At 64.0% G+C, this 225,504-nt stretch carries 223 protein-coding genes, 1 tRNA gene and 2 pseudogenes (2 of these 226 cut by a window edge); 142 read left to right on the plus strand and 84 right to left on the minus strand.

The window, feature by feature from the left end; genetic code table 11:
* The 4 genes in view from CR917_RS02650 to CR917_RS02665 are tightly spaced (at most 9 nt apart) and all read right to left on the minus strand, a layout consistent with a single transcriptional unit that may run on beyond the window.
* A protein-coding gene (locus CR917_RS02650; RefSeq protein WP_043862449.1) for a phospholipid-binding protein MlaC crosses the window boundary here: on the minus strand, positions 1 to 530 show its 5' portion. 121 nt of this gene lie to the left of the window's left edge; only the first 530 of its 651 coding nucleotides appear in the window; its start codon is at positions 528 to 530; its stop codon lies off the left edge, out of view.
* Positions 531 to 539: 9 nt separating this feature from the next.
* The gene (mlaD, locus tag CR917_RS02655) at positions 540 to 1,007 is read right to left on the minus strand and encodes an outer membrane lipid asymmetry maintenance protein MlaD (RefSeq protein ID WP_043862450.1); all 468 of its coding nucleotides are present in this window, start codon (positions 1,005 to 1,007) and stop codon (positions 540 to 542) included.
* Positions 1,007 to 1,804, minus strand: a complete 798-nt coding sequence (gene mlaE / locus CR917_RS02660; protein WP_043862451.1) for a lipid asymmetry maintenance ABC transporter permease subunit MlaE — start codon at positions 1,802 to 1,804, stop codon at positions 1,007 to 1,009. The genes mlaD and mlaE overlap by 1 nt, the downstream gene beginning before the upstream one ends.
* Positions 1,804 to 2,613, minus strand: coding sequence for an ATP-binding cassette domain-containing protein (locus CR917_RS02665; protein ID WP_043862452.1), 810 nt, complete (start codon positions 2,611 to 2,613; stop codon positions 1,804 to 1,806). Before CR917_RS02665 ends, mlaE begins: the two co-directional genes overlap by 1 nt.
* A gap of 256 nt (positions 2,614 to 2,869) precedes the next feature.
* On the opposite strand from CR917_RS02665, the gene CR917_RS02670 reads away from it, so the two are divergent.
* From CR917_RS02670 to CR917_RS02715, 10 genes are all read left to right on the plus strand, one after another.
* Positions 2,870 to 3,844, plus strand: coding sequence for a KpsF/GutQ family sugar-phosphate isomerase (locus CR917_RS02670; RefSeq protein WP_043862453.1), 975 nt, complete (start codon positions 2,870 to 2,872; stop codon positions 3,842 to 3,844).
* Positions 3,845 to 4,369 carry an HAD family hydrolase gene (locus CR917_RS02675; RefSeq protein ID WP_043862454.1) on the plus strand — a complete coding sequence of 175 codons (525 nt, stop codon included), beginning with the start codon at positions 3,845 to 3,847 and terminating at the stop codon, positions 4,367 to 4,369. It begins immediately after the preceding gene.
* 8 nt (positions 4,370 to 4,377) lie between these two features.
* Positions 4,378 to 4,950, plus strand: coding sequence for an LPS export ABC transporter periplasmic protein LptC (gene lptC / locus CR917_RS02680; protein WP_043862455.1), 573 nt, complete (start codon positions 4,378 to 4,380; stop codon positions 4,948 to 4,950).
* Complete coding sequence (lptA, locus tag CR917_RS02685) at positions 4,937 to 5,461, plus strand: lipopolysaccharide transport periplasmic protein LptA (RefSeq protein ID WP_054916380.1); 525 nt, start codon at positions 4,937 to 4,939, stop codon at positions 5,459 to 5,461. Before lptC ends, lptA begins: the two co-directional genes overlap by 14 nt.
* Positions 5,462 to 6,187 (plus strand): LPS export ABC transporter ATP-binding protein, encoded by a 726-nt coding sequence (lptB, locus tag CR917_RS02690; RefSeq protein WP_043862457.1) that lies wholly within the window; start codon positions 5,462 to 5,464, stop codon positions 6,185 to 6,187.
* A gap of 188 nt (positions 6,188 to 6,375) precedes the next feature.
* Complete coding sequence (locus CR917_RS02695) at positions 6,376 to 7,869, plus strand: RNA polymerase factor sigma-54 (RefSeq protein ID WP_043862458.1); 1,494 nt, start codon at positions 6,376 to 6,378, stop codon at positions 7,867 to 7,869.
* A gap of 82 nt (positions 7,870 to 7,951) precedes the next feature.
* Positions 7,952 to 8,260 carry a ribosome hibernation-promoting factor, HPF/YfiA family gene (gene hpf / locus CR917_RS02700; protein ID WP_043862459.1) on the plus strand — a complete coding sequence of 103 codons (309 nt, stop codon included), beginning with the start codon at positions 7,952 to 7,954 and terminating at the stop codon, positions 8,258 to 8,260.
* Between the two features lie 12 nt (positions 8,261 to 8,272).
* Positions 8,273 to 8,749 carry a PTS IIA-like nitrogen regulatory protein PtsN gene (gene ptsN, locus CR917_RS02705; RefSeq protein WP_104571862.1) on the plus strand — a complete coding sequence of 159 codons (477 nt, stop codon included), beginning with the start codon at positions 8,273 to 8,275 and terminating at the stop codon, positions 8,747 to 8,749.
* Positions 8,740 to 9,594: an RNase adapter RapZ gene (rapZ, locus tag CR917_RS02710; RefSeq protein WP_043862461.1), complete on the plus strand. Its 855-nt coding sequence runs from the start codon at positions 8,740 to 8,742 to the stop codon at positions 9,592 to 9,594. The genes ptsN and rapZ overlap by 10 nt, the downstream gene beginning before the upstream one ends.
* 20 nt (positions 9,595 to 9,614) lie before the next feature.
* Complete coding sequence (locus tag CR917_RS02715) at positions 9,615 to 9,887, plus strand: HPr family phosphocarrier protein (RefSeq protein ID WP_043862462.1); 273 nt, start codon at positions 9,615 to 9,617, stop codon at positions 9,885 to 9,887.
* A gap of 15 nt (positions 9,888 to 9,902) precedes the next feature.
* Here CR917_RS02715 and CR917_RS02720 read toward each other — a convergent pair whose 3' ends face one another.
* From CR917_RS02720 to pmbA, 6 genes are all read right to left on the minus strand, one after another.
* Positions 9,903 to 10,796, minus strand: coding sequence for a ZIP family metal transporter (locus tag CR917_RS02720; RefSeq protein WP_104571863.1), 894 nt, complete (start codon positions 10,794 to 10,796; stop codon positions 9,903 to 9,905).
* 11 nt (positions 10,797 to 10,807) lie between these two features.
* Positions 10,808 to 11,419 carry a superoxide dismutase gene (locus CR917_RS02725; protein ID WP_043862464.1) on the minus strand — a complete coding sequence of 204 codons (612 nt, stop codon included), beginning with the start codon at positions 11,417 to 11,419 and terminating at the stop codon, positions 10,808 to 10,810.
* Between the two features lies 1 nt (position 11,420).
* Positions 11,421 to 11,882, minus strand: a complete 462-nt coding sequence (locus CR917_RS02730; RefSeq protein ID WP_043862465.1) for a tetratricopeptide repeat protein — start codon at positions 11,880 to 11,882, stop codon at positions 11,421 to 11,423.
* Positions 11,883 to 11,911: 29 nt separating this feature from the next.
* On the minus strand, positions 11,912 to 13,288 hold the full coding sequence (locus tag CR917_RS02735; protein WP_058541428.1) for a lyase family protein: 1,377 nt from the start codon (positions 13,286 to 13,288) through the stop codon (positions 11,912 to 11,914).
* On the minus strand, positions 13,281 to 13,682 hold the full coding sequence (locus CR917_RS02740) for a hypothetical protein (protein WP_043862467.1): 402 nt from the start codon (positions 13,680 to 13,682) through the stop codon (positions 13,281 to 13,283). Before CR917_RS02740 ends, CR917_RS02735 begins: the two co-directional genes overlap by 8 nt.
* Positions 13,683 to 13,851: 169 nt before the next feature.
* Positions 13,852 to 15,198 carry a metalloprotease PmbA gene (gene pmbA / locus CR917_RS02745; RefSeq protein ID WP_043862468.1) on the minus strand — a complete coding sequence of 449 codons (1,347 nt, stop codon included), beginning with the start codon at positions 15,196 to 15,198 and terminating at the stop codon, positions 13,852 to 13,854.
* Between the two features lie 108 nt (positions 15,199 to 15,306).
* Between pmbA and yjgA the strand changes: the two genes are divergently transcribed.
* The gene (gene yjgA / locus CR917_RS02750; RefSeq protein ID WP_043862469.1) at positions 15,307 to 15,828 is read left to right on the plus strand and encodes a ribosome biogenesis factor YjgA; all 522 of its coding nucleotides are present in this window, start codon (positions 15,307 to 15,309) and stop codon (positions 15,826 to 15,828) included.
* Between the two features lie 42 nt (positions 15,829 to 15,870).
* Here yjgA and tldD read toward each other — a convergent pair whose 3' ends face one another.
* The 8 genes from tldD to mreB form a co-directional block, all read right to left on the minus strand.
* On the minus strand, positions 15,871 to 17,310 hold the full coding sequence (tldD, locus tag CR917_RS02755) for a metalloprotease TldD (RefSeq protein WP_104571864.1): 1,440 nt from the start codon (positions 17,308 to 17,310) through the stop codon (positions 15,871 to 15,873).
* A gap of 2 nt (positions 17,311 to 17,312) precedes the next feature.
* Positions 17,313 to 18,164: a carbon-nitrogen hydrolase family protein gene (locus CR917_RS02760; RefSeq protein ID WP_054916383.1), complete on the minus strand. Its 852-nt coding sequence runs from the start codon at positions 18,162 to 18,164 to the stop codon at positions 17,313 to 17,315.
* Between the two features lie 9 nt (positions 18,165 to 18,173).
* Entirely contained in the window at positions 18,174 to 21,989 is a 3,816-nt protein-coding gene (locus CR917_RS02765) for a YhdP family protein (protein ID WP_104571865.1), read from the minus strand.
* Between the two features lie 79 nt (positions 21,990 to 22,068).
* Positions 22,069 to 23,526, minus strand: a complete 1,458-nt coding sequence (gene rng, locus CR917_RS02770; RefSeq protein WP_043862473.1) for a ribonuclease G — start codon at positions 23,524 to 23,526, stop codon at positions 22,069 to 22,071.
* 88 nt (positions 23,527 to 23,614) lie between these two features.
* Complete coding sequence (locus CR917_RS02775; protein ID WP_043862474.1) at positions 23,615 to 24,220, minus strand: nucleoside triphosphate pyrophosphatase; 606 nt, start codon at positions 24,218 to 24,220, stop codon at positions 23,615 to 23,617.
* Positions 24,221 to 24,257: 37 nt separating this feature from the next.
* Positions 24,258 to 24,746: a rod shape-determining protein MreD gene (mreD, locus tag CR917_RS02780; protein ID WP_043862475.1), complete on the minus strand. Its 489-nt coding sequence runs from the start codon at positions 24,744 to 24,746 to the stop codon at positions 24,258 to 24,260.
* Positions 24,746 to 25,735: a rod shape-determining protein MreC gene (mreC, locus tag CR917_RS02785; RefSeq protein ID WP_370409067.1), complete on the minus strand. Its 990-nt coding sequence runs from the start codon at positions 25,733 to 25,735 to the stop codon at positions 24,746 to 24,748. The genes mreD and mreC overlap by 1 nt, the downstream gene beginning before the upstream one ends.
* A gap of 205 nt (positions 25,736 to 25,940) precedes the next feature.
* Complete coding sequence (gene mreB / locus CR917_RS02790; protein WP_008371426.1) at positions 25,941 to 26,978, minus strand: rod shape-determining protein MreB; 1,038 nt, start codon at positions 26,976 to 26,978, stop codon at positions 25,941 to 25,943.
* Positions 26,979 to 27,183: 205 nt separating this feature from the next.
* On the opposite strand from mreB, the gene gatC reads away from it, so the two are divergent.
* From gatC to CR917_RS02820, 6 genes are all read left to right on the plus strand, one after another.
* Positions 27,184 to 27,471: an Asp-tRNA(Asn)/Glu-tRNA(Gln) amidotransferase subunit GatC gene (gene gatC / locus CR917_RS02795; protein ID WP_043862477.1), complete on the plus strand. Its 288-nt coding sequence runs from the start codon at positions 27,184 to 27,186 to the stop codon at positions 27,469 to 27,471.
* Between the two features lie 16 nt (positions 27,472 to 27,487).
* Positions 27,488 to 28,939 carry an Asp-tRNA(Asn)/Glu-tRNA(Gln) amidotransferase subunit GatA gene (gene gatA / locus CR917_RS02800; RefSeq protein WP_043862478.1) on the plus strand — a complete coding sequence of 484 codons (1,452 nt, stop codon included), beginning with the start codon at positions 27,488 to 27,490 and terminating at the stop codon, positions 28,937 to 28,939.
* Between the two features lie 11 nt (positions 28,940 to 28,950).
* Entirely contained in the window at positions 28,951 to 30,396 is a 1,446-nt protein-coding gene (gene gatB, locus CR917_RS02805; RefSeq protein WP_054916385.1) for an Asp-tRNA(Asn)/Glu-tRNA(Gln) amidotransferase subunit GatB, read from the plus strand.
* 107 nt (positions 30,397 to 30,503) lie between these two features.
* The gene (locus tag CR917_RS02810) at positions 30,504 to 30,878 is read left to right on the plus strand and encodes a septal ring lytic transglycosylase RlpA family protein (protein WP_043862480.1); all 375 of its coding nucleotides are present in this window, start codon (positions 30,504 to 30,506) and stop codon (positions 30,876 to 30,878) included.
* A gap of 62 nt (positions 30,879 to 30,940) precedes the next feature.
* The gene (locus CR917_RS02815) at positions 30,941 to 31,984 is read left to right on the plus strand and encodes a calcium/sodium antiporter (protein ID WP_043862481.1); all 1,044 of its coding nucleotides are present in this window, start codon (positions 30,941 to 30,943) and stop codon (positions 31,982 to 31,984) included.
* A 10-nt stretch (positions 31,985 to 31,994) separates the two neighbouring features.
* Entirely contained in the window at positions 31,995 to 32,372 is a 378-nt protein-coding gene (locus CR917_RS02820; protein WP_043862482.1) for a carboxymuconolactone decarboxylase family protein, read from the plus strand.
* 20 nt (positions 32,373 to 32,392) lie between these two features.
* Here CR917_RS02820 and CR917_RS02825 read toward each other — a convergent pair whose 3' ends face one another.
* From CR917_RS02825 to CR917_RS02840, 4 genes are all read right to left on the minus strand, one after another.
* Positions 32,393 to 33,766, minus strand: a complete 1,374-nt coding sequence (locus CR917_RS02825; protein ID WP_043862483.1) for an amino acid permease — start codon at positions 33,764 to 33,766, stop codon at positions 32,393 to 32,395.
* A 50-nt stretch (positions 33,767 to 33,816) separates the two neighbouring features.
* Positions 33,817 to 34,758 carry an AEC family transporter gene (locus CR917_RS02830; protein WP_054916387.1) on the minus strand — a complete coding sequence of 314 codons (942 nt, stop codon included), beginning with the start codon at positions 34,756 to 34,758 and terminating at the stop codon, positions 33,817 to 33,819.
* Positions 34,759 to 34,904: 146 nt separating this feature from the next.
* Positions 34,905 to 35,465, minus strand: a complete 561-nt coding sequence (locus CR917_RS02835; protein ID WP_043862485.1) for a response regulator transcription factor — start codon at positions 35,463 to 35,465, stop codon at positions 34,905 to 34,907.
* The gene (locus CR917_RS02840) at positions 35,465 to 36,721 is read right to left on the minus strand and encodes an ATP-binding protein (protein ID WP_054916388.1); all 1,257 of its coding nucleotides are present in this window, start codon (positions 36,719 to 36,721) and stop codon (positions 35,465 to 35,467) included. The genes CR917_RS02835 and CR917_RS02840 overlap by 1 nt, the downstream gene beginning before the upstream one ends.
* Before the next feature lie 199 nt (positions 36,722 to 36,920).
* Between CR917_RS02840 and CR917_RS02845 the strand changes: the two genes are divergently transcribed.
* The 14 genes from CR917_RS02845 (at position 36,921) to CR917_RS02910 (ending at position 57,128) form a co-directional block, all read left to right on the plus strand.
* On the plus strand, positions 36,921 to 37,634 hold the full coding sequence (locus CR917_RS02845) for an SIMPL domain-containing protein (RefSeq protein ID WP_043862487.1): 714 nt from the start codon (positions 36,921 to 36,923) through the stop codon (positions 37,632 to 37,634).
* Between the two features lie 133 nt (positions 37,635 to 37,767).
* Positions 37,768 to 39,393 (plus strand): ABC transporter substrate-binding protein, encoded by a 1,626-nt coding sequence (locus tag CR917_RS02850; protein WP_104571866.1) that lies wholly within the window; start codon positions 37,768 to 37,770, stop codon positions 39,391 to 39,393.
* 237 nt (positions 39,394 to 39,630) lie between these two features.
* Positions 39,631 to 41,226, plus strand: coding sequence for an ABC transporter substrate-binding protein (locus tag CR917_RS02855; protein WP_043862489.1), 1,596 nt, complete (start codon positions 39,631 to 39,633; stop codon positions 41,224 to 41,226).
* A 72-nt stretch (positions 41,227 to 41,298) separates the two neighbouring features.
* Entirely contained in the window at positions 41,299 to 42,696 is a 1,398-nt protein-coding gene (locus CR917_RS02860) for an OprD family porin (protein ID WP_104571867.1), read from the plus strand.
* 74 nt (positions 42,697 to 42,770) lie between these two features.
* On the plus strand, positions 42,771 to 44,366 hold the full coding sequence (locus CR917_RS02865) for an ABC transporter substrate-binding protein (protein WP_104571868.1): 1,596 nt from the start codon (positions 42,771 to 42,773) through the stop codon (positions 44,364 to 44,366).
* A 72-nt stretch (positions 44,367 to 44,438) separates the two neighbouring features.
* A complete protein-coding gene (locus tag CR917_RS02870) occupies positions 44,439 to 45,449 on the plus strand; it encodes an ABC transporter permease subunit (RefSeq protein WP_043862492.1) in 1,011 nt (336 codons plus the stop codon).
* Positions 45,450 to 45,460: 11 nt separating this feature from the next.
* Positions 45,461 to 46,390, plus strand: a complete 930-nt coding sequence (locus tag CR917_RS02875) for an ABC transporter permease subunit (RefSeq protein ID WP_078479966.1) — start codon at positions 45,461 to 45,463, stop codon at positions 46,388 to 46,390.
* Positions 46,391 to 46,400: 10 nt separating this feature from the next.
* Positions 46,401 to 47,369: an ABC transporter ATP-binding protein gene (locus CR917_RS02880; protein ID WP_054916393.1), complete on the plus strand. Its 969-nt coding sequence runs from the start codon at positions 46,401 to 46,403 to the stop codon at positions 47,367 to 47,369.
* Positions 47,369 to 48,337 carry a peptide ABC transporter ATP-binding protein gene (locus tag CR917_RS02885; protein WP_043862495.1) on the plus strand — a complete coding sequence of 323 codons (969 nt, stop codon included), beginning with the start codon at positions 47,369 to 47,371 and terminating at the stop codon, positions 48,335 to 48,337. Before CR917_RS02880 ends, CR917_RS02885 begins: the two co-directional genes overlap by 1 nt.
* 130 nt (positions 48,338 to 48,467) lie before the next feature.
* Positions 48,468 to 49,301: a nuclear transport factor 2 family protein gene (locus CR917_RS02890; RefSeq protein WP_043862496.1), complete on the plus strand. Its 834-nt coding sequence runs from the start codon at positions 48,468 to 48,470 to the stop codon at positions 49,299 to 49,301.
* Between the two features lie 38 nt (positions 49,302 to 49,339).
* Positions 49,340 to 50,746, plus strand: a complete 1,407-nt coding sequence (locus tag CR917_RS02895; RefSeq protein WP_054916395.1) for an FAD-binding oxidoreductase — start codon at positions 49,340 to 49,342, stop codon at positions 50,744 to 50,746.
* A gap of 25 nt (positions 50,747 to 50,771) precedes the next feature.
* Entirely contained in the window at positions 50,772 to 51,113 is a 342-nt protein-coding gene (locus tag CR917_RS02900) for a cupin domain-containing protein (protein ID WP_043862498.1), read from the plus strand.
* 54 nt (positions 51,114 to 51,167) lie between these two features.
* Positions 51,168 to 52,247, plus strand: coding sequence for a polyamine ABC transporter substrate-binding protein (locus CR917_RS02905; RefSeq protein WP_054916396.1), 1,080 nt, complete (start codon positions 51,168 to 51,170; stop codon positions 52,245 to 52,247).
* A gap of 117 nt (positions 52,248 to 52,364) precedes the next feature.
* Positions 52,365 to 57,128, plus strand: coding sequence for a dermonecrotic toxin domain-containing protein (locus CR917_RS02910; protein WP_058541417.1), 4,764 nt, complete (start codon positions 52,365 to 52,367; stop codon positions 57,126 to 57,128).
* A gap of 55 nt (positions 57,129 to 57,183) precedes the next feature.
* Here CR917_RS02910 and CR917_RS02915 read toward each other — a convergent pair whose 3' ends face one another.
* The gene (locus tag CR917_RS02915; RefSeq protein ID WP_043862501.1) at positions 57,184 to 58,767 is read right to left on the minus strand and encodes a peptide chain release factor 3; all 1,584 of its coding nucleotides are present in this window, start codon (positions 58,765 to 58,767) and stop codon (positions 57,184 to 57,186) included.
* 343 nt (positions 58,768 to 59,110) lie between these two features.
* On the opposite strand from CR917_RS02915, the gene CR917_RS02920 reads away from it, so the two are divergent.
* Genes CR917_RS02920 through CR917_RS02935 form a run of 4 tightly spaced genes read left to right on the plus strand, consistent with a single transcriptional unit; the run spans position 59,111 to position 62,548 of the window.
* Positions 59,111 to 59,824, plus strand: a complete 714-nt coding sequence (locus CR917_RS02920) for an ABC transporter permease (RefSeq protein WP_054916398.1) — start codon at positions 59,111 to 59,113, stop codon at positions 59,822 to 59,824.
* A gap of 14 nt (positions 59,825 to 59,838) precedes the next feature.
* Positions 59,839 to 60,747: a glycine betaine ABC transporter substrate-binding protein gene (locus CR917_RS02925; RefSeq protein WP_058541416.1), complete on the plus strand. Its 909-nt coding sequence runs from the start codon at positions 59,839 to 59,841 to the stop codon at positions 60,745 to 60,747.
* Positions 60,744 to 61,397: an ABC transporter permease gene (locus CR917_RS02930; protein WP_043862504.1), complete on the plus strand. Its 654-nt coding sequence runs from the start codon at positions 60,744 to 60,746 to the stop codon at positions 61,395 to 61,397. The genes CR917_RS02925 and CR917_RS02930 overlap by 4 nt, the downstream gene beginning before the upstream one ends.
* Positions 61,394 to 62,548 carry a betaine/proline/choline family ABC transporter ATP-binding protein gene (locus CR917_RS02935; RefSeq protein WP_058541415.1) on the plus strand — a complete coding sequence of 385 codons (1,155 nt, stop codon included), beginning with the start codon at positions 61,394 to 61,396 and terminating at the stop codon, positions 62,546 to 62,548. Before CR917_RS02930 ends, CR917_RS02935 begins: the two co-directional genes overlap by 4 nt.
* A 93-nt stretch (positions 62,549 to 62,641) precedes the next feature.
* Here the strand turns inward: CR917_RS02935 and CR917_RS02940 are convergent, their stop codons facing one another.
* The 3 genes from CR917_RS02940 to CR917_RS02950 all read right to left on the minus strand — a co-directional run bounded on the left by CR917_RS02940 (position 62,642) and on the right by CR917_RS02950 (position 66,656).
* Complete coding sequence (locus CR917_RS02940) at positions 62,642 to 65,068, minus strand: TonB-dependent receptor (RefSeq protein ID WP_043862506.1); 2,427 nt, start codon at positions 65,066 to 65,068, stop codon at positions 62,642 to 62,644.
* Between the two features lie 107 nt (positions 65,069 to 65,175).
* Positions 65,176 to 66,150: a FecR family protein gene (locus tag CR917_RS02945; RefSeq protein WP_054916402.1), complete on the minus strand. Its 975-nt coding sequence runs from the start codon at positions 66,148 to 66,150 to the stop codon at positions 65,176 to 65,178.
* A gap of 17 nt (positions 66,151 to 66,167) precedes the next feature.
* On the minus strand, positions 66,168 to 66,656 hold the full coding sequence (locus tag CR917_RS02950) for an RNA polymerase sigma factor (protein WP_043862508.1): 489 nt from the start codon (positions 66,654 to 66,656) through the stop codon (positions 66,168 to 66,170).
* A gap of 620 nt (positions 66,657 to 67,276) precedes the next feature.
* On the opposite strand from CR917_RS02950, the gene CR917_RS02955 reads away from it, so the two are divergent.
* Positions 67,277 to 68,440 (plus strand): type III PLP-dependent enzyme, encoded by a 1,164-nt coding sequence (locus CR917_RS02955; RefSeq protein ID WP_043862509.1) that lies wholly within the window; start codon positions 67,277 to 67,279, stop codon positions 68,438 to 68,440.
* Between the two features lie 66 nt (positions 68,441 to 68,506).
* Here CR917_RS02955 and CR917_RS02960 read toward each other — a convergent pair whose 3' ends face one another.
* The 3 genes from CR917_RS02960 to CR917_RS02970 form a co-directional block, all read right to left on the minus strand.
* Positions 68,507 to 68,986 carry a hypothetical protein gene (locus CR917_RS02960; protein ID WP_043862510.1) on the minus strand — a complete coding sequence of 160 codons (480 nt, stop codon included), beginning with the start codon at positions 68,984 to 68,986 and terminating at the stop codon, positions 68,507 to 68,509.
* Positions 68,987 to 69,097: 111 nt separating this feature from the next.
* Positions 69,098 to 69,880 (minus strand): tetratricopeptide repeat protein, encoded by a 783-nt coding sequence (locus CR917_RS02965; RefSeq protein ID WP_054916404.1) that lies wholly within the window; start codon positions 69,878 to 69,880, stop codon positions 69,098 to 69,100.
* A 3-nt stretch (positions 69,881 to 69,883) separates the two neighbouring features.
* Positions 69,884 to 70,564 carry a Fe2+-dependent dioxygenase gene (locus CR917_RS02970; RefSeq protein ID WP_058541414.1) on the minus strand — a complete coding sequence of 227 codons (681 nt, stop codon included), beginning with the start codon at positions 70,562 to 70,564 and terminating at the stop codon, positions 69,884 to 69,886.
* Between the two features lie 217 nt (positions 70,565 to 70,781).
* Here CR917_RS02970 and CR917_RS02975 point away from each other — a divergent pair, with 217 nt between their 5' ends.
* From CR917_RS02975 to bfr, 33 genes and pseudogenes are all read left to right on the plus strand, one after another.
* Positions 70,782 to 73,073 carry a TonB-dependent siderophore receptor gene (locus tag CR917_RS02975; RefSeq protein WP_058541413.1) on the plus strand — a complete coding sequence of 764 codons (2,292 nt, stop codon included), beginning with the start codon at positions 70,782 to 70,784 and terminating at the stop codon, positions 73,071 to 73,073.
* 106 nt (positions 73,074 to 73,179) lie between these two features.
* Positions 73,180 to 75,729 (plus strand): sulfite reductase flavoprotein subunit alpha, encoded by a 2,550-nt coding sequence (locus CR917_RS02980; protein ID WP_104571869.1) that lies wholly within the window; start codon positions 73,180 to 73,182, stop codon positions 75,727 to 75,729.
* A 107-nt stretch (positions 75,730 to 75,836) separates the two neighbouring features.
* Positions 75,837 to 76,688: pseudogene (locus tag CR917_RS02985) on the plus strand (elongation factor Tu); the annotation flags it as partial.
* A 143-nt stretch (positions 76,689 to 76,831) separates the two neighbouring features.
* Positions 76,832 to 77,143 (plus strand): 30S ribosomal protein S10, encoded by a 312-nt coding sequence (rpsJ, locus tag CR917_RS02990; protein WP_003186070.1) that lies wholly within the window; start codon positions 76,832 to 76,834, stop codon positions 77,141 to 77,143.
* An 81-nt stretch (positions 77,144 to 77,224) separates the two neighbouring features.
* Positions 77,225 to 77,860, plus strand: a complete 636-nt coding sequence (rplC, locus tag CR917_RS02995; RefSeq protein WP_043861931.1) for a 50S ribosomal protein L3 — start codon at positions 77,225 to 77,227, stop codon at positions 77,858 to 77,860.
* Positions 77,861 to 77,872: 12 nt separating this feature from the next.
* Positions 77,873 to 78,475 carry a 50S ribosomal protein L4 gene (gene rplD, locus CR917_RS03000; protein ID WP_010220305.1) on the plus strand — a complete coding sequence of 201 codons (603 nt, stop codon included), beginning with the start codon at positions 77,873 to 77,875 and terminating at the stop codon, positions 78,473 to 78,475.
* A complete protein-coding gene (gene rplW / locus CR917_RS03005; RefSeq protein WP_009397515.1) occupies positions 78,472 to 78,771 on the plus strand; it encodes a 50S ribosomal protein L23 in 300 nt (99 codons plus the stop codon). Before rplD ends, rplW begins: the two co-directional genes overlap by 4 nt.
* A gap of 14 nt (positions 78,772 to 78,785) precedes the next feature.
* A complete protein-coding gene (gene rplB, locus CR917_RS03010; protein ID WP_078481646.1) occupies positions 78,786 to 79,610 on the plus strand; it encodes a 50S ribosomal protein L2 in 825 nt (274 codons plus the stop codon).
* 16 nt (positions 79,611 to 79,626) lie between these two features.
* A complete protein-coding gene (gene rpsS, locus CR917_RS03015; protein ID WP_002555486.1) occupies positions 79,627 to 79,902 on the plus strand; it encodes a 30S ribosomal protein S19 in 276 nt (91 codons plus the stop codon).
* Positions 79,903 to 79,913: 11 nt separating this feature from the next.
* Complete coding sequence (gene rplV, locus CR917_RS03020) at positions 79,914 to 80,246, plus strand: 50S ribosomal protein L22 (protein ID WP_003103908.1); 333 nt, start codon at positions 79,914 to 79,916, stop codon at positions 80,244 to 80,246.
* Positions 80,247 to 80,259: 13 nt separating this feature from the next.
* Positions 80,260 to 80,946, plus strand: a complete 687-nt coding sequence (rpsC, locus tag CR917_RS03025; RefSeq protein WP_010220308.1) for a 30S ribosomal protein S3 — start codon at positions 80,260 to 80,262, stop codon at positions 80,944 to 80,946.
* 12 nt (positions 80,947 to 80,958) lie between these two features.
* Positions 80,959 to 81,372 (plus strand): 50S ribosomal protein L16, encoded by a 414-nt coding sequence (gene rplP / locus CR917_RS03030; RefSeq protein WP_003255479.1) that lies wholly within the window; start codon positions 80,959 to 80,961, stop codon positions 81,370 to 81,372.
* Positions 81,372 to 81,563: a 50S ribosomal protein L29 gene (gene rpmC / locus CR917_RS03035; protein ID WP_002555481.1), complete on the plus strand. Its 192-nt coding sequence runs from the start codon at positions 81,372 to 81,374 to the stop codon at positions 81,561 to 81,563. Before rplP ends, rpmC begins: the two co-directional genes overlap by 1 nt.
* Positions 81,564 to 81,565: 2 nt before the next feature.
* Positions 81,566 to 81,832: a 30S ribosomal protein S17 gene (rpsQ, locus tag CR917_RS03040; RefSeq protein WP_008374160.1), complete on the plus strand. Its 267-nt coding sequence runs from the start codon at positions 81,566 to 81,568 to the stop codon at positions 81,830 to 81,832.
* 23 nt (positions 81,833 to 81,855) lie between these two features.
* On the plus strand, positions 81,856 to 82,224 hold the full coding sequence (gene rplN / locus CR917_RS03045) for a 50S ribosomal protein L14 (RefSeq protein ID WP_002555479.1): 369 nt from the start codon (positions 81,856 to 81,858) through the stop codon (positions 82,222 to 82,224).
* Positions 82,225 to 82,235: 11 nt separating this feature from the next.
* Positions 82,236 to 82,550, plus strand: coding sequence for a 50S ribosomal protein L24 (rplX, locus tag CR917_RS03050; RefSeq protein ID WP_008374158.1), 315 nt, complete (start codon positions 82,236 to 82,238; stop codon positions 82,548 to 82,550).
* A 20-nt stretch (positions 82,551 to 82,570) separates the two neighbouring features.
* Positions 82,571 to 83,110: a 50S ribosomal protein L5 gene (rplE, locus tag CR917_RS03055; RefSeq protein WP_043861930.1), complete on the plus strand. Its 540-nt coding sequence runs from the start codon at positions 82,571 to 82,573 to the stop codon at positions 83,108 to 83,110.
* A 13-nt stretch (positions 83,111 to 83,123) separates the two neighbouring features.
* Positions 83,124 to 83,429, plus strand: coding sequence for a 30S ribosomal protein S14 (rpsN, locus tag CR917_RS03060; RefSeq protein WP_043861929.1), 306 nt, complete (start codon positions 83,124 to 83,126; stop codon positions 83,427 to 83,429).
* 208 nt (positions 83,430 to 83,637) lie between these two features.
* Positions 83,638 to 84,030, plus strand: coding sequence for a 30S ribosomal protein S8 (rpsH, locus tag CR917_RS03065; protein ID WP_010220313.1), 393 nt, complete (start codon positions 83,638 to 83,640; stop codon positions 84,028 to 84,030).
* Positions 84,031 to 84,042: 12 nt separating this feature from the next.
* Entirely contained in the window at positions 84,043 to 84,576 is a 534-nt protein-coding gene (gene rplF, locus CR917_RS03070) for a 50S ribosomal protein L6 (RefSeq protein WP_043861928.1), read from the plus strand.
* A gap of 10 nt (positions 84,577 to 84,586) precedes the next feature.
* On the plus strand, positions 84,587 to 84,937 hold the full coding sequence (gene rplR / locus CR917_RS03075; RefSeq protein WP_043861927.1) for a 50S ribosomal protein L18: 351 nt from the start codon (positions 84,587 to 84,589) through the stop codon (positions 84,935 to 84,937).
* Between the two features lie 3 nt (positions 84,938 to 84,940).
* Positions 84,941 to 85,441: a 30S ribosomal protein S5 gene (rpsE, locus tag CR917_RS03080; RefSeq protein ID WP_043861926.1), complete on the plus strand. Its 501-nt coding sequence runs from the start codon at positions 84,941 to 84,943 to the stop codon at positions 85,439 to 85,441.
* 2 nt (positions 85,442 to 85,443) lie between these two features.
* Positions 85,444 to 85,620, plus strand: a complete 177-nt coding sequence (gene rpmD / locus CR917_RS03085) for a 50S ribosomal protein L30 (protein ID WP_010220317.1) — start codon at positions 85,444 to 85,446, stop codon at positions 85,618 to 85,620.
* Between the two features lie 3 nt (positions 85,621 to 85,623).
* Positions 85,624 to 86,058, plus strand: coding sequence for a 50S ribosomal protein L15 (gene rplO / locus CR917_RS03090; RefSeq protein WP_010220318.1), 435 nt, complete (start codon positions 85,624 to 85,626; stop codon positions 86,056 to 86,058).
* Positions 86,059 to 87,390, plus strand: coding sequence for a preprotein translocase subunit SecY (gene secY, locus CR917_RS03095; protein ID WP_043861925.1), 1,332 nt, complete (start codon positions 86,059 to 86,061; stop codon positions 87,388 to 87,390).
* A 28-nt stretch (positions 87,391 to 87,418) separates the two neighbouring features.
* The gene (gene rpmJ / locus CR917_RS03100) at positions 87,419 to 87,535 is read left to right on the plus strand and encodes a 50S ribosomal protein L36 (protein WP_002555468.1); all 117 of its coding nucleotides are present in this window, start codon (positions 87,419 to 87,421) and stop codon (positions 87,533 to 87,535) included.
* Between the two features lie 131 nt (positions 87,536 to 87,666).
* Complete coding sequence (rpsM, locus tag CR917_RS03105) at positions 87,667 to 88,023, plus strand: 30S ribosomal protein S13 (protein ID WP_043861924.1); 357 nt, start codon at positions 87,667 to 87,669, stop codon at positions 88,021 to 88,023.
* 30 nt (positions 88,024 to 88,053) lie between these two features.
* A complete protein-coding gene (rpsK, locus tag CR917_RS03110) occupies positions 88,054 to 88,443 on the plus strand; it encodes a 30S ribosomal protein S11 (protein WP_002555466.1) in 390 nt (129 codons plus the stop codon).
* A 15-nt stretch (positions 88,444 to 88,458) separates the two neighbouring features.
* Positions 88,459 to 89,079 carry a 30S ribosomal protein S4 gene (gene rpsD, locus CR917_RS03115; RefSeq protein ID WP_043861923.1) on the plus strand — a complete coding sequence of 207 codons (621 nt, stop codon included), beginning with the start codon at positions 88,459 to 88,461 and terminating at the stop codon, positions 89,077 to 89,079.
* Positions 89,080 to 89,101: 22 nt separating this feature from the next.
* Positions 89,102 to 90,103, plus strand: a complete 1,002-nt coding sequence (rpoA, locus tag CR917_RS03120; protein WP_003186012.1) for a DNA-directed RNA polymerase subunit alpha — start codon at positions 89,102 to 89,104, stop codon at positions 90,101 to 90,103.
* Between the two features lie 43 nt (positions 90,104 to 90,146).
* Positions 90,147 to 90,533, plus strand: coding sequence for a 50S ribosomal protein L17 (gene rplQ / locus CR917_RS03125; protein ID WP_002555463.1), 387 nt, complete (start codon positions 90,147 to 90,149; stop codon positions 90,531 to 90,533).
* Between the two features lie 175 nt (positions 90,534 to 90,708).
* Positions 90,709 to 92,157 carry a catalase gene (locus tag CR917_RS03130; protein WP_043861922.1) on the plus strand — a complete coding sequence of 483 codons (1,449 nt, stop codon included), beginning with the start codon at positions 90,709 to 90,711 and terminating at the stop codon, positions 92,155 to 92,157.
* 155 nt (positions 92,158 to 92,312) lie between these two features.
* Entirely contained in the window at positions 92,313 to 92,777 is a 465-nt protein-coding gene (gene bfr / locus CR917_RS03135; RefSeq protein WP_043861921.1) for a bacterioferritin, read from the plus strand.
* A gap of 100 nt (positions 92,778 to 92,877) precedes the next feature.
* On the opposite strand, the gene uvrA is transcribed toward bfr, so the two are convergent.
* Complete coding sequence (gene uvrA, locus CR917_RS03140) at positions 92,878 to 95,712, minus strand: excinuclease ABC subunit UvrA (protein ID WP_104571870.1); 2,835 nt, start codon at positions 95,710 to 95,712, stop codon at positions 92,878 to 92,880.
* A gap of 129 nt (positions 95,713 to 95,841) precedes the next feature.
* Here uvrA and CR917_RS03145 point away from each other — a divergent pair, with 129 nt between their 5' ends.
* Together CR917_RS03145 and CR917_RS03150 are read left to right on the plus strand one after the other, a co-directional pair.
* Positions 95,842 to 97,236, plus strand: a complete 1,395-nt coding sequence (locus CR917_RS03145) for an MFS transporter (RefSeq protein WP_054916437.1) — start codon at positions 95,842 to 95,844, stop codon at positions 97,234 to 97,236.
* Positions 97,237 to 97,245: 9 nt separating this feature from the next.
* The gene (locus CR917_RS03150) at positions 97,246 to 97,761 is read left to right on the plus strand and encodes a single-stranded DNA-binding protein (RefSeq protein WP_043861918.1); all 516 of its coding nucleotides are present in this window, start codon (positions 97,246 to 97,248) and stop codon (positions 97,759 to 97,761) included.
* A 174-nt stretch (positions 97,762 to 97,935) separates the two neighbouring features.
* Here CR917_RS03150 and CR917_RS03155 read toward each other — a convergent pair whose 3' ends face one another.
* Positions 97,936 to 98,508 (minus strand): hypothetical protein, encoded by a 573-nt coding sequence (locus CR917_RS03155; protein WP_104571871.1) that lies wholly within the window; start codon positions 98,506 to 98,508, stop codon positions 97,936 to 97,938.
* Positions 98,509 to 98,701: 193 nt separating this feature from the next.
* On the opposite strand from CR917_RS03155, the gene fdnG reads away from it, so the two are divergent.
* The 7 genes from fdnG (at position 98,702) to CR917_RS03195 (ending at position 107,820) form a co-directional block, all read left to right on the plus strand.
* Complete coding sequence (gene fdnG, locus CR917_RS03165) at positions 98,702 to 101,767, plus strand: formate dehydrogenase-N subunit alpha (protein ID WP_146094976.1); 3,066 nt, start codon at positions 98,702 to 98,704, stop codon at positions 101,765 to 101,767.
* On the plus strand, positions 101,767 to 102,714 hold the full coding sequence (fdxH, locus tag CR917_RS03170; RefSeq protein ID WP_043861915.1) for a formate dehydrogenase subunit beta: 948 nt from the start codon (positions 101,767 to 101,769) through the stop codon (positions 102,712 to 102,714). Before fdnG ends, fdxH begins: the two co-directional genes overlap by 1 nt.
* Positions 102,711 to 103,364, plus strand: a complete 654-nt coding sequence (locus CR917_RS03175) for a formate dehydrogenase subunit gamma (protein ID WP_088514373.1) — start codon at positions 102,711 to 102,713, stop codon at positions 103,362 to 103,364. Before fdxH ends, CR917_RS03175 begins: the two co-directional genes overlap by 4 nt.
* The gene (gene fdhE, locus CR917_RS03180) at positions 103,361 to 104,281 is read left to right on the plus strand and encodes a formate dehydrogenase accessory protein FdhE (RefSeq protein ID WP_104571872.1); all 921 of its coding nucleotides are present in this window, start codon (positions 103,361 to 103,363) and stop codon (positions 104,279 to 104,281) included. Before CR917_RS03175 ends, fdhE begins: the two co-directional genes overlap by 4 nt.
* Before the next feature lie 102 nt (positions 104,282 to 104,383).
* Positions 104,384 to 105,808 carry an L-seryl-tRNA(Sec) selenium transferase gene (selA, locus tag CR917_RS03185; protein WP_058541927.1) on the plus strand — a complete coding sequence of 475 codons (1,425 nt, stop codon included), beginning with the start codon at positions 104,384 to 104,386 and terminating at the stop codon, positions 105,806 to 105,808.
* Entirely contained in the window at positions 105,805 to 107,718 is a 1,914-nt protein-coding gene (selB, locus tag CR917_RS03190) for a selenocysteine-specific translation elongation factor (RefSeq protein WP_104571873.1), read from the plus strand. The genes selA and selB overlap by 4 nt, the downstream gene beginning before the upstream one ends.
* Before the next feature lie 6 nt (positions 107,719 to 107,724).
* Positions 107,725 to 107,820: transfer RNA gene (locus CR917_RS03195), tRNA-Sec, on the plus strand.
* 14 nt (positions 107,821 to 107,834) lie between these two features.
* Here the strand turns inward: CR917_RS03195 and CR917_RS03200 are convergent.
* Together CR917_RS03200 and CR917_RS03205 are read right to left on the minus strand one after the other, a co-directional pair.
* Positions 107,835 to 108,827 (minus strand): asparaginase, encoded by a 993-nt coding sequence (locus CR917_RS03200; protein ID WP_078481652.1) that lies wholly within the window; start codon positions 108,825 to 108,827, stop codon positions 107,835 to 107,837.
* A 79-nt stretch (positions 108,828 to 108,906) separates the two neighbouring features.
* Positions 108,907 to 110,355 carry a sodium:alanine symporter family protein gene (locus CR917_RS03205; RefSeq protein WP_058541924.1) on the minus strand — a complete coding sequence of 483 codons (1,449 nt, stop codon included), beginning with the start codon at positions 110,353 to 110,355 and terminating at the stop codon, positions 108,907 to 108,909.
* Positions 110,356 to 110,523: 168 nt separating this feature from the next.
* On the opposite strand from CR917_RS03205, the gene CR917_RS03210 reads away from it, so the two are divergent.
* Positions 110,524 to 111,342 (plus strand): helix-turn-helix transcriptional regulator, encoded by an 819-nt coding sequence (locus CR917_RS03210; RefSeq protein ID WP_043861908.1) that lies wholly within the window; start codon positions 110,524 to 110,526, stop codon positions 111,340 to 111,342.
* 12 nt (positions 111,343 to 111,354) lie between these two features.
* On the opposite strand, the gene CR917_RS03215 is transcribed toward CR917_RS03210, so the two are convergent.
* On the minus strand, positions 111,355 to 112,197 hold the full coding sequence (locus CR917_RS03215; protein ID WP_054916428.1) for an alpha/beta hydrolase: 843 nt from the start codon (positions 112,195 to 112,197) through the stop codon (positions 111,355 to 111,357).
* Between the two features lie 254 nt (positions 112,198 to 112,451).
* Here CR917_RS03215 and CR917_RS03220 point away from each other — a divergent pair, with 254 nt between their 5' ends.
* Positions 112,452 to 113,336: a sugar nucleotide-binding protein gene (locus CR917_RS03220; protein ID WP_043861906.1), complete on the plus strand. Its 885-nt coding sequence runs from the start codon at positions 112,452 to 112,454 to the stop codon at positions 113,334 to 113,336.
* Positions 113,329 to 114,258: an NAD-dependent epimerase/dehydratase family protein gene (locus CR917_RS03225; protein ID WP_054916426.1), complete on the plus strand. Its 930-nt coding sequence runs from the start codon at positions 113,329 to 113,331 to the stop codon at positions 114,256 to 114,258. The genes CR917_RS03220 and CR917_RS03225 overlap by 8 nt, the downstream gene beginning before the upstream one ends.
* A gap of 102 nt (positions 114,259 to 114,360) precedes the next feature.
* On the opposite strand, the gene CR917_RS03230 is transcribed toward CR917_RS03225, so the two are convergent.
* From CR917_RS03230 to CR917_RS03250, 5 genes are all read right to left on the minus strand, one after another.
* Complete coding sequence (locus CR917_RS03230) at positions 114,361 to 115,044, minus strand: OmpW family protein (protein WP_043861904.1); 684 nt, start codon at positions 115,042 to 115,044, stop codon at positions 114,361 to 114,363.
* A 110-nt stretch (positions 115,045 to 115,154) separates the two neighbouring features.
* Positions 115,155 to 115,667: a DUF3299 domain-containing protein gene (locus CR917_RS03235; RefSeq protein ID WP_043861948.1), complete on the minus strand. Its 513-nt coding sequence runs from the start codon at positions 115,665 to 115,667 to the stop codon at positions 115,155 to 115,157.
* An 11-nt stretch (positions 115,668 to 115,678) separates the two neighbouring features.
* Complete coding sequence (locus CR917_RS03240; RefSeq protein WP_043861903.1) at positions 115,679 to 116,944, minus strand: ABC transporter permease; 1,266 nt, start codon at positions 116,942 to 116,944, stop codon at positions 115,679 to 115,681.
* Positions 116,944 to 117,663 (minus strand): ABC transporter ATP-binding protein, encoded by a 720-nt coding sequence (locus CR917_RS03245; RefSeq protein ID WP_043861902.1) that lies wholly within the window; start codon positions 117,661 to 117,663, stop codon positions 116,944 to 116,946. The genes CR917_RS03240 and CR917_RS03245 overlap by 1 nt, the downstream gene beginning before the upstream one ends.
* Position 117,664: 1 nt before the next feature.
* On the minus strand, positions 117,665 to 118,228 hold the full coding sequence (locus tag CR917_RS03250; protein ID WP_088514366.1) for a DUF2796 domain-containing protein: 564 nt from the start codon (positions 118,226 to 118,228) through the stop codon (positions 117,665 to 117,667).
* A 125-nt stretch (positions 118,229 to 118,353) separates the two neighbouring features.
* Between CR917_RS03250 and CR917_RS03255 the strand changes: the two genes are divergently transcribed.
* Positions 118,354 to 118,698 (plus strand): hypothetical protein, encoded by a 345-nt coding sequence (locus CR917_RS03255; RefSeq protein WP_078481672.1) that lies wholly within the window; start codon positions 118,354 to 118,356, stop codon positions 118,696 to 118,698.
* A 79-nt stretch (positions 118,699 to 118,777) separates the two neighbouring features.
* Here the strand turns inward: CR917_RS03255 and trxA are convergent, their stop codons facing one another.
* From trxA to CR917_RS03270, 3 genes are read right to left on the minus strand one after another with little or no spacing between them, the layout of a single operon-like run.
* A complete protein-coding gene (gene trxA, locus CR917_RS03260; RefSeq protein ID WP_100634159.1) occupies positions 118,778 to 119,650 on the minus strand; it encodes a thioredoxin in 873 nt (290 codons plus the stop codon).
* A 31-nt stretch (positions 119,651 to 119,681) separates the two neighbouring features.
* Positions 119,682 to 120,344: a methyltransferase gene (locus tag CR917_RS03265; RefSeq protein ID WP_054916423.1), complete on the minus strand. Its 663-nt coding sequence runs from the start codon at positions 120,342 to 120,344 to the stop codon at positions 119,682 to 119,684.
* Positions 120,341 to 120,787, minus strand: coding sequence for a YbaY family lipoprotein (locus CR917_RS03270; protein WP_043861898.1), 447 nt, complete (start codon positions 120,785 to 120,787; stop codon positions 120,341 to 120,343). Before CR917_RS03270 ends, CR917_RS03265 begins: the two co-directional genes overlap by 4 nt.
* A gap of 108 nt (positions 120,788 to 120,895) precedes the next feature.
* Here CR917_RS03270 and nrdR point away from each other — a divergent pair, with 108 nt between their 5' ends.
* The 11 genes from nrdR to CR917_RS03325 all read left to right on the plus strand — a co-directional run bounded on the left by nrdR (position 120,896) and on the right by CR917_RS03325 (position 128,768).
* A complete protein-coding gene (nrdR, locus tag CR917_RS03275; protein WP_043861897.1) occupies positions 120,896 to 121,360 on the plus strand; it encodes a transcriptional regulator NrdR in 465 nt (154 codons plus the stop codon).
* A complete protein-coding gene (gene ribD / locus CR917_RS03280; RefSeq protein WP_043861896.1) occupies positions 121,357 to 122,493 on the plus strand; it encodes a bifunctional diaminohydroxyphosphoribosylaminopyrimidine deaminase/5-amino-6-(5-phosphoribosylamino)uracil reductase RibD in 1,137 nt (378 codons plus the stop codon). The genes nrdR and ribD overlap by 4 nt, the downstream gene beginning before the upstream one ends.
* Before the next feature lie 43 nt (positions 122,494 to 122,536).
* The gene (locus CR917_RS03285) at positions 122,537 to 123,199 is read left to right on the plus strand and encodes a riboflavin synthase (protein ID WP_043861895.1); all 663 of its coding nucleotides are present in this window, start codon (positions 122,537 to 122,539) and stop codon (positions 123,197 to 123,199) included.
* A gap of 18 nt (positions 123,200 to 123,217) precedes the next feature.
* Positions 123,218 to 124,309 (plus strand): bifunctional 3,4-dihydroxy-2-butanone-4-phosphate synthase/GTP cyclohydrolase II, encoded by a 1,092-nt coding sequence (gene ribBA, locus CR917_RS03290; RefSeq protein ID WP_104571874.1) that lies wholly within the window; start codon positions 123,218 to 123,220, stop codon positions 124,307 to 124,309.
* Positions 124,310 to 124,399: 90 nt separating this feature from the next.
* On the plus strand, positions 124,400 to 124,876 hold the full coding sequence (gene ribE / locus CR917_RS03295; RefSeq protein WP_043861893.1) for a 6,7-dimethyl-8-ribityllumazine synthase: 477 nt from the start codon (positions 124,400 to 124,402) through the stop codon (positions 124,874 to 124,876).
* Complete coding sequence (gene nusB / locus CR917_RS03300) at positions 124,873 to 125,373, plus strand: transcription antitermination factor NusB (RefSeq protein WP_043861892.1); 501 nt, start codon at positions 124,873 to 124,875, stop codon at positions 125,371 to 125,373. The genes ribE and nusB overlap by 4 nt, the downstream gene beginning before the upstream one ends.
* 18 nt (positions 125,374 to 125,391) lie before the next feature.
* Complete coding sequence (gene thiL, locus CR917_RS03305; protein WP_104571875.1) at positions 125,392 to 126,345, plus strand: thiamine-phosphate kinase; 954 nt, start codon at positions 125,392 to 125,394, stop codon at positions 126,343 to 126,345.
* A 9-nt stretch (positions 126,346 to 126,354) separates the two neighbouring features.
* On the plus strand, positions 126,355 to 126,858 hold the full coding sequence (locus CR917_RS03310) for a phosphatidylglycerophosphatase A (protein WP_043861890.1): 504 nt from the start codon (positions 126,355 to 126,357) through the stop codon (positions 126,856 to 126,858).
* 13 nt (positions 126,859 to 126,871) lie between these two features.
* A complete protein-coding gene (locus CR917_RS03315; protein WP_104571876.1) occupies positions 126,872 to 127,666 on the plus strand; it encodes an ABC transporter substrate-binding protein in 795 nt (264 codons plus the stop codon).
* A 68-nt stretch (positions 127,667 to 127,734) separates the two neighbouring features.
* Positions 127,735 to 128,352, plus strand: coding sequence for a GTP cyclohydrolase II (ribA, locus tag CR917_RS03320; protein ID WP_043861888.1), 618 nt, complete (start codon positions 127,735 to 127,737; stop codon positions 128,350 to 128,352).
* Positions 128,349 to 128,768 (plus strand): hypothetical protein, encoded by a 420-nt coding sequence (locus CR917_RS03325; protein ID WP_043861887.1) that lies wholly within the window; start codon positions 128,349 to 128,351, stop codon positions 128,766 to 128,768. Before ribA ends, CR917_RS03325 begins: the two co-directional genes overlap by 4 nt.
* Positions 128,769 to 128,830: 62 nt before the next feature.
* Here CR917_RS03325 and dxs read toward each other — a convergent pair whose 3' ends face one another.
* From dxs to CR917_RS03340, 3 genes are all read right to left on the minus strand, one after another.
* On the minus strand, positions 128,831 to 130,729 hold the full coding sequence (dxs, locus tag CR917_RS03330; RefSeq protein WP_104571877.1) for a 1-deoxy-D-xylulose-5-phosphate synthase: 1,899 nt from the start codon (positions 130,727 to 130,729) through the stop codon (positions 128,831 to 128,833).
* A gap of 152 nt (positions 130,730 to 130,881) precedes the next feature.
* Entirely contained in the window at positions 130,882 to 131,769 is an 888-nt protein-coding gene (gene ispA, locus CR917_RS03335; RefSeq protein ID WP_104571878.1) for a (2E,6E)-farnesyl diphosphate synthase, read from the minus strand.
* A complete protein-coding gene (locus CR917_RS03340; RefSeq protein WP_043861884.1) occupies positions 131,766 to 132,008 on the minus strand; it encodes an exodeoxyribonuclease VII small subunit in 243 nt (80 codons plus the stop codon). Before CR917_RS03340 ends, ispA begins: the two co-directional genes overlap by 4 nt.
* A gap of 244 nt (positions 132,009 to 132,252) precedes the next feature.
* Here CR917_RS03340 and CR917_RS03345 point away from each other — a divergent pair, with 244 nt between their 5' ends.
* Genes CR917_RS03345 through CR917_RS03355 form a run of 3 tightly spaced genes read left to right on the plus strand, consistent with a single transcriptional unit; the run spans position 132,253 to position 136,020 of the window.
* The gene (locus tag CR917_RS03345) at positions 132,253 to 133,656 is read left to right on the plus strand and encodes an MBOAT family protein (protein WP_244988659.1); all 1,404 of its coding nucleotides are present in this window, start codon (positions 132,253 to 132,255) and stop codon (positions 133,654 to 133,656) included.
* The gene (locus tag CR917_RS03350) at positions 133,643 to 134,809 is read left to right on the plus strand and encodes an SGNH family hydrolase (RefSeq protein WP_078481667.1); all 1,167 of its coding nucleotides are present in this window, start codon (positions 133,643 to 133,645) and stop codon (positions 134,807 to 134,809) included. Before CR917_RS03345 ends, CR917_RS03350 begins: the two co-directional genes overlap by 14 nt.
* Before the next feature lie 2 nt (positions 134,810 to 134,811).
* Positions 134,812 to 136,020, plus strand: a complete 1,209-nt coding sequence (locus CR917_RS03355) for an SGNH/GDSL hydrolase family protein (protein ID WP_043861881.1) — start codon at positions 134,812 to 134,814, stop codon at positions 136,018 to 136,020.
* A 244-nt stretch (positions 136,021 to 136,264) separates the two neighbouring features.
* Here the strand turns inward: CR917_RS03355 and CR917_RS03360 are convergent, their stop codons facing one another.
* Both CR917_RS03360 and rtcR read right to left on the minus strand, forming a co-directional pair.
* Positions 136,265 to 137,350 carry a dienelactone hydrolase family protein gene (locus tag CR917_RS03360; protein ID WP_173925035.1) on the minus strand — a complete coding sequence of 362 codons (1,086 nt, stop codon included), beginning with the start codon at positions 137,348 to 137,350 and terminating at the stop codon, positions 136,265 to 136,267.
* 85 nt (positions 137,351 to 137,435) lie between these two features.
* Positions 137,436 to 139,019 (minus strand): RNA repair transcriptional activator RtcR, encoded by a 1,584-nt coding sequence (rtcR, locus tag CR917_RS03365; RefSeq protein ID WP_104571880.1) that lies wholly within the window; start codon positions 139,017 to 139,019, stop codon positions 137,436 to 137,438.
* Positions 139,020 to 139,630: 611 nt separating this feature from the next.
* On the opposite strand from rtcR, the gene CR917_RS03370 reads away from it, so the two are divergent.
* Genes CR917_RS03370 through CR917_RS27585 form a run of 5 tightly spaced genes read left to right on the plus strand, consistent with a single transcriptional unit; the run spans position 139,631 to position 144,302 of the window.
* On the plus strand, positions 139,631 to 140,776 hold the full coding sequence (locus CR917_RS03370; protein ID WP_058541911.1) for a slipin family protein: 1,146 nt from the start codon (positions 139,631 to 139,633) through the stop codon (positions 140,774 to 140,776).
* A gap of 45 nt (positions 140,777 to 140,821) precedes the next feature.
* A complete protein-coding gene (locus CR917_RS03375) occupies positions 140,822 to 142,036 on the plus strand; it encodes an RtcB family protein (protein WP_104571881.1) in 1,215 nt (404 codons plus the stop codon).
* Between the two features lie 50 nt (positions 142,037 to 142,086).
* Positions 142,087 to 142,884 (plus strand): nucleotidyltransferase domain-containing protein, encoded by a 798-nt coding sequence (locus tag CR917_RS03380; RefSeq protein WP_043861877.1) that lies wholly within the window; start codon positions 142,087 to 142,089, stop codon positions 142,882 to 142,884.
* 28 nt (positions 142,885 to 142,912) lie between these two features.
* Positions 142,913 to 143,224 carry a hypothetical protein gene (locus CR917_RS03385; protein ID WP_043861876.1) on the plus strand — a complete coding sequence of 104 codons (312 nt, stop codon included), beginning with the start codon at positions 142,913 to 142,915 and terminating at the stop codon, positions 143,222 to 143,224.
* A 4-nt stretch (positions 143,225 to 143,228) separates the two neighbouring features.
* The gene (locus CR917_RS27585) at positions 143,229 to 144,302 is read left to right on the plus strand and encodes a DUF6708 domain-containing protein (RefSeq protein ID WP_052504270.1); all 1,074 of its coding nucleotides are present in this window, start codon (positions 143,229 to 143,231) and stop codon (positions 144,300 to 144,302) included.
* Here CR917_RS27585 and CR917_RS03395 read toward each other — a convergent pair.
* Positions 144,232 to 145,137, minus strand: a complete 906-nt coding sequence (locus CR917_RS03395) for a DMT family transporter (RefSeq protein WP_104571882.1) — start codon at positions 145,135 to 145,137, stop codon at positions 144,232 to 144,234. The two genes, CR917_RS27585 and CR917_RS03395, sit on opposite strands and share 71 nt — an antisense overlap.
* Positions 145,138 to 145,235: 98 nt before the next feature.
* Between CR917_RS03395 and CR917_RS03400 the strand changes: the two genes are divergently transcribed.
* From CR917_RS03400 to CR917_RS03435, 8 genes are all read left to right on the plus strand, one after another.
* Positions 145,236 to 146,147, plus strand: coding sequence for a LysR family transcriptional regulator (locus CR917_RS03400; RefSeq protein WP_054916414.1), 912 nt, complete (start codon positions 145,236 to 145,238; stop codon positions 146,145 to 146,147).
* A gap of 56 nt (positions 146,148 to 146,203) precedes the next feature.
* Entirely contained in the window at positions 146,204 to 147,211 is a 1,008-nt protein-coding gene (locus tag CR917_RS03405) for a response regulator (protein WP_043861873.1), read from the plus strand.
* A gap of 4 nt (positions 147,212 to 147,215) precedes the next feature.
* Positions 147,216 to 148,187 (plus strand): sensor domain-containing diguanylate cyclase, encoded by a 972-nt coding sequence (locus tag CR917_RS03410; RefSeq protein WP_043861872.1) that lies wholly within the window; start codon positions 147,216 to 147,218, stop codon positions 148,185 to 148,187.
* A gap of 97 nt (positions 148,188 to 148,284) precedes the next feature.
* Entirely contained in the window at positions 148,285 to 148,803 is a 519-nt protein-coding gene (locus CR917_RS03415; RefSeq protein ID WP_043861871.1) for a sigma-70 family RNA polymerase sigma factor, read from the plus strand.
* Positions 148,796 to 149,803 (plus strand): FecR domain-containing protein, encoded by a 1,008-nt coding sequence (locus CR917_RS03420; RefSeq protein WP_231390680.1) that lies wholly within the window; start codon positions 148,796 to 148,798, stop codon positions 149,801 to 149,803. Before CR917_RS03415 ends, CR917_RS03420 begins: the two co-directional genes overlap by 8 nt.
* Positions 149,804 to 149,921: 118 nt before the next feature.
* Positions 149,922 to 152,717, plus strand: a complete 2,796-nt coding sequence (locus CR917_RS03425) for a TonB-dependent receptor (protein WP_082405794.1) — start codon at positions 149,922 to 149,924, stop codon at positions 152,715 to 152,717.
* A gap of 1 nt (position 152,718) precedes the next feature.
* The gene (locus tag CR917_RS03430) at positions 152,719 to 153,819 is read left to right on the plus strand and encodes a cytochrome-c peroxidase (RefSeq protein ID WP_043861868.1); all 1,101 of its coding nucleotides are present in this window, start codon (positions 152,719 to 152,721) and stop codon (positions 153,817 to 153,819) included.
* Positions 153,820 to 153,924: 105 nt separating this feature from the next.
* Positions 153,925 to 154,476: an NADAR family protein gene (locus CR917_RS03435; RefSeq protein ID WP_104571883.1), complete on the plus strand. Its 552-nt coding sequence runs from the start codon at positions 153,925 to 153,927 to the stop codon at positions 154,474 to 154,476.
* A 19-nt stretch (positions 154,477 to 154,495) separates the two neighbouring features.
* On the opposite strand, the gene CR917_RS03440 is transcribed toward CR917_RS03435, so the two are convergent.
* Complete coding sequence (locus tag CR917_RS03440) at positions 154,496 to 155,392, minus strand: LysR substrate-binding domain-containing protein (RefSeq protein WP_054916410.1); 897 nt, start codon at positions 155,390 to 155,392, stop codon at positions 154,496 to 154,498.
* 126 nt (positions 155,393 to 155,518) lie between these two features.
* Between CR917_RS03440 and CR917_RS03445 the strand changes: the two genes are divergently transcribed.
* Entirely contained in the window at positions 155,519 to 156,583 is a 1,065-nt protein-coding gene (locus CR917_RS03445) for a D-cysteine desulfhydrase family protein (RefSeq protein WP_104571884.1), read from the plus strand.
* Here CR917_RS03445 and CR917_RS03450 read toward each other — a convergent pair.
* From CR917_RS03450 to CR917_RS03475, 6 genes are all read right to left on the minus strand, one after another.
* Positions 156,526 to 157,722 carry an NAD(P)/FAD-dependent oxidoreductase gene (locus tag CR917_RS03450; RefSeq protein ID WP_058541904.1) on the minus strand — a complete coding sequence of 399 codons (1,197 nt, stop codon included), beginning with the start codon at positions 157,720 to 157,722 and terminating at the stop codon, positions 156,526 to 156,528. The two genes, CR917_RS03445 and CR917_RS03450, sit on opposite strands and share 58 nt — an antisense overlap.
* A complete protein-coding gene (locus CR917_RS03455; RefSeq protein WP_043863935.1) occupies positions 157,715 to 158,269 on the minus strand; it encodes an OsmC family protein in 555 nt (184 codons plus the stop codon). Before CR917_RS03455 ends, CR917_RS03450 begins: the two co-directional genes overlap by 8 nt.
* Before the next feature lie 77 nt (positions 158,270 to 158,346).
* Positions 158,347 to 159,114 carry an ABC transporter ATP-binding protein gene (locus CR917_RS03460; RefSeq protein WP_043863934.1) on the minus strand — a complete coding sequence of 256 codons (768 nt, stop codon included), beginning with the start codon at positions 159,112 to 159,114 and terminating at the stop codon, positions 158,347 to 158,349.
* A complete protein-coding gene (locus tag CR917_RS03465; RefSeq protein ID WP_043863933.1) occupies positions 159,111 to 159,944 on the minus strand; it encodes an ABC transporter permease in 834 nt (277 codons plus the stop codon). The genes CR917_RS03460 and CR917_RS03465 overlap by 4 nt, the downstream gene beginning before the upstream one ends.
* On the minus strand, positions 159,941 to 161,017 hold the full coding sequence (locus tag CR917_RS03470) for an ABC transporter substrate-binding protein (RefSeq protein ID WP_052504310.1): 1,077 nt from the start codon (positions 161,015 to 161,017) through the stop codon (positions 159,941 to 159,943). The genes CR917_RS03465 and CR917_RS03470 overlap by 4 nt, the downstream gene beginning before the upstream one ends.
* A gap of 156 nt (positions 161,018 to 161,173) precedes the next feature.
* Positions 161,174 to 161,752 (minus strand): TetR/AcrR family transcriptional regulator, encoded by a 579-nt coding sequence (locus CR917_RS03475; protein WP_043863931.1) that lies wholly within the window; start codon positions 161,750 to 161,752, stop codon positions 161,174 to 161,176.
* A gap of 236 nt (positions 161,753 to 161,988) precedes the next feature.
* Here CR917_RS03475 and CR917_RS03480 point away from each other — a divergent pair, with 236 nt between their 5' ends.
* The 9 genes from CR917_RS03480 to CR917_RS27590 all read left to right on the plus strand — a co-directional run bounded on the left by CR917_RS03480 (position 161,989) and on the right by CR917_RS27590 (position 172,263).
* Positions 161,989 to 162,489, plus strand: a complete 501-nt coding sequence (locus CR917_RS03480) for a sigma-70 family RNA polymerase sigma factor (protein ID WP_043863930.1) — start codon at positions 161,989 to 161,991, stop codon at positions 162,487 to 162,489.
* Positions 162,489 to 163,436 (plus strand): FecR domain-containing protein, encoded by a 948-nt coding sequence (locus tag CR917_RS03485; protein ID WP_088514350.1) that lies wholly within the window; start codon positions 162,489 to 162,491, stop codon positions 163,434 to 163,436. Before CR917_RS03480 ends, CR917_RS03485 begins: the two co-directional genes overlap by 1 nt.
* Before the next feature lie 113 nt (positions 163,437 to 163,549).
* Positions 163,550 to 165,979, plus strand: coding sequence for a TonB-dependent receptor (locus CR917_RS03490; protein WP_078481397.1), 2,430 nt, complete (start codon positions 163,550 to 163,552; stop codon positions 165,977 to 165,979).
* 318 nt (positions 165,980 to 166,297) lie between these two features.
* Positions 166,298 to 167,533, plus strand: coding sequence for an integrase arm-type DNA-binding domain-containing protein (locus tag CR917_RS03495; protein ID WP_104571885.1), 1,236 nt, complete (start codon positions 166,298 to 166,300; stop codon positions 167,531 to 167,533).
* Between the two features lie 99 nt (positions 167,534 to 167,632).
* Entirely contained in the window at positions 167,633 to 168,361 is a 729-nt protein-coding gene (locus CR917_RS27005; RefSeq protein ID WP_146094977.1) for a hypothetical protein, read from the plus strand.
* Between the two features lie 193 nt (positions 168,362 to 168,554).
* Positions 168,555 to 168,761, plus strand: coding sequence for an AlpA family transcriptional regulator (locus CR917_RS03500; RefSeq protein WP_104571886.1), 207 nt, complete (start codon positions 168,555 to 168,557; stop codon positions 168,759 to 168,761).
* The gene (locus CR917_RS03505; protein ID WP_104571887.1) at positions 168,762 to 169,661 is read left to right on the plus strand and encodes a toprim domain-containing protein; all 900 of its coding nucleotides are present in this window, start codon (positions 168,762 to 168,764) and stop codon (positions 169,659 to 169,661) included.
* Positions 169,658 to 171,133 (plus strand): YfjI family protein, encoded by a 1,476-nt coding sequence (locus CR917_RS03510; RefSeq protein ID WP_104571888.1) that lies wholly within the window; start codon positions 169,658 to 169,660, stop codon positions 171,131 to 171,133. Before CR917_RS03505 ends, CR917_RS03510 begins: the two co-directional genes overlap by 4 nt.
* A 377-nt stretch (positions 171,134 to 171,510) precedes the next feature.
* Positions 171,511 to 172,263, plus strand: coding sequence for a helix-turn-helix domain-containing protein (locus CR917_RS27590; protein WP_256589613.1), 753 nt, complete (start codon positions 171,511 to 171,513; stop codon positions 172,261 to 172,263).
* A gap of 883 nt (positions 172,264 to 173,146) precedes the next feature.
* Here the strand turns inward: CR917_RS27590 and CR917_RS27595 are convergent.
* Entirely contained in the window at positions 173,147 to 173,281 is a 135-nt protein-coding gene (locus CR917_RS27595; protein ID WP_256589614.1) for a hypothetical protein, read from the minus strand.
* Positions 173,282 to 174,225: 944 nt separating this feature from the next.
* On the opposite strand from CR917_RS27595, the pseudogene CR917_RS03525 reads away from it, so the two are divergent.
* A pseudogene (locus CR917_RS03525) lies at positions 174,226 to 174,495 on the plus strand (ATP-binding protein); the annotation flags it as partial.
* A gap of 159 nt (positions 174,496 to 174,654) precedes the next feature.
* On the opposite strand, the gene CR917_RS03530 reads toward CR917_RS03525, so the two are convergent.
* From CR917_RS03530 to CR917_RS03580, 11 genes are all read right to left on the minus strand, one after another.
* Positions 174,655 to 175,254, minus strand: a complete 600-nt coding sequence (locus CR917_RS03530) for a hypothetical protein (protein ID WP_146094978.1) — start codon at positions 175,252 to 175,254, stop codon at positions 174,655 to 174,657.
* A 313-nt stretch (positions 175,255 to 175,567) separates the two neighbouring features.
* A complete protein-coding gene (locus tag CR917_RS03535; protein ID WP_104571890.1) occupies positions 175,568 to 178,342 on the minus strand; it encodes a UvrD-helicase domain-containing protein in 2,775 nt (924 codons plus the stop codon).
* Positions 178,343 to 178,831: 489 nt separating this feature from the next.
* Positions 178,832 to 179,542: an XRE family transcriptional regulator gene (locus CR917_RS03540; RefSeq protein WP_043863927.1), complete on the minus strand. Its 711-nt coding sequence runs from the start codon at positions 179,540 to 179,542 to the stop codon at positions 178,832 to 178,834.
* A 192-nt stretch (positions 179,543 to 179,734) separates the two neighbouring features.
* Positions 179,735 to 180,262 carry an inorganic diphosphatase gene (ppa, locus tag CR917_RS03545; protein ID WP_043863926.1) on the minus strand — a complete coding sequence of 176 codons (528 nt, stop codon included), beginning with the start codon at positions 180,260 to 180,262 and terminating at the stop codon, positions 179,735 to 179,737.
* A gap of 91 nt (positions 180,263 to 180,353) precedes the next feature.
* Entirely contained in the window at positions 180,354 to 181,169 is an 816-nt protein-coding gene (locus CR917_RS03550) for a zinc-dependent peptidase (RefSeq protein WP_104571891.1), read from the minus strand.
* A 9-nt stretch (positions 181,170 to 181,178) separates the two neighbouring features.
* Entirely contained in the window at positions 181,179 to 181,829 is a 651-nt protein-coding gene (locus tag CR917_RS03555) for a DedA family protein (protein ID WP_043863945.1), read from the minus strand.
* A gap of 274 nt (positions 181,830 to 182,103) precedes the next feature.
* A complete protein-coding gene (locus tag CR917_RS03560) occupies positions 182,104 to 182,562 on the minus strand; it encodes a GNAT family N-acetyltransferase (RefSeq protein ID WP_043863924.1) in 459 nt (152 codons plus the stop codon).
* Positions 182,563 to 182,670: 108 nt separating this feature from the next.
* Positions 182,671 to 183,498 carry an ethanolamine ammonia-lyase subunit EutC gene (gene eutC / locus CR917_RS03565; protein WP_054916334.1) on the minus strand — a complete coding sequence of 276 codons (828 nt, stop codon included), beginning with the start codon at positions 183,496 to 183,498 and terminating at the stop codon, positions 182,671 to 182,673.
* A 7-nt stretch (positions 183,499 to 183,505) separates the two neighbouring features.
* A complete protein-coding gene (locus CR917_RS03570) occupies positions 183,506 to 184,900 on the minus strand; it encodes an ethanolamine ammonia-lyase subunit EutB (protein WP_054916335.1) in 1,395 nt (464 codons plus the stop codon).
* 46 nt (positions 184,901 to 184,946) lie between these two features.
* A complete protein-coding gene (eat, locus tag CR917_RS03575) occupies positions 184,947 to 186,389 on the minus strand; it encodes an ethanolamine permease (RefSeq protein WP_043863921.1) in 1,443 nt (480 codons plus the stop codon).
* Between the two features lie 175 nt (positions 186,390 to 186,564).
* Positions 186,565 to 188,085, minus strand: coding sequence for an aldehyde dehydrogenase family protein (locus CR917_RS03580; protein WP_043863920.1), 1,521 nt, complete (start codon positions 188,083 to 188,085; stop codon positions 186,565 to 186,567).
* Between the two features lie 265 nt (positions 188,086 to 188,350).
* On the opposite strand from CR917_RS03580, the gene CR917_RS03585 reads away from it, so the two are divergent.
* The 4 genes from CR917_RS03585 to CR917_RS03600 all read left to right on the plus strand — a co-directional run bounded on the left by CR917_RS03585 (position 188,351) and on the right by CR917_RS03600 (position 192,598).
* Positions 188,351 to 190,270, plus strand: coding sequence for a sigma-54-dependent Fis family transcriptional regulator (locus CR917_RS03585; RefSeq protein ID WP_104571892.1), 1,920 nt, complete (start codon positions 188,351 to 188,353; stop codon positions 190,268 to 190,270).
* Between the two features lie 65 nt (positions 190,271 to 190,335).
* The gene (gene mpl, locus CR917_RS03590; RefSeq protein WP_104571893.1) at positions 190,336 to 191,685 is read left to right on the plus strand and encodes a UDP-N-acetylmuramate:L-alanyl-gamma-D-glutamyl-meso-diaminopimelate ligase; all 1,350 of its coding nucleotides are present in this window, start codon (positions 190,336 to 190,338) and stop codon (positions 191,683 to 191,685) included.
* The gene (ubiX, locus tag CR917_RS03595) at positions 191,682 to 192,311 is read left to right on the plus strand and encodes a flavin prenyltransferase UbiX (RefSeq protein ID WP_043863917.1); all 630 of its coding nucleotides are present in this window, start codon (positions 191,682 to 191,684) and stop codon (positions 192,309 to 192,311) included. Before mpl ends, ubiX begins: the two co-directional genes overlap by 4 nt.
* Positions 192,308 to 192,598, plus strand: coding sequence for a YceK/YidQ family lipoprotein (locus CR917_RS03600; protein WP_088514348.1), 291 nt, complete (start codon positions 192,308 to 192,310; stop codon positions 192,596 to 192,598). Before ubiX ends, CR917_RS03600 begins: the two co-directional genes overlap by 4 nt.
* 90 nt (positions 192,599 to 192,688) lie before the next feature.
* Here CR917_RS03600 and CR917_RS03605 read toward each other — a convergent pair whose 3' ends face one another.
* From CR917_RS03605 to CR917_RS03615, 3 genes are all read right to left on the minus strand, one after another.
* Positions 192,689 to 193,330 (minus strand): oxidoreductase, encoded by a 642-nt coding sequence (locus CR917_RS03605; RefSeq protein WP_043863915.1) that lies wholly within the window; start codon positions 193,328 to 193,330, stop codon positions 192,689 to 192,691.
* A 26-nt stretch (positions 193,331 to 193,356) separates the two neighbouring features.
* Positions 193,357 to 195,078: a C13 family peptidase gene (locus CR917_RS03610; RefSeq protein WP_078481390.1), complete on the minus strand. Its 1,722-nt coding sequence runs from the start codon at positions 195,076 to 195,078 to the stop codon at positions 193,357 to 193,359.
* Positions 195,079 to 195,165: 87 nt separating this feature from the next.
* Positions 195,166 to 195,621: a MaoC family dehydratase gene (locus CR917_RS03615; protein ID WP_043863913.1), complete on the minus strand. Its 456-nt coding sequence runs from the start codon at positions 195,619 to 195,621 to the stop codon at positions 195,166 to 195,168.
* 170 nt (positions 195,622 to 195,791) lie between these two features.
* Between CR917_RS03615 and CR917_RS03620 the strand changes: the two genes are divergently transcribed.
* The 3 genes from CR917_RS03620 to CR917_RS03630 are packed head-to-tail and all read left to right on the plus strand — an operon-like array spanning position 195,792 to position 197,467.
* Entirely contained in the window at positions 195,792 to 196,154 is a 363-nt protein-coding gene (locus CR917_RS03620) for a CidA/LrgA family protein (protein WP_043863912.1), read from the plus strand.
* A 2-nt stretch (positions 196,155 to 196,156) separates the two neighbouring features.
* Complete coding sequence (locus CR917_RS03625; protein WP_173925073.1) at positions 196,157 to 196,867, plus strand: LrgB family protein; 711 nt, start codon at positions 196,157 to 196,159, stop codon at positions 196,865 to 196,867.
* Positions 196,868 to 196,876: 9 nt separating this feature from the next.
* Positions 196,877 to 197,467 carry an LON peptidase substrate-binding domain-containing protein gene (locus tag CR917_RS03630; RefSeq protein ID WP_043863910.1) on the plus strand — a complete coding sequence of 197 codons (591 nt, stop codon included), beginning with the start codon at positions 196,877 to 196,879 and terminating at the stop codon, positions 197,465 to 197,467.
* 3 nt (positions 197,468 to 197,470) lie between these two features.
* Here the strand turns inward: CR917_RS03630 and CR917_RS03635 are convergent, their stop codons facing one another.
* Together CR917_RS03635 and CR917_RS03640 are read right to left on the minus strand one after the other, a co-directional pair.
* The gene (locus CR917_RS03635) at positions 197,471 to 198,787 is read right to left on the minus strand and encodes a bifunctional DedA family/phosphatase PAP2 family protein (RefSeq protein WP_054916340.1); all 1,317 of its coding nucleotides are present in this window, start codon (positions 198,785 to 198,787) and stop codon (positions 197,471 to 197,473) included.
* Positions 198,788 to 198,791: 4 nt separating this feature from the next.
* A complete protein-coding gene (locus tag CR917_RS03640) occupies positions 198,792 to 199,484 on the minus strand; it encodes a DNA-3-methyladenine glycosylase (RefSeq protein WP_043863908.1) in 693 nt (230 codons plus the stop codon).
* Positions 199,485 to 199,674: 190 nt separating this feature from the next.
* On the opposite strand from CR917_RS03640, the gene CR917_RS03645 reads away from it, so the two are divergent.
* The 12 genes from CR917_RS03645 (at position 199,675) to lipA (ending at position 211,034) form a co-directional block, all read left to right on the plus strand.
* Positions 199,675 to 200,946 (plus strand): glutamate-5-semialdehyde dehydrogenase, encoded by a 1,272-nt coding sequence (locus tag CR917_RS03645; protein ID WP_043863907.1) that lies wholly within the window; start codon positions 199,675 to 199,677, stop codon positions 200,944 to 200,946.
* 2 nt (positions 200,947 to 200,948) lie between these two features.
* Positions 200,949 to 201,635 (plus strand): nicotinate-nucleotide adenylyltransferase, encoded by a 687-nt coding sequence (gene nadD / locus CR917_RS03650; protein ID WP_043863906.1) that lies wholly within the window; start codon positions 200,949 to 200,951, stop codon positions 201,633 to 201,635.
* A 44-nt stretch (positions 201,636 to 201,679) separates the two neighbouring features.
* Positions 201,680 to 202,105 (plus strand): ribosome silencing factor, encoded by a 426-nt coding sequence (gene rsfS / locus CR917_RS03655; RefSeq protein ID WP_088514344.1) that lies wholly within the window; start codon positions 201,680 to 201,682, stop codon positions 202,103 to 202,105.
* A gap of 9 nt (positions 202,106 to 202,114) precedes the next feature.
* The gene (gene rlmH / locus CR917_RS03660) at positions 202,115 to 202,582 is read left to right on the plus strand and encodes a 23S rRNA (pseudouridine(1915)-N(3))-methyltransferase RlmH (protein ID WP_010222895.1); all 468 of its coding nucleotides are present in this window, start codon (positions 202,115 to 202,117) and stop codon (positions 202,580 to 202,582) included.
* Between the two features lie 15 nt (positions 202,583 to 202,597).
* Positions 202,598 to 204,550 (plus strand): penicillin-binding protein 2, encoded by a 1,953-nt coding sequence (mrdA, locus tag CR917_RS03665; RefSeq protein ID WP_054916341.1) that lies wholly within the window; start codon positions 202,598 to 202,600, stop codon positions 204,548 to 204,550.
* A 31-nt stretch (positions 204,551 to 204,581) separates the two neighbouring features.
* On the plus strand, positions 204,582 to 205,685 hold the full coding sequence (rodA, locus tag CR917_RS03670) for a rod shape-determining protein RodA (protein WP_043863944.1): 1,104 nt from the start codon (positions 204,582 to 204,584) through the stop codon (positions 205,683 to 205,685).
* A 17-nt stretch (positions 205,686 to 205,702) separates the two neighbouring features.
* Positions 205,703 to 206,713, plus strand: coding sequence for a lytic murein transglycosylase B (mltB, locus tag CR917_RS03675; protein WP_043863903.1), 1,011 nt, complete (start codon positions 205,703 to 205,705; stop codon positions 206,711 to 206,713).
* Positions 206,713 to 207,714 carry a septal ring lytic transglycosylase RlpA family protein gene (locus CR917_RS03680; protein WP_043863902.1) on the plus strand — a complete coding sequence of 334 codons (1,002 nt, stop codon included), beginning with the start codon at positions 206,713 to 206,715 and terminating at the stop codon, positions 207,712 to 207,714. Before mltB ends, CR917_RS03680 begins: the two co-directional genes overlap by 1 nt.
* Positions 207,715 to 207,849: 135 nt before the next feature.
* Positions 207,850 to 209,010: a D-alanyl-D-alanine carboxypeptidase family protein gene (locus tag CR917_RS03685; protein ID WP_043863901.1), complete on the plus strand. Its 1,161-nt coding sequence runs from the start codon at positions 207,850 to 207,852 to the stop codon at positions 209,008 to 209,010.
* 76 nt (positions 209,011 to 209,086) lie between these two features.
* Positions 209,087 to 209,362: a DUF493 domain-containing protein gene (locus CR917_RS03690; protein WP_043863900.1), complete on the plus strand. Its 276-nt coding sequence runs from the start codon at positions 209,087 to 209,089 to the stop codon at positions 209,360 to 209,362.
* Positions 209,362 to 210,009: a lipoyl(octanoyl) transferase LipB gene (lipB, locus tag CR917_RS03695; protein ID WP_043863899.1), complete on the plus strand. Its 648-nt coding sequence runs from the start codon at positions 209,362 to 209,364 to the stop codon at positions 210,007 to 210,009. The genes CR917_RS03690 and lipB overlap by 1 nt, the downstream gene beginning before the upstream one ends.
* 2 nt (positions 210,010 to 210,011) lie before the next feature.
* Positions 210,012 to 211,034, plus strand: a complete 1,023-nt coding sequence (gene lipA / locus CR917_RS03700) for a lipoyl synthase (RefSeq protein ID WP_043863898.1) — start codon at positions 210,012 to 210,014, stop codon at positions 211,032 to 211,034.
* A 136-nt stretch (positions 211,035 to 211,170) separates the two neighbouring features.
* Here lipA and CR917_RS03705 read toward each other — a convergent pair whose 3' ends face one another.
* The 5 genes from CR917_RS03705 to leuS all read right to left on the minus strand — a co-directional run bounded on the left by CR917_RS03705 (position 211,171) and on the right by leuS (position 217,201).
* On the minus strand, positions 211,171 to 212,487 hold the full coding sequence (locus CR917_RS03705; RefSeq protein ID WP_104571894.1) for a lytic murein transglycosylase: 1,317 nt from the start codon (positions 212,485 to 212,487) through the stop codon (positions 211,171 to 211,173).
* Between the two features lie 61 nt (positions 212,488 to 212,548).
* Complete coding sequence (arfA, locus tag CR917_RS03710) at positions 212,549 to 212,713, minus strand: alternative ribosome rescue factor ArfA (protein WP_104571895.1); 165 nt, start codon at positions 212,711 to 212,713, stop codon at positions 212,549 to 212,551.
* 140 nt (positions 212,714 to 212,853) lie between these two features.
* Positions 212,854 to 213,891, minus strand: coding sequence for a DNA polymerase III subunit delta (holA, locus tag CR917_RS03715; protein WP_058540594.1), 1,038 nt, complete (start codon positions 213,889 to 213,891; stop codon positions 212,854 to 212,856).
* Positions 213,892 to 213,930: 39 nt separating this feature from the next.
* A complete protein-coding gene (lptE, locus tag CR917_RS03720) occupies positions 213,931 to 214,536 on the minus strand; it encodes an LPS assembly lipoprotein LptE (RefSeq protein ID WP_104571896.1) in 606 nt (201 codons plus the stop codon).
* A 58-nt stretch (positions 214,537 to 214,594) separates the two neighbouring features.
* Positions 214,595 to 217,201 (minus strand): leucine--tRNA ligase, encoded by a 2,607-nt coding sequence (gene leuS / locus CR917_RS03725; RefSeq protein ID WP_054916346.1) that lies wholly within the window; start codon positions 217,199 to 217,201, stop codon positions 214,595 to 214,597.
* A gap of 237 nt (positions 217,202 to 217,438) precedes the next feature.
* On the opposite strand from leuS, the gene CR917_RS03730 reads away from it, so the two are divergent.
* Positions 217,439 to 217,756, plus strand: a complete 318-nt coding sequence (locus tag CR917_RS03730; protein ID WP_104571897.1) for a hypothetical protein — start codon at positions 217,439 to 217,441, stop codon at positions 217,754 to 217,756.
* 134 nt (positions 217,757 to 217,890) lie between these two features.
* On the plus strand, positions 217,891 to 218,652 hold the full coding sequence (locus CR917_RS03735; protein ID WP_078481382.1) for a YdcF family protein: 762 nt from the start codon (positions 217,891 to 217,893) through the stop codon (positions 218,650 to 218,652).
* On the opposite strand, the gene lnt is transcribed toward CR917_RS03735, so the two are convergent.
* The 5 genes from lnt to miaB all read right to left on the minus strand — a co-directional run bounded on the left by lnt (position 218,649) and on the right by miaB (position 223,959).
* The gene (gene lnt, locus CR917_RS03740; protein WP_043863891.1) at positions 218,649 to 220,166 is read right to left on the minus strand and encodes an apolipoprotein N-acyltransferase; all 1,518 of its coding nucleotides are present in this window, start codon (positions 220,164 to 220,166) and stop codon (positions 218,649 to 218,651) included. The two genes, CR917_RS03735 and lnt, sit on opposite strands and share 4 nt — an antisense overlap.
* Before the next feature lie 8 nt (positions 220,167 to 220,174).
* A complete protein-coding gene (locus CR917_RS03745) occupies positions 220,175 to 221,014 on the minus strand; it encodes an HlyC/CorC family transporter (RefSeq protein WP_043863890.1) in 840 nt (279 codons plus the stop codon).
* A 5-nt stretch (positions 221,015 to 221,019) separates the two neighbouring features.
* Positions 221,020 to 221,514: an rRNA maturation RNase YbeY gene (gene ybeY, locus CR917_RS03750; protein ID WP_043863889.1), complete on the minus strand. Its 495-nt coding sequence runs from the start codon at positions 221,512 to 221,514 to the stop codon at positions 221,020 to 221,022.
* Complete coding sequence (locus CR917_RS03755; protein ID WP_043863888.1) at positions 221,507 to 222,508, minus strand: PhoH family protein; 1,002 nt, start codon at positions 222,506 to 222,508, stop codon at positions 221,507 to 221,509. The genes ybeY and CR917_RS03755 overlap by 8 nt, the downstream gene beginning before the upstream one ends.
* A gap of 122 nt (positions 222,509 to 222,630) precedes the next feature.
* Positions 222,631 to 223,959 (minus strand): tRNA (N6-isopentenyl adenosine(37)-C2)-methylthiotransferase MiaB, encoded by a 1,329-nt coding sequence (miaB, locus tag CR917_RS03760; protein ID WP_043863887.1) that lies wholly within the window; start codon positions 223,957 to 223,959, stop codon positions 222,631 to 222,633.
* Between the two features lie 129 nt (positions 223,960 to 224,088).
* On the opposite strand from miaB, the gene CR917_RS03765 reads away from it, so the two are divergent.
* The gene (locus CR917_RS03765; RefSeq protein ID WP_043863886.1) at positions 224,089 to 224,415 is read left to right on the plus strand and encodes a DUF1820 family protein; all 327 of its coding nucleotides are present in this window, start codon (positions 224,089 to 224,091) and stop codon (positions 224,413 to 224,415) included.
* An 8-nt stretch (positions 224,416 to 224,423) separates the two neighbouring features.
* Here the strand turns inward: CR917_RS03765 and CR917_RS03770 are convergent, their stop codons facing one another.
* Entirely contained in the window at positions 224,424 to 224,972 is a 549-nt protein-coding gene (locus CR917_RS03770; RefSeq protein WP_043863885.1) for a tetratricopeptide repeat protein, read from the minus strand.
* Positions 224,973 to 225,143: 171 nt separating this feature from the next.
* Positions 225,144 to 225,504 carry the final stretch of a glutamate-1-semialdehyde 2,1-aminomutase gene (gene hemL, locus CR917_RS03775; RefSeq protein ID WP_104571898.1) on the minus strand. The gene runs 920 nt beyond the window's last position, so only the last 361 of its 1,281 coding nucleotides appear in the window; the start codon falls outside the window, past its right edge; its stop codon occupies positions 225,144 to 225,146.

Here is a 225,504-nt window from a genome sequence, read left to right on the forward strand (position 1 = left end):
TGGTCACGGAACAGCTTGCCGATGTTGATGCCGTTGACGATGACGTTACGCACCTTCCACTCGCCATTGAGCTTGGTCAGGGTGTAGGAAACCGGGTAGACGGCGCCGTTGTTGCCCTTGACCGTCATGTCGACGCTGGCACGGTCGTCGCCGTCCTTCTTCTCGGCGCCCACGGTGATGCCCTGGTTGTTGTATTCCAGCAGGGCGTTGCCATAGAACTGCATCAGGCTGCGCTTGAAGTTTTCCTGGAAGCGCTGCATCTGGGCCGGGGTAGCCTTGCGCGAGTACTTGACCGTCATGATGCTGCGGGAGATGCCATCGGCATCCACCACCGGTCCCAGGTTGGCGTTGAGCGCATCGTAGAACGCGCTGGGGTTGGCCTTGTACTGCTCCTTGTTCGCCTTGAGGTCGGACAGCAGTTGCGTGGTGGTGGTCTGGATCACTTCTTTGGGCGATTGCGTGGCCGCAACGGCCATCAACGGCAGGCTCGCCAGCAATACCAACAGGCCGCGTCGCAGGATGGAAATCATGGAAACTCCTTATTTAGCTTCTTTGCCAACGGTATTGAGCAAAAACTTGCCAATCAGATCTTCCAGTACCAGCGCCGACTGGGTGTCATGGATGGTTCCACCTTCCTTGAGCACCGCTTCCTCACCGCCCACGCTGATGCCGATGTACTTCTCGCCGAGCAACCCGGCGGTCAGGATCGAGGCGGTGGAATCGGTCGGCAGGTTGTCGACGCGTTTTTCCAGCTGCAACGTCACCCGACCGGTATAGGTATCGCGGTCCAGATCGATGGCCGTGACCTTGCCGATGGTTACACCGGCCATGGTCACTTTAGCTCTGACAGTCAAACCGGCGATATTGTCGAAGTAGGCGTAAAGTTTATAGGTATCGCTGCTCGGGCTGGCGGACAGGCCGCTGACGCGCAGGGCCAGCAGAAGCAGTGCCAGGATCCCGGCCAGGAGGAACAGGCCGACACCGATTTCCAGGGTGCGGTTTTGCATCAGAAATCTCCAAACATCAAGGCGGTCAGAATAAAGTCCAGACCCAGGACTGCCAGCGAGGCATAGACCACGGTCTTGGTAGTGGCACGGCTGATCCCCTCTGAAGTGGGCTCACAGTCATAGCCTTGGAATACGGCAATCCAGGTGACGACGAAGGCAAACACGAGGCTCTTGAGCACCCCGTTGAGTACATCGTCGACGAACGAAACGCTGTTCTGCATGTTCGACCAGAAGGAACCTTCATAGACTCCCAGCCAGTCCACCGCCACCCAGGACCCGCCCCAGATGCCGACCACGCTGAAGATCATCGCCAGCAGCGGCAGCGAGATGAAGCCGGCCCACAGGCGCGGTGCAACGATGTACTTGAGCGGGTCGACGCCGATCATCTCCAGGCTCGACAGCTGCTCGGTGGATTTCATGTTGCCGATTTCGGCCGTCAGCGCCGACCCGGCCCGCCCGGCGAACAGCAGCGCGGTCACCACCGGGCCCAGTTCACGCAGCAGGGTCAGGGCAACCATCTGCCCCACCGCCTGTTCCGAACCGTACTTGGTGAGGATGCTGAAGCCCTGCAGGGCCAGCACCATGCCGATGAACACGCCGGACACGACGATGATGGCCAGCGACATCACGCCGACCGAGTACAGCTGCTTGACCAGCAACTGGAACCCGCCGCCAATCCCGCCGCGCCCCACCAGGGCATGCAGCAGGAACAGGCAGGAGCGCCCCAGCACGGCCACCACGTCGATCGCGGAGCGACCAAACAGACGAATACGTTCGAGCAATGACTTTCTGCGCATCAACGCTTCCCCAACAGATCGGCGCGGTAATCAGGCGCAGGAAAATGAAAGGGCACCGGGCCATCCGGATCGCCTTTCATGAATTGGCGGATACGCGGGTTGTCCGACTCCATCAGCTCCTGCGGCGTACCCTGACCCAGTACCTGGCCGTCCCCCACCACATACAGGTAGTCGGCAATGCTCGCGGTTTCTGCAAGATCGTGCGAAACCACGATGCTGGTGATGCCCAGCGCATCGTTGAGCAGGCGGATCAGGCGTACCAGCACGCCCATGGCGATCGGGTCCTGGCCGACGAAAGGTTCGTCGTACATGAGGATCTGCGGGTCCAGGGCAATCGCCCGGGCCAGCGCCACACGGCGCTTCATGCCGCCGGACAGTTCGTCGGGCATCAGTTCGATGGCACCGCGCAAGCCCACGGCCTGCAGCTTCATCAGCACGATGTCGCGGATCATTTCCTCGGGCAGCTGGGTATGCACCCGCAGCGGGAAGGCGACGTTCTCGAACACGTCGAGGTCGGTGAACAGTGCACCGCTCTGGAACAGCACGCCCATGTGCTTGCGCGCGTCGAACAGGTCGCTGCGCGACAGGGTCGGCAGGTTTTGCCCGGCCACCCACACCTCGCCGCTGGCAGGGCGCAGTTGCGCGCCCATCAGACGCAGCAGCGTGGTCTTGCCGCACCCGGAAGGCCCCATGATGCCGGTAACCTTGCCGCGGGGAATGCGTATGTCGACATTATTGAAGATGCTGCGCGCGCCGCGCTTGAAGGTCACGCCCTTCAATTCGACCGCGTAGGCGTTATCAACGCTCATCTAAACTCCTTGCGATGCAGCCTTTTCACTCAGACGCCAACCTCCTTCATGGAGGCACGCACGCTCCGAGCGGGCCGAACAGGCGGCGAACTATAGCACCGCTGATAGAGCCACCCCAAGGCCATCACCGAGGCTGTTCAGCTCAAGTTAAGGCTCACTTAAGGTTTCTGGCAGAGCATCCTTGCAATCACAGGTGAGGCTTTGGCGCATTACCGCTATAATCCCCGCCTTTTCATCAGGCAATCCGATCTACGACATGAGCCAATCCACCGACCTGATCCAATCCGCACAGCGCACCATCCGTCTCGAGATCGAAGCGGTAGAGGGCCTGCTGGCCCATATCGACGCCGATTTCGTCAAGGCCTGCGAGCTGATCCTGGCCAGCAAGGGCCGGGTCGTGGTGGTGGGCATGGGCAAATCCGGGCACATCGGCAACAAGATTGCCGCCACCCTGGCCAGCACCGGCACCACGTCGTTCTTCGTTCACCCCGCCGAGGCCAGCCACGGCGACATGGGCATGATCACCCGGGACGACATCATCCTGGCACTGTCCAACTCGGGCACCACCAACGAAATCGTGACCCTGCTGCCGCTGATCAAGCGCCTGGGCATCAAGCTCATCAGCCTCACCGGCAACCCCGACTCGCCGCTGGCCAAGGCCGCCGAGGTCAACCTGGATGCCCGCGTGGGTCAGGAGGCCTGCCCGCTGAACCTGGCCCCGACGTCCTCCACCACCGCCGCGCTGGTACTCGGCGACGCCCTGGCCATCGCCCTGCTCGAGGCACGCGGCTTCACTGCCGAAGACTTCGCCTTCTCGCACCCGGGCGGTGCCTTGGGCCGACGCCTGCTGCTCAAGGTCGAGAACGTGATGCACGGCGGTGACGAGTTGCCCCAGGTTCAGCGCGGCACGCTGCTCAAGGACGCCCTGCTTGAAATGTCTCGCAAAGGTTTGGGCATGACCGTGGTGCGCGAAAGCGACGGCCGCCTGGCCGGGGTGTTCACCGACGGCGACCTGCGCCGCAGCCTGGATCGCAACATCGACGTGCACACCACGCTGATCGACGAAGTGATGACCGTACACGGCAAGACCGCCCGCGCCGAGATGCTCGCGGCCGAGGCCCTGAAGATCATGGAAGACCACAAGATCAGCGCGCTGGTGGTGGTGGACACGCTCGACCAGCCGGTCGGCGCCCTGAACATGCACGACCTGCTGCGCGCCGGAGTGATGTAAATGAACGACGATCTGCTGCAACGCGGCAAGGCCATCAAGCTGGCGGTATTCGATGTGGACGGCGTGCTGACCGACGGTCGCCTGTACTTTCTCGAGGACGGCAGCGAATTCAAGACCTTCAACACCCTCGACGGCCAGGGCATCAAGATGCTCATGAACTCGGGCGTGACCACCGCGATCATCAGCGGGCGCAAGACGCCGGTGGTCGAACGTCGTGCGAAGAACCTCGGCATCCCGCACCTGTACCAGGGCCGGGAAGATAAACTGGTGGTGCTCGACGACCTTCTTGGTCAACTGGGCCTAAGCTATGAACAGGTTGCCTACCTGGGCGACGACCTGCCAGACCTGCCGGTGATTCGCCGGGTCGGCCTGGGCATGGCCGTAGCCAGTGCCGCTCCGTTCGTGCGCCAGCACGCCCATGGCGTGACCCTTGCGCGCGGAGGCGAAGGCGCAGCCCGCGAGTTCTGCGAACTGATCCTGCAAGCCCAGGGCAACCTGGACGCGGCGAATGCCAACTACCTGTAGAGCGATCCATGTTCAGTAAAAAGATCCGCAATATCGCGCTGTTCAGTGTGATCGCTGCCTTGTTTGCAGCGGTCGGCTACTGGAACATCAGCCCCGAGACGTTCCTCGACGAGCCCGCAGCGCAGGTCGACGAAAGCGCCATCGACTACTACGCCATCAATGCCCACAGCGTGCAGTTTCTGCCCGATGGCAAGCTGCAGTACGAGATGACCGCCGACAAGGTCGAACACCTCAAGGCCAGCGAAGTGACGCTGCTGACCACGCCGGACCTCAACATGTACCGCGGTACCGCCTACCCGTGGCACGTGCAGAGCACCCGCGGCGAGGTCAACCCGGACGGCACCGAAGTGGAACTGATCGACAACGTGCGGGTTGCCCGCACCGACGACCAGAACCGCGAAACCATCATTACCACCACCCGCATGACAGTCTTCCCGCAGAAGCAATATGCGCAGACCGAGCAAGCCGTTAGAATCGACGGCGCCGGTGGCACAACTACGGGCAAGGGAATGAAAGCGTATCTGAAAGACGGCAGGATGAACCTGCTGTCCAACGTAAGAGGACAGTATGAGGCTCGTTAAAACCCTCCCCTTTTTGCTCAGCCTGAGCGCAGCACTGGGAAGCGCGAGCGCCTGGGCCCTGCCGAACGACCGTGATCAGCCTATCCGTATCCAGGCTGACCAGGCTCAACTGGATGACAAGAAAGGCGTTGCCACCTATACCGGTGACGTGATCATCACCCAGGGCTCGATGATGATCAAAGGCAACACCGTGACCATCACCCGCACTGCCTCCGGCGATATCGACGTCGTGACCTCGGTGGGCAACCTGGCCTACTTCGAGCAGCAGCAGAGCGCAGCCAAGCCGGACAAGATGCAGGGCTACGGCAAGACCATTCAGTACAATGCGCCACAGAACCGCATCGTGCTGATCGACCGCGCCAAGGTCATCAATGAAGGCAACACCACCGAAGGCGAGAAAATCGTCTACGACACGGTGAAGCAGATCGCTACCGCTGGTCGCGGTGGCAAAGTCACCGAGTCGCGTCCGCGCATCGACATGGTGATCCAGCCGAAGAAGAAGGCCGAGTAGATGGCAACCCTCAAAGCCCAGCACCTGGCCAAGGCCTACAAAAGCCGGCAAGTCGTGCGTGATGTCAGCCTGTCCATCGACAGCGGCCAGATCGTCGGCCTGCTCGGCCCCAACGGCGCCGGCAAGACCACCTGCTTCTACATGATCGTCGGCCTGGTACAGGCCGACCAGGGCCGCGTGCTGATCGACGACCTGGACGTCAGCCACCAGCCCATGCATGGTCGCGCACGTGCCGGCATCGGCTACCTGCCGCAGGAAGCCTCGATCTTTCGCAAGCTGTCGGTGGCCGACAACATCATGGCGATCCTCGAGACCCGCAAGGAGCTCGACCGCGATGGTCGCCGCAAGGAGCTTGAAAGCCTGCTGCAGGAATTTCACATCAGCCACATCCGCGACAACCTGGGCATGAGCCTGTCCGGTGGTGAGCGGCGCAGGGTGGAGATTGCCCGGGCACTGGCCACCGCGCCCAAGTTCATCCTGCTCGACGAACCTTTCGCCGGTGTCGACCCGATCTCCGTGGGCGACATCAAGCAGATCATCCACCACCTCAAGGCCAAGGGCATCGGCGTGCTGATCACCGACCACAACGTCCGTGAAACCCTGGATATCTGCGAAACCGCCTACATCGTCAACGATGGCCAGTTGATCGCCGAAGGCGATGCACAGACCATCCTGGCCAACGACCTGGTGAAAGAGGTGTACCTCGGCCACGAGTTCCGCCTGTAAGCTGCGGCACATGGCTGAACATGGCGCTGCCTGGGCGCTGGCAAATGGCTCCACCCGGGGTTAATTGTTCCAGCGCTCTAGGCAAACGCTTTGATTTCAGGCATATAATTTGCTTAAAGTTGGCGCCTCTCGCGCCCTTGTAGTAGATGGCGCCTGTGCGCCGGCGAATAAGGTGTTAAGCCCCAGCCATGAAACCATCGCTCGTCCTAAGAATGGGCCAGCAACTGACGATGACTCCTCAGTTGCAACAGGCTATCCGACTGCTCCAGCTCTCCACCCTGGACCTGCAACAGGAAATCCAGGAGGCGCTGGAGTCCAACCCGATGCTCGAACGCCAGGAAGAAGGCGAGGATTTCGACAACAGCGACCCGATGGCCGACAACGCCGAGACCAAGCCGGTTGCCGAACCTCAGGAGAGCAGCTTCCAGGAGTCCGCCCCCACGGTGGACAACCTCGAAGAAGGCGAATGGAACGAGCGCATCCCCAACGAACTGCCGGTCGACACGGCCTGGGAAGACATCTACCAGACCAGCGCCAGCAGCCTGCCCAGCAATGACGATGACGAGTGGGACTTCACCACCCGCACCTCTGCCGGCGAGAGCCTGCAGAGCCACCTGCTGTGGCAGCTCAACCTGGCACCGATGTCCGACACCGACCGGCTGATTGCCGTGACGCTGATCGACTGCATCAACAACCAGGGGTATCTCGAAGAAACCCTCGAAGAGGTGTGCGAGTCGTTCGACCCGGAACTGGACATCGAACTCGACGAAGTCGAGGCCGTGCTGCACCGCATCCAGCAGTTCGAGCCCGCCGGCATCGGTGCCCGCAACCTCAGCGAATGCCTGCTGCTGCAACTGCGCCAGCTGCCGCCGCGTACGCCGTGGATGGCCGAGGCGCAGCGCCTGGTCAGCGACTACATCGACCTGCTCGGCAGCCGCGACTACAGCCAGCTGATGCGTCGCATGAAGCTCAAGGAAGACGAACTGCGCCAGGTCATCGAACTGGTACAGAGCCTCAACCCGCGCCCCGGCTCGCAGATCGAGTCCAGCGAAGCCGAATACGTGGTGCCCGATGTCATCGTGCGCAAGGATTCCGACCGCTGGCTGGTCGAGCTGAACCAGGAAGCCGTGCCGCGCCTGCGGGTCAACCCGCAATACGCCGGTTTCGTGCGTCGCGCCGACACCAGCGCCGACAACACCTTCATGCGCAACCAGTTGCAGGAGGCGCGCTGGTTCATCAAGAGCCTGCAGAGCCGCAACGAGACGCTGATGAAGGTGGCCACGCAGATCGTCGAGCACCAGCGCGGCTTTCTCGACCACGGCGACGAGGCGATGAAACCGCTGGTACTGCACGATATCGCCGAGGCGGTGGGCATGCACGAGTCGACCATTTCGCGGGTGACCACGCAGAAATACATGCACACCCCGCGCGGCATCTACGAACTGAAATACTTTTTCTCGAGCCACGTGAGCACCTCCGAGGGCGGCGAATGCTCGTCCACGGCGATCCGCGCGATCATCAAGAAACTGGTCGCGGCTGAAAATCAGAAAAAGCCATTGAGTGACAGCAAGATCGCTGGTTTACTGGAGGCACAAGGCATCCAGGTAGCCCGTCGCACCGTCGCCAAGTACCGCGAGTCCCTTGGCATTGCACCGTCGAGCGAACGCAAGCGATTGATGTGACATCCCCTGAGATGTGCCACCGCAATTCAGTGGCAGGCGCAACACCTGCCTCTTATGCACCGGCAACAAAAGGAGAAGCTGTATGCAAGTCAATATCAGTGGACAGCATGTAGAAGTCACTCCGCCACTGCGCGAGTATGTCGAGCAGAAGCTGAAACGACTGGAGGGTCACTTCGACAAGATCACCAACGTGACGGTGATCATGAAGGTCGAAAAGCTTCAGCAGAAAATTGAGGCTACCTTGCAGATCCCGGGCGGCGAAGTGGTTGCCAACGCCGAACATCAAGACATGTATGCAGCGATCGACGCCCTTACCGACAAGCTCGACCGTCAACTGAAAAAACACAAGGAAAAACAGCAAAGCCTCCTGCAAGGTGCAGCGGCCCGCTGATCCCCCCCACCCATGATCCGACTAGAAGATATCCTGACCCCCGGCCGTTCCCTCGTGAACGTGCCGGGCGGCAGTAAAAAGCGTGCGCTCGAACAGATTGCCAATCTGATCGGCAAGGAAGTACCCGAGCTGGACACCCAAACCGTGTTCGAGAGCCTGATCGCCCGTGAAAAACTGGGCTCGACCGGCTTCGGCAATGGTATCGCCATCCCGCACTGCCGCTTGAAAGGTTGTGAAAAACCGGTAAGCGCCCTGCTGCACCTGGACGCTCCCATCGACTTCGACGCCATCGATGGCGCTCCCGTCGACCTGCTGTTTCTGCTGCTGGTCCCGGAAGCCGCCACCGATGCGCACCTTGAGCTGCTTCGCCAGATCGCCAGCATGCTCGACCGCAAGGACGTGCGCGACAAACTGCGCGCGGCCACCGATAGCCAATCCCTGTACCAGGTCGTACTGGACGTGCAAAACGGGCACCGAACATGCGCTTGATCATCGTCAGCGGTCGCTCCGGCTCCGGCAAGAGCACCGCGCTCGCGGTACTTGAGGACAACGGCTACTACTGCATCGACAACCTGCCTGCCGGGCTGTTGCCGCAACTGGCCGAAAACGCACTGATCAATACCGAGCTGCTGCAGCCGCTGGTGGCCGTTTCCATCGACGCGCGCAACCTGCCCAGCCACCTGAGCCGCTTCCCCGAGCTGCTGGAGGATGCCCGCAGCAAGCACATCCATTGCGATGTGGTGTACCTGGACGCCGACGAGGAAACCCTGCTCAAGCGCTTCTCGGAGACGCGCCGACGCCACCCGCTGACCAACACGCAACGCTCCCTGGCCGAAGCCATCCGGGTAGAGAGCGACCTGCTGGGGCCGATCGCCGACCTGGCCGACCTCAAGATCGACACCACCAACCTCAACCTGTACCAGCTGCGCGACTCGATCAAGCTGCGCCTGCTCAACCAGCCCGAGCCGGGCACGGCGTTTCTGGTGGAGTCGTTCGGCTTCAAGCGTGGCATGCCGGTCGACGCCGACCTGGTGTTCGATGTGCGCTGCCTACCCAACCCCTATTGGAAGCCCGAGCTGCGGGATCATTCGGGGTTGGAGCAACCGGTCATCGACTACCTGGCCGCGCAACCGGACGTCGAGGAGATGTTCCAGGACATTTCGTCGTACCTGCTCAAGTGGCTGCCACGGTTCGCCGCCAGCAACCGGGCCTATGTCACCATCGCCATCGGCTGCACCGGCGGTCATCATCGCTCGGTGTACATCACCGAACGCCTGGGCCAGGTGCTGCAACAAACATTGAAGAACGTCCAGGTTCGCCACCGCGACCTCTAGCCCTCAGGATCCCGCCCGCGATGCCCGCAATTGAAATCGAGATTATCAACAAGCTGGGGCTGCACGCCCGGGCAGCGGCCAAGTTCGTTGGCGTGGCGGGCAAGTACCCGTGTTCGGTGCGTGTAGGCCGTACCCCGGAGTCGATGGTCGATGGCAAGAGCATCATGGCCGTGATGATGCTCGCCGCCGGCAAGGGCACGAGCATCCACCTCAAGACCGAAGGCGAACAGGAAGCCGAAGCGCTGCAAGGCCTGGTCGAACTGATCAACAACTATTTCGACGAAGGCGAGTAACCTCGCCTTCTCGCTTCAGGACAACGCGGTATCCATCACCATCATCAGGCAGAACCCGATGCACAGCCCCAGGCTGGCCAGGCGATGATTGCCGTTGCTGCGTGACTCGGGAATGATCTCCTGGGTCACCACCAGCAACATGGCCCCGGCAGCGAAAGCCAGGCCCAGCGGCAGCATCAGTTCGGCGACGCTCACCACCCACGCGCACAGTACCGCCGCCAGTGGCTCCACCAGCCCGGATGCCGCGCCGATCACAAACGCCTTGAAACGGCCCATCCCCGCTCCAGCCAGCACCAGCGCGATCACCAGCCCCTCTGGCACATCCTGCAGGGCGATACCCATGGCCAGGCTGTCGGCATCCGGCATGCCGCCACCGGCCGACACCCCGATGGCCATGCCTTCGGGGATGTTGTGGGCAATGATGGCAATCACGAACACCCAGATGCGCGCCGGAATCACCGGCCTGCCGGGCACGGCGACCAGGTCGTCCGGTGTTGCGCCCGAGACCCTGCGGTCCACCAGGTAGATGCAAAACGCACCGAACAGCAGGCCGAAGCTGATCAGGCCACCTGCCCCCCATTTGCCGAAGCCGACCGCCTGTGCGGCGTCCAGCCCCGGGATGATCAACGAGAACGCCGTGGCGGCCAGCATCACGCCTGCACCGAACCCCATCAGGGTATCGGCCACGGCCACCGGCATGCTGCGAATCACCAACACCGGCACTGCGCCCAGGGCAGTGCCCAGCGCACACATGGCCCCACCCTCAAGCGCACGCAACATCCGCGGTTCCAGGTCCAGCCAGGAGAAGCCCTGTACCAGCAGCAACGCCGTCCCCACCAACAGCAGCAGTGTGCCCAGCGCCAACCTGAACAGGCGCACACCGCCAATGGCCATCACCTCCGAGCGCATGCCGCTAGGACTCACACCAGGGCAGCAACATAGCGACGCTCTACTTCGGACCAGTTGATCACGTTGTAGAAGGCGCCGATGTATTCGGGGCGACGGTTCTGGTACAGCAGGTAGTAGGCATGCTCCCACACGTCCAGGCCAAGAATGGGCGTATTGCCATTCATCAGCGGGCTGTCCTGGTTGCCGCTGCTCTCTACCACCAGGGTTTTCTGCGGCGTTACGCTCAGCCACGCCCAGCCACTGCCGAAGCGGGTCAGCGCAGCCTTGGTGAACGCATCCTTGAATGCCTCGAAACCGCCCAGCTGGTCATCGATCGCCTCGCCCACCGCGCCGTGGGGCTGACCGCCGCCGCCGGGCGCCATCACCGTCCAGAACAGACTGTGGTTGGCGTGCCCGCCGCCCTGGTTGATCACTGCGGCCTGCAGATTCTGCGGCAGGCTCTTGACGCTGGCGACCAGTTGCTCGATCGGCCACTCGGCGTATTCGGTGCCCTCGATGGCGGCATTGAGGTTGTTGATGTAGGTCTGGTGGTGCTTGCTGTGGTGAATCTGCATGGTCTGGGTATCGATGTGCGGTTCCAGCGCATCGTAGGCGTATGGCAATGCAGGCAAGGTATGCGGCATATCAGTGGGTTCCATAATGAAGGGCTGGGGGCTGTAGTTGTTCCTGGCCGGCAAACAGCGCCGGCTGCGCCCCCTGGCGGTAGAGCAGGCGTTCGGTACGGGGGTACTGGCCATACTCGCTGATGAAATTGAGCAGTTCGGTGTAGGTCTTGCTGCTCTGGCGCAGCGCCGCATCGCGCAGCAACGGCGAAAGGCGCTGATCCTGGCTGGCCTGCAACAGGCGCTGGTGGATGGCGCACAGGTACTCGGCGCTCTCCTGCGGCTGCTTGAGGCGCAAATGCAGGTCGGCCAGGTTGTGGTGCGAAATCACACAGGCGGCCACCGCCTCGTCGGCGTCCTGCCAGCGCTCGAACAACACCTGGGCCAAGGCCAGGGCCTGCAAGTACAACTCGCGGGCATCCACCAGATCGCCCTGTTGGAACAGGCGGTTGGCTATTTCAGTGGTGCGTTTCCAATGCTGCATGACAGAAACCTCCGAAGCGGTGGGCGGTGTCAGATACCGCCGGCCGTGAGTTTTTCAGGGTCGAGCAGGACTTCCAGCTGGCTGCGCGGCAGGTCGGTGTGTTCCAGCGCAACCTCGATGATCGGGCGCCCCTGCTTGTAGGCGGTCTTGGCGATTTCGGCAGCCTTCTGGTAGCCGATGATCGGGTTCAGCGCGGTCACCAGGATCGGGTTGCGCGCCAGGGCTTCCTTGAGCTTGGGTTCGTTGACCTTGAAGGTGGCGATAGCCTTGTCGGCCAGCAGACGGCTCACATTGGCCATCAGCTCGATGCTGCCAAGCAGGTTCTGCGCAATGATCGGCAGCATCACGTTCAGTTCGAAGTTGCCCGACTGGCCCGCCACGGCGATGGCCGCATCGTTGCCGATGACCTGCGCGGCCACCATGGCGGTGGCTTCCGGAATCACCGGGTTGACCTTGCCCGGCATGATCGAGGAGCCGGGCTGCAGCCCTTCAAGCTCGATCTCGCCCAGCCCGGCAAGCGGGCCGGAGTTCATCCAGCGCAGGTCGTTGGCGATCTTCATCAGGGCCACGGCGGTGGCCTTGAGCTGACCGGAAACAGCCACGGCGGTGTCCTGCGAGCCGATCAGGGCAAACAGGTTTTCCCCCGGCACGAACTGCACCCCGGTCAGGCCGCTCAGTTGCTGGCTGAAGCGCGCGGCGAACGCGGGGTGGGCGTTGATCCCGGTGCCCACCGCAGTGCCGCCCTGGGCCAGGGCCTGCAGGCTTGGCAGGGTGTCGTTCAAGTGACCGATGCCCGCCTTGACCTGTGCCGCCCAGCCGCCCAGCACCTGGCTCATGCGCACGGGCATGGCGTCCATCAGGTGGGTGCGACCGGTCTTGATGAACGGGTGCACTTGCTCGGCCTTGTGCTCGATCACCTGCACCAGGTGCTTGAGCGCCGGCAGCAGTTGTTCGTGCAGGGCCAGCGCGGCGCTCACGTGGATGGTGGTGGGGATGATGTCGTTGCTGCTCTGGCCGCAGTTGACATGGTCATTGGGGTTTACCGTGTCGCCCAGCACACGGCTGGCCAGGGTCGCGATCACCTCGTTGGCATTCATGTTGGAGCTGGTGCCGGAGCCGGTCTGGTACACGTCGACCGGGAAGTGCTGCATGAAATCGCCAGCCAGCAACTGTTCCACGGCGGTGACGATGGCAGCGCCCTGTGCCTGGCTGATCTGCTCCAGCTCGACGTTGGCCTTGGCGGCGGCGGCCTTGGCCAGCAGCAGGGCCCGGATGAACTGGGTCGGCATGCGCTGCTGGCTGATCGGGAAGTTGTTCACCGCGCGCTGGGTCTGGGCGCCATACAGGGCCTCGGCCGGCACCTGCAGCTCACCCATGCTGTCACGCTCGATACGGGTATTACTCATCATCAAGTCCTTGCATCAGTTCAGCGAAAGAAATCGAAGGCAGCAGCGTGCAGTTCGCCAGTTGCAAGGCGAAGGGCTGCCAGCGCTGGCCGTGCTCGCCGCCGTCGAGCTTGCGCAGCTGCAGCAGCGGCTTCCAGGCCTGGTCCAGGCACAAGCAACGCCAATGCCACGGCAGCATGCGGTCGCACGCGGTGTCGAGCAGCAGGCGGAAGGAAGTCAAGGCGACGGTCCAGGCCGAGGTCTCGGTGCAGCAGACCAGGTAGCGACCTTCGGCCAGGTAGTGTTCGATCAGGCGCGGCTCGTCGGGCTCGAGGGCACAGCGAATTCGCCGGCTCAGCCAGCGCCAGTTTTCGAGGTAGGGCAATTCGTGAAGGACAGGTCTCATGAACATCATCGCCTAGATAATGATAGTCATTATTAAGTGATAATCAGAATCAGTTCAAGTGCGACCAAAGGCGAAAAGCAAAAAGCCCGGCACGGGGCCGGGCTTCGATGTGTAACCTGAGGTGGCCCCTTCGCCGGCAACGCCGTCGCCTACGGGGACCGCGCACAGGCCGGCGGTGTCAGCTGCCGGCGACCGTCATGCGCTCGATCAGCACCGAGCCTGTGTGAATATTGCTACGGGTTTCAAGATCGTTGCCGATAGCGACAATCTGCTGGAACATGTCCTTCATGTTGCCGGCAATCGTGACTTCCTGAACCGCAAACTGGATCTCGCCGTTCTCCACCCAGTACCCCGCTGCCCCGCGCGAATAGTCACCGGTCACCATGTTCAAGCCATGCCCCATCAGCTCGGTCACCAGTAACCCGCGCCCCATGCGGCGCAGCAATGCAGCCTGATCTTCGACCCCATGCGTGACGAACAGGTTGTGCACGCCACCGGCGTTGGCGGTGCTTGGCAGCCCCAGCTTGCGTCCGGAATAGGTGCTCAGCACATACGACACCAGCTCGCCATTTTCGACGAACGGCTTGGCATAGGTCGCCAGGCCGTCCCCATCGAACGAGGCACTGCCCAGGGCACGCTGCAGGTGCGGCCGCTCATCCAGAGTCAGCCAGCTGGGGAACAGGCGCTGGCCCATGCAGCCTTCCAGAAACGACGACTTGCGGTACAGGTTGCCGCCGGAAATCGCCGACAGGAAACTGCCGAACAACCCGCCGGCCAGCTCCGCCGAGAACAGCACCGGTACCTCGCAGGTCGGCACCGGACGTGCGCCCAGGCGCGCCGCCGCACGCTGCGCAGCGCGACGCCCGATACTCTGCGGATCGGCCAGCAGCTCGCCCTGGCGGTTCACGTCATACCAGTAGTCACGCTGCATCTGCCCATCACCTTCGGCGATCATCACGCAGCTCAGGCTGTGGCGGGTGGAGGCGTAGCCACCGATGAAGCCGTGGCTGTTGCCGTACACCCGGCATCCCTGGTGGGTGCTGAGTGTGGTGCCATCGGCGTTCTTGATGCGGGCATCGGTGTCGAACGCCGCGGCTTCGCAGGCCAGGGCCTTTTCGATGGCCTGCTCGGGGGTGATGTCCCAGGCGTGATAGAGGTCGAAATCCTGCAGGTCACGGGCCATCAGGGCCGGGTCGGCCAGGCCCGAGCATTCGTCCTCGGAGGTGTGCTTGGCAATGGCCAGGGCCGCCGCCACGGTCTCGCGAATGGCATCGCTGCCACTGGCCGAGGTGCTTGCCGAGCCCTTGCGCTGGCCCACATACAGGGTGATGCCGAAGCCCTGGTCGCGGTTGAACTCCACCGTCTCCACCTCGCGCTGGCGCACCGAGGTCGACAACCCCTGCTCCAGCGATACGGCCACTTCGCAGGCGCTGGCGCCCTGGCGCCGGGCTTCGGCGATGATCTGTTCGACCTGTTCCTGCAACGCCGGCAGGGCCTGCGGACCTACGCTCTGGACTGCACTCATGGTTTTCTCCACTCAAATTCTGCGTTCGGCTCGGGTCAATCTACGACCGGACCGGACAAGCGGCCCCCGACTGGTTATCATGGCGGCGATTCTCAGCGGACTGCCCCCATGGTTGATTCTTACGACACCGCCTTCGACGGCGAAAAAAGCAAAACCCAAATCAAGCGCGAGATGCAGGCGCTGGTTGATATGGGCGAGCGCCTTACCACGCTCAAGCCCGATATCCTGGCCAAACTGCCCTTGACCGACGAACTGCGCGCGGCCCTGGAAGAGCACAAGCGGCACACCGCGAACGAAGCCAAGCGCCGTCACAAGTCGTTCATCGGCAAGCTGATGCGCGACCAGGACATCGACGCGATCCTCGCGCTGCTCGACCAGCTCGACGCCTCTTCGCGCCAGTACAACGAACGCTTCCACAACCTCGAACGCTGGCGCGACCGGCTGATCGGCGGCACCGACGACGTACTGGAGAAGTTCGTCCAGGAATACCCGGACGCCGATCGCCAGCAGCTGCGCTCGCTGATCCGCCAGGCCCAGCACGAGCTGGCGCGCAACAAGGCGCCCACCGCCAGCCGCAAGATCTTCAAGTACATCCGCGACCTCGACGAAATCCAGCGCGGCCTGCGCTGATTCTCGCCACCGGGCAGGCACCCTGCCCGCCCGGTTTCATGCTCATGCGCCCGTGCCACCCACGGTGATCGCATCGATCTTCAGGGTCGGCTGGCCAACGCCCACCGGCACCGACTGCCCATCCTTGCCACAGGTGCCCACACCACTGTCCAGCGACAGGTCGTTGCCGACCATCGACACCCGGCTCATGGCCTCGGGGCCGTTGCCGATCAGCGTCGCACCCTTGACCGGCGCGGTGATCTTGCCGTCTTCGATCAGGTAAGCCTCGCTGGTGGAGAACACGAACTTGCCGCTGGTGATGTCCACCTGGCCACCGCCGAGGTTGGCGCAGTAGATGCCACGCTTGACCGAGGCGATGATCTCCGCCGGGTCGCTTTCGCCGGCGCGCATGTAGGTGTTGGTCATGCGTGGCATCGGCAGGTGCGCATACGACTCGCGCCGCCCGTTGCCGGTGACTGCCATGCCCATCAGGCGGGCATTGAGCTTGTCCTGCATGTAGCCCTTGAGAATGCCGTTCTCGATCAGTGTGGTGCATTCGGTCGGGGTGCCTTCGTCATCCACGCTCAACGAACCGCGGCGCCCTTCGAGGGTGCCGTCGTCGACGATGGTGCACAGGCTGGACGCGACCTTCTCGCCCAGGTGGCCACTGTAGGCCGAGCTGCCCTTGCGGTTGAAATCGCCCTCCAGGCCATGCCCGACCGCCTCGTGCAGCAGCACACCGGACCACCCGGCGCCCATCACCACCGGCAAGGTGCCGGCCGGTGCCGGAATGGCCTCGAGGTTGACCAGTGCCTGGCGCAGCGCCTCGCGGGCAAAACCCATCACCCGCTCGTCGGTGAAGTAGCGGTAGTCGGTGCGCCCGCCGCCGCCATGCCCGCCACGTTCGCGACGGCCATTCTGCTCGACGATCACACTGACGTTGAAGCGCACCAGCGGCCGCACGTCGGCCGCCAGGCTGCCATCGGCAGCGGCCACCAGAATGCGCTCCCACACCCCGGCCATGCTCACGCTGACCTGCTGGATGCGCGGGTCCAGGGCACGCGTGGCCACGTCGACACGCTTGAGCAGCTCGACCTTCTCGGCGCGGCTGAGCACATCCAGCGGGTTGCCCGGCGCATACAGCGCGGTCACGTCCTGGCTCTTGAAGGCCTGCACGCTGCCATTCTGGCCGGCGCGGGAAATGGAGCGCGCGGCGCGTGCAGCGGAAGTCAGGGCTTCGAGGTTGATCGCGTTGCTGTAGGCAAAGCCGGTCTTTTCACCAGACTGGGCGCGTACCCCGACCCCCTGGTCGAGGTTGAAGCTGCCTTCCTTGACGATGCCGTCTTCAAGCGCCCAGGACTCTGAAATCTGGCCCTGGAAGTACAGGTCGGCGGCGTCGATTCCCGGCCCGGTCAACTCGCCCAGCACCGATTGCAGGCTGTCGAGGGTCAGGCCGCCCGGCGCCAGCAGGTGATCGCTGACAGTGGATAACAACTCGCTCATAGTCACTCCGAGGTGTGCGCAGGCCGCAATGCGTCCTGCGAAAAAAAGCGCCGGTGCGAGGCCACCGGCATCCGCGCCCGAATGGACGCCTGTTCGCTGCTGTCGCGGGGCGCCAGCAGCACCGCTTCACCGCTGGCCTGCTGGGCAACGATACGCCCCCAGGGGTCGACGATGGCGGCATGGCCATGGGTTTCCCGTGGCCCCGGGTGCGTGCCGCCCTGGGCGGCCGCCAATACGTAACACTGTGTCTCTATGGCCCTGGCGCGAATCAGCACGTCCCAATGGGCCGCACCGGTTACTGCAGTAAAGGCTGCCGGTGCACTGATCAGTTCGGCTCCGGCCGCACGCAGCGCGCTGTACAGCTCGGGAAAGCGCAGGTCGTAGCACACGCTCAGGCCCAAGCGCCCCACCGGGGTATCGGCCACCACCACCCGCGCGCCGTGGGCATAATCGTCCGACTCGCGGTAGCGGCCACGGTTGTCGGCCACATCCACATCGAACAGATGCAATTTGTCGTAGCGGGCCACCTGCTCGCCGTGCTCGTCGACCAGCAGGGAGCAGGCATGGGCTTTGGCCTCGGGCCGGTCGAGCGGCGGCAGCGGCAAGGTGCCCGCTACAATCCATAACCTGAGGTCGCGGGCCGCCTGTTTCAACCATGGCAGGATCGGCCCCTCCCCCAGCGCCTCGGCCCGGCCGATGGCGGCGCTGTCGCGCCGGCCCATGGCAGCGAAGTTTTCCGGCAGCACCGCCAGCCGCGCGCCCCCTTCGGCAGCCCGCTCCAGCAGGGCACGGGCCCGCGCCAGGTTGCCCGGCACATCGTCCTGGCTGACCATCTGAATAACCGCTGACGTCATGTCCATGTTCTAGCGCGACTTCTCGAAAGGTTTGATAAAGCTAATCTTAGGCTCTTTCCACGGGCCCTCGACGCGGTAATGCACACTGGCATAGCGCGCCACCCGATCCCCCAGCAGCCGGTCCACCAGGAACAGCGCCCCGCCCACCGCTGGCGCGCCCACGATCAGCGCCGCCAGGGGCAGGTTGTTGGTCACCGGCAAGGTCACCTGCAAGGTCGCATCGACCCGGTCCCGAACCATGTCCAGGGTGCCATCGAGCTCGAGGTTGCTGGACGGGCCGGTCAGGGTGATCGGCTCGCGCGTCACATACACGCCCTCGCTTGCCACCAGCAGGCCCTTGACCCGGTCGTAGCTCAGGCCCTTGTCGAGCAGGTCGGAGAAGTCCAGGCGCAGGCGTCGGCCGATCGAGTTGAAATTGAGCAGGCCGAACACGCGCAAGGCCTGCGCCCCGCCTTCCACTTCGACGAACTGCCCCTTGCGCAGCAAGGCATCGAGGTTGCCGGAGAAGTGCTTGAGGCTGACCCAGGCCGGCGACCCCTGCCAGCGTCCGTCCACGTCCAGGCGGAAGTCGCGGCTGGTCACCGTCGGCGCGAAGCCCCAGGCGGTCAGCACATCGGCCAGGTTCTTGCCTTCCAGGCGCCCCTTGTACCAGCTGTCGCTGCGCCCCGGCGTGCCTTCCCAGGTGGCGGTGCCATCGATCGCCAGGCCCTTGAGGTTCAGGTCCAGGTCGTTCAGGGCCACGCCCTTGGAGGTGGGACGGGTTTTCAGCGCGACGCTGCCGAGCAGATCATCGCCAAGGAACAGCCTGCCGATGCTCAGGTCGATCGCCGGGATCTTGCGCGGGTCGACATCGGCCAGCGGGTCCGGTCCGTCCACTGCGCTGGCGTCGGCCGGGTCGGACGGCGGCAGGTGGAGGGTCGGCAGGTTGATCACGATCGGGGCGCCCTTGGCATCGGGCAGGCGGGCCGTGCCGATGACCTCCTTGCTGTCCAGGCGCAGGTCCCAGAAGTTGCTCCCGCGGTCCAGGCGTACCACTGCCTGGTTGAGGGTCTGGCCAAAGCCCTTGAGCTGGCCGATGCTCACGTCCACGCTGTTGAGCACCTGCCGGGCATTGCCGCCCGGATCGTCACCGGCCATCTGCTCGAACTGCTTCTGCCAGGGCTCAATGTCCAGCTGGGCGAGCCGGCCACGCACCCGCAGGCCCTGACCGGCCGGCAGTTGCGCCGTGCCGTTGCCCAGCAGCAGCTCACCGCGCCCCTGGCCGAGCTTGCCGGCAGGCGCGGCATAGGCCAGCCTGGCGACGTCGGCGTAGGCCACATCGAAGCGCTGTTGCGGCCCTTGCAGGTTCATCTTGAACTGCGTGGCCCGGGTTTCGCTGACCGCCTTGCCGAACGGCGCCGGCAGGTCCACTTTCAGGCCCTTGAGGGTAGAGTCGATGCTCAGCTGGTTTTCGCGGCTACCGACACTGACCTGCAACTGGTAGGGGATTTCTCCGGAGGCTGGCAAGGGCTGGGTGAATTTCAGCCAGTCGGTCAGCGCCTTCAAGGCGATCTGGCCCTTGGCGGCGATACGGGTCTGCAGTTGCCCAGGCTGCCCCTCGGCAAAGATCTGTGCGCTGATGGGCTTGTCGAAGGCGCGCGCGGTGATGTTCTGGCCGCTGAGCCCCTTGTCGAAGTCGAAGCGGAAAGTGCCGTTCAACTGGCTCAGCTCCAGCGGCGGTTCACTCAGCTTCAGGCGCGCCTGTTCGGTGCTGAAATCCACCAGCACCTTGGGCTGCTGGCCGTGCTCCAGGGGGATATCGAGCTTGAGCTTGCCCTGCAGCGGGCCCTCGCCTTCCCAGCCGGCGAAGGTCGGGCCGGTACCGATCGGCGCGTCCTGCAGGATCTTCACCCCGTCGGCCAGGCGCCCGTCGAACTCTCCGTCCAGGTACAGGTGGGTATGCTCGCCTTCGTTCACATGGGGAATGTTCACGTCCACATTGCGCACCCGGGTGCCGAGCAACTGGCCGCTGCGCGCCTTGACCCGCACACCGGTGTCCTCGATGAACACGTCGCCATCGACCTTGCTCACGTGGGGCCAGCCGGGCTGGAAGTCCAGCTCGGCGTCATGCACCTTGAAGAACAGGCTGATGCTGCGCGACTCGGGGGTCGCGCCGTGGTGCAGCGAGCCCTGGTACTGGAAGTAGCCTTCATCCACCGCGCCCTTGAGGATTGCGGTGCGCAACCAGTGGTCCAGCGCAGGGCTGAGCACTTCGGGCAGGTACTTGGCGGTGTAGCGGCCATCGCCGTCGACCAGGCCCACACGCAGGTCCATGTAGTCTTCGCGTGCATCGTCGAACAGCAGCCGGATCAGGAAGTCGCCGGCAATCCTGCCCTCGTCACCCAGCACCTTAAGGTACGGCGCAACCAGGGTGAAACCCTCGGAGTCCAGTCGCCAGGTCAGGCGTGCATTGGCCTTCAGGTAATGCCAGGGGTCGGCGAAGATCGGCGTCAGGTGCAGCATGAACTTGTCGGTGTCCAGGCGCAGCTCGCCCTGGCCCAGGTCGCCGCTGATGCTGCCGCTGACATTCCCGGCAGCGGGGGCGCCGTGGTAGGCATTGAAGCCGACGCGGTCCAGGTTGGCTGCAAAGCTCAGGCGCTGATCGCCTTCGGCCCTGGGCCGCACGTCCAGGCGCACATTGCGCAGGCCGCCGGTGACCTTGAGGCCCTCGACCACGGCCATGCCCGCCTCCGGCAGCGGCGCGAGCGCCTGGATCAGTGGGGTCAGCGGGGTCAAATCGAGGCGGTCGGCCTGGATCGCCCACACTTCATCGGCCGGCTCGGTGGCGGCGCTCTGCCTGAGTTGAACGTGGGATTCCCAGCGGGTGTCGCCCAGGCTCATGGCCAGGGAATCGAGCACCACGTCAAAGCCCTTGTCGCTACGCCTGAACCAGGCATTGAGCGCCAGGTTCTCGACCTTTACCGCCTTGCGACCGGCATGCGCACCCTTGAGCTGGGGCGCGTTGAGGCGCAGCGTCGCGGTCTGCAACTGGCCTTTGCCCCACCCTACCCAGGCCTCGCCACCGGCACGCAGTTCGCTGGCCGTGTACGGGCCCAGCAGCCGCGCCGGCACCCATTTGGCCCAGTCGCTCTGTGGCAGGCTGAGGTAGGCATCCACCGCACCGTCGCGCCACTGGTCGGCGCGCACGCGGCTGCGCAGGCTCAGGCTCATCGGCTGGCCGTCGGGCAGGGTCAGGCGCGCATCCAGGCGCTGGCGCACGCTGCCGGTCTGCAGCCCGAGGCTCACATAGGTCAGGGTCATCGGCTCATGCGCGAACGGCTCCAGGGTCACCTGGCTGTCGAGCACCGACACCTTCGCCACCACCTGGCTGCGTTCGAGCAACTGCTGTACATCCAGTGGCTGATCGTCCTGCACCGGCAGACCCTTGAGGCTCCAGTGACCGTTTTCATCTTCGTGCAGGTTCAGTTGCAGGCCGCCCAGTTCGACCTGGGCCAGGCGGACCTGGCGCTGCATCAGGCTGGCCCACAGGTCGGGCACCACCTTGACCTCGTCCAGGCGCAAGGCGCCGGCGCCTTCGCCCAGCTGCACGTCGCGCACGCGCAACACCGGCGCAAGGCCGCTCCAGCGGCCTTCCAGGGCACCGATATGCACCGGCATGCCCAGTGCGACCTCGGCCTTCTGCTCCACCTCGGCGCGGTACTCGGCAACCAGTGGCACCAGCTCGCGGCCAAGGCTGACGTACAACGCCACCAGCACGGCAAGCAAGGCGCACAGGCCAAGCCCCCAACGGGTCAAGATGCCCAGAACGCGGATCAGACGCTCCATGGCAAGGGCTCCCCGTGTGGTCCGTTAACTATGGCCCGGTACGCGCAGTTTTCCAGCGCAGGGTAGGTTTCAACGCGAGTCAGAGCAGCACCACATCGTATTGTTCCTGGGAATACATGGACTCCACCTGGAAGCGGATGGTTCGCCCGATGAATGCCTCCAGCTCCGCCACGTTGCCCGATTCCTCGTCGAGCAGGCGGTCCACCACCTTCTGGTTGGCCAGCACCCGGTAGCCTTCGGCCTGGTAGGCGCGGGCCTCGCGCAGGATCTCGCGGAAAATTTCGTAACAGATGGTCTCAGGGGTCTTCAGCTTCCCGCGGCCCTGGCAACTGGCGCATGGTTCGCACAGCACCTGTTCAAGGCTTTCGCGGGTGCGCTTGCGGGTCATCTGCACCAGCCCCAGCTCGGTGATGCCGATGATGTTGGTCTTGGCGTGATCACGTTCCAGCTGTTTTTCCAGGGTACGCAGCACCTGGCGCTGGTGCTCTTCGTCTTCCATGTCGATGAAGTCGATGATGATGATGCCGCCGATGTTGCGCAGGCGCAGCTGGCGGGCAATCGCCGTGGCAGCCTCCAGGTTGGTCTTGAAGATGGTCTCTTCGAGGTTGCGGTGGCCGACGAAGGCCCCGGTGTTGACGTCGATGGTGGTCATCGCCTCGGCCGGGTCGACCACCAGGTAGCCGCCGGACTTGAGCGGCACCTTGCGCTCCAGGGCGCGCTGGATCTCGTCCTCGACGCCATACAGGTCGAAGATCGGCCGCTCCCCCGGGTAGTGCTCCAGGCGGTCGGCGATTTCCGGCATCAGCTCGGCGACGAACTGCGTGGTCTTCTGGAAGGTTTCCCGCGAATCGATGCGGATCTTCTCGATCTTGGGGTTGACCAGGTCGCGCAGGGTACGCAGGGCCAGGCCCAGGTCTTCGTAGATTTCGGTGGGTGCGCCAACGGTCTTGATCTGGGCCCCGATCTGGTCCCACAAGCGACGCAGGTAGCGGATGTCCATGACGATCTCGTCGGCGCCGGCGCCCTCGGCCGCGGTGCGCAGGATGAACCCGCCGGCGTCCTGGATGTTTTCCTGGGCGATGCAGTCGGTGACCACCTGCTTGAGCCGCTCGCGTTCGCCTTCGTCCTCGATCTTCAGCGAGATGCCCACATGGCTGGTACGCGGCATGTACACCAGATAGCGCGACGGGATCGACAGCTGGGTAGTCAGGCGTGCGCCCTTGGAGCCGATCGGGTCCTTGGTCACCTGCACCACCAGGCTCTGGCCTTCGTGCACCAGGGCACTGATGGTCTCGACACTGGCGCCTTCGCGCTGGGAGATTTCCGAGGCGTGGATGAACGCCGCGCGCTCCAGGCCGATGTCGACGAACGCCGCCTGCATGCCGGGCAGCACCCGCACCACCTTGCCCTTGTAGATGTTGCCGACGATGCCCCGCCGCTGGGTGCGCTCGACGTGCACCTCTTGAAGAACACCGTTCTCCACCACCGCCACGCGTGATTCCATCGGCGTGATATTGATCAGAATCTCTTCACTCATGGCAGGCTCTCGTCAAAGGTCTTCAGCTAATGATGGATCGCCCGGCGGTCGCTGGCGAGCAATTAAAGGGGTACGGACAGTTCCTCGCTCAACGGGGCGGCAGGCCTTGCCAGCAGGGAATGGCAAATTGCTCCAGCAGCTCGGCGGTTTCGCTCAGCGGCAAGCCGACCACCGCCGAGTAGCTGCCCTGCAGCGCCTTGACGAAAATTGCCGCCAGGCCCTGGATCGCGTAGCTGCCGGCCTTGTCCTGCGGCTCGCCGCTGGCCCAGTAGGCCAGGGCCTGTTCGGGGCTGATGGGGCGCAGGCTGACGCGGCTGGCAACGTTCACGCTCAGGCAGCGCTCGCCATCGGTCACCGCCACTGCCGTCAGCACGTCGTGCTCGCGTCCGGACAATGCGGCCAGCATGGCCAGGGCGTCGGCCTGCCCCTGCGGCTTGCCGAGGATCTGCCCGTCGAGCACCACCGCAGTGTCGGCGCCCAGTACCGCCAGGTGCCCTTCCACCCCGCTGGCGCGCAACACCGCCAGGCCGGCAGCCGCCTTCTCGCGCGCCAGGCGCTCGACATAGGCGTCAGCCGGTTCGGCATCCAGAGGGGTTTCATCGATGCTGGCGGCCACCGGGGTGAACGGCACGCCGATCTGGGAGAGCAGCTCACGTCGGCGTGGCGAACCAGAGGCCAGGTACAGCGGGGTCATGTGACGTCTCCGTGTCAGCGTCGGTGGGCAACGCGAATCAGTTGATACTCAGGCGTCGGCGCAGGCCGCGCAAGGCGAAGCTGATCCAGGGCCACAGCAGCGCACTGATCACCGCCGGCCACACCAGCGCCAGGGTCGGCTGGCGGTTGCCGGTCAGGGCGCTGAGCCACAGCTGAACCAGCTGGGCCAGGCCGAAGATCACCAGAATCACCAGGCTCTGCTGCCACATGGGGAACATGCGCAGGCGCTGCTGCAGCGACAGCACCAGGAAGGTGATAAGCACCAGCACCAGAGCGTTCTGCCCCAGCAGCGTGCCGTACAGCACGTCCTCGGCAAGCCCCAGCACGAATGCGGTGGTCATGCCGACCTTGTGCGGCAGGTGCAGCGTCCAGAAGGCCAGCAGCAGGGCCAGCCACAGCGGACGGAAAATCTCCATGAACGGCAGCGTGGGCCACACGCTCAGCAGCAGGCCGATCAGGAAGGTCAACCAGACCACCCAACCGTTGCGGCTACGGGTACTGCTCATCAGTGTCTCTCCCGAGAAGTGGCCGGGGCGGCTGCAGGGGCAGCGGGCGCGGCGGCAGGAGCAGGTGCAGGGGTTGGCGCAGGCGTGCCCGGCGCAGCGGGTGCGGCAGGTGTGCCCGGCGCGGCAGCCGGCATGCTGCCATCGATCGGGCTCTGCGCCTGGCGATCAGCCGCTTCCTGAGCCTGCGCGGCATCGGCGGCGCGCTGTTCGGGGGTACGGCTGTCGGAAAACACCAGCAGCATGTAGCGGCTGCGGTTGAGCGCCGCGGTCGGCACCGCCCGCACGATGGCGAACGGCTGCCCGGAGTCGTGGATCACCTCGCGCACCGTGGCCACCGGGTAGCCGGCCGGGAAGCGCTGGCCCAGGCCGGAACTGACCAGCAGGTCGCCTTCCTTGATGTCGGCGGTATCGGCCACGTGGCGCAGTTCCAGGCGTTCGGGATTGCCGGTGCCGCTGGCAATCGCGCGCAGGCCGTTGCGGTTGACCTGCACCGGAATGCTGTGGGTGGTGTCGGTGAGCAGCAGCACCCGCGAGGTGTACGGCATCAGCTCGACCACCTGGCCCATCAGGCCACGGGCGTCGAGCACCGGCTGGCCCAGCACCACGCCGTCGCGTTCGCCCTTGTTGATCAGGATGCGGTGGGTAAAGGGGTTGGGGTCGACGCCGATCAGCTCGGCCACCTCGACCTTCTCGTTGACCAGTGCCGAGGAGTTGAGCAACTCGCGCAGGCGCACGTTCTGCTCGGTCAGGGCCGCCAGCTTCTGCAGGCGACCTTGCAGCAGCAAGGCTTCGGTCTTGAGTTTCTCGTTCTCGGCGATCAGCTCGGTGCGGCTGCCGAACTGGCTGGCCACGCCCTGCCACATGCGTTGCGGGAAGTCGCTGATGGTATAGGAAGGCATCAGCACCAGCGCCATCTGGCTGCGCAGCGGCTTGAGCAAGGTAAAGCGGGCGTCCACCACCATCAGGGCGATAGACAGCACAACCAGCACAAGCAGGTGCACGCCCAGCGAAGGGCCTTTGGCGAAAAGCGGTTTAATAGGCCGCTCCTCGAAGATTCAGGGGGTCATTCATACGGCAACGCACCGGCCTGCTTGCAGGATGGATGGAAACGACGCCCACACGCGCCACCAGCACATACAGGTAGCACTGTGGGCGCTACCTGTAAACCGGGGGACGGGGTGGGCGGTCAGCAAATCACTCGCTGGAGAGCAGGTCCATGGTGTGTTTGTCCATCATCTCCAGCGCGCGACCGCCGCCACGGGCGACACAGGTCAGCGGGTCTTCGGCGACGATCACCGGCAGGCCGGTTTCCTGGGCCAGCAGCTTGTCCAGGTCGCGCAGCAGCGCACCACCACCGGTCAGCACCAGGCCGCGCTCGGCGATGTCCGAAGCCAGCTCCGGTGGCGATTGCTCCAGGGCGCTCTTGACCGCCTGCACGATGGTCGCCAGCGATTCCTGAAGGGCTTCGAGCACTTCGTTGGAGTTCAGGGTGAAGGCACGTGGCACGCCTTCGGCCAGGTTGCGGCCGCGTACGTCGACTTCACGCACTTCGCCGCCCGGGTAGGCAGTACCGATTTCCTGCTTGATACGCTCGGCAGTGGACTCGCCGATCAGGCTGCCGTAGTTGCGGCGCACGTAGGTAACGATGGCCTCGTCGAAACGGTCGCCACCCACACGCACGGATTCGGCGTACACCACACCATTGAGGGAGATCAGTGCGATTTCGGTGGTACCACCACCAATATCGACGACCATCGAACCACGGGCTTCCTCGACCGGCAGGCCGGCACCGATGGCGGCGGCCATTGGCTCTTCGATCAGGAACACTTCACGGGCACCGGCACCGAGGGCCGACTCGCGAATGGCGCGGCGCTCTACCTGGGTCGACTTGCACGGAACGCAGATCAGCACGCGAGGGCTGGGCTGCAGAAAACTGTTTTCGTGAACCTTGTTGATGAAGTACTGCAGCATCTTTTCGCAGACGCTGAAATCGGCGATCACACCGTCCTTCATCGGACGAATGGCAGCGATGTTGCCGGGCGTACGGCCGAGCATGCGCTTGGCCTCGGTGCCGACAGCGACGACACTTTTCTGGTTGCCGTGAGTACGAATGGCCACAACCGAAGGCTCATTCAGGACGATACCGCGCTCACGCACGTAAATAAGGGTGTTGGCAGTGCCCAGGTCGATGGAAAGATCGCTGGAAAACATGCCACGCAGTTTCTTGAACATGGGAAAGTGACCCTAGGCAACGCGTGGGTAAAAAAGTGCGGCAAACTCTAACAACGGCGGGGATTTTGGGCAAGGCGCCAATATGTTAAATTGGCAGTTTTTCCGAGCAAGCCAGCACACAATCGCGGCCTTATGACCGTAAATCTGCCAGCATGTTCCTCATTCGCGGACCAATTCCGTTTTTTGTTTTCCCCTGGAGATCCCCATGGCGCTTGAACGCTGCGACGTGGAAAAGATCGCTCACCTGGCCCGCCTGGGCCTCAATGAAGCCGATCTTCCGCGCACTACCGATGCCTTGAACAGTATTCTGGGTTTGGTCGACCAGATGCAAGCGGTCGACACCACTGGCATCGAGCCATTGGCCCACCCCCTTGAAGCCCGTCAGCGCCTGCGTGCCGACGTGGTAACAGAAAGTAACCAGAGAGACAGCTACCAGGCCATCGCCCCGGCGACCGAAAGCGGCCTGTACCTGGTTCCTAAAGTCATCGAGTAAGGGAATAGAGCCTGCCATGCATCAACTGACCCTGGCCGAGATCGCCCGCGGACTCGCCGACAAAGCCTTTTCTGCCGAAGAGCTGACCCGCACGCTGCTGGCGCGCATCCAGCAGCTCGACCCGCAAATCAACAGTTTCATCAGCGTCACCGAAGACCTGGCCCTGGACCAGGCGCGTGCCGCCGACGCCCGCCGTGCTGGCGGTGAAACCGGCGCCCTGCTGGGCGCCCCCATCGCCCACAAGGACCTGTTCTGCACCCAGGGCGTGCGCACCAGCTGCGGCTCGAAGATGCTCGACAACTTCGTCTCGCCGTATGACGCCACCGTGGTCAGCAAGCTGGCCGAGGCCGGCATGGTCACCCTGGGCAAGACCAACATGGACGAGTTCGCCATGGGTTCGGCCAACGAATCCAGCCACTACGGCGCGGTGAAGAACCCGTGGAACCTCGAACACGTGCCGGGCGGTTCGTCCGGCGGTTCGGCCGCTGCCGTGGCCGCGCGCCTGCTGCCGGCCACCACCGGCACCGACACCGGCGGTTCGATCCGCCAGCCGGCGGCGCTGACCAACCTCACCGGCCTCAAGCCGACCTACGGTCGCGTGTCGCGCTGGGGCATGATTGCCTACGCCTCCAGCCTCGACCAGGGTGGCCCGCTGGCGCGTACCGCCGAAGACTGCGCGCTGCTGCTGCAGGCCATGGCCGGTTTCGACGCCAAGGACTCCACCAGCATCGACGAGCCGGTGCCCGACTACAGCGCCCCGCTCAACGCCTCGCTGCAGGGCCTGCGCATCGGCCTGCCGAAGGAATACTTCGGTGCCGGCCTGGACCCGCGCATCGCCGACCTGATCCAGGCCAGCGTCAAGGAGCTGGAAAAGCTCGGCGCGGTGGTCAAGCAGATCAGCCTGCCGAACATGCAGCACGCGATCCCTGCGTACTACGTCATCGCCCCGGCCGAAGCCTCGTCCAACCTCTCGCGTTTCGACGGCGTGCGCTTCGGCTACCGCTGCGAAGACCCCAAGGACCTCACCGACCTGTACAAGCGTTCGCGCGGTGAAGGCTTCGGCCCCGAGGTGCAGCGGCGCATCATGGTCGGCGCCTACGCGCTGTCGGCCGGCTACTACGATGCCTACTACCTGCAGGCGCAGAAGATCCGCCGCCTGATCAAGAACGACTTCATGGCCGCCTTCGAAGAGGTCGACGTGATTCTCGGCCCGACCACGCCCAACCCGGCCTGGAAGCTTGGCGCCAAGAACAGCGACCCGGTCGCCGCCTACCTGGAAGACGTCTACACCATCACCGCCAACCTCGCCGGCCTGCCAGGCCTGTCGATGCCGGCCGGTTTTGTCGACGGCCTGCCGGTCGGCGTGCAACTGCTGGCCCCGTATTTCCAGGAAGGCCGCCTGCTCAACGTCGCGCACCGCTATCAGCAAGTGACTGATTGGCACACCCGCGCACCTACCGGCTTCTGAGGGACAGACACATGCAATGGGAAGTTGTGATCGGGCTGGAAATTCATACCCAGCTCGCCACCCAGTCGAAGATTTTCTCCGGCAGCGCCACCACGTTCGGCTCCGAGCCGAACACCCAGGCCAGCCTGATCGACCTGGGCATGCCCGGCGTACTGCCGGTGCTCAACGAAGAAGCCGTGCGCATGGCCTGCATGTTCGGCCTGGCGATCGACGCCGAAATCGGCGAGCACAACGTGTTCGCGCGCAAGAACTACTTCTACCCCGACCTGCCCAAGGGCTACCAGATCAGCCAGATGGAGCTGCCGATCGTCGGCAAGGGCTACCTGGACATCGCCCTTGAAGACGGCACCGTCAAGCGCATCGGCATCACCCGCGCACACCTGGAGGAAGACGCCGGCAAGAGCCTGCACGAAGACTTCAGCGGCGCCACCGGCATCGACCTGAACCGCGCCGGCACGCCGCTGCTGGAAATCGTCTCCGAGCCGGAAATGCGCAGCGCCAAGGAAGCCGTGGCCTACGTCAAGGCGATCCACGCACTGGTGCGCTACCTGGGCATCTGCGACGGCAACATGGCCGAGGGCTCGCTGCGCTGCGACTGCAACGTGTCGATCCGGCCCAAGGGCCAGGTCGAGTTCGGCACCCGCTGCGAGATCAAGAACGTCAACTCGTTCCGCTTCATCGAGAAGGCGATCAACACCGAGGTGCAGCGCCAGATCGAACTGATCGAGGATGGCGGCCGGGTGATCCAGGAAACCCGCCTGTACGACCCGAACAAGGACGAGACCCGCTCCATGCGCAGCAAGGAGGAGGCCAACGACTACCGTTACTTCCCCGACCCGGACCTGCTGCCGGTGGTCATCGAACCGGCGTTCCTCGACGCCATCCGCGCCACCCTGCCCGAACTGCCGCCGCAGAAGCGCGAGCGCTTCCAGAGCCAGTTCGGCCTGTCGGCCTACGACGCCAACGTGCTGGCCTCCAGCCGCGAGCAGGCCGACTACTTCGAGCAGGTGGTCGGTGTGTGCGGCGATGCCAAGCTGGCGGCCAACTGGGTCATGGTCGAGCTGGGCAGCCTGCTGAACAAGCTGGGCCTGGAGATCGACCAGGCGCCGGTCAGCGCCGCGCAACTGGGCGGCATGCTGCAGCGCATTCTGGACAACACCATCAGCGGCAAGATCGCCAAGGTGGTGTTCGAGAAGATGGCCGCCGGTGAAGGCGATGCCGACCAGATCATCGAGGCCGAAGGCCTGAAACAGGTGACCGACACCGGCGCGATCGAGAAGGTGCTGGACGAAGTGCTGGCGGCCAACGCCGAGCAGGTCGAGCAGTACCGCGCGGCGGACGAGGCCAAGCGCGGCAAGATGTTCGGCTTCTTCGTCGGCCAGGCGATGAAGGCGTCCAAGGGCAAGGCCAACCCGCAACAGGTGAACCAATTGCTCAAGAGCAAGCTCGAAGGCTGAACCGCGTCGCCTGCATTCGCCGGCAACGCCGGCTCCTACAAGGACGCACCAATCCCTGCAGGAGCCGGCGTTGCCGGCGAAGGCCACACCACGGAGTAACCGGATACATGTGGCGTCCCCTCAGCGCACTGCTCGCGCTTTTCACCCTGCTCGCCGGCTGTGCCAGCCACACCCTCGACCCCCGCGGTTACGACCAGACCGGCACCGCCTCCTATTACGGTTCCCGCCATCACGGCAAACGCACCGCCAGTGGCGAACCCTTCGACCAGCACGGCCTGACCGCCGCCCATCGCAGCCTGCCCTTCGGCACCCGCGTGCAGGTCACCAACCTCGCCAACGACCGCCGCGTCGTGGTACGCATCAACGACCGCGGCCCGCATACCCGGGGTCGACTCATCGACCTGTCACGCGCCGCCGCCGACCAACTGGGCATGCTCCGTAGCGGAACCGCGCGGGTACGGGTACAAAGTCTCAGCAACTGACCCTGCTTCGGAGCACGACCATTTTCGACCTGGCCGCTTTACCCACCTTCAGCCTGCTGCAACTGGCCCTGGGCCTGCTGCTGCTGATCACCGGCGCCGAACTGCTGGTGCGCGCCGCCCTGCGCCTGGCCGCCAGCCTGCAGGTGCGTCCGCTGATCATCGGCCTGAGCCTGGTGGCCTTCGGCAGCAGCGCCCCGCAACTGACCGTGAGCCTGCAGGCGGCCTACACCGGCGCACCCGACGTGGCGGTGGGCAGCGTGATCGGCAGCAACATCTTCAACGTGCTGGTCACCCTGGGCCTGGCCGCTCTGATCATCCCCCTGCGCGTTTCGCGGCAACTGGTACGCCTGGACATCCCGCTGATGATCGGCGCCAGCCTGCTGGTGTACCTGCTGGCCCTGGACGAGCGCATCGGCCGCCTCGAAGGCGCCCTGCTGCTGCTCGGGCTGGTTGCCTACCTGGCCATCCTGTGGCACCAGTCACGCCACCACGCACGCACCTACCCCGCCCCCGGCCCGCGGCCGCAGCGTGGCGTCGGCTTCTGGTTCGGCACCCTGGCACTGATGCTCACCGGCCTGGGCCTGCTGAGCCTGGCCGGGCACCTGTTGCTGGAGGCAGCAGTGGAAGTGGCCGTCGACCTGGGCCTGTCGGAGCGGGTGATCGGCCTGACCGTGGTGGCGGTATGCACCTCGCTGCCGGAGCTGGCCACCTCGCTGATCGCCGCCTTGCGCGGCGAGCGTGAAATCGCCGTGGGCAACGTGATCGGCAGCAACCTGTTCAACCTGCTGGCGGTGCTCGGGCTGACCGCGCTGGTGGCCCCGGTGCCGCTGTCGATCTCGCCCAACGCGCTGGCCTTCGACCTGCCGGTGATGCTCGGCGTGGCCGTGCTGACCCTGCCGGTGTTCTATTCCGGCTACCGCGTCACCCGCGCCGAAGGTCTGGTGTTCCTGTGTCTTTACCTGGCCTATGGTCTGCACGTGGTGGCCTTCACCACCGGCATGCCGCTGGCCAACCGTCTGGAGCAGCTGATGCTGCTTTATGTCCTGCCGACGCTGGCGGTGGTGCTGATGTACACCACCGTGCGCGCCTGGCGCCGCCAACACTAAGGAAAACAACATGGGCGAGAGCAACAAAACCGGCGAACAGGTTCGCCGCCAGGTCATGGGCGATGCATTCGTGGACCGTGCACTGGGCAATGCCACCGAGTTCACCGAGCCGCTGCAGGCGTTCGTCAACGAGCACGCCTGGGGCAGCGTGTGGAGCCGCGAAGGCCTGCCGCTGAAAACCCGCAGCCTGATCACCCTGGCGGCGCTGACCGCGCTCAAGTGCCCGCAGGAGCTCAAGGGCCACGTGCGTGGCGCCCTGAACAACGGCTGTACGGTGGAAGAGATTCGCGAGGCGTTGCTGCATTGCGCCGTGTACGCCGGCGTACCGGCGGCGATCGATGCGTTTCGCGCCGCCCAGGAAGTGATCGACAGCTACCAGCAGGGCTGACCGATCACCCCGCAGGGCCGTCAGCCGGCGACGGCGGCGGCCTTCTGCCCCTTCTTCTTGAGCCAGAACGCCACGCCCAGGGTGGCGATCCAGGCCGGAATCAGCAGTACCGAGATGCGGATCGGCGGGGTCAGGTACATCACCACCAGAATCAGCACGATGAACGCCAGGCACAGGTAGTTGGTGACCGGGTGCCCCCAGCTCTTGTAGAAAGTCGACTCGCCGGCAGCGATCTTGGCCTTGCGAAACTTCAGGTGGGTGATGCTGATGCTCGCCCAGTTGATCACCAGTGCCGACACCGCCAGCGCCATCAGCAGGCCGAAGGCTTCGCCCGGCATCAGGTAGTTGATCAGCACGCACAGGCCGGTGGCCACCGCCGATACGCCCAGCGCCGCCAGCGGCACGCCACGACGGTTGATCTTGAGCAGTGCGCGCGGCGCATCACCCTGGCTGGCCAGGCCGAACAGCATGCGGCTATTGCAGTACACGCAGCTGTTGTACACCGACAGCGCGGCAGTCAGCACCACCACGTTGAGAATGGTGGCCACCAGGTTGCTGTCCAGGTTGTGGAAGATCATCACGAACGGGCTGCCGCCCTGCACCACCTTCTGCCAGGGGTACAGCGACAGCAGCACCGCCAGTGCGCCGATGTAGAAGATCAGGATGCGGTACACCACCTGGTTGGTCGCGCGTGGAATGCTGTAGCGCGGGTTGTCCGCCTCGGCCGCGGTGATGCCGACCAGCTCCAGCCCGCCGAAGGAGAACATGATCACCGCCATCGCCATCACCAGCCCGGTGATGCCATTGGGGAAGAACCCGCCGTACTGCCACAGGTTGGCCACGCTGGCATCCGGCCCGCCGCTGCCGCTGGCCAGCAGCCAGGCGCCGAAGCCGATCATGCTGACGATGGCGATCACCTTGACCAGCGCGAACCAGAATTCCAGCTCGCCGTACACCTTGACCTGGGTGAGGTTGATCAGGTTGATCGCCACGAAGAAGATCGCTGCAGTGGCCCAGGTGGGGAAGTCCGGCCACCAGTACTGCACGTAGATACCCACCGCCGTCAGTTCGGCCATGCCCACCAGCACATAGACCACCCAGTAGTTCCAGCCCGAGACGAAGCCGGCGAACTCGTTCCAGTAGCGGTGCGCAAAGTGGCTGAAGCTGCCCGCCACCGGTTCCTCGACCACCATCTCACCCAGCTGGCGCATGATGAAAAAGGCCATCAGGCCGGCGATGGCGTAGCCCAGCAGCACGGCAGGGCCTGCCATCTGGATGGTCTGGGCGATGCCCAGGAACAACCCGGTGCCGATGGCGCCGCCCAGCGCGATCAACTGGATGTGACGGTTCTTCAGGCCGCGATGCAAACGCTCGGGCGTGATCTGGTCTTGCATGAAGTGTCCTCAGGCAGGGAGGCCGTTATTTTGAGTGTGGGCGACAGGATCTAGATCCAGCCGCCCCACTGCAAGATAAATATGCCGATATTCGTCGTAACTGCGGCCATCAGCGTGGTAATCACGATGATCGAGGCGGCCAGCTGGTGATTGCCGTTGGCCGCGCGCGCCATCACGTAGCTGGACGCGGCGGTGGGGCTGGCGATGTACAGGAACAGCACCCCCAGCTCCGCGCCGCGAAAGCCGCACAGCCAGGCGCCGAAGGTGGCCAGCAGCGGCAGCCACACCATCTTTACCAGGCTGGCACTCAGCGCCATGCGCCCGCTGGCGTGCAACGAGGCCATCGACAGCGTGCCGCCGATGCAGATCAGCGCCAGCGGCAGGGTCATCTGCGCCAGGTAGTCACCGGAGGTCAGCAGCCAGTTGGGCAGCCCCACCTTGGCATACGCCAGCACGCCGGCCACCAGCACACTGATGATCAGCGGGTTGCGCAGGATGCTCTTGAGGATGCTCCAGGGGTCGGACTTGATGGTCGGGCTGTACACCGCCAGCACCACGGCCGACAGCGAGTTGTAGAGCAGGATCACCAGCCCGGCCAGCACCGCGCCGATGGAGATGCCATGATCGCCGTACATGCTCCCGGCCAGCGCCAGGCCGATGACCGCATTGTTGCCGCGAAAGCCGCCCTGGGCGTAGATGCCGCGATCTTCACGGGGGCAGCGCCAGATCGCGATCAGCCAGGCCAGGCCGAAGCTGCCCAGGGTGGCGACAGTGAAGTAGAGCAGCAGCGAGGGTTGGACCGCCGCCTCGAGATCGGCGTGGTAGATGCCCAGAAACAGCAGCGCCGGCATGCTCACGTTGAACACCAGGGCCGAGGCGGTCTGGATGAAGCTGTCGTTGATGGCGTTGATACGGCGCAGCAGCACGCCCATGAACATCATCGCGAACACCGGCGCGGTGATGTTCAGGGTCTGGAGAAAAAGGGCGAGCATGCAGGTGGTCCCGTCGGCGTCGTTAGGGAGCTAATCATACGTCAACCTTGGGGCTGCCATGCAGCCCCTTCGGCGCCAGTGCCGGCGCCATCAGGTTCACACCGACCACGTAGGAGCCGGCCTTGCCGGCGAAGAGGCCCTGAGGTTCAGCGCCGAACCGGGCGCTTCTGCAATTTGCGCTGCAGGGTACGCCGGTGCATGCCCAGCGCCCGCGCCGTGGCCGAGATATTGCCCTCATGCTCGGTCAGCACACGCTGGATGTGCTCCCACTGCAGGCGGTCCACCGACATCGGGTTTTCCGGTACCAGCGTGTCCAGGTCGGCGTGCTCGGACGCCAGCGCCGCCAGCACGTCGTCGGCATCGGCCGGCTTGCACAGGTAATTGCAGGCGCCGCGCTTGATCGCCTCCACCGCGGTGGCAATGCTCGAATAGCCGGTGAGGATCACCACGCGCATCTCCGGGTCCAGTTCCAGCAGCTTGGGCAGCAGCACCAGCCCGGAGTCGCCCTCCATCTTCAGGTCCAGCGTGGCGTAGTCCGGCACGTCCTGCTGGGCAATCTGCAGGCCCTCTTCGGCAGAACCCGCCGTGCTCACGCGAAACCCGCGCCGGCTCATGGCCCGGGCCATCACCCGGGTAAACGTGGCGTCGTCATCCACCAGCAGCAGGTGCGGCAGCTCTTCGCCTTCAGCCTGAATTTCATCACTCATCACACGTCTCCTCGCGCGTCACGCGGCAGGCGCAGCTCGGTGAGCGTACCGCCTTCCTCATGACTATAGAGTTTTACCGAGCCGCCAGCACGGGTCACGCTGGCCTTGCTCAAGAACAGGCCCAGGCCGAAGCCCTTGCCCTTGGTGGTAAAGAAGGGTTTGCCGATCTGCTCGGCGATCGCCACCGGCACGCCGGGGCCATGGTCGCGAATGCTGATCACGATGTCCTCGGCGTCCCAGTCCAGGTACACCTCCAGGTCATTGGGGCAGGCATCGGCTGCATTGTTCAACAGGTTCAGCAGGGCCTGGGTCAGGTCCGGCGGCGGCGCCAGGCGCGGCACCGTACCCTGGCCCAGGCGCTGGAAGCGATAGCTGGCCTCGGGGCGCATCAGGTGCCAGCGGTTGAGCGCCTCGTCCAGCCAGAAGCTCGCCTCCTGCTCTTGCACCGCCATGCGCCGGTTGGCCTCGGCGGCGCGCACCAGGTTCTGCAAGGTGTGCTTGCACTGCTTGACCTGCTCCTGCAGCGTCTCCAGGTCTTCCTGCAGCAGCGGGTCGGTGTGGTCCTGGCGCATCTCGTTGATCAGCACGCTCATGGTCGCCAGCGGCGTGCCCAGCTCATGGGCGGCACCGGCGGCCTGGGTGGCCACGGCCAGCAGTTGCTGGTCGCGCAGGCCTTCCTCGCGGCGCTGGGCCTGGAACTGCTGCTGGCGACGCAGCTCTTCGGCCATCTTGGCGGCAAAGAAGGTGATCACCCCGGCGGCCAGGGCAAAACTCAGCCACATGCCGTAGATCTGCATCTTCTCGCGGGCCATGGGGAAAGTTTCGAGCGGGAAGTACTGCACCAGCAGCAGGGTGTAGGCCACCAGCGCAATGCCCGACAGAATCAGCGAATACAGCCATGGCAGCGTCACCGCGGCAATCGCCAGGGGCACCAGGTAATAGGACACGAAGGGGTTGGTCGAGCCCCCGGAAAAATACAGCAGCGCACTGTGGATCAGCAGGTCGCAGGCCAGCTGCACCGCATACTCCAGCTCGGTGACCGGCAGCGAGGTGCGCAGCCGGATGGCCGTGAGCACGCACAGCACCATGGAGAACCCCAGGGTGATGCTCAGCGCCAGCCACGGCAGTGGCAGCAGTTCGGTCCAGTAGGCGACCGCCACCGAACCGGCCTGGGCGGCCAGCACCAGGGTGCGGATGAAGGTCAGGCGCCAGAGGTTCTGACGTGTGGCAGACAGCATGAGTACGGGGGCGAGCATGAGCTCTCCTGATGAGTGCTCCAGGTGAATCGTGGCGAGTATACCCAAGCTGCACCCCGCGCTGCAGCAATGCGGCAAAGCGCCACAGGCACACCGGCTTCGATGATGGCTTTTTGAACCTCGTCGGTTTGTGCGAGTCTGATGGGGTCTGCGTGGTCGGGATCGACCGCCGCCACGCCTCAATTTCAAGGAGTTGCCCATGCACACTGTGTCTCGCGCCAGTACCACCCTCGTCCTCGCGACCGGCCTGTTTGCCAGCTTTGCGGCACTGGCCGACGAGCCTCGCTACAACCAGGTTTCACTGCGCGCCGAAGCCAGCAAGGAAGTCGCCCGCGACCTGATGGTCGTGACCCTGTACACCGAGGCGCAGAACACCGACCCGGCCAAGCTGGCCAACGAGATCACCACCAGCATGAACAAGGCGCTGGAAAAGGCCCGTGCGGTCAAGGACGTCAAGCTCAGCCAGGACAGCCGCAACAGCTACCCGATCTACGACAACAAGAACCAGAAGATCACCGGCTGGCGCGAACGTGCCGAGCTGCGCCTGGAAAGCGCGAACTTCCCGGCGCTGTCCAAGCTCACCGGCGAGCTGCTGCAGGACCTGAAGATGGGCGGGATGGATTTCGCCATCGCCCCGGCCACCCGCAAGAGCAGCGAAGACGCCCTGCTCAAGGATGCCATCGACGCCTTCAAGGCCCGCGCCCAGCTGACCACCGAAGCCCTCGGCGGCAAGGGCTACAAGGTGGTCAACCTGAACCTCAACAGCAGCGGCTACCCGCACCCCTACGCCCGCGGGGCCATGATGATGAAGGCCAGCATGGACGCCGAAGCCGCGCCAAGCCCGGAAATCGAAGCCGGTACCAGCCAGGTCAGCCTCAGCGCAGACGGCACCATCGAAGTGCTGATGCCCTGATTCACCTGCGGGCAACGCCTGCATCGCTGTCAGCTATGGTTTGAGGGTCGCGCTGGTCAACAGGCCAGCCTCCCTGCCCGCCGAGCGGCCCCACTGGCCGCCCGGCGCACCAATGACATCGATGAGGCCAACAATGCTCAAACACGCGGTCCTTCCCTACCTGCTCGGCGCAGGCCTGCTGGCCGGCGCACCGCTGGCCCATGCCGCCAGCAACCTGGTGTTCTGCTCCGAGGGCAGCCCGGCGGGCTTCGACCCGGGCCAGTACACCACCAGTACCGACTTCGACGCCTCGGCCGAGACCGTCTTCAACCGCCTCAGCCAGTTCGAACGCGGCGGTACGGCGGTGATCCCCGGGCTTGCCACACGCTGGGACATCAGCGACGACGGCCTGAGCTACACCTTCCACCTGCGCGAAGGCGTGCAGTTCCACAGCACCGACTACTTCAAGCCCAGCCGCCCCTTCAACGCCGATGACGTGCTGTTCACCTTCAACCGCATGCTCGACAGGAACCTGCCGTTTCGCAAGGCCTACCCCACCGAGTTCCCCTACTTCACCGACATGGGCATGGACAAGAACATCGTCAAGCTCGAAAAGCTCGACGAACACACGGTCAGGTTCACCCTGGCCAGCGTGGACGCCGCGTTCATCCAGAACATGGCCATGAGCTTCGCCTCGATCCAGTCCGCCGAATACGCCGAGCAACTGCTCAAGCAGGGCAAGCCTGCCGACATCAACCAGAAGCCGATCGGCACCGGCCCCTTCGTGTTCGCCAAGTACCAGAAAGACGCGCAGATCCGCTTCAAGGGCAACAAGGCCTACTGGCAACCGCAGGACGTGAAGATCGACAACCTGATCTTCGCCATCACCACCGACCCGTCGGTGCGCATGCAGAAGCTCAAGAAGAACGAATGCCAGATCACGCTGTTCCCGCGCCCGGCCGACCTCAAGTCGCTGGAAGCGGCCCCCAACCTGAACCTGCCGCACCAGGCCGGCTTCAACCTGGGCTACATCGCCTACAACGTGACCGACCCGATCAAGGGCACCACCGCGCCCAACCCCATGGCCCAGCTCAAAGTGCGCCAGGCCCTGGACATGGCGGTGAACAAGCAGCAGATCATCGACGCGGTGTACCAGGGCGCGGGGCAGCTGGCGGTCAATGCCATGCCGCCCACCCAGTGGAGCTACGACGACACCATCAAGGACGTGCCCTACGACCCGGCCAAAGCCAAGGCGCTGGTGCAGGAGGCCGGGGTCAGGGAGGGCACCGAGATCACCCTGTGGGCCATGCCGGTGCAACGCCCCTACAACCCCAACGCCCGGCTCATGGCCGAGATGATCCAGGCCGACTGGGCGAAGATCGGCATCAAGGCCAGCATCGTCAGCTACGAGTGGGGCGAATACATGAAGCGCGCCAAGGCCGGTGAGAACGGCGCCATGCTGATCGGCTGGAGCGGCGACAACGGCGACCCGGACAACTGGCTGGGCACCCTCTACGGCTGCGACGCGGTGAACGGCAACAACTTCTCCAAATGGTGCGACCCCGCCTACGACGCGCTGATCAAGCAGGCCAAGGCCACCCCCGACCAGGCCCGACGCACCGAGCTGTACAAGCAGGCGCAGCACATCATCAAGGCGCAGGTGCCGATCACCCCGATCGCCCATTCCACGGTGTACCAGCCGATGCGCAAGACCGTGCAGGACTTCAAGATCAGCCCCTTCGGCCTGAATGCCTTCTACGGCGTAAGCGTCAGCCAATAGACACCCAACGCGATGTTTAGCCTGTCCCTGCGGGCGCCGAGCTCATCGGTGCACGCGGGGCACTGATACCTGCTTGAAAATTACGACACCACACCAAGATTTTTCCCACGCCTCACACCCACTTCCTTACCTGCACGCCCGCCGCCTGCGTCCCTACCGTGGAGCGCGTGGTGGTGCTGGCACCCTGCTGTCGCCGCGCCCCCCACGCCTCGTACAACAACAAAGGAATGGGACCGCATGCGTATTTCTCCGGTTTTCGCCGCACTGCTGGGCCTGGGGGCACTGGCCTATGGCCCGACAGCCCTGGCCAAGGGCAACCTGGTGTTCTGCTCCGAGGGCAGCCCGGGCGGCTTCGATATCGCCCAGTACACCACCTCCATCGAAAACGACGCCGCCGAGCCGCTGTACAACGGCCTGGTGGAATTCGAACGCGGCGCCACCCGCGTCATCCCCTCGCTGGCGACCGGCTGGGACGTTTCCGATGACGGCCTGACCTATACCTTCCGCCTGCGCCAGGGCGTGAAGTTCCACGCCAACAAGGACTTCACCCCCACCCGCGACTTCAACGCCGACGACGTGCTGCTCACCTTCCAGCGCATGCTCGACCCGCAGCACCCGTTTCGCGTGGCCTACCCGGCCGAGTTCCCCTACTTCGTCAGCATGGACCTGGACAAGAACATCGCCCGGGTCGAAAAGCGTGACCCCTACACGGTGGTCTTCACCCTCAACAGCGTCGACGCCGCCTTCATCCAGAACCTGGCCATGGGCTTTGCCTCGATCGTCTCTGCCGAATACGCCACCCAGCTGATGGCCAGCGGGCGCCTCAGCGACTTCGACCAGAAGCCGATCGGCACCGGCCCCTTCGTGTTCCAGCGCTACCAGAAGGATGCGCAGATCCGCTACCGGGCCAACCCCGACTACTGGGACCCGCAACAGGTCAGGCTCGACCAGCTGATCTTCTCGATCAACACCGACGCCTCGGTGCGGGTGCAGAAGCTGCGCAAGGGGGAATGCCAGGTCACCGTCAACCCGCGCCCCGCCGACCTCAAGGCCCTGGCCGCCGACCCGAAGATCAACATGCTCGACCAGCCCGGCTTCAACCTGGGCTACATCGCCTACAACGTGCAGCACCCGCCGTTCGACCAGCTGCAGGTGCGCCAGGCCATGGACATGGCGGTGAACAAGGCGGCCATCGTCAAGGCGGTGTACCAGGATGCCGGCCAACTGGCCGTGAACTTCATGCCGCCCACCCAGTGGTCCTACGACCCGAGCATCCGCGATGCCGGCTACGACCCCGACAAGGCCCGCGCCCTGCTGGCGGCCGCCGGGGTCAAGCCCGGCACGCCCATCACCCTGTGGGCCATGCCGGTGCAACGCCCCTACAACCCCAACGCCAAGCTGATGGCCGAGATGCTCCAGGCCGACTGGGGCAAGGTCGGCCTGGACGTGAAGATCGTCAGCTACGAATGGGGCGAGTACATCAAGCGCACCAAGAACGGCGAGCACGACGTGATGCTGCTGGGCTGGACCGGTGACAACGGCGACCCCGACAACTGGATGGGCACCCTCTACAGCTGCGGTGCCATCGGCAGCAACAACGTGTCGATGTGGTGCGACCCCGAATACGACGCCCTGGTGCAGCAGGCCAAGCGCATCACCGACCCCGCCGCGCGCACCGCGCTGTACCAGCAGGCCCAGCAGCGCATGAAGCAGCAGGTGCCGATCACCCCGGTCGCCCACTCCACCGTGCATCAACCGCTGAGCGTCCGGGTACAGGACTTCAAGGTCAGCCCGTTCGGGCGCAACAGTTTTTCGGGCGTCAGCGTCGACTGACCTCTGCCCGCCCCCTCCCAAGGTTCACCGCCGCACCCGCCGGGCTCACGAGGCCCGGCGGCTAATAAAAACATGCAAAGGAGCATCACCTTGAGACCTACCCGACACGCAGCACTTGCCCTGGCCCTTGGCGGCCTGAGCGCGCTGGCCCAGGCCGAGCCCGTCAGCCAGGATTTCGTTGCGCTTACCCTGCGCACCACCTCCGACCAGGCCCAGGCCAGCGGCTTTATCGACGGCCAGCGCCTGTCCGGCTCGACCCGCAACTGGTACGCCCACGAGCACGCCACCCGCGGGCCACTGTGGTCGTACAGCAAGCGCGACGGCAGCCGCCACCCCACCAGCAGCCGCGACAACTGGGTCCAGGGCACCCTCCTCAACTACACCTCCGGCTTCACCGAGGGCACCGTGGGCCTGAGCACCGAAGTGGCGCTGTACAACGCGGTGGCCCTGCAGCGCGGCCGCGCCAGCGTGGCCGGGCCGAACAACCGCACCCTCACCCACGGCGACGGCGAGGTGCTCGACCAGTGGAGCAAGGTCGGCCTGGCCAACCTCAAGGCCCGGGTGTCCAACACCACCCTCACCGCCGGCCGCCAGTCCATCGACACCCCGGTGATCGCCTACATCGGCAACCGCGCACTGCCCTCCAGCTTCCAGGGCGTGAGCCTGCACAGCGCCGAGTTCGACAACCTGAGCTTCGACCTGGGCACCTTCGACCGCGTGTCGATGCGTACCGAACAGGGCCAGAGCAAGTTTCGCTCCGAGTATGGCGATTCCCGCCAGTTCACCGACCGGGTCAGCATGGCCGGGGTCAACTACCAGCCGCTGCAGAGCCTGAGCACCAGCCTCTACGTGTCCAAGGTCGAGGACCTGTGGAACCAGTACTACTTCGGCGCCAACCACCTGCTGGGCGACAACGCGGTGCTGGGCCTGAACACCGGGCTCAACTACTACAAGACCCGCGACGCCGGCCAGAGCAAGCTGGGCGCCATCGACAACGACACCTTCAGCCTGTCGCTGGCCCTGACCCACCAGGCGCACACCGTGTCGGTCGCCTACCAGCAGGTCAACGGCAACGAGTACTTCGACTACCTGCACGACACCAACGCGATCTTCCTGGCCAACTCGCTGCTGTCGGATTTCAACGGCCCCAACGAGAAATCACTGCAGATCGGCTACGTGCTGAACATGGCCCCCTTCGCCGTGCCCGGCCTCAAGTTCAACCTGTACAACGCCCGCGGCTGGGGCATCGACGGCACCCATTACAAGGGCGGTGGCTACGACGTGAAGAACCTCGACGGCGAGCACCACGACGAATGGGGCATCGGCACCAGCTATGCCGTACAAGGCGGCGCGTTCAAGGACACCACCGTGCGCGCCACCTACACCACCCACCGCGCCAGCAAATTGCAGGGTGACGGGAGCCTGAACGAGGTGCGCGTGGTCACAACCATTCCGTTCAACATCCTCTAGGGCGGCAGGTCGCGGCCGATTCGCCGAATCGGCCGCGATGGCTACGCTGGTTTAATCGAATGCAGGGAAGTGTCATGAAACAATCAACCCTACAGGCTGCCCTTGCAGCCATCCTGTTGAGCGCCGCAGCCCCGCTGATGGCCAAGCCCCTGGTGGTGTGCACCGAGGCCAGCCCCGAGGGCTTCGACATCGTGCAGTACACCACGGCCGTCACCGCCGATGCCGCCGCAGAAACCCTGTTCAACCGCCTGGTGGACTTCAAGCCCGGCACCACCGAGGTGCATCCGGCCCTGGCCGAACGCTGGGAGGTCAGCCCCGACGGCCTGACCTACACCTTTCACCTGCGCAGCGGGGTCAGGTTCCACACCACCGACTACTTCACCCCCACCCGCGACCTGAACGCCGACGACGTGCTGTGGAGCTTCCAGCGCCAGCTCGACCCCGCCCACCCCTGGCACGACAAGACCAGCATCGGCTTCCCCTATTTCGAGAGCATGGGTTTCCAGCACCTGCTCAAGTCGGTGGAAAAGCTCGACCCGCACACCGTGGCGTTTCACCTGACCCGCCCCGAGGCACCGTTTCTGCGCGACCTGGCCATGGCCTTCACCTCGATCTATTCCGCCGAATACGCCGACCAGTTGCTCAAGGCCGGCACCACCGCCGAACTCAACAGCAAGCCGGTCGGCACCGGCCCGTTCATCTTCCAGCGCTACAACAAGGACGCGCAGGTGCGCTACAGGCCCAACCCGGACTACTTTCGCGGCAAGCCGCCGAGCGATGCGCTGATCTTCGCCATCACCCCCGACAACAACGTGCGCCTGCAGAAGCTGCGCGCCAACGAATGCCAGGTGGCGCTGTACCCCAAGCCCGACGACATACCCGGCATCAAGGCCGACGCGCGCCTGAAGGTGGCCGAAATGGAGGCCCTGACCACCGGCTACATCTCGCTCAACACCGAGCACAGGTACCTGAGCGACGTGCGCGTACGGCGCGCCATCAACCTGGCCTTCGACCGCGAACACCATGTCGAGCAACTGTTCGGCAAGGGCAACGCCCTGCTGGCGGTGAACCCCTACCCGCCGACCCTGATGGGCTACAACAGCCAGAACCGCAACCCGCCCCGCGACCTGGACCAGGCCCGCGCGCTGCTCAAGGAGGCCGGCGTACCCGAAGGCACCGTGCTCACCCTGTTCACCCGCAACGGCGGCGGGCCCACCAACCCCAACCCGCGCCTGAGCGCCGAGATGCTTCAGGCCGACCTCGCCCAGGTCGGCCTGAAGGTCGACATCCGCGTGATGGAATGGGCCGAGATGCTGCGCCGCGCCAAGGCCGGCGAAGCCGACATGGTGTCGGCCGGCTGGGCGGGCGACAACGGCGACCCGGACAACTTCCTGCCCCCGCTGCTCAGCTGCGCCGCAGCGAAGAATGGGGAAAACTACGCACGCTGGTGCAACCCGCGATTCCAGGTGCTGATCGACCACGCCCGCGAAACCGCCGACCCCGATCAACGCGCCGCACTCTATGTCCAGGCACTGGCGGTGTACGATGAGGCCAAACCGTGGATCAACATGGCCCACCCGAAGGTGTTCACCGCCCTGCGCGAGAACGTCGAGGGCTACGTCATCAACCCGATGACCAACAACAACTTCGCCAACACGCGGGTGAAGTAGAACGATAACGCTTGCAGCGCCCGCCCCCGGGCGCTCGCAGGCATGCCTTAGGCTGATGAGGTACACCACACGATGTTTAGTTTTATTGCACGGCGTCTGGGCCTGTTGATCCCGTCGTTCTTCGGCATCACCCTGCTCACGTTCGCGCTCATACGCCTGATCCCCGGTGACCCGGTGGAGGTGATGATGGGCGAACGCAGGGTCGACCCCGAGATGCACGCCCAGGCCATGGAACGGCTCGGCCTGAACAAGCCGCTGGCGCAGCAGTACCTGGACTACGTCGGCAAGCTGGCCCAGGGCGACCTGGGCGAGTCGCTGCGTACCCGCGAAAGCGTGTGGCACGAGTTTCTCGCGCTGTTCCCCGCCACCCTCGAACTGGCCATGGCCGCGCTGCTGTTCGCCGGCATCGTCGGGCTGCTGGCCGGGGTGATCGCCGCGCTCAAGCGCGGCTCGCTGTTCGATCACGGGGTCATGGGCATCTCCCTGGCCGGCTACTCGATGCCGATCTTCTGGTGGGGCCTGATCCTGATCATGTTCTTCTCGGTCGGGTTGGGCTGGACGCCGGTGTCCGGGCGCATCGACCTGCTCTACGACATCGAGCCGACCACCGGCTTCATGCTCATCGACACCCTGCTCAGCGACGAGGAAGGCGCGTTCAAGGACGCGTTGATGCACCTGATCCTGCCGGCCATCGTGCTCGGCACCATCCCGCTGGCGGTGATCGCACGCATGACCCGCTCCTCGATGCTCGAAGTGCTGCGCGAGGACTACATCCGCACCGCACGGGCCAAGGGCCTGTCGCCGGCACGGGTGGTGTTCGTGCACGGCCTGCGCAACGCGCTGATCCCGGTGCTTACGGTGGTCGGCCTGCAGGTCGGCACGTTGCTCGGTGGCGCGGTGCTTACCGAAACCATCTTTTCCTGGCCGGGCATCGGCAAATGGCTGATCGAAGCCATCGGCGCCCGTGACTACCCCGTGGTACAGAACGGCATCCTGTTGATTGCCTGCCTGGTGATCCTGGTCAACTTCGTCGTGGACATCCTCTACGGCCTGGCCAACCCACGCATCCGACATCAGCGCTGAGGCCTTCGCTCATGACCAATCCGCTTGCAAAAACCGCTGCCGTCGACGCCGCGCCGCTCGACCAGAGCCTGCTCTACCCCTCCCCCTACAAGGAATTCTGGCACGCCTTCTCACGCAACAAGGGCGCGGTGGCCGGCCTGCTGTTCATGTGCCTGATCGTGTTCTGCGCGCTGTTCGCCCCGTGGGTGGCGCCGCACAACCCCAGCGAGCAGTACCGCGACTTCCTGCTGACCCCGCCGGTATGGCTCGAAGGCGGCCAGTGGCAGTTTCTGCTGGGTACCGACGAGCTGGGCCGCGACCTGCTCTCGCGGCTGATCCAGGGTTCGCGCCTGTCGCTGCTGATCGGCCTGTCGTCGGTACTGATCTCGCTGATCCCCGGCGTGCTGCTGGGCCTGCTGGCCGGGTTTTTCCCGCGTCTGCTTGGCCCGTCCATCATGCGCCTGATGGACGTGATGCTGGCGCTGCCCTCGCTGCTGCTGGCGGTGGCCATCGTGGCGATCCTGGGCCCTGGCCTGATCAACACCGTGATCGCCATCGCCATCGTCTCGCTGCCGGCCTACGTGCGCCTGACCCGCGCCGCGGTGATGGGCGAGCTGAACCGCGACTACGTCACCGCCGCACGCCTGGCCGGGGCACGCCTGCCGCGCCTGATGTTCGTCACCGTGCTGCCCAACTGCATGGCGCCGCTGATCGTGCAGGCCACCCTGAGTTTCAGTTCGGCGATTCTCGATGCCGCCGCGCTGGGCTTCCTGGGCCTGGGCGTGCAACCGCCGACCCCGGAGTGGGGCACCATGCTGGCCTCGGCCCGCGACTACATCGAACGCGCCTGGTGGGTGGTCAGCCTGCCGGGCCTGACCATCCTGCTCAGCGTGCTGGCAATCAACCTGATGGGCGACGGGCTGCGCGATGCGCTGGACCCGAAACTCAAGAATGCCGCCTGAGGAGAAGCCCATGTCACTTCTACACATCAAGAACCTGAGCGTGCGCTTCGGCGACGCCTCGGCGGTACCGGTGGTCGACGGCCTCGACCTGAACGTGGAAAAGGGCGAGGTGCTGGCGATTGTGGGCGAGTCCGGCTCGGGCAAGTCGGTGACCATGATGGCGCTGATGGGCCTGATCGACGCCCCCGGGCGCATCACCGCTGACGCCTTGACCTTCAACGGCAGCGACATGCTCACCCTGAGCGGCCGGCAGCGGCGCAAGGTGGTCGGCAAGGACATGGCGATGGTCTTCCAGGACCCCATGACCGCACTCAACCCCAGCTACACCGTGGGTTTCCAGATCGAGGAGGTGCTGCGCCAGCACCTGGGGCTGCGCGGCAAGGCGGCGCGCCAGCGTGCGCTGGAGCTGCTGAAGAAGGTCGAGATCCCGGCCCCGGAAAGCCGCCTGGATGCCTACCCCCATCAACTCTCCGGCGGCATGAGCCAGCGCGTGGCAATCGCCATGGCGATTGCCGGCGAACCCAAGCTGCTGATCGCCGACGAGCCCACCACGGCGCTGGACGTGACCATTCAGGCGCAGATCATGGAGCTGCTGCTCAACCTGCAGAAAGAGCAGGACATGGCGCTGATCCTGATTACCCACGACCTTGCCGTGGTGGCCGAAACCGCCCGCCGCGTGTGCGTGATGTATGCCGGCCAGGCAGTGGAAGTCGGCCAGGTGCCCGAGCTGTTCGAGGTGCCTGCGCACCCCTACAGCGAAGCCCTGCTGGCAGCGATCCCCGAGCACAGCGAAGGCGCCGAGCGCCTGGCGACCCTGCCCGGCATCGTGCCCGGACGCTACGACCGGCCCCACGGCTGCCTGCTGTCGCCGCGCTGCCCCTACGTGCAGGACCACTGCCGCCAGCAGCGTCCGAGCCTGGACCCCAAGGCCCACAGCCTGGCCCGCTGCTTCTACCCGCTCAACCAGGAGGTGGCGTGATGAGCGTCGTACTGACCGCCCGTGACCTCACCCGTCATTACGAAGTGTCCCTGGGCCTGTTCAAAGGCCATGCCCTGGTACGCGCCCTCAATGGGGTGTCGTTCGAACTGGAGGCCGGCAAGACCCTGGCCGTGGTCGGCGAATCCGGCTGCGGCAAGTCGACCCTGGCCCGCGCCCTGACCCTGATCGAGGAACCGTCGTCGGGCTCGTTGCAGATCGCCGGGCAGGAGGTGGCCGGTGCCAGCAAGCAGCAGCGCCGGCAACTGCGCCGCGATGTGCAGATGGTGTTCCAGAGCCCCTATGCCTCGCTCAACCCGCGCCAGAAGGTCGGTGACCAACTGGCCGAGCCGCTGCTGATCAACACCCGGCTGTCCAGGGCCGAACGCCGCGAGAAGGTGCAGGCGATGATGCAGCAGGTGGGCCTGCGGCCCGAGCACTACCAGCGCTACCCGCACATGTTCTCCGGTGGCCAGCGCCAGCGCATCGCCCTGGCGCGGGCCATGATGCTGCAACCCAAGGTGCTGGTGGCGGACGAGCCGACCTCGGCGCTGGACGTGTCGATCCAGGCGCAGGTGCTGAATCTGTTCATGGATTTGCAGAAGGAGTTCAACACCGCCTACGTGTTCATCTCGCACAACCTGGCGGTGGTACGGCATGTGGCCGACCAGGTGCTGGTGATGTACCTGGGGCGCCCGGCGGAAATGGGGCCCAAGGAGGATATCTATGCCAGGCCTTTGCACCCTTACACCCAGGCCCTGCTGTCGGCGACCCCGACCATTCACCCCGACCCGCTCAAGCCAAAGATCAGGATCGTGGGCGAGCTGCCCAACCCGCTGAACCCACCGCCGGGGTGCGCGTTCCACAAGCGTTGCCCGTATGCCACCGAGCGCTGTGCCAGTGAAGAACCGGCGTTCCGGCCAGTGGGTACACGGCAGGTGGCGTGCCACTATGCGGAGCAGTTTCTCTAGAACCGCTGCGCCAGCAATCGAGGGTCAAGCCCGCTCCCACACGGATCACTGCTGTCCTTGTGGGAGCGGGCTTGACCCGCGATAGGGCCCTGCAGGTATTCTGCTTTCCTACCTCCAATGAGCCAGCCCCATGGCCGCACACCCGATCCCCGACGGCCCCGAACACACCGCCGAAACCGCCGCCACCGTGCTGCGCTACCACCTGTGCTGGAAACACCGCGACCTCGACGGCGTGATGGCGCTCTATCACCCCGACATCCAGTACAACGACTTCTTCCAGAACCGCGTACTGCACCTGGCCGAGCTGCGCGAATACGTGGCCGCCAGCATGCCGCGCCAGGACGGCGAGGACATCGTGCACAGCGACCGCATCCGCACCGACGGCTGCACCGCCTTCATCCAGTACCAGGTAACGCTGCGCGGCGGCGACGGCATCACCGCGTTTCGTGCCAGCGAGGCCATCACCGTGCGCGACGGCCTGATCTGGCAGGTCAACGAATACGCCTCGCTGGTGCGCGAGCCTTCACGCCACACCGGCCACCCCAGCCTGCGCCCGGCCACCAGCCGCCTGGGCCTGTCACCGCGCCAGCTGAGCTTCATGGCCCAGGACCTGCAGCACTACTTCACCCGTCGCCAGCCCTATCTGGACCCGCAACTGGACCTGCAACAGGTCGCCCGCGAGTGCGGCTACAGCCGCAACCAGATCTCCTACCTGCTCAACCAGGTGCTGGGCCAGAGCTTCTACCGCTACGTCAACCAGGCCCGCCTGCAGCATCTGCTGGCTGAACTGGAACGCGCAGGCCCGGCGCCCAAGGTCGATGACCTGGCCTTCGCCGCCGGCTTCAATTCACTGTCGGCGTTCTACAAGTGCTTTCGCCAGCACACCGGCCTGTCGCCCAAGGCCTACGTGCAACAGATTTCTCTGCGGACACGCACGCAAGACAATCCGCCCGCCCAGCCCTAGCATCGGCCCACACCGTTACGGATGTGGAGCCGAACACAATGCAGGCATGGCGCAGTATCAGCCTTTGGATGGACCAGCTTGACGAGCCGCTGATCGCGCGCCCGGCGTTGCGCCAGGACCTGGACGTGGATGTATGCATCATCGGCGCCGGCTACACGGGCCTGTGGAGCGCCTACTACCTCAAGCGCCAGGCACCGCACCTGAACATCGCCATCGTCGAGGCCAACATCGCAGGCTTCGGCGCCTCGGGGCGTAACGGCGGCTGGCTGATGGGCAACCTGCTGGGCGAAGACCGCCTGCTGGCCGATTGCTCCCCCGAACAGCGCCGCGACGCCTATGACCTGCTGCACGGCATCCCCGACGAAGTGGAAACGGTACTCGAGCGCGAAGGCATCCACTGCGACTACCGCAAGGGCGGCGCCCTTTATTGCGCGGCGCGCTACCCCGAGCAGGAAGCGAGCCTGCGCAGTTACCTGCAAAAGCTCTACCGGCAGGGCCTGAACGAGGCCGAGTATCGCTGGCTGAGCCCGGTCGAGCTGGCCGCGCAGCTGCGCATCGCCAAGCCCTATGGGGCGATCTACACGCCGAACGTGGCCACCGTGCACCCGGCCAAACTGGTGCGCGGCCTGGCCCGGGCCGTCGAGCGTCTGGGGGTGAAGCTCTACGAGAACAGCCCGGTCATCGACTGGCACAAGGGGCAGGTACGCACCGCCCAGGCACAGGTGCGCTGCCAGTGGGTGGTGCCGGCGGTGGAAGGCTATGCCGTCGGGCTGCCGCCGCTGGGTCGCTATCAGTTGCCGGTACAGAGCCTGCTGGTGGCCACCGAGCCGCTGCCTGAGCAGGTGTGGGAGCAGATCGGGCTGAACGCCGGTCAGGCCTTCAGCGAAAACAGCCGCCAGGTCACCTACGGCCAGCGCAGTGCCGACAACCGCCTGGTGTTCGGCGCCCGCGGCGGCTATCGCTTCGCCGGGCGCCTGCGCGAAGACTTCACCCTCAGCGACAGCGAAATCGGCCTGCGCCGCTACCTGTTCGGCGAGCTGTTTCCGCAGCTCAAGAACGTCGACATCACCCACGCCTGGGGCGGCAACCTGGGCATGGCGCGGCGCTTTCGCCCGCACATGCTGTGCGATGCCGAGCAGGGAATCGCCCTGGCCGGTGGCTATGGCGGCGAAGGCGTGGGCGCCAGCAACCTGGGCGGGCGCACCGTGGCGGCGCTGATCCTGGGCCAACGCAACGCACTCACCGCCCAGCCCTGGGTACACCCCGCGGCGCGCCTGAACAGCCTGGCGCGCTGGGAGCCCGAGCCATGCCGCTGGCTCGGCTACAACGCGATCATCAAGAGCTTCGTCCACGAAGACCAGACCCTTGCCAACCCGGCCAGCGCCCCCTGGCGCCGGCGCCTGGCCAGCGGTGTGGCGGACTTCATGGAAAGCCTGATGCACTGACTTCCCCCTGCACAGGACCACCGGCATGCGCATTACCCAGTTCAAGCACACCCATAGCGTCGCTCTCGAACAGTCAAACCCGGTGGCCGTGCCCCTGGGCGAGCCGGTGGCGGTCACCTCGGTGACCTGCGTGGAGCGCAACGACGGCGTCGAAACCGGCATCTGGGAATGTACCCCGGGCCGCTGGCGGCGCCAGATCGAGCAGCAGGAGTTCTGCCACTTCATCAAGGGCCGCTGCACCTTCACCCCCGATGGCGGCGAGCCGCTGACCATAGAAGCCGGCGACGCACTGATGTTGCCGGCCAACAGCACCGGTATCTGGGATATCCACGAGACCGTGCGCAAGACCTACGTATTGATTTTCTGATCCTTTGATCGCCTGCCTCCTTCGACAAAAACAGACCAAGCAAGGAATCCGGACATGCGCCCATTGCTCTTCGCCCCGCTGTTGCTGGCCGCCTCCATCGCCCAGGCGGCCGACTCGGTAAAAATCTACAACTGGTCCAGCTACATCGCCCCCGACACCCTGAAGAACTTCCAGGCCGCCAGCGGCATCGTGCCCACCTATGACGTGTTCGACAGCAACGAGACCCTCGACGGCAAGCTGATGACCGGCAATTCGGGCTACGACGTGGTGTTCCCCTCCAACCACTTCATGGCCCGGCAGATCCAGGGCAAGGCGCTCAAGGCGCTGGACAAGCGCCAGTTGCCCAACTGGAAGAACCTCAACCCGGTGCTGCTCAAGGCGCTGGAAGTCAACGACCCGGGCAACCGCTACGGCTTCCCCTACCTGTGGGGCAGCACCGGCATCGGCTACAACATCGACAAGGTCAAGGCGGCGCTGGGCGAGAATGCCCCGGTGGACTCCTGGGACCTGATCTTCAAGCCAGAGAACATCAGCAAGCTCAAGAGCTGCGGCGTGGCGATCCTCGACAACGGCCCCGAACTGCTGCCGATCGCGCTCAACTACCTGGGCCTGCCGCACCACAGCCAGGACCCGGCCGACTACGAGAAGGCCAAGGCCCTGCTGATGAAGGTGCGCCCGTACATCAGCTACTTCCACTCCTCCAAATACACCGGCGACCTGGCCAACGGCGATATCTGCGTGGTGGTGGGCTTCTCCGGCGACGTGCTGCAGGCCAGAAACCGTGCAGAAGAGGCCAGAAACGGGGTGAAGGTGGGCTATGAGATTCCCAGGGAAGGCGCGCCGATGTGGTTCGACATGGTCGCCATGCCCGCCGATGCCCCGGACGAAAAGGCCGGCTATGCCTACATGAACTACCTGTTGCAGCCCGAGGTGATGGCCGACATCAGCAACCATGTGCAGTACGCCAACGGCAACCAGGCAGCCGACCGCCTGGTGGACCCGGCGCTCAAGGCCAACAGCATGATCTACCCGACCGATGCCATGCTCGGCAAGCTGTTCGCCCTGCAGGCCATGCCGGCCAAGATCGACCGCCTGCGCACCCGCATCTGGACCAGCATCAAGGCCGGCAACTGAACCACCCTGCAATAGATACCACCCTCGGCCTGTGTGCCCCGGCAGCCTGAAGCCCTTGCCGGGGCAACAGCGCAGCCCGCCCGTTGCCCGGCGCCCACCCACTGCCGAGCACACACCATGCCCTTGAAGACCCTGCCGTACTTTCACCGCGTTGCGCTGCGCCAGCGCTTTGCCGATCACCTGGCACAGGCCCGAGACAGCCTCGATGACGAGGAGCATCGCTGGCTGCAAGGCTGGCTGCAGGCGCCAGGGCCCGACGCGCCGCGAATCGACCGCCTGAGCGCGATCACCGCCAGCGCCCACGCCAGCGAACTGACCGCCAGCCTGCTGCTGAGCCGCAGCACGCACCCCCGTGTTTTTTTCTACCACCCGTTGCTGGGGCTGCTGCGCTTCGAAGACCGTACCCAGCTCAAGCACCACCTTGTTGAACTGCTGAGCAGCGGCCACCCGCACGTACTGCTGCACTACATCGCCCCCAGGGATCGCCTGCTGGCAGGCCAGGGCGGCATCGTGGATGTTCAGGTCGAACGGCTGGAGGACGAGGTGTTCGAGTACCTGATGCTGGCCATCGCCGCTCGCCAGGGCCAGGCGCTGGGCGAGCTGCAGCAGCAGGTACTGGGCCAGCCGCCAGCAGACTCGTTATGGGAGCAGGCCCTGGCCACCACCACCGCTACCGCTGCAGCGGCGCCGCAGCGCCTGGCGGCGGCACGCGACTGCCAACGGCAACTGCACCGGTACTGGCATACCGCCAAGGCCGGCAGCGAAACGCCGGCCCGGCAACTGGCCCGCCTGATGGGCGCGCGCGTGCGCGAGGCGATCACGCGCCAGGCCTGGGCCGGCGCCCTTGCCGAAACCGACCATGCAGCGCTGCTGCAATGGCTGGACACCGAGGCCCTCTCGCCCCTGCAGGCGTTCAGCCTCAACGTCACTACCGCGCAAGGCCACAGCCAACTGCTGGAGGGCGTGCTCACGCTCGGCACCCGTGCCGGCCCGGTGTTCACCTGGTGTGCTGCACGCGGGCTGGAGCGCCATGCCAGCAAGCGGGCGTTGTTATCGTCGCTGACCGACCCCCGGTTGCGCGACAGCTGGCGCCCGGTGGTCAGCCCATCGCGGCAGAGCCAACTGGGCGCCTTGCGCATCAGCGCCCTGCACCTGCAACCGCTGGCCGCCCCTGCACTGGACAGCTGGGTTGGCCAGGTGCTGAGCGCCCAGCAACAGGACATCGAAACACAACTGCGCCCTGACAGCGGCCAGGACGGTTATCAGGCATGCCGCCAGGCGCTGGACCTCGACAGCCGACTGGCCGGCGAACTCGCGCGCCTGGGCACCTCGCCCCACGCCCACAACAGCCCGGCCACCCTGGCCCGGCTGCAAGCGTCGGCACAGGCAGCCGGCGCTGGCCTGGAGGAACTGAACCGGCTGGTGAGCGCACTGACCGGCCACGCGCAGGCACTGTTCGAAGAGGTACCAGGCCTGGAGACGTTGACTGCGGCAGGGCTCGACCAGGCCCTAGCCGCAGTGCTGGACAAGGGCCCGCCAGTGACCCAGGTACGCCTGGGCCAGCCCGGCGCCGGGCGCACGTGGCTGAGCCTGGCCGAACTGGTGTGGCACCGGCTCGGCAGTATCGGCACCTCGCTGGATGAACGCTGGCTGGTCAGCGGCCCGGTGGTGGCCGAACAGCCTGTGGCCTTGCCTGCGCTCGACCTGGCGCTGGCCCGACAGGCTGTCGCACAGGTCGCCGATGCCACCGGCAGCCAACTGACGAGCGCCCTGACGCAGTATCAAGCGCAGCGACGCACGTACCTCAAGCACCTGTGGCAACTGGCCCTGACCCTCGAATACCGCCTGCTCGACCACGACAGCCTGCTGCCAGCCCCGGCACGTGCGCTGATTCACGCCGCCCTGTTTCCGGCGCCCTCGCCGGCAGCGCCGGCCTGGGCCTGGCAACTGGCCCTGGACCAGGCGCCCAGCAGCGAGGCCCTGCTGCTGACCCGCCAGCCGCTCGAGGCACAGCCCGATCTGTGGCTGCTGTGGACCCTCGACCAGGGCTTTGCCGCATTCACCTCGCGCCTTGCGCTGGAGCAGGCCGTCGCAGCGCGCTACCCCGCCGCGCAACGCTTTCAATGGCTGGCGCTGGCAGGCGCGCCTGCGCACCACCTGCAGAGCTGGCAGGCCGAACACGACGTGGCCGCAACGCGGCGCGCCTTCGACCGGCTCACCCGGCGCGGCCTGCCTGCCGCGCACCTGCCCGACCTGCTGCGCAGCACGCTCGACACGCCTGGCACGCTGCGCTACCTGCAGCGTCTGCAGCGCCTGGCCAGTGCCCGGCGCCTGCGTGCCCATCTGCCTGACTGGCTGGCGCAGGCCGCCCCCACCGAACAGTACGGCTACCTGCAGGTTCTGGGGCGCAACCTGCTGCAAAGCCCGTCATCACAGGACTACCTGTTCGACATCCCGGCGGTGACCGACTATGCCCGCCAACGGGTCCAGGCCCGCCTGGACCAGGACTTCGCGGCCGGCCGCTACCCTGCCGACCAGCTGTTGATCACCACCACGCGCTGGGTCACCGCGTTGCCGCCCACCGGCGAGGTCCCCACAGGCGAAGCGGCCGCCAGCATCCAGCATCGCCAGACGCTGGTCGACTACGCGCTCAACCATTACCGCGACTGGGACCACGCCATCACCGCAATCACGCTCGAGGGCGACATGACCGTGCCTGCGCGCATCGATGCCGCCTACCTGCGGGCGCTGGTGCGCGAACTGGACCTGGGTCAAGGCTATCGCCAGCTGCTGGCCGAGCAACTGGACCGCGACCATGCGAGCTACCCCAGGCGCCTGCGGCTGTTCTGCCGGCAGTTGCCGGGGCAACTGCTGGAGGCAGCGTGGCGCGCCCGACTCCAGGGGCAACTGGGCGCAGCCGACGTCGAGTGCATCCGCGCCGTCGTCGAGCAGCCCGACGCCACCGCCCGTGACCAGCTGCCAGCCCCCGCCGCACAACTGGTGCCCCTGGAACTGATCGCCGACAGCGGCCTGCCCCCCGATACCGTGCCCGGGGTGTACCTGTTCATGTACGCCAGCCCCGCGCCCGGCCCCGTTGTGATGTACACGCCGTACCAGGCCGGCGGTCTGTTCCAGGCCTTCAGCAGTTCGGCCGACCTGCTGCAGCAGCTTCGCAGCGTGCCGGCCCTGCAGGCCCGGATACTGGCCTGCATGCCCGACACGATGCGCCCGCGCTACGACCACGGTGGGTTCACCGAGGCCCACCTGCCCTACAGCGCCGAATTCGATTTCGAGCTGCCCCTGTATGCCCAGCAGCCGGTGACCCTGGCCTGGCGCCCGGTGCATGGCAACGCCCTGCAGTACCTGTTCGAGACCAATGCAGCGTTGCTGCAGGGCATGGCCCATACGCAACTGGTGAGTACCGCCGAAGCCCGCTGGGCCACCCTGAAAGAGGTACTCGGGCTGCTCTGGAGCCAACTGACCCTGTTCATCCCCGGCCGCATCGGCCTGCTGCTGGCCGCGTGGCAGGGCGAACTGTCGCTGCTGCAATTGGCCGAGCGCCCCTCGGGCGACTGGGCGCAGGCCTTGTCGGAACTGACCTGCACCCTGGTGCAGGGCCTGCTGGCCGGGCATGGCGTGCGCGAACAGGGCCCTGGCGCGCTGCCGGCCGACGAAGGCGAATTCTGGCGGCGCCTGGGGCAGGCGTCGCACCAGCGGCTGTCCGCTTACGAAGTGCCGCAGCAGTCCCTCGATGGCCTGGCCAGCCGCGAGCAGATCTATACCGACGTCGATGGCCAGACGCAGTTCGCCTGCCTGGAGGGCAAGGTGTACGGCGTTCGCCAGCTGGACCAGCGCTGGCACCTGAGTGCGCCGGACATCGACGAACCAGGGCCACGCCTGCGCAGCGAAGGCAACGGCCGCTGGCAGATCGACCCGCAGCAGGCCATACCCGTGCTAAGTGGTGGCATCATCGGCAGGCTGGGCGGGTGGGCCTCGCGTCAGGTGATGGCCGGCAACGATATCGTCATCCGGGCCGTGGGCATGCGCCAGATCCAGCGACTCATGCCGGCCCGTGCGCGCATGCTGCGCCAGGCACACCGCACGGCGCTCGACTACCTGGGCATCTGCCTGGACAACCTGCAGCAGGCCAGCCCGGTGCAACGCATGCCGGCACAGACCCGCACGATCCTCAGCGATTTCTTCGGCGTCGAACCCGACGAAGCGCTGCTGCAGCGCGTACGTGAACCGGTGGAAAAACTCTTCGAACTGATGACCTCGCAGGACTATTCGGTCGCCACGTCCAGGCGCTACATCCTGGCCAGCAATATCGGCAACTACACCGGCATCGCCTTCACCTCGCCCCATGACCCGCTCCGGCAACTGTTTCTGCTGGACGCCTATTTCGACGTCAGCTACCTGGGCAGGCTCCAGCTCAGGCCCGAGCTGTCCTGGCAGGAAGCCGATGCCATTGCGCGTGCCAACTGCCTGCTGCACGAGTTCTCGCATATCGCCTATGACACACGCGACATGCGCTACCTGGATGCCTCGCTGGCATTTGCCGACCTGCTCATGCCCGGCGAGCAGCAGGATTGGCTCAGGCGCCAGCACGACGAGGCGTTCTCTCACCGTTCACCGGCCCGGCGCCTGTTCGTGGTGCGCTCACGCGACGGTACCCGACGCGACATCACCCGTGACGACAACAAGGGCCTGAGCCTGATCCTCAAGATCGCCGACACCCGTGATCTGGCGGTCGCGCGCCAGCGCTTTCTGGACGATGCGGTGGTGCGCTCGCGAATCATGCTCAAGAACGCCGACTCGCTGACCCTGCTGGTCTACCGCCTGGGCCAGGCAAGCCATCGCCCACCGGCGGCGGGGGGCTGAAACGAAAACGCCCGCGCAGCCAGGGGGCTGCGCGGGCGTGGGGGCGTGCGAAAACTCAGTGGTGTTCGCGGGTGGCGCGGAATTTCACGTCCGGCCAGCGTTCTTCCATCAGCGCCAGGTTGACCCGGGTCGGCGCCAGGTAGGTCAGGTGACCGCCACCGTCGATGGCCAGGTTTTCCACGGCCTTGTTGCTGAATTCCTCGAGTTTCTTCTTGTCGTCGCAGCTGATCCAGCGCGCCGACCACACGGTGATCGGCTCGTAGCCGCACTCGACCTTGTACTCTTCCTTCAGGCGGCTGGCGACCACGTCGAACTGCAGCACACCCACGGCGCCGAGGATGATGTCGTTGCTGCGCTCGGGGAAGAACACCTGGGTGGCGCCCTCTTCGGCCAGTTGCTGCAGGCCCTGGCGCAGCTGCTTGGACTTGAGCGGGTCTTTCAGGCGCACGCGGCGGAACAGCTCAGGGGCGAAGTGCGGGATACCGGTGAAGCCCAGGCTCTCGCCCTCGGTGAAGGTGTCGCCGATCTGGATGGTGCCGTGGTTGTGCAGGCCGATGATGTCGCCGGCGAACGCCTCTTCGAGCTGCTCGCGCTCGGACGAGAAGAACGTCAGTGCGTCGCCGATGCGCAGGTCCTTGCCGGTGCGCACGTGGCGCATCTTCATGCCCTTCTCGTACTTGCCCGAGCAGATGCGCATGAACGCGATGCGGTCGCGGTGCTTGGGGTCCATGTTCGCCTGGATCTTGAACACGAAGCCGCTGAACTTCTCTTCGGTCGGCTCCACGGTGCGCTCATGGGCCACACGTGGCAGCGGACGTGGCGCCCAGTCGACCACCGCGTCGAGCACATGGTCGACACCGAAGTTGCCCAGCGCGGTACCGAAGAACACCGGGGTCAGCTGGCCGTTGATGAACTCGTCCTGGTCGAACTCATGGCAGGCGCCCTGCACCAGTTCCAGTTGCTCGATGAAGCGCTCGTACTCGTCACCCAGGTGGGCGCGGGCTTCGTCCGAGTCGAGCTTCTCGATGATCTTCACCTCGGTACGCTCGTGGCCGTGGCCCGGGGTGTAAACGATGATGTAGTCACCGGCCAGGTGGTACACGCCCTTGAAGTCGCGGTAGCAGCCGATCGGCCAGGTGATCGGCGCGGCCTTGATCTTGAGAACCGCCTCGATCTCGTCGAGCAGCTCGATCGGGTCGCGGATATCGCGGTCGAGTTTGTTGATGAAGCTGACGATGGGCGTGTCACGCAGACGGCACACGTCCATCAGGGCGATGGTACGTGGCTCTACGCCCTTGCCGCCGTCGAGCACCATCAGCGCCGAGTCCACTGCGGTCAGGGTGCGGTAGGTGTCTTCGGAGAAGTCTTCGTGGCCGGGGGTATCGAGCAGGTTGACCATATGGTCGCGATACGGGAACTGCATCACCGAGGTGGTGATGGAGATGCCACGCTGCTTTTCCATTTCCATCCAGTCGGAGGTGGCATGGCGGTCGGACTTTCGCGATTTCACCGTACCGGCGACGGCAATCGCCTTGCCCATCAGCAGCAGCTTCTCGGTGATGGTGGTCTTACCCGCATCGGGGTGGGAAATAATGGCGAAGGTGCGGCGTTTCGCGACTTCGGCGGCCTGGTTGGTCATGGGAAATCGCCTGACTGGAGATTCAAAAAAGGGCGGCGATTATAGCCCAAACTCACCCCCTAACTGAACCACTGGGTCGATCTGCGCTGGCCAAATGCCGCTTCGGATGGGAACCTTTGCGACTGCGGAGACGTCCACTGCCCTGTTACGAGATGTTACGTATACGGTTTTCAACCGTTCGTCAGGGTGGGTTTCATCGGCAACATGCGCCTGACGAGGCTGCGCTCATGGCGTGTTCCGCTCTACCGAAGCGACCCGCTGCTTATCGCGATCACACTGCCTGCTGCCTGGACCGGCAGCCGCCACGGGAGTGTGCCCGCCGACAAAAAAAAGGAGTCCGCCTGTGGCTAAACGCTATGGCAAGGGGCTGATGGGATGGGCCGCCGCGCTCGTCATCCTGGCCCTGCTGATCCACTGGATCGGCATCGATACGATCGCGCACTACCGCGCCGATCTGTGGTTCTACCTGCAAGCGCACCTGATGCTGGTGGCGTGCTCGATGGTGGCGGCGCTGGCCGTGGGTATCCCCGCCGGCATTGCCTTGAGTCGACCGCACCGGGTCGACCGCGCCGAACGCTTCATGCAGATCTTCAACATTGGCAACACCGTTCCCCCCCTGGCCGTTCTGGCCATCGCCCTGAGCTTTCTGGGCATCGGCGCAGGCCCGGCAATCTTCGCGCTGTTCCTCGCCTCCCTGCTGCCCATCGTGCGCAACACCTACGAAGGCCTGAAAAACGTCCCCGCCTCGCTCAAGGAAGCCGCCACCGGCATCGGCATGACCCCGCGTCAGACGCTGTGGCGGGTCGAGCTGCCCAATGCGGTACCCATCATCGTCGGCGGCGTTCGAGTGGCACTGGCAATCAACGTGGGTACCGCGCCGCTGTCGTTCCTGATCGGCGCCAACAGCCTGGGCAGCCTGATCTTCCCCGGCATCGCCCTTAACAACCAGCCGCAACTGTTGCTGGGCGCCGCCACCACGGCCTTGCTCGCCCTGCTGCTCGATGCGCTGGTCAGCCAATGCAGTCGCCGCTGGCTCGAACGCGGCCTGGCCAACTAAGCGAAGGAACCCCCATGAAAAGAATCGCCTTGTTGCTGGGCGCGGCCCTGCTGTTCGCAGGATTCGCCCAGGCCGCCGACAAACCCATGATCCGCCTCGGCGCGCGGGTGTTCACCGAACAGACCGTGCTGGCCGAAATCACCGCGCAGTACCTGCGCAGCCACGGCTTCGACGTGCGCATCACCGGCGGCCTGGGCAGCACCCTGGCGCGCAGCGCGCAGGAAAGCGGCCAGCTGGACATGGTGTGGGAATACACCGGCGTGTCGCTGGTGTCCTACAACCATATCGACGAACGCATGGACAGCGCCGAGGCCACCTACGCCCGGGTCAAGCAGTTGGACGCGAAGAAGGGCCTGGTGTGGCTGGCACCCTCGAAGTTCAGCAACACCTATGCCCTGGCGCTGCCGCGCAACATCGCCGAGCAGTACCCGCAGGTCAACACCATCAGCCAGCTCAATCAGGTGCTGCGCGACGAGCCCGACCGCAGCCATGTACTGGCGCTGGACACCGAGTTCGCCAACCGCCCCGACGGCCTGGTGGGCCTGACCCAGACCTACGACCTGCAGTTCACCCGCCGCGACATCCGCCAGATGGACGCCGGGCTGGTGTACACCGCGCTGCGCAACGGCCAGGTGTTCAGCGGGCTGGTGTACACCACCGACGGGCGCCTGAGCGCCTTCGACCTCAAGCTGCTGGACGACGACCTGCATTACTTCCCCGACTACACCGCCGCCCCGGTGGTGCGCCAGGCCGTGCTCGACGCCCATCCGCAACTGGCCGGGCTGCTCAAGCCGCTGGCCGAGCAACTGGATGACGAGACCATGCGCCAGCTCAATGCCAAGGTGGACGTCGAGCACCAGAGCCCGAGCAAAGTCGCCGCCGCCTACCTGCGCCAGCATCCACCTGCCGAGGAGCAACCATGAGTCTGCTTGATACCTTCGCCCACCTGGACTGGGCCCAGGTGCTGCAACTGACCTGGGAGCACATCACCCTGGTCGGCATCGCGGTCACCCTGGCCATTCTGATCGGCGTACCGCTGGGCATCCTGATGACCCGCTTTCCGGTGCTTGCCGGGCCTCTGCAGGCCAGCGCCACGGTGCTGCTGACCGTGCCGTCGATCGCCCTGTTCGGCCTGCTGCTGCCGTTCTATTCCAAGTTCGGCCAGGGCCTGGGCCCGCTGCCGGCGATCACCGCGGTGTTTCTGTATTCACTGCTGCCGATTCTGCGCAACACCTACCTGGCGCTGACCAACGTCGAGCCCGGCATACGCGAAGCCGCCCGCGGCATCGGCATGACCTTCGGCCAGCGCCTGCGCATGGTCGAGCTGCCGATTGCGGTGCCGGTGATTCTGGCCGGTGTACGCACCGCCGTGGTGATGAACATCGGCGTGATGACCATTGCCGCGACCATCGGTGCCGGTGGCCTTGGCGTACTTATCCTGACCTCCATCAGCCGCAGCGACATGTCGATGCTGCTGGTCGGCGCCGTGCTGGTGAGCCTGCTGGCCATCTTCGCCGACCTGCTGCTGCAAGCCCTGCAACGCTCGCTGACTCCAAAAGGACTGCTCAAATGATCGAACTTCAGAACCTGTGCAAGACCTTCCACAGCAACGGCAAGGACGTAAAGGCCGTCGACTCGGTAAGCCTGACGGTCAACGAAGGCGAGATCTGCGTGTTCCTCGGCCCGTCCGGGTGCGGCAAGAGCACCACCCTCAAGATGATCAACCGCCTGATCGCGCCCACCTCGGGCAAGGTGCTGATCAATGGCGAAGACACCACCGACCTGGACGCGGTGACGCTGCGTCGCACCATCGGCTATGTGATCCAGCAGATCGGCCTGTTCCCCAACATGACCATCGAGGAGAACATAACCGTGGTGCCGCGCCTGCTCGGTTGGGACAAGCACAAGTGCCACGAGCGGGCCCGCGAGCTGATGAGCATGATCAAGCTCGAGCCAAAGCAGTACCTGCACCGCTACCCGCGTGAACTGTCCGGTGGCCAGCAGCAGCGTATCGGCGTGATCCGCGCGCTGGCGGCGGATGCGCCGCTGCTGCTGATGGACGAGCCGTTCGGTGCGGTCGACCCGATCAACCGCGAGATGATCCAGAACGAGTTCTTCGAGATGCAGCGTGCATTGAACAAGACCGTGATCATGGTCAGCCACGACATCGACGAGGCGATCAAGCTGGGCGACAAGATCGCCATCTTCCGCGCCGGCAAGCTGATCCAGATCGACCACCCCGACACCTTGCTGGCGCACCCGGCAGATGACTTCGTGAGCAACTTCGTGGGCCAGGACAGCACCCTCAAGCGCCTGCTGCTGGTGCGTGCCGAGGATGCGGCGGACAACGCGCCATCGGTGAGCCCCGAGACGTCGGTGGCCGATGCGCTGGAGCTGATGGACGAACATGACCGTCGCTACGTGGTGGTCACCGATGGCCAGAACAAGGCGATGGGCTATGTGCGCCGGCGCGACCTGCACCGTCAGCAGGGCACCTGCGCGGACTTCCTGCGCACGTTCAACGCCACCGCCGCGCATGACGAGCACCTGCGCATCCTGCTGTCGCGCATGTACGAGTTCAACCGTTCGTGGTTGCCGGTGCTGGACGCCGAGAACGTGTTCCTGGGCGAGGTCACCCAGGAATCGATTGCCGCGTACCTGAGTTCGGGGCGTTCGCGGGGCATGAAGACCAGCATCGTGTCGCCGGCTGAGGCGGTGGCCTGAATAGCTCCACCGCGATCTACTGCCGAACAGACAAGGCTGACAACGCCGGTCCGGCAGGCCATGGCCTGTGCGATCGGCGTAGCGAAGGCGTTGTCAGAACCCTACACTGGCCTGCACATAGAACGTGCGCGGCTCGCCCAGGTAGATCCCCGAATTGTTGTCGCTGGAACGGGTGAAGAACTGCTTGTCGAAGATGTTCTTCACCCCCGCCGCCAGCTTCAGGTTCGACAGCTGCGCACCAAAGTCATACCCGCCCCGCGCACTCCAGGTCACATACCCCGGAATGTCGCCATACTGCCCATCAGCCGTCGGTTCGGTGATGTAGTCGCCGGTGAAGGCACCTTTGCTGGTCATGCCGGTACCCGGAGCACGCTGTTTGGATTGCGCATAGGCGTCCACATTCCAGGTCCAGCGGTCCACCTGGTAACGCAGCCCGGCATTGGCGATCTGGCGTGAGTAGAACGGCAGGTCGCGCCCTTCGAAGCCCGGGATCGCCCCTTCATAGGTGGCGCGGGTGTAGGTGAAGCCGGCGTTCGCACTCAAGCCCTGCAGACGCGGGTCCAGCCCTGCCAGGTCGTAGTGCATCGAGGCCTCGATGCCCTGGTGCTTGGTCGCACCCAGGTTGGTCCAGCCCACGTCGTTGCTGATGTACTGCAGCTCGTCATCGAAGTCGATGTAGAACGCGGTCAGCTCGCCGCCCCAGTTGCCGTTGTCATAGCGCGTGCCGATCTCGTAGGTCTTGGCCTTCTCGGCCTGCAGGCCGTTGGCGGTCTGGTCGCCCTGCCCGCCCTGGCCCAGCTGGAAGTACTGCAGGCTGCCGAACGAGGTCTCGTAGTTGGCGAACAGCTTCCACGCATCGGACAGGTGATACATCACGCTCAATGCCGGCAGCGGTTCGTTGCTGGTCACGCTGCGGCTCTTGGCCACCACCGGCTTGTTGCCCAGGCCCATGACCGGGCGATCGTTCCAGTCGGTGTTGATGTGCTCGAAACGCACGCCGGGGGTGATGGTCCAGTTGCCCACGTCGATCTTGTTGTCGATGTAGTAGGCGCTGGCCTCGGTGCCGCCGGTACGGTCCTGGTACACGTGGCCGTCGGATTCCGGGGTTACGGTGGGCACGTTGTCGATCAGCGCCAGGCGCGTGGCCTGCTCGTGCATGGCTTCCTTGAGGTAGCGATAACCGACGCTGACCTCCTGGGTGGCCGGGCCGGTGACGAACACCCGCGACAGGCGCGGCTCGACGGCAAAGGTGTGGTAGCTGCGCGGGTACGACGACAGCGTCTGCTGGTCGCGCGCGGCAATGCTGCTGCCACGGAAGCTGTCGGTGTAGTAGGTCTGCACCTCGAACTGGGTCACGTCGTCGATCTGGCGCAGGTACTTGAGCGAGACATCCTTGCGCCGACCGGTGAAGTTGTCGTGGTCGCGGTCGGACTGGTAGGGGTTCTTGTCGAACTGGGCCTGGGTCAGGCCGCCGGGCATGTCGGCCTTGCCATCGTAGTAATGGAAGTTCAGCGACAGCTCGTCACGGTCGGTCAGCGCCCAGTGGGTCTTGAACAGCACGTCGTCGATGTCGTTGCTGTTGTTGCTGCTGCGGTAGCCATTGCCCTTGACCCCGGAGTACAGCAACGCCGCACCCAGGCCATTGTCGGCGGTGCCGCCAAGGAAGGCCGACTCGATGTGCTTCCAGCCGCCATGACGCGAGGTCTGGATCGTGGTGCCCAGCTCGCCGGTGGCCTTCTCGGGGATGGCTCGGGTGACGAAGTTGATCACCCCGCCGACGTTCTGCGGCCCATAGCGCACCGAGCCTGCGCCGCGCACCACGTCGATGCTGTCCAGGTTGCCCGAGGAAATCGGCGCCATCGACAACTGCGGCTGCCCATACGGGGCAAATGCGGCGGGAATGCCGTCGATCAGCACCGTGGAACGCGGCGACAGGCGCGAGGTAAGCCCGCGCACGCCTACGTTCAGCGCGATGTCGCTGCCGCCGGTGCCGTTGGAGTCCTGCACCTGCACACCCGGCACCCCGCGCAGCACGTCGCGCACGCTCAGCGCGCCCTGCTCGACCATGGCTTCACGGCGTACCACGGTGCGCGCACCGGGGTGGTTCTGCACCACGCTTTCCTGGGCGTCGCCCAGCCAGTCGCCGACCATGCTGATGTCGGTAGGCGCCAGCTCCAGGGTGCCGGGCGCCGTGCTCACTGGCTGCGCCGCGTGCAGCACCACGGTGCCCTGGGAAATCTCGTAGGTCAGCCCGCTGCCCTGCAGCAGGGCCTGCAGTGCCTGTTCGGGGGCCAGGTTGCCGGACACCGCCGGGGCCTGCTTGCCGGCCACCAGGTCGGGGCTGAAGAACAGTTGCAGCGATGTCTGCCGGCCCAGCTGGCCCAGCGCCGCGGCCAGCGGCTGGGCCTGGATCTGGATGCTGGTGGGTGCCGAATCGGCGTAGCTGTTGGCGATGCCGCCGCTGACGGCCAATGCCAGTGCCAGCGGCAGCCAGCGTTTGGAAACCTTGTTGTTGTTCACGTCGTCGAGAAGTCCTGAGGGTCAGAAAATCGGCCACCGCCTGCGAATGAAAATGCTTGGCAGTTGCAGTTGGGCAGGAAGACGAACAACGGGAAAAAAACCTGAATCTATTTTGCGATTATTTCTTGCGAGCCATCGGCATGGGCCTTGATGGCCACCGGCAGGATGCTGGGCAAGGCGCGCAGCAGGGCGTCGGTGTCATCGGTGCTGAAGCTGCTGCTGAGGCGCAGCGCCGCCGTTTTGCCGGGAGCCACGCGCAGCGGGTGTTCGCGGTAGCGCGACACCTCGCGCACCACCTCGCCCAGCGGCACATCGTTGAACACCAGTTTGCCGCCGCGCCAGGCGGTCAACGCGGCGGCGTCCACCGTATAGGGCGCTGCCACCGCGCCATGGGCATCGATGTGCGAACCGAGGCCGGCGCTCAGCAGCGCCTGCCCCTGGCCGTCGCCCTGCACGCGCACCGAACCCTGCTCGACCGCCACACGGGTCTGCTCGCTGTCGCGGCGCACATCGAAGCGCGTACCGGTGACCGTGACCTTGCCATGGCCGGTGCTGACCACGAAGGGACGGGCCGTATCATGGGCAACGCTGAACATCACCTCGCCCTGCTCCAGGCGAATGTCCCGCTGCCCGGCACTGAAACTCACCTGCACCCGCGTGCGGCCGTTGAGCTCCAGGCGCGAGCCATCGGGCAGGTCGAGCTGGCGACGCTCGCCCAGGCCGGTCTGCATCTGGCCCTGGTAATTGAGCTGGTGCTGCTGCCAGCCGAACCAGCCAAGCCCTGCCGCGACCGCCACCACACTGGCTGCCAGGGCCTGGCGCAACAGGCGTCGACGCGGCAGCTGGCGCACCGGATCGGGCGCGCACAAGGCCTGCAGGCGCTCGCGCGGCAGCAGGTCGGCCGCGCCCCACAGGCGCCCGAGCAGGTCGTACTCATATTTATGCTGGGGGTGCTGCGCCAGCCAGGCATGCAGTTGCGCCTGCTGCTGGGGCGTCAGGGGCGCATCGCGGCCACGGGCGAACCATTCGGCGGCCTGGTCGCGCACGGCGTCATCGCCGCAGGGGCATGTGCCCTGATTCATGAAAACATTTGCCTGACTCATCTCGTTGACACATCCAGGTGCTCACGCAGATGCCGGAGCGTGCGGATCATATACTTTTCGACCATGTTCTTGGTCAAGCCCATGCGCTCGGCGATCTCGGCCTGGGTCAGGCCTTCGAGCTTCTGCCAGATGAACACCTTGCGGCAGTTGAGCGGCAGCTCGGCCAGGGCGCGCTCCACGCTGTCGGCCAGCTCCAGTGCATGCACATAGGCCTCGGGGTCATCGCCCGGGGTGGGCGACAGGTCCAGCCCTTCCTGCTCCAGGGCCTGGCGCCGGTCTTCGCGCCGGTAGCCGTCCACGGCAATGTTGCGTGCCGTCTGGTGCAGATAGGCGCGCGGCTGCTCGACTGGCAGGGCGGGGTTTTCCAGCACCCGCACAAAGGCATCGTGCGCGAGGTCCTCGGCCTGCTGACGACTGCGCAGCTTGCGGGTCCAGGTGCCGATCAGCTCATGGTAGTGGTCGAGGAAGCCTTTGTGTCGAGACACGGTGCGGGGGTCGTCGCTAGGCGGGAGGGAGGTTGCGAATAGTAATGTTTCTTATTAAACCCGGCAATCACCGCCGGGCGATTGCCCTGCAACAGCGCCCATGCGAGCGGCTAAAAATATGCACACACGCCCCGCTGCGAACGGTGCCCGTGCCCTGCCCGTTCAAGCTGTTTGCGTGCGCTTGCCCAACCTTTTGGGGCCATCGTCGCCGAAGTTGACGCCATCGTTGTTTTAGCTGAGTTGGCCTGCAAAAGCTGCGAACGTGCGGGTATTTTTAACGCTTCGCAAAACTTCGGGAACATCTGCCTGTCATCCGGGTCGGTTAAAACGAGGGGTGTCTGCAACGTGCGTCAGCGTAGCGAAAAAACGCGAGATTTTTTGTTGATCTTGAATCCTTCAGGTCCTAAAGTTCGCGCCGAGCGTCCATGCTGGAAACGATCCATCCGGCTCAAGTACTGACGACGAGACAGCAAGGTCACCCGCTGCGCAGCTTCTGCGACCCGGTTGACCTTTTTGCTTTCGGCGACATGCCTTGGGAAGTAGGCGAACCAAAGTGGGGATACGGAGGGCGCTCAGTTGCAGCCACTTATTCATTCAGTTTGCCCATGGAGTCCCCCAGCATGTCGATCCAGGTCGAAGACTACTTCGCACGCGATACCTTCAACAAAATGAAGGCGTTCGCCGACAAGCAAGAAACCCCGTTCGTGCTCATCGACACGGCCATGATCAGCAAGGCCTATGACGACCTGCGCGCCGGTTTCGAATTCGCCAAGGTGTACTACGCGGTCAAGGCCAACCCTGCGGTCGAAATCATCGACCTGCTCAAGGACAAGGGCTCGAACTTCGACATCGCCTCGATCTACGAGCTGGACAAGGTGATGGCCCGCGGCATCGGCCCGGAGCGCATCAGCTACGGCAACACCATCAAGAAATCCAAGGACATCCGCTACTTCTACGAGAAGGGCGTGCGCCTGTACGCCACCGACTCCGAAGCCGACCTGCGCAATATCGCCAAGGCCGCACCGGGCTCGAAAGTGTATGTACGCATCCTTACCGAAGGCTCCACCACCGCCGACTGGCCGCTGTCGCGCAAGTTCGGCTGCCAGACCGACATGGCCATGGACCTGCTGATCCTGGCCCGCGACCTGGGCCTGGTGCCTTACGGCATTTCCTTCCACGTGGGTTCGCAGCAGCGCGACATCAGCGTGTGGGATGCGGCCATCGCCAAGGTCAAGGTGATCTTCGAGCGCCTGAAGGAAGAAGACGGCATCGTGCTCAAGCTGATCAACATGGGTGGCGGCTTTCCGGCCAACTACATCACCCGTACCAACAGCCTGGAAACCTACGCCGAAGAGATCATTCGCTTTCTCAAGGAAGACTTCGGCGACGACCTGCCGGAAATCATCCTGGAGCCTGGCCGCTCGCTGATTGCCAACGCCGGCATCCTGGTCAGCGAAGTGGTGCTGGTGGCGCGCAAGTCGCGTACCGCCGTGGAGCGCTGGGTATACACCGACGTGGGCAAGTTCTCCGGCCTGATCGAAACCATGGACGAGTCGATCAAGTTCCCGATCTGGACCGAGAAGAAAGGCGAGATGGAAGAGGTGGTGATCGCCGGCCCGACCTGCGACAGCGCCGACATCATGTACGAACACTACAAGTACGGCCTGCCGCTGAACCTGGCCATCGGTGACCGCCTGTACTGGCTGTCGACCGGCGCCTACACCACCAGCTACAGCGCGGTGGAGTTCAACGGCTTCCCGCCGCTGAAGGCGTACTACCTGTAACCACGGGTCAGCTGCACACGAAAGGCGACGGTTGCTACCGTCGCCTTTTTTCATGGGCCCGCGCGGTCAGCTCAGCACACGCAGTACATGTGCCTCGAACTCGAGGTTCTCCCCGCTGATCACATTCAGGTAATCCATGCCGTCGGAGTGACGGTAGTTGCCGATGCTGCACTCGTAGGTGTCATAGAGCTTCAGTCGCAGCACGTCATGGTCGCCCCACTCCCCCAAGGGCTTGACCAGCCAGGGCTCGCTGGTACCCCCCGGGAACAGGCCCACATAGTGATTGAAGTTCTTGCCCACCGCCGCGCCCCGATAGAACCCGGTATCCGAAGAGCTGGAGATGTTGTAGGTAATGCGCCGGTCGGTGTGGGAGACGTAGTCGAAACGAAAATTGACCGGCTTGATGAGCCGGGTGTCGGTCATCACCTGCAACCAGCCATCGTTGTCGATGCCGCCTTCGACCAGGCTGATACCGATACGGCCCTTGTGGCCCGGCGTCACCGAGTAGAGGCTGGCGATGAACGAGAAATTCCAGGTGTCACTCATGGGGACCCCCTGCGCAGGCAAGGCCCGGGTGACTGGCAAGACGGTGGTTGCTGTTCATGGTCGATCTTCCTTGAGAAGCATGGGAGTGATCGAGCATAGAAAGGCGGCAGGCTAAACCCGAGAGTGAAGGCTTTCCGTGGCCTGCCGCGACACCTGCTCCAGACGCTGCCGATAGGCCCCCGCCATCGCCTGGATCTGCGGCTGCTCGGCCTGCTCCAGGCTGGCCACTGCAGCACGCAGGAAGTTGCCGTTACCCTGCTCCAGGGCCTTTTGCAGCCACACCAGCGACTGCTCCATGTGGCCTTGCTCGGCGAGGATCGCCGCATGGCTGAACTGCCCGCGAAAATCGCCGGCCTCGGCAGAAAGACGGTACCAGTGCATGGCGGCGTGCCGGTCGGCCGCGCAGGCCAGCCCCTGTTCCAGGTAACGTCCCAGCAGGTTCATCGACTTGGCGTGGCCGGCGTGGGCGGCCTGCTGATACAGGTGCAGGGCCGCAGCATGGTCCTGGCCCACCCCCCGCCCCGTGGCCAGCAGGTTGGCCAGGTTGTACTGCCCCCAGTCCAGCCCTGCGGCAGCGGCCGCACGGTAGTGACCGGCCGCCGCCGCCAGGTCGGCCTGCCCTCCCCACCCATGCTCCAGGCAGCGCCCGAGCATGTTGTGCCCCATCGCACTGCCCTGGCGGGCGGCAATGCCGAACCAGGTCCGCGCCAGTGCCGGGTCCTGCTCGATGCCACGCCCGTCGAGCAGGATCTGCCCCAGCAGCAGCTGGGCCTCGACAACGTTCTGCGCGGCAGCCGCCAGCAGGGCCTGGGCCGCTTTGCCCGGACTGTGTTCGATGAGTTGATGCAACTGGTCGATATCGACCTGTTCTTCGCGACGCAGGCTGAAGGTCACGGCTCAGACCTCTGCCCAGCGGCGCAGCAGGTTGTGGTAGGTGCCGGTGAGCTGAATCAGCGACGGGTGGTCGGGCACATCCACCGTGAGCTGCTGGATGGCGTTGTCCATCTCGAACAGCAAGGCCCGCTGGCTGTCCTCGCGCACCATGCTCTGGGTCCAGAAAAACGCCGCATAGCGCGCCCCGCGGGTTACCGGGTTGACCTTGTGCAGGCTGGTGCCTGGGTACAGCACCATGTCGCCTGCCGCCAGCTTGACCTGCTGCAGGCCATAGGTGTCCTGGATCTCCAGCTCGCCACCGTCGTATTCGTCGGGGTCGCTGAAGAACAGCGTCGACGACAGGTCGGTACGTACCCGCTCATGGCTGCCACGCGGCTGGCGGATGGCGTTGTCGATGTGAAAGCCGAAGCTGCCCCCTTCGCGGTAGCAGTTGACCAAAGGTGGGAACACCTTGAACGGCAGCGCCGCCGACATGAACCGCGGGTTGCTCCACAGGCGCTCGATCATCGCGCTGCCGATTTCCTTGGCCAGCGGGTGCGCCTCGGGCAGCTGCAGGTTGTGCTTGGCCTTGGCCGACTGGTAGCCCGCGGTGATCTTGCCGTCGGCCCAATTGGCCTGCTCCAGCGCCTGGCGAATACGCTGCACTTCTTCGCGGGTGAACAGGCCGGGAATGTGTAAAAGCATGGCGCAGGCACCAGGGGTCGGCTAAAGGGCGTCAATGGTATTGATTCTTATTGAACCAGTACAAGCCCCTTGCGAGGGGCGGGACGTTTCAGCAGGCATAAACCGCCACACAAAGGTGTAAAGAATGTAAATTCAGTACGAATAGCAATTGATCTCAATTGTTACTCATATTTGTTTACATTATATTTCGGCGCCTTCACACCTTGGGGACCTTCCGATGTCGCGCCATTACGTGCCTACCGCTGTCAGTTCACCACGCCTGCTTGCTTCTGCCATCGGGGTCGCGTTGAGCGCCACGTCCGCCGGCCACCTGGCCTATGCGGCCGACGCAGCCCCGGCCACAAGCGGCTCGATCGCGCTGGATGCCACCAGCATCAATGGCCAGGCCGATACCGCCAGCACCGACTACAAGGTCGAGAAGTCCTCATCGCAGAAGTACACGGCGCCGCTGGTGGACATCCCGCGCAGCGTGACCGTGGTGCCGCAACAGGTCATCAAGGACACCAACGCCCTGACCCTGCAGGATGCCCTGCGTACCGTGCCGGGCATCACCATGGGCGCCGGCGAAGGCGGCAACCCGTCGGGTGATCGCCCGTTCATTCGCGGCTTCGACTCGCAAGGCTCGATGTACCTGGACGGCGTGCGTGACGTGGGCTCGCAGACCCGCGAGATCTTCGCCATCGAATCGGTTGAAGTGGCCAAGGGCCCCAACTCGACCATCGGCGGGCGCGGTGCAGCCGGTGGCACCATCAACCTGGTGACCAAGAAGGCCCACCTGGGCAACAGCACCGACGGTGCCTTCACCTGGGGCTCGGACCAGACCAAGCGCTACACCTTCGATGGCAACTACCAGTTCCTCGACACCGCAGCGTTTCGCCTGAACCTGATGAGCCACGAAAGCAACGTGGCCGGTCGCGACGAGGTCAACTACGACCGCTGGGGCGTGGCCCCGTCCCTGGTATTCGGCCTGGGTACCCCGACCCGCGTGAGCCTGGACTACTACCACGTGGAGAGCGACGACCTGCCGGACTCGGGCATCCCCTACGGCCTGCGCTCGGGCAGCACCGCCGGGCGCACCTCGGCCAACCCGGACAAGCCTGACGATGGCGGCCGCAGCAGCAACTACTACGGCCTGGTCGATCGCGACTTCTACAAGACCCGTGCCGATATCGCGACCATCGCCGTCGAGCACGACCTGAACGATGCGCTGACCCTCAAGAACACCCTGCGCCACGGCAACACCCTGCAAGACTTCATCTACAGCCAGCCCGACGACAGCAAGGGCAACATCCTCAACGGTGAAGTCTGGCGCCGCCCGAACAACCGCGTGGCCAACACCCGCACCACCACCAACCAGACCGACCTGTTCGGCGAGGTGTACATCGGCGGGTTCAAGAACACCTTCTCCACCGGTATCGAGCTGAGCCGCGAGGCCTCCACCAAGGAAGGCTACGACATCACCGGCTTCCGTTCCGGCAACTGCTCTTCGGCCACCGGCCAGATCCCGGGTGTGTGCACCTCGTTCCCCAATCCCAACCCGAACGAGGCCTGGGGCGGCGACGTGACCCGTACCGATGCCGGCGCCGACACCACCAGCAGCACCCGCGCCATCTACCTGACCGATACCCTGGAGCTGAACCCGGCCTGGCTGCTGACCATGGGCCTGCGCTACGACCACTTCGACACCAAGGCCAAGACCAAGGTGGCGGGCGGTGCGACCAGCTTCAAGACCGAAGACACCAGCGAGTTCGTGACCGGCCAGCTGGGCCTGACCTGGAAGCCGACCGACAACGGCAGCGTGTACATCTCGTATGCGACCTCGGCCACCCCGGCCGGCGCTTCGCTGGGTGAAGGCAGCGACGGCAACCCGCTGCTGACGCCGACCACCACCAGCGACCTGAAGGCCGAAGAGACCACCAACTACGAAATCGGCACCAAGTGGGACCTTCTCGATCAGCGTCTGAACCTGACCGCCGCGATCTTCCGCACCGAGAAGGAAAACGCCCGCGTACTGGTCGATGCCAACACCTACCAGAACGCCGGCAAGAGCCGCGTCGATGGCCTGGAGCTGACCGCCACCGGCAAGCTGACCAATGACTGGCAGGTGTTCGCCGGCTACACCTACATGGACGCCAAGCTGGTCGACGGTGGCGCGCAGTCGGTCGGCGGTGTGCTGGTGGACGGCTACAACGACGGCAACCAGATGCCCAACACGCCGAACAACAGCCTGACCCTGTGGACCACCTACAACGTCACGCCAAAACTCACCCTCGGCGGTGGTGCCTTCTACGTCGACGACGTGTTCGGCAACGTGACCAACAGCGTGATGGTCGATTCGTACTGGCGCTACGACGCCATGGCCAGCTACAAGCTGACCAAGAATGTCGACCTGCAGCTGAACGTGCAGAACCTCACCAACGAGGTCTACTACGACAAGGCCTACGCGGCGCACTACGCCAACCAGGCGGCCGGTCGCACGGCGCTGCTGACCACCAGCTTCCACTTCTGACGGCAGCTGGCAGGCCCGGCCCCGTTCACTTCGGTGATCGGGGCCTTTGTGTATCAAGGCATAATGCGCGGCGCATTCACGCAACCCGCAACACAAGGTGGTCGATGTGGTGAAGAAAAGCCTGTTTCAACTGCACTGGTTCTTCGGCATCACCGCCGGGCTGGTGCTGGCGCTGATGGGAGTGACCGGGGCAACCTGGTCGTTCCAGGACGAATTGCTGCGCCTGTTCAACCCACAGGTGCTCAAGGTGCAGGTGCGCGACGAAGGCGTGCTGCCGCCGGCCGAACTGGTGCGCCGCGTCGAGGCCGAACAGGGCGACAAGGTGTCGATGCTGTGGGTGAACGTGCGCAGCGACGAAGCTGCGCGCATCTTCTTCACCCCACCGCCGGGCGAGCGCCGCGGCACCCTGCGCTATGCCGACCCCTACACCGGCAAGCTGCAGCCCCCGGTCAGTGGCCAGGGGTTCTTCGACCTGATGCTGCAGTTGCACCGCTTCCTCGCCATGGGCGACACCGGCCGGCAGATCACCGGCGCCTGTACCCTGATGCTGATCTTCTTCTGCCTGTCGGGGCTGTACCTGCGCTGGCCGCGTCAGGCGCTGAACTGGCGAACCTGGCTGACCCTGGACTGGGCGAAGAAAGGTCGTGCCTTCAACTGGGACCTGCACGCGGTGGCCGGTACCTGGTGCCTGCTGTTCTACCTGCTGTTTGCCCTGACCGGGTTGTTCTGGTCCTACGAGTGGTACCGCGAGGGGCTGAACCGGTTGCTGGGCGATGCACCGGCCGCTGGCGAACAGCGCAAGCGCGGCGAAGGCCGTGGCCGCCCGCCCGCACCCGGCAAGGATGCGGCGCCGCTGGTGGTGGACTACGACGCCATCTGGACCAGCCTGCAGGCAGCGGCCGGCCCAGGCCTTCGCACCTACAACCTGCGCCTGCCACCGGCCGGCGGCCAGCCCGCCACCCTGTTCTACCTGCTCGACAACGCCGAGCACGAGCGCGCGCTCAACACCCTGAGCGTGGAGCCGGCCACCGGCGTGGTACGCCAGCACGATCGCTACACCGACAAGTCGTTCAAGGCTCAGTTGCTGGCCAGCGTGTATGCCCTGCATGTGGGCAGCTACTTCGGGCTCACCGGGCGCATCCTGGTGACCCTCGCCAGCCTGAGCATGCCGCTGTTCTTCATCACCGGCTGGCTGCTGTACCTGGACCGCAGGCGCAAGAAGCGCCAGGTACGCGAGGCGCGCAAGGGCCTGAACCCGGCCGGCGACACAGGCAACGGATGGCTGGTGGGGTTTGCCAGCCAGAGCGGCTTCGCCGAACAACTGGCCTGGCAGAGCGCCGGACAACTGCAGGCGGCGGGCCTGGCGGTGCGCGTGCAGCCCCTGGCGACGCTGACCGAAACCGATCTGCAGCAGGCGCAACGCGCGCTGTTCGTGGTCAGCACCTTTGGCGACGGCGAGGCGCCGGACAGCGCCCGCGGCTTCGAGCGCAAGGTGCTTGGCCAGCCGTGGACGCTGGGTAACCTGAACTACGCCCTGCTCGCACTGGGAGACCGCCAGTACCCGCATTTCTGCGGGTTTGCGCGCAGCTTGCAGCACTGGCTGGAGGCTCGCGGTGCCACCGCCAGTTTCTCTGCCGTGGAAGTCGACAGTGCAGATCCTGCTGCCTTGCAGCAATGGCAGCAGCAGTTGGCGGCATTGACCGGCGCAGCGCCGCTGTCTGCCTGGCAGCCGCCGCAGTTCAGCGCCTGGACCTTGACCCGGCGCGAGCTGCTCAACCCCGGCAGCCAGGGCGCACCGGTGTACCTGCTCGGCCTGCAACCGTCGCAGCCAGAGCGCTGGGATGCCGGGGACCTGGTCGATGTACTGCCGCGCAATGCCGGTTCGACGGTCAAGGCGTTGCTCGACGGGCTTGGTCTTGAGCCTCACACGCCTGTGCGAGTGGACGGCCTGGAGGAGCGCCTGGACCATGCACTGGGCGGGCGGCTGTTGCCGGCCAGCCGCGGCCACCTGATCGGCCTGCACGCGCAGGCGCTGGTGGATGCGTTGATCCCGGTGGCAGCGCGCGAATACTCCATCGCCTCGATTGCCAGTGACGGTGTGCTGGAGCTGATCGTGCGCCAGGAGCGTCATCCGGACGGCACGCTGGGCCTGGGCTCGGGCTGGTTGACCGAACACCTGGCGCTGGGCGCGAGCGTGAGCGTGCGGTTGCGCCGCAACAGCGGTTTCCATCTGCCGACGGCTCCGGCACCGATGATCCTGATCGGCAACGGTACCGGGCTGGCCGGGTTGCGCAGCCTGCTGAGGGCGCGAATCGTGGACGGCGAGCAACGCAACTGGCTGCTGTTTGGCGAACGTAACCGGGCGCATGACTTCCTGTGCGAGGAGGAACTGCAGGGCTGGCTGGCGAGTGGTGAACTGGCGCGGCTGGACCTGGCGTTCTCGCGGGACCAGGCGCAGAAGGTGTATGTGCAGGATCGGCTGCGCGAACAGGCTGATGAGCTGCGTCGATGGCTGGCGGAGGGAGCGTCGATCTATATCTGTGGCAGCCTTGAAGGCATGGCGGCGGGTGTGGATGCGGTGCTGGCCGAGGTGCTGGGGGCTGAAGAGCTTGAGCAGTTGATCGAGCTGGGGCGGTACCGGCGGGATGTGTATTGAGCGTCACTCTTCGCTGGCAAGGCCGGCGCCTACGGGGCTGGTGACTGTCGATGTTGGTGGCGCCCAGCACCACGGATGCATCGGCGGCAGGCAGTTTTTCCAGCACCCAAACCCGTGAGCACATCCTGCTGTCCCGTCAGGTTGGCGTTCCGTACATCGTGGTCTTCCTGAACAAGGCTGACCTGGTAGACGACGCTGAGCTGCTGGAGCTGGTCGAGATGGAAGTTCGCGACCTGCTGTCCACCTATGATTTCCCAGGCGACGATACCCCGATCATCATTGGTTCGGCTCGTATGGCGCTGGAAGGCAAAGACGATAACGAAATGGGCACCACCGCTGTCAAGCGTCTGGTCGAAACCCTGGATAGCTACATTCCAGAGCCTGAGCGCGCTATCGACAAGCCGTTCCTGATGCCAATCGAAGACGTATTCTCGATCTCGGGTCGTGGTACCGTTGTTACCGGTCGTATCGAGCGTGGCATCGTCCGCGTTCAAGACGCCCTGGAAATCGTTGGTCTGCGTGACACCACCACCACCACCTGCACCGGTGTTGAGATGTTCCGCAAGCTGCTGGACGAAGGTCGTGCTGGCGAGAACTGCGGCGTGCTGCTGCGCGGCACCAAGCGTGACGACGTTGAGCGTGGCCAGGTTCTGGTCAAGCCGGGTTCGGTCAAACCGCACACCAAGTTCACCGCAGAAGTCTATGTTCTGAGCAAGGAAGAAGGCGGCCGTCACACTCCGTTCTTCAAAGGCTACCGTCCACAGTTCTACTTCCGTACTACTGACGTGACTGGTAACTGCGAGCTGCCAGAAGGCGTTGAAATGGTAATGCCAGGTGACAACATCCAGATGACTGTCACTCTGATCAAGACCATCGCGATGGAAGACGGTCTGCGCTTCGCTATCCGTGAAGGCGGTCGTACCGTCGGCGCCGGCGTCGTAGCCAAAATCATCGAGTAATCGTTGATCGTTTAGAAAGGCCCCCGCTTTTGCGGGGGCTTTTTTATTGGGTTGACACTCAGTGGGGGTGTCTATAGAATCACGCCTCCTTTTAACGGGCGTAGTGCGCCCGGTGGGAATAGCAGCCTGGAGTCTGAAATCCAATGCAAAATCAGCAAATCCGTATCAGGTTGAAGGCTTTTGACCATCGCCTGATCGACCAATCCACCCAGGAAATCGTGGAAACCGCGAAACGTACTGGTGCTCAAGTGCGTGGTCCAATTCCACTGCCTACCCGTAAAGAGCGGTTCACCGTTCTGGTCTCCCCGCACGTCAACAAAGACGCGCGTGACCAGTACGAGATCCGTACTCATAAGCGCGTACTGGACATCGTCCAGCCAACGGATAAAACCGTTGATGCTCTTATGAAGCTCGATCTTGCGGCAGGCGTGGAAGTGCAGATCAGCCTCGGCTAAGACTCGGGTCTTAGTCGTGTAACGCTCTGAAATGGGCGGCCATAGCGGGTGAAAGCCCCGTACACTCATGAGGTTTACAACATGACTATTGGTGTAGTCGGTCGTAAATGCGGTATGACCCGTATTTTCACCGAAGAAGGTGTCTCCATTCCGGTCACGGTCATTGAGATCGAGCCGAATCGCGTCACCCAGTTCAAAACCGAAGAAACTGATGGCTATCGCGCAGTGCAAGTCACTGTTGGCGAGCGTCGCGCTTCGCGTGTGACTGCTGCTCAAGCAGGTCACTTCGCTAAAGCGAACGTTGCCGCTGGTCGCGGTGTCTGGGAATTCCGTCTTGAAGAAGGCGAGTACCAGGCTGGCGACTTGATCAATGCAGAAATCTTCGCTGCTGGCCAAATGGTAGACGTTACCGGTCAGTCGAAAGGTAAAGGCTTTGCCGGTACCATCAAGCGTTGGAATTTCCGCGGTCAAGACAATACCCACGGTAACTCCGTTTCCCACCGCGTCCCGGGCTCTATCGGCCAGTGCCAGACTCCTGGTCGTGTATTCAAGGGCAAAAAAATGTCCGGTCACATGGGCGCCGAGCGCGTGACCGTTCAGTCCCTCGAAGTAGTGCGCGTCGACGCTGAACGCAATCTGTTGCTGGTCAAGGGTGCCGTTCCTGGCGCTACTGGCGGCAATCTGGTTGTGCGTCCGGCTGCCAAGGCTCGCGGTTAAGGGGAAGCTGACATGCAACTAAATGTAAATGACGCTCAAGCGATCGAAGTTTCCGAACTGACTTTCGGCGGCGAATTCAACGAGACGCTGGTACACCAAGCAGTCGTGGCCTACATGGCCGGCGGCCGTCAGGGCACCAAGCAGCAGAAAACCCGTTCCGACGTTGCTGGTGGCGGCAAGCGCCCATGGCGTCAGAAAGGCACTGGCCGCGCTCGTGCCGGTACTATCCGTAGCCCAATCTGGCGTGGCGGCGGTACCACTTTCGCAGCTCGTCCTCAAGACCACTCGCAGAAGCTCAACAAGAAGATGTACCGCGCAGCAATGCGTTCCATCCTCGCCGAGCTGGTGCGTACCGACCGTCTGGTCGTGGTTCAGGACTTCGCTGTTGAAGCACCGAAAACCAAAGACCTGCTGAACAAACTGAACGGCATGGGTCTGAGCGACGTACTGATCGTTTCTGATGCTGTTGATCAGAATCTGTACCTGGCTGCTCGCAACCTGCCGCACGTCGACGTACGTGACGTACAGGGTTCCGATCCGGTCAGTCTGATCGCATACGACAAGGTGTTGATCACCGTGTCGGCCGTGAAGAAATTCGAGGAGCTGCTGGGATGAACCAGGAACGCGTATTTAAAGTTCTACTTGGCCCGCACGTTTCCGAGAAGGCCACGGTTCTGGCTGACAAGAAAGGCCAGTTCGTTTTCAAGGTTGCTACCGACGCAACCAAGCTGGAAATCAAGAAGGCCGTCGAAAGCCTGTTCAGCGTGAAAGTGGAAAGCGTGACTACCCTGAACGTTCTGGGTAAGACCAAGCGTACCGCTCGCGGTCTGGGCAAGCGTAATGACTGGAAGAAGGCGATCATCTCCCTTCAACCCGGCCAAGATCTCGATTTCAGCAGCAGTGCTGAGTAAGGAAGGGGTGCATCATGGCAATCGTTAAATGCAAACCGACTTCCCCTGGCCGCCGTTTCGTGGTCAAGGTGGTCAACAAGGAGCTGCATAAAGGCGCTCCTCACGCACCGCTGCTCGAGAAGAAATCGAAGTCTGGTGGTCGTAACAACAATGGCCGCATCACTACGCGTCACGTAGGTGGTGGTCATAAGCAGCATTACCGTATGGTCGACTTCCGTCGCAACGACAAGGACGGCATCGTCGCCACTGTCGAGCGTATCGAATACGACCCGAACCGTACTGCTCACATCGCACTGCTCTGCTACGCAGACGGCGAGCGCCGCTACATCATCGCCCCTAAAGGCGTGAGTGCTGGCGACCAGCTGATCGCAGGTGCTCTGGCTCCAATCAAGCCAGGCAACTCCCTGCAACTGCGCAACATTCCAGTGGGTAGCACCATTCACGGCATCGAACTGAAGCCGGGCAAAGGTGCACAGATCGCTCGTTCCGCTGGTGCTTCGGCTCAGCTGATCGCTCGCGAAGGTGTCTATGTGACCCTGCGTCTGCGCTCTGGTGAAATGCGTAAAGTCCTGGCTGAGTGCCGTGCGACCCTGGGCGAAGTCTCGAACTCCGAGCACAGCCTGCGTTCGCTGGGTAAAGCTGGTGCCAAACGCTGGCGTGGCGTTCGCCCAACCGTTCGTGGTGTTGCCATGAACCCGGTTGACCACCCACATGGTGGTGGTGAAGGTCGTACCTCCGGTGGTCGTCATCCGGTATCGCCATGGGGCTTCCCGACTAAGGGCGCGAAGACTCGTGGTAATAAGCGTACCGACAAAATGATCGTCCGTCGTCGCAAGTAAATAGAGGGATACGACAGTGCCACGTTCTCTGAAAAAAGGTCCTTTTATCGATCTTCACCTACTGAAGAAGATCGAAGTGGCGGCGGAAAAGAACGATCGCAAACCAGTTAAGACCTGGTCGCGCCGTTCGATGATCCTGCCACAAATGGTCGGTCTGACCATCGCGGTACACAACGGTCGCCAACACGTCCCAGTTCTCGTGAACGAAGACATGGTCGGCCATAAACTGGGCGAGTTCGCCGGTACCCGCACCTACCGCGGGCACGTGGCTGACAAGAAAGCCAAGCGTTAAGGGGTAAGGAAATGGAAGTAGCCGCTAAGTTGTCGGGCGCTCGCATCTCCGCCCAGAAAGCCCGCTTGGTCGCCGACCAGATCCGCGGGAAGAAGGTGGGCGAAGCGCTCAACCTGTTGGCCTTCAGCAGCAAAAAAGCCGCTGAAATCATGAAGAAAGTCCTCGAGTCGGCCGTAGCCAACGCCGAGCATAACGAAGGCGCAGACGTTGATGACCTGAAGGTCTCCACCGTTTTCGTCAACGAAGGGCGTTCGCTGAAGCGCATCATGCCGCGTGCCAAAGGCCGCGCTGATCGCATCGTCAAGCGGTCTTGCCATATCACTGTCAAGGTTGCGGACAAGTAACGGAGTCGATCAGATGGGTCAGAAAGTACATCCCACTGGCATTCGCCTGGGAATCGTCAAGGAGCACACCTCCGTCTGGTACGCAGACGGTCGGACTTATGCGGACTATTTGCTCGCAGATCTGAATGTGCGTGAGTACCTCCAAGACAAACTAAAAAGCGCGTCCGTTAGCCGTATCGATATCCATCGTCCGGCTCAAACTGCACGCATCACCATCCACACCGCTCGTCCAGGTATCGTTATCGGGAAGAAAGGTGAAGATGTTGAGAAACTGCGTCAGGACCTGACCAAGCAAATGGGTGTGCCTGTGCACATCAATATCGAAGAGATCCGCAAGCCGGAACTCGACGGTATGCTGGTAGCTCAGAGCGTAGCTCAGCAGCTGGAGCGTCGTGTGATGTTCCGTCGCGCCATGAAGCGCGCCGTACAGAACGCCATGCGTATTGGTGCCAAGGGCATCAAGATCCAGGTGAGCGGTCGTCTCGGCGGTGCTGAAATCGCACGTACTGAATGGTATCGCGAAGGTCGTGTGCCACTGCACACCCTGCGTGCCGACATCGACTATGCCACTTACGAAGCTCACACCACTTACGGTGTGATCGGTGTGAAGGTTTGGATTTTCAAAGGCGAAGTTATTGGTGGTCGCCAAGAAGAACTGAAACCACAAGCACCAGCGCCTCGTAAAAAAGCTGCTAAGTAAGGGGTACGCCAAATGTTGCAACCAAAGCGTACAAAATTCCGCAAGCAGATGACTGGCCACAACCGTGGTCTGGCACTGCGCGGTAGCAAAGTCAGCTTCGGCGAGTTTGCTCTGAAAGCTGTTGCTCGCGGTCGTCTCACCGCTCGCCAGATCGAATCGGCACGTCGTGCCCTGACCCGTCACGTAAAACGTGGCGGCAAGATCTGGATCCGTGTATTCCCGGACAAGCCGATCTCCAAGAAGCCTCTCGAAGTGCGGATGGGTAAAGGTAAGGGTTCCGTGGAGTACTGGGTTGCCCAGATCCAGCCAGGCAAGGTCCTGTACGAGATCGAGGGTGTTTCTGAAGAGCTGGCGCGTGAGGCATTCGCCTTGGCGGCTGCAAAGCTGCCTCTCGCCACCTCCTTTGTTAAGCGGACGGTGATGTGATGAAAGCGAATGAACTTCGTGAAAAATCAGCACAGCAGCTGAACGAGCAACTGCTCGGCTTGCTGCGCGACCAGTTCAATCTGCGTATGCAGAAGGCAACTGGCCAGTTGGGGCAGTCGCACCTGCTCTCGCAAGTTAAGCGTGACATCGCTCGCGTGAAAACTGTGCTCAACCAGCAGGCAGGTAAGTGATCATGGCTGAAGCTGAAAAAACCGTCCGTACGCTGACTGGCCGTGTCGTCAGCGACAAGATGGACAAAACCATCACCGTACTGATCGAGCGTCGCGTAAAGCACCCGATCTACGGTAAATACGTTAAGCGTTCGACTAAGCTGCACGCGCACGACGAAACCAACCAGTGCCACATCGGCGACAAGGTCTCCATCCGCGAGACTCGTCCGCTGGCCAAGACCAAGTCCTGGGCACTGGTTGAAGTTCTCGAACGCGCTGTTGAAGTCTAAGGGCTAGGGGTCGGAGAAATTTTATGATTCAGACTCAATCCATGCTCGATGTGGCCGATAACAGCGGCGCTCGTCGCGTCATGTGCATCAAGGTGCTCGGCGGTTCGCACCGTCGCTACGCCGGTATCGGTGACATCATCAAGGTAACCGTCAAGGAAGCAATTCCTCGCGGTAAAGTGAAGAAAGGCCAGGTGATGACTGCTGTTGTAGTCCGCACTCGCCACGGTGTCCGTCGTGCTGACGGCTCCATCATCCGCTTTGATGGCAATGCTGCTGTTCTGCTGAACAACAAGCAAGAGCCGATCGGCACCCGTATCTTTGGGCCAGTGACCCGTGAACTTCGTACTGAGAAGTTCATGAAGATCGTCTCGCTCGCCCCAGAAGTGCTGTAAGGAGATCCGACATGCAAAAGATTCGTCGTGACGACGAGATCATCGTGATCGCCGGCAAAGACAAAGGTAAGCGCGGTAAGGTGCTCAAGGTTCTCGCTGACGACCGTCTGGTCGTTGGTGGGATCAACCTGGTGAAGCGTCATACCAAGCCTAACCCTATGTCGGGCGTACAAGGCGGTATCGTCGAGAAAGAAGCGCCACTGCACGCTTCCAACGTCGCCATCTTCAACGGCGAAACCAACAAGGCTGACCGCGTTGGTTTCAAAGTAGAAGAAGGCAAAAAAATTCGTGTCTTCAAGTCGACCCAAAAAGCGGTTGATGCTTGAACACTGCTAGGTAGAAGACCATGGCACGACTGAAAGAGATTTACCGGAAGGAAATTGCTCCCAAGCTTAAGGAAGAACTTAAGCTGGCGAACGTGATGGAAGTTCCGCGCGTTACCAAGATCACCCTGAACATGGGTCTGGGCGAAGCTGTCGGCGACAAGAAAGTCATCGAGCACGCTGTAGCTGACCTCGAGAAGATCACCGGTCAAAAAGCCGTTGTGACTTTCGCTCGGAAATCCATCGCGGGCTTCAAAGTCCGTGAGGGCTGGCCGATCGGCGTCAAAGTCACTCTGCGCCGTGATCGTATGTACGAATTCCTGGACCGCCTGCTGGCGATCTCCCTGCCTCGGGTTCGCGACTTCCGCGGCCTGAATGCCAAGTCCTTCGACGGTCGTGGCAACTACAGCATGGGCGTGAAAGAGCAGATCATCTTCCCGGAAATCGACTACGACAAGATCGATGCTCTGCGCGGTCTGGACATTACCCTGACCACCACTGCTCGTACGGATGACGAAGGTCGCGCTCTGCTGCGTGCTTTCAAATTCCCGTTCCGCAACTGATTGGAGTAGGAAAATGGCCAAGAAGAGCATGAAAAACCGCGAGCTGAAGCGTCAGCTCACGGTTGCTAAATACGCCAAGAAGCGTGCTGAGCTCAAAGCTACCATCGTTAATCTGAATGCAACTCCAGAAGAACGTTGGGCAGCCTCGATCGCTCTGCAGAAGCAGCCACGTGACGCAAGCGCCTCGCGCATGCGTAACCGCTGCCGCATCACCGGTCGTCCACACGGCGTTTACCGCAAGTTCGGCCTCGGCCGTAACAAGCTGCGTGAAGCAGCAATGCGCGGTGATGTTCCAGGTCTGGTCAAAGCCAGCTGGTAAGACGTACCGGCAGGGCCCTGGCGGCGGGGGAGTGATCTTCCGACCGCCGGTGATCTTGCAACGAAACAAGCCCCTTATGGGGCTTGTTTCGTTTCTGGGATGTGTCTAGAATGACCGGCTCACCTGAGCCCGGGTTTTTTGCCCGTTGTGTTCAGGTGACTGTAGTAGCCGAAAGGCTAATTTTTCTTGTATCAGGAGCGTCTAGCCCATGAGTATGCAGGACCCGTTAGCGGACATGCTAACTCGAATCCGTAATGCCCAGATGGCTGAAAAGTCCGTCGTAAGCATGCCGTCCTCGACCCTGAAGGTGGCTGTAGCCAAAGTTCTGAAAGACGAAGGTTACATCGCGGGTTATCAGGTCAGCAGTGAAGTCAAACCTTCGCTGTCCATCGAGCTGAAATACTTCGAAGGCCGTCCGGTCATCGAGGAAGTCAAGCGCGTAAGTCGTCCAGGCCTGCGTCAGTACAAGTCCGTCGAAGAACTGCCGAAAGTACGTGGCGGTCTGGGCGTGTCTATCGTCTCCACCAACAAAGGTGTGATGACTGATCGTGCTGCGCGCGCTGCCGGTGTCGGCGGCGAAGTACTCTGCACAGTGTTCTAAGGGGGGATAAGCATGTCTCGCGTCGCTAAGAACCCCGTTAAGCTGCCAGCCGGTGTCGAAGTCAAATTCGTCGGCCAACAGCTTTCGGTGAAGGGTGCCAAGGGCACTCTCGAACTGAACGTTCACTCGTCCGTTGAAGTTGTTGAAGAAGCTGGTGAGCTGCGTTTCGCTGCTCGCAACGGCGACCAACAAACTCGCGCAATGGCCGGCACTACCCGTGCACTCGTGAACAACATGGTCCAGGGCGTAAGCCAAGGCTTCGAGCGCAAGCTCCAGCTGGTCGGTGTTGGTTACAAGGCGCAAGCCAAGGGCACCGTGCTGAACCTGGCGCTCGGCTTCTCGCACCCAGTGGATTATGAACTGCCTGAGGGCATCACCGCTGAGACCCCTAGCCAGACCGACATCCTGATCAAGGGTATCGACAAGCAGCTGGTAGGTCAGGTGGCCGCTGAAATCCGCGACTTCCGTCCACCAGAGCCGTACAAAGGCAAGGGTGTGCGTTACGCGGACGAAGTCGTCCGTCGTAAAGAAGCCAAGAAGAAGTAGGGCATAGCAAATGACCGACAAAAAAGTTACTCGACTGCGTCGCGCTCGCAAAGCACGCCTGAAAATGCACGAACTCGAAGTCGTGCGTCTCTGCGTGTTCCGCTCCTCGCAGCACATCTATGCCCAGGTCATTTCGGCCGACGGCAGCAAAGTCCTGGCCAGCGCCTCGACTTTGGACAAAGACCTGCGTGATGGCGCCACTGGCAACATCGACGCGGCCACTAAGGTTGGCAAGCTGGTAGCTGAGCGCGCGAAAGCCGCCGGTGTATCTCAAGTTGCCTTTGACCGTTCTGGCTTCAAGTACCACGGCCGCGTTAAAGCGCTGGCAGATGGTGCTCGTGAAGGCGGACTGGAGTTCTAAGTTATGTCAAATAACGATCAAAAGCGCGACGAAGGCTACATCGAGAAGCTGGTTCAAGTTAACCGCGTAGCCAAAACCGTAAAAGGCGGCCGTATCTTCACCTTCACCGCGTTGACCGTGGTAGGTGATGGCAAGGGTCGCGTTGGTTTCGGCCGTGGCAAATCGCGCGAAGTACCTGCTGCGATCCAGAAAGCCATGGAAGCTGCCCGTCGCAACATGATTCAGGTAGACCTGAACGGCACCACTTTGCAGTACGCCACCAAGTCCGCCCACGGCGCTTCGAAGGTGTACATGCAGCCTGCTTCCGACGGTACCGGTATCATCGCCGGTGGCGCGATGCGTGCTGTCCTGGAAGTTGCTGGCGTTCAGAACGTCCTGGCCAAGTGCTACGGCTCGACCAACCCAGTGAACGTGGTTCATGCCACTTTCAAGGGTCTGAAGGCTATGCAATCTCCTGAATCCATTGCTGCCAAGCGCGGCAAGAGCGTCGAGGAGATCCGCTGATCATGGCTACCGTCAAAGTAACGCTGATCAAAAGCACCGCCGGCCGTCTCCCTAACCACAAACTGTGTGTTAAGGGTCTGGGTCTGCGCCGCATCGGTCACACTGTAGAAGTCCTGGATACTCCCGAGAATCGCGGGATGATCAACAAGGCTTACTACATGCTGCGCGTCGAGGGTTAATCGATGAAACTCAATGATCTGAGTCCAGCGCCGGGTTCCCGTCGCGAGAAGCATCGTCCGGGTCGTGGTATCGGTAGTGGTTTGGGCAAGACCGGTGGCCGTGGCCACAAAGGTCAGACCTCCCGCTCCGGTGGCACCATCGCTCCAGGCTTTGAAGGCGGTCAACAGCCGCTGCACCGTCGTCTGCCGAAATTCGGCTTCGTTTCCCTGAAAGCCATGGACCGCGCAGAAGTGCGTCTGTCCGAGCTGGCCAAAGTGGAAGGCGACGTTGTCACCGTGCAATCCTTGAAGGATGCCAACGTGATTAACCAAAACGTACAGCGTGTGAAAATCATGCTGTCCGGCGAAGTTACTCGCGCGGTCACCATCAAGGGTATCGCAGCCACCAAAGGTGCGCGTGCGGCTATCGAAGCAGCTGGCGGCAAGTTCGAGGAATAAATGGCTAAGCAAGGTGCTCTCTCTTCGCTCGGTAAAGGCGGGATGTCTGAACTTTGGGCTCGTCTGCGTTTTCTGTTTCTGGCGATCATCGTCTATCGGATAGGCGCACACATCCCAGTTCCAGGCATCAATCCGGACCGGCTGGCGGAACTGTTTCGACAGAATGAGGGGACCATTCTTAGCTTGTTCAACATGTTTTCCGGCGGCGCGCTGGAACGGATGAGCATCTTTGCACTGGGGATCATGCCGTACATTTCGGCATCGATCATCATGCAGCTGATGACCGCCGTCAGCCCGCAGCTGGAGCAGTTGAAGAAGGAAGGTGAAGCTGGCCGTCGCAAGATCAGCCAGTACACCCGCTACGGCACCGTTATCCTGGCGCTGGTCCAGGCTGTTGGCATGTCCATCGGCCTGGCCGGTCAGGGTGTAGCGTTTTCTGCTGACTTTGGCTTCCATTTCGTCGCGGTCTCCACATTTGTGGCGGGTGCGATGTTCATGATGTGGCTGGGTGAGCAAATCACGGAGCGCGGTGTAGGCAACGGTATCTCGATGTTGATTTTCGCAGGTATCGTCGCCGGTCTTCCGAGAGCAATCGGGCAGTCTTTCGAGTCTGCACGTACGGGCGATATCAACATTTTCGCTCTGGTCGCTATCGGTTTGCTGGCAGTAGCGATTATCGGTTTTGTGGTGTTCATTGAGCGTGGTCAGCGTCGAATCGCCGTTCACTACGCCAAGCGTCAGCAGGGCCGCAAGGTCTTCGCTGCGCAGACTAGCCACTTGCCGCTGAAGGTGAACATGGCCGGGGTCATCCCAGCCATCTTCGCAAGCAGCATTTTGCTGTTCCCGGCTTCGCTGGGTGCCTGGTTTGGTCAGTCTGAAGGTATGGGCTGGCTGCAGGACATCTCGCAGTCGATCGCTCCTGGTCAGCCGTTGAATATTCTGCTGTTTAGTGCAGGGATTATTTTCTTCTGCTTCTTCTATACGGCGTTGATGTTCAATCCGAAAGACGTAGCGGAAAACCTGAAGAAGTCCGGTGCCTTTATTCCGGGCATCCGTCCAGGCGAGCAGTCGGCGCGCTACATTGATGGCGTTCTGACCCGCTTGACCATGTTCGGTGCTCTTTATATGACGGCCGTGTGTCTGTTGCCCCAGTTCCTGGTGGTAGCGGCAAACGTTCCGTTCTACCTTGGCGGGACCTCGTTGCTGATTGTGGTAGTGGTTGTGATGGACTTCATGTCCCAAGTACAATCGCACCTCGTTTCGCACCAGTACGAATCCCTGATGAAGAAAGCCAACCTGAAAGGCTACGGTGGCAGCGGAATGCTGCGCTGAGAGACCCTTAAGGTTCGAGGAGTTGGTGATGAAAGTTCGTGCATCGGTGAAAAAGCTGTGCCGTAACTGCAAAATTATTCGCCGCGAAGGTGTTGTGCGAGTGATTTGCAGCGCGGAACCACGTCACAAGCAGCGCCAAGGCTGAGTGTGATCTGTGCTTCAAACCCAGCAGCTAGTGCGCTGCTGGGTTGATTATTTGTTTCTACAGCGATATTATCTCGCGCCCTATTTCTTGGCTTCCGGGGCGTAGGTAGCTGTCAATTGGAGTCCCACTGAATGGCCCGTATTGCAGGCGTTAACATTCCAGATAACAAGCACACTGTTATCTCGCTGACCTACATCTATGGTGTCGGTCGCACAACTGCACAGAAAATCTGTGCAGACACTGGGGTCAACCCAGCCGTGAAGATCAAAGATCTGAGCGACGAGCAGATTGAACAGCTGCGTAGCGAAGTTGCGAAGTTCACCACTGAAGGTGACCTGCGTCGCGACATCAACATGAAAATCAAGCGGTTGATGGACCTGGGTTGCTACCGCGGCCTGCGTCATCGTCGGGGTCTGCCAGTACGCGGTCAGCGTACCAAGACCAACGCGCGTACCCGTAAAGGTCCGCGTAAGCCGATCCGCAAGTAATCGCACCAGCGAATCGACAGGAATATAGACATGGCAAAACCTGCTGCTCGTCCTCGTAAAAAAGTTAAAAAGACAGTGGTTGATGGCATCGCCCACATCCATGCGTCCTTTAACAACACCATCGTGACCATTACCGATCGTCAAGGTAACGCCCTGTCCTGGGCTACCTCCGGCGGTTCGGGTTTCCGCGGTTCCCGCAAGTCCACCCCGTTCGCTGCTCAAGTAGCTGCTGAGCGTGCTGGTCAAGCTGCGCTGGAATATGGTCTGAAGAACCTCGACGTCAACGTCAAGGGTCCAGGTCCAGGTCGTGAGTCCGCTGTTCGTGCTCTGAACGGCTGTGGCTACAAGATCGCCAGCATCACCGACGTGACGCCAATCCCGCATAACGGGTGCCGTCCGCCGAAGAAGCGCCGCGTGTAATCAGGAGACAGATAAATGGCACGTTACATTGGTCCAAAATGCAAACTGTCTCGTCGTGAAGGCACCGATCTGTTCCTGAAGAGCGGCGTTCGCGCTCTGGAATCGAAGTGCAACATCGAAGCAGCCCCAGGTATTCACGGTCAGCGCCGCGGTCGTCAGTCCGACTACGGCACCCAGCTGCGTGAAAAGCAAAAAGTCCGTCGTATCTACGGCGTGCTCGAGCGTCAGTTCAGCGGTTACTACAAGCAAGCGGCCTCCTCGAAGGGCGCTACTGGTGAGAACCTGCTGCAACTGCTCGAATGCCGTCTGGATAACGTCGTTTATCGTATGGGCTTTGGCGCTACTCGTGCCGAATCCCGTCAGCTGGTTTCGCACAAAGCGATCAGCGTTAACGGCAAGACTGTAAACGTTCCGTCCTACCAAGTTCGTCCGGGTGACGTGGTCGCGGTTCGCGAGAAGTCGCTGAACCAGCTGCGCATTGTTCAAGCCCTTGAACTGTGCGCCCAGCGTGGCCGCGTTGAGTGGGTAGATGTAGACACCGCGAAGAAGTCGGGCGTTTTCAAGAACGTTCCTGCTCGCAGTGATCTGTCTGCCGACATCAACGAAAGCCTGATTGTCGAGCTCTACTCCAAGTAAGGGCTAGAAAATAGGTGCATCCATGCAGATTTCGGTAAATGAGTTCCTGACGCCCCGCCACATCGATGTGCAGGTCGTCAGTCCAACCCGCGCTAAAATCACTCTCGAGCCTCTCGAGCGTGGTTTTGGCCATACCCTGGGCAACGCGCTGCGCCGCATCCTGTTGTCCTCCATGCCTGGCTGTGCAGTAGTCGAGGCCGAGATCGACGGTGTACTCCACGAGTACTCCGCCATCGAAGGTGTTCAGGAAGACGTCATTGAAATCCTGTTGAACCTGAAAGGCCTGGCTATCAAACTGCACGGTCGTGACGAAGTTACGCTGACCTTGTCGAAGAAGGGTTCGGGGGTGGTTACCGCTGCCGATATTCAGCTGGATCATGATGTCGAGATCGTTAACCCCGATCACGTAATCGCTAACCTGGCGTCCAATGGCGCCTTGAACATGAAGCTCACCGTAGCTCGTGGTCGTGGTTATGAACCGGCCGATTCGCGTCAGAGCGATGAAGACGAAAGCCGCAGCATTGGTCGCTTGCAGCTCGACTCTTCGTTCAGCCCGGTTCGCCGTATCGCATACGTGGTGGAAAACGCCCGTGTCGAGCAGCGTACTAACCTGGACAAGCTGGTTATTGATCTGGAAACCAACGGTACTCTGGATCCTGAAGAGGCAATCCGTCGTGCTGCAACCATCCTGCAACAGCAGTTGGCTGCATTCGTCGACCTCAAGGGTGACAGCGAACCAGTGGTAGTCGAACAGGAAGACGAGATCGATCCGATCCTGCTTCGTCCGGTTGACGATCTGGAATTGACCGTGCGTTCGGCCAACTGCCTTAAGGCGGAGAACATTTACTACATCGGCGACCTGATTCAGCGTACCGAAGTAGAACTGTTGAAGACTCCGAACCTGGGCAAGAAATCCTTGACCGAAATCAAGGACGTTCTGGCCTCCCGTGGTCTGTCCCTCGGCATGCGCCTCGACAACTGGCCGCCTGCAAGTCTTAAGAAGGACGACAAGGCGACTGCCTGATCGTCGTAATCACCGAACGTAGTGTTTGGTAAGGAATGAACCCATGCGTCATCGTAAAAGTGGACGTCACCTGAGCCGTACCAGCTCTCACCGTAAGGCCATGTTCCAGAACATGGCGGTGTCGCTGTTCGAGCACGAGCTGATCAAAACTACTCTGCCAAAAGCCAAGGAACTGCGCCGCGTTGCCGAGCCGCTGATCACCCTGGCCAAGGAAGACAGCGTTGCTAACCGTCGTCTGGCTTTCGACCGTACCCGTTCGAAAGAAATCGTCGGTAAGCTGTTCAACGATCTGGGCAAGCGCTATGCCACCCGTCAGGGCGGCTACCTGCGTATCCTCAAGTGCGGTTTCCGCGCTGGCGATAACGCACCTATGGCGTACGTCGAGCTGGTTGATCGTCCTGTTGGTGGCTCGGTTGAAGCTGCTGAGTAAGGCGAACAGTCTGTAACAAGGAACCGGGCCCAGTGCCCGGTTTTTTGTTTCTGCATGAATTGAAATAATCTATTGATCTCAGTCATGTAATGAATTTGATGGTGTCATGTTCCTGGTCGATACTTCTGCCTACGCCGATTAGCCGGCCGCAAAAGTCTGATTAAGGAGAGAGTGCATGAGCCAGAACAAAACGCTGACCACCGCCAGTGGCGCGCCGGTCGCCGACAACCAGAACTCGCGTTCGGCAGGCCCGCGGGGTCCGTTGTTGCTGGAAGACTTCCACCTGATTGAAAAGCTTGCGCACTTCAACCGCGAGAACATCCCTGAGCGCCGTGTACACGCCAAGGGGTCGGGTGCCTATGGCACGTTTACCGTCAGCCGCGATATCACCCAGTACACCTGCGCCAAGCTGTTCAGCAGCGTCGGCAAGCAGACCGAGACCTTCCTGCGTTTCTCCACCGTGGGTGGCGAGCGGGGTTCGGCCGATACCGAGCGTGACCCTCGGGGTTTTGCACTCAAGTTCTACACCGAGGAAGGCAACTGGGACATCGTGGGCAACAACACGCCGGTGTTCTTCATCCGTGATCCGTTGAAGTTCCCGGACTTCATCCACACCCAGAAGCGCCTGCCTCAAAGCAACCTGAAAAGCCCGCAGATGATGTGGGACTTCTGGTCGCATTCGCCCGAATCGCTGCACCAGGTCACCATCCTGTTTTCCGACCGCGGCATCCCGGACGGTTACCGTCACATGCACGGTTTCGGCAGCCACACCTACAGCCTGATCAACGCACAGGGCCAGCGTACCTGGGTCAAGTGGCACTTCAAGACCAAGCAGGGCATCAAGAACCTGGCGCCTGCCGAGGCGGCCCGCCTGGCCGGTACCGACCCGGATTACGCCCAGCGCGACCTGTTCGAAGCAATCGAGCGCGGTGACTTCCCGAAATGGAGCGTGTGCATCCAGGTCATGAGCGAAGCCGAGGCCGCCAGCCGTGCCGAGAACCCGTTCGACGTGACCAAGACCTGGTCGCAGAAGGACTATCCGCTGATCGAGGTGGGCGAACTGGAGCTCAACCGCAACCCGCTCAACTACTTTGCCGAAGTCGAGCAGGCCGCGTTCGGCCCCAGCAACATGATCCCCGGTGTGGGGCTGTCGCCAGACCGCATGCTGCAGGGCCGCGTATTCGCCTACGCAGATGCTCACCGTTACCGTGTGGGTACCAACCACCAGCAACTGCCGGTAAACGCCCCACGCAGCCCGGTGAACAGCTACCAGCGCGATGGTTCGATGGCTTTTGGCAGCAACGGCGGTGCGGCGCCCAACTACGAGCCCAACAGCTACGCCGACGCACCCAAGCAGGCCCCGCAGTACGCTGAGCCTGCACTGGCCCTCGGTGGCGCAGCAGACCGTTACGATCATCGTGAAGACACCGACTACTACAGCCACGCCGGTGCGCTGTTCCGCCTGATGAACGATGAGCAGAAGGCCCTGCTGATCGCCAATATCGCCGGCACCATGGCCAGCGTCTCGCGCGATGTCGTGGAGCGTCAGCTGCAGCACTTCTTCAAGGCCGATCCGGCCTACGGAGGGGGAATCGCAAAGGCATTGGGTCTCAATCTGGCCTAAGTCGAAGTGATAAGAAGAACCGCCCTCATCTGGGCGGTTTTTCAATGCAATTGACTACTGTTTACCCACTTTTTTAGCGGTTTTAGCGCAATTTGCAGTGACCTTACAGTCATCCTGGTTCAAACTATGGCTTTCACACAGGGAGAGTCAGGGCAATGCAAGGTCACCCGGACGTAATCGATTATCTCAACACGTTGCTGACGGGCGAACTGGCGGCACGTGACCAATACTTCATCCACTCGCGCATGTATGAAGACTGGGGCTTCAGCAAGCTCTACGAGCGTATCAACCACGAGATGGAAGAAGAGGCACAACACGCCGACGCCCTGATGCGCCGCATTCTCATGCTCGAAGGCACCCCGCGCATGCGCCCGGACGACCTGGACATCGGTACCACCGTGCCCGAGATGATCGCCGCCGACCTGCGCCTTGAGTACAAGGTGCGCGCTGCGCTGTGCAAAGGCATCGAGCTGTGCGAGCTGCACAAGGACTACGTCAGCCGTGACATCCTGCGCGTGCAGTTGGCCGACACCGAAGAAGATCACACCTACTGGCTGGAGAAGCAGCAGGGTCTGATCAAGTCGCTGGGCCTGGAGAACTACCTGCAATCGCAGATGTAATCCACCGCGCAACGAAAAAGGCCATCGGGGCGTACCCGATGGCCTTTTTTTTGTGCCCGCATGCCGCTGCGCAGGAGCCGGCAAGGCCGGCTCCTGCAGTTCAGGCCCGGTCGCGCGCCAGCAGCGGCTTGAGGTAATACCCCGTGTGCGACTGCTTCATCTCGGCCAGCTCCTCCGGCGTGCCGCAGGCGATGATCTGTCCGCCCTTGGAGCCGCCTTCCGGCCCAAGGTCCACCAGCCAGTCGGCAGTCTTGATCACGTCCAGGTTGTGCTCGATCACCACCACGGTGTTGCCGTGGTCACGCAGGCGATGCAGCACGTCCAGCAGTTGCTGGATATCGGCAAAGTGCAGGCCAGTGGTCGGCTCATCGAGGATGTACAGCGTCTTGCCGGTATCGCGCTTGGACAGCTCGCGTGACAGCTTGACCCGCTGCGCCTCACCACCGGACAGCGTGGTCGCCGACTGGCCCAGCTTGATGTACGACAGGCCCACGTCCATCAGCGTCTGCAGTTTGCGCGCCAGTGCCGGCACCGCATCGAAGAACTCGCGGGCTTCCTCGATGGTCATTTCCAGCACCTCGTGGATGTTCTTGCCCTTGTACTTGATTTCCAGCGTTTCGCGGTTGTAGCGCTTGCTCTTGCACACGTCGCACGGCACGTAGATGTCGGGCAGGAAGTGCATCTCGACCTTGATCAGGCCATCGCCCTGGCACGCCTCGCAGCGCCCGCCCTTGACGTTGAACGAGAAACGCCCCGGCCCGTAGCCGCGCGAGCGCGACTCCGGCACGCCGCTGAACAGCTCGCGGATCGGCGTGAACAGCCCGGTGTAGGTCGCCGGGTTGGAGCGCGGTGTACGCCCGATCGGGCTCTGGTCGATATCCACCACCTTGTCCAGGTGCTGCAGGCCATCGCAGTTGTCGTGGGCCGCAGCTTCCAGCGTGCTGGCACCGTTGAGCGCGGTTGCCGCCAGCGGGAACAGGGTGTTGTTGATCAGCGTCGACTTGCCCGAACCGGACACGCCGGTCACGCAGGTCAGCAGGCCGATCGGGATCTCCAGGTCGACGTTCTGCAGGTTGTTGCCGCGTGCGCCCTTGAGCTTGAGCGACAGCTTCTTGTTGCGCGGGGTGCGCTTGGCCGGCACGGCGATCTTCACGCGGCCCGACAGGTACTTGCCGGTCAGCGAGTCCGGGTGCGCCATCACCTCGGCCGGGGTGCCCTCGGCCACGATCTGGCCGCCATGCACGCCCGCGCCCGGGCCGATATCCACCACGTAGTCGGCCATGCGGATGGCGTCCTCGTCGTGCTCCACCACGATCACCGTGTTGCCGATGTCGCGCAGGTGGTTGAGGGTGCCCAGCAGGCGATCGTTGTCGCGCTGGTGCAGGCCGATGGATGGCTCGTCGAGAATGTACATCACCCCCACCAGGCCGGCGCCGATCTGGCTGGCCAGGCGGATACGCTGGGCCTCGCCGCCCGACAGGGTATCGGCGCTGCGATCCAGCGTCAGGTAGTCCAGGCCCACGTTCACCAGAAACTGCAGGCGTTCGCAGATTTCCTTGAGGATCTTGTCGGCGATCTCGCCACGGCGACCGGTCAGCTTGAGGCCGCCGAAGTAGTCGCTGGCATCGCCGATCGGCAGGTTGGTAACCGCCGGCAGGGTCTTCTCGCCCACCCACACATGGCGCGCCTCGCGGCGCAGGCGGGTGCCGCGGCAGTCGGGGCAGGGCTGGGTGCTGAGGAACTTGGCCAGCTCTTCACGCACGGTGGCCGATTCGGTCTCGCGGTAGCGCCGCTCCAGGTTCGGCACGATGCCCTCGAAGGGGTGCGAGCGCTTGACGATATCGCCCCGGTCGTTGAGGTACTTGAAGTCGACGTTGTGCTTGCCACTGCCGTTCAGGATCACCTTCTGCTGGTCGGCCGGCAGCTCGTTGAACGGCACCTCCAGGCTGAACCCGTAATGCGCGGCCAGCGAGCCGAGCATCTGGAAGTAATACACATTGCGCCGGTCCCAGCCGCGAATCGCGCCCTCGGCCAGGGTCAGCTCGCCGTTGACCAGGCGCTTGATGTCGAAGAACTGCTTCACGCCCAGGCCGTCGCAGGTCGGGCAGGCGCCGGCCGGGTTGTTGAAGGAGAACAGCTTGGGCTCCAGCTCGCTGATCGCGTGGCCGCAGATCGGGCAGGCGAAGCGCGCCGAGAAGATCATCTCTTCACCCGGCTCGTCGTCCATCGGCGCCACCAGGGCGATGCCATCGGCCAGCTTAAGGGCCGTCTCGAACGATTCGGCCAGGCGCTGCTGCAGGTCGTCGCGCACCTTGAAGCGGTCGACCACCACATCGATGCTGTGCTTCTTCTGCTTGTCGAGCTTGGGCAACTCGTCCAGCTCGTACAGCTTGCCGTTGACCCGTGCGCGCACGAAGCCCTGGGCACGCAGCTCTTCGAACACCGCCAGGTGCTCGCCCTTGCGCTCGCGAATCACCGGAGCCAGCAGCATCAGCTTGCTGCCCTCGGGCTGGGCCAGCACCAGGTCGACCATCTGGCTGACAGTCTGGGCTTCGAGCGGGATGTCGTGGTCGGGGCAGCGTGGGGTGCCCACACGGGCATACAGCAGGCGCAGGTAATCGTAGATCTCGGTGATGGTGCCCACGGTCGAGCGCGGGTTGTGCGAGGTCGACTTCTGCTCGATCGAGATGGCCGGCGACAGCCCCTCGATGGTGTCGACGTCTGGCTTTTCCATCATCGACAGGAACTGGCGGGCATACGCCGACAGCGATTCCACGTAGCGACGCTGGCCTTCGGCGTACAGGGTGTCGAACGCCAGCGATGACTTGCCGGACCCGGACAGACCGGTGATGACGATCAGTTTGTCCCGGGGCAGGGTCAGGTCGATGTTCTTAAGGTTGTGGGTACGTGCCCCACGTATCAGGATCTTGTCCACTGCGGCCTCGCTTGGCGGGCATAAACGGAGGAGTATACGGCGCGCTGCCACCACGCGGCAAAGCGTCGCGTATATGCCGTTAACCGATCCGACTGGTAGAATCGCCGCCGGTTCACACGAGGTTTATCCATGCACGATCCCCACAGCGAACGCATGAGCGGCAGCGAGACCCGTGCCGCAGGCGGCCTGGCCCTGGTGTTCGCCTTCCGTATGCTGGGCATGTTCATGGTGCTGCCGGTACTGGCCACCTATGGCATGGACCTGGCGGGCGCCACGCCGGCGCTCATCGGCCTGGCCATCGGTGCCTATGGCCTGACCCAGGCCGTACTGCAGATTCCGTTCGGGGTCATTTCCGACCGCATCGGCCGTCGGCCGGTGATCTACCTGGGGCTGGTGATCTTTGCCCTGGGCAGCGTGCTGGCAGCGCAGGCCGACTCGATCTGGGGCGTGATCGCCGGGCGCATCCTGCAGGGTGCGGGCGCCATCTCCGCGGCAGTCATGGCGTTGCTCTCGGACCTCACCCGCGAACAGCACCGCACCAAGGCCATGGCCATGATCGGCATGAGCATCGGCCTGTCGTTCGCCGTGGCGATGGTCGTGGGGCCACTGGTAACGCGGGCCTTCGGCCTGTCGGGGTTGTTCCTGGCCACCGCGGCGATGGCGGTGGTGGGCATCGGCCTGATCGCCTTCGTGGTGCCGGCCTCCAACGGCCCGCTGGCGCATCGCGAGTCGGGCGTGGCCAAGCAGGCCCTGGGGCCGACCCTGCGTCACCCCGACCTGCTGCGCCTGGACGTCGGCATCTTCGTGCTGCACGCCATCCTCATGGCCAGCTTCGTCGCCTTGCCGCTGGCGTTCGTGGAGCGTGGCGGGTTGCCGAAAGAGGAGCACTGGTGGGTCTACCTCACCGCCTTGCTGGTTTCATTCTTCGCAATGATTCCGTTCATCATCTACGGTGAAAAAAAGCGCAAGATGAAACGTGTCCTGCTGGGCGCGGTCAGTGTGCTCATGCTCACAGAGCTGTTTTTCTGGGAGCTGGGCAACAGCCTGCAGTCACTGGTGATCGGCACGGTGATCTTCTTCACCGCCTTCAACCTGCTCGAAGCCTCGTTGCCTTCGCTGATCAGCAAGGTGTCGCCGGCCGGTGGCAAGGGCACGGCGATGGGGGTGTATTCCACCAGCCAGTTCCTGGGGGCGGCGCTGGGCGGGATCATGGGTGGCTGGTTGTTCCAGCATGGCGGCTTGAGCGTGGTTTTCCTGGGGTGCGCAGGCCTCTGTGCCCTTTGGTTGGCCATAGCTGTTACTATGCGCGAACCACCTTACGTGACGAGCCTGCGCTTGCCGTTGTCGCCAGAAGCGATGCGCGAAGCGGGCTTGACCGAGCGCCTCAAGGCCGTGCCGGGTGTGACCGACGCAGTGGTGGTGGCAGAGGAAGCCGCCATCTATATCAAACTGGATACACAAATTTTGGATCGTACGGCCCTGGAGCTGCTGGTAAACCCGGCGCCCGCGGCGTGCCAAGCCTAGGAGAACGTTATGGCCCGTGGGGTTAACAAAGTCATTTTGGTCGGCACTTGCGGCCAGGACCCTGAAGTTCGCCACCTGCCCAACGGCAACGCGGTGACCAACCTCAGCCTGGCCACCAGCGAGCAGTGGACCGACAAGCAGACCGGCCAGAAGGTCGAGCGTACCGAGTGGCACCGTGTTTCGATGTTCGGCAAGGTTGCCGAGATTGCCGGCGAGTACCTGCGCAAGGGTTCGCAGGTGTACATCGAGGGCAAGCTGCAGACCCGCGAGTGGGAAAAGGACGGCATCAAGCGTTACACCACCGAGATCATCGTCGACATGCAGGGCACCATGCAGCTGCTGGGTGGTCGTCCGCAGAACCAGGACGGTTCGCAGCAGGGTGGCAACAACTACAACCAGGCCCCGCGTCAGCAGGCGCCTCAGCAGCGTCCACAGCAGGCCCCTCAGCAGCGCCCTGCGCCGCAACAGCCTGCGCCGCAGCCGGCTGCCGACTTCGACAGCTTCGATGACGACATCCCGTTCTGAGCCCTGGCCAACGCCGCGCTTCAAGACAAACGCCCGATGCGCAGCATCGGGCGTTTTGCGTTCTGGGGAAACCTCGGTGGGCGGTGGCCCTGACACGCTTGCGATGTTCAGCGCACGTGCGGGCCTCGCGGTACCTCTAGCGGGCCGCCAGGAGGTGAAGTGGCCCGTGAGCACTCACGCCGCGGCCACGCCTTGGCCCACCAGCCCCGCCAGTGCATTGAGCATCGGTGCGCGATACTCCACGTCCTTCTCGTTCCAGTACACATGACCGGCTGGCAGGTCGACATTGAAGAAACTTTCGTAGTAGCTGTCTGGCGCCGAATCCGAACGGTCGTTGCCGAACACCTTCAGGCGCACCGCACCCGCTTCAAGCCCGGTGTCCGCCTGGTGCAGCGCAATCACGCTGAAGCGCTCGCCGACCGCCCCGGGGCCATCGACCAGCTCGATTTCATACAGCTGTGCCAGCGCCTCGATGAACCGCTCGGTCTCCAGGCCCAGCGACGAGATCTCGAGCCCGTCGCTGTAGAAGTGCGCCTGTATCACGTTCATCTCGCCATCGAACCCCGGCTGCACGTCGCGCCGCAGCCGCGCCCGCACACCCACCGAGTACCCGGCGAACGCGGCACGCAGGTCAAAGTGGTAGTGCACGTCATCCTGCATCAGGTGCTGCACCTGAAACACGCAGTCCACAAAACCTTCTTCGCCAAACTGCTCCAGCAGCGGCAACCCGTTCTTGTCCAATTGCATCATGCAGTCCCTTGGCGATGGTGGTCAGGCTGGCGATTATGCACCCGTTGCGCGCATCGATAATCCGTTTTAATGGTGCTTGGCCCGATCTTGGCTAGAGTGAATATTGACGACCACCCAGTGGCCGCCACCGTGACTGTTCACGAGACGCCGGCAATGCTCCGCGCGTCCACCACCTGATCAGGAGTGCACGATGGATCTCAACCGTCGGCAATTTTTCAAGGTCGCCGCCATCGGCCTTGGAGGTTCGAGCCTGGCGGCGCTGGGCATGGCCCCCACGCCGGCCTTCGCCGAACAGATACGCCACTTCAAGCTGGCCCGCACCAAGGAAACCCGCAACACCTGCCCTTACTGCTCGGTCGGCTGCGGCCTGATCCTGTACAGCCAGGGCGATGCGGGCAAGAACGTGGCGCAGAGCATCATCCACGTCGAAGGCGACGCCGATCACCCGGTCAACCGCGGCACCCTGTGCCCCAAAGGTGCAGGCCTGCTGGACTTCATCCACAGCCCCAGTCGCCTGCAGTACCCGCAGGTGCGCAAGCCGGGCAGCAACGAGTGGACGCGCGTCAGCTGGGATGAGGCCATGGACCGCGTGGCCGAGCTGGTCAAGGCCGACCGCGACGCCAACTTCATCGAGAAGAACGCCCAGGGCCAGACCGTCAACCGCTGGCTCAGCACCGGGTTCCTCGCGGCCTCGGCGGCTTCCAGCGAAGCCGGCTACCTGACCCACAAGGTCATTCGCAGTTTGGGCATGCTGGGGTTCGACAACCAGGCGCGTGTCTGACACGGCCCGACGGTGGCAAGTCTTGCCCCGACGTACGGCCGTGGTGCCATGACCAATCACTGGACCGATATCGCCAACGCGAACCTGATCCTGGTGATGGGCGGCAACGCAGCAGAAGCGCACCCGTGCGGTTTCAAATGGGTGACCGAAGCCAAGGCGCACAACCAGGCGCGGCTGATCGTGGTCGACCCACGGTTTACCCGTACCGCCTCGGTGGCCGATTACTACGCGCCGATTCGCACCGGCAGCGACATCGCCTTCATGGGCGGCCTGATCAACTATCTGCTCAGCACTGACCAGATCCAGCACGAGTACGTGCGCAACTACACCGACGTGTCGTTCATCGTCAAAGCCGGCTTCGGCTTCGAGGACGGGCTGTTCAGTGGCTACGATGCGGCCAAGCGTACCTATGCCGACAAGTCAGGCTGGGGCTACGAACTGGGTGAAGACGGTTTCGCCAAGGTCGACCCGACCCTGCAGGACCCGCGCTGCGTCTACCAGCTGATGAAGCAGCACTACAGCCGCTACACCCCGGAGCTCGCCAGCATGACCTGCGGCATGCCCCAGGCCAGCATGCAGAAGATCTGGGAAGAGATCGCCACCTGCTCCACACCCGGCAAGACCATGACCATCCTCTATGCCCTGGGCTGGACCCAGCATTCGATCGGCGCGCAGATCATCCGCAGCGCGGCGATGGTGCAACTGCTGCTGGGCAACGTCGGCATGCCGGGTGGCGGGGTCAACGCCCTGCGCGGGCACTCCAACATCCAGGGCCTGACCGACCTGGGCCTGCTGTCCAACTCCTTGCCGGGCTACCTGACCCTGCCCGGTGATGCCGAGCAGGACTACGACGGCTACATCGCCAAGCGCGCCCTCAAGCCGCTGCGCCCTGGGCAGCTGTCGTACTGGCAGAACTACGGCAAGTTCCATGTCAGCCTGATGAAGGCCTGGTATGGCGCCAACGCCACTGCCGAGAACCACTGGGGCTACGACTGGCTGCCCAAGCTCGACATCCCAGGCTACGACGTGCTCAAGATGTTCGACATGATGGGCAGGGGCGAGGTGCACGGCTATATGTGCCAGGGCTTCAACCCGATTGCTGCGCTGCCCGACAAGAACCGCGTCACTGCCGCGCTCAGCAAGCTCAAGTGGCTGGTGGTGATGGACCCGCTGGCCACCGAAACCTCGGAGTTCTGGCGCAACGCAGGGCCGTACAACGACGTCAGCACGGCCGACATCGCCACCGAGGTCATCCGCCTGCCCACCACCTGCTTCGCCGAGGAGGACGGTTCGCTGGTCAACAGCAGCCGCTGGCTGCAGTGGCACTGGAAGGGCGCCGACGGCCCGGGCGAAACCCGTACCGACGTGCGCATCATGAGCGACCTGTTCCTGCGCCTGCGTGAACGCTACCGCGCCGAGGGTGGCGCGTTTGCCGAACCGCTGCTCAACCTCAGCTGGCCGTACAAGGTCGCCGACGAACCCTCCCCCGAAGAGCTGGCCAGGGAGCTCAACGGCGTGGCCGTGACCGATCAGGTCGATGCCACCGGCGCTGCGCTCAAGGGTGGCCAGCAACTGTCGGGGTTCGCCCAGCTCAAGGACGATGGCAGTACCGCGTCCGGCTGCTGGATCTTCTGCGGCAGCTGGACCGAGCAGGGCAACCAGATGGCTCGGCGCGACAACAGCGACCCGTATGGCATGAAGCAGAACCTGGGCTGGGCCTGGGCCTGGCCGATGAACCGGCGAATCCTCTACAACCGTGCCTCGGCCACCCCGCAAGGCCAGCCCTGGGACCCGAAAAAACGCCTGGTATGGTGGAACGGCAAGGCCTGGACCGGCACCGACACCCCGGACTACAAGGCCGACGTGCCCCCCGAGGCGGGCATGAACCCGTTCATCATGAACCCCGAAGGGGTGGCCCGGTTCTTCGCCGTCGACAAGATGGCCGAAGGCCCGTTCCCCGAGCACTACGAACCCTTCGAGACGCCGATCGGGATCAACCCGCTGCACCCCACCAACAAGAAGGCCACCAGCAACCCGGCCGGACGCATCTTCGACTCGGTGTGGGACACCCTCGGCCAGGCCAAGGACTACCCCTACGCGGCCACCACCTACCGGCTGACCGAGCACTTTCACTTCTGGAGCAAGCATGCGCGCCTGAACGCCATCGCCCAGCCCGAGCAGTTCGTCGAGATCGGTGAAGTGCTGGCGCAGCAGAAGGGTATCCAGGCCGGCGACCGGGTGCGGGTGAGTTGCAAGCGTGGGCATATCGAGGCGGTGGCGGTCGTCACCAAGCGGATTCGTCCGCTGCAGGTCAACAACCAGACCGTGCACCAGGTCGGTATCCCGCTGCACTGGGGCTTCACCGGGCTGACGCGGCATGGCTACCTGACCAACACCCTGGTGCCGTTCCTCGGCGATGGCAATACACAGACCCCGGAATCGAAGTCGTTCCTGGTCAACGTGGAGAAAATCTGATGGCCAGCCAAGACATCATTGCCCGTTCGGCCACCACCACGCTGCCCCCCTCGGTGCGCCAGCAGGAGCAGGTCGCCAAGCTGATCGACACCACCAAGTGCATCGGCTGCAAGGCCTGCCAGGTGGCGTGTTCGGAATGGAACGAGCTGCGCGACGAGGTGGGTCACAACCACGGCACCTATGACAACCCGCAGGACCTCAGTGCTGAAAGCTGGACGCTGATGCGCTTCACCGAGCACGAGACCGCCGACGGCAACCTGGAGTGGCTGATCCGCAAGGATGGCTGCATGCACTGCGCCGACCCCGGGTGCCTCAAGGCCTGTCCCAGCCCGGGGGCGATCATCAAGCACGCCAACGGCATCGTCGACTTCAACCAGGACCACTGCATCGGCTGCGGCTACTGCATCACCGGCTGCCCGTTCAACATCCCGCGCATCTCGCAGAAGGATCACAAGGCCTACAAGTGCACCCTGTGTTCCGACCGCGTGGCCGTGGGGCTGGAGCCGGCCTGCGTGAAGACCTGTCCCACCGGCGCCATCGTGTTCGGCAGCAAGACCGACATGCAGGAGCACGCCGCCGAACGCATCGTCGACCTCAAGTCGCGGGGCTTCGAGCATGCCGGTCTGTACGACCCGGACGGCGTGGGTGGCACCCATGTGATGTACGTGCTGCACCACGCCGACACGCCGCGCGTGTACGCGGGGCTGCCCGACAACCCGGTGATCAGCCCGCTGGTCGGGCTATGGAAGGGCGTGAGCAAACCGCTGGCGCTGCTGGCCATGGGTGCGGCGGTGCTGGCCGGGTTCTTCCACTACGTACGCATCGGCCCGCAGCGGGTCGAGGAAGAGGATGACGAGCATCCTGACACCAGCGTGCATCAGGTCGACCCGTCGGTGCATGTGTATGACCCGGGCAAGCCCACCGCACCAGGGGAGCAACGGCCATGAAGCACAAGCCGATACTGCGTTACACCGCCAACGAGCGCACCAACCACTGGCTGGTGGCGATCCTGTTCTTCATGGCGGCACTGTCGGGGCTGGCGCTGTTTCACCCGGCGCTGTTCTGGCTCAGCCACCTGTTCGGCGGCGGGCCGTGGACACGCATCCTGCACCCGTTCATGGGCGTGCTGATGTTCGTGCTGTTCCTGGGGCTGGTGCTGCGCTTCTGGCGGGCCAACTTCATCACCGCCACCGACCGGCAGTGGCTGCGCCGGGTCGACCGGGTGATCCGCAACGAGGAGGAGGGCGTACCACCGGTGGGCAAGTACAACGCCGGGCAGAAGCTGCTGTTCTGGACCCTGCTGGCGTGCATGCTGGTGCTGCTGGTGAGTGGTGTGGTGATCTGGCGTGCCTACTTCAGCGCGTACTTCGGTATCGACACCATTCGCCTGGCCACCCTGCTGCATGCCCTGGCCGGCTTCGTGCTGGTGCTGAGCATCATCGTGCACATCTATGCCGGCATCTGGATCAAGGGCTCGGTCAGCGCCATGCTGCATGGCTGGGTCAGCCGCGCGTGGGCGCGCAAGCACCATGCGCTATGGTACCGGGAGGTCACTCGGGACGAGCGGCCCGACACGCACAAAGGAGCCAAGCCTTGAGTACCGTGATGGAACCCGATCAGATCCAGGCGTCGGCCAGTTCGCCGCCGTTTCTGCACCCGCCACCGCCCCAGCTGTTTGCGCTGCGTGCCGAACGCCTCGACCTGCTGGCCGAGGGGCATGCGCTGGGCGACTACCTGCGCTTCGTGGCCGGGTTGTGCCGCGTACAGCAGGGGTTGCTGGACAGCCCGCCGGCAGCGGCCATGCCCGACCCGCAGCGCCTGCAGCTGTGCGTGACCCACGGCCTGGCGCCACTGGCCGCCGACAGCCTGGTGCGCGAGGACGCCTGGCAGGGCTGGCTGGATGTCCTGTTGCAACGCTACGAGGCGTCTTCGCCGCTGGCGCATCAGGCCCAGACGCAATTGCGCGAGGCCGGGGCAGGGCAGCGCATGGTGTGGGCGCTGGCACTGCTGGGCGGGCAGTACAGCGCGGTGCCGGCGGCGCTGGTGCCGTTTCTGGGGGCCGCGCTGCAGGCGGCGTGGAGCCATTGGCTGCTGGCCATGCCCGGCGTCGAACTCAAGCCCGGCGACAGCCTGGGGCAGTGCCCGGCATGTGGTTCGCCGGCGATGGCGGGGGTAATCCGCCACCGCGGCAAGTACAACGGCCTGCGCTACCTGGTGTGTGCGTTGTGTGCCTGTGAATGGCATGCGGTGCGGGTCAAGTGCGTGTATTGCGAGCAAAGCAAGGGCTTGCAGTACTTCAGCCTGGAGGATGACCGCCATGTCGCCGGGCAGGCGCCGTTGCGGGCCGAATGCTGCTTCGAATGCCACAGTTACCTGAAGCTGGTCTACCTTGAAAGCGATGCGCAATCGGAGGCCCTGTCGGCAGACCTGGCCAGCCTGGCACTGGACATGCGCCTGGATCAGGAGGGCTACCAGCGCCTGGCGCCGAACCTGTTGCTGGCCCCGGGCCTGTAGGGCGGCCTTGCGCGAAGGGCGCACTACACTGTGGGATCCGACCCTGCGCGGTGTTCCATTCGCCGGCAAGGCCGGCTCCTACATAGGCCGGAGCGTTTTTGCATGTCCTCCAACGTCACTCAGTGCACCCACCGTCTACCCTCCATCGACACCCTCCTGCGCAGCCCTGCCTGCGTTCCCCTGGTGGACCGCTACGGCCGCGACGCCGTGCTCGCCACCTTGCGCCAACTGCTCGATGACCTGCGCGAGCCCGCCCGCCACGGCCAGCTCGGCGCTGCCGAACTGGCGCCCGAGGTGCTCGCCGGCCGCACCAACGAACGCCTCGCCGCCCGGCACCGCAGCCACATCCGCCGGGTGTTCAACCTCACCGGCACCGTGCTGCACACCAACCTGGGCCGCGCGCTGCTGCCCGAAGCCGCCATCGAGGCCGTCCAGCTTGCCGCGCGCCACCCCCTCAACCTCGAGTTCGACCTGGACAGCGGCAAGCGCGGCGACCGTGACGACCTGATCGAAGGCCTGATCCGCGAGCTCACCGGCGCCGAGGCCGTGACCGTGGTCAACAACAATGCCGCCGCCGTGCTGCTGGCGCTCAACAGCCTGGGCGCGCGCAAGGAGGGCATCATTTCGCGCGGCGAACTGATCGAGATCGGTGGTGCATTCCGCATCCCCGACATCATGGCCCGCGCCGGGGTCAGGCTGCACGAGGTTGGCACCACCAATCGCACCCACGCCCGCGACTACGAAGCGGCAATCAACCCGCGCAGCGGCCTGCTGATGCGCGTGCATTGCAGCAATTACAGCATTGAAGGCTTCACCAGCCATGTGCCCACCGCCGAGCTGGCGCAACTGGCCCACCAGCACGGCCTGCCGCTGCTCGAAGACCTGGGCAGCGGCAGCCTGATCGACCTGACCCGCTGGGGCCTGCCCGCCGAACCCACGGTGCGTCAGGCCCTGGCCGATGGCGCCGATATCGTCACCTTCAGCGGCGACAAGCTGCTCGGCGGTCCGCAGGCCGGGATCATCGTGGGCAGCAAGGCGCTGATCGCGCGCATCAAGAAGAACCCGCTCAAGCGTGCCCTGCGGGTCGACAAGTTGACTCTCGCCGCGCTGGAAGCGGTGCTGGGCCTGTACCGCGACCCCGACCGCCTGGCCGAGCGCCTGCCCAGCCTGCGCCTGCTGACCCGGCCGCAAGCCGAGATCCTGGCCCAGGCCGAACGCCTGGCGCCGCGCATGGCACAGGCGTTGGGCGCGTCGTGGAGCGTTGCCGCGCTGCCTGCACTGGGCATGATCGGCAGCGGCAGCCAGCCGGTGGCACGCCTGCCCAGTGCTGCGCTGTGCATGCGCCCACAGGTGTCCAAGCGCCTGCGCGGGCGCAGCCTGCTGGCGCTGGAAGCGGCCTTGCGCGCGTTGCCCATCCCGGTGCTCGGGCGCCTGGACGACGACGCGCTGTGGCTCGACCTGCGCCAGCTGGATGACGAACCCGCGTGGCTGGCGCAGCTGGCGCAACTGGCGGTACTGCCCACGTGATCGTCGGCACCGCCGGGCACATCGACCATGGCAAGACCGCGCTGCTCGAAGCCCTCACCGGCCAGGCTGGCGACCATCGGCGCGAAGAACGTGAACGCGGCATCACCATCGACCTTGGCTACCGTTATGCAGCGCTGGCGGCGGATGCGCCTTTGACCGGCTTTGTCGACGTGCCGGGCCACGAGCGGTTTATCCACAACATGCTGGCCGGCGCCCAGGGTATCGACCTGGTGCTGCTGGTGGTGGCGGCCGACGACGGGGTGATGCCCCAGACCCGCGAGCACCTGGCCATCGTCGAACTGCTGGGCATCGCGCAGGCGCTGGTGGCCATCACCAAATGCGACCGGGTCGAGCCGGCGCGGGTGCAGGCGGTGCAGGCCCAGGTGCGCGGACTGCTTGCGCCGGGACCGTATGCCGGGGCGGCGCAGTTCGCGGTGTCGAGTGTCAGCGGCCAGGGTATCGAGGCACTGCGTCAGGCATTGCTCGCCGCGCAGCACGCCCTGCAGCCGCGTAGCCAGGGTGGCGCTTTTCGCCTGGCCATCGACCGGGCCTTCAGCGTGGCCGGGGCCGGTATCGTGGTCACGGGCACCGCGTTGTCCGGGCAGGTTCAGGTGGGCGACAGCCTGGTGCTGGGCAAGGCGGGCAAACCGGTGCGGGTGCGCGGCCTGCACGCGCAGAACCAGGTCGCGACCCAGGCCTTCGCCGGGCAGCGCGTGGCCCTGAACATCAGCGCCGAGCGGCTGGCGCTGGAGCATATCCACCGCGGTGACTGGCTGCTGGCCGAGTGGCTGCATGCGCCCACTCAGCGGCTGGATATCGAACTGCACCTGCTGGCCGGGGAAGCTCGTGCACTCGAGCATTTCAGCCCGGTGCACCTGCACCTGGGCACCCAGGATGTCACCGCCCGCGTCGCATTGCTGGAGGGCGAGCGGCTGGCGCCCGGGGCGCGCATGTTCGCGCAGTTGCTGGTCAACGCGCCGGTGCAGGCGGTGCATGGCGACCCCGTGGTGCTGCGCGACCAGAGTGCCCAGCGCACCCTTGGCGGCGGGCGCATACTCGATCCATTCGCCCCGGCCCGCCAGCGCCGTAGCCCGCAGCGGCTGGCGCAGCTGCAGGCACTGGCGGCGGCCGACAGCCTGGAACAGGCCTTGCCGGCGCTGCTTGCGCAAGGCACGGGCGGGCTCGACCCGCAGCGCCTGGAGCGCCAGTTCAATCGCTTGCGCAGCCACTGGCGGCTGGATGCGCAGGTGCAGGTGGTGGCCACGCGGCAGGGGCCGCTGCTGTTCGACACGACGCAATGGCAGGCGCTCAAGGCTCGGGTGCTGGCGCAACTGGCGCGCTTTCACGAGCTCGAACCCGACCAGCTCGGCCCTGACCGCGACCGCCTGCGCCGTTTCGCCAGCCTGGCACTGGAGCGGCCGGCGTTCATCAGCCTGGTGGACGAGTTGCTGGGCGAGCAGGCGATTGCCAGCAGCGGCCCGTGGCTGCACCTGCCCACGCACCAGGCGCGCCTGAACGAGGCCGACACGGCGCTCTGGCAACAGGTGCAACCGTTGCTGCTGGCGGCGCGTTTCGATCCGCCCTGGGTGCGCGACCTGGCCCGCGCCACCGGCAGCGAAGAAGCCGAGGTACGGCTGCTGCTGCGCAAGATGGCGCGTCTGGGCCAGGTGCACCAGGTGGTGCGCGATCTGTTCTATCCCGAGGCCACAGTGCGGCAAATGGCGGCTATGCTGTTGCGCATGGCGGGTGATGAGGTGCAGGTGACGGTTTTTCGTGATGCGCTGGGTATCGGGCGCAAGCGCAGCATCCAGGTGCTGGAATACTTCGATCGCATCGGCCTGACCCGGCGCCTGGGCGACCAGCGCCGCATTCGCCGCGACAATGCCCTGGCTCAACCGGGCGACAACTGAATTCAAGGAAGGCAATCGCGCCCGGTGGCGCGGCCGGGCTTCAAACCCGGTTGGGGACGGCAGCCGTTCCCGGGCAGGTTCGACTCCGGCTGCCTTCCGCCATTTTTCGCGGGGCCTCAGGCCACCCGTTCACCGCACAGGTCCAGGGCGAACCAGTGCTCGGCGGTGTCGATGTCCAGCCCCGCGCCCAGCAGGGCGAACAGCTTGCCCAGCGCCGCCTCGCGGGTCATGCCACCGCCCGATACCAGGCCGGTCTCGCGCAGGCGGCTGCCGGCGGCGTAGGTATCGAACAGCACACTGCCCTCGATGCACTGGCTGATGGCGGCAATCAGCACGCCACCCTGGCGCGCCTTCTGCAACGCCTGCATCAGTGCTGCATCTTCCGATGGGCCGGTGCCGCTGCCATAGCATTCAAGCAGCAGGCCGCGCACGCCGCTCACCACCAGTGCCTGCACCTGCTCGGCCTGCAAGCCGGGGTACACCGGCAGCACCGCCAGTTTCACCGGCACCCGCGGCTGGGCATAGCCGAGTACCGCGGGCAACGCGCTGGCGCGGCTGCCTTCGCGGTGGCGCGCCGGCGCGGCAAACGCATCGAAGGCCTCGCTGCGCAGTTTGCTGGCCCGTGCGCCGTGCAGCAACTGGCCTGCGAAATACAGCTGCACGCCGCTTTGCAGGCCGCTTTCGAACAGGGCCAGGGCGCCGTGCAGGTTGTCCCAGGCGTCGCTGTGCGGTGCGCCGGCCGGCAGCATCGAGCCGGTGAGCACTACCGGCACATCCAGCCCCAGCAGCAGGAACGACAACGCTGCTGCGCTGTAGGCCAGGGTGTCGGTGCCGTGCAGCAGCAGGATGCCGTCGTGGCCATCACGCGTCACCGCCGTGACGATGGCCGCCTGCATGGCCAGCCAGTTGGCCTGCTGCATGTTGGCGCTGTCGAGCAGCGGTGACATCTCCTGCAGGCGCCAGTGCACCCGGGGTGGCGTCGGGTGCGTGTCCAGCCAGGCGCGCATGCGTGCCTCGAAGCCACCGGCCGGCGCCAGGCCATGGGGCGTTTGCAGCATGCCGATGGTGCCGCCGGTGTAGAGGACGAGAAGGTTCTTGACCGCGCGCATGGTGAGCATTCCAGGCAGGTGAGAAAGGGGCATCGCGAATCGGCTGCCGCCCGCGAACGGGGCGGCGGCACAGGGTTGCTCAGCGTTGCGCTTGAGCTTGAGCTTCGCCCACGCTGGCAGGGCGTGCGCTTTCAGCGGGCTGGACAGCAGGCCAGGCTTGGGTGTCCAGGTCCAGGTCGGGGAACCTGGCCGAGTCGAATACCGGCTGCTTGATGCCTGCCTTGCGCTGGTCGTCGTAGTCGCGCATCACGCGCAGGCCGATCTTGAACAGCAGCGCCAGGGCGATCAGGTTGACGAAGGCCAGGCACGTCATGGTGATGTCGGCGAAGGCGAACACGGTCGACAGGTTCTGCACCGAGCCCCACACGATCAGCGCCAGCACCAGGGCACGGTAGACCATCAGCACCGCACGGTTGCGGGTCAGAAACTGCAGGCTGTTTTCGCCCAGGTAGTAGTTGTAGAGGATGCAGGTGAACACGAACAGCGACAGCGCCACGCTGACGAACAGGCGACCCCAGTCACCGACCACGGCAGCCAGCGAGTTCTGGGTCAGCACGATGCCGTCACCTTCGAAGCCCGGGGTGTAGAAGCCCGACAGCAGAATCAGCAGCGCGGTGCAGGTGCAGATCACGAAGGTATCGAGGAACACGCTGAATGCCTGCACCACGCCCTGGGCGCCCGGGTGTTTCACTGCCGCCACGGCGGCCACGTTGGGCGCACTGCCAAGGCCCGCTTCGTTGGCGAACACGCCACGCTTGACGCCCATCACGATGGCACTGCCCAGCAGGCCACCGAAGGCAGGGTCCAGGCCGAAGGCGCTCTTGAAGATGGTTTCGAGCATGGCCGGCACGTGTTCGATCTGGCTGCCGATCACGTACAGGGTAACGCCGATGTAGGCCAGGGTCTTGACCGGCACCAGCAGGTCGGACACCGAGGCGATGCGCTTGATCCCGCCCAGGAACACGATGGCCAGCAGCACGGCCAGGGCAATCCCGGTGTGCTCCGGGGCGAAGCCGAAGGCGTTCTGCAGCGAGTGGGTCACGGTGTACGACTGCAGGCCGTTGAAGGCGAAGCCGTAGGTCACCAGCAGCAACACCGAGAACACCACTGCCATGGTGCGCAGGTTGAGGCCGTGCAGGATGTAGTAGGCCGGGCCGCCGCGGTACAGGCCGTCACCGTCGGCGCGCTTGTAGACCTGCGCCAGGGTGCATTCGAAGAAGCTGCTGGACATGCCCACCAGCGCCGTCACCCACATCCAGAACACCGCGCCCGGGCCGCCCAGGGTCACGGCGATACCGACGCCGGCGATGTTGCCGGCACCCACGCGCCCGGCCAGGCTCAGCATCAGTGCCTGGAACGAACTCAACTGGCCCGCCTGGCCGCGCAACGATTCCTTGAATACGCCGAACATATGGATGAAATGGCGAAACTGCACAAATCGCGAGCGCAGGGTGAAATAGCTTCCCAGTCCGACGATAAGCACGATAAGGAGCTTCCCCGAAAGGAAATCGTTGAGCACTTCGAGCATGGCGTGACCTCGGTTCTTGTTCTGAATGACAGTGGCTGACGGCGTGCGCCGTTTGCCTGGGGGCGCATGGTTGGTCATGACAAACGTCGTTACAATTTCGCGGGTTGCTATGAATTGATGCGACCTGATGCTAAACTGGCGCCTATCGCATCAATCGGTACCTGATCAATGAGTCAACACCTGGGCCCCAACCTCAAGCTGGCGTGCAGCCATTACCGCTCTATTTCCGAGGTTTGCCGGCAGCTGTCGATCAACCGGGCACAGTTCAACAAGTACCTGAGCGGGCAGAGCCAGCCGACGGCGTACAACCTCAAGCGCATCGGCGACTTCTTCGGCGTCGAGGACTACGAACTGGGCCTGCCGCCGGAACAGTTCGCGCGCCTGATCGGTGCGCGCAGCTCGGCGCTTGCCAGCCCGGCACAGGCCGACCCGTTGCTGGAACTGCTGCGCCCGCTGCGCGAGCACGAGGGCAATCTGTCGCGCTACTGCGGTTACTACTTCGAATATTCCAACTGCATGTCGGTGCCGGGCAGCATCCTGCTGTCGCTGGTGCACCTGCGCGAAGAACGCGGCACGTTCCTGTTCGAGCGCCAGGAACGCCAGGAGCGCTCCAGCAGCACCGACGTGCAGGCCGAAGACTGGGTGCGCTGCCGCTACCTGGGCGCGGCCTTTCAGTTGCAGGACCGGGTGTTTCTGATCGACTACGAATCGCTGACGGTCAACGAGATGAGCCAGACCATCCTGATTCCCAGCTTCAAGAGCCGCATCACCCGGCTCAACGGCCTCAAGACCGGCGTCTCCAGCGGTGACCGGCGCACTCCGGCGTGTACCCGCGTGGTGTGGGAATACCTGGGCCCGGAAATCAACCGCATCAATGCCTACCGCCAGGTCCGGCTGTACCGCCCGGATGACCCGCGCATCGATGACGATGTGCGCGCACGGCTCAACGTCGGGCCGATTCGCAACGGCCTGTTCGAGATCGAGTGAAGGGTGCCGTGCTCAGCGGCGAATGAATGCCGCCACCTGCTGCGCCAGGGCCCCGGCCTGTGGGGGATGGGCGCGCAGGTGGGCGGCGATGCCGTGGTCGCAGTCGGGCAGGGTCAGCTGTTCGAAATGCCCGGGGGGTAGGGTGTCGCTCAGCGCCTGGATGACTTCGGCCGGGATCGGGCTGTAGCGCAGCATGCCGTCGATTTCCACATGGCCTGCCGACGTGCCCGGGGTTCGCCCATGATGGGCGGCCAGCAGGCCATCGTACTGTCCCAGCACCAGCAGCACCTGGCCGCGATAGCTGCGCAGGAATTTGTAGCTGTCGCTGTCGAGAAACCCGTGCGGGGTGCTGATGGCGCGGGTGAAGGCCGGGCCGAACGGGGCATCGTAGGCGCTGTCGGCATAGACCGCCGGGCACAGCAGCACCAGCTTGTTCACCTGGCGTGCATGGTGCGCTGCCACTTTCAGCGCCAGCGCTGCGCCCAGGCTGTGGCCGATCACGGTGTTGCAGCGATGCTCGACGTGGCGAAAGAAGCGCAGCGCCTCGGCCAGGTTGGTGTGCAGCGACGGCGCCCGGGCCCCCGGCAGGCTGGCCAGGCTGTGCCCCGACAGGTTGCCGGTCAGCGAGCCGATGCCCAGGGCCTGCAGGCGGTACAGCAGCGGATTGAGGTGGGTGAAGTCGCTGCGTGCGCCGCCGAGCATGAACAGCGGCGGCGCGTGCTCGATATCGGGGATCAGCAGGCGACCTTCCTGGCTGTAGCCGTCGAACGTTTCGACCACCAGGCACTCGCGGCCCGGGCTGGGTTCGTCGAATTGCCAACGCTCACGTCCGTGTGCGGCCGTCTTGATCGGCATGAAGCGGTCCTCTTGCCCGGGGTGAAGGGTCGACAAGTCGACATGAACCAGCGAGGCTGACGCTTTTACAGTAGATGCAGTCGGGCATTTCTGGTGGGCGCGCAGGTTATTTCTTGAACTACGTTGAACCCGTCACACTTTGCGCTGACACACTCTAGACTTTGGCGTCAGTCGGCCCCGCGTTGGACTTCGCCTGCTGGAAGCCGCAAAATATCCGCTTTCCCTCAATTTATCTGACCGGACCTGCTGACTCTATGCGAATGCGCCTGATGCTGTTGGGTGGTGGAAATGCCCTTGGGCAAGCGCTGATTCGCCTCGGGGCCGAGGAAGATATCGGCTTTCTGGCGCCGCGCCCACCTGACCAGGGCTGGGATGCCGCGAGCCTGACCCAGCTGCTCGATGACACCCGCCCCGATGCGCTGATCAATCTGGCCTACTACTTCGACTGGTTCCAGGCCGAATCGGTGAGCGAGCAGCGCCTGGCTTCGCAGGAGCGTGCGGTCGAGCGCCTGGCCGAACTGTGCCAGCACCACAACATCATCTTGCTGCAACCCTCCAGCTACCGGGTATTCGACGGTTCGCGGGCCACGGCCTACAGCGAAAAGGACGAGCCGGTACCGCTCGGTCAACGTGGCCAGGCGTTGTGGCGCATCGAACAGAGCGTGCGCGCGACCTGCCCGCAGCACGTGCTGCTGCGCTTTGGCTGGGTGCTCGACGACAGCGTCGACGGCGTGCTGGGGCGTTTTCTGACCCGCGCCGAGCACTCGCAGGAACTGCTGCTGGCCGACGACCGGCGTGGCAACCCGACCCCGGTCGACGATGCAGCGCGGGTGATCCTGGCGGTGCTCAAGCAACTGGACTGTGGCGCGCCACTATGGGGCACCTACCATTACGCCGGCAACGAGGCGACCACGCCGCTGGCGCTGGGTCAGGCGATCCTCAGCGAAGCCGGGCAACTGCGTCAGCTGGCCGTCGAAGCGCCCACTGCGCAGGCCCACGCCGCCCGCCCGGATGCTGCCGAAGAACCCCAGCACGCAGTGCTGGCCTGCAAGAAAATCCTCCACACCTTCGGCATCAAGCCGCGTGCCTGGCGCGCCGGCCTGCCGACCCTACTGGACCGGTTCTATCGTCATGGCTGATGCTCCTATCCTGATTACCGGGGGGGCCGGCTTCATCGGCTCCCACCTGAGCGACGCGCTGCTGGCCAAGGGGTACGCGGTGCGCGTGCTCGACGACCTGTCTACCGGCCGGCGCCTGAACCTGCAGCTGGACAACCCGCGCCTGCAACTGATCGAGGGCGACGTGGCCGATGCCGCCCTGGTGGCCCGGGCCGCCGAGGGCTGCCAGGCCGTGGTGCACCTGGCGGCGGTGGCCTCGGTGCAGGCCTCTGTGGAAGACCCGGTCAGGACCCACCAGAGCAACTTCATCGGCACGCTGAACGTGTGCGAGGCGATGCGTGTGGCCGGCATCAAGCGCGTGCTGTTTGCCTCCAGCGCTGCGGTGTACGGCAACAACGGTGAAGGCCAGGCCATCGACGAGGACACGCCCAAGGCGCCGCTGACCCCCTATGCGGTGGACAAGCTGGCCAGCGAGCAGTACCTGGACTTCTATCGTCGCCAGCATGGGCTGGAGCCGGTGGTGTTTCGCTTCTTCAATATCTTCGGGCCACGCCAGGACCCGTCGTCGCCGTATTCGGGAGTGATCAGCATCTTCTGCGAGCGCGCCCTCAACGGCACGCCGATCAACCTGTTTGGCGATGGCGAGCAGACCCGTGACTTCCTGTATGTGGCCGACCTGGTGGCGGTGCTGGTGCAGGCGCTGGAACAGGCGCAGGTGCAGGAGGGCGCGGTGAACGTGGGGCTGAACCGCGCCACCACGCTGAACCAGTTGCTCGACGCACTGCGCAAGGTGGTAGGGCCGTTGCCCGAGGTCAATCACGGGCCGGCGCGCGCGGGTGATATCCGTCATTCGCGGGCCGACAATGCGCGGCTGCTGGCGCGCTTCGACCTGCCCGAGCCGACGCCACTGGCCGATGGGCTGGCGCACCTGCTGGGGCGCTGAACGTAAAAAGCTTCGCCGGCAACGCCGGCTCCTGCAGGCGGTATCTCCCTGACGGGAATCGCAGCCAAAAAAAAGCCCCGAATGATCGGGGCTTTTTCATGGTCAGAACTTGTAACCCACACCCACCATGTAGACCCATGGGTCCACATCCACGCTCACCTTGGTCTTGCCCACGCCCAGCGCGCTTGGGCCGTCGATGGTGGCCTTGGTGTCGATGTCCACGTACCAGACCGCGGCGTTGACCAGCAGGTTGTCGGTCAGCATGTAGTCCATGCCCAGTTGGCCGGCCAGGCCGACCGAGTCCTTGAGCTTCATGTTGCTGAAGCCCTGGGCCTTGCGGCTGCTGCTCAGGTCTTCATCGAAGAACAGGGTGTAGTTAAGACCGATACCGGCGTAAGGCTGGAACTTGGAGGTCGGCTCCATCGGGTAGTACTGCAGCGACAGGGTCGGTGGCAGTTGCTTGATGTTCGCCAGCTTGCCGTCCAGGCCCGCGCCCAGGCCCTTTACGCCCACTTCGTGCTGGAACGGGGTGGCTGCCAGCAGTTCCAGGCCGATGTGGTCGGTCAGCATGTAGGCAAAGGCCAGGCCCAGCTGGGTGTCGCTGTCCAGGGTGGCCTTGGTGCCGCCAACCTTGGTGCCGTCGAGCTTGATATCGCCGCTGTCCTCGTTCGGTGCGGTGGTGATCGCACCGGCACGCAGAATGAAATCGCCCGCCTGGTGGGCGTGGGCAACAGGGGCTGCAAGCGCGAGGGCAATGAGCGAGGCGCTGAGCAAGGACTTGTTCATGGAAGCTCCCAAAGGACGTTTAGAATTTAATGTGTCCAATGGTAAGGAGCTGACAGGCGGTGATTCTTGACGCAGCTCAATGAAACCGCAAACGCCCTGGCGCGGGGCTTCTATTGTAGTTCATAGGCGTAGATCTTCTCGGCTTCCATCTGGTAGCCGGCCTCGGCCAGCTCGCTGCTGGAAGCCTTGACCTGCATCGGCCCCTCGATCCAGTAGGGCTGGTACAGCTCCTCGACCTTGATGCCGATTTCGCTGAACACGTGCACGATCTGGTTCGACGGTGGGGGCGGCACGTGAATGCACGCGCCGTAGTACGGCACCAGCAGGAACTCGGTGGTACGGCCTTCCTCGCTGACTTCCAGTGGCACGATGTAGCCCGGCAGCTTCACCTGCTGGCCATCCAGTGCCTTCACCACCGGCGCGTCGGGCGCCTGCTGCTGCGCCGCCGGGCCGCTTTCGCCGGCCAGCGCGTTGCTCAACTGCGAAAGGTCGTGCAGTGGGGTCATCTGCGGCACGATCACCGGTGCGCCCTCGGGGATCAATTGCGGCCATTCCAGCGTGCGCGGCTCACCCGCCCACAGGGGCGGGGCAATCAACAGCAACAACAGCAGGGCACGACGTATCACGGGCGTTCTCACAGGTGAATGGACAAACCGTCGGCCAGCGACTGGCGGTAGGCCCGCCAGGCCGGAATGCTGCCCATCAGCACGGCGGCGCCGAGGATGATCCCCAGCAGGCTCCACTCGTGGGCGCTGGGCAGCGCCAGCGGCAGGTACAGGCCGTAGTTGGCCTGCACCGTGCCCTGGGCCAGGGCGATGCCAAGGTAGAGCAGGCCAAGCCCGGCGGCAATCCCCGCCAGCGCCAGGGTGAACGCCTCCATCACCAGCAGCCCTGCAATATGCCAGGGGCGTGCACCCACCGAGCGCAGGATGGCCATTTCGCGGCGGCGCTCGTTGAGGCTGGTGAGGATCGCCGTGAGCATGCCGATCAGGCCGGTCAGCACCACGAACAGCGACACCACGAACAGCGCCTGTTCGGCGGTGCCCATCAGGCTCCACAGCTCCTGCAGGGCCACGCCGGGCAGAATCGCCAACAGCGGCTCGCCGCGGAACTCGTTGATCTCGCGTTGCAGGGTGAAGGTGCTGATCTTGTTGTTCAGGCCCAGCATGAACGCGGTGATGGCCTTGGGTGTGAGGTCCATGCCTCGGGCCTGTTCGGCGCTGACGCGGCCGGCGCCGCGGGCGGGCACGCCGTTGTGCCAGTCGACGTGGATCGCCTCCATGCCGCCAAGGCTGATGTGCAGGGTGCGGTCCACCGGGGTGCCGGTGCGTTGCAGCACGCCCACCACGGTGAACGGCTTGTCGTCATGCTTGACCAGGCTGATGGCGGCCACGCCATGGGCCAGCACCAGCTTGTCGCCGAGTTTGTAATGCAGCGCGTCGGCCACCTCGGCGCCCAGCACCACCTCGAACGGGTCGCTGGCGAAGGCACGCCCGCTGGCCAGCTGCAGGTGCTGCTTGCGCCCGTACTGGTAATGCTCGAAGTAGGCTTCGGTGGTGCCCATCACCCGGTAACCGCGGTGCGAGTCGCCCAGCGAGATCGGGATGGCCCACTTCACCCGCGGGTTGCTGGCGTAGTGCTCGAAGCTGTCCCAGCGGATGTTGTTGGTGGCGTTGCCGATGCGAAACACCGAGTACAGCAGCAGGTTCACCGAGCCCGAGCGCGCACCGACAATCAGGTCGGTGCCACTGATGGTGCTGGCAAAACTGGCGCGGGCCTCGGTGCGTACCCGCTCCACCGCCAGCAGCAGGCACACCGACAGGGCGATGGCGAAGGCGGTGAGCAGGGCAGTGAAGCGGCGGTTGGCGAGACTCGCCAGGGCAAGGCGGAGCAGGTACATCAGGCCTCCAGGTCGCTGGCAGGGCGCGCGGCGCGGTTGAGTTCGGCAAGCGACAGCTGGCGATCGAACAGCGGTGCCAGGCTCTGGTCGTGGCTGACGAACAACAGGCTGGAGCCGGCTGCGCGGCATTCAGCGAACAGCAGGCGGATGAAGGCTTCACGGGTGTCGGCATCGAGCGCCGAAGTCGGCTCGTCGGCAATCACCAGCTCGGGTTGGCCGATCAGCGCGCGGGCGGCGGCCACCCGTTGCTGCTGACCGATCGACAGGCTGTCGGCGCGCCGTGCCAGCAGTGCCGGGTCCTTCAGGCCCAGATGGGCGAGCAGGCTGGCGGCGGCCTTGTCCACACTGCCGTAGCGCTGGCCGGCGCGTTGCGCCCGGCTGCGCGAGAAACGGCACGGCAGCTCGACGTTTTCGCGTACCGACAGAAACGGCAGCAGGTTGAACTGCTGGAAGATGTAGCCGGTATGATCGACGCGAAAACGGTCGCGCTGGCCCTGGCTGAGCGCGCCCAGCTCCTGGCCGAGCAGGCGGATGCTGCCGCGGTCGGCCTTCTGCACCCCGCCCAGCAGGCCCAGCAGGGTGGTCTTGCCACTGCCGCTGGGGCCCTTGAGGAACAGCGACTCGCCGGCCTGCAGGCGCAACGCCGGGATGTCCAGCAGCTCAGGCTGGCCGGGCCAGGCGAAACCCAGCCGGGACAGTTCGATCAGTGCCTGGCCCATGTCAGAAGTCGATCGCGCTGCGGGTCGGGGTCAGGTCCACGCCCTTCTGGCCATTGGGGCCCACCAGTTGCAGCTGGATCTTCTGGGTGGCGGGGAAGGCCTTGAACAGTGGCGCCAGGTCCAGGCGGGTGAGCTGGGCCGGGGTGGTGCATTCGAGTTTGTAATGGGCGTTGATGTCGCTGTGTTCGTGATCGTGGGCGTCGCCATCCTCGTCATGCACCGGCTTGTCGCCGAACAGCGGGCTTTGCAGGTCCTGGTCGGTTTCGCTGCAACCGGCTGCCTTGTTCAGGCCGAACAGCGCCAGGGGTGTTTCGAGCTGGGCGCGCACGGCCGCGACCTTGGCCTTGTCGGTGGCAGAAGTGGCGGCATGTTCGAAGCCCACCAGGTTCATCGCCGGGCTGTCGAATTCCAGCTCCAGGGCATTGCCGTCGAGTGCGACGTTCAGGTGCGCCACGCCATGTTCATGGGCACCCAGGCTGCCATGCTCATGGTCATGGTCGTCATGGGCGTAAACCAGACTCAGGGGCAGCAGGGCAAACGGCAAGGCAAGCAGCAGACGACGCATGGGCGGAACTCCGGAAGGCGCTGAAAGAGTTTCGAAATGTTATAACAACTTGTCGGCTGCGTACCAGTGTCGCTGGATGAAACTTCGTGGGAGCATGGGCGCCTGATCGAGTGGAGGGTGCGAACGTGCGTATTCGTGGACACATCGGCGAATGGCCGGTGGATTTGAGCGTGGAGCTGGAGCCCCATGAGTGGGCGCAGCTGGGCGGGCAGTTGCAGGCGGCCGGGGCGCCGGCGGTTGCCGCTGCTGTACCGACGGCGCCGGTTCGCCCGGACGATGCAGTGTGGCAGGCGGCGCGCGAGGTGTTGCGCAAGGCCGGTCAGTTGAACGGGCCCCAGTTGCTGGAGGCGCTGGAGGGGTTGGCGGGCAATACGGCGGCCGGCAAGCGCCTGCTGGTGCGTTTGCGCCATAGCAGCGAGGTGAGGGTGGAAAGCGGGGCGGATGCGCCGGTCTATCACTGGGTCGGCTGAACACCGCGTTGATCCCATCGCGGGTCAAGCCCGCGCCCACAGCGCGGGTAGGTAACCTTGTGGGAGCGGGCGGTTGACCTCAGTACAACGCAGCAAACAGCTTGCGGCGGTAATCCAGCACCAGCGGGTGCTCGTTGCCCAGCAGGTCGAACACCTGCAGCAGGGTCTTGTGCGGCAGGCCGCCTTCATACCCGCGGTTGCGCTTGAACAGTTTCAGCAGCCCGTCCAGCGCCGCCTCGTACTGCTGGCGCGACAGCTGCTGCACTGCCAGCTGATACGCCGCCTCGTCATCCTCGGCGTTCTGTGCCAGGCGTGACTTCAGGTCGGCCACGTCCGGCAGGCTGGCGGCCTGCTTGAGGAACGTCAGCTGCGCCTTGGCACCGGCCAGTGCAGCCTTGTGCTCATCGCTCTTGACCGCATCGAGCACGGTCTGCGCTTCGCCCAGCTCGCCACGCTCGGCCAGGCAACGGGCATACAAGATCAGTGCCGCGGCATTGCTGTTGTCTTCGGTCAGCAGGGCCTGGAGCAGCGCCTCGGCCTCGCTGAAGCGTCCCTCGGCAAACAGCCCCTGGGCCACTACCAGCGGGTCGGCCGCCGCCGGTGGCGGCAGTTGCACATGCGGTTCGAGCATTGCGCGGATTTCCGACTCCGGGCGTGCCTCGGCAAAGCCGTCGACCGGCTGGCCATCCTTGAACAGCACCACCGTCGGCAGGCTGCGGATACCGAAGCGCGCGACAATGTCCTGTTCCACATCGCAGTTGACCTTGGCCAGCAGCAGCTCACCCCGGTATTCGGCGGTGATTTTCTCCAGCAGCGGCATCAGCACCTTGCACGGCGCGCACCAGTCGGCCCAGAAGTCGACGAGCACGGGTTTGACGTAGGAGTTCTGGATCACCGACTGGTCGAAGTCGGCGCTGGTGGCATTGAAGATGTACGGGGTTTCCTGGCTCATCGCGACTCTCGCAAATCCTTGAATGGCAACACTATAAAGCGCTGCGGCTGGCGTGGTACAGGCTCACCTGGCGGAATTCGTGGGGTTCGGCCAGGTCTGGCAGGGTCAGGGCGTGCAGGGTGTCGAGCTGGCGGTACAGGGGGTGACGGAAGTCGCGCACCCGCGAGTCGGCCACCAGCGCCTGGTGCCCGCGGCTGAGAAACGCATCGAGCAGCGGCAGGTTGGCGCGGTCGTAGAGCACATCGGCCACCAGCACCAGGTCGAAGCGGTCGGCCTCGGCGAAGAAATCGCTGGAGTAGCCCAACTGCACCTGGTTGAGCGCGGCATTCGCGCGGCTTGCCTGCAGCGCCAGCGGGTCGAGGTCGCAGGCCACCACTTCAAGCGCTCCGGCGCGGGCGGCGGCGATGCCGGCAATGCCCGAGCCTGCGCCGAAGTCCAGCACGCGTTTGCCGGCCACCCACTCGGGGCGGGCGGCCAGGTAGCGCGCCATGGCCAGGCCGCTGGCCCAGCAGAAGGCCCAGTAGGGCGGCTCGTGCAGGATGCGCCGGGTTTCCTCGGGGCTGAACGCGCGGTCCATGTTGTGCGCATCGATCAGCCACAGCTTGAGGTCGCAGGCCGGCAGCTCGCTGACCACCAGCCGTGCGTCCCCCAGCAGCCCGCTCAACGCCTGTTGCAGGTGGATCGGCGCGGTCACGGCGCTTTTTCGAGGCGCAGCGGGCCGGTGGCCTGGGTTTGCGGGCTGCTGACCGCCACAGGTTGCAGGTGCAGGATCAGCTGCCCGGACTGGCTGGCACGCCCGCGCAGCTCCACCCGCGCACCGGCAGGGAACGCCTCGGGGTTGAAACGCAGCTGGAACGGCAGGTCCTGGCCGTTGGCGTCCAGGTTGCTGCTGGCCAGCAGGCGTTGCGGGCGGCCGCGCGGGTCGACCACCAGCAGCGCCAGCTCGACCTCGGCGCCCGACGGGATGCCAAGCAGGGTGCCGCTGATTTCACGCTGGTAGGCCGGCAGCGGGCCCAGGGCCACAGGTTGCTTGGCCGCTACCGGGGCCTTGGGGGCCAGCACCGGCTTGGGTTCATCGCTGCTGCAGGCGGCCAGCAGGGCGGCAAAACTGAGCACAACGAGCGCTCTAAAGGGCATGATCAATTCCTTCGGGGGGATATTTCCTCACTGGATGGTAACTGCTTTGGCTTGTCTTGCCAGTGGGATGCGCTACCATGACCCTCCCTTTTTTTGTTGCCTGCCACCATGCACTGTCCCTTCTGCGGTGCCAACGACACCAAGGTCATCGACTCGCGACTGGTTGCCGAGGGCGAACAAGTGCGCCGTCGCCGCGAATGCGTGGCCTGCGGTGAGCGCTTCACCACCTTCGAAACCGCCGAACTGGTGCTGCCGCGCCTGATCAAGACCGACGGCAGCCGCCAGCCCTTCGACGAAGAAAAACTGCGCGCCGGCATGCAGCGGGCGCTGGAAAAGCGCCCGGTGAGCGTCGAGCGCCTCGAAGCGGCGCTGGCCCACATCAAGCACAAGCTGCGCGCCACCGGCGAGCGCGAGGTCAAGTCGCTGGTCGTCGGCGAACTGGTGATGGCCGAGCTGCAAAAGCTCGACGAAGTGGCCTACATCCGCTTCGCCTCGGTGTACCGCCGCTTCCAGGACCTGGACGAATTTCGTGAAGAAATCGACCGCCTGGCGCGCGAGCCTTCCAAGCAATGAGCCTGCCCAGCGAACGCGACGTGCTCGACGCCCACTACATGGCCCGTGCGCTGGAACTGGCGCGCAAGGGTCTCTATTCCACCCACCCCAACCCGCGGGTCGGTTGCGTGATCGTGCGTGACGGTCAGGTGGTCGGCGAAGGCTGGCACGTACGCGCCGGCGAACCGCATGCCGAGGTGCACGCGCTGCGCCAGGCCGGCGAGCTGGCCCGTGGCGCCTGTGCCTATGTGACCCTGGAGCCGTGCAGCCACCACGGGCGCACGCCGCCGTGTGCCGAGGCGCTGGTCAAGGCCGGTGTGGCGCGGGTGGTGGCGGCCATGCAGGACCCCAACCCGCAAGTGGCGGGGCAGGGGCTCAAGCGCCTGGCCGACGTCGGTATCGAAGTTGCCAGCGGTGTGCTGGAGGCCGAGGCCCGCGCACTCAACCCGGGCTTTCTGAAACGCATGGAACACGGCCTGCCCTTTGTGCGGGTCAAACTGGCGATGAGCCTGGACGGGCGCACCGCCATGGCCAGTGGCGAGAGCCAGTGGATCACCGGCCCGGCCGCACGCTCGGCGGTGCAGCGTCTGCGCGCGCGCTCCAGCGTGGTGCTGACCAGCGCCCAGAGCGTGCTGGCCGACAACGCGCGCATGACCGTGCGCGCCGACGAGCTTGGGCTGGACGCCGACAGCACCGCCCTGGCGATGGCCCGCCCACCGTTGCGCGTGCTCATCGACGGGCGCCTGCGCCTGCCGCTGACGGCGCCGTTCTTCCAGGCCGGCCCGGTGCTGGTGGTGACGGCCGCCGCGCCAGTTGCGCAGTACGCCCAGGCCGGCCATGACCTGCTGAGCCTGCCCGGCACCGACGGGCACGTCGACCTGCCCGCGCTGCTGCGCGAACTGGCCCGGCGTGGTGCCAGCGAGGTCCTGGTGGAGGCCGGCCCGGGCCTGGCCGGTGCCTTCGCGCAACAGGGCCTGGTGGACGAATACCAGCTCTTCATCGCTGCCAAGTTTCTCGGCTCCAGTGCCCGCCCATTGCTCGATTGGCCCCTGGCCAGAATGAGCGAAGCGCAGGCCCTCAAAATCACCGACATGCGCGCCGTAGGCGATGACTGGCGAGTCACTGCCATTCCTGTGCCTGCGCCCGGCGTATAATTCGCGGCCTGCGCCTTGCGCGACCCGTTCTGAAGGAGGACTCATGTTCACCGGCATCATCGAATCCATCGGCAGCATCCGTTCACTCACCCCCAAAGGCGGCGACGTGCGCGTGTATGTCGAAACCGGCAAGCTCGACCTGGGCGACGTGAAACTGGGCGACAGTATCGCCGTCAACGGCGTGTGCCTGACCGCCGTCGAACTGCCTGGCGACGGTTTCTGGGCTGACGTCAGCCGCGAAACCCTCGACTGCACCGCCTTTGCCGACTTCAAGGTAGGCAGCCGGGTCAACCTGGAAAAGGCCCTGACCCCCAGCAGCCGTCTGGGCGGCCACCTGGTCAGCGGCCACGTCGACGGTGTCGGCGAGGTCATCTCGCGCAGCGATAACGCCCGCGCCATCCAGTTCCGCCTGCGCGCGCCGGCCGAACTGGCCAAGTACATCGCCCACAAGGGCTCGATCACCGTCGATGGCACCAGCCTCACGGTCAACCAGGTCGATGGCGCCGAGTTCGAGCTGACCATCGTGCCGCACACCCTCGCTGAAACCATCATGGCCGACTATCGCACCGGGCGTCGGGTTAACCTTGAGGTCGACCTGCTGGCCCGTTACCTGGAGCGTCTGCTGCTGGGCGACAAGGCCGCCGAGCCGGGCAAGGGTGGCATCACCGAAAGTTTCCTGGCCGCCAACGGCTACCTGAAATCCTGATTTAGAAGGGGGTGCCGCGTGGCGCTCAACAGCATCGAAGAACTGGTCGAAGACATTCGCCAGGGCAAAATGGTCATCCTGATGGATGACGAAGACCGCGAGAACGAAGGCGACCTGATCATGGCCGCCGAGTGCTGCAAGGCCGAACACATCAACTTCATGGCCAAGTACGCCCGTGGCCTGATCTGCATGCCGATGTCGCGCGAGCGCTGCGAGCTGCTCAAGCTGCCGCTGATGGCCCCGCGCAACGGCTCGGGCTTCGGCACCAAGTTCACCGTTTCGATCGAAGCTGCCGAAGGCGTCACCACCGGTATCTCCGCCGCCGACCGCGCGCGCACCGTGCAGGCCGCCGCCGCCCGGGACGCCAAGGCCGAAGACATCGTCAGCCCGGGCCACATCTTCCCGCTGATGGCCCAGCCCGGCGGTACCCTGGCCCGTGCCGGCCACACCGAGGCGGCCTGCGACCTGGCGCGCATGGCCGGTTTCGAGCCGAGCGGGGTGATCTGCGAGGTGATGAACGACGACGGCACCATGTCGCGTCGCGCCGAGCTGGAAGTGTTCGCCGCCGAGCACAACATCAAGATCGGCACCATCGCCGACCTGATCCACTACCGCATGATCCACGAACGTACCATTCAGCGGATTTCCGAGCAGCCGCTGGACAGCGAACTGGGTCAGTTCAACCTGGTGACCTACCGCGATTCGGTCGAAGGCGACGTGCACATGGCCCTGACCCTGGGCAAGATCTGCGCCGAGGAACCGACCCTGGTGCGGGTGCACAACATGGACCCGCTGCGCGACCTGCTGCTGGTCAAGCAGCCCGGCCGCTGGAGCCTGCGCGCCGCGATGAGCGCCGTGGCAGAGGCCGGCAGCGGCGTGGTGCTGCTGCTCGGCCACCCGCTGGACGGCGACGTGCTGCTGGCGCATATCCGCGAAAGCGCCGACAGCAGCCAGGTCAAGACACCCACCACCTACAGCACCGTGGGTGCCGGTTCGCAGATTCTGCGCGACCTGGGCGTACGCAAGATGCGCCTGATGAGTTCGCCAATGAAGTTCAATGCGATATCCGGATTCGATCTGGAAGTTGTAGAATACGTGCCCTCCGAATAAAGCAGGGGCTGGTTTCCCGCTGTTGATCCGGAACAAAACTCCCACAGGCCGCACCGTTGCGGCCTGGCTCTTTAAGATGAGAACCCCGCAATGTCCCTGAAGACCATCGAAGGTACCTTCATTGCCCCCAAAGGTCGCTATGCTTTGGTGGTTGGCCGCTTCAACAGCTTCGTCGTCGAAAGCCTGGTAAGCGGTGCCGTTGATGCCCTGGTTCGCCACGGCGTGAGCGAAAGCGACATCACCATCATCCGTGCACCGGGTGCGTTCGAGATTCCGCTGGTGGCACAGAAGGTCGCCCAGCAGAGCGAATACGCCGCGATCATCGCCCTGGGCGCCGTGATCCGTGGTGGCACCCCGCACTTCGAATACGTGGCGGGCGAATGCACCAAGGGCCTGGCCCAGGTGTCCATGGAGTTCGGCGTGCCGGTTGCCTTCGGTGTCCTAACCGTCGATTCGATCGAACAGGCCATCGAGCGTTCCGGCACCAAGGCCGGCAACAAGGGCGCCGAAGCGGCCCTGTCCGCCCTGGAAATGGTCAGCCTGCTGGCGCAGTTGGAGGCCAAGTGATTAGCGACGAAAGCGATCGTTTCAACCCGCGCGATCCAAAACCTGCGGATGCTGGCAAGCCCTCCAAGAGCGCCAAGCGTCGCGAAGCCCGCAAGCTCGCGACCCAGGCGCTGTACCAGTGGCACATGGCCAAGCACTCGCTGAACGAGATCGAAGCGCAGTTCCGGGTCGATAACGATTTCACCGATGTCGACGGTGCCTACTTCCGCGAGATCCTGCACGGCGTGCCGGCGATCAAGGAAGAAATCGACAAGGCCCTCGCGCCTTGCCTGGACACCGTGCTCGAAGAGCTCGATCCGGTCGAGCTGTCGGTGCTGCGCCTGTCCACCTGGGAGCTGATCAAGCGGGTCGACGTGCCTTACCGCGTGGTCATCAACGAAGGTATCGAGCTGGCCAAGGTGTACGGCGCCACTGACGGGCACAAGTTCGTCAACGGTGTGCTCGACAAGCTCGCACCGCGGCTGCGCGAAGCCGAAGTGAAGGCGTTCAAGCGCTGATTGCGGCGCTGCCTGCCCATGGGTGAATTCGAGCTGATCCGCCACTACTTCGCCGCCGCGCCCTGTGCGCAGGCCGGCGACGGGGTCGCCCTGGGGATCGGCGACGATTGCGCCCTGCTGGCGCTGCCGGCCGGCGAGCAACTGGCCGTGTCCACCGACACGCTGGTGGCCGGGGTGCATTTCCCGGCTGTGTGCGAACCGTTCCTGCTCGGCCAGCGCTCGCTGGCGGTGGCTGCCAGTGACCTGGCAGCCATGGGCGCCACCCCCGTGGCCTTTACCCTTGCCCTGACCCTGCCGACGGTTCACGCCGATTGGTTGAAGGCCTATGCCCAGGGTCTGAACCTGATGGCCCGACAATGCGGCCTGAGCCTGGTAGGCGGGGACACCACCCATGGGCCGCTGAGCCTGACCATGACCGTGTTCGGCCGCGTGCCTGCCGGCCAGGCCCTGACGCGCAGCGGTGCGCAGCCTGGTGACCTGGTGTGTGTCGGTGGTGAGCTGGGCAACGCTGCCGGGGCCTTGCCGCTGGTGCTTGGCGAACGCGAGGCGGCGGTGGCGCTGGCCGAGCCGCTGCTGGCGCACTACTGGTCGCCGCCACCGCAACTGGCGCTGGGTCAGGCGCTGCGAGGCAAGGCCAGCGCGGCGCTGGATATCTCCGATGGCCTGCTGGCCGATTGCGGACACATTGCCACGGCCTCGGGCGTGTCGATTGTGCTGTCGCTCGAACAGCTGCCGCTGGGTGCGGCGCTGCAGGGCCTGCTGGGCCTGGAAGGTGCGCGACAGGCCGCGCTCACCGGTGGCGACGACTACGTGATTGCCTTCACCTTGCCCCCCTCGCACCTGGCCGGCCTGCAGGCTGCCGGCTGGCCGGTGCACGTGGTCGGTCGGGTGGAGGCGGGCAGCGGCGTCAGCCTGCGTGACCACGCCGGGGCGGACATCACCCCGCGCACGCGGGGTTATCAACATTTTTAGGGAGACACCGTGACCGATCACCCCAATCAGGTGCCGGCAGAAAACGTGCCGCCTTCAGTCTGGCGCAACCCCTGGCATTTTCTGGCCTTCGGCTTCGGCTCCGGCACCCTGCCCAAGGCGCCGGGCACCTGGGGTTCGCTGGTGGCCGTGCCGTTCATCCCGCTGTGGCAGATGCTGCCCGACTGGGGCTACTGGCTGATGCTGGGGCTGACCATGCTGTTCGGCGTATGGTTGTGCGGCAAGGTCGCCGACGACCTGGGCGTGCATGACCACGAGGGCATCGTCTGGGACGAGATGGTCGGCATGTGGATAACCCTCTGGCTGGTACCGGAAGGTTGGCTATGGTTGTTGGCAGGCTTTCTGATGTTCCGCTTCTTCGACATACTCAAGCCGTGGCCGATCCGCTGGATCGACCGGCATGTGCATGGCGGTTTCGGCATCATGTTCGATGACGTGCTGGCCGGCGTGTTCGCCTGGTTGGGCATGCAGGCGCTGGTGTGGAGTTTCACCTGAAGGGAGTGGCCTGATGCGCGCATGGCGAGTGTTGCTGCTGGTGTTGGCGCTGGGTGGCGGCATCGCCTGGGCTGGCGAGCCGACCGCGTTGCCGCAGGAGGTGCGCCTGGCCAGCGAGATCTGGCCGGACTACACCGACGTCGAAGGGCGCGGCATGGCCTGGGACGTGCTGCGCAAGGTGTTCGAGCCGGCGGGGGTCAAGGTGCTCGCCATCAGCGTGCCCTACAGCCGCGCCGTGGGCCTGGTCAAGCGCGCCGAGGCCGATGCCTGGGTCGGCTCCTACGAGCAGGAAAGCAACGACTACCTCTACCCGCGCAACGCCTTCGACCAGGACCATATCTACGCCCTGGGCCTGGCCAGCCTGCCGGTGCCGAGCGCCGCCACCATCGGCCGCTACAAGCTCTCCTGGGTGCGTGGCTACGAGTACCAGCGCTACCTGCCCGATGTGAAGGAGTTTCGCGAGGTGCAGCGGCGCGACGGCATCCTGCCGATGCTCGAACTCAAGCGCGTGGACTTCTACATCGATGCCCAGACCGAGGTGGACTACGTGTACAACCAGGCCCGTGACAAGGCCCGGTTCCGCCGCACCCACATCGCCGAGTTACCGTTGTACCTGGCCTTTGCCAGGACCGAGCAGGCCTGTGCGCTCCGGGCGCTGTTCGATCGGCGCATGGACGAACTGATCGCCAGCGGCGAATTGCGCGAGATCTTCGAGCGCTGGCAGCAGCCGTATCCGTTCCCGATTCCGGGCAGTGCGCACGTGCCAGCATCTAACTTCTCGATCTGTTTGCCCAAGAATTCAGCCTAAGCACCTGCCTTACGCTGCTGTTACAATCGGCGCACATCAAATTTCACGTTATTGATCAGGAGCACAAGGTGCCCGTCGTCTTTGTTGCCGCTTCCAAGCTGCCCACCCCCTTTGCCACGTTCACCATGCATGGTTTTCTCGACGAAGCCACCGGCCGCGAGCACGTTGTGCTCAGCCTGGGTGATGTAGCCGATGGCGAGCCGGTACTGGGGCGCCTGCATTCCGAATGCCTGACCGGCGATGCGCTGTTCAGCCAGCGCTGCGACTGTGGTTCGCAGCTGGAGGCCGCTCTGCAGGCCATCGCCCGCGAAGGCCGTGGCGTGCTGCTGTATCTGCGTCAGGAGGGTCGTGGCATCGGCCTGCTGAACAAGATTCGCGCCTACGAACTGCAGGACGGCGGCGCCGACACCGTCGAGGCCAACGAGCGCCTGGGCTTTGCCGCCGACCAGCGTGACTACGCCATGTGCCAGCCGATGCTCGAGCACCTGGGTGTCACGTCATTGCGCCTGATGACCAACAACCCGCGCAAGGTAAAAGCCCTCACCGCCATGGGCATTGCGGTAGCCGAGCGCGTGCCGCTGCACACCGGGCACAATCCGCACAACAAGCACTACCTGGCCACCAAGGCCGGCAAGCTCGGCCACATGATGGGCAACGAGCACCAGGGCGAGGCCGGTCGGGCGTGACCCGCGGCCAGGTCAAGCGGCGGCTGGCGTTCGCCTGGTGGCAGTTCTTCGCGATTGCCCTGGCGCCGCTGCTGGTGTTCGGCTGGGCGTTCGGAGGCAGTGTGGCGCGTGTCCCGCTGCTGGTGATGCCGGTGTTTCTGGCCGGGCTGGCCTCGATGTTCTTCAGCCTGCCGCGTTTCAGCGCCTACAAGCGTGCATTGATTGCCACTGAAAAGGCGCTGAACAGCGCTGAGGAGCCGGCGGCCTGGATAGAGCTGGCGCGGGTTCGCCGTGTGTCGATGCTGTTTGCCTGCCTGCCGGCGTGGGTGGCCGCACTGTCGGTGTTCGTGGGCCTGGAGGGAGTGCCGCAGATTCTGCTGGCAATCGCCAGCGTGGTGATCCTTTACCTGTACCGGGTACCGCGTCAGCTGGGCTGATGCGCCCTTCGCCAGCCAGGCTGGCTCCTGCAGGCAGGAGCCAGCCTGGCTGGCGAAAGGGTCTAAAGGCCCAGCAGTTGGCTCCGCTGACGCACCGAAGCCTCGATCCCGGCAGCATCCAGCCCGCATTCGGCCAGCATCTGCGCCGGCTTGGCATGCTCGACGTACACATCCGGCAAGCCCAGGTGCAGCATCGGCTTGAGCACGCCTTCAGCGCTCAGGAACTCGCTGACCGCAGAGCCGGCGCCGCCCATGATGGCGTTCTCTTCGATGGTCACCAGCAGGTCATGGCTGCCAGCCAGCTCGCGCACCAGCGCTTCATCCAGCGGCTTGACGAAACGCATGTCGACCACGGTTGCATCCAGGTTTTCGGCCACCTTCAGCGCTTCTGCCAGTTGCACACCGAACACCAGCAGGGCGACCTTGCTGCCCTGGCGGCGAATCACGCCCTTGCCGATCTCCAGCGGCTCAAGGTCGCCGTCGATCGTCGCGTTCGGCCCGCTTCCACGCGGGTAGCGCACGGCGGCAGGGCCGTTGTACAGGTGCCCGGTGCTGAGCATCTTGCGCAGCTCGTTCTCGTCGCTGGGGGTCATCACCAGCATGCCGGGGATGCAGCGCAGGAACGACAGGTCGAAGCTGCCGGCGTGGGTCGGGCCGTCTTCGCCCACCAGGCCGGCGCGGTCGATGGCGAACAGCACGTCGAGGTTCTGCACCGCCACGTCATGGATCAGCTGGTCGTAGGCGCGCTGCAGGAAGGTCGAATAGATCGCCACCACCGGCTTGGCGCCCTCGCAGGCCATGCCCGCCGCCAGCGTCACCGCGTGCTGCTCGGCAATCGCCACGTCGAAGTAGCGCTCGGGGTAGCGTTCGCTGAACGCCACCAGGTCCGAGCCTTCCTTCATGGCGGGGGTGATGCCCACCAGGCGCTGGTCGGCGGCGGCCATGTCGCACAGCCACTGGCCGAACACCGCCGAGTACTTCGGCCCGGCGGCCTTTTTCGGCGCGGTGGCCGGGGCGTCCAGCGGTTCGAGCTTGGTGATCGCGTGGTAGCCGATCGGGTCGACCTCGGCCGGGGCGAAACCCTTGCCCTTCTTGGTCACCACGTGCAGGAACTGCGGCCCCTTGAGGTCGCGCATGTTGCGCAGGGTGGCGATCAGGGTGGGCAGGTCGTGGCCGTCGATGGGGCCGATGTAGTTCCAGCCCAGCTCTTCGAACAGGGTGCCGGGCACCAGCATGCCCTTGGCATACTCTTCGGTGCGGCGGGCGATCTCCCAGGCGCCGGGCAGGCGCGACAGCACCTTCTTGCTGCCCTCGCGCATGCTTGCATAGGTGCGGCTGGAGAGGATCTTGGCCAGGTAGTTGGACAGGCCGCCGACATTGCGCGAAATCGACATGTCGTTGTCGTTGAGGATCACCAGCATGTCGGCGTTGACTTCCTGGGCGTGGTTCAACGCCTCGAAGGCCATGCCGGCGGTGAGCGCGCCGTCACCGATCACTGCAATCGACTTGCGTGCCTGGTTCTGCAGGCGGGCGGCGATGGCCATGCCCAGCGCGGCGCTGATCGAGGTGCTGGAGTGCCCGACGCCAAAGGTGTCGTACTCGCTCTCGACGCGGCGCGGGAAGGCGGCCAGGCCGTCCTTCTGACGCAGGCTGTGCATGCGTTCGCGCCGACCCGTGAGGATCTTGTGCGGATACGCCTGGTGGCCCACATCCCACACCAGCCGGTCGTCCGGAGTGTCGAAGACGTAGTGCAGGGCGATCGTCAGTTCGATGACGCCCAGGCCGGCACCGAAGTGCCCGCCGGTCTGGCCGACGCTATAGAGCAGCTCCTGGCGCAGTTCGTCGGCCAGTTTCTCCAGGTCGGCTTCGGCCAGACGACGCAGGCCGGCTGGCGTATCGGCACGGTCAAGCAGCGGCGTGACCGGGCGTTCGCGGGGGATCTCTTGAAACGTCGTGGGCATCAGGCGAATCGTTATAGGTGTGATGAGGCGGCAGTTTACCTTATTGCGGTGAAGGCTGCCCATTGAGGTATGTGGTGCGCGTTTCGCCGGCAATGCCGGCTCCTACAGGGTTCGATGCAGGAGCCGGCATTGCCGGCGAAGGGCCGCTGCGGTCAACTGCGGCGTTCGACGATGTACCGCGCCAACGCCCGCAGCGGCTCGGCCTTGTCATCGAACCCAGCCAGCGCTGCCAGTGCCTGGTCGCGCAGTTCCAGCGCGTAGGCCTTGGCGGCTTCGAGCCCCAGCAATGCCGGGTAGGTCGGCTTGTCGCGGGCGATATCTGCGCCCTGGCGCTTGCCCAGGGTCGCGGTATCGCTCTCGACATCCAGGATGTCGTCCTGCACCTGGAACGCCAGGCCGATGGCCTGGGCATACTGCTGCAAGGCTGCAAGCGTCTGGGTATCGGCCCGCGCGCTGGCCAGGGCACCGACCTTGACGCTGGTTTCGATCAGCGCGCCGGTCTTGTGCCGGTGCATGTATTCCAGCGCGGTCTGATCGAGCTTGAGCCCCACCGAGCCCAGGTCGATGGCCTGGCCACCAACCATGCCGGCGGGGCCGGCGCCCTGGGCCACGGCCTGCACCATGGCCAGGCGAATGGCATCGCTCTGCGGGCTCAGGCGCGGGTCGAGCAGGGCGCTGAAGGCCAGGCTCTGCAAGCCGTCGCCGGCCAGGATCGCGCAGGCCTCGTCGAATTTCTTGTGGGTGGTGGGCTGGCCGCGACGCAGGTCGTCGTCGTCCATTGCCGGCAGGTCGTCATGCACCAGCGAATAGGCGTGGATCAGCTCGACCGCGCAGGCGGCGCCGTCGGCATCGCTGCTGGCGCCACCCAGCGCCTCGCAGGCGGCATAGGCCAGCAGCGGGCGTACCCGCTTGCCGCCGTTCATCACGCTGTAGCGCATGGCGGCATACAGGCGCTCGAGTTCGCTCGAGGGGGCGTGGAACAGGGTTTCCAGCGCGGCATCCACCTGGGCCTGGCAACGGGCCTGGTAGGCGGCAATCATTCTGGCTGTTCCGCGTCGAACGGCTCGGCGCGCAACTCGCCGTCGCGCTCCAGCAGCACCTGGACCTTCTGCTCGGCCTGGGTCAGGGCGCTCTGGCAATCGCGGGTCAGGCCGATGCCTTGCTCGAAGGCGGTCAGCGAATCTTCCAGCGACAGTTCGCCGTTCTCCAGGCGTTCGACCAGCGCTTGCAGGTCGGCAAGGGATTGCTCGAAGTCAATGGCAGCTTTTTTTCGGGCCATGGCGGCTGTCTCTGGTGGCGGTTTGAACGGCGCGACACTAGCAGAGCAGGGCAGGGGGAGCAAATCAGCGCCTGTGATCTTTCGTCGCATTCTGTTGCATAAATGCCGTGGGAACAGGCTTGATTTTCCTGCACTGCTTGCATTGTGGGGGCTCACTGCTGTCTGCCATAATCGCGCCCGCTCTGCGCCGCGGGTTGTATCCGGGTCAGGGTCCCCCCTTCCATGTCGCGTAATGGACTACGTTGTGAGCTTTCTTTCGATCGAGTTCGGCCTCTGCTTCACTCTGTTTTTCGCGGTCTACTGGAGCCTTTGCTGGAGCGTTCGCCTGCAGAACGTCCTGCTGCTGGCGGGCAGCTATGCGCTGGTCGCAAGCTTCAGCCTCGATTCGCTGTACATCCTGCTCGGCTACACCCTGCTGGTCTACCTGCTGGGGCTGTTCAGCGCGCGATATCCCGGACGGCGCTTCACCTACCTGATGGTGTTGCTGCTGGTGCTGGGCTGCTTCTATGTCTTCAAGTACCAGGAATTCTTCGTGGGGGGCGTGCAGGCCGCGCTGGCCGACCTGGGCCTGGACGTCTCGCTGCCGGTGCTGGAGGTGCTGCTGCCGATCGGGCTGTCGTTCTACACCTTCCATTCGGTCAGCTACCTGGTGTCGATCAACCGCGGTGAAATGGCCCCGGCCGCGCCGCTGGACCTGGCCCTGTACCTGGCCTTCTTCCCCAGCCTGGTGGCCGGCCCGGTCAACCGCGCCGCGCACATGCTGCCGCAGATTCGCCCGGCGCAGATCCGCCAGGTGCTGGAGCCGCAACGGGCGCTGGGGCTGATTGCGCTGGCGGTGGTCAAGCTGTTCTTCTTCAGTGCCTGGCTGGGCAGCGAGTGGGTCGACCCGGTGTTCGAGACACCAAGCGGCTTCAGCGCCGAGCAACTGCTGCTGAGCGTGTACGGCTACAGCCTGCTGATCTACCTGAACTTCAGCGGCTACACCAACCTGGTGACCGGTGTGGCGCTGCTGCTGGGCTTTCGCCTGCCGGCCAACTTCAATGCGCCCTACGCGGCCCGCAACCTCAAGGAGTTCTGGGGGCGCTGGCACATCAGCCTGTCGACCTTCATTCGCGACTACGTGTACATCCCGCTGGGCGGCAACCGCCAGGGCGTATGGCGCGGCAACCTGAACATGCTGCTGGCGATGCTGGTTTCCGGCCTGTGGCACGGCGCGAGCCTCAACTTCATCATCTGGGGGGCGCTGCACGGCGTGGGGCTGGCGCTGTACAAGGCCTCCACCTACGTGCTGCCACAACCGATGCGCTGGCCGGGCGCGGATGTGCTGGCGCGCCTGCTCACCTTCCACTACGTCGCCTTCGCCTGGATCTTCTTTCGCTGCGCGAGCCTGGATGATGCGCTGGACATGCTCGGCGGCATCGCCGGCCTGAGCCTGGGCGGGCTGTTGAGCCCCACCGGCCTGCTGTTGCTGGGCTGCGTGCTGTACATCGCGGTGTACCCGCAGGTGCTGGCGCTGCTGCGCCAGGGTTTTGCCGCCAGCAGCCGGCTGCCCTGGCAGCTCTACCCGATCCCGCTGGGGTTGTTCGTGTCGTTGGTCATCTTCGCTTCGCAATCGGGCGTGCCGGGGTTCATCTATGCAAGCTTCTAGTACCGGTCAGCTGTTCAAGACGCAAATGGGCGCGGCCAAGGTGCTGTACGCGATCCTGGTCACCACCTTGCTGCTGTTCTGGCTGAACCAGAACTCCATCAGCCTGTACTGCCAGCAGAAGTACCACCAGAGCTGCGAGCTGCCCTGGGTAGGGCAGAGCCAGGCGTGGCGCCTGGGCGGCAACCTGACCCAGGCCCTGGGGGATGCGCGCAGCAGCTTCATCGACAGCCTGGAGCGCCAGACCCTGCTGGCCCAGGCCGAGGGCGTGCCGACGGTCGAGCTGCCGCCCAGTATGCCGGTGGTGCTGGTCGACCTGGCGCAGCCCCATGCCAAGGCGCCGGCGCCTGCCAAGGTACCGGTGGTGGCGCCGACACCTGCGGCCAGGCCCCCTGCAGTGCAGCCAGCGACAGTGCCGCCGGTTGTGGCGCAGGCGCCCGCCGCGCAACCGGTCAAGGTGGCGGCGCAACCGCTGGTGCCGGGGCAGCCGCCCAAGGCCGTGAGCCTGGCGGCTGGCGACGAAGTGTTCCTGGTGGGCGACTCGCTGATGCAGGGCGTGGCGCCGCACCTGGCCAACACCTTGCTCAAGCGCTACCAGATCAAGAGCGTCAACCTCAGCCGCCAGAGCACGGGCCTGGCGTACCCCGGTTTTTTCAACTGGCCGCAGACGGTGTCCGACACGCTGCAGAATCACCCCAACATCCGCCTGATGGTGGTGTTCCTGGGCCCGAACGACCCGTGGGACATGCCCGAGTCCAAGGGCAAGCCGTTCCTGCGTTTCAAATCGCCTGAGTGGGAGGCGCTGTACCGCAAGCGCATCGACCGGATCCTGGACGAGGCCCGCGCTCACAATGTGCAGGTGATCTGGGTCGGCCCGCCCAACATGCAAAAGCCCAAGTTGTCGACGGCCATGGCCTATCTCAGCGGGCTGTATGAAAGCCAGGCGCAGTTGTACCAGCAGCATTACGTGTCGGCCAACGGCGTGCTCGGTTACCAGGCCGACGAGTTCTCCTATACCCTGCAGAACAGCCAGGGCAAACGGGTCAAGACCCGTGTCGACGACGGCATCCACTTCACCACCACGGGCCAGAAGCTGATCGCCGAGCAGGTACTGTCGATGATCGCCTTCCCGGGCCTGACCGTAACGGGACACTGAGCATGCGCCGAGCGCACAACATCCTGGTGCTGGCGGCGCTTATCTGCGCGCTGCCGGGCTGCAGCCCGGTGGCGGCGGTCAACGCGCCGGCCGCGCGCCCCCTCGCCGTGCAGCAGAAGGCGACCGGCAGCCGTGACGGCAACCTTGCGGTGCTGGCCGGCAAGCTGCGCACCTCCAGTCGCACACCGGTCAATATCGTGCAATTCGGAGATTCGCACACTGCCGCCGACCTGTTCAGCGGCGAGATGCGTCGCTTGCTGCAGTCGCAGTACGGCGATGGCGGCATAGGCTTTGTGGCGGCGACACCGGTACCTGGCACGCGCTACGACAACCTGATCCTCAAGACGGCCAGGCGCCAGTGGGAGCTGGTGTCGGCGCGCAACCAGCAAAGCACCCAGTTCCCGCTGGGGGGCTACCTGTCGGTACCGCTGGCAGCAAACCCGAGCGTGCGCCTGGAGGCGCGCGAACCCAGTGCCCAGCGCTACCGTATCTCGGCCCTGTACCAGGCGCGGGAGAACAGCAGCCTTACCGCCCGTGGCGGGCAGAACGCGGCGCGCCGCGTGATGCTGGCCGCAAGCAACGGGCAGTGGCGCTTCAGCCCGCCGCTCAACAGCATCAGCCTGCCGGTGGACATGAGCCTGAATGCCCACCCGGGCACGGTGCTGGGTGGCTGGTACATCCAGGGCCAGAAGAACGCCGGGGTGACCTATTCGGCCCTGGGCATCAATGGTGCGCGGCTGGAGGTGCAGGACAAATGGCAGGCTGGCTGGCAGGAAAACCTCAAGGCCCTGCGCCCGGACCTGATCATTCTGGCCTATGGCACCAACGAGGCGTTCGACAACACCCTGGACATGGCCAAGTACCGTGACCAGTTGCGCCGTACCGTGGCCCAGCTCAAGCGGGTGCAGCCACGGGCGGTGATCCTGCTGGTGGGGCCTTCGGACTCGATCAAGCAGCGTGGCGCGCGCACCTGCGCGACGCGGCGCCCGCAGTCGTTGCCGCAGGTGGTGCAGATCCAGCGCCAGGTGGCACGCCAGGCCAACGTGCTGTTCTGGGACTGGCAGGCCTACATGGGCGGGGAGTGCTCGATTGCGCGGTGGCAGGCAGAGGGGCTGGCGCGAGGCGACCTGGTGCACCTGACAGCTGATGGCTATCGCAAGAGTGCGTCGGGGCTGTATGACTACCTGCGGGGGCAGTTGGGGCTGCGTTGAGGCAAAAAAAAGAGGGGCTGTATCGGTGTCGGGATTGGCTTGCGGCGCCCCGGTGCATCGATAACAGCCCCCCAGCTTCGAGCCACAGGGGCGTCGAACTCAGGTGCAAGCATAGAATGGTTTTTTGGGGCCTGCTGTAGGACTTTTGGACAGATCTCGAAGGGTTCTTCGTCAGCATGGCTGACTCCTGCCGTTTATCCCAACCCTGCAGGAGCCAGCCTTGCTGGCGAAAGCCGCGCTGTAGTCAGCCCGCCGGGGTCAGCCCCAACGCGTAATCGAGGTACCCGCGATACGCCGTTTCCCAGTCATCCTGGAAGGTGTGCCCGGCCGGGTGTTCGTGGCTTTGCACCGGGTTGCTGCCTTCGAACGCCTTTTGCGTGGTTGCGGTCAGTTCCAGGTTGCTCGAATGCTCCTTGGCGCCGTGCACGATCACGATGCGCTTGTCCTTGGCCTTCTGCACGGCGAATGGAATGCGAAAGCCGCCCGGCGACAGCAGTACCGCGCCGCTGTAATGCTGCGGGTATTCGGCGATCAGGTGCGCCGCATGTTCGGCGCCCTGAGAAAAGCCGATCAGCGCCACGTTCGAGCGGTCGATGCGGGTCTGCTTTTCCAGGGCCTTGAGCGCGGCCGCCACGGCTTTCTCGGTCGGCTCGACCGAGTGTTGCTGCCACATGAACTGGCCCTCGTCGCGCTTGAGCGTGCCGTTCACGCCCACCAGTACGGCGCGTTCGCCCACCAGCTCTTCACGCATGCGAATGCCCTTGCTGCCTTCGGTGCCGTAGCCGGACAACCACACCACCACCGGCCAGCCGCCGGCCGGGGCCTTGCCTTCGGGGATGCTGAACGCCGCCGCACCGGCATCCTTGGCCTGTTTGGCGTAGTTGGCCTCGGCGCTCTGCAGCAGTTTCTTGTAGGCCGGTGCGTCCTTCATGCCCTCCAGCTCGTCGTCGTCACGCAGGATCACGGCCTGCCAGAAACCGCGCTCGCGGGCCTGGTCGAGCAGGTCGCCAGCCAGATCGAACTTCTCCATCGAGGCCAGGGCGGCGCCGGCCTGGTAGGACGCATAGGCGTTCTTCGGGTCCAGGCGTGCGGCCGTCAGGTAATAGGCCAGGGCGCCAGCCATGTTGTCGTGCTCGCTTTTCTCCTTGTCGCCGGCATCGATGAATTCCTGTGCGTCGGCATCGTTCAGGTAGAGGTTGGCCATGCCGGCCAGGCCCTGCCAGCGGCCCTTGGCAACGGCCTCGTCTTCGTCGGCGAAGCTGGCGGTGGCGGTAAGGCTCAGGGCGGTGAACAGGCTGAGGGTGGCAAAGTGCAGACGAGGAGATGTCATGAACGACAAGACCGAGAGTCCTTTTTCGGTGGAAGGGAAAGTGTGCCGGCCAATACGGCCGGGGCGCGGATTCTAGCATGGCAGCTCAGCTGCGCAGCTGGTTCCAGTCCAGTTCGAAGCGCGCCAGGTATTTGCGCAGGCGGTCGGCATCGTTGGGTTTTTCCTTGTCCTGGCGCGATACCGCAAACAGCTGGCGCCCTGCGTCGGACAGCGAGCGGGCATCGCGACACACCCGCAGCACGGCCTCCAGTTGCAGGCGGTCGAACAGGTCCAGCTCACGCCCTTCAAGCAACGGCTCGGTGGGCGCCGCAACCCCCCAGGCCCGTTGCAGCCGGGTGATCTCTTCGCTGACCAGGGGCTCGTCGATGCGTCCGCTGTCGGCCAGGGTCGCCATGCGCGTGATCGAGGCCGACAGCTCGCGAAAGTTGCCGGCCCAGCGTGCTTGCGGTGAATGGGCGAACGCCAGGTACTGGCGCTTGGCTTCAAGGTTGAAGCGCACGTTGCGGCCCTGTTCGCGGGCGTGGCGCTGCAGTTCGAAATCGATGTTCGGCTCGATGTCTTCGCGCCGCCCGGCCAGCCCCGGCAGTTCGAAGGTCCACAGGTTGATGCGCGCATACAGGTCTTCGCGAAACAGCCCTTCGGCCACCTGCTTGCGCAGGTCACGGTGGGTGCCGGCGATCAGTTGGAAGTCGCTTTGCACCTCGTTGTCTGCGCCCATCGGGAAGAAGCGCTTCTCTTCGATGGCCTTGAGCAGCATGGCCTGTTCGTCGGCGCCCAGTTCGCCGATTTCGTCGAGAAACAGCATGCCGCCGTCGGCGGCGCGCAGCAGGCCGTCGCGGGCGTTCTGTGCACCCGTGAAGGCGCCCTTGATATGCCCGAACAGGCTCGACATGGCGCCGTCGCCGCGCAGCGTGGCGCAGTTCACTTCGACGAAGCGGCCCTCCAGCTGGTGGCGCGTGCGCTTGAGTTCATGGATGCGCCGGGCCAGGAACGACTTGCCGGCACCGGTCGGCCCCACCAGCAGCATCGGGGCGGTTGAGCGCAGGGCGACGCGCTCGATCTGCTCGATGGAGTGGTTGAACGCCACGTTGCGCGTGGCGATGCCGGCCTTGAGAAACGCCAGGCTGTGCGCCTGCTCGCGCTGAAAGCGCGAAGCGATGTGGTCATAGCGCGACAGGTCGAGGTCGATCAGCGTGCTGGTGCCGGCCGGGTAACGCTCTTCTTCCTTGCCGCGCGCCGGCGAGGTCTGTACCAGTCGCGCCGGCAGGTAGCGCGCCTCGGTCAGCAGAAACCAGCAGATCTGCGCAACGTGGGTGCCGGTGGTGATGTGCACCAGGTAGTCCTCGTGCTCGGTGTCGAAGTGGTAGCTGCTGGCGAAGTCATGCAACGCGCCGTACATCTCTTCGAAATCCCACGGGTTGTGCAGTGCCAAGCGGTGCAGGCGCACCTCGGTGTGGGGCGACACGCTGAGTACATCCTCGCGCAGGCGCTCGGCCAGGCCCAGATCACGTTCGCTCTTGCCGTGAATCAGCTCCAGGCGGTCGATCGAAAGATCCGGCTGCTGGCACAGCGCGACGGTGGGCCGCCACTTGTTCCAGCGCGCGGCACCCTTTCCGTTGCGGTCGAGGGTGGTGCCGATGAAGCCGATGGCAACGCTGCGCTTGTGCATGCTGTTTATCTTTTTGGATAAATGAAGAGATAAAAGTATACATAAAAGCCCTCAAGCATTTGCCAAGTGCGCAGATTGATTTAGCGAAGATTAAAATAAAACACTTATAAATCAATTAGTTGAAAATAAATTCTAGCGCTTTGACGAAACCTGGCACGCCCCTCGCACTAACGCTTTCGACCGCATCGCCAAGCAGGCCAACGGGTCGGGGTTCACAACCCCACCGGTGCACGAGCCCACCCCTGGTGTTGGTGTCGTGCATGCCGCCGCCGCAACGACCGGTCGCTGGCGCAACCCCGGATGGGGCCGCCAACGAGCCTAGAACTCGTTACATACCCTCCACGGTAGCTGTACCCGTAACACCCGCCGGTGAGGCGAGGGCAACGCACTTGCAGCCAGGATGGCTGACTGTCGCGAAGGACGCCCCCGCCACCGCTGGTACGCCCGGCCTGCTGGCCGGGCCCGGGGCAAGGCGCAACGTCGGACCGAAGGACTCGGTCGGCAAAGGACTCTGATGTCCCGACGCGTGCACCTCCCCCCGGGCCCCACCTGCAGCGCTCGGCGTACCGGCCGCACCGGCACCACGGAATTCATTGAAAGGGAAATACAGAATGAAACTGCTCAAGCGCTTCATCGTGAAAAAGAACGAACGCGGCCTGCTGTTCTGCGAGGGCGACTTCGTGTCGATCCTGGAACCGGGCGTGCATCAGCGCCTTGACCTGCATAACCGGCTGACGGTGGAAACCTTCAGCCTCAACACCCCGCGCTTCGAGCACCGCCTGGCCGGCTACCTGCGCCAGAGCGAGCCGGCGGTGGTGGATCAGTACTTCGAGCGCATGGACCTGGCCGAACACGAAGTGGGCCTGCGTTTCGAGGATGGCGCACTGGCGGAACTGCTGCCACCGGGCAGCCGCCAGTTGTACTGGAAGGGCCAGAGCGCGCAGACCCTGCAGCGCATCGACCTGACCCACAGCTATCGCCTGGAGCCGACCCTGCTCGGCCAGCTCGGCCAGCCCAAGCTGCGCGGTCGCACCCTGGCCGGGCTGGATGCGGTGCTGCTGGCGCCGGTGCCGGCCTTCCATGTGGGCGTGCTCAAGGTCGATGGCGCGGTGGTCGAGCTGCTGCCGGCCGGTCAGTACGGCTTCTGGCGCTTCAACCGCCAGGTGAGCGTCGACATGGTGGACATGCGCATCCAGTCGCTGGAGGTCAGCGGCCAGGAGATCCTCACCCGCGACAAGGTCAGCCTGCGCCTGAACCTGGCGGCCAACTGGCGCTACAGCGACGTGCTGATGGCTTTCGCCAGCCTCAGCAAACCGCTGGAACACCTGTACCGCGAGGTGCAGTTCGGCCTGCGTGCGGCCGTGGGCACGCGTACCCTCGACGAGCTGCTGGAGAACAAGCAACTGATCGACGACACCGTCAGCCAGTACCTGGCCGAGAAACTGGTGGGCAGCGGCATCGAGGTCAGCGGCCTGGGCGTGCGCGACATCATTCTGCCGGGTGAAATGAAGACCCTGCTGGCGCAAGTGGTGGAGGCGGAGAAGGCGGCCCAGGCCAACGTGATCCGGCGCCGCGAGGAAACCTCGGCGACCCGTTCGCTGCTCAACACCGCCAAGGTCATGGAAGACAACCCGACGGCCCTGCGCCTGAAGGAGCTGGAAACCCTGGAGCGGGTGGCCGAGCGCATCGACCGGATTTCGGTATTCGGCGGGCTGGATCAGGTGTTGAATGGGCTGGTCAGCCTGAAAACCGCATGACACCTGCCAGGCCTTCGGGCCTGGCGGGCTACAAGGACAATTGAGATGAAACACATGAACATCCTCGAAGTGGCCAACGGCAAACCGATCAAGCTCTGGACACAGGGCGTGCCGGTGGACGAGGACGCACGCCAGCAACTGATGAACACCGCGCGCCTGCCGTTCATCTTCAAGCACCTGGCCGTGATGCCCGATGTGCACGTGGGCAAGGGCTCGACCATTGGCAGCGTGATCCCGACCCTGGGCGCGATCATCCCGGCGGCGGTGGGCGTGGACATCGGCTGCGGCATGATCGCGGCGCGCACCTCGCTGGTGGCGGCCGACCTGCCCGACAACCTGCAAGGGCTGCGCAGCGCCATCGAGAAGGCAGTGCCCCACGGCAAGACCTTCGGCCGGCGCGACCAGGGCGCGTGGAACCACGTACCGACCGTCGCCGATCAGGCGTGGTCGGCCCTGGCCGGGCGTTTCAAGGCGATCACCGACAAGTACCCGCAACTGCAGAAGACCAATAATCGCCAGCACCTGGGCACCCTGGGCGGCGGCAACCACTTCATCGAGGTGTGCCTGGATGAGGCCGACCGCGTGTGGTTCATGCTGCACAGCGGCTCGCGGGGCGTGGGCAATGCCATCGGCAACCTGTTCATCGAGATGGCCAAGGCCGACATGCGCCAGCACATCGCCAACCTGCCGGACAAGGAACTGGCGTATTTCGAGGAAGGCAGCCGACATTTCGACGACTACGTCCAGGCGGTGGAGTGGGCCCAGGACTTTGCCCGGCAGAACCGTGCGCTGATGATGCACGCGGTGATCGAGGCAACGCGCCAGCTCATCCGCAAGCCGTTCGAGGCCAACCTGCAGGGGGTCAACTGCCACCACAACTACGTGCAGAAAGAGCAGCACTTCGGCCAGGAGATCCTGGTGACGCGCAAGGGCGCGGTGTCGGCACAGAAGGGCCAGTTGGGGATCATTCCGGGCTCGATGGGCGCCAAGAGTTTCATCGTGCGCGGCCTGGGCAACGAGGAATCGTTCTGCTCCTGCAGCCACGGTGCCGGGCGGGTCATGAGCCGTACCCGGGCCAAACAGGCCTTCACCCTTGAGGACCAGGTGCGCGCCACCGCGCATGTGGAGTGCCGCAAGGACAAGGACGTGATCGACGAGATCCCGATGGCCTACAAGGACATCGATGCGGTGATGGCGGCGCAGCGCGAGCTGGTGGAAGTGGTGCACACGTTGCGTCAGGTGGTGTGTGTGAAAGGCTGATGGCCTCTTCGCCGGCCGTGCCGGCGAAGGGGTACAACGAGGATTCGAACATGAACATGGAAGACCGTCACCCCCTGCCCAGTGCGATGCGCAGCTGGGTACTCGAAGAACTGCAACGCATCGAGCGCGAGCATGACGTGCGCGTGCTCTACGCCTGCGAATCCGGCAGCCGCGCCTGGGGTTTTGCCTCCACCGACAGCGACTTCGACGTGCGCTTCATCTACGTGCACCGCCAGGACTGGTACCTGCGCATCGACGAGCCACGCGACGTGATCGAGCGCCCGCTCACCGACGAACTCGACATCAGTGGCTGGGAGCTGCGCAAGACCCTGCGCCTGCTGCGCAATGCCAACCCGACCCTGCTCGAATGGCTCGACTCGCCGCTGGTGTACCGCGCCGAGCCGGGGGCGCTGCAAGCCTTGCGCGGCCTGGCCAGACAGTTCCATTCGCCGCAGGCGGCGTTTCACCACTACCTGTCGATGGCTACCAAGAACTTTCGCATCTACCTGCAGGGCGAAGAGGTGCGCCTGAAGAAGTACCTCTACGTATTGCGCCCGTTGCTGGCGGTGCGCTGGATCGAACAGGGCCTGGGCATGCCGCCCACCGCGTTCGCCCAACTGGTGGAGGCGACCCTGCACGACCCGCTGCTGCTGGCCGACCTGGACGAGCTGCTTCGCGTCAAACGCATCGCCAGCGAAGCCGATTACGGGCCTCGCCGCGTACTGCTGCACCAGTTCATCGAGAGCGAGCTGGCACGAGGGGGAGCCGCCCCGGCACTGCCCAGGCCCCACGGCGATGTAAAACTGCTCGACGACTATTTGCGTGATACTGTGCGCCGTTTTTCATAGGAGCCTGTATGAACAAGGATGTCGACGCATGCTGAACCTGCGGCTGGCGCAACGCTGGGAGCGCCTGGGCAATCGCGATACCGAGGTGGGCCTGATGCTGCTGTTCGCCCTGCTGGCCGCGCTGTTTGCCTGGGGCGCCTATGTCATGGCCTATCCGGAGCATGGCTGTGTGCGCATGGGCAAGGGCAACAGCGGCCCCCTGGAGTGCAACCCGCGCCAGCTGCTCAACAATGCTGTCGGGCTGCTGTTGATCGGTGTCTGCTGCGCAAGCCCCATCTTCTACATCCTGTGGCACTGGATCAAAGACATGGCGCGGCCATTGACGCTGGAAGAGGAATAGCTCGATGACCGACAGCAAATACGAACGCCTGCCCCACGCCGGTGACTTCGAGCGGGTGGCCGGCACCGAGATCGTCTACCTCTCGCCCCTGCCGATCCCCACCGGCATGCCGGCCTACAGCAGCCGCAACCTGCACCGCGAATCCAACGAGGTGTACCTGGACTTTGCCATCGGCCAGGGCAACTTCGAGTTCATGGCGCGCTGCGGCATCGCCTCGGTGATGGGCGTGGTTACCTGCTTCATGCTCACTGCCTTGCTCGGCTCCTGGGCACGCCGCCATGTGGAGCCGTTCTGGAGCACCTTCGCCGACTTCATGGCCAACGGGTTCATCTGGGGCTTCATCGCCTGCCTGTCGTTGCTGTATGCGGGGATGTTCTGGCGGGTGATGCGCGAGGTGACGATTCACCCGCCGATACGCTTCAACCGCCAGCGCCGCGAGGTGGCGTTCGTGCCCACTCGGGGCGCGGCGCCGATCTTCGTGCCGTGGGAGTCGGTGATCGCCTGCGTCAGCGCGGGGCGCACCGTCACCGAGTACGCCGTGCTGCCCGCCTTCAACCTGATGTTCTGCCTGCGTCAGGCCGACACCGGCAATGTGCTGTGGATCAACGTGCCCAGCGGCCACCTGGGCGCGGCGATTGCCGAATGGGAAGCGATCCGGGTGTACATGGAAGAGGGCCCGGCGAGCCTGCCGCCAGCGCCCGATGAAGAGTTCGAGGAGGGCACCGTGGCGTTCTTCCACATGGCCCGCCAGGGCTATCGCGACAACTTCCCGTGGTGGCAGCACTGGTTTGGCTTTCTGTTTGTGCAGGCCTTCGGCGGCTGGACCTTGCCGTGCCATATCTCGCACTGGGTCAACAACCGGCCCAAGGCGGGCATACCTCCTGAAGTGAAGGCGTGGTCGACGCCGCTGCCGGCTGAACAGCATGCCAGGCCCAGCGCCGAACTGCTGGCGCAGAGCGAAGAGGTGCGCAGTACCTTGCGTCGTGGCCAGACCCTGCTCGACTACTTCAATGTGAAGTTTGGCGACCCGGCTGAACCGGCAGCCGAGGCGGCCTCAGGTTCAGCGCCAGCACGCTGATCAGCACCAACGGCCCGCCCAGCATCACCGAAGCCGAGGGCCGCTCGCCCAGCAGCGCTGCGGCGATCAGCATGGCGAAGGCGGGTATCAGGTACAGCGCCAGGGTCACCCGGGTGACCTCGCAGTGGCGCAGTACCCAGGCCCAGGCCAGGTAGGCCAGCGCGCTGGGGAATACCCCCAGCACCAGCACCGCAGTGTTGGCCTGGGACGGCGCGTGGCCCAGGTCGTCGAGCAGCCCCGGCAGGTACACCATCAGCAATGCAGTGCCCGACCATACGGTGTAGCAGGTGATGGTCAGCGCGTCGTAGCGGTGGCCGTGGTGTTTCTGCAGGGCGAAATAGATGCTCCACGACAATGCCGCCACCAGAATCAGCAACCCGTGCGGGTCGAACTGGCCGAGCCCGCGATCGCCGGCCACCACGATCGCCGCGCCGGCCATGCCCAGCAGCAGGCAGCCCCAATGCCAGGCCCCGGCCACCTGTTTGAACACCCAGTGCGCGATCAGCAGGCTGAACAGCGGCGTGGACTGCGCCAGCACACTGGCCGCCCCGGCGCTGACCCCACGCTGGCCGTAGTTGATGGCCACATGGTGCAGGCTGACCGCGAACAGGCCAAGCAACAGCAGGGTGGGCACGTCCCTGAGCCGGGGCAGGGTGATGCCGCGCAGCAGCGCGATGACCGCCATGAACAGCGACGCCACGATAAAGCGCGCCAGCGCCAGGTGCGTGGGCGCATAGCCCTGCAAGCCCAGGCGGATGCCGGTGGGCGAGTAGGCCCAGCACAGCAGCACGAAGAGTACGGCGCAGGCAATTTTCAGTGAGCTGGGGCGGGTCATGGGGTGGGCTTCCGAAGGGCGGGTGCGCTCAGTATCGGAACACCTACTGCTCACTACAATCGACTTATACTGAGCCAATCGTTCACTTTGGGTGATGTATGGAGCTGATGCAGATCCGCATGTTCAAGACCGTCCACGACACCGGCAGCATTGCCCGTGCGGCCGAGGTGCTGCACTACGTGCCGTCCAACATCACGGCGCGGATCAAGGCGCTGGAGGCCGAGCTGGGCGTGCCGTTGTTCCATCGCCGCGGGCGCGGGCTGGTGATCAGTCCGGCGGGAGAAACCTTCTTGCCCTATGCCACGCAGATGCTGGCCCTGGCCGAGGCCTCCAGGCAGGCGCTGGCGCCGTCCGCCAAACCATCCGGACGCTTGCGCATCGGCGCCATCGAGTCCTCGGCCAGCGGGCGTCTGCCGCGGTTTCTGGCGCAGTACCATGCGCGCTATCCCGAGGTGACGCTGGAGCTGAGCACCGGCACCTGGTCGCAGATGCTCGACGATGTGCTCAACCACCGTCTCGATGGTGCGATCGTGGCGGTGGATGTCGAGCGCCCGCACCTGCGTCGCACCCTGATGTACCAGGAAGACCTGCTGCTGATCGGCGCACCGTCACTGGGGCCGCTGCGCAGCGCCGCGGACCTGGTGGGCAAGGCCGTGTTCATGTGGCCTGAAGGCTGTCCGTATCGGGCGGCACTGGAGCACTGGCTGCAGGCCCAGGGGCACAAGCTGCCCATCGTGGGCATCGGCAGCTACGGTGCGATAGTCAGCTGCGTCAGCGCCGGCACCGGGGTGTCACTGGTGCCGCGCGGCATCTACGAGCAGTACCGCCAGGGCGCAGGGTGGATCGGGCACGAGTTCGCCGACCTGAAGGCGGTCGACAACCTGTTCTACTGGCACGAGGGGGCGGGGCGACATCCGGCGCGGGAGGCATTCGTGCAGATGCTGCGCGATGGCCTGGCAGGGAATGTGCAAGTGGATTCGCTCAGCACCGCTGACGCCGCAGGTACGTAGAACCTGGCGTCGGATCATGGCATGATGCCATTACTTTTTATATTGATATTCACTCGATGAGCGCCCCGTCTGTGTCAACGATGTCCTTGCTGGTGTGCGATGACTCCATGGTGGCCCGCAAGCAGGTCCTGCGCGCGTTGCCCGCCAACTGGCCGGTGACGGTTACCGAGGCCAGCGACGGGCGCCAGGCCATGGACGCCATACGCCGCGGCCTGGGCCAGGTGGTGCTGCTGGACCTGACCATGCCCACCATGGATGGCTACCAGGTGCTGGCTGCGCTGCGTGACGAAGGCCTGAGCCCCAAGGTCATCGTGATCTCGGGCGATGTGCAGGAAGAGGCCGTGCGCCGGGTGCTGGACCTGGGCGCGCTGGCGTTTCTGAAAAAACCCTTCGACCAGGACGAGCTGCGCCGCCTGCTGGCCCAGCTGGGGCTGCTGGGTGAGCGCTCGGCGACACCGCTGGCCGGTGCGGCGACTGCCGTCATCGGCTTTCGCGAGGTGTTCAGCGAAACGGTCAACGTCGCCATCGGCCGCGCCGCGGCCCTGATCGCCAAGGTGCTGGGCGTGTTCGTGCAGTTGCCTGTGCCCAGCGTCAACCTCTTCGAGGTGGGCGAGTTGCACATGGCGCTGGCCGACGCGGGCAGCAGCCAGCGGCTCACGGCAATCTGCCAGGGCTTCATCGGCAGCGGCATCGCCGGCGAGGCCCTGCTGATGTTCCACGATTCGGAAATCGCCGACATGGCCAAGCTGATGCGCCACCAGAGCATCGAGTATTCCGACATGGAGCTGTTGCTGGACTTCTCCAGCGTATTGATCGGTGCGTGCCTGAGCAGCATTGCCGAGCAGATCGACGTGGTGTTCTCCCAGGGCCACCCGCAGATCCTCGGGCAGCACGGCACCATCGACGAGCTTATCCAGGTCAACGGCCAACGCTGGCAGAAAACCCTGGCGGTCGAGATCAGCTACAGCCTGGAAGGGCACGATATCCGTTTCGACCTGCTGTTGCTGTTCACCGAAGACTCCATCGAGCGCTTGACCCATAAACTTGCCTACCTGATGAACTGAGCCCATGCGCGATCCTATCGACCTGAAGGAATTTCACTGGCTGCTGAGCATCGTGCAGAGCATCGATGTGGGCGTGGTGGTGCTCGACCGCGAACATCGGGTGCAGGTGTGGAACACCTTCATGGAAAACCGCTCGGGGGTGCAGCCCAGGGATGCCTACAACCAGTGCTTCTTCAGCCTGTTCCCCGAGGTCGACCGGCAATGGTTCAGCCACAAGGTGGACAGCGTCGCGACCCTGGGCACCCCGGCTTTCACCATCTGGGAGCAGCGCCCGTACCTGGTGCGGTTCAAGAACTACCAGCCGATCACCGGCCAGGTGGATTTCATGTACCAGAACACCACGCTGCTGCCGTTGCGCTCCACCGACAGCGAGATCCGCCAGATCTGCCTGGTGATCTACGACGTGACCGATGTGGCCACCAACCGCCACCAGTTGCAGGCCGCCAACGCGCAGTTGCAGAAGCTGTCCAGCACCGATTGCCTGACCGGCCTGTACAACCGCGGGCATTGGGAGGAGTGCCTGCAACTGGCGCATGCGCGCAATCAGCGCTATGGCAATGCCACCAGCCTGGTGATGTTCGACATCGACCATTTCAAGCGGGTCAACGACACCTATGGTCACCCGGCGGGCGATGCCGTCATTCGCCAGGTGGCCAGGGTGGTTCGCGAGCAGATCCGCGACAGCGACGTGGCCGGCCGTTACGGTGGCGAAGAGTTCGGCGTGGTGCTGACGGACACCGACAAGGCCGGCGCGCTGATCTTTGCCGAGCGCCTGCGCAAGGCGGTCGAACGCCTGAGCGTCAGCCATGAGGGGCAGGACATCCGTTTCACCATCAGCCTGGGCGTGGCCGATCTGAGCCAGCCCTCCAGCAGCCACGCCGAACTGATTGCCTGGGCCGACCATGCGCTGTACCTGTCCAAGCACGGCGGGCGCAACCGGGTGACAGTGCATGAACCCGCGGTGGTGGCGGGCTAGCTCACCTCAAGGCGCAGTAGCAGGTCTGATATTTCAGTTGATAATCATTCGCAATTGAATGCAGAATAGCGGCCCTCCCAACCCGCTCCTGCCTTCAATGGTCGTCGCCGTGTCCTGCCCCAGCGATAAACTCCAGTTGTACCTTTCCCACCGTGCTGCGCTGGTCGACTATTCGGCACCCATCGTCGGCTGCCGTGCGCAGGCCGAGGACGTGGTGCAGGAGGCCTGGCTGCGTTTCTGCGGGCAGGCCGACGCCGGTGCGCAGTTGGGCAACCCGGTGGGGTACCTGTACCGCATCGTGCGCAACCTGTCGTTCGACCTGCTGCGCCGCACGACCCTGGAAAACCGCCAGCCCGATGGCGGCGAACGGCTCGATGAGCTGCCGTCGAGCGCACCGTCGCCGGAGCATCAGGCCCTGCACCGCGATCAGTTGCGTGTGCTGCAGGACGCCCTGGCGCTGCTGCCGGAGCGGGCGCGGCAGGCCTTTCACATGCACCGCTTGCAGCACATGACTTTTCAGGAAATTGCCGCCCGCTTGAATATTTCGACTAGTCTGGCGCACCAACTGGTGCGTGACGCACTGACCCACTGTGCGGAGCATCTGGCCGATGACTGATACCACCCCGTCTTGCCGAACGCCCGGCTCGCTGAAGGACGACCCGGTGTGGCAGGCCGCCATGGACTGGCTGCTGCAATGCAATGCCGAACCGGACAACGTGCTGCTGCACCAGGCCCATGCGCGCTGGCTGGCCGCTGACGAACGCCATGCGGCGGCCTGGCGCAAGGTGCAAAAGGTCTGGATGCTGAGCGCCGGCATCGACCCGCTGGAGCCACCAACGGCGCACCAGGTGCCCGCCGCACCGCGCATGGCAGCCCGCCGGCGCAGTTGGCCACGCCGGGCGCTGGCGGCGAGCGCGCTGGCGGCCTGTGTGCTGTTGCTGGTGGGGCGTGCACCGCCGGCCGACTACAGCAGCACGGCGGGCGAGCACCGGCAGGTGCGCCTGAGCGACGGCAGTCACATCGAACTGGGCAGCGACAGCGCCATCCGCGTGGCGTTCGAGCCGGGTGCGCGTGCGGTCACGCTGCTCAAGGGCCAGGCATTCTTCGAGGTCAGCCATGACGCCGCGCGGCCATTCACGGTGCAGGCCGAAGACGTGAAGGTGACCGTCACCGGCACGGCGTTCGATGTGGACCTGAGCCGCAGCGCGGTGTCGGTAGCAGTGCAGAGCGGCTCGGTGCAGGTGCGTGACAGGCGCGGCGAACTGGCAGTGCCGGCGCTGGGTGCGGGCGACAGCCTGCGCGTGGGGCTGAACCAGGGCCCGGCGCAGCGCAGCCGGGTGCAGCTGGAGCAGGTTGCGGCATGGCGCCAATGGCAGTTGCTGGTCAACGACCGTCCATTGGCCGAAGTCATCGAGCAACTGCGTGCGTATTACCCCGGCGTGTTGCTGCTGCAGGACCGTGCCCTGGGCCAGCGGCGCATCACCGCGTCGCTGAACCTGCGGTCGCCAGGTAGCGCGCTGCAACTGGCCATCGCCCCGCTGGGCGGGCAGCTGACGCAATGGGGGCCGTACATCACGGTCATCCGTGAGCGCGCTTCGCCGCCTGGGAAAAAATAAATTCACGAAGTTCTGGAAATTCCCCATCGCCGTTCGTTTATTGCCCCGCTGAGTTAATCGTACAGATTCTCATTTACAGGCGCGTATCGTTCGCGCCGCACGGGGAGTTCACCAGAGCATGTCCATTCGCACCCAAGAGTCGTTGCAGGGTCGTCGGCGCAGTGCGCGCCTGCTGTTGCTGTCAGTGGGGCTGGCAGTGTCGTTGCCGGTGCTGGCCGATGACGAGCCGGCGCGCCACAGCATCGATATCGCGCGCCAGCCGCTGGGCTCTGCGCTGATGGCGCTGGGGCAGCAGACCGGCCTGCAGATCAGCGTCGAAAGCCAGTTGCTGGGCAACCTCAGTGCCCCGCCGGTGCGTGGCGAGCTGAGCGCCGATCAGGCGCTGGCGATCCTGCTCAAGGGCAGCGACCTGGAATGGGTGCATATCGGCGACGACGCGCTGCTGCTGCAACGGGTGGTGCGTCCGCGTGCCGACCAGATCCAGCTGGAAAACACCAAGGTCCGCGAACGGGCGCTGCTGCCACAGGGTGAAACCCATATCGATCGCGAGCTTATCGAGGCAATGCCGGCCGGCAACGGCGACATCACCAGCCTGCTGCGCAGCCATCCCAACGTTCAGTTCGACGACAACCAGCTCAGCAGCAAGACACCCGGAGAAATCGCCCCGGCCAACATCAGCATCAACGGCGCGGCGTTCTACCAGAACGCCTTCCTGGTCGACGGTATCAACATGAACAACGACATCGACCCGGCCGAAGACCGCGTGCAGTTGCTGGACAGGGTGCCGGGGCGCAGCCAGGGCCTGGCGCTGGACACCGACCTGCTGGAGAACATCACGGTTCTGGACAGCAACGTGCCGGCCGCCTATGGCGGCTTCAACGGTGGGGTGATCGACGCCCAGACCCGCGCCCCGACCAAGGCCCTGCACGGCAAGTTCTCGGTACAGACCACGCGCTCGGCCTGGACCAAATACCACATCGACGAGACGGAAGAGCAGCGCATGGAGAACTCCGGCTCGCCCGACGAGCAGCCCGAGTTCGACAAGGTCATCGTGCGCGGTACCTTGCAAGGCCACCTGACTGACACCTTCGGCCTGATCGGCAACTTCAGCCAGAAGCGCTCGACCATTCCGCTGAGCCTCTACTCCTACAACAACGTCGAAGAGATGGGCTATCACAAGGAGAAGCAGGAGCGGCGCATCGACAACTACTTCCTCAAGTCGGTGTGGCAGGCCAGCGACCGGCTCACCGTCGAGACCAGCGTGACCCACGCGCCCGAAGAGAGCCATTACTTCCGGGCCAACGTCGCCAACTCCGGCTATGACAACAAGGTTGGCGGTACCCAGTTGAACCTGCGCACCGTGTGGGACGGCGACCTGGCCCGCGTCGAACAGACCCTGGCCTGGAGCCGCCAGGAACAGAGCCGCACCTCGGACTCGGCCGACTACTGGACCTGGCGCAAGTCGACCACCAAGGACTGGGGCATCGGCAGCAAGACCACCGCCAACACCCTGGAGGGGGGCTGGGGCGATATCGAACAGCAGCAGCGTACCTGGCAGTACAAGCTCAATGCCGACTGGCGCAGCTTCGACTGGCTGGGCGCCATTCACCGCCCGCAGACCGGCCTGGAGTTCTCCCGCCAGTACGTGCGCTACGAGCGCCTCACCGACAGCAGTACCTATGTGGCCCCGGCCGCCACCAACAGCTGTACCAACAGCGCGGGGGTGACCGATACCGTTGCCTGCAACATGGGCGAGACCGTCAGTGGCTGGGCCGGCCAGTACATGAAGAGCCGCACCCGCTATGCCCCCGGCGAATTCGATTTCACCACCACCACCTGGGGCAGCTGGGTGCAGGACGAGATCACCCTGGGCAAGCTGACCCTGCGCCCCGGCGTGCGCGTGGACAGTGACGACTACATGGACAAGACCACCTGGGCACCGCGCTTCTCCCTGGAGTACGACGTGTTCGGTGACCGCACCACCTTGCTCAGTGCCGGTGCCAACCGCTACTACGGCCGCAGCGTCACCAGCTGGCAGTTGCAGGACGGGCGCAACCGCCTGCGCTTCAACGAAACCCGCGCGAGCCTCGACAAACCCTGGGTGACCAAGTCCAACGGCAGCAACCAGACGCTGTTCAATCAGCTCGACATCCCCTATGACGACGAGCTGATGCTGGGCGTGGTGCAGCAGTGGGCCGGCATCGAGTACGGCCTCAAGTACGTCAACCGCAAGGGCCGTGACCAGGTGGTACAGGTGTCCGGGCGCACCCTGGGGCAGCCGTCCACCGACCCTGACCTGGCCAGCAACTACACCACCTACACCAACGACGGCAAGAGCGAGACCGACACCTACACCCTGACCGTGACGCCGATGCAGCGCTGGACGCTGCTGGGCACGCAGACCGGCGGCCAGCTGGCACTGAACTGGACCGACAGCAAGGCTTCCTCGCCCAGCTACGTGCAGGCCGACGACACCTACTACCAGAATGACGTGATCCAGTACCAGGGCAGCTTCATCAACTACCAGGACCGCCCGGCGACCAACTACAACCGACCGTGGACGGCGCGCCTGACCACCATCACCGACATCCCCCAGGCCAACCTGCAGTGGAGCAACTTCTGGCGCTACCGGGCCGGCTACAAGCGCATCGGCGACACCGGGCGCAACGTCGATTACAGGGGCACCTCGGTGGATGTGTGGGAAGAGCAGAAATTCGACGCGGCGCTGACCTGGGACACGCGTCTGGGCTGGCGTATCCCCACCGCACGGGACCAGGCCATCTTCGTCAACGTCGACGTGTTCAACGTGCTCGACAAGAAGTCGGTCAATGCCAACGCCACGGTCAACAGCAATTCGGTGTCGACCTATGAAGTGGGTCGCCAGTACTGGCTGGAAGTGGGGTACACCTTCTGAGATGCGCCTGTTCCTGATTGGCATCGCACTCATGCTGGCCAGCCCGGCCCTGTGGGCGCAGCACCACGCACCCCTGTGTGCATCGGCTGATGCGGCCTGCCTGCGCGAGGCCTACAGCCGCCCGCCGGCACACTGGCCGGCGCCGCAGGTGGACGCCGGCGTGGCCTGGCAGGAGCTGGGGCCACTGCCCGAGCGTGCACCCTCGCCTGCGCACAACCCCTACACCGAACAGAAGGCAGCGCTGGGGCGCACGCTGTTCTTCGACCCGCGCCTGTCGCGGTCGGGGCAGATCGCCTGTGCCTCGTGCCACGAGCCGGACCTGGCGTTCGCCGATGGGCGCCGGGTGTCGTTCGGGCATGGGCGTGCGCCAGGCCGGCGCAATGCGCCGAGCGTGGTCACCAGTGGCCTGGCCCCACAGCTGTTCTGGGATGGCCGCGCCGACAGCCTGGAAACCCAGGCGCTGATGCCGGTCGTCGATCCGGCGGAAATGGCCTTCAGCGTCGACGAACTGGTGGCCCGGTTGCGTGCCAGCGCCGATTACCCGGCACTGTTTGCCGTGGCGTTTCCCGGGCAGGCGCTGGGTGCCGAGCAGATTGCCGCAGCCCTGGCGACGTACCAGCGCGATCTGTTGCGGGTCGCGCAGCGCACGCCGTTCGAGCGATTCCTGCGCGGTCGCACTGCTGCGCTGAGTGACCAGCAGCTACACGGGCTGCACCTGTTTCGCACCAAGGCGCGCTGCATGAACTGCCACTTCGGGCCGGGAATGAGCGACCAGCGTTTTCACAATGCCGGCCTGACGTTCTACGGGCGCAGCCGCGAGGACCTTGGTCGCCATGAAGTCACCGGCCTGGCCGCGGACGTGGGGCGTTTTCGCACCCCTTCGCTGCGCCTGGTGAGCCGCACCGGCCCGTGGTTCCACAACGGTTTCGCCAGCAGCCTCGATCAGGTGCTGGCGTTCTATAACGTGGGCATGCCGCGGCCGGTGCCGAAGGCTGGGCAGCAGGGCGATCCGCTGTTTCCTGTCACCTCGGCACAGTTCGAGGCGCTGGGGCTGGACCGGGTGGAGTTGAAGGCGTTGAAGGCATTTCTGGAGGCGCTGTGAGCGGGTACTGCATTACGCGGTAGTATCACCGTCCTGGCCGGCAGGCACCGTTCGGTGCTGCGGCCGGATGACCATTGCAATGGTGTTATTGGAGAGGCAATCAGCGTGAACGATTCACAGATGCTCGAGGACCTGGTGTCCCGCTACCTGGCCGGCGAAAGGCCCGAGTTCGTATTCTTCTGGGGCCATCAGGTGAGCCGCAAGGGTGTCACCGCCTCGTGTTTCAGCCAGTGGTACGTGGCGCCGTTCGAGGTAGACGGGCAGTCGTACCAGTCGGCCGAGCACTACATGATGGCCGAGAAGGCGGCGCTGTTTGGTGATGAACAGACGCGGGCACGGATCATCGAGGCGACCGATCCCAATGCGGCCAAGGCACTCGGACGCCAGGTGCGCGGGTTCGACCAGGCGCGGTGGGCACAGGAGCGCTTCGCGATCGTGGTGCGGGCCAACCAGGCCAAGTTTTCCCAGAACGCGGAACTGGGGGCCTTCCTGCAGGGCACCGGCACGCGGGTGATCGTGGAGGCCAGCCCGGTGGACCGGGTGTGGGGAATCGGCCTGGCGCAGGATGACCAGAACGCCCACCGGCCGGACCGCTGGCGCGGCCTGAACCTGCTGGGCTTCGCGCTGATGCAGGTGCGCGACGCGGCGCAGGCCTGACGGCCCGCCGGCCCTGCGATCAGGGCTGGCTCGGCAAGCCGAGCCGCGCCTGGATGAACGCGACGAAGGCAGTGAGCTTGGGCAGTGACTTCTTCGAGCGTGGATACACCATCTGCACCGGTTTGTGGGCCGGTACATACGCCCCCAGAATGCTCACCAGCTCCTTGTTCGCCAGCGCGGCGGCCACCAGAAAGTCCGGCTGCATCAGGATCCCGCTGCCGGCAATGGCGGCCTGCAGCAGTACCTGGCCATCGTTGCTGCGAAGCACCGCCTGCTCGGGCCAGAACACCTCTTTGCCAGCCTGCTTGAGTGGCCAGGCAAAGCGGTTGTTCCAGGAGGTGTGGGTGAGGATTCGGTGGGCGTGGAGCGCCTCCGGTGTTGTCGGCTCGCCGGCCTTCTCGAGGTATTTCGGGGCGGCGCAGATCACCATCTGATAGGGCGGCAGGGGCTGCGAGACCAGGTTGGCGTCAACCAGCTCGGCGATCCTGAAGCCCAGGTCGAATGCACTCTCGTAGAGGTCCACCACCTCGTTGCTCAGGATCAGCTCGACCTGAACCTGCGGGTAGCGCTGCATGAACTCGGTCACCAGCGGGCCGACCAGCGATACCCCCAGTGTCATCGGCGCGGTCACCCGCAGCAGGCCACTGGGTGCGTCGCTGGAGGCTTCTACCCGGTTGTAGGCGTAGGCGACCTGCTCCAGGGCGGTCCTGGCCTCGGCATAGAAGATGCGGCCTTCGCCGGTTATGGTCTGCCGGCGTGTGGTGCGTTGAACCAGCCGGGTGTTCAGGGTTTTCTCAAGGCTCTGGACATGCCGCCCCACCATCACCGCCGACATCCCCAGCGCGGCAGCCGCCCCGGCAAAGCTGCCGGCTTCGACCACGGCAACAAATACTTCCATCTGCCTGAGCTTGCTCATCGAGTGATCCGAGAGGTGATGATTACTAACGTTGAGTGAGCCAATTGCTAACCTGGCGTGCGTTTATTGCGCTTTAGTTTATCCCTATAGTCCGTGGCATTGAACCAGAGCACGAGGTGTCATCCCATGCGACATGTACTGAGCCAGGCGCTGGGCGCATTCGCGCGCGCCGATCTGCTGCAGGGCGCCACCGGCATACAACGCGCCGAGCGTATCGAGCACCATCTGGGCCTGCCGGCCATGGGTGTCGGCCTGTACCTCAAGCGCGATGACCACATGCTTGTCGGCGGTGGCGGCAACAAGCTGCGCAAACTGGAGTTCCACCTGGGCGAGGCGCTGAAGAACGGCGTCGACACCCTGATCACCGTGGGCGGCATCCAGTCCAACCATGCGCGGTTGACGGCCGCCGTGTGCGCCCGGCTGGGGCTTGAATGCGAACTGATCCTCAGCCGTGCGGTGCCCAGGGCCGATCGCGATTACGAGCTCAATGGCAATGTGCTGCTCGACCAGCTGTTCGGGGCCAGGGTGCAGGTGCTGGACAGGGGCGCCGATGCACTGGCAGCGGCCGAGGCGCGCGCGCAGCAGTTGCGTGCGGCAGGTCGCAAGGTGCTGGTCATTCCCACCGGCGGTTCCACGCCGCTTGGCAGCCTGGGCTACGCCCGTTGCGCCGAAGAGATCGTGCAGCAGGAAATCGCGATGGGCGTGCGATTCGACGAGGTCGTGGTTCCCAATGGCAGCGCCGGCACCCATGCCGGGCTTGCGGCGGGGTTCGAGGTACTGGGGCGGGGTGCGGCGAGCGTCAGGTCCTGGTCGGTGCTGGCCGACCAGCAGGCCGCGGCGGCCACGACCCTGCAGTTGACTCGCCAGGCGCTGGCCTTGCTGGGCCATGCTGCAAGCCTCGATGCGAGTGCGATCAACATCGATGGCAGCCAGTTGGGCGAAGGCTACGGGCTGCCGACCCAGGCCATGCTCGAAGCGGTGCGCCTGATGGCGCGCTGCGAAGGTGTGCTGGTGGACCCGGTGTACTCGGGCAAGGCCTTCGCCGGGCTGCTGGCCGACCTGCGACAGGGCCGCTATCGCCGCGGCGATAACGTGCTGTTCATCATGACCGGTGGCACCCCGGGGCTTTACGCCTACAGGGAAACCTTCGCCGAGCCGGTGCAAGGCGCCAGTTGCGTGGCGTCGAGATAGCCCTTGACCGCCCTTGCCACGCCAGGCGCCTGCAGGCCGATTTCGCGCAGCTGCCCGCTCAGGGGGTTGCGGTAGCCGATGAAGAACAGGCCCCGCGCAACGCTCGACTGGCCGTCGTCATCCACGGTCGGCTTGCCGTCCGCCGTGAGCGCCTCGGGGTACTGGATCAGCGCCTCCAGGCCGGTGGTGTAGCCGGTGCCCGCAACGATCACGTCCATGCGCAGCGTGCAGCGCTCGGTGCGGTCGATGCCGGTGTGGGCCACGGCGCCTTGCTCGTTCAGTTCCAGCAGCGGGCCGACCACCTTGATGCGGCGCTGTTTCAGGTCGTCGATCACCGGCATGAACAGCGTCGGCGTGACACTGCCCAGCCCGGACACGCCCTGTGCCGGTGGTGGCAGGCCGTAGGCCGACAGGTCGCCGACCCAGCGCCGCGACAACCAGCTCAGCACCGCGTCGCTCGCGCGGGGCGGTAGCCGACGGATCAACGTACCCAGTGCCGCCAGCGGCACGCCGAACAGGCTCTTGGGCAGAAAGTGCGGCGCGCGCCGCACCGACAGCGTGACCGACGCGGCATGGGGCACCAGGCGGCTGGCTATCTCGCAGGACGAATTGCCGCTGCCGACCACCACCACGTGCTTGCCGGCGTAGGCACGTGCATTGCCGAAGTGCGCGGCATGCACGATCTGCCCGGCAAAGCGCTGTGCCCCCGGCCACTGCGGGATCGACGGTACGCACGAGGTACCGGTGGCGACCACCAGCGCCGGTGCGCGCCACTCGCGGCCGTCACGGCAGCGCACCTGCCACATCGATTGCGCCTGAAGGTAGCCGACCGATTCCACGTCGCACCCGGTCAGCACCTCGAAGCCGCCCCGGGCCGGCAGTGACGCCAGCACCCGGGCCAGGTCATCGCGGCTCGGCCAGCGGCCTGCCGCCCATGGAAAGCGCCCGCCCGGCAACCCGGAAAACCAGCGCCCGGTGTTCAGGCGCAGGCCGTCATAGTGGTTGCGCCACACGTCGCCCACGGCCTGCGTGCGCTCCAGCACCAGCGGGCGCAGGCCGGCGCGTACCAGCTCGTAGGCGCAGGACAGCCCCGCCGGCCCGCCACCCACCACCAGCACCCTGTGCGCGTTGTCAGCCATGGGTGGCGCCGCCGGTGTGTTGCACCTCCACCGTCAGGGGCACGGGACGCATGATGGTGTCGGGGATCGGCGCGGTCGGCAGCAGCTTGGCCAGCAATGCGTCCACGCGCTCGGGTGATTCCTCGGTATCGATCGACACCTGCACCTGGATGCTTTCAAAGCCCGGGTTGCCGCTGGTCACGCCAAATGCGGCGCGGAAATCCACGCGGCCGCTCACGTCCAGCACCAGGCTGTTGACCTTGACTCCGGATGCCGACAGGCCGCCGATGTAGGTGGCCGCCAGGCAGTTGCCGATACCCGCCAGCAACAGTTCCTGGGGCGTGGCGCCCAGGCCGGCGCCACCGTAGGCGCAGGGCTCGTCGCCGTGCAGCACGGCACCGGACTTGACCTTGGTGAGGGTCTGGTAGCCCTCGGTCCACTGCACACTGGTGTGGTAGAGCGGGCGTGCGATGTCACCCTCGCCATCGGCCCGGATGCGTTCGCGAACTGCTCGGCCGGCGTTGGCCTGGAGGCCGTTGATGGTGACGCGGTGGGTGGTTTCACTCATGGTCTGTGCTCTTCAAGGGGCGGCATGGCGGTCGAATGACCGTGTGCCAATCAGTTAATCGGGAGGTCCCGTGTCGACTAGAAATGCTCGGCCAGCCGGGTTTCGTGGGTCAGAAACGCGTCCAGCCGTTCTTGCAGGTCAAGCAGTTGCGCCGAGCGCACCTGGCGCGGGCGCGGCAGGTCGATTTCCAGGATCTGGGCGATGCGGCCGTGGGGCGTGCTGGCCATCAGCACGATACGGTCGGCCAGCAGCAGCGCCTCCTGCAGGTCGTGGGTCACCATCAGCACCGTGGCGCCGCTGGTGTTCCAGGCGCGCAGCAACTGGTCCTGCATCAGGCGCCGGGTCTGTGCGTCCAGTGCCGAAAACGGCTCGTCGAGCAGCAGCAGGCGTGGCTCCAGGGCCAGTGCCCTGGCCAGGGCGATGCGCTGGCACATGCCGCCAGACAATGCCGCCGGCCGGTGCCGGGCGAATTCGGCCAGGCCCACGTCGGCAAGCAACTGCTCGGCGCGCCGGGTGGCCGCTTCACGGTCCAGCCCGCGGTTGAGCAGGGCGATGGCAATGTTTTCCACCGCACTCATCCAGGGGAACAGGTTGTTCTGCTGGAAGATCAGCGCACTGTCGGGCTGGTTGCCGCTCACTGCCTGGCCGTCGTACAGCAGGTGCCCGGTGCTGGGTTGCTGCAGGCCCGCGGCGATGTTGAGCAGGGTGCTCTTGCCGCACCCGCTGCGCCCCAGCAGCACGGTGAAACTGGCGGCCTTGATATCCAGGTCACCCACCTCGACCCGTGTGCCGCCTTCGAACTGCTTGCTCAGGCCACGAAAACTCAGCGTGGCGCCCCGGCTCATGACGCCCACCCGGTGAGGCGGCGTCCGAGCAACAGCATCAGGCGATCCACCACGAAACCCACGACACCAATGGTCATCACACCCACCATCACCAACGGCATGTTGTACATCTGCTGGGCCATGATGATCATGTAGCCCAACCCGGAATTGATTCCCGCCATCTCCCCGGCCAGCACCGCCATCCATGCGCCGAAGAACGCCATGCGCAGGCTGGTCATCGCACTGGGGGCGATTGCCGGCAGTCGCACGCGCAGCCAGATCTGTTGGCGCGTGCACCTCAGGTTGCGGGCGATGTTCAGGTACTGCGGGTCGATGGCATCCAGCGCGGCGACCAGCGACAGCGTCATGGTGCCCAGCACGGCCAGGAACACCACGAACACTGCGGCCTGTCCGCCGATGCCGATCACCGCGATGGTGAAGGGGACCCAGGCCACCGGTGAGATCGGCGCCAGGGTCTGCACCAGCGGCAGGATCAGGCGGCGCAGCAGCTTCACCTCGGTGGTGATCACCGCCAGCAGCAGCGCCACCAGGCTGCCAGCCAGCAACCCGCCGCTGACCCGCAGCAGGGTCACCAGCAAGGCCTCCAGCAAGCCGCTGCGCTGCTGCCCGAAACCCACCACCGCTTCGCCGGAAAACGCATACGGCAGGGTCACGCTAGGCGGCGGGAGCACGCGGCCATCCAGCCAGCCAGACTGCACCGCCAGCTCCCATGCGCCGATCAGCAATGCCCACGCCAGCAGGAACCACAGCGTGTCGCGCAGCGCGCCCAGATAACGCGGGGCACGGCGTGCGTCGGGCTGCCGGCTCAGGGTCAGAACGGCCTGGTTCATCCCGTCACCTGGGCAGCAGGTTGATGGCGCAGGTCGAGAACCGCATCGATCGGGTTGTCGGTGAAGTAGCCGAGTTCGACCAGGTAGCCGGCGCCGCGCTTGAGGCCGGCCACGCCTACCGGGCTGATGACCGGGTTGGGCGCCTGGCGTGCCAGGGCCACCTTGAGCACCTCGTTGGATACCCCGTAGATCGGCTGCAATTGCTGGATGGCGTTGTCGAAGTCGGCTTTCATCGCAGTGGCCGATGCCTGCAGCAGTTCCAGGTAGCGTTTGAGCAGCGGCCCCTGTTCCTGGCTGGTACGCACCTGCGTGGTGATCACGCAGTCGGCGGCCTCCGGGCCCCACACCGCGTTGGAGTCGCTCAGGTAGCGTGCGCCGGTGGTGCTGACCACGTTCTGGGCATAGGGCTGTGCCAGGGTGCACACGTCGAGGCGGCCGTTGGCGATGGCTTCGCCCATCCCGGCCATGCTCGGGAAGAAGGTCATCTGATAGTCGTTGTAGGATTTGCCGTGGCGCGCCATCGAGCCGTAGCCCACCAGTTCCAGGGTATCCAGACGCAGGGTGCCGACGCGCAGCCCGCTGCCTGCGGCGGCGATGAATTCATCCAGGCTGGCCACCGAGCCGTTGCGCGCCACCAGTTCGATGCCGCCTTGCCCCGAGCCACCGATGATGCGCAGCTCCTGGGTGCCCTTGGCGTAGGCGGCTGCGGTCATGGTCCAGGGCCCGTGCATCAGTTCCAGGCGACCTGCCAACAAGGCCTGCAGGGCATCGCTTGGGCTGTTGAATTGCGTCAGCTCCACCTGCAGGCCCGCCGCCGCAAAATCACCGCGCAGCTTTGCCAGCAGCAGGTGCGACACGCAGCCGGCGGGCATGTGCCCCACACGCAGCAGCGGCCCGCCGGTGGCAGCTTCGACCTTGCTGGCCGCTGCCAGCAGCGCGGTGCCGGCGGCGCTCAGCGCCAGCATGCCGCAGCCACAGGCGCACATGAACGAGCGGCGGCTCAGGTTGGACTGGAGTGCGGGCGTCGCTTGCGCGCCACTGGTGGAGAACAATCGCTGGAAAAAATCTCTCATCACACGCATCCCAAAACAGGTAGACCGATCGTTCTCGGTAGGCGCGTGAAGTATGTGAGATCTGCGATATAAGCAGAACTAATATTTTAAGCTTAGCTTATGCCCCATTAGCATATAGGCGCCGAGGCCTGCACCGGCAGCGGTGCAGGGGGCGGGCTAGGCGGCTTTCGCTTCGCGCAGCAGGGTCAGCAGGATCGAGCGCGCAACCTGTGCGCTTCTGGCGTTGCGCGAAACCATCGCGGTGGCGATGGCACCGTCGATCAGCAGCGAGATCTGCTGCGCGACCCAGGCCGGTTCCGGCAGCCCGCAGGCCGCGGCCAGTTGCTCGATGCGGTCATGCACCCGATCGAAGTGCGCCTGGGCCAGGTCACGTACCCAGCTGGAAGACTTGTCGTGTTCGGCGACGGCGTTGGTGAACAGGCAGCCGAAGAAGCGCCCGCTGGCGAACCATTCCTCGAGCAGGTCGAACAGAAAGATCAGGCGTTGCTCCGGGTCGTCGGTACGCTGAGGCAGTGCCTGGTCAAACCAGCCAAACCACATCGCTGCCTCGCGATCGAACACGGCACGCAGCAGGTTCTCCTTGGAGCCATAGGTCTCGTACAGCGTGCGCCGCGCGACCTTGGCATCGCTGAGCAGGCGCGAAACGCCCGTTGCATGAATGCCTTCACGGCAGAACAGCCGTCGCGCGCTTTCCAGCAGGCGCTCGGCGGCAACGGTCGGGGGTGTGCTTTCCATCAAAATCGGTTCCGGCTGAATCAGTTTGGTGCAGAGTGCAACTTAATGGGTGGGGTGTCATCAGGGAAAGTGCTGGAGGTTGGGTTTTCGCGGGCAGGGAGAGGGGGCAGGTGCGTAGTTTGCCCTGGGCATCATCAGGCCAGATGCACACCTGGCGGGCGGATTGCCCCTTGCACGAACGGCGCTCGCCCTAAATAATGCGATCAATTACCATTTGCATATTTAGTGGCCACCTTATGTCCGCACTCGAGCCTTTGGCACTTCACCAGCTTTATTCCGAACACAACGGTTGGCTGAAAGGCTGGTTGCGCATGCGCCTGGGCAATTCGGCCGATGCGGCGGATCTGGCCCAGGACACCTTCGTGCGGGTCATGACGGCACGCAACGCCGCGCCGATCCGAGAGCCGCGGGGTTACCTGACTGCAATTGCGCGCTCGCTGTTGATCGACAAGTCGAGGCGACGGGCGATCGAACAGGCGTATCTGGTGGCCCTGGCGCAGAAGCCTGAACCGGTCGAGGTATCACCTGAGGTGCGCTTGTCCATTCTCGAGATGCTGGTGGCGGTCGACAGCCTGCTGGACGGGTTGGGCAAGCGTACCCGGGAGATCTTTCTGTCGGTGCAGCTGGAAGGGCAGACCTATGTGGCGGTGGCCGAACGCCTCGGGGTCTCGGTCACCACGGTGAAGAACCATCTGGTGCGAGCCATGACCGAGTGCCTGCTGCTGGCGGACAACTGATGAGCGCGGCGCTCGATCGTCGGACCCTCGAAGCTGCTGCGACCTGGTACGTGCAGCTCAACGATGCAGGGGTGGACGAGGCCTGCACCCGGGCCTGGCAGCAATGGTTGGGGGCAGATCCTTTGCACGCCGAGGCATGGGCGCGGGTCGAGGCGTTCCAGCGGCAATGGGCAACGGTACCCGCACATGCCGCCCGGTCAGGGCTGGATGCGGCCCAGGCGCAACGCCGCGAGGTATTGAAGATCCTCGGCGTGTTGCTGGCCGTCGGGGGCAGCAGCTGGATGATCGGCAAACCGCTGGCGAACCATGGCCTGTTCGCTCAGCAGAGCACGGGCGCGCGCGAGCGTCGCTCGCTGCGGCTGGACGACGGATCGCAGCTGGAACTCAATGCCAACACCGCGCTGGATGCGAGCTTCGACGGGCAACTTCGGCTTATCCGTCTTTACCGCGGGGAGATCCTCGTGCAAACCGCCAAGGATCCTGGGCAGCGGCCGTTTATCGTCGAGACCCAGGACGGGCGCATCCACGCGCTCGGGACGCGCTTCAGCGTGCGCCAGATGACGGACCGGACCCGCGTGGGTGTGCTGCAGTCGGCAGTCGAGCTCCGTCCTCGCCGTCACCCGGAGCGGGCAGTGCGTCTGGAGGCCGGTCAGCAGGCGGCGTTCGATCCTGATCGCGCCGATCCTGCCGGTGTCTTGGCACAGGGTTCGACCGCGTGGGTGCAGGGCATGCTGAGTGTCAACGAGTGGCGCCTCGGGGAGTTCATCGACGAGCTGGGGCGCTATCGCCCGGGCGTGCTGCGCTGCGCCGGGGCGGTTCGCGACCTGAGCATTTCCGGAGCGTTCCGTATCGACGATACAGATGCGGTCCTGGAAAACCTGACCCGGACCTTGCCGGTGAAGCTGCGTTACCTGACCCGCTACTGGGTCAGTGTCGAGGCTGTCTGAACCGTCACTGACAGAAAATACGCGGAGCACCTTGCTGATTATGATTCTCATCCGTCAATGACAGGAGCCGCGATGACAGCGGATTTCTGCCAAGACAACAGAAGGATCATTTCATGCCCCAGCTTTGCTTCTCCCCCTCGATTTCATTGCCCCGCGCAGTGCGCCTGGCGATGTTCGGCCTGACGATGGCGAGTGTGCCGGGGGTGGTGCTGATGCCTGCTGCGGCTCACGCCCAGAGCCGTATCGCCTACCACATCGGCGCAGGCCCGCTGGGTAGCGCGCTGACCCAGTTCGGCGTGCAGGCGGGTGTGACGATTTCCTTCGATCCGCGGCAGATCCACGCGCTGACCACCCCGGGCCTTGATGGTGCCTATGGGGTCGATGAGGGGCTGGCGCTGCTGCTGTCCAATAGCGGCTTGCGCGCTCAGCGCCAGGCCAATGGTGGGTATCTGCTGGTCCAGGACGGTTCCTCGGACGCGGTCGTGCTCGGCGCCACCACCGTCAACGGGCAGGGCCTGGGCGCCACGACCGAGGGCACCGGTTCGTACACCACGGGTTCGACCAACACGGCAACCAAGCTCGCCCTGAGCCTGCGGGAAACACCGCAGTCGGTGACGGTGATCACCCGCAAGAGGATGGACGACCAGAACATCCAGAGCCTGGACGACATCGCGCGCACGGCGACCGGTATCACCCTCACCAAGATCGGCACTGATCGCTCCACCTATTACTCGCGCGGCTTCGAGATCAGCGACCTGCAATATGACGGCATTCCGACCAACATCTCGGAAAACTACTCCATGGACGTCATGTCCACCTCGAACATGGCCATCTATGACCGCGTCGAGGTCGTACGCGGCGCCAATGGCCTGATGCAGGGCACGGGCAACCCGTCGGCGGCGATCAACCTGGTACGCAAACGGCCGACCCAGGACTTTCGTCTGGGCGCGGAGCTGGGGGCAGGCTCCTGGGACAACTACCGTGGCCAGGTGGATGTTTCCGGGCCACTGACCCCTACGGGCAATGTTCGCGGCCGTGCAGTGGCCTACTACAACAACGCCAACAGCTATCGCGACGGCTCCGAGCGTGACAACCAGTTGCTGTACCTGGTGGGGGAGGCGGATCTGAACGATTCCACCGTACTGACGGTGGGCGCCACTCTCCAGAAAGACAACCAGAACGGCTATGACTGGGGCGGCTTGAACACTCGTCGTGACGGCTCCTTCTATCCGCTTTCGCGTTCCACCAACCTCAACGGCAAGTGGGCCCATCTGGATCGCAACAACTACACGCTGTTCAGCGACCTCACGCACACCTTCGACAACGAGTGGAAGTTGACCCTGGCCATGAATGCGATCTGGTCGAACGCCGACTTTCTCTCCGCGTACCCGAACCGGGTAGCGGGCGACAACTATCGCATGACCGTCTCCCAGGCCGATTACGAAGACACCCAGTTCGCCCTGGACCTCTATGCTACCGGGCCCTTCGAGCTGTTCGGGCGCAAGCATCAGTTGATGCTCGGGGCCAACACGCGCAAGGACGAGTTCGACGCGGTGATCAAGAGCGCCACCAACAACCCGACGATCGACATCACCGACTTCGACTACAGTGCCCTGCCCAGCCCGATCCTCAATGCTATCGGCGCAGACTACAACTACACCCGCAAGGAGCGCGGCCTGTATGGTGCCTCGCGCTTCAGCCTGACCGATGACCTGAGCCTGATCGTCGGTACGCGGGTGAGCTGGTCGGACTACAAGGTGGCCAGCCCCTACACCAATGACCAATACCGGGAGAATGGCCGGCTGGTGCCCTATGCCGGGCTGGTGCTGGACCTGGACAAGCACCACACCTGGTATGCCAGCTACACCGAGATCTACAAGACACAGAGTTACTACGGTGTCGGCAATACCTTGCTTGACCCGATCGAAGGCGAGAATTACGAAACCGGCATCAAGGGTGAATACTTCGATGGTCGGCTGAACACCTCGCTGGCAATCTTCCAAACGAGCTTGGAGAACATGCCCGAGGCGTTGCCGGTGTCGCCCACCTGTGGTGTGACGGGGACGAGCAAGTGCTATGAAACAGGCGCAAAAGTGCGTAACCGTGGCTTCGAACTGGAAGTTTCCGGCGAGCCGTTGGAGAACTGGAATGTCAGCGCTGGCTATACCTATAGCGATCCCGAATATGTGGCGGGCGCCAGCAAGGGTTCGGACTACTACCGCAAGATCCCGCGCCGCCTGCTCAAGGTGGCGACCGACTACCGCTTGCCCGGTGTCCTCGACCACTGGCGTGTGGGCGGCGATGTCTATGCACAGAGCCGCACTGCCGCCGACGTGACCGGGTACGACATCAAGCAGGGTGGCTACACCTTGCTCAACCTGCATGCGCACTATCAGATCAACCAACAGTTCAGCGTGCAGTACAACCTCAACAACGTTCTGGACAAGGTCTACTACCAGTCCTTGCCCACTTCGAACAACTTCGGCGGCCTGTACTACGGTGATCCGCGCAATTTTGCGGTGACGCTGCGCTACCAATACTGATGCAAGGCCTGGGCGTGGCTTTTCGGAGAGTCCCGATGGCGTGGCCATGTCCAGGCGGCCTTTACCCGTCTCCCCATGCAAGGTTTGGGAATGGCTTCAGGGGTTGGGACGGGTTTTTCCGGGCATTAAAAAGCCGGCTTGTGGCCGGCGCTTTATCAGTTCGCAGATTTTCGTGCCCATCCGGAATGGCTAGTAGATACGGGGCTTTGAGGATAGTATCCGTCCGCAAATGTTCGCCCCATGTTGCCTGTTACCGGGAAAAAGTGGGGGAATAAATGGGGGTAGGGTTTTTCCCCATACTCACCTGCGGAGCAAGGCATGGGCAAACTGAACCCCAAGCAAGTCGAAAACCTGACGGAGCCGGGTACTTATGAAGACGGCGACGGCTTGCGTCTTATCGTACAAGCCACTGGACGTAAATCATGGGTGCTGCGTTATCAAATTGCGGGACGGCGCCGGGAGATGGGGTTAGGCGGCTACCCCAAAGTAGGCTTGAAGGCCGCCCGTCTTGCTGCCGGGGAACAACGCAAGGTATTGGCTACGGGGGCTGATCCGATGGCAACCCGCGATGCTGAGCGGGAGCGGCAACGGGAAGCGCAGCGTGTCACAGAGGCGCGTAAAGTTACTTTCGAGAAGCTGGCGATTGAGCACATGGAGGTGCATGGCTCGGACTGGTCTGATAAGTGGCGAGCCGGCTGGCTGCGAAAGCTGGAGCTGTACGCCTTACCTGTTATTGGCAGGCTGGCGACAAATGAGATTGAAACGGAGCACGTCCTTCGAGTATTGCGCCCTATCTGGCTGGAGAAGACCCGCACCGCCGACGAAGTACGCGGCCAGATTGAGCAGGTGTTAGATGCCGCAAAGGCTCGCCGCCTGCGTGACGGTGACAACCCGGCTCGCTGGCGCGGCCATCTGGAGAACCTGCTGAGTAATGCGGAGAAAAAGAAGGCCCGTAAGCGTCAGCACTTCTCCGCGATGAAGTGGCAAGACGTGCCGGCGCTTATGGTCAAGCTGATGCAGAGCGACGTGCGCTCCGCTGTGGCCGCCCGACTGCTGATACTGACTGGCGCCCGTTCGCATATGGTGCGCTTTGCTGAGTGGTCGGAGTTCGATCTGGCGGCGGGTGTTTGGTCGCTGCCAGCTGAACGGATGAAAATGCGCAAAGCCTTCGATGTGCCATTGGCACCCGAAGTCGTTGAGATGCTACAAGAGTTCCCCCGTATCGAAGGTAGCCCGTACCTCTTCCCCGGCCAAGGCAAGAGCGGCGTTATGCACGCCAACGCCGTTCGCAATCTCCTGCATGGCCTGGGGCATGACGATGTGACTCGACATGGTTTCCGTTCGAGCTTCCGCGATTGGGCAAACGAGCGCACCCATTATCCGCGTGAAGTTTGCGAACTGGCTCTGGCCCATGATGAGCGTGACCAGACCGAGGCCGCTTATTCTCGGTCGGACTTTATCGACAAGCGTCGTGCCCTTATGGTCGATTGGGCGAGTTTCATTACTAGTGCACCAACGACGAACGTCATTCAGGGTGAATTTAAACGCGCCTGACTGAGCAAATGCCAGCCTGACCCGACGGCGTGAAAAGCGGACTACCCATCCGTTCGGGTGGCAGATCTATTTAAGAAAATGGGAATGGGAGGGTATGTAGTGGGCGAGTTGGATTACTGGAGGCTGTCTGATCATCTGAGCGTACAAGACGCTGCGGTACTCACTGTCGGAGAGCGACCATCAAGGCTGTTTAGAAATGGAGAGCATACACATTTTCCGGCTTCAGGCCCTGACTTCAATGACCGATCCTCGGACAGAGCGTTTCAGGCAGTTTTCAGTGCTATAAAAAACGCAGTGCTGGGAGGAACACTTAAAGCGGCTCTTCGAATATCTACAGAGGAGCACGGTATTGTTGATATGCCAGCCGACACTGGACATGTATCCACAGGGCTGCCCCTTGGGAGTGGGACAACAGCCAATGATGGCGGAAATCTATCTGTTGAGGGCTCTGCTTACCGCCCACTCCCTGACTGGCAGTATACGACTGTTGCCACTGCTGATCTGAAAGCATGGTTAGTAAGTAGAGGAGTAGTAACAGGCTTTTTTTTTCAAGACGTAGATGAGAATCAGCCTGGCTATTTGAAGGAGTCACACCCCCATTACGCGCCCAAACTGGCCGCAGCCATCCGAGCATGGGAAGCCGTTACCAGCAACCCGGAACTACTGCGCGGAAAGACGCCGAAGAAGGCTTTGACTAAGTGGCTCAATGAAAACGCCGCTGCCTGTCGCTTGACGAAAGATGACGGAACGCCAAACTCGACGGGTGTAGAGGAGGCTGCCAAGATGGCGAACTGGAAGCCGGAAGGAGGTGCCAGCAAGACCCTTTGAAGGTAACCCCCTCCCACCCCCGAAAGCCGCGCCAGCAAAGGGTTTTACTCTGGCGCATGCTGAACTCACCCCCCCCCTTACTGCTTTCAGGGGGGTGGGTTTTCTGAAGCCCATCTGGCTATTTTCGACCCCGCCTGCCGCATACCTTGCACATCGTCCGCCCCACAACGGGGCAAGCCTAGAGGTAACGACGATGACCGCAACTGTTCAACGTGCCCGCTGTATCTATCGCCTACCCACCGTGAAGGCCCGCACCGGGCTGGGGCGCACCACCATTTACGATCTGATGAAGGAAGGCCGTTTCCCTAAGTCCCGCCGTATTGCTGGCGCCCATGCGGTGGGTTGGGATTCGCTCGAAATCGAGGCGTGGATTGCCGAGCAGCTTGGCGAGCTGGCCTAAATGGAAAAGAGCCAGCTCCTATGCCAGCGGAAGCCCGAATTCGCTTTTCGTGACGCCATGCAAGCCAGGTTCGGGCCGCTGGGTTGGTTGCCTGAATGTGACGGTACTATTCACCGTTTCCGGGTGCCAGATGACAATCCCGGAACCCTCAACGGTTGGTACGTCCTCTTCCCGGATGGCATCGCCTCTGGGGCGTTTGGCAGTTGGAAGACCGGATGCTCCAGCAATTGGAGTATCCGCAAACCTGGCAATCCGTTAGAGGTTGGCATCATCATCCGACGCATTGAGCAGGCTCGCCACCAGCGTGAAGTCGAGCAGCGTCAGCGCCAGCAGGTCGCCGCCGTTCGATCCCGTAGTGTGTGGCGCTATGCGGTGCGGGCTGACCCGTATCACGAGTATTTGGTCGCCAAGGGCTGCAAGTCACACCATCTACGTCAGGCTGGCGGCGTGCTGCTGATCCCGCTGTATGTCGGGCGCGTACTGGTGAACCTGCAACGCATCAGCCCAGACGGCAGCAAGCGCTTCATGTATGGCGGGCAAGTCGTTGGCGCCTATAGCCCAATTGGCCGGCTGGAGCTTGGCGCTCCTTTGTACGTCTGCGAAGGGTGGGCAACCGGCGCGACTATCCACGAGCAAAACGGGGCTGCCGTGGCTTGTGCTATGAACGCCGGCAATCTACTGCCCGCTGCTCAGCGTCTGCGCCACGCCTACCCGCAGAGCCCTCTGATTATCGCTGGCGATGATGATCGTCAGACCGACGGCAACCCTGGGCGCACGGCGGCTAACCGCGCTGCTGCTGTGCTGGGCTGCGGTGTGGTGTTTCCCCCTTGGTGCGGGGCCGAGCCTCTGAGCTTGTCAGACTTCAACGACCTGCATCAATGGCGGGAGGCGAACCAATGACCGCAGTTAGCTTAATTCCCGACCCTGACTATCCAGAGCCGCTGCCGCTGTTGCCTGATATGGAGGCCGCAGTACCTTATCCCTTGGAAGCATTGGGTGAGCTGCTTGGAGGCGCTGCCGCTGGGATTGTTGAGGCATGTCAGGTTCCTGGCGCACTTGCTGCGCAATCGATCTTGGCTGCCGCTGCGATGGCGGCACAGCCACACGGCAACGCGCAGCGAGACGGACAACTGATACCGCTATCACTCTTCGCGCTAACCGTGGCGGAGTCAGGCGACCGCAAGTCTGCTGCCGACCGCCTGGCTTTACGTGCCCACCATGAACGGCAAAACGCACTGCTGGCCGCTTATGACACTGAGCAAAAGCAGTATCGGGACCATCGTGACGCCTACCAATGTGTCCGCAGTGCCATCCTGGAGAAGGAGAAAAGCGATCCTGAACTCGCTGCTGGTGAGTTAGGGAAGCTGAAAGAGCCCCCAGCGCCGCCTTCGCCTTTCATTCTGGCCGACGAGCCCACGTTAGAAGGGCTGCAAAAGTCGCTGCTGCGCGGCTATCCGTCGCAAGGGTTGTTCAGCGATGAGGGCGGGCAATTCTTTGGAGGGTATGCGAGTAGACCCGAAAACATGCTCAAGAGCGTTGCGGGGCTGTCGAAACTTTGGGATGGGGCACCAATCATCCGCACCCGCGCAGCCGAAGGTGAAAGTGCATCACGTAGTGGCTGCCGGTTGAGTGTCCATCTGATGATTCAGCCCATTGTTGCCAGTGGGGTGCTGAGCAACCCGCTCATGCAAGGACAAGGTTTTCTGGCGCGCTTCCTGATCGCTTGGCCGCAATCTTTAGCCGGAACTCGTCTCTACAGAGACGCCGACCCGAACCGCGACCTGCGGCTAACGCGCTACTGGGAACGCATGGCGCAGCTTCTTGCCTTGGCGCCACCTACTAATGAACAAGGTGACTTGGAGCCAAATGCTTTGGTGATGGACCCCGACGCCAAAGCTGTATGGGTCAAAGCGCACGACGCCATCGAGGTGAGCCTAGGGCGCGACGGCAGTTTGCAAGAGATCAAGCCGACAGCAGCCAAAGGCGGGGAGAGCATCTTGAGAATCGCTGGTGTACTCGCCATCGTGGAGAAGGTTGAAGACCTGAGTAAACCTATCATCGAGCGCGCCGCCACGTTGGTGAATTGGTATCTAGGTGAAGCGCTTCGAATGACCAACCCAGTGAGCGCCGATCCTCAGTTGCTCAAGGCGCAACAGTTGCTGGAATGGCTGATCAGAAATGGTTGGCATGCCTTCGACGCCCGAACATTACAGCAGAAGGGACCACCCGTAGCGCGTAAAAGCGCAAAGCAACGTGACGCACTGTTAGCGGTCTTGGTGAAGCATCACCAACTGCTGATGGAGGACGGCAAGCGTTTCAGAATCAATCCGGCTGCAACAACTGCGACAACTGCTACAGGTCAGCAAAGTTGAGGATGAGCCGTTGCGACCGGTCTGCGACAACATGCGACAAACCCTCCGTCCTCAGGCATTTGTCGCAACCTGTCGCAAGCCTGTCGCGCAGTTGCAAACCAGCAAATGTCGGGCTGTAGCACTTATCGCAAATGTCGCAGCACCTGACTTTTGGAAGTCTCGGATAGTGACCGTCCTGGATTACCTACGCTGCTCAGGCCTGACTTTTGAACGCATCGCTGGATGGCTACGCGTCTCGCAAGTTGGGCGTACCACTGGCCCCGTGCGCCTGTTCATAGCCGTGGGAAACATTAGGAATTCTGCCCCTTTCTGTCTCGCTACTCACTGTCCGGTCCGGTTCTTCAACTGCACTCCATAAGGGTTTGGATTGCCTGCTTTTGGCACTCGGTGATTCGCATGCCGCCTTGTTCGATACGGCTGAGCCATTCGGATCCAGAGAGACCCTCCCCGCGTTTAACGCAGTGCCCATACCGGTCAATCATTTCTTTGAGCGTAGCGACCATCTCTGGGTAGGACGGGCCGCCGTCGAACCGAACGCTGAGCCAGCCCAGGCGCGAACGGCTGATCCCAAAATCACTTTCTGTGTGCCGTCCAGATCCCGCCTGCTGACCATTTCCCTGCTGGGTGTCCATTCGTTTCCACCCTTGGAGATCATTTTTGCTAGCGGAGTTGCTCATGAAGCAATCCATTTCCCATCAAATGTTCTCACAAGGAAAAGTTACTTGCGAAATTTTTTCCTCTATAACTTTGCCCTGCTGGAAAGCCATCCACAGAATTGCGTGATGAATATCGGCGCGGCTATACGCAAGGTTCGACTGGAAAAGGGGCTCACTCTGGAGGCGGTTGCTCTAGAAGCGGGGACCTACGCGGGTAATCTGTCGAAGATCGAAAGGTCGCAGCAGTTGCCATCTCTGGAGCTGCTACACAAGCTCAGCCACGCGCTAGGCACGAAAATGTCTGAGCTGTACGCTGTCGCGGAATCTGAGTCGGAAGGTGGCGAAGAGGTTGCATCTGATCAGAGCAATGAAGTGATCTTGGTGCGCCGAAATTTCCAGGTGCTCAGTCCAAAAAATCGCAGGCTCGCTATCGAGTTCTTGAAGCTGCTGGGGCAGTCACAGGACGAGGCCTGACGAATCCTCAATCTCCCCGTATCTTTCATTTCATGACCACAGAGGGTCAACGGAAAGCCTTGTGGTGGCGATCTAGCTCAACTCGTCGTTGCAAGTAGCCCGGTAGGGCAGTCGAGTGGATCAGGGGCATGATCGAGAATCGCGCCAATCAGGCTCTGGAGCATGCAAGGTTTATGTTCGCGTTGATCTGCGCTCAATGGTCGAGCAGAGCGCACTGGACGAATGTTCGCAGAAATTGGTCGGCCCTGCTGTTCATGCCCTAGACCTCGCTACAGGGCGTGCTGAATAGGCTGCTGATGATTTGCGTAATGCAGTCAGTTCGATCATTTGAAGCTGGGCAGGTATTTGGACGGCTACTAGCTGCGTGCTGCTGATGGTGGTAGCAGTGTCGATCCTGTTGGTTCTGACTTAGGGCGAAATTTCTGGCCGTGCGCCAATGCGAAAGCCAGGGGCGGGAAATTTAACCTGATCGTGTGCTGCCCCAGTAAGCGGCCCTGTGCCGATATCGGCATCAGGGCGAAAACAGCCAGTGCCGTACCCTCAAAGGGTACTAACTCTGTTCCCCGCTGACTTTGGCGGCAACTGCTGTGGCTAATACCCCTGCCGCTGCCATAAGACCCCATTTAACGACCTCACCAGCGCCATTGGTGAGACTCTCCGTGCAGCGTGGGCATAACTCATCGTCGTAGTTCTCACCGCCCTTTGCGTAGCTACTGCACCCTGGCGTTCGGCATATAAGAATTTTTTCCTGGCAGTCAGGGCATACGCAGAGGTCACGCCGGATCGAGTTCTTTTCAAGAATGTCCGGTTTCACCGTATTTTGGCAGTAGGGGCATTCACCGCTGTGTTTTGCTGTCATCGATCTGCTACTCATCCAAGTGTGTTATGAGCGGCGCTGCTTCTGTAGCTCTTTACGCTTGCGCTCAAGCTCCTTCATTTCAGCCTTTCTCTTAAGCAATTCAGCTTCAATCTTCAGTTCTTGAGGGGTCTTGTTCTTAACGCCAGCGGGTCGGCCCATGTGGTGATGCTCCAGTGAGTGAGCGCCTTTTATACGCAATAAATACGATAAATAAACTATATTTTTAAGATTTTTATGCTTTTAACGTGGGCTTCTCTGCTCAAGACCAAGACGCCGCTGCCGTTATGGCTCCGCCAATGCAGAGGCTGCGAGCTGCGGTTCTCATAGGTTCAGAGGTACCTGATGATTCTTGGGAATGGTCAAAGAGTGCGTGATGTACTGCTAGCTGCCCGTGTGAGCATCACCAACTGCTGGGGGGGACAGTAAGTGTTTCAGAATTAATCCGGCTGCGACAATTGCTACACGTCAGCAAAACTGGTACTGAGCCGTTGCGACAGGCTGCTACAAATAGACCGCCCGCAGGCATTTGTCGCGACGTCGCACGCTAGCAAATGGCTGCCGCAGCTGTCGAAAATGTCGCAGCGCCTGACTTTGAGAGCTTAGGACGATGTCCGCCCTGGATTACCTACGGCAGTCCGGCCTACTGCTGAGAGCATCGCTGGCCGGTCACGAGTCTTGCTGGAAAATTGCACCTGACTTGACCAAGCGTTTGCATCCCACTTGACCACCTGCTTGCATTCGACTTGTCCAGCGTCTTGCATCGGATGTGGCCAGCGCGTGGGTCGCAGGCCTGTTGCACCGTTTCCTACCAGCAAATTTAGGGCTGTAGCAGTTATCGCAAATGTCGCAGTATCTGACCTTGAGTATTTCGGATAATGACCGTCCTAGACCACCTAAGCCGGCTCGGCCTGATGTTGAGCGCATCGCTGGCTGCGCATACCGGCTGTCGGCGTATCACTGGCACCGTGCGCCTGTTCATAGCCGTAAGGAAACATTAGGAATTCTGCCCCTTTCTGTCTCGCTACTCACTGTCCGGTTCTTCAACTACTCTCCATAAGGGCTTGGATTGCCTGCCGTTGGCATTCGGTAATTCGCATGCCGCCTTGTTCGACCTGGACGACTGGGGCCTGGCGCCGTTTACCGCTGCGCAACGGCGCGACATGCTCGAGCTGCTGGACGACCGCTACGGCAACCGCTCGACACTGGTGACCAGCCAGATGCCGGTGGACAAATGGCATGCACTGATCGGCGACCCGACCCTTCGCTATGCGATCCTCGACCGGCTGGTGCACAACGCCTATCGGATCGAACTGAAGGGTGAATCGATGCGTAGGCGCGCAACGAAATTGACGACGACAGGGGCTTCAGACTAACAATGCAAACCTGCGTCGCTGCGCTCCGACTGCCTGGCCAAGTGGGTGTGGATCAGGTGTCCAAGTAAGTGTGGAATGAGCGTCCAAATGATCGTGGGCTGGGTGTCCAAGTGTCGTGGAATCCGCAGCATCGAATCTGACCATTGCAATGGATGCGCCTTACAGCTCGAAATGGCGTAAGAATGTATGAACATTCTTTCCAGTGTCTTTGTTAAAAATAACTTCTTCATTGCCAATCAAGCCGTCTGCGATTTTGATAGACGCTTCATTGCCTTCATCTACCACTGCTTCGATGGCAAACCCACCAGAAAGCTTGCCTTGCATCCCATTACAAAACTCGGTCAGAGCTTTAAGTGCAATAGTCTTGCCCCAATTGTTGTTACGATAATTTTGAGCAACGGCCCAGTCGATCTGCCAGGTAGTGACACCTTCTCGTACAGAGTCAAAAATGATGGTGCAACGAGCCATCACCTCATTCTGAACGGTAGGGCTGAACATAACGTAGGTGAACCGCGCAACGCCTTCAGGTTTGTCGCCATGGGCGTAGACGTCTGGATAGACTCGCCCCGGCTCAATCTTGATAGCGTTGTTCTTGATCGCTACGGCAATCTGCCGCAAACCTTCCTCTGCAAGCTCGGCTCCGGTCATTTTATTTAAAGCGTGTAGTGGTTTCGAAACCAACGCAGAGACTGGTGCTGGTCTTGTGTCGAATGGTAACGACGCATCCTTGGCCTTCTTTTTTTTTAAAAAACCAAACATGTCAAAATTCCTATGTTAAATGTATTTTAGTTAAATTAAAGAGTTCTAAAGATCGCCACGCCCCTGAATGGAATCATGTGCGTACGTCTGGTTTGGCTGATTTCAGAACTTTGGCTACTAACTGTCGAGACGTACGCCCCATTTTAGCCAGATTTCTGCTGGTCAAGGTGCACCCATCGTGCTGGTTAGATTCAATGCTCGGGAATGACTTGACCACTTCATAATCTTTTTCATCATCGAAGATTTCGTCGGCTGGTATTCGGAAATTTTGCCAAGTCAGGAGGTCTTTCTCAGAATTTCCTTAGATCGTTGCTCACCAAGGGCCTCGATATGTAGAGCCACCCCGCTGATCTGAATTATTTCTTGGTTGCTTAGGCTTGTGACGGCACATGGGGTAACTCGAGCATGAGCGAAACTCTCCATATGGCCCTTGTCGGGGGACAATGACGCCAACCTTGCAGACCGGGCACCGATCTTCTTTTATCGGCTCGCCCCGAATGCTCGAAACTTTGATAGCACCCTCCTTGACTATTTCATCGAGAAAAGGTGAGTTTTTACCCATGACGGTAAACATTGCTACGGAACGACGGGCGCGAGTTAGAGCTACGTAAAATAACCGCCGCTCTTCACTGTGCTGGTACGTGTCCCCTGCTGGCATGACAAGCCCAAGTAGGGAGTCATCACTCTTGGTGCTAGGAAAACCTCTGGATACTATGCCAGGTAGGACAACATATTCAGCCTCATCACCTTTGGAGGTGTGGACAGTCTTAAACTTAACATCCAGAAGATTTCCGAAATCATGTTGCCAGTATTCAGGAATGTACTGCCTGTCATTTCTGTAGCGGCCTAGGATGAATACAGTAACTTTTCCACCTTTACCTAGTGGTACTGTACCCTCAGTCAAGCGTGCATGTAGGTCTGAAAGGTAGTGATTGATGCCCCCTTGAATCTCGTTCCTGTTAGGGACTTGAAACGCCTGAATCGGAACATCCAAAGCGGGCGTCACTGAGGTGACTCGTTTGGACAACTGCGACGGGTTTTTGGAGACGAACCGGCTCGAGACGTCACAGATCTCTTGAGGGCAGCGAAATGTGGTCTCAAGTCGGTAGATCTGACCGTGCCCGAACCACTCCCGGAAGCCGGTCATTACAGATATGTCTGCACCTGCAAAGCGGTTAATAGACTGCCAGTCGTCACCAACTGCAAAAAGATGCCGGCCTGGCTCGTTTACCAATGCCCGACACAGGCGCGCACGAGCTCGAGATGCATCCTGGTACTCGTCCGCCATTACCAAGTTGTAGTGAGAAGGATGACCTCGCTCTAACACGTCAGCAGCCATATTGATCATGTCCTCAAAGTCGATTCCCCTCTCTGAGGACAAGGCCATGTTCCAGCCGTTAAGCACTGGAATTGCTAACTTCAGAAAAGCCTCGTATCTATATCTGAAGGCGTCAGTCGGCAGGTCTTCGAGGCGCTCATAAAGTGTATCTAAGGTAAGGCTATTGCTCTTGAAATGAGTGATGAACGTTCTGATCAGTTTGGCTAGGTCGGCGTGCTCCATTGGCACAAGCCCCCTAGCAGGGATCGGACGATCTGGATTTGGATCAAGAACCAAGCCTCGAGCGGTCAGCTCATTGGACAGGTGCTTGAATATCTCGCCGCTGTACAACTGATAGGAGGTCGTTTCCATGAGTGATGTGCCCATTTTTTGATGGGTCTCACGCTTCCATTCCACACCCTCAACATAGCCTTTGAAATGCTCTGGTGCTTTGCCGGATGCGTCTAAGGCAAAGTGCTCGTGGTAGAGGTTGACTTCAGGGTAGAAGAAGTCTGGAAAATATTGACGGTGTGTGACGGTGGCGGTGTCATGCTCGTAAGAGCGTTCGTACTGATACTTGACACCGTTGTAGAAGAGCCAGTTAGCGATGATACGCTCCTCTTGGCTCGCCACATGGTCTCCGTTCAGAGAAACAAGACGACCTTGTCCTGCCTTGTCCCAGGCCTCGAATAATTGATCCTCTCCGGCTGCCGGGATGTCTCGCCCCAATACCAGTCTGAACAGATCCCACTCAGCTCTGAATTCTTCTGACTGATCCTTGAGGTCATCGATAATGGTTACGAGCTTCTGAAGGCCTAGGACATTCTCCACGGCCCATTCAGGCACATGGGGCTTGCGCCCTGTCGCTTCGGCAATGATTGATAGCCCCAGAGAGTGGAAGGTCTTGGCCTCGATCTGTACTTCTTCGATATCAACACGCTTCAGCGATAGTGCAACTCGCGCCTGAAGCTCTTCTGCAGCAGATTTGTTGAAAGCCAGCATCACGATAGAACTGGGGAAGACCAATTTTCGGTGCAGGGCATAAACTGCCTTGGCCACCATCGTCGAGGTTTTTCCCGAGCCTGCGGAGGCGATGACTTGAACGCGGTTATCAAAGCAGATCACTGCCCGCGACTGTTCGTCGGTAAGAGGTTTGTTTTCCACCCCTGCCAACAGAGCCTTGCAGGCCTCAAGCTCCTGAAGCATGTGAGTGTCGTTTCGCCGCGCCCAGGCCGCAGGCCAGTCACACATCCAGCTCTCCAGATCGCGCTCAACGGTCGTGTCGGCATCCGGCAACGAAGACTGAATCTCTGAGGTCTGGAATAGCTCGTTTAACGCTTTATCGTCAATATTTAGATCCGGCTTAGCTGCTAGCAACTCTTGCTGCATCTCATGAGTCAACCACAAGTATTTCGAATCAACCTTTTGCACATACTCGGCGACAGTGTTCAGCCAGATTCGAATGGACGAGTAGTACTCTTGAAAGCGCTGCCGGCGAGTGACTGTGAGGAGCCGACCTATTTCGTCACGTAGTAGAGATTCCTTTGAGTTAGGTAAGCCGTCCACGCGGAGTGTGCGACCTTGGCGGATAGTAATATCTGTCCACAGCAGTCCACGGGTTATCTCTACCGTAGGAAGATTTTCAGGCTGAACCTCGACAACATTGTCGCCAACTCTCAAAAAAAGCTGGTCGCCCTCGACGTATAGACGCCACTGCTCAGTTTTTGTTAGCAACCGCCCCCAAGCGGATGCTCGCCATTCCGTCGCCATCCTGATTCCACGAGCGAAAAAAATCCAGTGTACCTCAAGACGTCCTACGTTCCTTGGCGAAACGGCCTACACACGAGGTGGCTTGAGTGAATCGGATTGTGATGCAAAAGCGAAGATCCGTCCGGCCAACACCTCCTCCTGACGTAGCCGCCGCCCCTCGATATAAAAATGAGGAGGAACGATCACGTAGCGACAGAATGGGGGAATAAGTGGGGGAATAAATTGATGGTTTTGAGTAAGGCCGCGTATTACGTACCTTTCAGGCATTAAAAAGCCGGCTTGTGACCGGCTTCTCGGGGACAGTCTTGGCTGACTTTTGGTAAGCCGCAACCGCCTTCAAATCGTGATCCGGCGCTGGGGCCGGGGGTGGCGGGGGCAGTGTGTGCCGCGCCACGCCCTCAGGATGCAAGGCTGCAACCGGGGCTTGAGTGCGGCACAGCATACTGGGAATGGATCGCAATGCCCAGCAAAAAAACCGCTGCAACCGCTTTAGCGCGGGCGATCATCCCGCAGGTGAGCCCACCAGAACACCCACCCCAGCACCTCCAGACCCTGGTTGCGGATTTGCGACAGGCTGTAGGTTTCGCTCGGAAATTCGTCACCGTCATGGCTGTGCAGACGCAACGCGCCATTGGCCCGTTCGCTCAAGGTGTGCACCCGCAAGCGCCCGTTGTGCAGCAGCGCGTATATCTCGCCCTCGATCACGCGGGTCAGGCTGCGGTCTATCGCCAAGGTCGCGCCGTACTGCAGCAAGGGGTTCATGTTGTAGTCGGGCATGCTCACGCAAAGCGCCTGCGCAGCATCGACCCCGAGGTTGTCCAGCGCACAGCGCGGCAAACGCAGGTGGCGGCCAGGGATTTCGGCAAACTGCCGGGGCTGCGCATGGTAGAAGGGCAGCAGCACGTCCTGCTCGCCATGCGCAGCGAACAGGCTGTGGTCCGGGGCCTGCTGCTCCTGCTCGCCACGGTTGCGGCTGACCCGCGGCAGCGGGTTGTGGTGCTTGGGGCCCTCGCCGGTGCGCAGCCAGCGAGGGCGTACGCACAGCAGCTCGGCAATCTCGTCCAGACGCGCCATGGGCACGCCGCGCTGGAACCAGTTGTTCACATGCTGCGGCGTCACCCCGCGCTGGGCGGCAAAGTCGGAAGCGGTCAGGTTGCACTCGCGCAGGAGCGCTTTCAAACGATCACCAGATGTATTCATGGTGATTGAGTTTAGTGAGGGAAAAGAAGGGTTTATATAAACATTGGGTTGAAGTGTTTCGCGGGCAAAAGCGGGGGTATTACAGGGGGTTCTGTTGGTGTTGTAGGAATAATCGGACGCTGTTGGTTCAAGCAGCGAGCCGCAGATGCAAAAAAGCCCCGCAATCGCGGGGCTTTTCCTCAAGCGCAGTGCTTAGCCCTTGTAGGCTGCCACCGACTTGGTGATCTCGGCACGGGCCGCTTCTGCGTCACCCCAGCCGTCGATCTTGACCCACTTGCCTTTCTCCAGATCCTTGTAGTTCTCGAAGAAGTGCTTGATCTGCTCCAGCAGCAGTGCCGGCAGGTCGGTGTACTCTTTGACGTCGACGTACAGCTGCGACAGCTTGTCGTGCGGTACGGCGATGACCTTGGCGTCGCCGCCGCCGTCGTCGGTCATGTGCAGGATGCCGACCGGGCGAGCACGGATCACCGAACCTGGGGCTACCGGGTACGGGGTCACCACCAGCACGTCCAGCGGATCACCGTCGTCAGCCAGGGTGTTGGGGATGAAGCCGTAGTTGGCCGGGTAGAACATCGGGGTGGCCATGAAGCGGTCCACGAACAGGCAATCGCTGTCCTTGTCGATCTCGTACTTGATCGGTGCGTGGTTGGCTGGAATCTCGATGGCGACGTAGATGTCGTTCGGCAGGTCTTTGCCAGCCGGAATCTTGCTGTAGCTCATTGGGCATTGCCCCCATGTTTGGCCAAAAATTGGTCGCGATTATAGGCACATTCCGTAACGCTTGCCACGCCCGGCCAGATGCCCGGCCTGGTCAATTAGTCGTGTGCTGGTAGTGCGGATGGCTACGTTGCAGCTGTTGCAGGCGGGCCAGCGGATCCTGGCGGTAGAACGCGCTCAGTTGCGCGTAAACCGCGGGGTAGGCCTGCATCAGCAGGTCCGGGGCACTGAAGAAGTACTCGCTGGTCACGGCGAAGAATTCGGCCGGGTTTTCCGCTGCGTAGGGGTCGATGGCCGTTTCGGCATCGGGGTTGCGGTCAAGCTGGCGGTTGAGATCGTCGTAGGCCTGCTGCATGGCCTGCGCCCAGTCCGCCACGCGCATGCTGTCATGCAGCGGCGGCAGGCCATTGGCATCGCCGTTGAGCATGTCGAGCTTGTGCGCCAGCTCGTGAATCACCAGGTTGTAGCCTTCCCAGCCACCGCTGGCCAGCACCCCGGGCCAGGCCAGGATCACCGGGCCCTGCTGCCAGGCCTCGCCACTGTGTTCGCCATCCCATTCATGCTCCACACCGCTGGCATCACGGTGGCGCTGGGGGCTGACGAAGTCATCGGGGTACAGCACGATTTCATGGAAGCCCTGGTACCAGTTCAGATCGCCCAGGTGCAGCAGCGGCAGTTGCGCCTGGGCCGCCAGGTGCAGGCGCTGCTCGGCACCGGCGTCGACGCCGGGCAGGGTGGTGAGGTGCTTTTGCTGCAGGAACAGGATGCAGGCTTCACGCAACCAGTGATCTTCTTCGTCGCTGATGCCGTCGAGCATCGGCAGGCCCTCGCGTACCCGCTGCCACTGCTGCGGCTCGATCGGGTAGCGGGCCAGGGTACGACGGCGCCGCCAGGCGCTCAGGCTCCACATGTGCGCGGGTTACTGGGCCTTGGCCTGGCCACGGCCCATGCGGCTGCGCACCAGGCCGATGATCATCGGCACCAGCGACAGCAGGATGATCGCCACGATCATCAGCGACAGGTTGGACTTGATGAACGGCACGTTGCCGAAGAAGTAGCCCAGCGTCACCAGGCCGCACACCCACAGGATGGTGCCGGCGACGCTGAACATCAGAAAACGCGGATAGACCATTTTTGCCAGGCCCGCGACGAAAGGCGCGAAGGTGCGCAGGATCGGCAGGAAGCGCGCCAGGGTGACGGTCTTGCCGCCATGGCGTTCGTAGAAGTCGTGGGTCTGCTGCAGGTAGTCGCGGCGGAAGATCTTCGAGTCGGGGTTGCGGAACAGGCGTTCCCCGGCCGTTCGCCCGATCACGTAGTTGGTGCTGTCGCCCAGGATGGCTGCCGCCATCAGCAGACCGCACAGCAGTACCGGGTCCATGCCGCCGCCGGCGGCCACGGCACCGGCGATGAACAGCAGCGAATCGCCCGGCAGGAACGGCATGACGACCAGGCCGGTCTCGCAGAAGATCACCAGGAACAGGATGGCGTAGATCCACGGACCGTAATTGTTGACCAGCAAATCGAGGTAGGTATCGAGATGCAGAATGAGGTCCAGCGGGTTGAAATCCATGTACGGCACCTTGTTCAAGACCCGGCTCTACGGGCATGCGAGGACTGGCAGTGCGAAGTGTGTAGCCGTTACCCGGGGTAAGGGTAAAATTTCACACAAATTGAAAGGCCGCATTATACGGGCATGGCGTGATTATGGCGGAGCAGTTTGTAGCGGCGGATTTCTGGGCCCCGGCGCAGCGGGGCTGCCATGCAGCCCATCGCCAGCAAGGCTGGCGCCTACATGGCCAGTGCGCAGACCTGTGGAAGCCGGCTTTGCTGACGAAGGATGCCCGTCAGTCGGAATGGATCGGGAGGATATAGCTCTTGAACTCGGTATCTGCCTTGAACCCCATCGACTCGTAGGTCTTCATTGCCACCTCGTTGTCGCTGCTGGTCGAGGCACGCAGGCGCACGGCGTTGGTGTCCTTGGCCAGTTTCTTCGCCTCGCGCATCAGGTTGTCGGCCACCAGCATGCGCCGCGAGTCTTCGGCCACATAGATGTCGTTGAGTATCCATACGCGCTTGAGCGACAGCGACGAAAAGCTCGGATACAGCTGGCAGAAACCCATCAGCTTGTTGTCATCGTCGTCCGGCAGCGCCAGGTAGATGATCGACTCGTCGCGCTCCAGGCGTTTTTCCAGAAACGAGCGCGAAGAGTCCGGATAGGGCAATTGCCCATAGAACTCGCGGTATTTGACGAACAGAGGGGCGAGCAGATCCAGATGCTCAAGAGTTGCTTTGATAATTCGCATAAGCAGGCCTCGGGTCCATGGGGAGTGGCGGCGAACCTCGGGCAGCCGTCACCCCAGATGCTGCCTAAAGCGCGAAAAAAGCGCAATCCGCTAAAAAGTGGTCAGTTCTCAATCATTGCCGAGTAAGAAGTTTCCATTTTTAGGGGTGTCGGCGTCTGATTCCAGGGTCTGGACCTGGGCTTCATCCTTCAGGTTGACCCCCGAGAGCTGCCGACGGCAGGCCTCGCGCATCAGGTACAGCAGGCGGTGGGCGGCCATGCCGTAGCTCAGCCCCTCCAGGCGTACGTTGGAAATGCAGTTGCGGTAGGCGTCGGTGAGGCCGACCCTGGGGCTGTAGGTGAAATACAGGCCCAGGCTGTCGGGGGAGCTCAGGCCCGGACGTTCGCCGATCAGGATCACGGTCATTTTCGCGCCCAGCAATTCGCCGACTTCATCGGCCACCGCCACCCGGCCCTGCTCCACCAGCACCACCGGGGCGGTGGACCATCCCTCGGCATCGATGTGCTCCTGCAGACGGTTGAGAAACGGCAGCGTGTGCCGGTGCACCGCCAGGGCCGAGAGGCCGTCGGCCACGATGATCGCCAGGTCGACCCCGCCCGGGTTGGCCTGGGCGTGCTCGCGCAGTTGCCGGGCCGATTCCTCATGCAGGCGCCGCCCCAGGTCCGGGCGTTGCAGGTAGCTGTGGCGGTCGCTGGCGGCGCTGTGCAAGAGGATGCTGTCGCGCCCGCGTTCGCTCAGCTGTTCGCGCAGGCCCGCATGGTCGAATGCCAGGTGCACGGCATCGCGGGCCTGGGCGTGGGCGCACTGGAAGTCCAGCTGTGCGCGGGTCGGCAGGCTGGTACCGGTGCGCCCCAGGGCGATGCGCGCCGGGGTCAGGCGGCGCAGGTCGAGCCAGGGGTTGTCGCTGTTGTCGTGCTGCGTGGGTTGCTTGTCCATGGCTCGCTTATCCCAGTTGCGCCAGCGCCTGGCGGAAGGCCGGTGGCAGGTTGTCGCCAAACCGCACCCGGCCATCGGCCTGGGTGAAGATGCCCATGCGCGCCAGCCACGCCTCGAACTCCGGGGCCGGTTTCAGGCCCAGGGTCTGGCGTGCGTACAGCGCGTCGTGGAACGAGGTGGTCTGGTAGTTGAGCATGATGTCGTCGGAGCCGGGGATGCCCATGATGAAGTTGATCCCGGCCACCCCCAGCAGCGTCAGCAGCGTGTCCATGTCGTCCTGGTCGGCCTCGGCATGGTTGGTGTAGCAGATATCGCAGCCCATCGGCACGCCCAGCAGCTTGCCGCAGAAGTGGTCTTCCAGGCCGGCGCGGATGATCTGCTTGCCGTTGTACAGGTACTCCGGGCCGATGAAGCCGACCACGGTGTTGACCAGAAACGGCTTGAAATGCCGTGCCACGGCATAGGCCCGGGTTTCGCAGGTCTGCTGGTCGACGCCATGGTGCGCGTTGGCCGATAGCGCGCTGCCCTGGCCGGTCTCGAAGTACATCAGGTTCTGCCCGAGGGTACCGCGGTTCAGGCTCAGGCCGGCGTCGTAGCCTTCCTGCAACAGGTTGAGGTTGATGCCGAAACTGGCGTTGGCCGCCTCGGTGCCGGCAATGGACTGGAACACCAGGTCCAGCGGTACGCCGCGGTTGACGGCCTCGATCGAGGTGGTGACGTGGGTCAGCACACAGGCCTGGGTGGGGATGTCGTAGCGCTGGATGATCGCGTCGAGCATCTCCAGCAGGGCACAGATCGAGGCGATACTGTCGGTGGCCGGGTTGATGCCGATCATTGCGTCGCCGTTGCCGTACAGCAGGCCGTCGAGAATGCTCGCGGCGATGCCGGCCGGCTCATCCGTGGGGTGGTTGGGCTGCAGGCGGGTGGACAGGCGCCCGCGCAGGCCCAGGGTGCCGCGAAAGCGCGTGACCACGCGGATCTTCTGCGCCACCAGCACCAGGTCCTGCACGCGCATGATCTTCGAGACCGCAGCGGCCATTTCCGGGGTCAGCCCCGGTGCCAGGGCGCGCAGGCTGTCTTCGTCGGCCTGCTCGCTCAGCAGCCAGTCGCGCAGCCCGCCCACGGTCAGGTGGCTGACGGCGGCAAAGGCTTGTTTGTCGTGGGTGTCGATGATCAGGCGGGTGACTTCGTCGTCTTCGTAAGGGATCAGCGCCTCGCTGAGGAAGTGACTGAGCGGGATATCGGCCAGCGCCATCTGCGCGGCCACCCGTTCGGCGTCGTTGCCGGCCGCCACCCCGGCGAGAAAGTCGCCGGAGCGGGCCGGGCTGGCCTTGGCCATGACGTCCTTGAGGCTGTCGAAGCGGTAGGTCTGGGTGCCCACCGTGTGTACAAAACTGCTCATACGCAATCTCCATGGCGCCGCAGGCCAGGCCTGCGGCGCGGGGCGGTCAGTGCAAGGCCTCTTCGGCCTTCTGGATCGCGGCAAACTCTTCCTCCGGCGTGCCGGCCACCAGGTGGTGTCGGCTGTAGAAGGCAAAGTACGCAATCAGCACGCCATAGATGATCGCAGCGCCAATCACCACCCGTGGGTCGACCAGGAAACCTGCGACCACCGCCAGGCAGGCCAGCACCAGCGCCACGCCCGAGGTGAAGATGCCGCCCGGGGTCCGGTACGGACGCTCCATTTTGGGGCGTTTTATGCGCAGGGTGATGTGCGCGGCCATCATCAGTACATAGGACAGCGTAGCGCCGAATACCGCCACCAGAATCAGCAGGTCGCCCTGGCCGGTCAGCGACAGCGCAAAGCCGATGATGCCGGGGATGATCAGCGCCAGTACCGGGGCCTTGCTGCGGTTGGTCTGCGACAGCTTGCGCGGCAGGTAGCCGGCGCGCGACAGGGCGAAGATCTGCCGTGAATAGGCGTAGATGATCGAGAAGAAGCTGGCGATCAGGCCAGCCAGGCCCACCAGGTTGACGAAGCCGCCCATCCAGGTCGAGCCGCCGTAGGCCTTGGCCAGCGCCTCCACCAGCGGGTTGCCCGAGCTTTTCAGCGCTTCGGCGCCGGCGCCGCCCGGGCCGATCACCAGGATCAGCAGCGCGAAGCTGAGCAGCACCAGCATCGCACCGATCAGGCCGCGGGGCAGGTCGCGCTTGGGATTCTTGGTTTCTTCGGCGGCCAGTGGCACGCCTTCGACCGCCAGGAAGAACCAGATGGCGTAGGGGATTGCCGCCCACACGCCGACGTAGCCGAACGGCAGGAAGCTGCTGGCGCCGGCTGCGTCGGTCTTGGCGATGTCGAACAGGTTGTTCGAATCGAAGTGCGGCACCATCGCGATCAGGAACACCGCCAGGGCAATCGCGGCCACGGCGGTGATGATGAACATCAGCTTGAGCGCTTCGCCTACGCCGAAAATGTGGATGCCGATGAAGATGATGTAGAACGCCAGGTAGATCACCCAGCCGCCGATGCCGAACAGCGATTCGCAGTACGCACCGATGAACACCGCGATGGCGGCGGGGGCGATGGCGTATTCGATGAGGATCGCGGTGCCGGTCAGAAACCCGCCCCAGGGCCCGAAGGCGCTGCGGGCGAAGCCGTAGCCACCGCCGGCGGTGGGGATCATCGAGGACAGTTCGGCCAGCGAAAAGCACATGCACAGGTACATCGTGGCCATCAGCAGCGTGGCCAGGAACATGCCGCCCCAGCCGCCCTGGGCCAGGCCGAAGTTCCACCCGGCGTAGTCGCCGGAGATCACGTAGGCGACGCCCAGACCCACCAGCAGGACCCAGCCTGCGGCACCTTTTTTCAGTTCACGTTGCTGGAAATACTCGGAACCGACCTTTTCGAAATCGACGGAAGCCGGCGCGTTGCCGGAATGATCGCTTGGCATGGGGATTCACCTGTTCTTTTTTTAGTCACCGGCGGGTGCCGGTCTGTGGTGATGGTCTTGCACGAAAGGGGCCAGAACAGCTGCAAGCTTCAAGCCGCAAGCCGCAAGAGAAGGCAAATCGCATGGGGTCTGCTATTTCTTGCTGCTTGAAGCTTGCCGCTTGCAGCCGGGCTTCCTAGAAGAAGCCCAGTGGATTGATGTCGTAGCTCACCAGCAGGTTCTTGGTCTGCTGGTAGTGGTCGAGCATCATCTTGTGGGTTTCACGACCCACGCCGGACTTCTTGTACCCGCCGAACGCGGCGTGCGCCGGGTACAGGTGGTAGCAGTTGGTCCATACGCGGCCAGCCTTGATGCCGCGGCCCATGCGATAGGCGCGGTTGATGTCGCGGGTCCATACACCGGCGCCCAGGCCAAATTCGGTGTCGTTGGCAATGGCCAGGGCCTCGGCTTCGTCCTTGAAGGTGGTGATGCTGACCACCGGGCCGAAGATCTCTTCCTGGAACACGCGCATCTTGTTGGTGCCCTTGAGCAGGGTCGGCTGGATGTAGTAACCGGTCGACAGGTTGCCCTCGAGTTTTTCCACCTTGCCGCCCGTGAGCAGTTCGGCGCCTTCCTTCTCGGCGATTTCCAGGTACGAGAGAATCTTGTCGAACTGCTGCTCGGAGGCCTGGGCGCCGACCATGGTGTCGGTGTCCAGCGGGTCGCCACGCTTGATCTGCTTGATCTTCTTCATCACCTCCTGCATGAACGCCGGGTAGATCGATTCCTGCACCAGTGCGCGCGACGGGCAGGTGCACACCTCGCCCTGGTTGAAGAACGCCAGCACCAGGCCTTCGGCGGCCTTCTCGATGAAGCTCTGCTCGGCCTGCATGATGTCTTCGAAGAAGATGTTCGGCGACTTGCCGCCCAGCTCCACGGTGCTGGGGATGATGTTCTCGGCGGCGCATTTCATGATGTGCGAACCCACCGGGGTGGAGCCGGTGAAGGCGATCTTGGCGATGCGCTTGCTGGTGGCCAGCGCTTCGCCGGCTTCACGGCCATAGCCCTGCACCACGTTGAGCACGCCCGGTGGCAGCAGGTCGCCGATCACTTCGAGCAGCACGCTGATGCCCAGCGGGGTCTGTTCGGCCGGCTTGAGCACCACGCAGTTGCCGGCGGCCAGGGCCGGGGCTAGCTTCCAGGCGGCCATCAGGATCGGGAAGTTCCACGGGATGATCTGCCCGACCACGCCCAGCGGTTCGTGGATGTGATAGGCCACGGTGTTGCCGTCGATTTCAGCGGCGCTGCCTTCCTGGGCGCGCAGGCAGCCGGCGAAGTAGCGAAAGTGATCGGCGGCCAGCGGGATGTCGGCGTTGAGGGTTTCGCGTACCGCCTTGCCGTTGTCCCAGGTTTCGGTGATGGCCAGCAGTTCGAGGTTCTGCTCGATGCGGTCGGCGATTTTCAGCAGGATCAGCGAGCGCGCCTGCACCGAGGTGGTGCCCCAGGCATCGGCGGCCGCATGGGCGGCGTCCAGCGCCTTGTCGATGTCTTCGGCACTGGAGCGTGGGAACTCGGCAATCGGCTGGCCGTTGACCGGCGAGGTGTTGGTGAAGTACTCGCCTTTGACCGGTGGCACGAACTCGCCGTTGATGTAGTTGCCGTAGCGGCTCTTGAAGGAAACGATCGCGCCGTCGGTACCGGGATGTGCGTAACGCATGGTGTGTCTCCTGGCTATTGTGCTTGTAGGGAGGATGTAAAGCGTAGTGCAAGGCACGGGCCACTGCCCGGTGGCCTAGTGAAATCAAGGGCTTGGCGCCGCGCGGAGGGCGCCCCGCAGGCGCTGTGTGCCAGCCCCGGCACAGCCTGGGTGACACTCTGTACCCGTTGTGGCACACAACGTGACCCGACGGTCCCGCCACCATTGCAATGCACTGGCGGCAGGAGGATGCTGGGTTCATCTCGTGTGCGGAGAACAATAAAAAGTGCAGAGCAATCATCTGAGCCGGCACGCCCGGCAAGTGCTCACCGTCACCCAGGGCAAGGCGCTGTTGCAGGGGCCGGGCAGCGACCCGTCGATCGCCCGTTCCTGGCTGCGCTGCCTGGAGGACTACCACCTCGACCCGGCCCAGAGCGTTGCGCCCACCGTGCTCGAGCACGGGCGGCTGCTGGAGAGCCGTGAGCGCCTGCAGCAGGTGCTGCAGATCGCCGGCAACGAGATGAACAGCCTGCACCAGCAACTCTGCGGCGCCGGGCACGCGGTTCTGCTGACCGATGCGCGCGGTGTGATCCTCAACTGCGTCACCGCACCCACCGAGCGGCGCATCTTCGAGCGCGCCGGGCTCTGGCTGGGCGCCGACTGGAGTGAGGCCTGCGAAGGCACCAACGGTATCGGCACCTGCCTGGTCGAGCGCCAGGCCCTGACCATTCACCAGGATGAACACTTTCGCGGGCGCCATACCGGGCTGACGTGCTCGGCCAGCCCGGTGTTCGATCCGCAGGGCGAGCTGCTGGCAGTGCTCGACGTGTCGTCGGCGCGCCCCGACATGTCGCGCCAGAGCCAGTTCCACACCATGGCGCTGGTCAACCTCTCGGCCAAGATGATCGAGAGCTGCTACTTCCTGCGCCATTTCGAAAACCACTGGCTGTTGCGCTTTCACCTGCAGGCCGAATCGGTCGGGCTGTTCAGCGAGGGGCTGCTGGCGTTCGATGGCGAGGGGCGTATCTGTGCGGTCAACCAGAGTGCGCTGAACCTGCTGGCAACGGCACGCGGTGGGCTGCTCGGCCAGCCAGTGGAGGCGTTTTTCGACTGCGCGCTGGATGAACTGCTCGGGCGTGCCACGGCGGCCGCCAGCACCAGCTGGCCGCTGCGTACCCGCGATGGCCGTGTGCTGTTCGCCAGCCTGCGCGGCCAGGCCCGTGCGGTGGCGCCACCGCTTGCACCGTCGGCCACCAGCACGCCAATGCCGGCACAACGCATCTGCCTGGTCGACCCGGCACTGCAACAGGATTTTCGGCGTGCGCTACGGGTGTTCGAGCGCGACGTGCCGCTGCTGCTCAACGGCGAAACCGGGTGCGGCAAGGAGGCCTTCGCCAAGGCCGTGCACCAGGCCAGCCAGCGCGCGGGCAAACCGTTCGTCGCGCTCAACTGTGCGTCGATCCCGGAGAGCCTGATCGAGAGCGAGCTGTTCGGCTATCGCGGCGGCAGCTTTACCGGGGCGCGCAAGGAGGGCATGCGCGGCAAGCTGCAACAGGCCGACGGCGGCACCTTGCTGCTGGACGAGATCGGCGACATGCCGCTGGCCCTGCAGACGCGCCTGCTGCGGGTGCTCGAGGAGCGCCAGGTGGTACCGATCGGCGGCGAGCCGCAGGCGGTGGATGTGCGCATCATCAGTGCCACCCACCGTGACCTGCTGGGCCGGGTCGAGGCCGGCAGCTTTCGCGAAGACCTGTATTACCGCCTCAATGGCCTGGAGGTCGCCCTGCCGGCATTGCGTGAGCGCAGCGACAAGGCGCAGTTGCTCGACTTTGTCCTGGCCGAGGAGGCCGCGGGCCAACCTGTGCGGCTCGAGCCGTCGGCACGCCGGGCGCTGCTGGAGTTTGCCTGGCCCGGCAACGTGCGCCAGTTGCGCAATGTGCTGCGTACCCTGGTGGCCCTGTGCGAGGATGGCCGCATCGCATTCGACGACCTGCCGCCGGTAGTGCGCCAGCCCCCGGCAGCGCTCGAGCCCACGGTGGCCAGGCCGCAGGCCGAACACCCGCTGGACGACGCCGAGCGGGCCGCGCTGCTGCAGGCGCTGGAGCACAAGCGCTGGCACATGACCCAGGTGGCGGCGCAACTGGGGGTCAGCCGCAATACGCTGTACCGCAAGCTGCGCAAGCACGGGATTGCACGGGGCGCCTAGGCAAACTCAGGATGCGATTTTTCCCACCCTAAGCTACCCTGCCTCCACGTTTCGTGAGGTCGACCATGCACATTCATATTCTCGGTATCTGCGGTACTTTCATGGGCTCGCTGGCGGTGCTGGCCAAGGAGCTTGGCCACCGCGTCACCGGCTCCGACGCCAACGTCTATCCCCCCATGAGCACCCAGCTCCAGGCCCAGGGCATCGAGCTGCATCAAGGCTATGACGCCGCCCAGCTGGAGCCGGCCCCCGACCTGGTGGTGATCGGCAACGCACTGTCGCGGGGCAACCCGGCGGTGGAGTACGTGCTGAACAAGGGCCTGCCCTACGTGTCGGGCCCGCAGTGGCTGGCTGACCACGTGCTGCAGGGCCGCTGGGTATTGGCCGTGGCCGGCACCCACGGCAAGACCACCACCAGCAGCATGCTGGCCTGGGTGCTGGAGCATGCCGGGATGAGCCCGGGCTTTCTGATCGGCGGTGTGCCGCAGAACTTCTCGGTGTCGGCGCGCCTGGGCGCCACGCCGTTCTTCGTGGTCGAGGCCGATGAGTACGACAGCGCGTTCTTCGACAAGCGTTCCAAGTTCGTGCACTACCGTCCGCGCACCGCCATTTTGAACAACCTCGAGTTCGATCACGCAGACATCTTCCCTGATCTGCCTGCCATCGAGCGCCAGTTCCACCATCTGGTGCGCACCATTCCGAGCGAAGGCCTGGTCATTCACCCCACCACCGAGCCGGCCCTGCAGAAGGTGATCGAGATGGGCTGCTGGACCCCGGTGCAGACTACCGGCGCCGGTGGCCAGTGGCAGGTGAAACTGCTCAGCGCCGACGGTTCGCGCTTCGAAGTCAGTTTCGAAGGCCAAGCCCAGGGCGTGGTGGAGTGGGAGCTGACCGGCCAGCACAACGTGGCCAACGCCCTGGCCACCCTGGCCGCTGCCCGCCATGTGGGCGTGGTGCCGGCCATCGGGATTGCCGCCTTGAGCGCGTTCAAGAGCGTCAAGCGGCGCATGGAAAAGGTCGCTGAAGTCCAGGGTGTGACCATCTATGATGACTTTGCCCACCATCCGACCGCCATTGCCACCACCCTCGACGGGCTGCGCAAGCGCATCGGCGACGCCCCGTTGATCGCGGTGATCGAGCCGCGCTCCAACTCCATGAAGCTGGGCGCCCACCGTGATGGCCTGCCCCAGAGCGTGTGCGATGCCGACCAGGTGATCTGGTATGCACCGCCCAATCTGGGCTGGGACCTGGCCGCCACCGCCGCCGAGTGCACGGTGCCGTCGGTTGTCGCCGACAGTCTCGAGGCGATCATCGAGCGGGTCAAAAGCCAGGCCGCGCCGGGCACCCAAGTGGTCATCATGAGCAACGGCGGCTTTGGCGGGCTGCACGGCAAGCTGGCCGAGGCACTGCGATGAGCGGCCCGGAGCGCATCACGCTGGCCATGACCGGTGCCTCCGGGGCGCAGTACGGGTTGCGTCTGCTCGATTGCCTGGTGCGTGAAGACCGCGAGGTGCATTTTCTGATCTCCAAGGCTGCGCAACTGGTGATGTCGACCGAGACCGACGTGGTGTTGCCGGCCAAGCCGCAGTCGATCCAGGCGTTTCTGACCGAGTACACCGGCGCTGCGGCCGGGCAGATCCGGGTATACGGGCGCGAGGACTGGATGTCGCCGGTGGCCTCGGGCTCCGGGGCGCCGGCAGCGATGGTGGTGGTGCCCTGTTCCACCGGCACGCTGTCGGCAATCGCCACCGGGGCCTGCAACAACCTGATCGAGCGGGCCGCGGACGTGACCTTGAAGGAGCGTCGGCAGTTGATTCTGGTGCCGCGCGAGGCGCCTTTCTCGACTATCCACCTGGAGAACATGCTCAAGCTGTCGCAGATGGGCGCGGTGATATTGCCGGCCTCGCCGGGCTTCTATCACCAGCCGCAGACCATCGACGACCTGGTGGATTTTGTGGTGGCGCGGATTCTCAACCTGCTGGATGTTCCGCAGGACATGCTGCCGCGCTGGGGCGAGCACCATGTTGGCGGCGAGGAGTGAAGGCGCTGCTGGTGGCAGGCCTGGCGGTGCTGGCACTGAGCAGCGGCTGCGCCACGGTGCGCACGCTGGATGCGGCCAAGCCGGGGGCACCGGTGGTGTATTCGGGTACGCGGCTGGATCTGTATGCGCTGCGGGGCGGTTGCTGCCCTGAAGACCGTTTTGGCGCGCCGGCACCGGCGTACCCGGGGCTGGACCTGCCGGGCAGTGCACTGCTCGATACGGTGTTGCTGCCGTTGTCGGTGCTGACGGTGCTGGGGGTGGGGTTTCAGGCTACCGGCGGGTTGTAGCCAGCGGCCTCATCGCGGGTCGAGCCCGCTCCCACAAGGGGCTGAGCTGTCCTTGTGGGAGCGGGCTCGACCCGCGATGAGGCCTTTGAATTACTTACCCAATCTACGCAGTTCATCGGACTCCACGGTCCGGACCCCGTCCTGCTCTTCCAGCGCCAGGCGCCACAGCGCCCGCGCCAGTTGGCAGGCTTCGATGCCGCGGTACTTGCCCGGCAGCAGCCGCGACAACGGCCCGGCAAACTGCTCACCGAGCCGAGGCTCGATACGCTCGCCCAGCAGCACCGACGGCCGCGCGATTGTCAATTGCGGCCAGTCCTGCGCCATGAGTGCCTGTTCCATCTCGCCCTTGACCCGGTTGTAGAACACCGACGACTTGGGGTCGGCGCCAATCGCGCTGACCACCAGCAGGTGCCGTGCACCCATTTCCCGCGCCCGCTTGCTGAACGCCACCACCATGTCCAGGTCGACGGCGCGAAACGCCGTTTCTGAACCTGCCTGTTTGATGGTGGTGCCCAGGCAGCAGAAGGCGATGTCCACCCGGCCGCTCAACTGCGGCAGGAACACCGCCGGGTCGCCGACCGGGTTCTCCAGGTGCGGGTGTTCGGCCAGCGGCCGGCGCGTGGGGGCCAGCACACGGCTCACGGTCGGCTCGTTGAGCAGCCGATCCAGCAAATGCTCACCAGTCAGCCCGGTGGCTCCGGCAATCAGGATGTGCTGAGGCGTCAGGTACATGATGTCTCTCCCTTGATACAGTCAGCTTAGTGGCTGCTTGTATTTTCTGCTTGTACCGCATCGGCACTTTGCAGTGCTTTTCGTGCCTGTTGCTGGCGCAGCTTCTGCCAGTGCTGCAGCACCCGTTGCGGCGCCCACAGCTGAGGTTCGGAAGCCTCGAAGCCATCGGCCTGCTCGCGCTGCTGCACCGTGGTCTTGGCCAGTTCGAAGGCCTGCTGCAGGTCGTCGGTCTGGTTCAGTGCCCGGGCGAACAGTGCTTCGCCGAAATAGGTGAAGTCGGCCTCTTCGGAGCAGCCGAATGACACCCGGTCGGCACGCGATGCGGTCATGATCAAGGTCTTGTCGTCCTTGAGTGAATCGATGTAACCCCCCGAGTAGCACGCAGAGATCACGATTATCTTGTCACGTTCCTTTAGTGGGGCAAGCGCGGCCGAGAGTTCATCGGCGGGCAGGTCGGCCAGTTGCAGGCGCGGCAGATCCAGCACCAGTTCATGTTCGTGGCTGCCGTGGCTGGTCAGGTAGATGAACACCAGGTCTTCGGGGCCGCTGCGCTCGGCCAGGGTGCGTGCGGCCCGCGCCAGGTTCTCGCGGGTGGCCAGGGGGCGGTCGGCCATGTGGTCGCGGTGGTTGACCAGGGCGACCTGGCCAGTGGCGCCGAAACGGGTCTTGAGCATGTCGCTGACGTAGTCGGCCTCGCGCATGAACACGCTCTGGTTGCCATCGCCGGCCAGGGCCAGGCTGTACAGCTCGATTGCCGGGGTAGAGGCCGGTACCTGGGCCAGCGCCTTGTCGAGCAGGGTGCCCTGCTTGAGCAGGGCCAGCTCCAGGGGGTCGGGCAACAGGCGCCCGTGTTCGTCGCGCACGCGCAGGCCGTTTACCCAGTGGCCGCTTTCGACGCTGCCGTCGACCTGCGTCAGCCGGCCTTTGCCCTGGTAGGTGTCGTTTTCGAAACCGCCGACGTACAGGCTGCCGTCGGGCAATTGCAGACGGCCCTGGCCGGCGAAGCGCCAGTCGCGAAACTCGCCCTTGTAGTGGCTGCCGTCGCTGCCGAACAGCTCGCCCTTGCCGGTCAGCGAGCCGTCGCGGAACTGGCCGATCCAAACGTCGCCATCGGCGTTTTCGTAACGGCCGCGACCTTGCAGGTGGTTGTCCTTGAATTCGCCGATGTACTGGTCGCCTTCGGCGCTGTTGAAGGTGCCGCTGCCCTGCAACTGGCCGTCGACGAAGCGCCCGCTGAACTGGTTGCCACTGGCATCGCTGCGGATGCCTTCGCCGTGGGGTTTGCCCTTGGCGAACAGGCCCTGGTACTGGCTGCCGTCGGCCAGGGTCAGTTCGCCGGCGCCGTTGTACTGGTCGTCCTTGAACTGCCCGCGATACTGTACCTGGCCTTCCCTGAGGGTGCCTTCGCCGTCACGCCGGCCAAGCTTGAAGCCGCCGCTGTAGTGGCTGCCCGGGGTGGTCAGCTCGCCCTGGCCGTGAAACAGACCCTGCTGGAACTCGCCGCGGTACACCTCGCCATTGCTGCCGTGCCATTCGCCGCGGCCCTGCCACTGGCCCTGCTGGAAGTTGCCGGCATACCAGCTGCCATTGGGGTAGTCGATGCGCCCCGGGCCCTGCAGCAGGCCATTGACCACGTCGCCACGGTAGCGGCCGCCATCGGGCAGGCGTGCATCGGGCGGTGACAGCGGTTCACCGTCGCCACAGGCGGCGAGCAGCAGGGTCAGGGCAAGGGGTACGAATGGGCGCATGGCGGGGTCCGGGCAAGTCAGGCCCCGAGTATGCCGCAGTTTGTCGCGGGTGAAACAGCCGCTGGCAGCTGTTTCACCTTGGGCGGGTCAGACGAAGCAGAGCGACAGTGGCTCGGCGATATAGGCGGGTTTGTCCTGGCCTTCGATTTCCAGGGTGGTGGTGGCCTTGAGCAACCACTGGCCCGGTTTCTTCTCGATGGCCTCGCTCAGGTCGACCTTGAGACGAACCCGCGAACCGACCTTCACCGGCTGGATGAAGCGCACGCTGTCCAGGCCATAGTTGACGACCATCTTCAGCCCCTCGGGCAGCACGAGGATGTCTTCCATCAGCTTGGGAATCAGCGAAAGGGTGAGAAAACCGTGGGCAATGGTGCTGCCAAATGGCGTTTTTGCCGCCTTCACCGGGTCCACATGAATGAACTGGAAGTCGCCGGTAGCCTCGGCGAACAGGTTGATGCGCTCCTGGTCGATGGTCAGCCACTCGGAACGTCCCAGTTCCTTTCCAACGTACTGCGCCAGCTCTGCAACGGGTACATAGGGCATTGCGACTCTCCTGGTTGTCTTTGATTTTGTTGTGACTGCTACAGGTTCGACTGCTTAAGATCAGCACGCCGACCGGATGCGGTCAAGTCACCGTTGTTTCAGCGAATATCGGGGTATAGACCAGTCGTTAGCGTGCTTATAATGGCCGCCAGGCCTGAGGGAGAAGTGCAATGTTGTTGCGTGGTTTGACGTGGCTCGTGCTGTTCCAGTTGCTGGGGACGGCGATCAATCACCTGTTTCTGTCGATGCTGCCGGGGCCGATCATCGGGCTGGTGCTGTTGCTGGCGTACCTGATGCTGCGCGGCGAGGTCAGTGCGCCGTTGAGCGAGGCGGCCAGCAGCCTGCTGCGCTACCTGCCGTTGCTGCTGGTGCCGCCGGCAGTGGGTGTGATGGTGTACGCCGCCGACATTGCTGCCGACTTCTGGGCCATCGTCGGTTCGCTGGTGCTGTCGGTGCTGATCGCCCTGGCGTTCTGTGGCGTGCTCATGCAGAAGATGATTGCCCGTCAGGCCCGTCGTGAGGAAAAGCCATGAGCCTGGACTGGCACGGCGCCCTCGATGCGGTCATCCACCACCCGCTGTTCGGCATCGGTATCACCCTGGGGGCCTATCAGCTGGTGTTGGCGGCCTATGACAAGACCCGCTGGATCTTCCTGCAGCCGGTACTGGTATCGATGCTGGTGGTGATCGGTGTACTGGTGACGTGCGGCGTGTCCTACGCCGAGTACCGCAAGAGCACCGAAATCATGAACATCCTGCTGGGCCCGGCCACCGTGGCCCTGGCGGTCCCGCTCTACCTGAACCTGCGGCGTATTCGCCAGCTGTTGTGGCCGACCTTGACTACGCTGGTAATCGGCGGCCTGGTCGCGACCTGTGCCTGCCTGTTGCTGGGCTGGTGGTTCGGTGCCGAACACATGATCCTGATGACCATGGCGCCCAAGTCGGTGACTTCGCCGATTGCGATGCTGGTGGCCGAGCAGATCGGCGGGGTGGCGGCGCTGGCGGCAGTGTTCGTGCTGATCACCGGGGTGATCGGGGCGATCTTCGGCCCGGCCCTGCTGTCGGCCTGCGGGGTGAGCAGCCCGGAAGCCCGCGGCATGGCACTGGGCATCAGTGCGCACGCGGTGGGCACGGCGGTGGCGTTGGAAGAAAGCGAGGAAACCGGGGCCTTCGCGGCCCTGGGCATGAGCCTGATGGGAGTGGTCACGGCGGTGTTCCTGCCGTTGGCGGTCAGCCTGGTTGCCTGAGGATATTCGATGACATTGCCCCTGTTTCCACTCAATACCGTGCTGTTCCCCGGCTGCAAGCTCGACCTGCAGATCTTCGAGGCGCGCTACCTGGACATGATCGGCCGCTGCATGAAGCAGGGCGGCGGGTTCGGCGTGGTGTGCATCCTCGAAGGCGAGCAGGTGGGCAATGCCCCGTCGGGGTTCGCGACAATCGGCTGCGAGGCGTTGATACGCGACTTCCAGCAGCAGGACAACGGCCTGCTGGGCATTCGCGTCGAAGGTGTGCGGCGCTTCGATGTCGGCCCCTACGAGGTGCAGAAGGACCAACTGCTGCTGGCCGACGTGAACTGGCGCAGCGAACAGCCCGACGCCCCCCTGGAGGAGGACGATCACGACCTGCTGGCATTGCTCGGCGCGCTGGGCGAGCACCCGATGGTGGCGGCACTGGATATGCCGGTCGAAGTCATCGGCCAGCAGGCACTGGCCAACCAGCTGGCCTACCTGCTGCCCTTCGAGGATGAAGACAAGCTCGACCTGCTGGCCATCGATTCGCCCCGCCAGCGCCTGGACGCGATCCAGGCGCTGCTCGAGCGGCTGCAGGGCGAGTTGTTCGCCTAGGTCTCAGTACTGGTAGCGCAGCAGGGCATGGGGCAAGGCATGCAGGGCGAAGAACGCCAGGGTGCCGGCGCAGGCCGGCAGGATCAGCCACCACACCTTGAGCGGCATGGCGCCGAGCGGTTCGCGGTGCTGCACCAGGCTCAGGCTGGCGGCGCACACGCAGCAGGCCAGCAGCGAGCCGGCGAGGATGTCGGTGGGCCAGTGTGCACCCAGGTAGACCCTGGACAGGGCAATCGACATCGCCGGCAGGCACCCCAGCAGAATCCAGGTCAGGCGCATGCGTGGCGGCTGGCCACGACCGGCCAGCACCGCCAGCGTCAGAAAGAACGCGAATGACGCCGAACTGTGGCCACTGGGCATGCTGTAGGAGGTCAGCGGGTCGCTGAGCACTTCGGGGCGCGCGCGGGCGAACAGCCACTTGAGTGTGCCGTTGGCCAGCGCCGTGCCCATCAGCGTGCAGGCGGCGAAGATCGCCGGGCGCCACTGCCGGCTCAGCAGCAGCAGGCCGGTGAGCACACCGCCCACCACGAACTGCGTACGGAAGTCGCCCAGGCGGGTGATCAGTACGATGGTGCCGTCCAGCGTGGCGCGGCGGTGTTCCTGCACCAGGGTCATCAGGCCCTGGTCGAAATCGTTCAGGTACGGCCAGCCGATGAACACCGCAGCCAGCATTACCAGGCTCAGGCCGGCGATCAGCCGTGTGCCGTAGCGCTTGCTGCGCAGGCTGGTGCTGATGCTCAGGCCGATCAATAGTGCGAGGCCGGCGGCGATGATGCCTGCTTCGGTCCAGAACCCTTCGGGCAGCGGCAGGCGCATGGCCGCGCCGGTGGCCCAGCCGGGCAGCAGGTAGGCCACCGCCCAGCCGGCACCTGCCAACAGGCTGACGGCGATGAAGCGTGGCAAGGGCATGTCGAACATGCCCGCCACCATCGGCAGCATCGGCCGCAGCGGGCCGATGAAGCGCCCCACCAGCAGGCTGGCGATGCCATAGCGCTGGAAGTAGCTCTCGGCGCTGCCGATCCATTCGGGGTGGTGGCGCAGCAGCGGCAGGCGCCGGATGTTCTGGTGGAAGCGCCGGCCCAGGGTGTAGGAAATCGCATCGCCCAGCAGCCCGCCCAGAAAGCCCAGCAGCAGGGTTTCGCTCAGGCCCAGTGCGCCGCTGCCGGCGAGAACCGCCACGGCGAACAGCAGGATGGTGCCGGGCACGATGAGCCCGGCGATGGCCAGGCATTCGACGCAGGCCACGATGAAGATTGCCAGGCCGAGCCATTGCGGGTTCGCGGTCAGCCAGCCGGTCAGGCTGTCGAGCCATGGGCCCATGGTGTCAGTTTCCTTGTGTCAGTAAGAAATAGTCGCGGCCTTCGACTTGCCCACGGCGCAGTGGGTTCCGGGTGCAGTGCGCGGCGAAGTCGGCGTCGACGAAACGGTAGGGCAGATGTTCGTCGCGCCCTTGGGGAATGCCCAGGCGTGTGGTCTGAATAATGTGTTTCACGGTTATGCCGCAGTCTTCGACGAACAGCCGCTCGGGGTCGAAACGCTGGGCGTCCCAGTGCGGGACTTTCAGCCCCAGGGCCTTGCACAGCAGGGTCTGGCCGGCACACAGGCGCTGATCGGCGCGCGGCTGGCCGCTGGCGTCGGGGTTGTTCAGCTGCATCTGCGCCAGGCTGTTGTGGTCGCTGACGGCATCCACCCAGGGGTAGGCCGACTTGATCAGCACCGCGTTGCCGGGGCCGTGGGCGCTGAAGTTGAGCGAATCGCCGCCACGGGCGTAGTACATGTAGATGTGGCCGCCATCGAGGAACAGGGCCTTGCGTTTTTCGGTGTAGCCCAGCGAGGCGTGGCTGCCCTTGTCGGTGACGTAATAGGCTTCGGTCTCGATGATGCGCGCCGACAGCCACAGCTCGCCCTGACGATGGCGGATTACCTTGCCGAGCAGGGCCTTGGCCAGGGTCTGGGCGTCGCGGTCGAAGAAGCTGTCGGGGAGGGCCCGGGGCGGGCAGGGGGCGAATTCGGTCATGGGCGCGATAATAGCAATTTATGGTCCGGGTCGGCGGCGGGGCTTTGCTGGAGCCGGCCTTGCCGGCGAAGGGACGCGCTACGGTACATCTTCATACACTGTTTTCGACCATCCGCCTGACACCGCTGGGCGTATACCTGCATGACAGTTATAATCAGCCGATTTTCCCCTCCGCCAAGACACTGAGCCCATGACTGAGTCCGTTCTTGACTACATGACCCGCCTGGGTCGCGCCGCCCGTGAGGCCGCGCGCGTGATTGCCCGCGCCAGCACCGCGCAGAAGAACCGCGCCCTGCACGCTGCTGCCAATGCCCTGGACGCCGCCCGCGCCGAGCTGGGCGCCGCCAACGAACTGGACCTGGCTGCCGGCCGCGCCAATGGTCTGGAGCCGGCCATGCTCGAGCGCCTGGCGCTGACCCCGGCCCGCATCGACGGCATGATCGTCGGCCTGCGCCAGGTGGCCAGCCTGCCGGACCCGGTCGGTGCCATCCGCGACATGAGCTATCGCCCCTCCGGCATCCAGGTCGGCAAGATGCGCGTACCGCTGGGCGTCATCGGCATCATCTACGAGTCGCGCCCCAACGTGACCATCGACGCTGCCAGCCTGTGCCTGAAGTCGGGCAACGCCACCATCCTGCGTGGCGGCTCCGAAGCCATTCATTCCAACCGTGCCATTGCCGCCTGCATCCAGCGCGGCCTGGCCGAGGCCGACCTGCCCGCGGCGGTGGTGCAGGTGGTCGAGGTTACCGACCGCGAGGCGGTGGGCGCGCTGATCAGCATGCCCGAGTACGTCGACGTGATCGTGCCCCGTGGCGGCAAGGGCCTGATCGAACGGGTCAGCCGCGACGCACGGGTGCCGGTGATCAAGCACCTGGACGGCATCTGCCACGTGTACGTGGCCGAGCACGCCGAGCTGGACAAGGCCCAACGCATCGCCTTCAACGCCAAGACCTATCGCTACGGCATCTGCGGCGCCATGGAAACCCTGCTGGTCGACCAGTCGGTCGCCGCGGCGTTCCTGCCGGCGATGGCCAGCCAGTTTCGCGACAAGGGCGTGGAGCTGCGGGGCTGCGAGCGCACCCGGCAGATCATCGAGGCACTGCCGGCCAGCGAAGACGACTGGAGCACCGAGTACCTGGCGGCGATTCTGTCGATTCGCGTGGTCGATGGCCTGGATGCGGCCATCGAGCACATCAACCACTATGGTTCGCACCATACCGATTCGATCGTCACCGAACACCAGGGTCAGGCCCGGCGCTTTACCGCCGAGGTCGACTCCTCGTCCGTGATGATCAACACCCCGACCTGCTTTGCCGACGGCTTCGAGTACGGCCTGGGGGCCGAGATCGGCATTTCCACCGACAAGCTGCACGCACGCGGCCCGGTCGGCCTGGAAGGGCTGACCTGCGAGAAGTACGTGGTGATCGGTGACGGCCAGCTGCGCGGTCAGGAGTCGTTCTGACCTTGGCCGAGCACAGCCCGCTCGCCGTTGCTGCCACGCCGTCGCCCGCCCGGCGCATCGGCGTGCTCGGCGGCACGTTCGATCCGGTGCACATCGGTCACCTGCGCAGTGCGCTGGAGGTGGCCGAGGTGCTGACGCTGGACGAACTGCGCCTGATGCCCAATGCGCGCCCGCCGCACCGCGACATGCCGCAGGTGTCGGCGCAGGATCGCCTGGCCATGGTCGAGCGCGCGGTCGAGGGCGTGCCCCTGCTGAGCGTCGATGCGCGTGAGCTGGCCCGGGACAAGCCGTCCTACACCATCGATACGCTGGAGCTGATGCGCGCCGAAATGGCCGCTGACGACCAGTTGTTCCTGCTGCTGGGCTGGGACGCATTCTGCGGCCTGCCGAGCTGGCATCGCTGGGAAGAGTTGTTGCAACACTGTCATATCCTGGTGCTTCAGCGCCCGGATGCCGACGTCGAGTCGCCGGATGCCCTGCGCAACCTGCTGGCCGCACGTTCGGTGAGTGACCCGCAAGCCCTGCAGGGGCCGGCCGGGCACATAGCATTCGTCTGGCAGACACCCTTGTCGGTGTCGGCCACGCAGATCCGACAGCTGCTGGCCAGCGGCAAGTCGGTGCGGTTTCTGGTGCCGGACGCAGTACTGGCCTATATCGATGCGCACGGCCTGTACCGTGTGCCGAACTGAGTGCGCCAACGGCGCCTCATACCTACGAGTTGAATGAGTTTTATATGAGCAAGCAAGAAATGATTAAAGGCGAAGAGCTGGTCAAGGTCGCGGTAGCTGCCCTTGAAGACGTCAAGGCCCAGGACGTCCTGGTCATCGACGTTCGCGACAAGCAGAGCATCACCGACTACATGATCATCGCCACCGGTACCTCCAACCGCCAGATCAGCGCGATGCTGGACAAGGTCCGCCAGATGGTCAAGGAGAAGGGCGTTCGTCCGCTGGGCGAAGAAGGCAAGGGCGACAGCGACTGGGTGCTGCTGGACCTGGACGACGTCATCGTGCACATGATGACCGCCTCGGCCCGTCAGTTCTACGACCTGGAGCGCCTGTGGAAAGGTGCCGAGCAGAGCCGTGCCGCCGATGGCAAGCACCACAGCCCGGAGCACACCCACGAGCACTTCGCCAAGCTCAACAAAGACCAGGAATAAGGTAGCCCCGTGCGTCTGCGTCTGATCGCGGTCGGCTCGCGCATGCCCAAATGGGTCGAGGACGGCTGGCATGAATATGCCAAGCGCCTGCCTTCGGAGCTGTCCCTGGAGCTGGTGGAGATACCGCTCAACACGCGCGGCAAGAATGCCGACGTTGCCCGCCTGATCCGTCAGGAGGGCGAGGCCATGCTGGCCAAGGTCCAGCCGGGCGAGCGTATCGTCACCCTCGAGGTGCACGGCAAGCCGTGGAGCACCGAACAGCTGGCGGTCGAACTGGACCGCTGGCGCCTCGACTCGCGTACCGTCAACTTCATGGTCGGCGGCCCCGAAGGGCTGGCGCCGGAAGTCTGTGCGCGGGCCGAGCAGCGCTGGTCGCTGTCGCCGCTGACCTTGCCGCACCCGTTGGTAAGGATACTGATCGGCGAACAGCTGTACCGCGCCTGGACCGTGTTGTCCGGGCACCCTTACCACAAATAGTCGTAAGCCTTTTCAATGTCGCAGCCGATTCGCCTCAAGGACCACGAGAAAGACGCCCGCCTGGTGCGTAGCCGCGTCGTGGTCGGCGCAGTCGCGATCGTGCTGCTGATTTGCGTGTTGATCGCCCGGCTGTACTACCTGCAGGTCATTCAGTACGACTACCACTCCACGCTGTCGGAGAACAACCGGGTGCATGTGCAGCCGATCCCGCCGACACGCGGGCTGATCTTCGACCGCAACGGGGTGATCGTCGCCGACAACCGGCCAAGCTTCAGCCTGACCATGACCCGCGAGCGTTCCGGTGACTGGCAGCAGGTACTCGATTCCATTGTCGAGGTGCTGGAGCTGACCGAGGACGACCGGGCACTGTTCGAAAAACGCATGCGCCAGGGGCGTCGGCCCTTCGAGCCGGTACCGATCCTGTTCGAGCTGACCGAAGAGCAGATCGCCCGGATAGCGGTGAACCAGTTCCGTCTGCCGGGTGTGGAGGTGGCGGCGCAGCTGGTACGCCATTACCCGCAGGGTGCGCACTTTGCGCATTCGGTCGGCTATGTGGGGCGCATCAACGAAAAAGAGCTCAAGTCCCTCGACCCGGTCAACTACAGTGGCACCCACCATATCGGCAAGACCGGTATCGAGCGCTTCTACGAAGCCGAGCTGCATGGCCAGGTCGGCTACGAAGAGGTCGAGACCAACGCCCGTGGCCGGGTGCTGCGGGTGCTCAAGCGTACCGATCCGATCCCCGGCAAGGACATCGTCCTGAGCCTGGACATCAAGCTGCAGGAAGCCGCCGAAGCGGCGCTGGGCGGTCGTCGTGGCGCGATCGTGGCGCTCGACCCGAACACAGGTGAAGTGCTGGCGATGGTCAGTCAGCCGAGCTTCGACCCCAACCCCTTCGTCACCGGCATCAGCTTCAAGGCCTATGCCGAGCTGCGCGACTCGATCGACCGCCCGCTGTTCAACCGCGTACTGCGCGGCCTGTATCCGCCGGGGTCGACGATCAAGCCGGCAGTGGCCATCGTCGGCCTGGACACCGGCGCGGTCACGGCCACCTCGCGAGTGTTCGACCCGGGCTACTACCAACTGCCCAACTATGACCACAAGTACCGCAACTGGAACCGCACCGGCGATGGCTGGGTCGACCTCGACACGGCGATCATGCGTTCCAACGACACCTATTTCTACGACCTGGCGCATAAGGTCGGCATCGACCGGCTTTCGGCCTACATGAACCGCTTCGGCATCGGCCAGAAGGTCGCGCTGGACATGTTCGAGGAATCCTCCGGGCTGATGCCGTCGCGTGACTGGAAGCGCGCGACCCGGCGCCAGGCCTGGTTCCCCGGCGAAACACTGATCCTCGGCATCGGCCAGGGCTACATGCAGGCCACGCCGCTGCAACTGGCCCAGGCCACCGCGCTGATCGCCAGCAAGGGCAAGTGGAACCGCCCGCACCTGGCCAAGACCGTCGAGGGCGTGCGCCCGGTGGACGAGAACCCGATGGAAGACATCGTGCTGCGTGACAAGGCCGACTGGAACAGGGTCACCCACGGCATGGAGATGGTGATGCACGGTGCCCGTGGTACCGCGCGCAAGGCCGCCATCGGCGCGCAGTACCGCATCGCCGGCAAGAGTGGTACTGCGCAGGTGGTCGCGATCAAGCAGGGCGAGAAGTATGACCGCAACAAGGTGCAGGAGCGTCACCGCGACCACGCCCTGTTCGTGTCCTTCGCCCCGGCCGAAAACCCGAAGATCGTGGTGTCGGTGATGGTCGAGAACGGCGAGTCCGGCTCCGGCGTGGCCGCCCCCGTAGTGCGCCAGGTGATGGACGCCTGGCTGCTCGACCAGAACGGTCGCCTCAAGCCTGAATACGCCAACCCCGCGGGCGCCCCGACCAATGTGTCGGTGACCACCCCGGCCGCCCCGCCAGCCAACCCTACAACCGCGCAGGAAACGGCCCGTGAAGAGTAATTTCGATCGCATGCTCTCCAGCGAGGACGTGATGCGCCGCCGCGCCAGCTTCCTGCAGCGCATCCACGTCGACGGCCCGCTGCTGGTGCTGCTGCTGACCCTGGCCGCCGGCAGCCTGTTCGTGCTGTATTCGGCCAGCGGCAAGAACTGGGACATGCTGCTCAAGCAGGCGTCCTCGTTCGGCCTGGGCCTAGTGTCGATGTTCGTCATCGCCCAGCTGGAGCCACGCTTCATGGCGCGCTGGGTGCCACTGGCGTACGTCGGCGGGGTGATCCTGCTGGTGGTGGTGGACGTGATGGGCCACAACGCCATGGGCGCCACGCGCTGGATCAACATCCCCGGGGTGATCCGCTTCCAGCCGTCGGAGTTCATGAAGATCATCATGCCGGCGACCATCGCCTGGTACCTGGCCAAGCGCACCCTGCCGCCGCACCTCAAGCACGTGATGATCAGCCTGATCTTGATCGGTGTGCCGTTCATTCTCATCGTGCGCCAGCCCGACCTGGGCACCGCGTTGCTGATTCTGGCCTCGGGCGCGTTCGTGCTGTTCATGGGCGGGCTGCGCTGGCGCTGGATCCTCAGCGTGCTGGCGGCGGCAGTGCCGGTGGCGGTGGCGATGTGGTTCTTCGTCATGCACGACTACCAGAAGCAGCGCGTGCTGACCTTCCTCGACCCGGAAAGCGACCCGTTGGGCACCGGCTGGAACATCATCCAGTCCAAGGCGGCGATCGGCTCGGGTGGGGTATTCGGCAAGGGTTGGCTGCTCGGCACCCAGTCGCACCTGGACTTTCTGCCCGAGAGCCACACCGACTTCATCATCGCCGTGCTCGGCGAGGAATTCGGCCTGGTGGGCATCTGCGCGCTGCTGCTGATCTACCTGCTGCTGATCGGTCGCGGCCTGGTGATCACGGCCCAGGCGCAGACGCTGTACGGCAAGCTGCTGGCCGGCAGCCTGACCATGACCTTCTTCGTATACGTGTTCGTCAATATCGGTATGGTGAGCGGCCTGTTGCCCGTGGTGGGCGTGCCGCTGCCCTTCATCAGCTATGGCGGAACTTCGCTCGTGACGCTGCTGTCAGCGTTTGGGGTTTTGATGTCGATCCACACGCACCGCAAATGGATCGCGCAGGTTTGAATAAGGTGAACAATTCAATGCAAGCAATGCGTGGCTGGGTGGCTCGCTGTGCCCCCTGGGTCGGGCTGTTGGGGCTGCTGGCCCCAGGTCAGCAGGCGAGTGCCGCCGATTATGACGGCTCGCCCCAGGTGGCCGAGTTCGTCGGCGAGATGACCCGCGACTACGGTTTTGCCGGCGAGCAACTGATGGCGGTGTTTCGCGAGGCGCAGCGCAAGCAGTCGATCCTGGATGCGATCTCGCGCCCGGCCGAGCGGGTCAAGCCGTGGAAGGAATACCGGCCGATGTTCATCACCGACGCGCGCATCGCCCGCGGTGTGGACTTCTGGCGCCAGCACGAGGCCACCCTGGCGCGCGCCGAAAAGGAATACGGCGTGCCTGCCCAGGTGATCGTGGCGATCATCGGCGTGGAGACCTTCTTTGGCCGCAACACCGGCAATTACCGGGTGATCGACGCGCTGTCGACCCTGGGCTTCGATTACCCGCCGCGGGCCGAGTTCTTCCGCAAGGAGCTGCGCGAGTTCCTGCTGCTGGCCCGCGAAGAGCAGGTCGACCCGCTGACCCTCAAGGGCTCGTACGCCGGCGCCATGGGCCTGCCGCAGTTCATGCCCAGCAGCTTTCGCGCCTATGCCGTGGACTTCGACGGCGACGGCCACATCAATATCTGGACCAACCCGGACGATGCCATCGGCAGCGTGGCCAGCTACTTCAAGCGCCATGGCTGGGTGGCCGGCGAGGGCGTGGTCAGCCGCGCCCAGGTGCGTGGCGAACGTGTCGACGAGGGCCTGAGCCCGGGTATCGAGGCGGTCAAGACCGTCGCGCAGTTGCGGGCACTGGGCTGGTCGAGTCATGATGCGCTGCGCGATGATCTGCCGGTCACCGCCTTCCGGCTCGAAGGCGACAACGGCCCGGAATACTGGCTGGGCCTGAAGAATTTCTACGCGATCACTCGCTACAACCGCAGCGTGATGTACGCCATGGCGGTACATCAACTCTCGGATCAGCTGGTCCAGGCAAGGGGCGCCAGGTAATGCGCGTACTGTTTACTGACACATCTCTCAAACTGATCGGTTGCGCGGCCCTGGGTCTGTTGCTGGTCAGCTGCTCCTCCAGCCGCCCGACGCCGCAAGGTGGCAGCAACGTGGTTCGCGCCAAGCCGGGCCTGGACATCAACCGGGCCCACAAGGACGGCGCGCCGTGGTGGGACGTGGATGTCTCGAAGATCCCCGACGCCACCCCAACGGTGCACACCGGCAACTACAAGGCCAACCCCTACACGGTGCTGGGCAAGACCTACTTCCCGATCCAGGACTCGCGCAACTACCGCGCCGAGGGCACGGCGTCGTGGTACGGCACCAAGTTCCATGGGCAGAACACCGCCAATGGCGAGGTGTACGACCTGTACGGCATGAGTGCGGCGCACAAGACCCTGCCACTGCCGGCCTACGTCAAGGTGACCAACCTGGACAACCAGCGCAGCGTGATCCTGCGGGTCAACGACCGTGGCCCATTCTATTCGGACCGCATCATCGACCTGTCCTACGCCGCGGCCAAGAAGCTCGGCTACGCCGAAACCGGTACCGCCCGGGTGCGCGTCGAGGGCATCGACCCGCAGCAATGGTGGGCCCAGCGTGGTCAGCAGGCGCCGATGGTGCTCAACCAGCCCCAGGTGGCCCAGACCCAGCCGCTGCCGGCCAGTACCGGCACCGTCGAGCAATGGACCCCGCCGCCGCAGCAGCACGCGGCGGCCGTGGTGCCGGTGCAGGTTGCCAACAACGGCAGCGGGCCGGCGAGCAATGGTCTTTACTTGCAGGTCGGCGCGTTCGCCAACCCGGATGCGGCCGAACTGCTGCGCTCCAAGCTCAGCGGCATGGTCAGCGCGCCGGTGTTCATCAGTTCCATCGTGCGCAACCAGCAGACCCTGCACCGCGTGCGCCTGGGGCCGATCAACAGCCAGGGCGAGGCCCAGCAGATGCAGGACAGCGTGCGCCTGGCCAACCTGGGGCAACCCAAAGTCGTCACGGCAGACTGATCGGGGGGACTGATCGGTTTGTCATGCAGTCGGGCAGAGCAGCCATGTACAATGGCCGTTTTGCTCGCCAGGCCCAGCGCCTGGAATACGTTTTGCCCGCGAGGGCATGAGCCCAATAGCCATTTCGAGAGACGGATGAACATAACCAGCTTTGCCAAACGCCTTTGCCTGCTTGTACCGCTGATGATCGCTCCTGCCGCTTTCGCGGCAGAGCAGATGATGCCGTCGCCGCCGCAACTGGCAGCCAAGTCCTACGTGCTCATGGAAGCCTCCAGCGGCAACATCCTGGTCGAGAACAATGGCGACCAGCGCCTGCCTCCGGCGAGCCTGACCAAGCTGATGACCGCCTACATCGCCACCCTGGACATCCGTCGCGGGCAGATCGGCGAGAACGATCCGGTCACCGTCAGCGAAAACGCCTGGCGTACCGGCGGTTCGCGCATGTTCATCAAGGTCGGCACCCAGGTCAGCGTCAGCGACCTGCTGCACGGCATCATCATCCAGTCGGGCAACGACGCCAGCGTCGCCCTGGCCGAGCACATTGCCGGCAGTGAAGACGCCTTCGCCGACATGATGAACAAGACTGCCACCGACCTGGGCATGAGCAACAGCCACTTCATGAACCCCACCGGCCTGCCGAACCCCGAGCACTACTCCTCGGCGCACGACATGGCGGTGCTGGCACGGGCGATCATCCACGAGGATCCGGCGCACTACGCGATCTACTCGCAGAAGGAATTCTTCTGGAACAACATCAAGCAGCCCAACCGCAACCTGCTGCTGTGGCGCGACAAGACCGTCGACGGCCTGAAGACCGGCCACACCGACGAGGCGGGCTACTGCATGGTGTCCTCGGCAGTACGTGACGGCATGCGCCTGATCGCCGTGGTGTTCGGTACCAACAGCGAGCAATCGCGCGCTGCCGAAACCCAGAAGCTGCTGACCTACGGTTTCCGCTTCTTCGAGACCCAGACCTTCTACCAGAAGGGCACCGAACTGGCCCAGGCGCCGGTGTGGAAGGGCAAGACAGCCCAGGTCAAGGCAGGTCTTGCCGAAGACCTGAGCATGACTTTGCCTAAAGGCCAATTGAAGAAGCTGGCTGCAAGCATGACCATGAACCCGCAGCTGACCGCGCCCATCGCCAAAGGTGACGTGATCGGTAAAGTGGAAGTCAAACTGGATGACAATGTGGTACACAGCGCCGACCTGATCGCGCTGGACGACGTGGAGGAAGGTGGTTTCCTGCGTCGTGCGTGGGATAGCATTCGGCTATTCTTCTACGGGCTGTTCAACTGATATCGTGACCTGCCATGCCCCCGCACACTCACGCGGGGGCATTGTTGTTGCCACGGCTTACGAGGCCGTTACTGCCATGACCGAACCAGACGTCAAGTCGCACAAGATCGAATTCCCCTGCGCCGATTACCCGATCAAGATAATCGGCGACACCGTGGTCCATTTCAGGGACACGGTGATCGAGATTCTCAAGAAATACGCCGAGGTCGACCTCAAGACCCTGGCCGAGCGCCAGAGCAAGGAAGGCAAGTACACCACGGTGCAGCTGCACATCATTGCCACCAGTGAAGACCAGTTGCAGAACATCAACAGTGCCCTGCGCGCGACCGGAATCGTGAAAATGGTGCTCTGATGTCGGCCAGCCTCGGCTTTCGCGACCTCGGCCTGCTACCTTACACGGCCGTGCTCGAGGCCATGCGTCGGTTCACCGACCAGCGTGGCCCGGGCACGGCCGATGAAGTGTGGCTGGTTGAACACCCGCCGGTGTTCACCCAGGGCCAGGCCGGCAAGGCCGAGCACCTGCTGCTGCCGGGAGATATCCCGGTGGTGCAGACCGACCGCGGTGGCCAGGTGACCTACCATGGACCGGGTCAGCTGGTGGCCTACCTGTTGCTCGATGTACGCCGCCTGGGCTTTGGCGTGCGTGACCTGGTCAGCCGCATGGAGCGCTGCCTGATCGAGCTGCTGGGCAGTTATGGCGTCGAGGCGGCGGCCAAGCCCGACGCGCCTGGCGTCTACGTCGACGGGGCGAAGATCGCCTCCCTCGGCTTGCGCATTCGCAATGGCTGTTCTTTCCATGGCCTTGCCTTGAACGTGGACATGGACCTTGCGCCATTCCGCCGGATTAACCCCTGCGGGTATGCGGGGCTGGCCATGACCCAGCTGCGCGATCAGGCAGGCCCGATCGAACTCACCGAGGTAAGGGCAAGGCTGCGCGGGCAGCTGGTCAAGCACCTCGACTATGCTGAGCAGACGACCCTTGCGGGCGGAATCGACTGAATATGAATACTGTTGTGCAAGAACCGCAGCAAACCCTTATTCCCACTCAGGACGTCAGCGCGCGCCCGGCCCCACGGCCCAAGGTCGAAGCTGGCGTCAAGCTGCGTGGCGCCGAAAAGGTTGCACGTATCCCGGTCAAGATCATCCCGACCGAGGAACTGCCGAAAAAACCTGACTGGATCCGCGTGCGCATCCCGGTGTCGCCGGAAGTCGACCGCATCAAGCAATTGCTGCGCAAGCACAAGCTGCACAGCGTGTGCGAAGAGGCTTCCTGCCCGAACCTGGGCGAGTGCTTCTCGGGCGGCACCGCCACCTTCATGATCATGGGTGACATCTGCACCCGTCGCTGCCCGTTCTGCGACGTCGGCCACGGCCGGCCCAAAGCGCTGGATGTCGACGAGCCGATGAACCTGGCCGTGGCCATCGCCGACCTGCGCCTGAAGTACGTGGTGATCACCTCGGTGGACCGCGACGACCTGCGTGACGGCGGTGCCCAGCACTTTGCCGACTGCCTGCGCGAGATCCGCAAGCTGTCGCCGGGCGTGCAGCTGGAAACCCTGGTGCCGGACTACCGCGGACGCATGGACGTGGCACTGGCGATCACGGCGCAAGAGCCGCCGGATGTGTTCAACCACAACCTGGAAACCGTGCCGCGCCTGTACAAGGCCGCGCGTCCGGGTTCGGACTACCAGTGGTCGCTGACCCTGCTGCAGAAGTTCAAGGAGCTGGTGCCGCACGTACCGACCAAGTCCGGCCTGATGCTGGGCCTGGGCGAGACCGACGAGGAAGTGATCGAGGTGATGCATCGCATGCGCGAGCACAACATCGACATGCTGACCCTGGGCCAGTACCTGCAGCCATCGCGCAGCCACTTGCCGGTGCAGCGTTTCGTGCACCCGGACACCTTCGCCTGGTTCGCCGAGGAAGGCTACAAGATGGGCTTCAAGAACGTCGCCTCGGGCCCGCTGGTGCGTTCGTCGTACCATGCCGACCAACAGGCGCACGAGGCCAAGATCAAGCTGTGACCGGCGTGTGACTGGCTGAAAAAAGGCCCCCGTACCAGCGATGGTACGGGGGCCTTTTTGTTGATGGCTTCACTGGCTTCTTCGCCGGCAGGGCCGGCTCCTACAGGCTGTGGGAGCCGGCCCTGCCGTCGCGCTGTCAGCGCTTGCGCAGGCTTTCCAGCAACTTGTGCGTCGGGTAGCCATCGGCCGGCCAGCCCTGCGCCTGCTGCGCACTGCGGATGGCCTTGCGCGTGTTGGCGCCGATGATCCCGTCTGCGGTGCCCGCGTCATAATTGTTGGCGCTGAGCAGTTGCTGCAGCTCGATCCGCTCGCTGCGGCTCAGCGGCAGGTCATCCTTGGGCCACGACCCGCGAATGAAGCCCGAGTTGTCGAAGCGTTCCGCCAGCAGGCTTACGGCCAGCGCATAGGACGACGAGTTATTGTACTTGAGGATCGCGCGGAAGTTGTCCAGCACCAGAAATGCCGGGCCACGGGCGCCCGCCGGCAGCAGCAGGGCGGCCGAGAGCTGTTCGGTACCGGCCGGGGCACGGGCACCGGCTGGCAGGGTCACACCCAGTTGCTGCCACTCGGCCACGCTCTTGCGCAGGCTGCCATCGGCCAGCCAGTAGTCGAAGCTGCCTGGCACCTGGACTTCGAAGCCCCAGGGCTCGCCACGTTTCCAGCCGGAGCTTTGCAGGTAGTGCGCGGTGGAGGCCAGCGCATCGGCCGAGCTCTTCCAGATGTCGCGGCGACCGTCGCCGTCGAAGTCCACGGCGTGGGTGTTGTAGGTGGTCGGAATGAACTGGGTCTGGCCCATTGCGCCGGCCCACGAACCCAGCATGGCCTTGGGCTGGATATCGCCGTTCTGCAGGATCTGCAGGGCCGCGATCAGCTGCGCCTGGGCAAATGCCGGGCGGCGTCCTTCATAGGCCAGGGTGGCCAGGGAGCGGATCACCGACTTGCTGCCCTGGAACTGGCCGAAGTTGCTCTCCATGCCCCATACCGACACCAGTACGCTGCGGTCCACGCCATAGCGTTGCTCCAGCTGGCTGAGCAGGACGGCATGCTGGTCGAGCAGCTTCTTGCCGTTGCGAACGCGCAGGGGCGACAGCGCGCCCTCGAGGTATTCCCACACCGGCCGGGTGAATTCGGGTTGGCTGCGGTCGGCCTTGATCACGTCCATGTCGGGGGTGATGCCGATGAACGCGCGGTCGAAGGTGGCCGGGGTGATGCCGGCCTGCAGGGCCTGCTGACGAAAGCCGGCTTGCCATTGGGCAAAGGTCTGCAGGGGCTGGATTTCCGGGCTGGCGTCGGTGTTCGGGGTGGGCAGGGTGACCACCGGGGCAGGTTGCGCGGGAGCCAGGGGCAGGGTGTCGGCGACGGTAGGTTGCTCGGCACAGGCGACGAGCAGGATAAGGCTGGAAGCTGCGGTCAGCTGGCGAAGTTGCCGGCGACGGGAGGGGCATAAGGGCATGCATGGGTCCAGGTATTTCAGGTCAGGTGACGACCATATCATGCCTGTGGGTTTCTTGCTTTCATGCGGCCAAAAAGTGAGAAGCCTCCCAATCTCTCGATTGGAAGGCTTCGCGGTGGTAGCTGCCTTTGCCTTTGCCGGCGGGTTCCTGACGGCTGCGGAACAAGGGCTGGGCGATGATCGATTTGGCCTTGTTGGGCCGGTGCTTTGCGGGCTTTTTGCTCATGGCAGAGGTCCTGCTCAGATGGGTGTGGGCGCAATATAGGCGCTGAACCCCTCGCAGGCAAGGGCAGAGCCGGCATTGCCGGCGATGGGCTGCGCAGCGGCCCCCCAGAAGCTTCGGCGGTGCTGACCGTCAGTTGGGGGTTACTCGGCAGGCAATGCCAGCCGCTGCCCCGCCATCAACAGCGACAGCCGCGACAGGCTCACCCAGGGCGAGCCCTGGGCCTGGCCCTTTATCTGCGCATCGATGCGCTGGGCATCCTGCAGCAGCTGCGCCCAGCGTTGCGCCGAGTAACGCTGCAGGGCCTTGCTCATCAACGGCTTGCGCTTGTCCCACACTGGCGGGCGAGCCTGGCTGAACGCCTTGTCCAGCGGCACGCCCTGGGCGAACTGCTGGGCCAGGCCGGCCAGTACACGCAGCTCGCGCGCCAGTGCCCAGAGGATCACCGGTGGCTCGACCCCTTCGCCGCGCAGCCCCTCGAGCATGCGCAGCGCATGCGCGGCCTCGCCGTTGAGGATCGCATCGACCAGGCCAAACACGTCGAAACGTGCACTGTCGGCCACTGCTGCCTGCACGGTTTCCACGGTGATCGTGTTGCCGTCGGCCAGCAGCTTGAGCTTTTCGATCTCCTGCGCTGCGGCCAGCAGGTTGCCTTCGACCCGTGCGGCGATCAGCTCCACCGCATCACGCTGGGCCGAGAGCCCGGCCTGGGCCAGGCGCTGGTTGATCCATTGCGGCAGCTGCTGGGTGTCGACCGGCCAGATCTGCACGAACTGCACCTGCTGGCCTTCGATCAGGGCCTTGCCCCACTTGGTCTTCTGCGCGCTGCCATCAAGCTTGGGCAGGCTGACCAGCAGCAGGGTGTCGTCGGCTGGGCGCGCACAGTACTCGATCAGTGCCGCCGCGCCCTTGTCGCCGGGCTTGCCCGATGGCAGGCGCAGCTCCAGCACACGCTTTTGCGCGAACAGCGACAGGCTGGCACCGGCCTGCAGCAGGGTGCCCCAGTCGAAGTTGGCATCGGCGCTGAACACCTGGCGTTCGTCGAACCCTTGCTGGCGAGCCGCCAGGCGCACCGCATCTGCGGCTTCCTGGCACAGCAACGGGTCGTCGCCACTGATCACGTAGACCGGTGCGAGGTTGCCTTGCAGGTGTTTGGGCAGTTGGGCAGGTGTGAGCTTCATAGGACAGATAGACGGGGCGCCGAAGCGCCCCGTTCAGGCTCAGTTGGCCGGCAGTTCCAGCGGCGATTGCTGGGGGGTTGCATCCTGGGCACGGCGTGCAGCTTCAAGCGCCTGGGCTTCGGCCTTGGCCCGCTCATCGGCCTGCTGTTGCAGGCTTTCGAGCTGCTCGGGGGTCAGTTGCTGCAGGCGCAGCACCATGCGCTGTACCAGCTCGCGACGAATCTCGTCACGGATCTGGCCGGCTTCCTGATCGGAACCGGTCAGGTTGTTGCTGTCGTGCACGTAGACCTTCTGCACTTCGATCTTGTCGTTCAGCAGGCTCAGGTTGTCCAGGCCCTTGATTTCGTAGCTAAGCTCGGTGGTCAGCTCGTACTCCACCGAACGGCCGGCGCCGGCATAGCTGGCCGCGCGCTGGTTTTCCTGTTCGTTGGTCAGGATCAGCTTGTACGGCGCACCTGTGTGCACGTTGACGCCGCTGGTTTGCAGTACCTGGCGCAGCTGGGTCACGGTTTCGCCATAGGCATTGCGCGCGCTCAGGTCGATTTCCTTGAGGCTCAGCTCGGTGACACCGGTGCCGCGCAGCTGGAAACCGCAGGCGCTGAGCAGGACCGCCAGGCCCATCACCAGCAGATTGCGTTTGATCATCTTGTTGCTCCCTTGAACCTTGTAGGCGGTGCGGGCGCCATCAAGGCGCCCGTTGCTCTCAGTTGGCGACGATATTGACCAGCTTGCCGGGTACCACGATGACCTTGCGGATGCTCAGGCCTTCGGTGAAACGCAGCACGTTCTCGTTGCTGCGCGCAGCGGCCTCGATTTCTTCACGGCTGGCGCCGGCCGGCATTTCGATGTGCCCGCGCAGCTTGCCGTTGACCTGGATGACCAGTTCGAGGGTGTCCTGCACCAGCGCGCTTTCGTCGACCGCCGGCCAGCCGGCATCGATGATGGCCTGGGTGTGGCCCAGGCGCTGCCACAACTCGTGGCTGATGTGCGGGGTGATCGGCGCCAGTATCAGGGCCACGGTCTCCAGGCCTTCCTGGATCAGTGCGCGGTCCAGGTCGGTGGCTTGCGAGGCCTTTTCCAGCACGTTCATCAGGGTCATCACCTGGGCGATGGCGGTGTTGAACTTGTTGTGCTGGCCCACGTCGATGCTGGCCTGGCGGATCGCCGAATGGGTGGCACGGCGTACCAGCTTCTGTGCGTCGTTCAGGTTGCCCAGCTCCAGCTTGCCCGGCAGGCCCTGGCCAACGTGGGCCTGGGCCAGGCGCCAGACGCGGCGCAGGAAGCGGTTGGCACCCTCGACGCCGGAGTCGGACCATTCCAGGCTCATGTCGGGCGGCGAAGCGAACATCATGAACAGGCGGCAGGTGTCGGCACCGTAGGCTTCGATCATCGATTGCGGGTCGACGCCGTTGTTCTTGGACTTGGACATCTTCTCGGTGCCACCGATGATCACCGGCAGGCCGTCGGTCTTCAGGCGCGCACTGATGGCCTTGCCCTTGGCATCCAGCTCGACTTCGACGTCGGCCGGGTTGAACCAGTCCTGGCCGCCGTTGCTGGCGACACGGTAGTAGGTGTCGGCCACGACCATGCCCTGGGTCAGCAGGTTCTTGAACGGCTCGTTGGAGGTGACCAGCCCTTCGTCGCGCATCAGCTTGTGGAAGAAGCGTGCGTACAGCAGGTGCAGGATCGCGTGCTCGATACCGCCGATGTATTGATCGACCGGCAGCCAGTGGTTGGCCGCTTTGGGGTCGACCAGGCCCTGGTCGTAGTTGGGCGAGGCATAACGGGCGAAGTACCAGGACGACTCGACGAAGGTGTCCATGGTGTCGGTTTCGCGCTTGGCCGGCTGGCCGCATTTCGGGCAGCTGCATTCGTAGAATTCAGGCAGGCGCGCCAGCGGCGAGCCGGCGCCGTCCGGAACCACGTTCTCCGGCAGGATGACCGGCAGTTGGTCTTCCGGCACCGGTACGTCGCCACAGGCGTCGCAATGGATGATCGGGATCGGGCAGCCCCAGTAGCGCTGGCGGCTGATGCCCCAGTCGCGCAGGCGGAACTGGGTGCGGGATTGGCCCAGACCCTTGGTGATCAGGGCGGCTTCGATGGCATCGAAGGCGCCGGGGAAGTCCAGGCCGTCGAACGCGCCGGAGTTGATCAGCTGGCCGTGCTCGTTGTAGGCGGCCTGCCATTCGCTGCCCACTTGATCGCCGGCACTGGTGCGCACCACGGTCTTGATCGGCAGCTTGTACTTGGTGGCGAACTCGAAGTCGCGTTCGTCGTGGGCCGGTACGGCCATGACTGCGCCGTCGCCGTAGTGCATCAGCACGTAGTTGGCGACCCACACCGGGAGCTTCTCGCCGGTCAGCGGGTGCTCGACCAGCAGCGAAGTGGCCAGGCCCTTCTTCTCCTGGGTGGCGACGTCGGCTTCGGCAACGCTGCCGCTCTTGCACTCGTCGATGAACGCCTGCAGCTCAGGGTTGCCCTTGGCTGCGAGGGTCGCCAGCGGGTGCTCTGCGGCCACTGCCACATAGGTGGCGCCCATCAGGGTGTCGGGGCGGGTGGTGAAGACTTTCAGCGTGCCCGCTTCGCCGATGCTGGCCTGGTCGTAGGGGAACTGCACTTCCATGCCGCGCGACTTGCCGATCCAGTTGCGCTGCATGGTCTTGACCTGTTCAGGCCAGCCCGGCAGCTCGTCGAGGCTTTCCAGCAGCTCGTCGGCGTAGGCGGTGATCTTGAAGTAGTACATCGGGATTTCGCGCTTTTCGATCAGCGCGCCGGAACGCCAGCCACGGCCGTCGATGACCTGCTCGTTGGCCAGTACGGTCTGGTCAGCCGGGTCCCAGTTCACGGTGCCGTTCTTGCGGTAGATCACGCCCTTTTCGAACAGGCGGGTGAACAGCCACTGCTCCCAGCGGTAGTAGTCCGGCTTGCAGGTGGTGATCTCGCGGGTCCAGTCGATCGCCAGGCCCAGGCTCTTGAGCTGGGTCTTCATGTAATCGATGTTTTCGTAGGTCCACTTGGCCGGTGCCACGTTGTTCTTCATCGCGGCGTTTTCCGCCGGCATGCCGAAGGCGTCCCAGCCCATTGGCTGCAGGACGTTCTTGCCGAGCATGCGCTGGTAGCGCGCGATCACGTCGCCGATGGTGTAGTTGCGCACGTGCCCCATGTGTAGCTTGCCGCTTGGGTAAGGGAACATCGACAGGCAGTAGTAGGTGTCCTTGCCTGGCTGTTCACTGACGTCAAAAGAGTGATGCTCGTTCCAGTAAGACTGGGCGGCGGCTTCGATTTCGCGGGGCTGATAGAGTTCGTGCATGGCTACTTTGCGCTGAGAAATGGGAGACCTTATCCAGGCTGGTTCAAAACCGTTGTGCCCGGCAATCCGGTGTCAAGAGTGAACGCCGTAGCATACATGACCCCCGTCCATCGTGGGAAACCCTGATTGCACCGGATCGGCTGGCGTTCCGTTGGTCGCGGCAACGGGCTGGTTTTGGGAGTGCCGCTAAGCTGACGTGTGGGGGGAGATGAATCTTATCTTCAATGAGGTGAACGGATGGGAGAGTCGCAGCTGGAACCACTGAAGCCGGAGATTTACGAGCGGTTGCTCGATCGCCTGGGGCTTGCCCTGGATGTCGCCCGTACGGCCGCTCGATTGCGTGATGAAATGCCTGCCGAACTGGAACTGCGTGGCCTGAGCCGCGCCGAATTCGACGTGATCAGGGCCTATCTGGCGTCGTTGCCGGAGGGTGCGCCGGGTCGTGCCGAAGCGATGCAGCAAGCGCAGCCGCCGTCCAGGGCCAAGGTCGTCTGGCTCAAGCAGACGGCGCGTTCCACCCACACGGCAAAGCCCGGAAAGCTGCACTGCAAATAGATAGGCAGTTGCCGGGCACAATCAGGCGCAGGCGGAGTGCGTCACTGGCACCATGATTCCCATTGATCGGCGCCTGGCGGCATTGTTGCCAGGCGCCGTTTGTCTGTAGCCTTGGGCATCCATGGAGGTGCCTGATGCCATTTCGCTATTTCATCAAACAACTGATTCTGCCGCCCGGCGTGCTGCTGTTGCTGCTGCTGGCAGCGTGGTGGCTGCGCCGGTCCTGGCCGCGTACCTCGCTGTTGTGTTTCATCGCCGGCCTGGGCGGGCTGTGGCTGATGAGCCTGCCGGTGGTGGTGGAGTTCGCGGCGCGCCAGCTGGAGCGTGTGCCGCCGCTTGCGACGCAGCAGTGGCAGGCGCTGGCCGGCCAGGCCGACGTGATCGTGGTGCTGGGCGCCGGGCGCGAGCGCGGTGATCCGGCCTGGGGTGGCGCCGACCAGCCCACCGGCGTGGCACTGGAGCGTATGCGCTACGCGGCGCAACTGGCCAAGGCCAGCGGCCTGCCGCTGTTGACCAGCGGTGGGCTGCACTACGGTACGCCGCCGAGCGAGGCGCGATTGATGGCCGATTCGTTGCAGCGCGATTTCGATGTGCCGGTACGCTGGCTCGAAGAGCAGAGCCGTACCACCTGGGAGAACGCCCAGATGAGCGCCGCGCTGCTGTTGCCGCAGGGCGTGAAGCGTGTGGTGGTGGTCACCCAGGCCTGGCACATGCCGCGTTCGGTGTGGAGTTTCGAACAGGCGGGGTTCGACGTGGTGGCGGCGCCGGTTGGCTATCTGGGGCATGCCTATGCACGCCCGTTCGGCGGCTGGATGCCCGAGAGCCGCGCCATGTGGCAGAGCGGCCAACTGCTCAACGAAGCAGTCGGCCTGCTGGGTTATCGCCTGTTCTACTAGACCGTCTTGGCAATGCGGCTGGCCAGCAGGGCCCAGCCGAACAGGCCCAGGCACAGGAGGGTCAGCGGCCAGGAGCGCCAGTGCAGGTAGGGCGTGAGTTTCTGCATCGGCACCACTTCACCGTAGAGGATGCCGCGTTCGAACTGCGGAATCTGCGCGGTGATCTTGCCGAACGGGTCGATCAGGCCGGTGACACCGTTGTTGGTGGCGCGGATCATCCAGCGCCCGGCTTCCAGGGCGCGCATCTGCGCCATCTGCAGGTGCTGGATGGGGCCGATCGACTTGCCGAACCAGGTGTCGTTGCTGATGGTCAGCAGGATGTCGCTCTTGGCGGCAAGGCTGGCGGCCAGTTCCGGGTAGACCACTTCGTAGCAGATCATCGGCGCCAGGTGGTAGCCCTTGGCCTGCAGCATGGCCTGGTCTTCGGGGCCGCGGGCGAAGTCCGACATCGGCAGGTCGAAGAAGGCGATCAGGCCACGCAGCATGTCCTGCAGGGGCACGTACTCGCCAAAGGGCACCAGCTTCTGCTTGAGGTAGGTGCCGTCACCCTCGCCGACCACGGTGATGCCGTTGTAGTAGCGCCGCTGCTGGTGCACCACCTCACGTACCGGCACACCCGTGATCAGCGCCGAATGCCGGTCAGTGGCGAAGCTGCCCATCATGTCCAGGTAGCCCTGGGCCTGCTCCTTGAGCACCGGCACTGCGGTTTCGGGCCACACGATCAGGTCCACGGGCCGGGAACTGAAGCTCATGTCGCGGTACAGCGCCAGTTGCCGGTTGAGCTGCTCGGGGTCCCACTTCAGTTCCTGCTCGATGTTGCCCTGGATTGCCGCGACCTTCAGCGGCTCGCCCGAAGGCACGGTCCAGGCATGGCCCTTGAGTGCCAGGCCGATGATCCACGGGGCGAACAGCAGTAGCGCGCCGATGGCCATGAAGCCCTTGCGCTCGCGCAGGCGGTGCAGGTTGCACAGCAGGGCGGCGGTCAGGGCCAGGGTGAAGGACACCAGCCACATGCCGCCCAGCGGGGCCAGGCCCGCCAGCGGACCGTCCAGCTGACTGTAGCCGGCATAGAGCCACGGGAAACCGGTGAGAAACCAGCCGCGGAACGCCTCCTGGCCCACCCACAGGGCGGCAAAGCACAGCGCGTCGGCCAGCGGTGCTTCAGGGCGGCGCAGCCAGCGCGCCCACAGCCAGGCCGGCAGGGCGAAAAACCACGCGATGGCGGCGAAGAACAGCAGCATCAGGCCGCCGGCCAGCAGCGCCGAGGCGCCGCCGTAGTCGTGGATGCTGACGTAGATCCACCAGGTGCCAGCACCGAACAGGCCGAAGCCGTAGCACCAGCCGCGCCACAGCGCCTGGCGCGGGCTCAGCTCGCGCAGGCCCAGGTAGAACAGCGCCAGCGACAGCAGCGATAGCGACCAGATGTCGAATGGGGCCAGGCTCAGCGGGGTGAGGGCGCCGGCCGCCACGGCCAGCAGGTTACCGGGCCAGCCGGGGCGGGTGATCCAGCGCATGGTTGTCCTTAACGGGTGATGGGGGTCAGGCGCAGCAGGTGAATCCGGCGGCTGTCGGCATTGAGGATGCGAAAGCGGTACGGGCCGATCTCGGTGGTTTCGTTGCGCTTGGGCAGGTGGCCGAAGGCGCTCATGACCAGGCCGCCGACGGTGTCGAACTCGTCGTCGGAGAACTCGCTGTCGAAGAATGCATTGAAGTTCTCGATCGGCGTCAGGGCCTTGATCAGGAAGTCGCCGCTGGGCAGCGGCTTGATGTAGCTGTCTTCCTCGACGTCATGCTCGTCCTCGATGTCGCCGACGATCTGCTCCAGCACGTCCTCGATGGTCACCAGGCCCGCCACGCCGCCGTATTCGTCGATGACGATGGCCATGTGGTTGTGGTTGGCGCGAAACTCGCGCAGCAGCACGTTCAGGCGCTTGGACTCGGGCACGAAGGTGGCCGGGCGCAGCAGGTCCTTGATGTTGAAGCTGTCGCCGTTCTCCTTGAGGATCAATGGCAACAGGTCCTTGGCCAGCAATACGCCAAGCACGTCGTCGTGGCTCTCGCCGACCACCGGGTAGCGCGAATGCGCGGCGTCGATCACTGCCGGCAGGAACTCGCGCGGGGTCTGCGACGCCTTGATGCTGATCATCTGCGAGCGCGGCACCATGATGTCGCGCACCTGCAGGTCGGCGACCTGGATCGCACCTTCGACGATGGTCAGGGCCTCGCTGTCGAGCAGCTTGTTCTGGTGCGCTTCGCGCAGCAGCTCGAGGAGCTCCTGGCGGTTTTTCGGCTCATGGGCAAAAGCCTGGGTCAGTTTGCCCAGCCAGGACTTTTGCCCGTTGCTCGATCGATCTTCGCTCATGGCGGTTACTCGTGATCCTTGCAGATATCAGTGTGGGGTGCGTCGTGTTCGTCGTCGGCGTACGGGTCGGGGTGACCCAGTTCGGCAAGCAACGTTCGTTCCAGTGCTTCCATTTCCTCGGCCTCATCGTCGTCGATGTGGTCGTAGCCCAGCAGGTGCAGGCAACCGTGGATGACCAGGTGGGCCCAGTGGGCTTCGAGGGCCTTGCCCTGCTCGGCGGCCTCGCGCTCCACCACCGCCACGCAGATCACCAGGTCGCCCAGCAGCGGGATGTCGAGCAGGTCGTCGGGCACATCGGCCGGGAAGGACAGCACGTTGGTGGCGTAGTCCTTGTGCCGCCAGGTGTGGTTCAGCTCGCGACCTTCGGCTTCGTCGACCAGGCGGATGGTCAGTTCAGAATCGGCACTGCGCTGGCGCAGGGCCAGGGCGCACCATTGGCGGAACTGTTCTTCACTCGGGGCGCTTGCCTGGGTGGCCAGTTGCAGATCGAGCTCAAGCATCGTGCGGTTTGCCTTCGGTCGGGCCCGCCTGTGCATTCTCGAAGCGCTCGTAGGCTTCGACGATGCGCTGGACCAACGGGTGGCGCACGACGTCCTTGGGCTGGAAATGGGTGAAGCTGATGCCCGGCACGTCCTTGAGCACGCTGATGACGTGGGCCAGGCCCGACTTGGTGCCGCGCGGCAGGTCGACCTGGGTGATGTCACCGGTGATCACGGCAGTGGAACCGAAGCCGATACGGGTGAGGAACATCTTCATCTGCTCGACGGTGGTGTTCTGGCTCTCGTCGAGGATGATGAAGCTGTTGTTCAGGGTGCGGCCGCGCATGTAGGCCAGCGGGGCGATCTCGATCACCTGGCGTTCGATCAGTTTGGCCACGTGTTCGAAGCCGAGCATCTCGTACAGGGCGTCGTACAGCGGGCGCAGGTACGGGTCGATCTTCTGGGCCAGGTCGCCGGGCAGGAAGCCGAGCTTCTCGCCGGCCTCGACTGCCGGGCGTACCAGCAGGATGCGACGCACCTGTTCACGCTCCAGCGCGTCGACCGCGCAGGCCACGGCCAGGTAGGTCTTGCCGGTACCGGCAGGGCCGATACCGAAGTTGATGTCGTTGCCGAGGATTTCCTTCACGTAGCGCTGCTGATTGAGCCCGCGTGGGCGAATCATGCCCTTGCGCGTGCGCAGCGAAACGCTGACTTCGTTGACCGCCGGGTTCTCCAGCGCTTCAACGGCCGATTCCTGCAGGAACAGGTGGACCATTTCCGGGGACAGCTCGGTGGCCTTGGTCTCGCGATAGAGACGGCGCAGCAGCTGTTCGGCAGAGGAGGTCAGTTTGGGTTCGCCGATCAGTTCGAACTGATTGCCGCGGTTGCGGATCTCGATGGCCAGGCGCTGTTCGATCAGGCGCAGGTGCTCGTCGAACTGCCCGCACAGGTTGGCGAAGCGATGAGCCTCGAAGGGCTCGAGGATGAAGCGATGAGGTTCTATGGGTGCGTTCAAGGTCGTTTTTAGCCGCCCTACGGCAATTTGGATGAATTCAAGGATAACCCCACCCGCGCTACGGTGAAAGCGCTGAAACGATCAAGGGTCGCCGGGCCGCTCGTCGGGCCCGGCGCAGGCCCTTACTGCACCAGCGAACCGAACAGCGAATGTGGCCGTGCATCGTCGATGTGGATGTCGACGAACTGGCCGATCAGCGTGGGATTGTCGCAGCGGAAGTTGACGATACGGTTATTCTCCGTGCGCCCCTGCAACTGCCCCGGGTCGCGTCGCGAATAGTCGGTTACCAGGATGCGCTGCAGGGTGCCGACCATCTGTCGGCTGATCTCGAAGCCCTGGTGGTCCAGGCGGTGCTGCAGTGCAGCCAGGCGTTCCTTCTTCAGCGCCTCGGGGGTGTCGTCCGGCAGGTCGGAGGCCGGGGTGCCCGGACGCGGGCTGTAGATGAACGAGTAGGAGAAGTCGAAGCCGACCTCGGCCACCAGCTTCATGGTGTTCTCGAAGTCTTTCTCGGTTTCGCCGGGGAAGCCGATGATGAAGTCGGAACTGATGCAGATGCCCGGTACCGCCGCCTTGAGCTTGCGCAGCTTGGACTTGTACTCCAGCACCGTGTGCCCGCGCTTCATCGCCGCCAGCACGCGGTCCGAGCCCGACTGCACCGGCAGGTGCAGGTGCTTGACCAGCTCCGGCACCTCGGCGTGTGCCTGGATCAGGCTGTCGGAGAACTCCAGCGGGTGCGAGGTGGTGTAGCGGATGCGGTCGATGCCGTCGACGGCCGCCACCACCCGGATCAGCTCGGCGAGATCGGCCACGCGACCGTCGTGGGTCTGGCCCCGGTAGCCGTTGACGTTCTGGCCCAGCAGGGTGACTTCACGCACGCCGTTCTCGGCCAGGTGGATGATCTCGGCCAGCACGTCGTCGAACGGGCGGCTGACCTCTTCGCCGCGGGTATAGGGCACCACGCAGAAGGTGCAGTACTTGCTGCAGCCTTCCATCACCGACACGTAGGCGGTGGGGCCGTCGATACGCGGTTCGGGCAGGTGGTCGAACTTCTCGATCTCGGGGAACGACACGTCGACTTGCGGCAGGCGCGTGGTGCGCGCCGCGTCGATCATCTCGGGCAGGCGGTGCAGGGTCTGCGGGCCGAACACCACGTCGACATAGGGCGCGCGCTTGCGGATCGAATCACCTTCCTGGCTGGCCACGCAACCGCCCACGGCGATCACCATGTCGGGCTTGGCGTCCTTGAGCTCGCGCCAGCGGCCGAGCTGGGAGTAGACGCGGTCCTGGGCCCGTTCGCGGATCGAGCAGGTGTTGAGCAGGATGACGTCGGCGTCTTCGGCCCGCTCGGTCACCTCCAGCGCTTGATGTTCACCCAGCAGGTCGACCATGCGCGAGCTGTCATACTCGTTCATCTGGCAGCCATGGGTTTCGATATAGAGCTTCTTGGCCATGCGTGATCATCAGGTGATTCAAAGAACCGCGCATTATAGGGCGCGTGGTCGAGGGTTCCTAGCGCTGTCGTTCGGGCGGCTATGTTATAGTTTGCGGCTTATTTCCCCCTGTGACTGTTCCAGCCCCCAATGACCAAACGCGAAGCTCCCATCTACAAAGTCATCTTTCTCAACCAGGGCCAGGTGTTCGAGATGTACGCCAAACAGATCTACCAGAGTGACCTGTGGGGTTTTCTGGAGATCGAGGAATTCGTGTTCGGCGAGCGCACTCAGGTCGTGGTCGACCCGAGCGAGGAGAAGCTCAAGGCTCAGTTCGAGGGTGTGGTGCGCAGCTTCGTGCCCATGCATTCGATCGTGCGCATCGACGAGGTCGAGCGCCTGGGCACGCCGAAGGTCAGTGAAGCCCGTGGCGTCAGCAACGTGATGCCGTTCCCGATGCCGATGCCCGAGAAGTAACAGCTGCGTTACGGAAGGGGTGCGAAGGGGGTGCGACCGTCGACGGTCTGCAGCTCCAGCAGGTACTTGCGAAAGATCTGGCCGAGTACCTGGGTGGCCATCTCCAGTTCGTCGCGCTGCATTTTTGCCGACACTTCGTCGGCCATGTCCAGCGCGTCTTCAGCGCCGTTCACCGCGGCCATCTTCAGCACGATATAGGCCTGCACGTTGTTGGCGGCGACGCCTTCGCCGCGAAAGAACATGCTGCCCAGGCGATATTGCGCTTCGGCGTGGCCTTGCAGCGAGGCCTGCTCGAAATAGTTGAGTGCCTTGTTCAGGTCTTGCGGGGCGTTCTTGCCGTCGTAATAGAACTCGCCCAGCTCGTACTGCGCCTGTGCATCGCCGGACTGCGCGGCCTGCTGGCAGCTGGCCAGGGCCTGTTGCAGTTCGTCGGCAGGCGTATTGAGGGTGCAGCGGCCTGCTGCCGGGATCAGCAACGAGTTACCGCCTGCGGTGGCCAGCAGGGGCTGAAGTAGCAACAGGCAGCCCAGTGCGAGGGCGCGGCCGGCGCGGTTCATGGTGATCGACTTACCTCTGCAAAGCTGCGGCCAATGTGTCTGGTGGCACATTATGGGATAAGCAGCGCCCACCTTACAAAGTCTTTACTCGATTTTCTGCCGAGGGAGGAAGGCGGGGAGGCTTGCGGTGGCTGTTCTGGCGTCTTTGCCGGCCAGGCCGGCGAAGCGGTTTCACAGCTTGGCGAAGGCCCGCTCGGCGGCATCCAGGGTGATCTTCAGCTCGGTCTCGCCGTGGGCGATGGAGGTGAAGCCGGCTTCGAATGCGCTCGGCGCCAGGTACACGCCGCCTTCGAGCATCAGGTGGAAGAAGCGCTTGAAGCGCTCGGCATCGCTGGCCATCACGTCGTCGAAGGTGACGATGTCGTCGGCGCCGCTGAAGTACAGGCCGAACATGCCACCGGCCTGGGTGGTGACGAACGGCACGCTGGCTGCATCGGCGCGCTGCTGCAGGCCATCGAGCAGGCGGCTGGTGAAGGCGCTCAGCTCGTCATGGAAGCCCGGACGGCTGATCAGCTTGAGGGTGGTCAGGCCC

Source organism: Pseudomonas sp. BRM28, from assembly GCF_002939405.1.
GTDB classification, from domain to species: Bacteria; Pseudomonadota; Gammaproteobacteria; order Pseudomonadales; family Pseudomonadaceae; genus Aquipseudomonas; species Aquipseudomonas palmensis.

Coding starts and splice junctions, on each gene's coding strand:
- nrdR (WP_043861897.1), top strand. CDS start 120,896: ATGCACTGTCCCTTCTGCGGTGCCAACGACACCAAGGTCATCGACTCG.
- rpsC (WP_010220308.1), top strand. CDS start 80,260: ATGGGTCAGAAAGTACATCCCACTGGCATTCGCCTGGGAATCGTCAAG.
- rplE (WP_043861930.1), top strand. CDS start 82,571: ATGGCACGACTGAAAGAGATTTACCGGAAGGAAATTGCTCCCAAGCTT.
- CR917_RS03220 (WP_043861906.1), top strand. CDS start 112,452: ATGCGAATGCGCCTGATGCTGTTGGGTGGTGGAAATGCCCTTGGGCAA.
- CR917_RS03440 (WP_054916410.1), bottom strand. CDS start 155,392: ATGAGCAAGCTCAGGCAGATGGAAGTATTTGTTGCCGTGGTCGAAGCC.
- CR917_RS02820 (WP_043862482.1), top strand. CDS start 31,995: ATGGGCGAGAGCAACAAAACCGGCGAACAGGTTCGCCGCCAGGTCATG.
- CR917_RS03470 (WP_052504310.1), bottom strand. CDS start 161,017: ATGAGAGATTTTTTCCAGCGATTGTTCTCCACCAGTGGCGCGCAAGCG.
- eutC (WP_054916334.1), bottom strand. CDS start 183,498: ATGGACAAGCAACCCACGCAGCACGACAACAGCGACAACCCCTGGCTC.
- CR917_RS02720 (WP_104571863.1), bottom strand. CDS start 10,796: ATGCGCTCGGAGGTGATGGCCATTGGCGGTGTGCGCCTGTTCAGGTTG.
- CR917_RS02675 (WP_043862454.1), top strand. CDS start 3,845: ATGAACGACGATCTGCTGCAACGCGGCAAGGCCATCAAGCTGGCGGTA.
- CR917_RS03465 (WP_043863933.1), bottom strand. CDS start 159,944: ATGAACCAGGCCGTTCTGACCCTGAGCCGGCAGCCCGACGCACGCCGT.
- miaB (WP_043863887.1), bottom strand. CDS start 223,959: ATGGCCAAGAAGCTCTATATCGAAACCCATGGCTGCCAGATGAACGAG.
- CR917_RS03205 (WP_058541924.1), bottom strand. CDS start 110,355: ATGCTCGAAGTGCTCAACGATTTCCTTTCGGGGAAGCTCCTTATCGTG.
- CR917_RS03270 (WP_043861898.1), bottom strand. CDS start 120,787: ATGCCCTTTAGAGCGCTCGTTGTGCTCAGTTTTGCCGCCCTGCTGGCC.
- rplF (WP_043861928.1), top strand. CDS start 84,043: ATGTCTCGCGTCGCTAAGAACCCCGTTAAGCTGCCAGCCGGTGTCGAA.
- CR917_RS03405 (WP_043861873.1), top strand. CDS start 146,204: ATGAGCGCCCCGTCTGTGTCAACGATGTCCTTGCTGGTGTGCGATGAC.
- rapZ (WP_043862461.1), top strand. CDS start 8,740: ATGCGCTTGATCATCGTCAGCGGTCGCTCCGGCTCCGGCAAGAGCACC.
- lptA (WP_054916380.1), top strand. CDS start 4,937: ATGAGGCTCGTTAAAACCCTCCCCTTTTTGCTCAGCCTGAGCGCAGCA.
- tldD (WP_104571864.1), bottom strand. CDS start 17,310: ATGAGCGAGTTGTTATCCACTGTCAGCGATCACCTGCTGGCGCCGGGC.
- CR917_RS02715 (WP_043862462.1), top strand. CDS start 9,615: ATGCCCGCAATTGAAATCGAGATTATCAACAAGCTGGGGCTGCACGCC.
- yjgA (WP_043862469.1), top strand. CDS start 15,307: ATGGTTGATTCTTACGACACCGCCTTCGACGGCGAAAAAAGCAAAACC.
- CR917_RS02970 (WP_058541414.1), bottom strand. CDS start 70,564: ATGCTTTTACACATTCCCGGCCTGTTCACCCGCGAAGAAGTGCAGCGT.
- arfA (WP_104571895.1), bottom strand. CDS start 212,713: ATGAGCAAAAAGCCCGCAAAGCACCGGCCCAACAAGGCCAAATCGATC.
- CR917_RS02855 (WP_043862489.1), top strand. CDS start 39,631: ATGCGTATTTCTCCGGTTTTCGCCGCACTGCTGGGCCTGGGGGCACTG.
- rplR (WP_043861927.1), top strand. CDS start 84,587: ATGACCGACAAAAAAGTTACTCGACTGCGTCGCGCTCGCAAAGCACGC.
- CR917_RS02860 (WP_104571867.1), top strand. CDS start 41,299: ATGCAAAGGAGCATCACCTTGAGACCTACCCGACACGCAGCACTTGCC.
- CR917_RS02865 (WP_104571868.1), top strand. CDS start 42,771: ATGAAACAATCAACCCTACAGGCTGCCCTTGCAGCCATCCTGTTGAGC.
- CR917_RS03690 (WP_043863900.1), top strand. CDS start 209,087: ATGACCGAACCAGACGTCAAGTCGCACAAGATCGAATTCCCCTGCGCC.
- gatA (WP_043862478.1), top strand. CDS start 27,488: ATGCATCAACTGACCCTGGCCGAGATCGCCCGCGGACTCGCCGACAAA.
- rplV (WP_003103908.1), top strand. CDS start 79,914: ATGGAAGTAGCCGCTAAGTTGTCGGGCGCTCGCATCTCCGCCCAGAAA.
- CR917_RS02810 (WP_043862480.1), top strand. CDS start 30,504: ATGTGGCGTCCCCTCAGCGCACTGCTCGCGCTTTTCACCCTGCTCGCC.
- CR917_RS03640 (WP_043863908.1), bottom strand. CDS start 199,484: ATGACCGAATTCGCCCCCTGCCCGCCCCGGGCCCTCCCCGACAGCTTC.
- CR917_RS03765 (WP_043863886.1), top strand. CDS start 224,089: ATGACCAAACGCGAAGCTCCCATCTACAAAGTCATCTTTCTCAACCAG.
- rpmC (WP_002555481.1), top strand. CDS start 81,372: ATGAAAGCGAATGAACTTCGTGAAAAATCAGCACAGCAGCTGAACGAG.
- CR917_RS03580 (WP_043863920.1), bottom strand. CDS start 188,085: ATGCGTTACGCACATCCCGGTACCGACGGCGCGATCGTTTCCTTCAAG.
- rsfS (WP_088514344.1), top strand. CDS start 201,680: ATGAGCAAGCAAGAAATGATTAAAGGCGAAGAGCTGGTCAAGGTCGCG.
- CR917_RS03315 (WP_104571876.1), top strand. CDS start 126,872: ATGCGCGCATGGCGAGTGTTGCTGCTGGTGTTGGCGCTGGGTGGCGGC.
- CR917_RS03375 (WP_104571881.1), top strand. CDS start 140,822: ATGAAACACATGAACATCCTCGAAGTGGCCAACGGCAAACCGATCAAG.
- CR917_RS03610 (WP_078481390.1), bottom strand. CDS start 195,078: ATGCGCCCATTCGTACCCCTTGCCCTGACCCTGCTGCTCGCCGCCTGT.
- CR917_RS03680 (WP_043863902.1), top strand. CDS start 206,713: ATGCGCGTACTGTTTACTGACACATCTCTCAAACTGATCGGTTGCGCG.
- CR917_RS03475 (WP_043863931.1), bottom strand. CDS start 161,752: ATGGAAAGCACACCCCCGACCGTTGCCGCCGAGCGCCTGCTGGAAAGC.
- CR917_RS03535 (WP_104571890.1), bottom strand. CDS start 178,342: ATGGCGACGGAATGGCGAGCATCCGCTTGGGGGCGGTTGCTAACAAAA.
- CR917_RS02885 (WP_043862495.1), top strand. CDS start 47,369: ATGAGCGTCGTACTGACCGCCCGTGACCTCACCCGTCATTACGAAGTG.
- CR917_RS03240 (WP_043861903.1), bottom strand. CDS start 116,944: ATGTACCTGCTCCGCCTTGCCCTGGCGAGTCTCGCCAACCGCCGCTTC.
- rpsJ (WP_003186070.1), top strand. CDS start 76,832: ATGCAAAATCAGCAAATCCGTATCAGGTTGAAGGCTTTTGACCATCGC.
- CR917_RS02890 (WP_043862496.1), top strand. CDS start 48,468: ATGGCCGCACACCCGATCCCCGACGGCCCCGAACACACCGCCGAAACC.
- gatC (WP_043862477.1), top strand. CDS start 27,184: ATGGCGCTTGAACGCTGCGACGTGGAAAAGATCGCTCACCTGGCCCGC.
- CR917_RS02670 (WP_043862453.1), top strand. CDS start 2,870: ATGAGCCAATCCACCGACCTGATCCAATCCGCACAGCGCACCATCCGT.
- secY (WP_043861925.1), top strand. CDS start 86,059: ATGGCTAAGCAAGGTGCTCTCTCTTCGCTCGGTAAAGGCGGGATGTCT.
- CR917_RS02740 (WP_043862467.1), bottom strand. CDS start 13,682: ATGATGTTCATGAGACCTGTCCTTCACGAATTGCCCTACCTCGAAAAC.
- CR917_RS03510 (WP_104571888.1), top strand. CDS start 169,658: ATGACCGCAGTTAGCTTAATTCCCGACCCTGACTATCCAGAGCCGCTG.
- mpl (WP_104571893.1), top strand. CDS start 190,336: ATGCACATTCATATTCTCGGTATCTGCGGTACTTTCATGGGCTCGCTG.
- CR917_RS03560 (WP_043863924.1), bottom strand. CDS start 182,562: ATGCGAATTATCAAAGCAACTCTTGAGCATCTGGATCTGCTCGCCCCT.
- CR917_RS02725 (WP_043862464.1), bottom strand. CDS start 11,419: ATGCCGCATACCTTGCCTGCATTGCCATACGCCTACGATGCGCTGGAA.
- CR917_RS27585 (WP_052504270.1), top strand. CDS start 143,229: ATGACCGACAGCAAATACGAACGCCTGCCCCACGCCGGTGACTTCGAG.
- thiL (WP_104571875.1), top strand. CDS start 125,392: ATGGGTGAATTCGAGCTGATCCGCCACTACTTCGCCGCCGCGCCCTGT.
- CR917_RS03380 (WP_043861877.1), top strand. CDS start 142,087: ATGAACATGGAAGACCGTCACCCCCTGCCCAGTGCGATGCGCAGCTGG.
- eat (WP_043863921.1), bottom strand. CDS start 186,389: ATGCCAAGCGATCATTCCGGCAACGCGCCGGCTTCCGTCGATTTCGAA.
- CR917_RS02840 (WP_054916388.1), bottom strand. CDS start 36,721: ATGCTCGCCCCCGTACTCATGCTGTCTGCCACACGTCAGAACCTCTGG.
- rpmD (WP_010220317.1), top strand. CDS start 85,444: ATGGCTACCGTCAAAGTAACGCTGATCAAAAGCACCGCCGGCCGTCTC.
- CR917_RS03395 (WP_104571882.1), bottom strand. CDS start 145,137: ATGACCCGCCCCAGCTCACTGAAAATTGCCTGCGCCGTACTCTTCGTG.
- mltB (WP_043863903.1), top strand. CDS start 205,703: ATGCAAGCAATGCGTGGCTGGGTGGCTCGCTGTGCCCCCTGGGTCGGG.
- mreB (WP_008371426.1), bottom strand. CDS start 26,978: ATGTTCAAGAAACTGCGTGGCATGTTTTCCAGCGATCTTTCCATCGAC.
- CR917_RS03745 (WP_043863890.1), bottom strand. CDS start 221,014: ATGAGCGAAGATCGATCGAGCAACGGGCAAAAGTCCTGGCTGGGCAAA.
- trxA (WP_100634159.1), bottom strand. CDS start 119,650: ATGAGCCAGGAAACCCCGTACATCTTCAATGCCACCAGCGCCGACTTC.
- CR917_RS03480 (WP_043863930.1), top strand. CDS start 161,989: ATGTCCGCACTCGAGCCTTTGGCACTTCACCAGCTTTATTCCGAACAC.
- CR917_RS03455 (WP_043863935.1), bottom strand. CDS start 158,269: ATGAGTGAAACCACCCACCGCGTCACCATCAACGGCCTCCAGGCCAAC.
- lipB (WP_043863899.1), top strand. CDS start 209,362: ATGTCGGCCAGCCTCGGCTTTCGCGACCTCGGCCTGCTACCTTACACG.
- rplO (WP_010220318.1), top strand. CDS start 85,624: ATGAAACTCAATGATCTGAGTCCAGCGCCGGGTTCCCGTCGCGAGAAG.
- CR917_RS02775 (WP_043862474.1), bottom strand. CDS start 24,220: ATGACCCCGCTGTACCTGGCCTCTGGTTCGCCACGCCGACGTGAGCTG.
- CR917_RS02960 (WP_043862510.1), bottom strand. CDS start 68,986: ATGAGTGACACCTGGAATTTCTCGTTCATCGCCAGCCTCTACTCGGTG.
- CR917_RS03360 (WP_173925035.1), bottom strand. CDS start 137,350: ATGACATCTCCTCGTCTGCACTTTGCCACCCTCAGCCTGTTCACCGCC.
- gatB (WP_054916385.1), top strand. CDS start 28,951: ATGCAATGGGAAGTTGTGATCGGGCTGGAAATTCATACCCAGCTCGCC.
- selA (WP_058541927.1), top strand. CDS start 104,384: ATGTCCTCCAACGTCACTCAGTGCACCCACCGTCTACCCTCCATCGAC.
- rpsK (WP_002555466.1), top strand. CDS start 88,054: ATGGCAAAACCTGCTGCTCGTCCTCGTAAAAAAGTTAAAAAGACAGTG.
- CR917_RS02825 (WP_043862483.1), bottom strand. CDS start 33,766: ATGCAAGACCAGATCACGCCCGAGCGTTTGCATCGCGGCCTGAAGAAC.
- rplD (WP_010220305.1), top strand. CDS start 77,873: ATGCAACTAAATGTAAATGACGCTCAAGCGATCGAAGTTTCCGAACTG.
- CR917_RS03350 (WP_078481667.1), top strand. CDS start 133,643: ATGCAAGCTTCTAGTACCGGTCAGCTGTTCAAGACGCAAATGGGCGCG.
- rplX (WP_008374158.1), top strand. CDS start 82,236: ATGCAAAAGATTCGTCGTGACGACGAGATCATCGTGATCGCCGGCAAA.
- CR917_RS03200 (WP_078481652.1), bottom strand. CDS start 108,827: ATGCGCGCGGTCAAGAACCTTCTCGTCCTCTACACCGGCGGCACCATC.
- CR917_RS03175 (WP_088514373.1), top strand. CDS start 102,711: ATGAAGCACAAGCCGATACTGCGTTACACCGCCAACGAGCGCACCAAC.
- rplC (WP_043861931.1), top strand. CDS start 77,225: ATGACTATTGGTGTAGTCGGTCGTAAATGCGGTATGACCCGTATTTTC.
- CR917_RS02765 (WP_104571865.1), bottom strand. CDS start 21,989: ATGGAGCGTCTGATCCGCGTTCTGGGCATCTTGACCCGTTGGGGGCTT.
- rplN (WP_002555479.1), top strand. CDS start 81,856: ATGATTCAGACTCAATCCATGCTCGATGTGGCCGATAACAGCGGCGCT.
- pmbA (WP_043862468.1), bottom strand. CDS start 15,198: ATGAGTGCAGTCCAGAGCGTAGGTCCGCAGGCCCTGCCGGCGTTGCAG.
- rpmJ (WP_002555468.1), top strand. CDS start 87,419: ATGAAAGTTCGTGCATCGGTGAAAAAGCTGTGCCGTAACTGCAAAATT.
- ptsN (WP_104571862.1), top strand. CDS start 8,273: ATGATCCGACTAGAAGATATCCTGACCCCCGGCCGTTCCCTCGTGAAC.
- CR917_RS03445 (WP_104571884.1), top strand. CDS start 155,519: ATGCGACATGTACTGAGCCAGGCGCTGGGCGCATTCGCGCGCGCCGAT.
- CR917_RS03645 (WP_043863907.1), top strand. CDS start 199,675: ATGACTGAGTCCGTTCTTGACTACATGACCCGCCTGGGTCGCGCCGCC.
- ybeY (WP_043863889.1), bottom strand. CDS start 221,514: ATGCTTGAGCTCGATCTGCAACTGGCCACCCAGGCAAGCGCCCCGAGT.
- CR917_RS02845 (WP_043862487.1), top strand. CDS start 36,921: ATGCACACTGTGTCTCGCGCCAGTACCACCCTCGTCCTCGCGACCGGC.
- CR917_RS03370 (WP_058541911.1), top strand. CDS start 139,631: ATGAAACTGCTCAAGCGCTTCATCGTGAAAAAGAACGAACGCGGCCTG.
- rpoA (WP_003186012.1), top strand. CDS start 89,102: ATGCAGATTTCGGTAAATGAGTTCCTGACGCCCCGCCACATCGATGTG.
- CR917_RS03730 (WP_104571897.1), top strand. CDS start 217,439: ATGGGAGAGTCGCAGCTGGAACCACTGAAGCCGGAGATTTACGAGCGG.
- CR917_RS03420 (WP_231390680.1), top strand. CDS start 148,796: ATGACTGATACCACCCCGTCTTGCCGAACGCCCGGCTCGCTGAAGGAC.
- CR917_RS03485 (WP_088514350.1), top strand. CDS start 162,489: ATGAGCGCGGCGCTCGATCGTCGGACCCTCGAAGCTGCTGCGACCTGG.
- CR917_RS03450 (WP_058541904.1), bottom strand. CDS start 157,722: ATGGCTGACAACGCGCACAGGGTGCTGGTGGTGGGTGGCGGGCCGGCG.
- ppa (WP_043863926.1), bottom strand. CDS start 180,262: ATGAGCTACAGCAAGATTCCGGCTGGCAAAGACCTGCCGAACGACATC.
- CR917_RS03540 (WP_043863927.1), bottom strand. CDS start 179,542: ATGAATACATCTGGTGATCGTTTGAAAGCGCTCCTGCGCGAGTGCAAC.
- CR917_RS03355 (WP_043861881.1), top strand. CDS start 134,812: ATGCGCCGAGCGCACAACATCCTGGTGCTGGCGGCGCTTATCTGCGCG.
- ribE (WP_043861893.1), top strand. CDS start 124,400: ATGTCCCTGAAGACCATCGAAGGTACCTTCATTGCCCCCAAAGGTCGC.
- rpsQ (WP_008374160.1), top strand. CDS start 81,566: ATGGCTGAAGCTGAAAAAACCGTCCGTACGCTGACTGGCCGTGTCGTC.
- CR917_RS02895 (WP_054916395.1), top strand. CDS start 49,340: ATGCAGGCATGGCGCAGTATCAGCCTTTGGATGGACCAGCTTGACGAG.
- CR917_RS03490 (WP_078481397.1), top strand. CDS start 163,550: ATGCCCCAGCTTTGCTTCTCCCCCTCGATTTCATTGCCCCGCGCAGTG.
- CR917_RS02730 (WP_043862465.1), bottom strand. CDS start 11,882: ATGCAGCATTGGAAACGCACCACTGAAATAGCCAACCGCCTGTTCCAA.
- lptE (WP_104571896.1), bottom strand. CDS start 214,536: ATGATCAAACGCAATCTGCTGGTGATGGGCCTGGCGGTCCTGCTCAGC.
- CR917_RS03145 (WP_054916437.1), top strand. CDS start 95,842: ATGCACGATCCCCACAGCGAACGCATGAGCGGCAGCGAGACCCGTGCC.
- ispA (WP_104571878.1), bottom strand. CDS start 131,769: ATGATTGCCGCCTACCAGGCCCGTTGCCAGGCCCAGGTGGATGCCGCG.
- holA (WP_058540594.1), bottom strand. CDS start 213,891: ATGAAGCTCACACCTGCCCAACTGCCCAAACACCTGCAAGGCAACCTC.
- CR917_RS03245 (WP_043861902.1), bottom strand. CDS start 117,663: ATGGGCCAGGCACTGATCGAACTGTCCCGGCTGGGTTTCGCCTGGCCC.
- CR917_RS02875 (WP_078479966.1), top strand. CDS start 45,461: ATGACCAATCCGCTTGCAAAAACCGCTGCCGTCGACGCCGCGCCGCTC.
- CR917_RS03155 (WP_104571871.1), bottom strand. CDS start 98,508: ATGCAATTGGACAAGAACGGGTTGCCGCTGCTGGAGCAGTTTGGCGAA.
- CR917_RS03500 (WP_104571886.1), top strand. CDS start 168,555: ATGACCGCAACTGTTCAACGTGCCCGCTGTATCTATCGCCTACCCACC.
- CR917_RS03410 (WP_043861872.1), top strand. CDS start 147,216: ATGCGCGATCCTATCGACCTGAAGGAATTTCACTGGCTGCTGAGCATC.
- rodA (WP_043863944.1), top strand. CDS start 204,582: ATGCGCCGCCGCGCCAGCTTCCTGCAGCGCATCCACGTCGACGGCCCG.
- rplP (WP_003255479.1), top strand. CDS start 80,959: ATGTTGCAACCAAAGCGTACAAAATTCCGCAAGCAGATGACTGGCCAC.
- leuS (WP_054916346.1), bottom strand. CDS start 217,201: ATGCACGAACTCTATCAGCCCCGCGAAATCGAAGCCGCCGCCCAGTCT.
- CR917_RS02830 (WP_054916387.1), bottom strand. CDS start 34,758: ATGCTCGCCCTTTTTCTCCAGACCCTGAACATCACCGCGCCGGTGTTC.
- CR917_RS02665 (WP_043862452.1), bottom strand. CDS start 2,613: ATGAGCGTTGATAACGCCTACGCGGTCGAATTGAAGGGCGTGACCTTC.
- rpsN (WP_043861929.1), top strand. CDS start 83,124: ATGGCCAAGAAGAGCATGAAAAACCGCGAGCTGAAGCGTCAGCTCACG.
- CR917_RS03400 (WP_054916414.1), top strand. CDS start 145,236: ATGGAGCTGATGCAGATCCGCATGTTCAAGACCGTCCACGACACCGGC.
- lnt (WP_043863891.1), bottom strand. CDS start 220,166: ATGCGCTGGATCACCCGCCCCGGCTGGCCCGGTAACCTGCTGGCCGTG.
- CR917_RS03705 (WP_104571894.1), bottom strand. CDS start 212,487: ATGCCCTTATGCCCCTCCCGTCGCCGGCAACTTCGCCAGCTGACCGCA.
- rplB (WP_078481646.1), top strand. CDS start 78,786: ATGGCAATCGTTAAATGCAAACCGACTTCCCCTGGCCGCCGTTTCGTG.
- rng (WP_043862473.1), bottom strand. CDS start 23,526: ATGAGTGAAGAGATTCTGATCAATATCACGCCGATGGAATCACGCGTG.
- CR917_RS02955 (WP_043862509.1), top strand. CDS start 67,277: ATGTCGATCCAGGTCGAAGACTACTTCGCACGCGATACCTTCAACAAA.
- CR917_RS02850 (WP_104571866.1), top strand. CDS start 37,768: ATGCTCAAACACGCGGTCCTTCCCTACCTGCTCGGCGCAGGCCTGCTG.
- CR917_RS03735 (WP_078481382.1), top strand. CDS start 217,891: ATGCCATTTCGCTATTTCATCAAACAACTGATTCTGCCGCCCGGCGTG.
- CR917_RS02930 (WP_043862504.1), top strand. CDS start 60,744: ATGAGTCTGCTTGATACCTTCGCCCACCTGGACTGGGCCCAGGTGCTG.
- CR917_RS03550 (WP_104571891.1), bottom strand. CDS start 181,169: ATGTGGAGCCTGAGCGCCTGGCGGCGCCGTCGTACCCTGGCCCGCTAC.
- lipA (WP_043863898.1), top strand. CDS start 210,012: ATGAATACTGTTGTGCAAGAACCGCAGCAAACCCTTATTCCCACTCAG.
- CR917_RS03285 (WP_043861895.1), top strand. CDS start 122,537: ATGTTCACCGGCATCATCGAATCCATCGGCAGCATCCGTTCACTCACC.
- CR917_RS02925 (WP_058541416.1), top strand. CDS start 59,839: ATGAAAAGAATCGCCTTGTTGCTGGGCGCGGCCCTGCTGTTCGCAGGA.
- CR917_RS27595 (WP_256589614.1), bottom strand. CDS start 173,281: ATGGGCCGACCCGCTGGCGTTAAGAACAAGACCCCTCAAGAACTGAAG.
- CR917_RS03225 (WP_054916426.1), top strand. CDS start 113,329: ATGGCTGATGCTCCTATCCTGATTACCGGGGGGGCCGGCTTCATCGGC.
- CR917_RS03415 (WP_043861871.1), top strand. CDS start 148,285: ATGGTCGTCGCCGTGTCCTGCCCCAGCGATAAACTCCAGTTGTACCTT.
- lptC (WP_043862455.1), top strand. CDS start 4,378: ATGTTCAGTAAAAAGATCCGCAATATCGCGCTGTTCAGTGTGATCGCT.
- rpsH (WP_010220313.1), top strand. CDS start 83,638: ATGAGTATGCAGGACCCGTTAGCGGACATGCTAACTCGAATCCGTAAT.
- CR917_RS03555 (WP_043863945.1), bottom strand. CDS start 181,829: ATGGATTTCAACCCGCTGGACCTCATTCTGCATCTCGATACCTACCTC.
- CR917_RS02695 (WP_043862458.1), top strand. CDS start 6,376: ATGAAACCATCGCTCGTCCTAAGAATGGGCCAGCAACTGACGATGACT.
- CR917_RS03230 (WP_043861904.1), bottom strand. CDS start 115,044: ATGAACAAGTCCTTGCTCAGCGCCTCGCTCATTGCCCTCGCGCTTGCA.
- rpsD (WP_043861923.1), top strand. CDS start 88,459: ATGGCACGTTACATTGGTCCAAAATGCAAACTGTCTCGTCGTGAAGGC.
- CR917_RS03685 (WP_043863901.1), top strand. CDS start 207,850: ATGAACATAACCAGCTTTGCCAAACGCCTTTGCCTGCTTGTACCGCTG.
- CR917_RS03210 (WP_043861908.1), top strand. CDS start 110,524: ATGAGTCAACACCTGGGCCCCAACCTCAAGCTGGCGTGCAGCCATTAC.
- CR917_RS03615 (WP_043863913.1), bottom strand. CDS start 195,621: ATGCCCTATGTACCCGTTGCAGAGCTGGCGCAGTACGTTGGAAAGGAA.
- mreD (WP_043862475.1), bottom strand. CDS start 24,746: ATGAGCAGTACCCGTAGCCGCAACGGTTGGGTGGTCTGGTTGACCTTC.
- CR917_RS02900 (WP_043862498.1), top strand. CDS start 50,772: ATGCGCATTACCCAGTTCAAGCACACCCATAGCGTCGCTCTCGAACAG.
- mrdA (WP_054916341.1), top strand. CDS start 202,598: ATGTCGCAGCCGATTCGCCTCAAGGACCACGAGAAAGACGCCCGCCTG.
- CR917_RS02880 (WP_054916393.1), top strand. CDS start 46,401: ATGTCACTTCTACACATCAAGAACCTGAGCGTGCGCTTCGGCGACGCC.
- CR917_RS03150 (WP_043861918.1), top strand. CDS start 97,246: ATGGCCCGTGGGGTTAACAAAGTCATTTTGGTCGGCACTTGCGGCCAG.
- rpsE (WP_043861926.1), top strand. CDS start 84,941: ATGTCAAATAACGATCAAAAGCGCGACGAAGGCTACATCGAGAAGCTG.
- ribD (WP_043861896.1), top strand. CDS start 121,357: ATGAGCCTGCCCAGCGAACGCGACGTGCTCGACGCCCACTACATGGCC.
- rplQ (WP_002555463.1), top strand. CDS start 90,147: ATGCGTCATCGTAAAAGTGGACGTCACCTGAGCCGTACCAGCTCTCAC.
- fdxH (WP_043861915.1), top strand. CDS start 101,767: ATGGCCAGCCAAGACATCATTGCCCGTTCGGCCACCACCACGCTGCCC.
- ubiX (WP_043863917.1), top strand. CDS start 191,682: ATGAGCGGCCCGGAGCGCATCACGCTGGCCATGACCGGTGCCTCCGGG.
- CR917_RS03385 (WP_043861876.1), top strand. CDS start 142,913: ATGCTGAACCTGCGGCTGGCGCAACGCTGGGAGCGCCTGGGCAATCGC.
- bfr (WP_043861921.1), top strand. CDS start 92,313: ATGCAAGGTCACCCGGACGTAATCGATTATCTCAACACGTTGCTGACG.
- CR917_RS03425 (WP_082405794.1), top strand. CDS start 149,922: ATGTCCATTCGCACCCAAGAGTCGTTGCAGGGTCGTCGGCGCAGTGCG.
- CR917_RS03250 (WP_088514366.1), bottom strand. CDS start 118,228: ATGCGTCGTCTGCTGCTTGCCTTGCCGTTTGCCCTGCTGCCCCTGAGT.
- CR917_RS03570 (WP_054916335.1), bottom strand. CDS start 184,900: ATGAGCAGTTTTGTACACACGGTGGGCACCCAGACCTACCGCTTCGAC.
- CR917_RS03340 (WP_043861884.1), bottom strand. CDS start 132,008: ATGGCCCGAAAAAAAGCTGCCATTGACTTCGAGCAATCCCTTGCCGAC.
- CR917_RS03530 (WP_146094978.1), bottom strand. CDS start 175,254: ATGTTTGGTTTTTTAAAAAAAAAGAAGGCCAAGGATGCGTCGTTACCA.
- CR917_RS02905 (WP_054916396.1), top strand. CDS start 51,168: ATGCGCCCATTGCTCTTCGCCCCGCTGTTGCTGGCCGCCTCCATCGCC.
- hpf (WP_043862459.1), top strand. CDS start 7,952: ATGCAAGTCAATATCAGTGGACAGCATGTAGAAGTCACTCCGCCACTG.
- CR917_RS02945 (WP_054916402.1), bottom strand. CDS start 66,150: ATGAATCAGGGCACATGCCCCTGCGGCGATGACGCCGTGCGCGACCAG.
- CR917_RS03505 (WP_104571887.1), top strand. CDS start 168,762: ATGGAAAAGAGCCAGCTCCTATGCCAGCGGAAGCCCGAATTCGCTTTT.
- dxs (WP_104571877.1), bottom strand. CDS start 130,729: ATGCCCACGACGTTTCAAGAGATCCCCCGCGAACGCCCGGTCACGCCG.
- CR917_RS02975 (WP_058541413.1), top strand. CDS start 70,782: ATGTCGCGCCATTACGTGCCTACCGCTGTCAGTTCACCACGCCTGCTT.
- CR917_RS03605 (WP_043863915.1), bottom strand. CDS start 193,330: ATGTACCTGACGCCTCAGCACATCCTGATTGCCGGAGCCACCGGGCTG.
- CR917_RS03620 (WP_043863912.1), top strand. CDS start 195,792: ATGTTGTTGCGTGGTTTGACGTGGCTCGTGCTGTTCCAGTTGCTGGGG.
- CR917_RS03630 (WP_043863910.1), top strand. CDS start 196,877: ATGACATTGCCCCTGTTTCCACTCAATACCGTGCTGTTCCCCGGCTGC.
- CR917_RS02870 (WP_043862492.1), top strand. CDS start 44,439: ATGTTTAGTTTTATTGCACGGCGTCTGGGCCTGTTGATCCCGTCGTTC.
- CR917_RS03460 (WP_043863934.1), bottom strand. CDS start 159,114: ATGAGCCGGGGCGCCACGCTGAGTTTTCGTGGCCTGAGCAAGCAGTTC.
- CR917_RS02835 (WP_043862485.1), bottom strand. CDS start 35,465: ATGAGTGATGAAATTCAGGCTGAAGGCGAAGAGCTGCCGCACCTGCTG.
- CR917_RS03215 (WP_054916428.1), bottom strand. CDS start 112,197: ATGCCGATCAAGACGGCCGCACACGGACGTGAGCGTTGGCAATTCGAC.
- CR917_RS03770 (WP_043863885.1), bottom strand. CDS start 224,972: ATGAACCGCGCCGGCCGCGCCCTCGCACTGGGCTGCCTGTTGCTACTT.
- rpsM (WP_043861924.1), top strand. CDS start 87,667: ATGGCCCGTATTGCAGGCGTTAACATTCCAGATAACAAGCACACTGTT.
- CR917_RS02735 (WP_058541428.1), bottom strand. CDS start 13,288: ATGAGTAATACCCGTATCGAGCGTGACAGCATGGGTGAGCTGCAGGTG.
- mlaE (WP_043862451.1), bottom strand. CDS start 1,804: ATGCGCAGAAAGTCATTGCTCGAACGTATTCGTCTGTTTGGTCGCTCC.
- CR917_RS03130 (WP_043861922.1), top strand. CDS start 90,709: ATGAGCCAGAACAAAACGCTGACCACCGCCAGTGGCGCGCCGGTCGCC.
- mlaD (WP_043862450.1), bottom strand. CDS start 1,007: ATGCAAAACCGCACCCTGGAAATCGGTGTCGGCCTGTTCCTCCTGGCC.
- CR917_RS02760 (WP_054916383.1), bottom strand. CDS start 18,164: ATGACGTCAGCGGTTATTCAGATGGTCAGCCAGGACGATGTGCCGGGC.
- rtcR (WP_104571880.1), bottom strand. CDS start 139,019: ATGCACAAGCGCAGCGTTGCCATCGGCTTCATCGGCACCACCCTCGAC.
- CR917_RS03635 (WP_054916340.1), bottom strand. CDS start 198,787: ATGGGCCCATGGCTCGACAGCCTGACCGGCTGGCTGACCGCGAACCCG.
- lptB (WP_043862457.1), top strand. CDS start 5,462: ATGGCAACCCTCAAAGCCCAGCACCTGGCCAAGGCCTACAAAAGCCGG.
- CR917_RS03430 (WP_043861868.1), top strand. CDS start 152,719: ATGCGCCTGTTCCTGATTGGCATCGCACTCATGCTGGCCAGCCCGGCC.
- CR917_RS02915 (WP_043862501.1), bottom strand. CDS start 58,767: ATGACCAACCAGGCCGCCGAAGTCGCGAAACGCCGCACCTTCGCCATT.
- CR917_RS02935 (WP_058541415.1), top strand. CDS start 61,394: ATGATCGAACTTCAGAACCTGTGCAAGACCTTCCACAGCAACGGCAAG.
- CR917_RS03495 (WP_104571885.1), top strand. CDS start 166,298: ATGGGCAAACTGAACCCCAAGCAAGTCGAAAACCTGACGGAGCCGGGT.
- rplW (WP_009397515.1), top strand. CDS start 78,472: ATGAACCAGGAACGCGTATTTAAAGTTCTACTTGGCCCGCACGTTTCC.
- CR917_RS02910 (WP_058541417.1), top strand. CDS start 52,365: ATGCCCTTGAAGACCCTGCCGTACTTTCACCGCGTTGCGCTGCGCCAG.